We start from the raw sequence: 224746 nt of genomic DNA, 5'->3' as shown, positions 1-224746 counted from the left end.
ATGAACAGCACCACCAGGGCGCCACTGACGGCCAGCGAGGACAACCAGGCGCCGAGTTGCCCCGGCAGTGTCTGCCACAGTCGTTCGACGGGCACACCGCTGTGCCATTGCCAGAGCACCTCCAGCAATCGAGCGCCGATACCGAGCAGGAACAGCGCGGCAACCGCGACATAGGGCTGCCAGAGCGCCGCCGCTTCGGCGTGCTGCTCGGCCCGTGGGGTGTTGAAGGGGCTGTCCTGCACGTAGCGGCATCCTGGGCGATGGGAACGAGGAGACATTATGCCCATCCGCCACGCCGGACGCTCAGCACAGCGCCATCGGCAGACCCGGCGACTTTTCCACAGGCAAAAAAAAGCCGCTGATAGCAGCGGCCTTGAGATAGACGTCGATTCGGAGCAATCACATATCGACGTCGGGAAGCTTGCCGGCGGTGAGGCCGGGAACGGCGCTCCTCGAAAGCAGCGCTGTTGGGTCAAGTATATTGACCGATAAGACAGGAATACAGGCCACTGGCAGCGAAAGACTGTTACCGCATCTGTAACAGTCGCCGGCCGGCCGCAGAAAACTCGGGCAAAAAAACGCCGCATGTCATATGCGGCGCAAGGTGTTGAGAAGCCCGGCTCACGCACCGGGCCTCCCGGGGGAAGTGGCCGATCAGGAATCGGCGCGGCTGTCGGCGGCGGCCTTGGCAGTCTGCTCGGCGGACTGGGCCTGTTGCTGAGCGATGGCCGCCTGGTTGGCCTCGACCATCTTGTTGGTCATCAGGCGCGACTCTTCGGCGAAGCTCAGTTGGGTGAAGGACAGCGTGCAAACGGACAGCAGGGCAGCAACAAAAAGCGAACGGGACATGATGAAGATCCTTTCTGAACACCCGGTTGGTCGGGGATGTGGAAAGGTTACGGCGCAACAGTGGGTAGAAAAATAGCTAGCTAACCAACAAAGCATTGCCTAAAAAGCAACAATCGTCGGTATTCGATCAAGAAGCCTGATATAGAGCGACCGCGGCGTTCTGCCGCAGCCTGGTGGCGGCTCAGGCCCAGTTGACGGGATCGTTGAGCGCTGCTTCGTCTTCTGCGAAGACCCGGGGCAGCTCCGCCTTGAGGAACTCCACCCAGGTGCGGATCTTCGCGTCGAGGAAACGCCGCGACGGGTACAGCGCATAGATCTGCCGCACGTGAAGGCTGTGCCGGGGCAGCACCCGCACCAGCGAACGCTTGCGCAGCGCGGGCGCCGCGACGTAACTGGGCAGCAGGCAGATGCCCATGCCGGCGGCGGCGGCGCCGGTCAGCGCCTCGGCGACATTGACCATGAAGGTGTCGCGCGGGCGGATCACGCTGGCCTCGTTGCCCTCCTCGAACGCCCAGCCCTCGGGGAAGGTCGGGTCCTGCAGGCGCAGGCACTGGTGCTGGTGCAGGTCGGCCACGGTCTGCGGGGTGCCGCGGCGCTTGAGGTACTCGGGGCTGGCGCAGAGCACGCTGTAGATGGTGCCCAGGGTCTGGGCGACGAACTCGGAGTCGGGCAGTTCGCGGTCGCGGGTGATCACCACGTCCTGGCCTTCTTCGAGGATGTCCGGCTGGCGCTGGGCCAGGGTCAGCTCGATGTAGACCTCGGGGAAGGACTCGCAGTAGCGCGAGATCAGCGGGATCAGGTGCTGCTGGCCCAGGCCGGTGAGCGAATGCACGCGCAGGCGGCCACGGGGATTGAGGTGCGCACCGCTGGCTTCGGCTTCCGCCTCGTCGACATCGGCGAGGATTTCCCGGCAGCGCTGCAGGTAGCGCTCGCCGGTTTCGGTCAGCGCCAGGCGACGGGTGGTGCGGTGCAGCAGGCGGGCTTCAAGCTGGGATTCGAGATCGGAGACGACGCGCGAGACCTGGGCGGTGGATAACCCCAGGGCGTTGGCGGCGGCGGTGAAGCTGCCGGCGTCCACCACGCGGACGAAGGCCCGCATCGCGTGAAGTACGTCCATGGAGCCCCCTGCTCAATTCAGCCTGTAGGAAACGACGACCATTGTTGTCTTCGTCGCAAAACTGAATCGCAGTATAGGGTCGTTTTCTGGCGATTGTTACTGCGTATAGTGCCAGCCAAGTCGCTGCAGCAACGTTGGGCATACCAGGCTCATCGTACGGCCGCCGATACACCCATCGACGGCCCTCTCCCCCGCGCATACCTGGCTGCAGCGACTGACTTTTTCTCCTGGGGCGGCCATCTGCGGATGGCCGCCCTTTTTCATTTCTGACCGGAGCACCGGAGTCGAGCCGGAATGTGTAGGAGCGAGCTTGCTCGCGAACCCATTTCACTCCGGAGTCGCCGGGAATCTGTTCGCGAGCAAGCTCGCTCCTACAAAAAGCGAAAGCGATCAGCGCGGCAGCGGGTACAGACGCTCGTCGAACTGGTCCAGGCGCACGAACTCCAGCGGCTGGTCGTTCTCCAGATTCTGCAGGCGGTCCTGGTACTGGCGCAGGAAGTCCACGCGCGCGTCGTTGCTGATGTAGGGCACGTGCCAGGCGACGAAGGGTGGCAGCACGGTCATGCCGGTGTAGGCCAGAGTGCCGCGCAGGATCGGTCGCAGCATGTCTTCCAGCGGGCCGTGGATGGCGCCTTCGCCGAACATGTGGTCGCGCCCGCCGAGGGTCACGGTCACCAGCGCCTTCTTGCCGGCCAGGCCGCCCTGGTCGTAGAAGCGCTTGCCGCCGTAGCAGATGCCCGAGACCAACACGCGGTCGAACCAGCCCTTGAGGATGGCCGGCGCCGAGAACCAGTAGATCGGGAAGTTGAAGATCACCAGGTCCGCCCAGAGCAGCTTGTCCAGCTCGGCCTGGATGTCGGCGGCGATGGTCTTGGCCTTGGCGCCTTCGCGCTGTTCCAGGGCGTAGACCAAGTAATCAGGGTTGGCGCGCGCACCAAAGTCGGCGGCGCTGGCCACCGGGTTCCAGTTCATCGCGTAGAGGTCGGAGACCTGCACCTCATGGCCCTGGCCACGCAGGGTTTCCTCGGCGAGCTGGTACAGCGCGGTGCTGAAGGATTGCGGTTCGTTGTGGGCGTGGACGATCAGTACGTTCATAGGGATTCCTGACAAATCGGTGAGCGGCGCTGCCCTCACCCCAGCCCTCTCCCGGAGGGAGAGGGGGTCTGTTTAAAGCTGGATGGCCTTGAGCTCGACGAATTCGTGCAAGCCCTGCTCGCCCCATTCGCGGCCGTTGCCGGACTGCTTGTAGCCGCCGAACGGCGCACGGTAGTTGAAAGCACCGCCGTTGACGAAGCATTGGCCGGCACGCATCTGCCGGGCGAGTTTCAGGCCCTGCTCGCGGTCGCCCGCCCACACGGCGCTGGACAGGCCGAACGGCGAGTCGTTGGCAATGGCGATGGCTTCGGCCTCGTCGGCATAGGGGATCAGACAGAGCACCGGACCGAAGATTTCCTCGCGGGCGATGCGCATCTGGTTGTTCACGCCGGCGAAGATCGTCGGCTGCACGTAATGGCCGCGCTCCAGGTGAGCGGGACGCTCGGCGCCACCGCAGATCAGTTGGGCGCCCTCTTCCAGGCCGACGCGGATGTAGTCGAGCACGGTGCGGCGCTGGCCGGCCGAGCACATCGGGCCGAGGAAACTGTCGGCGTCCAGCGGGTCGCCCATCTTCAGCGAGAGGGCTTCGGCGCGGGCGATTTCCACGGCTTCGTCGTAGCGGCTGGCGGGCAGCAGCATGCGGGTCAGCGCGGTACAGGTTTGCCCGGAGTTGATCATCACGTCCTGCACGCCATGGCGCACGGCGGCGGCGAGGTCAGCATTGTCGGTGATCAGGAACGGCGATTTGCCGCCCAGCTCCAGGCACACGCGCTTGACCGTCGGCGCCGCGGCTTCGGAGACCTTGACGCCCGCACCGGTGGAGCCGGTGAAGGACACCATGTCCACGTCCGGGTGGCGCGCCAGGGCTTCGCCAACCTTGGAGCCGGGACCGCTGACCAGGTTGAACACGCCGGCCGGCAGGCCGATGGCATGGACCATGTCGGCCAGCAGGAAGGCGTGCAGCGGGGTGTCCTGGCTGGGCTTGACCACCACGGTGCAGCCGGCGGCCAGCGCCGGGGCGAGCTTGCCGATCATCTGGTGCAGCGGGTAGTTCCAGGGGTTGATGAAGGCGCAGACGCCCACCGCCTCCTTCACGATCAGCGAGTTGCCGACCTCGCGCACTTCGTCCATGTGCGCGGCCATCGCGGCGTAGCTTTCCAGGCCCTCGATCGGCCCGTCGACCTGCACCATGCGGCACCACTGCACCGGCATGCCCAGCTCGGCGGTGATCAGCGCGGCCATCTCGTCGGCGCGCTTCTTCAGTTGTTCGGCCAGCGCGCGGATGTAGCCGGCGCGCACGTGAGACGGCGTCTGCGACCAGGCCGGGAAGGCACGGCGCGCGGCGTCCACCGCGCGGTTCACGTCCGCTTCGCCGCCCAGCGGCACGCGACCGACGCATTCCTCGGTGGCCGGGTTCTGCACCTCGGCCAGGCCTTGTCCTTGCGGCGCCACCCAGGCGCCGTCGATGTAGAGCTGCGTGCGGTCATGCATAGCGTTTTTCCTTCAGCAGTTCGGCAGCGCACAGGGCAATGCGGCGGCAGGCTTCGCGCAGCGGTTCGGCACCGAGCACCAGGCCCAGGCGGATGTGCCCGGCGGCGCTGGGGCCGAAGGCTTCGCCGGCCAGTACCGAGACGCCGTGGCGGTCCAGCAGCAGGTTGGAGAAGTCCTGGGCGGAGAGCCCGGTGGCGCGGATGTCCACCATCACGAACATGCCGCCGTCCGGGCGCAGGGCGCGCACGCCGACGCAATCGGCCAGGCAGTCGAGCACCAGGTCGCGGCGCTGGCGGTAGGCCTCGCGCATGGCTTCCAGTTCCGGCAGCTTGGCCTCCAGCGCGGTGCAGGCGGCGTCCTGGATGAAGTCCGGCGAGCCGTAGAGCATGCACAGGGCAAGGTTTTCCAGGTGGACGCAGAGCTCCTGCGGGCCAACCACCCAGCCTACCCGCCAGCCGGTCATGGCGTGGGATTTCGACAGGCTGTTGAGGGTTGCGGTGCGCTCGGCCATGCCCGGCAGGCTGGCGGGGCTGATGTGCTCGCCGTCGAACAGCAGCTCGCTGTAGACCTCGTCGGAAATCATCCACAGGTCATTTTTCACGCACAGCTCGGCCAGCTTTTCCCAGGTGGCGCGCGGCAGGCTGGCGCCGGAGGGGTTGTGCGGGCTGTTGATGGCCAGTGCGCGGGTGCGCGGGGTGATCAGCGCGGCGACGTCCTCGGCCTGCACGCGGAAGCCGTGCTCGGAACGCACCGACACCGGGACGACCTTGGCGCCGCAGGCACCGAACACCGCTTCGTAGGTGACGTACATCGGCTCGGCAACGATGACTTCGTCGCCCGGGTTGAGCACGCACTGCGCCACGGCATACAACGCGCACTGGGCGCCGGCCAGCACGACGACTTCGTCGGCGCTGACGGCCTGGCCGCTGCGCTGGGTGTGGCGGCGGGCGATGGCTTCGCGCAGCGAACGCTTGCCGCGCACGTCGGCGTAATGGGTGTTGCCGGCCAGCAGGCTGTCGATGGCCGACTGCACGATGGGCACCGGGGTATCGAAGTCCGGGTCGCCCACCGACAGCAGGAGGATGTCGTCGCCCTTCTCCATGCGCGCCAGGGCGCGGTAGTGGATGTCCCAGGCGGCGGCGCCGTCGCCGGCGATGCGTTGGGTGAAGTTGGAATAGCGCATGGGATTCTCCTTGGAGCCTGCCCGCACGGGCGGCCGGCTCGAAATGCTCAGTGACCGCGCCGGAGCCTGCACGGCCCCGGCGGGTGCGACGGACCTACTTGACGCAGGCGTGTTTCAGCTCGATCAGGGTCACGCCCGGATGGGCGAAGCCGGCGCGCAGGTCGCGCTCCAGTTCGTCCAGGCTCTGCGGCTCGCGCATCTCGCAGCCGTAGGCGCGGCCGAGCAGGGCGAAGTCCGGGTTGCGCGGCAGGACGCCGATGGGCTCGATGTCCAGGCCGATCATGTCGTCGCGGATCTGACCCAGCGCATCGTTGTTCCACAGCAGCACCACCAGCGGGCTGTCCAGCTCCTCGGTGGCGGTGGCCAGTTCCTGGGCGGTGTAGAGGAAGCCGCCGTCGCCGACCAGCACCAGGCCCGGACGCTCCGGCGCGCCGAACTTGGCGCCGATGCCTGCGGGCACGCCGTAGCCGAGGGTGCCGTAGCCGGTGGGGTGCAGCCAGCCGCGCGGCGCCTTGCTCGGGTACAGGTAGTTGGCGGTGTAGGCCAGCTGGGTCATGTCGCTGGCGATGAAGGCGCTGTCCGGCAGGACCTTGGCGATGCGCTCGAGGATCGACTGGTGGATACGTTGCAGCGGCGCGTGGCCGGCTTCGATCTGCGCGCGCAGTTCGGCGATGCGCGACTGCGCTTTCGCGGCGTCGCGGGTCGCGCTCGGCAGCGCGGCGAGCAGCGCTTCGGCGGTGGCCTTGGAGTCGCCCAGCAGCGCCACGGCGCTCGGGTAGAAGTCGTTGAACTTGCGCGAATCGACGTCGACGCGGATCACCTCGCCGGTCAACGGCAGGCGGTCGCGCCAGTAATCGGTGTCGGCCATTTCGGTGCCGATGGCGAGGACCACGTCGGCCTCGGCGATCATGTCCCAACCGGCCTGGGTGCACAGGGTGGCGCCCGCGGCGAGCGGCGCTTCCGGCGCCAGCAGGCCCTTGCCGGCGACGCTGGTGAACAGCGGCGCGGCCAGGCGTTCGCTCAGCGCGGCCAGGGCATCGGCGGCATGCAGCGCGCCGCCGCCGGCGATGATCATCGGGCGCTGGGCCGCCTTGAGCTTATCCACAGCCTGCTTCAGCGCATCGGCGCTGGGTTGGCCACGGCTGGCGCGACGCACGACTTCGTGGGTCCAGTCGCGGGCGACGGGGTTGGCCAGCACGTCCAGCGGCACGGAGATATGCACCGGGCGCGGACGCTCGCTGTCGAACACGGCGTAGGCGCGGGCGATCAGCTCGGGCAGGTCCTCGGCGCTCAGGGCGACGGCGGAGAACGCGGTGATCGGCGCGGTCATGGCGCGCTGGTCCTGGGTCTCGTGCAGGCAGCCCCAGCCCTTGCCCAGGCTGGCGGTGTGGTTGACGCTGGAGATCACCAGCATCGGGATCGAGTCGGCGTAGGCCTGGCCGATGGCGGTCGCGGCGTTGGTCACCCCCGGCCCGGTGATGATGAAGGCCACGCCGGGCTTGCCGCTGACTCGCGCATAGCCGTCGGCCATGAAGCCGGCGCCCTGCTCGTGGCGCGTCAGCACGTGACGGATGCCGCTGCCGGGCAGGCCACGGTAGAGCTCCAGGGTGTGTACTCCGGGAATGCCGAACACGGTGTCGACGCCGTAGTTGGCCAGCAGGCGGACCAGGGCCTGGCCGCCGGTGAGGTTCTTGTTCTCTTGCATGAGGTTGCTCCCCAAGGCTAATGCGTGGCCTGCAGGAGCGAGTTTGCTCGCTCCTGCAGATATGGCGTCATCATTCGGCGGTACGGATCAGCGCATCCACCGCCACGGCGCCTTCGGCGTCCGCCAGCAGCGGGTTCACATCCAGTTCCAGCAGGTTGTCCACGTGCTCGCAGGCGTAGTCAGCCACCGCGCGGATGGCTTCCACCAGCGCCTCCAGGTTCACCGCCGGGCGACCGCGGAAGCCGGTGAGCAGCGGTGCGCTGCGCAGGCTCAGCAGGGCATCGCGGATCGCCGCGTCGGTGGTCGGCAGCAGCAGGCTGCGGCTGTCCTTGAGCAGCTCGACGAGGATGCCGCCGGCACCCAGCACCAGCGCCAGGCCGAAGCCGTTCTCGCGCTTGATGCCGACGATCAGCTCGGCCAGCGGCGGGTTGGCCATGCTCTCCAGCAACACCTGGTCGAAGGGCACGCCCGGTGCGTGGCGGGCGATGTTCTCGCGCATGTCGAACAGCGCGGCTTCCAGCGCCGCCTCGTTGCGCAGGTTGAGCGCCACGCCGCCGGCTTCGGTCTTGTGCGGCAGCTGCGCGCTGACCACTTTGAGCGCCAGCGGGAAGCCGACGTCGGCGGCCGCTTCGCGGGCTTGCGTCGGGGTGCTCAGTGCAGCGCGCGGCAGCGGCAGGCCGAAGGGTTTCAGCGCCTGTTTGGAATTCCACTCGTCCAGCAGCCGGCCTTCGCCGTCGATGGCCTGCGGGCAGAGCGGCACCAGCGCGGCTTCGCCACGGGCCAGCAGCGCTTCGCGGCGCTGGCGGTAATGGGCGATGCGGCCCCAGGCGGCCAGGCCGTCTTCCACACCCTGCAGCGCGGCGACGCCCCGAGCGTGCAGCAGTTCGCGGGCATGTTCGGGCAGCAGCTCGGGCAGGGCGGAGGCGATGAAGCCGACCTTGCCGTGGCGTTCCAGGGCGGCGCAGTACAGCTCCAGCAGCAGGTCGCACTGCGGGCGCTCGCCGGTTTCCTCGCCGGGGTAGTCCAGCACCAGCAGGGCGGCATCGGCGTCGGTCTGCAGGGCGCTGTCGAGCATGCGCTGCAGGGCCGGGCCGTCGCCCCAGATGGCGGTGGTGAAATCCAGCGGGTTGGCGATGTTGGCGTAGTCCGGCAGTACCTGGGCCAGCTCGGCGCGCTGGACGTCGACCAGCTTGGGCAGGGCCAGGCCGTTGCGCTCGGCGTAGTCGGCGATCAGCCCGGCGTCACCGCCGGAGCAGGCCAGCGCGGCCAGGCTCGGGCCGGCCGGCAGGTTGCCGCAGGCGGCCGCCTTCAAGGTTTCGATGAAGCTTACCGGGCCGCTGACGCGGATCACCCCGAGACGGTCGAACAGCGCGTCGTACAACGCGTCGGAACCGGCCAGGGAACTGGTGTGGCTGAGCGCGAGTTCGGCGCCGATCTCGGAGACGCCGGTCTTCAGGGCGATCACCGGGATGCCTTTCTGCAGCGCCTTGTAGGCGGCGCGGGCGAAGCCGGGGACGTTCTTCAGGCCTTCCAGGTGCAGTCCGATGGCGGTGACGCGCGGCTCGTCGAGCAGCACGTCCATCAGTTCGGCCACGCCCAGCTGGGCCTGGTTGCCCACCGAGGCCATGTAGGCGATCGGCAGCGAGCGGTCGCTCATGGACAGGTTGTAGGCGAAGTTGCCGCTCTGGGTCAGCACCGCCACGCCCTTCTCCACCAGGTGCCCGCCATGGGCCACCGGCCAGAGCGCTGCGCCGTGCAGGTAGTCGAGCAGGCCGTAGCAGTTCGGGCCGAGCAGGGCCATGTCGCCGGCGCTGGCGAGCAGGCGGCGTTGCAGGGCTTCGCCCTCCTCGCCGGTTTCGGCGAAGCCGGAGGCGTAGCAGATGGCACCGCCGGCGCCCCTGGCGGCCAGTTCGACCACGGCCTGTACGGTCAGGTCGCGGTTGGTGGCGATGAACACCGCGTCCGGTCCTTCGGGCAGTTCGGCGATGCTGCGTACGCAGGGCACGCCTTCGAGTTCGTCGTATTGCGGGTTGACCAGCCACATCTGGCCGGCGAAGCCGCCTTCGGCGCAGCGCTTGAGGGCGCGCGCCATGCTGCGGCCGCCGATGAAGGCCAAGTGCCGGGGCGCCAGCAGGCGCTGGAGGTTTTCGCGTTTCATCGCCAGTACCTCAGCGCAGCAGCGGGCGCAGCAGTTCGCGGGAAATGATGTGGCGCTGGATTTCCGAGGTGCCTTCCCAGATGCGCTCGATACGGGCGTTACGCCAGATGCGCTCGACCGGCCCCTCGTCCATCAGGCCCATGCCACCGAAGATCTGCACGGTCTCGTCGGCGACCTTGCCCAGCACTTCGCTGGCGAACAGCTTGGCCATGCCGGCCTCGCCGTCGGTCATGCTGCCGCGGTCCATCTTCCAGGCGGTGTGCAGGGTCATCAGCTCGGCGGCGCGGATCTGCGTGGCCATGTCGGCAAGCTTGAAGGAGATGCCCTGGTAGCTGCCGATGGCCTGGCCGAACTGCTTGCGGTCGGCGGACCATTGCAGCGCCAGGTCCAGCGCGCGCTGGGCCTGGCCGACGCAGTTGGCGGCGACCATCACGCGGCCGGCGGTGAGCCAGGCGTTGGCCACTTCCCAGCCCTTGTCGACTTCGCCCAGCACCTGGGAGGCCGGCACGCGGCAGTCGTCGAAGAAGATTTCGTAGGTGTGGTAGCCCTTGTTGCTCACGCATTTCGGGCCACGGCGCACGGTCATGCCGGCGGTGCCCTTGTCCACCAGGAAGGCGGTCACGGCGTTGCGCTTCTTGCCGTTGCGCTCGAAGGTATCGGTCACCGCGAAGACGATGGCGAAGTCGGCGTGGCCGGCGTGGCTGATGAAGTGCTTGGAGCCGTTGATCACGAAGTCGTCGCCGTCACGCACGGCGCGGGTCTTGATCGAGTTGGCGTCGGAACCGGCGCCCGGCTCGGTGAGGGCGAAGCAGTCGATCTTCTCGCCCTGTACCACCGGCAGCAGGTAGTCCTGGATCTGCTGGCCCTTGCAGGCCATGAGGATCTTCGAGGGACGCGCGACGAACACGTGCAGCGCCCAGGAGACCTTGGACAGCTCGCGCTCGACCAGCGCCTGGGACAGGTAGTCCAGACCACCGCCGCCCACTTCCTCGGGCATGTTGAAGGCATAGAAGCCAGCCGCCAGGGCCTTGCCGCGAATCTGCGCGGCCAGTTCCGGGGACACCGCGTCGGCGCGGTCCACTTCTTCCTCGTACGGCAGCAGCTCTTTCTCGACGAAAGCCTTGACCGCCTCGACGAGCATTTCCTGTTCCTGGGTCAGTTGGAAATCCATCACATCACCTGCAGCCGTTAGCGGCCTTTGAATTGGGGGGAGCGTTTTTCGGCCACGGCGCGCAGCGCCTCGGCGGCATCTTCACTGCGGCCGCAGAGCAGGCCGGCGGCCTGTTCGGCCTCCAGTTGCTGGGCCAGCGTGCGGGCGGCGCCGTCGCGCATCAGGCGCTTGGTCTGGGCGAAGGCGAAGGTCGGGCCGGCGGCCAGGCGCGCGGCGAATTCGCCGACGTGTTCCAGCAGTTGTTCATCGGCGACCACTTCGCTGACCAGGCCGGCGTTCAGGGCGCGCTCGGCGTTCCACAGCTCGTCGAGGAACAGCAGGCGCTTGGCCGCTTCGCTGCCGATCAGGCGCGGCAGGTGCCAGCTGGCGCCGGCGTCCGGGCAGTAGGCCATGCCGGTGTAACCGGCCTTGAAGCGGGCGGAGGCGCCGATGACGCGGAAGTCGCAGCACAGGGTCAGGTCCATCCCGGCGCCGACGGCGGTGCCGTTGACGGCGGCGATGGTCGGCTTGTCGAGGCCGTGCAGGCGGCGCATCAGGGCGTGGGCGGTCTCGGTCCAGCCGTAGGTTTCCAGCTCGCCACGGGCTTCGGCCTCGGCCCATTCGGCGAGGTCGGCGCCGGCGCAGAAGCTGCGGCCCTGGCCGGTGAGCACGATGACGCGCACCGCCGGGTCGGCCTCATGGGCGTCGAGCAGGGCGTGCAGGTTCTTGAGCGTCGGGATGTCCAGCGCGTTGCGCTGCTCGGGACGGTTCAGGGTGATCCAGGCGATGCCGTCCTGGACCCGGCTGAGCGGGGAAAGTTGAGTCATGCGGCCCTCATTCTTGTAGACGATTGTGTTGAGGCGTTGGCGCCAATACTAAACAAGTGTTCAGCAAGGCGGCAATCCACCCGAATGGGTGGCTTGTAACGCCCCTGGCACCGGCGCGAAGGCCGCGCGGTGCGGGGGCCGAGGGGTTTTCCCATGGTGTCCCCCGAGAGCTTGTTACAACTTCGAACAAACGGCCTTGCAGGCCTTCGCGGACGGAGTCCGCTCCTACGTAACCGGCTGGCGTAGGAGCAACTGTCTTGTCCCGGATTAAATCCGTGCCTGTGCTTCCCCCTCACCCCAGCCCTCTCCCGCTTGAGGAGCGGGGCGCGCAGCCAGGGTTAGGGTGGGGGCTTTTGATCTCGTAGGAGCGGACTCTGTCCGCGATGGATTCCCGACGGCTCTGGAGCTGGGCGGGTTCGCGAGCAAGCTCGCTCCTACGAAAAGCAAAAAGCCCCGCGATGCGGGGCTTTTTCGGTGCCACCAGGCTCAGCCGATACTCGGCACCGCCTCGTCGGTCAGTACATGGCCGCGCTTGCGCTTGAGCACGTAGTAGGCCAGGTAGCAGGCCGCCATGAAGCCGAAGCCCCAATACAGCGACGGACGCTGGGTCGGGTCCAGGGCGAGGAATACGAACAGCGAGCAGCAGATCGCGATGCACGCCAGCGGGATCAGCGGGAACAGCGGCGCGGCGTACTTCAGGTCGGCCACGGTACCGCCCTTGGCGATGTGCTCGCGGCGGAAGCGGTACTGGGCGTAGGCGATGACGATCCAGGTGACGGTGCCGGACATCCCGCTCACCGCCATCAGCACCATGAACAGGGTGTCGGCGGCGACGATGCTGGTCAGCAGCGACAGCAGGGCGAAGGCCAGGCTGATCAGCAGCGCGTAGAGCGGCACGCCACGGGCGCTGAGCTGGGACAGCTTGCGCGGCGCCATGCCGGTCTTGGACATGGCCCAGAGGATGCGGGTGGAGGCGTACAGGCCGGAGTTGCCCACGGACAGGATCGCAGTGAGGATCACGAAGTTCATCAGGTCGGCGGCGTAGGGAATGCCGACCATGTCGAACACCTGCACGAACGGGCTTTCCATCAGGCCGGCTTGCTTCCACGGCACGATGCAGGACAGCACGACGATCGCCAGCACATAGAAGATCAGCACGCGGAACACCACGTTGCGCACGGCGCGCGGGATGCTCTTTTCCGGCTGGTCGGTTTCGCCGGCGGCGACGCCCATGATCTCGCAGCCCTGGAAGGCGTAGACCACCGTCATCATCACCGCGAACACGGCGGACAGGCCATTGGGGAACAGTCCATCGCTGACCAGGTTGGACAGGCCCGGCGCGGCGGCGCCGCTGTTCAGCGGGATGGCGCCGAAGATCACCAGCAGGCCAACCACGATGAAGGCCAGGATGGCGGCGACCTTGATGCCCGAGAACCAGTATTCGGCCTCGCCGAAGGCGCGGGTGGCCAGGGCGTTGAGGGAGAACAGCACGACCACGAAGAAGCCCGACCAGATCCAGATCGGCACCTCGGGGAACCAGCGGGTCATCAGCATGCCGGCGGCGGTGAACTCCAGGCCCACGGTGGAGGCCCAGCTCATCCAGTAGACCCAGCCGATCATGAACCCGGTGGCCGGGCCGATGAAGCGCGTGGCGTGGGCCTGGAAGGAGCCGGAGACGGGCATCTGCACCGACAGCTCGCCCAGGCAGACCATCACCAGGTACATCAGCAGGCCGGCAACCAGGTAGGCGAGGATGGCGCCCATGGGGCCGCCGGAGCCGATGGTCACGCCCGAGCCCATGAACAGGCCGGTGCCGATCACGCCGCCCAGGGACAGCATGAAGATGTGGCGGCTCTTCAGCGCGCGGGTGAGTTGGATCTTCTCTTGCGACTCAGACATGGCGCACCTCCACGGAATGGCGGGCGCGGCTGAGCGGAACTCTACGTTGGATCATTATTGTTATCTCCAATCAATCAGAGGCCGTGGCTCGGGCACGGATGCCACCGGATTATTGGAAGGCGATGTAAGACGCCGTTGTTCGGGCGGATCGAAGTTGTAGGAAGTTGTAAGGATTTTGTGCAGGGCGCGCGGGACGGGGGTTTCAGGGTTTGGCTTTTCGTAGGAGCGAGCTTGCTCGCGAACAGGACTAGCCGGCGACAAGGGAGTTGTGCAGGGTTCGCGAGCAAGGGCTAGGCGCCCCCCTCGGTCCTACAGGGTCTGGTGTTCTTCGGTGGTATTGGCGCTGAGCTTTCCCCTCCCCCTAACCCTCTCCCGGAGGGAGAGGGGACTGTTCGGTGCAGGATGAAGGTGTGTCGTCAGCCGGCACAATTGGCCCCCTCTCCCTTCGGAGCGGGGCGCGCAGCCAGGGCTGGGGTGAGGGCAGGCCACCCGCGCAGGAGTTACGCCTGAGTGCCCTTCAACAACTGGAACGCCACCCCCCTCTCCCGCTCCAACCGCTCCGCCCACTCGCCGAGCGATGAACCCGCCAGTGCAGCCTGCTCCAGCTCACCCAGGCCATCCCCCAGCCCACGCAAGCCCATCGACCGGCAGCTCCCCGCCAGTCGATGAGCCAGGCTGGCCACCTCCACGGCGTCCTCCTGGCGCAAGGCTTCCAGCAACAGCGGCCACTGCTCGTCGAGCAGCTTCCACAGGCTGGCGAGCAGCTCGTTCAGCTTGTGCTCGCCCAGCAGCCGACGATGGGTATCGAGCACCTGGCGGTCCAGCGGTCCGTTATCCACAGCCTCCGGCACAGACGCGGACGCCACGCCGGACAGCGCCCGGCGCAGGTCGTCCAGGCGCAGTGGCTTGCCCAGCACGCCCTGCATGCCCGCCTCGAAATAGCGGCGGACCATCCCCGGCTGCACGCTGGCGGTGAAGGCGTGGATCGGCGTATCCCCATTGAGCCCGCCGGGCTGCTTGCGGATCGCCCGGCACAGGTCGAGGCCGGTCATGCCCGGCAGGTGCATGTCCAGCAGAATCAGGTCGAAGGCCCGCTGGGCGGTGAGCGCCAGCGCAGGCCCGGCGTCGTCGGCGAGGTAGACATGATGGCCGTCGCGCTCCAGCAGCCCCTGGGCAACTTCGCGGTTGAGCGCGACGTCTTCCACCAGCAGCACCTCCAGCGCCAGCGCCCGCTCGGCCACCCGCGGCGTACGCGGGAGGTGCCCCGGCGCCAGGGTGATCTCGAACCAGAAGGTGCTGCCCTCGCCCTCCAGGCTTTCCACGCCGATCTCGCCGCCCATGGCTTCCACCAGGCGCTTGCTGATCGCCAGCCCCAGGCCGGTGCCGCCGTAGCGCCGCGCCACCTCGTCGCTGGCCTGGGTGAAGCGCTGGAAGATCTTTTCCTGCTGCTCGGCGGAGATGCCGATGCCGTCGTCGATCACCGCGAAGCGCAGGTGCTGCCCGGCCTCGCCGCTCTCTAGCAGCGTCACCTCCAGCAGCACTTCGCCCTCCTCGGTGAACTTCACCGCGTTGGCCAGCAGGTTGCTCAGCACCTGCCGGAGGAACTGCTCGGCGCCCCGGCAAGCGTCCTGTACCTGCGGATCGACGCGCAGGCGCAAGCCGATGCCGTTGTCGGCGGCGCGCGGCTCCAGCAGGGTCACCACGTCGTCGAGCAGGCGGCGCAGGGAGAAGTCCACCGGCTCCGGCTGGCTGGCGCCGTCTTCCAGCTTGGCGAAATGCAGCACCTCGTTGAGGATCGCCAGCAGCCCCTCGCCGGCCGTGGACAGCGCCTGCAGCCGGCGCCGGTCCTGCTCGCCCAGCGGCGCGGCGCGCAGCAGCTCGGCCATGCCGAGGATGCCGTTGAGCGGCGTGCGGATCTCGTGGCTCATGGTGGCGAGGAAGCGGCTCTTGGCGCGGTTGGCCTCCTCCGCGTCCTCCTTGGCGCGACGCAGGCTGGCGGTGCGCCGTTCGACCCGGCGCTGCAGCTCGTCGCGCTTGCTCTGCAGGGCAGCGCGGTCGGCCTCGCGCCGCCGCAGTTCCGCGCGCAGGGCACGGCGCAGGTCGTCGAGCGCGTCGGCAACGGTGTCGATCTCGTCCTCATGGCGACGCTTGTGCAGCGCCAGCTCGGTCTGCAGGTCGCCACCGGTGAGGCCGCGGACGAAGTCGGCCATGGCCCGCAGGTGGCGGGTGACCAGGCTGTGGAACAGCCAGCTCAGCGCCACCGCCAGGCCGCAGAGGAACACACCCATCCACAGCAGGCTGGTCAGGCCGCCATGCAGCAGGCGCCGGTAGACCGCGCCGAGGTCGATGCTGATTTCCAGTTCGCCCAGTGCGCGGCGCTCGCCGTCCGGCGGCTGGAAGGCCAGGGCGTAGTGCTCGACACGGAACGGGCCGTGCTTCACCTCGGCGTCCTGTTCCAGGTTGAAGTCGGTGCTGCGCAGGCGCACCTGGGCGATGTCGGGGAAGTCCGCCAGGCCGTGCAGCTGCACGTTGAGCTGTTCCTGGTTGAGGTCCCAGAGGCTGCGCTCGAAGCTGGCCAGGTAGCCGACGCGGATCAGCTCCAGGCGCGCATCGATGTCGCGCATCTCGCGGCGGTATTCGAAGTACAGCTGCACGGCGCTGGCCAGCACGGTGAAGCACAGGCTGAACAGCAGCACCCGCAGCAGCAGGCGCCGGGCCAGGCCGCCCGGCAGTTTCATCGCGGCACCCCGTCGCCGGCGAGCATGGCGCGGTAGCCGCGCTCGCTGTCGTCCAGCCAGCGCGCCACGCTGCCGTCGTCCACCCGCTTCTTGAGTACCGCATCGATCTCGTCCATCCGCGCGGCCAGCGGCGAGTGGCGCGACACGGCGATGCGCAGGTAATCCACGGTCAGCGGTCTGGGCAACGCGACGATGTCCTCGCCGCCGGCCAGTTGTTCGACGAACAGGGTGCCGGTGCGTCGCTCGTGGGCGATGAAGTCGATGCGCTGGCGGATCAGCTTGCCGAAGTTCTGGCGGCTGTCGGAGACCCATTCGACGTTGCCGCGCTCGGCGACGAAGCGGTCGAACTCCGGCCCGTAGCTTTCGCCGAACAGCAGCCCGCCCCGGTAGTTGGCGAGGTCGCCGAGCTGGTCGAAACGCACCGGCTTGCGGCGGTTGTAGAAGATCGCCACTTCCTCACGCAGCACCGGTACGCGGGAAAACAGCAGGCCGTCGTCGCGCTGCGGCGTCTGGTAGGCCAGCACCAGATCGACGCGGCCCTCGGCGGCATCCAGCAGGCAGCGCTTCCAGTTGCCCAGCACCACGGTCTGCACCTCGTAACCCAGTTCGCCGAGCACGCTGCGCACGGTCTGCGGCGCCAGGCCGCGCACATCGTGGCCGTCGCTCCAGGAAATGGGCGGGTAGACGGGGTAGTCGCAGTAGCGGATCGGCTGCGCGGCACCGGCAAGACTGCTGAACAGCGCCAGGCACAGCAGGGCCAGCCAGCGCATGGCTCAGGCGTCGACGGGCGTGGCGGTGAACAGGTAGCCGGCGCCGTGGATGGTGATGATCAGCTCGGGCTCGGCCGGGTCGTCGCGCAGCTTGCGGCGCAGGCGGCCGACCAGCACGTCGATGGAGCGGTCGTTGGGCAGCCATTCGCGGTTGCGGATCTGGTCCATCAGCTGGTCGCGGCTCAGGGTGTGGCCGGTGTTGCGCAGGAACACGCAGAGCAACTGGAACTCGCCGTGGGTCAGCGGGGTTTCGCTGCCGTCGCGGTCGATCAGGCGACGGCGGTCCGGGTCGAGCGTCCAGTGGGCGAAGCGCTTGTGGTTCTGCCGCGCCGTCTGGGCGGCCGGGCCCTGGCGGGCGTGGCGCACGCGGCGGATCAGGTTCTTCGCCCGCGACACCAGCTCGCGCGGGTTGAGCGGCTTGATCACGTAGTCGTCGGCGCCGCACTCCAGGCCGACGATGCGGTCGATGTCGTCGTTGCGGCCGGTGATCAGGATGATGCCGACCTCCGAGCGCACGCGCAGTTCGCGGGTCAGGGTCAGGCCGTCCTTGCCGGGCAGGCGGATGTCGAGCATCACCAGGTCGATGGGCTGGTCGCTGCGCTCGGCCTCGGCCAGGCTCGTCTCGGCCTGTTCGGCGGTGCCCGCACAGAGCACGTCGTAGCCTTCCTCGCCGAGGTAGGCCTGGAGGAGCTCGCGAATCACCGGATCGTCGTCGACGATCAGTACACGGGAAGTCATCGCAATACCCTGCTGACGCCACGCTGTTTGCGGGGCAATTCTTGTTATTAGTCTAGAGAGGTCTGTAGGACCGGTCCTGCGGAGGCAGCAGGTTACCGATCGCTGAACAGCTGATCAACAACCCGCCGCCGCACGGCTGAAGCGCTGCCGGCCACCGTATTGCAGGCCATCCACCCAGGCTTCGCAAATCTGTACGCCCTGCTCCGGGGTGAAGGTATTGGGATTCAGACCGGACTCCAGCCACAGCCCGTCGAGCAAGGCGCTGAGGGCGATGGCGGCGAGGTCCGCGTCAAAATCGGACCAGCCCTGCTCCTTCGCCAGCTCATTCAGCGCCTGCGCCAGCAGCGAGCGGTACTCGCCGTAGGAATGGTCGTGCGCCTTGTTGATTTCCTCGGCGGTCTTCACCGCACCCCAGAACGCCAGCCAGGCATCCAGCAGCTGCGGGTCGAGCAGTTCGGCGGAGAACGACGCGCGGAAGAACGCCGACAGCCGGGCGCGGGCATCGGGCGCCGCCTGGGCGATGGCTTCGCGCAGCAGCAGCATCACTCGCCCGGTGACCGTCAGGTAGGCCTCGGCCACCAGTTCGTCCTTGCCCGAATAGTGGTGGTTGATCAGCCCCACCGAGACCCCGGCCTCGGCGCAGATCTTGCGGATCGACGCACCCTGGAAGCCGTGGCGCTTCAGGCAGGCGAGCGTCGCCTCGATCAGCAGCGCCTTGCGCTGTTCGGGCTCCAGTCGGGAAAAGCGGACTTCCTGGTTCATTCCTGTAATTCCGAGTGGGTATGGGGAGAATTTGAACGATTGTTCGACAAGATGCCAGTCCCAGGGTCTGTCGTCGCCTGGGCGCCGTCATTGCAACGGTAACAGAGCCTACCTACCCGTTCGGGGAATGGTCCGCCAACCGGCGGTGGCCGAGAGTGGCCCCATCAGCGAACACAACAACAACAGGTGGACTGACATGCAGAAAACCCTCGCTGCAGTACTCAGCGCGGCCCTGGCGACCTTGCCGGCGCTGGGCCACGGGGAAGACAGCAGTAGCGCCAATACGCTGCGGCTGTACAACTGGGCAGACTACATCGGCGAGCACACCATCGCCGATTTCGAGAAGGCCACCGGGATCAAGGTGGTCTACGACACCTTCGACTCCTACGAGACCGTGCAGGGCAAGCTGCTGCCCGGCCGCTCCGGCTACGACCTGGTGGTGCTCAACGCCGCCCTGGTGCCGCCGCTGCTCAAGGCCGGCGTGTTCCAACCGCTGGACAAGTCCAAGCTGCCGAGCTGGAACAACCTCGATCCGGACGTCCTCAAGCACCTGGACCACTACGATCCGGGCGTGCAGTACTCGGCGCCCTACACCTGGGGCAGCAACGGCATCACCTACAACATCGACAAGATCAAGGAGCGCATGCCCGATGCGCCGATCGGCTCGCTGGCGATGCTGTTCGATCCGAAGATCGTGTCGAAATTCGCCGATTGCGGCGTGACCATCATCGACTCGCCCACCGACGTGATCCCCCTGGCCCTGGCCTACCTAAAGCGCGACCCGAACAGCGCGCTGCCCGAGGACCTGAAGGCCGCCCAGGACCTGCTGCAGTCGATCCGTCCGTACATCCGCAAGTTCGACTCCACCAGCTACCTCAACGGCCTGGCCAACGGCGACCAGTGCATGGCCATGACCTGGTCCGGCGACTACGCCACCGCCCAGGCCCGCGCCGACGAGGCCGGCGCCAAGGTGAAGCTGGGCTATTTCGTGCCGAAGGAAGGCTCGCTGATCTGGTTCGATGACTTCTACATCCCGGCCGACGCGCCGCACGTGGCCAACGCCCACAAGTTCATCGAATACATGCTGCAACCCAAGGTGGCCGCCGACATCAGCGACTTCATCCGCTACGCCTCGAGCAACGCCGCCGCCAAACCCATGCTCACCGCCGAAGTGCGCAACGACCCGGCGATCTACCCCGACGCCGAGACCCGCTCCCGGCTGTTCACCCAGAAAGTGCAGAACCCCAAGGCCACCCGCCTGATCACCCGCACCTGGGCGGCGGTGAAGACCGGAACCTGACGGATCGCGACGAACCCGCCCCGGCCTGAGCGCCGGGGCACGGGGAGAAGGCTCTCCCCCACACGAATAACCGAAAGACGAAAGGTACAGACGATGAACACCCCAACCCCAGCCTTCTTCGCCCAGTTCAACGACGAGCAGCTGGTCGCCGCCGACAAAGCCCACTACGTGCACGGCTACCACGTGTTCGACGATCACCGTGTCAACGGTGCGCTGAACATTGCCGCCGGCGAGGGCGCCTATATCTACGACACCAAGGGCAATCGCTACCTGGATGCTGTGGGCGGCATGTGGTGCACCAACATCGGCCTGGGCCGCGCGGAAATGGCCGACGCCATCGCCGAGCAGGTCCGCCGCCTGGCCTACTCCAACCCGTTCTGCGACATGGCCAACGTCACCGCCATCCAGCTCTGCGAGAAACTCGCGCAACTGGCGCCAGGCGACCTGGACCACGTGTTCCTCACCACCGGCGGCTCCACCGCCGTGGACACCGCCTACCGGCTGATCCAGTACTACCAGAACTGCCGCGGCAAGCATGCCAAGAAGCACATCATCAGCCGGGTCAACGCCTACCACGGCTCGACCTTCCTCACCATGTCGCTGGGCGGCAAGGTCGCCGACCACCCGGCCGAATTCGACTTCCTCAAGGACGTCATCCACCACATTTCCTGCCCCAACCCCTACCGCGCGCCGGAAGGGATGACCGAAAGCGACTTCCTCGAATTCCTGGTGAAGGAATTCGAAGACAAGATCCTCGAGCTGGGCGCCGACCAGGTGGCGGCCTTCTTCGCCGAGCCGATCATGGGCTCGGGCGGCGTGATCATCCCGCCCAAGGGCTATCACAAGCGCATGTGGGAGGTGTGCCAGAAGTACGACGTGCTCTACGTCGCCGACGAGGTGGTGACCTCCTTCGGCCGCCTCGGCGCCTTCTTCGCCTCCGAGGACGTGTTCGGCATGCAGCCGGACATCATCACCACCGCCAAGGGCCTGACCTCCGGTTACCTGCCGCTGGGCGCGTGCATCTTCTCCGACCGCATCTGGAAGGTGATCGCCGAGGCCGACCAGGGCCGATGCTTCGCCCATGGCTTCACCTACAGCGGGCACCCGGTGAGCTGCGTCTCGGCGCTGAAGAACATTGAGATCATCGAGCGCGAAAACCTGCTGGAGCACGTGAAGGATGTCGGCACCTACCTGGAGCAGCGTCTGCAGGAACTGGCCGGGCTGCCGCTGGTGGGCAGCGTGCGCTGCCAGAAGCTGATGGCCTGCGTCGAGTTCGTCGCCGACAAGCGCACCAAGGCGCTGTTCCCCGAGGAGCTGAACATCGGCGAGAAAATCCACCTGCGCGCCCAGGCCCGCGGCCTGCTGGTACGGCCGATCGTGCACCTGAACGTGATGTCGCCGCCGCTGACCATCACCCGCGAGCAGGTCGACGAGATCGTCGACACCCTGCGCGAGTCGATCCTCGAAGCCGCCGAAGACCTCAAGCGCAGCGGTGACTACGCGGGGAACTGATGAGCGATCCGAGGATTTTGCCTACACCCCGGCAGCCCTTTAGACTGCCGAACATGAGCGAATCCCAGGCAATCAGCGAATCGTCCGACGCACCGGCCCTGCATGCCTGGCATGCGGGGCTGGCGCGCGCCATGGCCAGCGTCGGCGACGTCGTCTTCGTCGAGCGCCTGGCCGAGGCGCTGGACTGCCTGGTGCCGGTGGAATCGATGATGCTCGGCCTGGAGCAGCGCGGCCAACCGCCGCAACCGCTGTACCAGCGCGGCATCGCACCGGCGCACCACGAGGCGCTGATCGACCGCTACTACGCCCGCGGCTATCTGCTCGACCCCTTCTGCCTGGCCATGGAAGACGGCCTCACCGAGGGCTTCTACCCGCTGGCCGACATCGCCCCGGACGACTTCTTCGCCAGCGAGTACTACAAGACCTACTACCTGCGCTGCGGCTGCACCGAGGACTGCCACTTCATCGTTGACCTGGGCGAGCAGCGCAAGGTGTCCCTGTGCCTGTACCAGGGCAACAGCGGCGCGCGTTTCAGCGAAACCCAGCTGGACCTGCTGGCCGGCGCGCTGCCGCTGGTGCGCGAGCTGATCCGCCAGTTCGAGCGCAACGGCGGCCTCGACCTATTGCTGGCGGGGCGCGGCGAGGGCAATGCGCAGGCGGCCCAGGCACCGCTGAACCGGCACATCCGCGCGGCCTTCATGAACTTCGGCGCGGACCTTTTGACCGAGCGCGAACGGGAAATCGCCCACCTGCTGCTGCGCGGCCACTCGGTGAAATCCAGCGCGCGGGTGCTCGACATCTCCCCGGAGACGGTGCGCATGCACCGCAAGCACCTCTACACCAAGCTGGAGATCAACTCCCAGGCGGAGCTGTTCTCGCTGTTCATCGACTGGCTCACTGGCGGCGTCAGCGCGGCCTGAAGCCGGCTCCTCGCAGGATGGCGTGGAGCGAAGCGATACCCATCGGACTCATACGCCATCAGCATGGGTATCGCTGCGCTCCACCCATCCTACGGTTCGAACCCGAAGTGATCGGGAACCACGCCCTACACCCGGGTTGGGCGGCGTGGATATCGAGCACACATCGAACTCAGCCGATGCGGCGCCGGCCGAGAAAATCTGCCAACCTATTGCCGTTCCCGCTGTCTGACCCGTGCCCAAACCACCCGGAGAGCTCCCCGATGCGCCGCTGGCTACCCGCCCTGCTACTGGCCGCCACCCTGCCGCTGCATGCCGCTGAAACCAAGCCCACCTACGGCCCGGAACTGGAGCGCTTCCAGTACGCTTTCCCGGTCGGTCACTACAGCTTCGCTTCCCAGGGCCATCACATGCACATGGCCTACATCGATGTGAAGCCCAGGCAGAAAGCCAACGGTCGCACCGTGGTGCTGCTGCACGGCAAGAACTTCTGCGCCGGCACCTGGGAAAGCACCATCGCCGCCCTGAGCGACGCCGGCTACCGGGTCGTGGCGCCGGACCAGATCGGCTTCTGCAAATCCACCAAGCCCGAGCGCTACCAGTACAGCTTCCAGCAGCTGGCGACCAACACCCACGCCCTGCTGGAGCACCTGAAGGTCGGCAAGGTCACCCTGCTCGGCCACTCCACTGGCGGCATGCTCGCCACCCGCTATGCATTGATGTACCCCGAACAGGTGGAGCAGTTGGCGATGGTCAACCCCATCGGCCTGGAAGACTGGAAGGCCCTGGGCGTGCCCTACCGCACCCCGGACCAGTGGTACGAGCGCGAGCTCAAGACCAGCGCCGAGGGCATCCGCCAGTACGAACAGGCGACCTACTACGCCGGCCAGTGGAAGCCCGAGTACGACAAGTGGGTGAACATGCTCGCCGGCCTGTTCAACGGTGCCGGCCACGAGCGCGTGGCGTGGAACTCGGCACTGCTCTACGACATGATCTTCACCCAGCCGGTGGTCTATGAATTCGGCCAGTTGAAGATGCCGACCCTGCTGCTGATCGGCACCAGGGACAATACGGCCATCGGCAAGGACATCGCGCCGGCCGAGCTGAAAGCCAGGCTGGGCAACTACGCCGAGCTGGGCAAGCAAACCGCCAAGGCGATTCCCAACGCCACCCTGGTGGAGTTCGACGACCTCGGCCATGCGCCGCAGATCCAGGACCCGAAGCGGTTCCATGAGGCGCTGCTCAAGGGGTTGGCGGACCTCAAGCACTGAGGCGGGCCCCTTTTCGGCGCCGGGGTGAGGGCCGTTGTAGGAGCGAGCTTGCTCGCGAACCGCCCAGCATCCGAGCCGCCGGCAAATCCGTTCGCGAGCAAGCTCGCTCCTACGAAGAGCAGCCTCGCCGCCCCTGTAGGAGCAACTGTCTTTTGGGCTCCCGCGTTCGCGGGAGTGACGGAAGTTAGATTCGCGCTCCTCAGCGTCATCCTCGCGAACGCGAGGATCCAGAAAACAACGTACAAGCGGACTCCGTCCGCGAATCCCGGCACCGCGGGGCAAACCGCCCAATCCCCACCAACAAAAACGCCGGCTCCCCTCGCGGAGAACCGGCGTCGAGTGCCCCGAGCCCCGTCAGCCCAGGTTCTTGCCCAGCAGCGCGTGGTACAGCTCGCTGTCGCCGAGCACGCCCACTACGCGGTTCTGTTCCTGCAGCACCAGCTTGTGACCGGTCTGGTAGCGGATCTGCAGCGCGTCGCGCATGCGGATGTTGACGTCCACCAGGGTCGGCTCGTGCTTGAGCTTCTCCACCGCGTCGCCCGGCTGCCACTGCTGCAGGTCGATGATGTTGCTGCCCAGGCGCGCGCCCTTGATCTGGTTGGTCTCGGTCAGGCCGAGCCAGCAGTCGCGGCCCTGGTCGAAGCACACTTCGTCGGCCTGGCGGCGGCACTGGTCCAGGCCCCGCATCAGGCTGGAGCCGCACAGCACGTTGAGCGGGTTGGTGTGCGCAACGAAGGTCCGCACGTAGTCGTCCGCCGGGCTGAGCACGATTTCCTCGGGCTTGCCGTGCTGGATGATGCGGCCGTCCTTCATGATCGCGATGCGCGTACCGATCTTCAGCGCCTCGTCCAGGTCGTGGCTGACGAAGACGATGGTCTTGTGCAGCTGGCGTTGCAGCACCAGCAGTTCATCCTGCAGCTGCTGGCGAATCAGCGGGTCCAGTGCGGAGAAGGGTTCGTCCATCAGCAGGATGTCGCCATCCATCGCCAGCGCGCGGGCCAGGCCGACGCGCTGCTGCATGCCGCCGGACAGCGAGTCCGGACGCTTGTCGCGCCATTGCGACAGGCCGACCAGCTCCAGCTTCTCGTCGATCACCTTCTTGCGCTCGTTCGCCGGGCGGCCCTGCATCTCCAGGCCGAAACCGATGTTCTCGGCCACGGTCAGCCAGGGCATCAGGGCGAACTTCTGGAACACCATGGCGATACGCTTGGTGCGCATGGTCTTGAGCGTTGCCGGCGAGCAGTTGGCGATGTCCACCTGCTGACCTTCGTGCTCGATCAGCAGCTTGCCGCGGCTGACCCGGTTGAGGCCGTTGATGCAGCGCAGCAGGCTGGACTTGCCCGAGCCGGAGAGCCCCATCATCACGCAGATTTCGCCGCGGTTGACGTCGAGGTTGGCGTTCTCCACCCCCAGTACCTGGCCGGTGCGCTTGAGGATTTCCTCGCGGCCCATGCCCTGGTCCAGCAGCTTGATGGCTTCCTTGGTGTGGGTGCCGAAAATCACATCCACGTTCTTGAATTGAATCGCCGACATAGTGCTTACCTCCCCCGCAGCGAACGTTGCTTGCACACCCGGTCGAGCAGGATGGCGAGCAGTACGATGGCCAGACCGGCCTCGAAGCCGAGGGAAATATCCGCCGTGTTGAGTGCGTTGACCACCGGCTTGCCGAGGCCATCAGCACCCACCAGCGCGGCGATAACCACCATCGACAGCGACAACATGATGCATTGCGTGATCCCGGCGCCGATGCTCGGCATGGCGTGGGGCAGTTCGATACGGGTCAGCAGCTGCCAGCGCGAGCAACCGAAGGCCTTGCCGGCGTCCATCAGTTCCGCCGGCACGTCCTGGATACCCAGGCAGGTCAGGCGGATGGGCGCGGCGATGGCGAAGATCACCGTGGAGATCAGGCCCGGCACCACACCCAGGCCGAACAGGGTCAGGGTCGGGATCAGGTAGACGAAGGTGGGTACCGTCTGCATCAGGTCCAGCAGCGGCCTGAGCGCGGTGTAGAACCAGGGTTTGTGCGCCGCCAGGATGCCCAGCGGTACACCGACGGCGATACACACGACCGTAGCGAAGATCACCTGCGCCAGGGTCTCCATGGTCTCCTGCCAGTACCCCAGGTTGAGGATCAGCAGCAGGGAGGCCAGGGCGAACGCCGCCAGCCCCCAACTGCGCTGGATGTAGAACACCAGGATGACCATCAGCGCAATCAGGGCCAGCGGGTTGAACCAGAGCAGGCTGTTGGTGACAGCGTGGATCAGGAACTCAAGGGTGTCGGAAATCTTGTCGAAAAAAGCGGCGCCATGCTGGGTAAGCCACTCGACGAAGGCGGCGATGTGTTCACCCAGCGGGAGCTTGTGGTCAGTCAGAAACATAATGCGGGCCCATCAGAAGCTTGAGGAATCGTCCAACGGCAATGACTTCGGCACTTATTTCGCGAATGCCACCTTGGCTGCCGCCAAGGCTGGTTTGCCGTCACGGGTGGTCACGCCGGCGAGCCAGGCGTCGAGCAGTTCCGGATGGTCCTTCAACCAGGCTTTTGCCGCCTCTTCGGGCTTCTTGCCTCCGTTGAGCACGGCGTCCATGAGTTTGTTTTCCATCTCCAGGGTGAAGGTCAGGTTGGTCAGCAGCTTGCCGACGTTGGAACACTCCTGAACGTACCCCTTGCGCACGTTGGTATAGATGGTCGCGCCGCCGTAGTTGGGGCCGAACACGTCATCGCCACCTTCGAGGTACTTCATCTTGAAGCGGGTGTTCATCGGGTGCGGTTCCCAACCCAGGAACACGATCCACTGGTTGCGGCGGTCGGCACGTCCGACCTGCGAGAGCATGCCGGCCTCGCTGGATTCCACCAGCTTGAACTTGCCCAGGTTGAACATGTTCTTGTCGAGCATGCCCTGGACCAGGCGGTTGCCGTCGTTGCCCGGCTCGATCCCGTAGATCTTGTTGTCGAGCTTGTCGGCGAACTTGGCGATGTCGGCGAAGGTCTTCAGGCCGCCGTCATAGGCCGCCTGGGTGACCGCCAGGGTGTACTTGGCGCCTTCGAGGTTGGCCCGCACGGTTTCCACCGAGCCGTTGTCGGCGTAGGGCTTGATGTCGTTGGCCATGCTCGGCATCCAGTTGCCGAGGAACACGTCCATGTCCTTGTTCGCCAGCGACTTGTAGGTCACCGGCACGGAGACCATGGTCACCTTGGTCTTGTAGCCAAGCGATTCGAGCACCTGGCGGGTAGTCGCCGTGGTCACGGTGATGTCGGTCCAGCCGACGTCGGAGAAACGAACCGTGCCGCACGACTCAGGTTCAGCGGCCTGAACCGCCAGCGGCGCGCAAACGGACACAGCCAGCAGCAAAGACTTGCAACCTTTCATGGACGTACTCCTCTGCGGGGTTGGGCGCCGGCGCTACCCGCAGTGGGCGCGGCGGTCTCTTGTTGTAAGAAGGGCCGTGATCTGCGCCCTTTTTCGTCATTTCGTGATCGATCATGGAACAGGAAAAATTCGCCGCATACCGGGTGCGTCGCAACCAGTGCAGGCGAAGTCGCATTCAGCACCAGGCATGTCGCATCCAATTCAAAGGCCCGGTCCAGGCGACCTGCAAGGGTCGCGATCAGTCCTTCGCGAGGGACTTCGAACCCTCCGCCGCACCGCCGGAAGCGCTCGGTGCGACACCCTGCAACCACATGTCCTGCACCTGCGGATTGGCCTTGAGCCAGCTCTTGGCGGCCTGCCGCGGATTGCGTCGCTCGTTGAGCACCGCATCCATCAGCTGGTTCTCCATCGCCAGGTCGAATTTCAGGTTCTTCAGCAGCCGCGCGACATTCGGGCACTCCTGAAGATAGCCTGCCCTGACGTTTGTGAAGACCGTGGCGCCGCCATAATTCGGCCCGAAGTAGGCATCGCCGCCGTCCAGGTACTTCATCTGAAGACGCGTATTCATCGGGTGAGGTTCCCAACCCAGGAACACGATCGGCTGCTTCAGCGCCCCGGCGCGCTTCACGTAGGCCAGCATGTCGGCCTCGCTGGACTCCACCAGCTTGAAGTCGCCCAGGCCAAAGGCCTTTTCGTTGATCATCTTCTTGATCAGCTGGTTGCCGTCGTTGCCCGGCTCGATGCCGTAGATGCGGCCGCCCAGCTGCTCCTTGAACTTCGCGATGTCGGCGAAGCTCTTCAGGCCCGCGTCATAGGCGTACTGCGGCACCGCCAGGGTGTACTTGGCGCCTTCGAGGTTGGCCCGCACGGTTTCCACCGTGCCCTTGTCGGCGAAGGGCTTGATGTCGTTCGCCATGCTCGGCATCCAGTTGCCGAGAAACACGTCGATCTTGCCCTGCGCCATGGCCTTGTAGGTGTCCGGCACGGACATCCGCTCGACCTTGGTGCGGTAGCCCTGGTGAGCGAGCACCAGGCGGGTGACCGCGGTGGTGACGGTGATATCGGTCCAGCCCACGTCGGCGAAACGCACGACGGCACAGGATTCCGGTTCGGCCGAGCGGGCAACGCCCGGCAGTACCACGGATAACGCCAACAGCGACGACACAAGACTCTTCATGAGACCAGCCTCTGACTGCGGGAAAGGGGGCGCGCACGGTCCGATACCGTTCGTCGGGTACGGATCATGGAGCAAGGCGGATTCCCGCGCCTATCGACCAATCGACGTCCGGCCCCTGGATGTCGTGTCCAGACATGACCTCGTCGTCGACGGAACACCAGCGCCGGCGTTACCGCGGCCGCGCCGTGCCGCACGGCGTGCACGGCGCTTTTGGATATGGCCAAGTCGGTGCCGGAAGGGGCCGTGCCGGCGCTTGGGTCGATGATGACGGCGCAACGCGGGCACAGGGACGTGCCCCCGCCCCCACCCTCGCAGGATGCAGCCCGCTCGGAGTTCGGCATGGCAATCAGTGTGTTCGACCTGTTCAAGATCGGTATCGGCCCTTCCAGCTCGCATACCGTAGGCCCCATGCGCGCCGCCGCGCTGTTCGTCGGCACCCTGGGCGAGCGCCGGCTGCTCGAACGCACCCGCCGTGTGGAAGTCCGCCTATACGGCTCGCTGTCGGCCACCGGCGTCGGCCACGGCACCGACCGCGCGACCATCATGGGCCTGATGGGCGAATGGCCCGATCGCATCGACCCGCAGCAGATCGAGCCCCGCATGGCAGCCCTGCGCGAATCCGGCGAACTGCTGCTGGCCGGCAAGCACGCAGTGCCCTTCGACTGGGTGCGCGACATGCGCCTGCTCGACGAGAACCTGCCCTACCACCCCAACGCCATGCGCCTGACCGCGTTCGACGACGGCGGCGAGCTGCACAGCGATACCTATTACTCCATCGGCGGCGGCTTCGTCGTCGACGAAGAGCAGGCCGCCTCCGGCAGCCTCGACACCGACAACACCGTCCTGCCCTACGACTTCTCCAGCGCCGCCGAACTGCTCACCCTGTGCCGCCGCCACAACCTGCGCGTGTCCGAGCTGATGATGGCCAACGAGCGCATGTGGCGCAGCGAAACCGACATCCGCGAAGGCCTCAAGGTCATCTGGCAGGCCATGCGCGACTGCGTGAACAGCGGCCTCAACCAGGAAGGCATCCTCCCCGGTGGCCTCAACGTGCAGCGCCGCGCCGCACGCCTGCACCGCAGCCTGCTGGAAATCGGCAAACCCAACGTCATCGGCTCGACCCTCTCCGCCATGGAATGGGTCAACCTCTTCGCCCTGGCGGTGAACGAGGAAAACGCCGCCGGCGGGCGCATGGTCACCGCGCCCACCAACGGCGCGGCGGGGATCATCCCGGCGGTGCTCCACTACTATATGCGCTTCAATCCCGACGCCAGCGATGACGACGTCACCAACTACTTCCTGGCGGCCGCCGCCGTCGGCATCCTGTGCAAGAAGAACGCCTCCATCTCCGGCGCCGAAGTGGGCTGCCAGGGTGAAGTCGGCTCCGCCTGTGCCATGGCCGCCGCCGGCCTCGCCGAAGTCCTCGGCGCCAGCCCCGAGCAGGTGGAGAACGCCGCCGAGATCGGCCTGGAACACAACCTCGGTCTGACCTGCGACCCGGTCGGCGGCCTGGTCCAGGTGCCCTGCATCGAGCGCAACGCCATTGCGGCGGTGAAAGCCATCAACGCCGCGCAAATGGCCCTGCGCGGTGACGGCCAGCACTTCATCAGCCTCGACCAGGTGATCCGCACCATGCGCGACACCGGTGCCGACATGCACGACAAGTACAAGGAAACCTCCCGCGGCGGCCTGGCCGTCAGCAGCATCGAGTGCTGATCCCAAAATCGACCACCCGGTCGTAAAAACGCCTCATTCTGGCGCAGCGGTACGCTCGTACTGATCTCCCAACGAGCGTTACCGTTTGGCGCAAAGCACCGCCGGCAACGTGACCGGCGAGTGCTACCGAAATCCCCAGGCCCCACCTCATGCGTATTTGCGACCTCCAGCGGGTCGCAATCCGCCCCGTCAAAAACGGCATTTCCATGCCGTTTTCTTTTTTTATTGAACGCTCAATCAATGTAGGCATGGCATTTGCCTTGCTATACGTAGAGGAACAGCCAGGGGACCGCCCACGGCGGATTTCCCGACCAGAAAACAACAAGCATAAGAAACGCCTCCATAGAGGCGACTGTGACTAGCGTGAGGTGATCGAATGAACGCGTTCAACCCCGGAGTTCCCCCGCAAAACCGAGCTCCGCAGTCCATCGGCTTCCTGCTGTTGGACAACTTCACCCTGATCTCCCTGGCCTCGGCGGTGGAACCGCTGCGCATGGCCAACCAGCTATCCGGTCGCGAACTCTACCGCTGGCACACCCTGAGCCTCGACGGCCGCCAGGTCTGGGCCAGCGACGGCCTGCAGATCACCCCCGACGCCTCCTGCGACAGTGCCCCGCAGATGGACACCCTGATCGTGGTCGGCGGCGTCGGTATCCAGCGCAGCGTCACCCGCGAACACGTCACCTTCCTCCAGGCCCAGGCCCGCCACGGCCGCAAGCTGGGCGCCGTGTGCACCGGAAGCTGGGCCCTGGCCCGCGCCGGCCTGCTCGACGGCTACGACTGCTCCGTGCACTGGGAATGCCTGGCCGCCATGCAGGAAGCCTTCCCCCGCGTGGCCATGAGCACCCGCCTGTTCTCCATCGACCGCAACCGCTTCACCTCCTCCGGCGGCACCGCGCCGATGGACATGGTGCTGCACCTGATCGGTCGCGAGCATGGCCGCGAGCTTTCCGCCGCCATCTCCGAGATGTTCATCTACGAACGCATCCGCAACGAACAGGACCACCAGCGCGTGCCGCTCAAGCACATGCTCGGCACCAACCAGCCGAAGCTGCAGGAAATCGTCGCGCTGATGGAAGCCAACCTCGAAGAGCCCATCGACCTCGACGAACTGGCCGTCTACGTCAACGTCTCGCGCCGCCAGCTCGAGCGCCTGTTCCAGAAGTACCTGCACTGCTCGCCGTCGCGCTACTACCTGAAGCTGCGCCTGATCCGTGCGCGCCAGCTGCTCAAGCAGACCTCCATGTCGATCATCGAAGTCGCCTCGGTCTGCGGCTTCGTCTCCACCCCGCACTTCTCCAAGTGCTACCGCGAATACTTCGGCATCCCGCCGCGCGACGAGCGCCAGGGCCAGCCGATCGGGCAGCCGGTCATGGTCATGCCGATCCCGCAGGACCTGGCGCTGATGCCCAACTCCTCGGCCATCTCCGCCCTCAGCCAGGCCCAGGGCGAATCCACCTTCGCCAGCGTACGCGTGCTCTGAGTACCACCGGCTAACGCCTGGGTAACCCCTCACACCGAACAGCTCCCTCTCCCTTCGGGAGAGGGTTGGGGTGAGGGCCGCCCGTATGCAAGACGTCCCCTGTAGGAGCGGGCCATGCCCGCGATCGCGCCCATGGGGCGCTCCTACAGGCCAACTCCGCTGCGCCTATCGCCCCTCCGACTCCATCAACCGCGCCGCATCCACCACCCGCATCCACAGCCGTCCCTGCCAATCCAGCACCGCCACCTCCTGCCCCTGCATCTGCCGGAACTGATGGCGCGGCAACAGCGCATTGTGCTGCTCCGCCTCGCGCAACACCGGCACCACCTCATTGCTCAGCCACTGCCGCAGGCTGCGGTTCTCCGGGTGATAGAAGTGCAGCATCAGCAACGCATACACACCGCTCTCGCTCACCAGCAGCTCATCCTCCTCCGCGCCCGCCAGCCGCTCCCAGCGCGACTGGTCCGGGTCCAGCTTCTGCGCCACGCGCGGGCCCAGGTGGCTGGCCGTGAGCTTGGCCAGATCGCGCAGGACGAACCACGCCTGCTGATCGATCAGCACGCCGCGCAGCCGCCGGCTGTAACGTACGAAGGAATGGGTTGTCAGGCCGTCAGCGGCCGGGGAAGACGTCGAAGTGTTCATGCCGTAGCTCCTTGCTCATGAAAGAAGCCGCCGCCCGAAACATCCGAAAAGGGAGGCGGACCGTGCAAGGGTGGAAAACCGGAGAACTTACGAAAGAAGACCGGCCGGACTGAAGTCCGCCTCACACGGTCCGCCATAGACAGCCAGAGCTAATTCCGTCCAGTTCCGAACGGAATCATCCCTGCTATGGCGTTCGTAAGTTCTAAACAGGTTTCCACACCTGACCACGCCGAAACGTGGTGCCAGGAACGCTACGCAGAGGGCTTGTAAGACCGCAACGCCGGGGCAGTGTAGGGCGTTTCCCGAATCATCCAAGGCAACAAGCCGAGACCGGAAAGGATTTGGCACGCCGGGAGAACCCCGTCTCAGCAGAACACCGAATGCCCTTGTAGGAGCGGGCCATGCCCGCGATCGCGCCCATGGGGCGCTCCTACAGGTCAGCTCCGCGCTTGATCCCGTAGAAGCGGACCTTGTCCGCGAAATCCATCGCGGAAGAATTCTTGGCCAAAGGAGATTGCCGCCGCGTGGCGCCCGCTCCTACAGACCAACACCGCCACCTACAGCGCCAGGCTCAACTGCCACGACACCCCGAACCTGTCGCTCACCCAGCCAAAGCGCCGGCTGAACCCATAGTCCCCCAGCGGCATATACACCCGCCCGCCCTCGGCCAGCACATCGAAGATCCGATCCAGCACATCCTGCGAATCGAACTCCACGAAGATCGAACTGGACGGCGTGAAATCGAAGTCATGCTTCACCGGGCTGTCGGAGCACATGAACGCCTGCCCGCACACCTGAAAGCGCGCCACCTTGATCGTCCCTTCCGGCCCCGGCTCACCGGCGGCGTAACGCTCCACGTGCAGCACGCGAGAGTCGGGGAAGGTGGCGAGATAGAGGTCCAACGCCGACTGCGCGACGCCGCCCTGGAACATGAGGAAGGGGGTGGCTTGGGTCATGACGGCTCTCCTTCAGTTGAAGGGGGCAGTCTAGGTCACCCCGCGATGGGCGCAGAAAGACGTGATAAGCGGGGATGGAAACAGCCAGGAGGAATTCCCGGTAGGCCGTTTGCGAAACGATGCGTTTGCCATCGGTCCACTACTTCAGAGAGTCCTTCATGAGTTGCAGTCTCTCGACAATCCCCTGGCTGGCACCCGGTCCAGCCGCCAGGTCGCATTCATCCCAAGGCACCACCCTGCCGTCCACTTCATCGACCATCATGGGGCGCAGCGGCCTTCCTGAAGCCCTGTCCACAACCTGTACGGCGATCTCATCCGAGACGAAGTGCTGATTGCCCCAGGCAATCAATGCATAAAGCACTACCTGGAGATCCCTCCCTTTTCCGGTCGGGATGTACTCATGTCGGAGCGGTTTGACGCAGTAGGCGCGGCGCTCCAGCAGCCCGGCCTCCACGAGCGCGTTGAGCCTGCGGGTCAGCATGTTGGGAGCGATGTTCAGGCTCCTGGAGAACTCGTCGAACCGGGACACCCCCTGCAGCGCATCGCGCATGATCAGCAGGCTCCACCATTCGCCAACCTGCTCCAGGCTGAGGGCGATCGGGCATAGGGAGTCAGAGAGGGTCTTACGCTGCATAGGCATCGCTCATGGTTGTCCGGAAAAAATCCGCTCCGGATGTGACTTTCATTATGATAGTAACTTCCTTTACCCAGGTATTTAACCGCAAAGGAGCGAAGCCTTCATGAGAAAGCGTGTCGTCGTTACCGGAATGGGGGCGGTTACACCGCTCGGTCGGGGTGTTGAGCTCGTATGGGAGCGGCTGCTGGCGGGTGCCTCGGGTATTCGCGCGCTGCCAGAAGAGCTGATCGGCGACCTGGCCGTGCGCATCGGCGGTCAGGTCCCCGGGCTTGAGGCAGACCCTCTGGGCGGGTTTGACCCTGACAGCGTTCTTTCCCAGAAGGAGCAGCGCAAGGTCGATCGCTTCATCCTGTTCGCCTTGGCCGCGGCAGAAGACGCCCTGACCAAAGCCCGATGGGCACCGACCTCCGCCATCGAGCAGGAGCGTACTGCCACGATCATCGCCTCGGGCATCGGCGGCTTCCCGGCCATTGCGGACGCGGTGCGTACCACGGACAGCAAAGGCCCACGGCGTCTATCGCCCTTCACCATACCGTCCTTCCTCTGCAACCTCGCCGCCGGCCAGGTCTCCATTCGCCACCAGCTGAAAGGTCCCCTCGGGGCGCCGGTCACGGCCTGTGCCGCTGGCGTACAGGCCATTGGCGACGCTGCCCGCATGATCAGGTCCGGCGAAGTGGACGTCGCGCTGTGCGGGGGCGCGGAAGCCGCCATTCACAGAGTCAGCCTCGCGGGTTTTGCCGCCGCGCGAACCTTGGCGAGCGCCTTCAACGACGCCCCTGAAAAAGCCTCTCGCCCCTTCGATAGCGCGCGGGACGGCTTCGTCATGAGCGAGGGCGCGGGCCTTCTGGTGATCGAAGAACTCGAGCACGCCCTGGCACGAGGAGCCACGCCCATTGCAGAACTGATCGGCTATGGAACCAGCGCCGACGCCTACCACATCACCTCCGGGCCGGAAGATGGAGACGGGGCCCAACGGGCCATGCGCCAGGCACTGCAACAAGGAGGCGTCGCACCGGACCAGGTCGGCCACCTGAACGCACATGCCACGTCGACGCCTGTTGGCGACAACGCCGAGCTGGCGGCGATAAAGGCCGTCTTCGGAGAGACGTCGCCCGTCATCAGCGCCACCAAATCCTCCACGGGCCACCTGCTCGGCGCGGCGGGAGGGATCGAGGCCATCTTCACGGTGCTGGCACTGCGGGACCAGGTAGCACCACCGACACTGAACCTGGAGAGTGCCGATCCCTCCTCCGAGGGCTTGAACATCGCCCGCACAAGCACAGCGCTGGCGACCGAATACGCGCTGTCGAATGGGTTTGGTTTCGGCGGTGTAAATGCCAGCGTTCTGTTCAGGAAATGGCAGGGTGAATAACGGGCGTTAGCGGTCAGGTGGACGGTGGGGAGGAGAGTTTCGGCGGCTCGTCCGTGGGCACTTCTCCATCTCCGATCGGGAAATTGATCGGGGCGCTTGGACGGAACATGGAAATCGGCGCACAGGAGCGACCTCCCGTGCGCCCGATCAGGCTCAGGGCCTGGGCACCAGCGCCGGCAGCAGCTGGCGGGAGATCGCCTCGCGCACGGCGGGCAGCAGGGTGGCGTTGCCGACCAGCAGCTCTTCCACCAGGCGGCGCAGCGCCATGGAGCGCTCCGGGGTCAGCGCGCGCACGGCGTATTCGCAGGCTTGCTCCGCGGTCACGTCCGGCGGTACGGCAAAGCCCAGTGCCTGCAGGCGTTCACGGAAATCATCCTGGTCGATCAGGTCGGCGTGCATCATGGCAGTTCTCCTGGAGCGGCTTGGGTTTTCCCCGATTCTGGTAAGCCCGGCGAGGGGCGGCAAGCACCCGGCCGGCGGAATGTCCTCAACGGGCACGCGCAGGTCGCTTTCGGCTAACCGCACCGGCAACCCGACAGGCAGACTCCAATCCATGCACAACCCACATGCCTTGCCGGCCCGGGTTTTGAACACACTGAGAGCCCGTTCCCGGCTCGCTTTGTCCCCTGTCACGCGTCGGGCGTCCCAGGGGATTTTTTTTGCCCGCGCGACGGCCATCCCCGATGGCTAGACGCCCGTGCGGCAGTGCTGCCAGAAGGCTTCGAACCCCGGCGAAAGGAACTTGCAGCGCTGGCGCAGCATATAGAAGCGCCGCCGCAGCGGCGGCAGGCTGCTGCGCAGCTCCACCAGCGCACCCGACGCCAGCTGTTCCTCCACCACCCAGCGCGACAGGCAGCTGATCCCGAGCCCGGCGGCGACGCTGTGCTTGATCGCTTCGGAACTGCCCAGGTCCAGGCTGTCTTCCAGGTAGTGCAGGTGCCCCAGCAGGGCGTGGCTGACCTCCTCGCGCGTGCCCGAGCCCGGCTCGCGCAGCAGCCAGCGGGCGCGGCGCAACGCCTCGCGGGAGACCTGCGTGCGCGACGCCAGCGGATGCCCGGGCGCCGCCACCACGATGAGGCTGTCCTCCAGCCAGGGTTCCACCAAAAGGCCCGGCTCGTGGCAGGGACCTTCGATCAGGCCGATGTCCGCGGAAAACGCCACCACCTCGGCCACCGCCGCGCCGGTATTGCCGATGTGCGCGTTCACCCGGACGCCCGGCTGCACCTGGTCGAACGACGCCAGCAAGCGCGGCAGCACGTAGTTGCCGATGGTGCTGCTGGCGGCCACCGTGAGGCTCGCCTGGGGATTTTCGGACGCGGTGAACTGCTGTTCCAGCTGGGTCATGGCATCCAGCAGGCGTTGTGCCTGGGGCAGGAAGCGGCGGCCGACCTCGCTCAGTTGCAGGCGCTTGCCGACCCGGTCAAATAGCTGTGTGGAGAGTTGCGCTTCCAGCTCGTTGAGGGCCGCGCTGGTGGCCGACTGCGACAGCGAAATGGTTTCCGCCGCCGCCGTGGTGCTGCCGGTGCGGGCCACCGCACAGAAGATCTGGAGCTGGCGAAAGCTGAGGGCCATGGGCTTATCTACCTGTTTTTCAGGTATTTAATACAGGAACTATTCGTTTAACAAATTAAAACCCGGCACTTACCGTGCTCCCGTGACCTCACCTGAGGAGCGAAGGATGCACACCCTCACTGCCGGGATCCGACCACGGAACCGGAACCTGCTGTTCTGCCTGCCCCTGGGCGCCGCCCTTGCCTGCGCGGCGACCCTCCCCGGAATGCTCGCCTGGCCGTCCTGCAACGGCGTCTGCGTTCTGCTCCGACTCGTCCTGGTATGAAGGAGCCAACCGTATGAGCGATTTCCGGCAGCGCGGCGGCTTCGATCGCCGCCAGTTCCTCCAGGCCGCCCTACTCGCGGGCGCCGGCCTGGCCACCCAACCGCTGCAGGCGCTGGCGGCGAACCTCGCCCGGCAGCCCTTCGGCAATGGCGACCGGGAGTTGGTCGCCTATCCGCAGAAGCGCCCGCTGATGCGCATCACCACGCGCCCCCCGCACCTGGAGACGCCGTTCGAGGTGTTCAACGAAAGCCTGCTGACGCCCAACGACGCCTTCTTCGTACGCTACCACCTGGCGAACATCCCCACCCGCATCGACCCGGCCGCCTACCGCCTGCGCGTGCACGGCCAGGTGCGCCAGACGCTGGACCTCGACCTGGCGACGCTGAAGTCGCTGGGCGAGGCCGTGACCGTGGTCGCGATCAACCAGTGCTCCGGCAACAGCCGCGGCTACTTCGAGCCGCGCGTCTTCGGCGCCCAGCTGGGCCACGGCTCGATGGGCAACGCGCGCTGGGTCGGCCTGCCGTTGCGCACGCTGCTGAACCACGCCGGCGTGCTCGATGGCGCCCGCCAGGTCACCTTCCGGGGGCTGGACCAGCCGGTGCTGCCGGCTACCCCGAGCATGACCAAGGCCATCGACATCGAGCACGCGCTGAGCGCCGAGCCGCTGATCGCGTGGAGCATGAACGGCGAGGACCTGCCCCTGCTCAATGGCTATCCGCTGCGCCTGGTGCTGCCGGGTTACTTCGGCACCTACTGGATCAAGCACCTGAGCGAGATCGAGGTCATCGACCATGAGTTCGACGGCTTCTTCATGCAGAAGGCCTACCGGGTCCCCGACAACGACTGCCAGTGCCTGCCGGCCGGCAGCGCACTGACCGAAAGCCGTCCTATCGGCCGCCTGCCGGTGCGTTCGTTCGTGACCAGCCTGCGCGAGGGCCAGACCCTGCACCTCGGGCAGAACCAGGCCCTGCGCGGGATCGCCTTCGACGGCGGCAGCGGCATCCACAGCGTGGAAATCTCCGATGACGGCGGGCGCAGCTGGCTGCCCACGCGACTCGGCGAAAACCTCGGCAACTACTCGTTCCGCGAATGGCGCACCGAGTGGGCGCCGCGCCAGCGCGGGGTCGTTCACCTGCTGGTGCGCGCCCGCAATGCGCGGGGCGACACGCAGCCGGCGCAGCCGACCTGGAACCCCGGCGGCTATGCCCGCCACTCCATCGAATCACTGCCGCTGCACATCATCTAGAACAGGGAACGCCTGCTATGCCTGCAATCAGATTCCTGCTCGCGCTGACCTGCTCCGGCCTGCTGGCGGCAACGGCCGTCGGCGCCGAGCCGGTGAGCATCGAGTTGCCCAGGGAAACCGCGCGTCTCACGCCGTCGGACCTGCCCGGCTACGCCATCGCCAACCAGAAATGCACGATCTGCCATTCGGCGGACTACATCCAGCTGCAGCCGCCCGGCATGAGCGAAAGCCAGTGGCGCGGCGAAGTGGCGAAGATGCAGCACGCCTACGGCGCTCCGGTCGACGACCCGCAGGCCGATGCGATCGCGACCTATCTGGCCGACGCCTATTCCGGCAAGCCCCACGCACAGACCGTCGCCGCGCAGGCGGTGCCGGCCAGCCCGGCGAAACAGGATGCCCGCAGCCTGCTCGACGCCAACGGTTGCCTGGGCTGCCATGCGCTCGACCGCACGGTAGTGGGCCCGGCCTACCAGGCGGTGGCCGGGCGCTACCGGAACGATCCACAGGCGCTAAGGGGCGTGACCGAGCACATTCGCCAGGGCGGGGTCGGGCGCTGGGGGCAGATCCCGATGCCGCCCTTCCCGGCGCTGGACGATGCGCAATTGAAGACGCTAGCCGAGTTCATCCTCGGCCAGCCAGCGCCCTAGCGGAAGAAGCGTCGCAGCGACTGGTAGAGCGCCCGGTACAGGGCTTCCACCTCCTCCACGCCGCGAGCACGCAGGGCGCCGTGCACCAGGCCATGGCCGGGGAAGAACTCGCACTCGACTCCGGCCTCGCGCAAGGCCATGCAGTAGCGCTCACCGTCATCGCGCAGCGGGTCGAACTCGGCGACGGCGACGAACGCCGGCGGCAAGCCACGGAAATCGCCCGAGCGCAGTGGCAACGCCAGCGGATCACGCCAATCGCCGGCATGCGGCAGGTAGGCCGCCAGGCAGGCGTCGAGGTCCGCCCGCGACAACAGCGGCGCATCGGCACAGGACGTCCGCGAGGGTGTCTGGGCATCGCCCAGCGCGGGGTAGATCAGCAGTTGTCCACAGGGTAGCGGCTCGCCTGCCTCACGCAGGGCCAGGCACAGGGCGGCAGCAAGATTTCCGCCGGCGCTGTCGCCCATCACCAGCAGTCGTGACGTATCGACCGGTTCGCCCAAGGTGCCATTGCGCAGGCGCCGCCAGACGGCGAGGCAGTCATCCAGCGCGGCGGGGTACGGATGCTCCGGCGCCAGCCGATAGTCCACCGCCACTACCAGCGCGCCCAACTCGGCAGCCAGCTCGGCGGTGATGAACTCATGGGAGCCCAGGCCACCCAGCATCCAGCCGCCGCCGTGCAGGTAGAGCACGGTGGGCCAGCCGGTATCGGGAGGTAGACCGGCCGGACGGTACAGGCGTACGGCGGGCAGGCGGTCCAGGCACAGCTCGCTGATACGCAGGCCCGGCGGACGCGGCGGGGTGAAGTCGGCCGCCATGCGCTCGTATGCCGCGCGCTGGGCTGTGATGGAAGGGTCCTTCGCGGCATAGGACTGGGTCCTCGCAACGAAGGCTTGCATGGCGTCAGACAGCGGATAGCGCCGCGTCATCGGCGATCAACCCGGCAGGCCGATGGTGCGTCCGACGTAGTCCGGGCGCGGCAATCCGCGGTGTGCCTCGGCCAGCTGCAACACGCGCTCCAGCACCACGCCTTCGAAAGGTGCCGAGCGTGCGCCACCGTCGAGACTCACGTGCAGCAGCATCTGCTCGCTGGCGGCCAGGGCCAGGTCTTCGCCGGCGCGGTGCAGGCTGTGGAAGATGTGCAGGCGCTTGCGGTCGTGGGCGATCAGCTGGGTGCGTACTTCGACCTTCTCGCCTTCCTTCACTTCGTGCAGGTAGTTGAGGTGGACCTCAAGGGTGAACAGCGAGTCGTTCGTCGCGGCGCGGTGCTCGGCGTCGAGGCCCAGGTGGTCCATCAGGGCGTCGGTGGCGTAGCTGAACAGCAGCAGGTAGAAGGCGTCGCGCAGGTGGCCGTTGTAGTCGGTCCACTCGGCGAGGATGGGGGTTTCGTAGGTTTTCAGGGCGTGGGTCATGTTCGCGTCCGAAGAGCCCCTCTCCCCGGCCCTCTCCCTGAAGGGAGAGGGGGTGGTTTGGAGCGAATGATGAGCCGTGAGGTTAGTCGGCGAAGGCGAAGCCGTGCTTGGACTTGGTGTCCTTGATGGCGCCGAGCACCGCCAGCAGGCAGTCGTCGCGGTAGCGTTCCAGCTCGGCGATGCTGCGGCTGCCCTGCTGTTCGGAGGTGCCTTCCACCACGCGGTCGATCAGGGTGTCGGTCAGCTCGGGGGCCGGCAGGTAGGTCCAGGGCAGTTGCAGGGCCGGGCCGAACTGGGCCATGAAGTGGCGCATTCCGGCGTTGCCGCCGGCCAGGGTGTAGGTGAGGAAGGTGCCCATGAAGGACCAGCGCAGGCCGGCGCCGAAACGGATCGCGTCGTCGATCTCGCCGGTGCTGGCGACGCCGTCGTTGACCAGGTGCAGCGCTTCGCGCCAGAGCGCTTCGAGCAGGCGGTCGGCGATGAAGCCGGGCACTTCCTTGCGCACGTGCAGCGGGCGCATGCCGAGGGATTCATAAACCTTGATGGCAGCCTGCACGGCTTCCGGCGCGGTCTTCTCGCCACCCACCACTTCCACCAGCGGCAGCAGATACACCGGGTTGAACGGGTGGCCGACCACGCAGCGCTCGGGGTGGGTGGCGTCGGCGTAGAACTCGCTGGGCAGCAGGCCCGAGGTGCTGGAGCCGATCAGGGCGTTGGGCTTGGCGGCGGCACTGATCTTGGTATGCAGCTCGCACTTGAGGTCGAGGCGTTCGGGGGCGCTTTCCTGGATGAAGTCGGCGTCGCGTACGCATTCCTCGATGGTGGCGACGAAGCGCAGGCGATCCTGCGAGGCGCCGGGGGCCAGGCCGGCCTTTTCCAGCGCCGGCCAGGCATTGGCGACGCGGGCGCGCAGCGCGGCTTCGGCGCCGGGAGCCGGGTCCCAGGCGATGACGTCGAGGCCGTGGGCCAGGGCGCGGGCGACCCAGCCGCTGCCGATGACGCCGCTGCCGAGGGCGGCGAAGGTTTTGATTTGGGTGATGAAGGACATGGAAGGCACTCCAAAGAAGGGCGATGGCAGCTGTAGGAGCGAGCTTGCTCGCGAACGGGGTCTGCACCGGGGGCAGGTTCGCGAGCAAGCTCGCTCCTACGAAGAGCAGTTGGTTAACGGGCCTTGAGGTTCATCTTCTTGCGCCCTTCGGCCGGGGTCAGGGCGCGGCCGCCGAGGCGTTCGATGATCTCGATGGCGCGTTCGACCAGTTGGCCGTTAGTGGCATGCACGCCACGGTCGAGCCAGATGTTGTCTTCCAGGCCGACCCGCACGTTGCCGCCCAGCAGCATGGCCTGGGCGACCATGGGCATCTGCGAGCGGCCGATGCCGAAGCCCGCCCAGGTCAGGCCATCGGGGATGTTGTCGGCCATGGCCTTCATGGTGGTGGTGTCGGCCGGGGCGCCCCACGGGATGCCCAGGCAGATCTGGATCAGCGGGTCCTCCAGCAGGCCTTCCTTGAGCATCTGCTTGGCGAACCAGAGGTGGCCGGTGTCGAAGATTTCCAGCTCGGCCTTCACGCCCAGCTCGGTGATGCGCTTGGCGCCGGCGCGCAGCTGGGCCGGGGTGGAAACGTAGATGAAGTCGCCGTCGCCGAAGTTGAGGGTGCCGCAGTCCAGGGTGCAGATTTCCGGCAGCAACGCCTCGACGTGGGCCAGGCGCTCGATCGGACCGACCAGGTCGGTGCCGGCGCCGAATTCCAGCGGCCGCTCGCCCTTGCCGATCTCAAGATCCCCGCCCATGCCGGCGGTGAGGTTGATGATGACGTCGGTGTCGCTCTCGCGGATGCGCTCCACCACTTCGCGGTACAGGTTCACGTCGCGGCTGGGCTTGCCGGTCTGCGGGTCACGCACGTGGCAGTGGGCGACGGTGGCGCCAGCCTTGGCGGCCTCGATGGCGGCGGCGGCGATTTCCTTCGGGGTGACGGGGATGGCCGGGTGTTTGCCGACGGTGTCGCCGGCGCCGGTCACTGCGCAGGTGACGATGACTTCGTAGTTCACGATAGGGCTCCTTCGTGTGGGCGAGCGGAACCCCTGCGCGGCGGCGCGCAGGGCGTCCTCTGGAGGGGAGTTACTTGAGCGAGGCCTGGACGGCGCCGAGGCCATCCTTGCCGTCGAAGGTGGTCACGCCGTCGAGCCACTTCTGCAGGGGCTCGGGGTGTGCCTTGAGCCAGGCCTTGGCGGCGTCGACCGGCTGGGTGCGGTCGAGGATCGGCTCCATCACCTGGCTGACCTGTTCGCTGGTGAAGCTCAGGTTGTGCAGCAGCTTGGCAACATTGGTGCACTGCTGCTGGTAGCCGCCGGCGGTCATGATGGAGACGGTGGCGGCGCCTTCGTTGGGGCCGAACACGTCGTCGCTGCCGGTGAGGTACTTCATGTCGATCTGCAGGTTCATCGGGTGCGGTTTCCAGCCAAAGAACACCACCCACTGCTTGCGCTTGATGGCGCGCTTGACCGCGGTGAGCATGCCGGCCTCGCTGGACTCGACGATCTGGAAGCCCTTCAGGCCGAACTTGTCGTCGGCGATCATCTTCGCGGTGATGCGGTTGGAACCGCTGCCCGGCTCGATCAGGTAGATCTTGTTGTCGAGCTTGTCCTTGAACTTGGCGATGTCGGCGAAGGTCTTCAGCCCGCCGTCATACACGTAGGTCGGCACGGCGTAGGTGGACTGTGCGTCGCCCAGGGTGGCCGGGGTGATGACGTCGATCTGCTGCTTATCGAGGTAGGGCTTGGCGACCGGTTGCATGGTCGGCTGCCAGTAGCCGAGGAAGACGTCCAGCTGCTTGTCGGCCATGCCGGCAAGAACGATCTGCTGCGAGGCGCTGGTCTGCTTGACCTTGTAGCCCAGGCCGTCGAGCACGGCTTCGGCAATTGCACTGCTGGCCACCACGTCGGTCCAGTTCACCGACCCCATGCGTACGTTCTGGCATTGCGCGGGCTCGGCGGCCCAGGTGGTGTTGGCGGCGACTAACAGCGCGGCGCAGCCGACCGCTTTGATCATTGACTTCATGACATCTCCCACAAGGCCTTTGCGGCGTTGGTTATCGTTGTTGTTTGTCATGCGGTCCCACACGGCGGGACTGGTGTTCACGTTACGCAGCCGAAGACCCCGCGAATCGCACTGGGGCGACCAGCTCTTGCACAGCAGCGACCACCCCGATTGCCAGCGCCGGCGAATTGCACTATGCCAATCGAACGCGCCAATCGAACGCCTCCCGGCTGCCTTGAATCGCACGGTACCCACCATGTCCCAAGACTTCTGGTTCCTGCTGTTGCCCGGTTTTTCCGTGATGGGTTTCGTCTCCGCCGTGGAGCCGCTGCGCGTGGCCAACCGCTTCCGCGGGGAGCTCTACCGCTGGCACCTGATGAGCCTGGATGGCGGGCCGGTGCTGGCCAGCAACGGCATGTCGATGAACGCCGACAGCGGCCTGGAGGCGCTCAAGCGCGGCGACACGCTGCTGGTGGTGGCCGGGTTCGAGCCGCTGCGCGCCTGCACCCCGGCATTGCTGCACTGGCTGAAACGACTCGACCGTGACGGCGTGACCCTGGGCGGCATCGACACCGGCAGCTTCGTGCTGGCCGAGGCCGGATTGCTCTCGCGCCAGCGCTGCACCGTGCACTGGGAGGCGCTGGAGGCCTTCCGGGAGACTTATCCACAGGTGGAGGCGACCCAGGAACTGTTCGAGATCGACGGCCCGCGCATCACTTCCGCCGGCGGCACGGCATCCATCGACCTGATGCTCGACCTGATCGCCCAGGACCACGGCCCGGAGCTGGCGGTGCAGGTCTCCGAGCAGTTCGTGGTCGGCCGCATTCGCACCCGCCAGGACCACCAGCGCCTGCAGGTTGCCAGTCGCTACGGGGTGAGCAACCGCAAGCTGGTGCAGGTGATCGGCGAAATGGAGCGCCACACCGAGCCGCCGCTGTCCACGCTGGAACTGGCCGAGCACATCCGGGTTACCCGGCGCCAGCTGGAGCGGCTGTTCCGCCTGCACCTGCACGACACGCCATCGAATTTCTACCTCGGCCTGCGCCTGGACAAGGCGCGCCAGCTATTGCGCCAGACCGACATGAGCGTGCTGGAGGTCGGCGTGGCCTGCGGCTTCGAGACACCCTCCTACCTGTCGCGCAGCTACCGGGCGAAGTTCGGGGTATGTCCGAGCCAGGACCGGGTGGGGTTGCGCAAGACGACGGCCAAGGCAGTCTCGCCGCCGGCCTGACCTCCCCTGTAGGAGCGAGCTTGCTCGCGAACAGAGTCAACCGGCAACTCGGGAGCTGGGCAGGTTCGCGAGCAAGGACTGGGCGTCCCCCTCGGTCCTACGAAGAGCCATCTCGATTGGCAATATCCGTGGGATCACCGTCATTTACCCCACCAGGGGTCAGGCGGAGTATGGAGATCAGGTTGCCACCCTCACCGCCTCATTCCTCACTGCCTACCGGAGACCACCACCATGAGCGAAGCCCGTCCCCCTCTTCCGCCCTTCACCCGGGAAACCGCCATCCAGAAAGTCCGCCTCGCAGAGGACGCCTGGAACAGCCGTGATCCGCAGCGCGTGTCGCTGGCCTATACCCCGGACAGCCATTGGCGCAACCGCGCGACCTTCATCGAAGGCCGCGAGCAGATCGTCGAGTTCCTAACGGCCAAGTGGGTCCGCGAGCTGGAGTACCGGCTGATCAAGGAACTCTGGGCCTTTACCGACAACCGCATCGCCGTGCGCTTCGCCTACGAGTGGCACGACGACTCGGGCAACTGGTTCCGCTCCTATGGCAACGAGAACTGGGCGTTCGATGAGAACGGCCTGATGTTCGAGCGCCGCGCCAGCATCAATGACCTGCCGATCCGCGAGGACCAGCGCCTGTACCGTTGGCCGCAAGGGCGTCGCCCGGACGATCATCCGTCGCTCAGCGAGCTGGGGCTGTAGCGACGGAAACGACAGGGGCCTCGTAGCGCATCTAACTCTGCGGTCACAACGCGGGAAACTGTTCGCCTGCTCACGAATTTGCGCCAGCATGGCGCAACCCCCGATCGCAGGCGCCGCGCAGATCACCAGCGCTGCACTATCGTTGATCGCAGTTATCTCAAGGAAGGTTCCCAGCATGGCTCTACGCCCGCTCCTGTCATCCCTCGCCATTGCCGTTGGCCTGGCCCTCGGCCATCCCGTCGCCATGGCGGCCGTTACCCCGTCGTCTACCGCGCAGGCTTCCGCCGCCACCGAACTGACGTGGCCCCGCGACTTCGCCCTGGGCGAGCAGCACGTGCAGATCTTCCAGCCGCAGATCGAAGCCTGGGACGGCACCCGCATGAGCGGCCGCGCGGCGATTGCCGTGGGCGCCGCCAACGGCGCGCCGACCTATGGCGTGGCGCTGTTCTCCGCTGCCGCCACCATCGAGAAGGACGCCGGCCTGGTACAGCTCACCGATATCCGTGTCGACAAGGTAGAGGTCCCCACCGAGCCGGACAGTGCCGGCAAGGTGCGCGACGTTCTGATGGCGCATCTGCCCCAGAACGGCCTGACCGTCTCCCTCGACCAACTGCAGTCCAGCTATGCGGTGAACCAGCAACTGGACAAGCTGCGCCACGTCGAGGTGAAGAACGACGCGCCGCAGATCGTCTTCGCCGCCACCCCGACGGTGCTGGTGATGATCGATGGGCAACCGGACTGGCAGTCGCTCCCGGGCAGCGATTTCGAGCGGGTGGTCAACAGCCGTGTGCTGATCCTGCGCGATGCCCAGGGCAACAACTACCTGCACGCGGCGGGCAGCTGGTACACGTCGCAGTCGCTGGACGGCAACTGGCTGGTGCTGAGCCAGCCGCCCCAGGCACTGGTCAACGCCCAGCAGGTCGCGGCCAAGGCCGGCCCGGTGGACGCGCTGCTGCCCAAGGGCGGCAAGCCGCCGGCCAAGGCGCCGGCGGTGCTGGTCGCTACCCAGCCCACCGAACTGATCGTCAGCGACGGCACCGCACAGATGGCGCCGGTGGATGGCGTCGGCCTGCTGACCCTGCAGAACGCCGACCACGCGGTGTTCGTCGATCCCATGCACAACACCTGGTACGTGCTGGTCTCCGGCCGCTGGTTCAGCGGCCCCGGTGAAAAGGGCCCGTGGCAATACGTCGAGGGCAAGGACCTTCCCGCCGATTTTGCCAAGATTTCGCCCAAGGACCCGAAGGCCAACGTGCTGGTCTCGGTACCCGGCACGCCGCAGGCCAAGGAAGCCGCCATCGCTGCGAGCATCCCGCAGACCGCCACCGTCTCGCGCAGCAAGACGACGCTGAAGGTGAACTACGACGGCGCGCCGAACTTCCAGCCGATATCCGGCACCAGCCTGAGCTATGCGGTGAATACCCCGACGCCAGTGATCGAAGTGGCGCCCAACCAGTTCTATGCGGTGAGCAACGGCGTCTGGTTCGTCGCTCCCGCCGCCACCGGTGCCTGGCAGGTGGCGACCGAAGTACCGGCGGCGATCTACGGCATCCCGCCGAGCTCGCCGGTGTACTACGTGACCTACGTGCACATCTACTCGGTCACTCCGCAGACCGTGGTGGTGGGCTACACGCCCGGCTACCTGGGCGTGGTGGTGAACAGCGCCGGCACCGTGGTCTACGGCACCGGCTACACCTACCCGGCGTACGTCAGCAACACCGTGTACTACGGCTACCCACCGACCTACGGCTACGGCGCGGGCTTTGCCCTGGGCACGCTGACCGGGTTCGCCTTCGGGTACGCCGCCGGCGCCTCCTGGGGCGCACCGGAACCCTACTGGGGACCGTACTGGGGCCCCTACCCAGCCGGCGGCTGGAGCTACACCAATATCAACCAGGCGAACTTCTACGGGCGCTGGGGCCAGGGCTCGGTCACCCACGCCTACGGCTACAACGGCTGGACCGGCACCCAATGGCAGGGCAGCTCGGCGGTGGGCTACAACCCGCGCACCGGCACACGCTTCCAGGGGGCCCAGGGCGCGGCCTTCAACCCCTACACCGACCAGGGCGCCGCCGGCCGCCGGAGCGCCTACGCCAATGCCTCCACCGGGATGTCCGGCGCGGGGCGCAGCGGCGTGGCCTATGACGCCGACAGCGGCGACTTCAAGGCTGGCCAGCAGGGCATCCAGCACAACGCCCAGACCGGCCGTACCACCATTGCCCAACGGGGCGTCTCCGGCGACGTGGACGACGGTCGCGGCAGCTACGACCACCAGAACCAGGGCATCAGCTACAACCGCCGCACCGGCAACTCGGTGGCCTGGAACAACGGCGACATCTATGCCGGCCATGACGGCAACGTCTACCAGCACACCCAGGATGGCGGCTGGCAGCAGCACACCAGCAACGGCTGGCAGACCGTGCAGCCGAACCAGGCCAACGTGCGCAGCCAGCTCGACCAGCAATGGCAGTCGCGCCAGCTGGGCCAGCAGCGTTTCGACCAGACCCAGCGCCAGTGGGGCGGTGGCGGCTTCGGCGGCGGACATTTCGGCGGTGGGCGCTTCGGCGGCTTCCGCCGCTGACGCTGTGGACAAGGTTTTCCACACCCTGAACGGCTGTGGAAAACCTGGCGGGCAGGGCTGAGGAACTTATCCACACGCCTTGCCCTGTCCCTCTCCGGCTCGGCAAGATGCCCGCTTCCACCCAACCCGCGGGGTCGCCGTGACCGCTCTGTTCCAGGCTCTCTGGCCGTTGTTCGCGCTGATCGTCGGCGGCTACGTGCTGCGTCGCAAAGGATTTCCCGGCGAGGCGTTCTGGCCCGCCGCCGAGCGCCTCAACTACTTCCTGCTGTTCCCCGCGTTGCTGGCCAGCAGCCTGGCCAATGCGCCGCTGAACGATCCCGGCCTGGCCCGTCAGGCGCTGGCGGTGATCCTCGGCCTGGGCGTTGCCTGGGTCGCCCTGCTGCTCGCCAAGCGCCTGCGTGGCTGGAGCGCGGCGCGATTCGGCGCCATCGCCCAGGGCGTGCTGCGCTTCAATACCTACCTGGGGCTGGCCGCCGTGGGCAGCCTGTACGGCAAGCCGGGGCTGACCCTGGCCGCGCTGATGCTGGCGCTGATGGTGCCGACGGTGAACGTGATGTCGGTGTGGGCGCTGACCGCCGAGCGCGGTATCAGCCTGCGCGGGCTGTTGCTGCCGATCGTGAAGAACCCGCTGATTCTCGCCTGCGTGGTCGGTGCCCTGCTCAATGTGAGCGGCATCGGCCTGCCCGGCGGCAGCGACCGGCTGCTCAACCTGCTGGCGGTGGCCAGCCTGCCGCTGGGCCTGCTGTGCGTGGGGGCGGCGCTGCAGCCGCAGGAGCTGCGCGCGGAAGTTTCGGCGCTGGGTTGGAACTGTGCGATCCGCCTGCTGGCGATGCCGCTGCTGGCCTTCGTCATCGCCCGCCTGCTGGCCCTGCCGGCGCTGGAAAGCGCGCTGCTGGTGCTGTTCTTCGCCCTGCCCACCGCGCCCACGGCCTATGTGCTCACCCGCCAGCTGGGCGGCGAGAGCCATCTGATGGCGGGGATCATCACCCTGCAGACACTGCTGGCCGGCGCCAGCCTGCTGGTGGTAATGGGGGCGATTCAGGCACTGGGCTGAGCTGCACGATGGCGAATGCGTAGGGCGTACAACCGTTCGCGGTTGTACGCCGTTACACCGTGCGCATGCCCGGCTCGCTGGTCAAATCCGGAGCGCTCCGCAGCCAAGTTCCGAGTGGTCTAGGACCAAGGCGAAGCGGCGTATAACGTCGAACGTTATACGCCCTACGTCCGGGCCAAGCCGGAAACTTATCCACATGGCACACCGCTTCCGTAGGAGCGGATCTTATCCGCGATTCGGCCGGCAGGCCGGTGCAAAGCGGAAGATTCGCGGACAAGGTCCGCTCCTACAACGGACGCCGCCGTTCAACCGGCAATCTATCCACAGGGCCTGGCTTCGCTTTGCGAGCAAGGACTGGGCGTCCCCCTCGGTCCTACAAAGAACCGCTCCCGATCAACGGCATCACCCCGCGAAAGCCTGCTGAAAGCTTGACCTCCTAGCATCGCCGCCTCGGCCCTACCGGCCACACAAAAACAACAATCGGTGAATGCCATGTTCCGTTGCCTGTCCTCCCCCGCTCCGTTCGCGCTGCGCCCGTTTATTCACAGCTGCCGCTGATCCCCGCGCCGAATCGGAGTTATCCCCATGCTGACTTTCCTCGCCTTCGCCATGGTGGCGACCTTCATGTTCCTGATCATGACCAAGCGGCTATCGGCGCTGATCGCGCTGATCCTGGTCCCGATCTCCTTCGCCGTGCTCGGCGGTTTTGCCGCAGGACTCGGGCCGATGATGCTGGACGGCATCCGCACCCTGGCGCCGACCGGGGTGATGCTGATGTTCGCCATCCTCTACTTCGCCATCATGATCGACTCGGGCCTGTTCGACCCGGCGGTGCGCAAGATCCTCAAGCTGGTGAAAGGTGACCCGCTGAAGGTCTCGATGGGCACCGCCGCGCTGGCGATGATCGTCTCGCTCGACGGCGACGGCTCGACCACCTACATGATCTGCGTGGCCGCCGTGCTGCCGCTGTACGGCCGGCTGGGCATGAGCCCGCTGCTGATGGCCTGCCTGATCATGCTCTCCAGCGGCGTGCTGAACATGACGCCCTGGGGCGGCCCCACCGCCCGCGCCGCCAGCGCGCTTCACGTGGACCCGGCGGATATCTTCGTACCGATGATCCCGGCCATGCTGGTCGGCATCGCGGCGATCTTCGCCATCGCCTGGATCTACGGCAAACGCGAACGCGCGCGCCTGGGCGAGCTGCACCTGCCGACCGACCACGAAGCGCTGGCCGAGGTCAGCGTATCGCAATACCCCGAGGCACGTCGGCCGACGCTGCTCTGGTTCAACGGCGCGCTCACGGTGACGCTGATGGCGACCCTGATCGCCGGCCTGCTGCCGATGCCGGTTCTCTTCATGATTGCTTTCGGTATCGCGATGATCGTGAACTATCCCTGCATCATCGAGCAGAAGAAGCGTATCGGCGCCCACGCCGAGAACGTCCTGGCGGTGGTTTCGCTGATCTTCGCCGCCGGGGTCTTCACCGGCATCCTGCAGGGCACCGGCATGGTCGAGGCGATGTCCAAGGGCCTGCTGGCGGTGATTCCACCGTCCATGGGGCCGTATCTGGCGACCATCACGGCGCTGGTGAGCATGCCGTTCACCTTCTTCATGTCCAATGACGCTTTCTACTACGGCGTGCTCCCGGTACTCTCGCAGGCCGCCGCGCAGTACGGCATCGCCCCGGTGGAAATGGCCCGTGCCTCCATCGTCGGCCAGCCGGTTCACCTGCTCAGCCCACTGGTACCTTCGACCTACCTGCTGGTGGGCCTGGCCAAGGTGGACTTCGGCGACCACCAGCGCTTCACCCTGAAATGGGCCGTGCTGGTGTGCCTGGCGATCCTTGCCGCCGCATTGCTGCTGGGTCTGTTCCCCCTGTTCAATAAATGAACAGTTCAACCATCGACTTCGAGTAACTGCTAAATGGAATGGCTGACCAGCCCCGAAATCTGGATTGCGTTCTTCACCCTGACTGCCCTGGAGATCGTCCTGGGCATCGACAACATCATCATGATTTCCATCCTGGTCGGCCGCATGCCCAAGCACATGCAGCCGCGCACGCGCTTCTTCGGGCTGGCGCTGGCGATGGTCACGCGCATCCTGCTGCTGTTGTCGATCACCTGGGTGATGCGCCTGACCGCCGACCTGTTCCACGTCTTCGACCAGGGCATTTCCGGGCGTGACCTGATCCTGTTCTTCGGCGGCCTGTTCCTCCTGTGGAAAAGCAGCAGCGAGATCTACCACGGCCTGGAAGGCGAGGACGAATCCGAAGGCGAACCCAAGAGCATGATGGGCGGCTTCGTCGGCACCATCATCCAGATCGCCATCATCGACATCGTGTTCTCGCTGGATTCGGTGATCACCGCCGTGGGCATGGTCTCCAACGTGCCGGTGATGATCGCCGCGATCGTCGTCGCCGTACTGGTGATGATGCTGGCGGCGGGTACCATCAGCGACTTCATCGACAAGCACCCGTCGCTGAAGATGCTGGCGCTGTCGTTCCTCATCGTGGTCGGCACCGTGCTGATCGCCGAGGCCTTCGAGGTCCATGTACCCAAGGGCTACGTCTACTTCGCCATGGCCTTCTCGCTGGCGGTGGAAGCGCTGAACATCCGCATGCGCACCCTGCGCGGGCGCAAGGACGTGGAGCCGGTGAAGCTGCGCAAGGACATTCCTGGCCAGTGATCCCGCCGCGACAACCGGTCGCGACTGGAGGCAATCGGTGCCGGGCTATGCTCCCGGTGCGGCAAGCACGCCGCACCGGGAGAACGAACTCATGGAAGAAGTCATCAACAAGGCATTGCTGGTCGGCGCCGCCCTGAGCGCCCTGGCGGCGCTGCTGCATGTGGCGATCGTCTTCGGCGGCGCCCCCTGGTACCGCTTCTTCGGCGCCGGAGAAAGCATGGCGCGGATGGCGGAAGCCGGCCGTCTTCGACCCACCCTCATCACCCTCGGCATTGCCTCGGTACTTGCGCTGTGGTCTGTCTACGCACTGTCCGGTGCCGGACTCATCGCCCCGCTGCCCCTGCTGCGTAACGGGCTCTGCCTGATCACCGGTATCTACCTGCTGCGTGGCCTGGCTATCCTGCCCCTGCTGACGGTCGCCCGTGCCCACTCCACCCCGTTCCTGATCTGGAGCTCGCTGGTCTGCCTGGGCTTCGGCCTGGTCCACCTGCTTGGCCTGGCACAACGCTGGAACAGTCTGTAGGCCGGTTTATCCACAGCCCGCCTCAACGCGGCACCTTGGGGGCCGGCCAGTTCAGCACGCCCTTGTCATTGAAGCGCACCGTACCGAACAGCCCGCCGGCCAGCTTGCCGTTGATCTCGTAGGGCATGCCCTGGCGCGGCGGCCCGCCGGACAGGCCCCAGGCCTGGCGGAAGGCGGAGAACGCCGAGATGCTGATCGGCACGCTGATCACTTTTTCGCCAAAGCGCGGTATCTGGCCGCTGGCATCGCTCACCCCGCTGGCCAGCGGCTGGCCGTTCACCGCCAGGTCGAGGGCGACGCCGTTGTAGTCGATGGCTTCCTCGTTGGGGTTCTGCACCCGCAGCTTCACCGCGAAGCGCGCCTCCATGCCCTGACCGGTGACCGGCTCCAGCCCGACCAGGTCGACCCGCAGCGGATCGCGCAGGCCGAACAGGCTGCTGCAGGCACCCAATGCCAGCACCACGGCGATCAAGCCGGCACACCGGGCGATCTGTCGAATTCCTCGCATGCACACTCCTTGCTGGTGGTGGGTTCGTCCCCGGCGGATTTTATCCACAGGGCGTGGCGACCAATCTGTTCCAGGTCAGGGCCAAACGCCGTGAAACGTCCGCCGGCTCATGCTCACATCATCCCGCACGATGGCTCCGGATCAGCTTTACTCAAGCACAGGAACCCCAGCGAATCAGGCATTTGGCGAACCCACAGGGAAAAACGCGGGTCTACCAAGACATTGGATGACAACGCCTGAACGCTGCCGTGTCCTTATCGGCCTACCGCGCTATCGGGTTGCGGGCGAGGTCGTCAGGGGCTGTTGAGGTCAGCGGCCCCGAAAAAGCGTGAGGGGGCCCGACATGCTCAAACTGCTCGATCTGCTCTCCGCCGTCGCCCTGTTGGTGTGGGGCACTCATATCGTCCGCACCGGCATCCTCAGGGTCTACGGCACTCATCTGCGCCGCGTGCTGAGCCACAGCGTACAGAAACGGCCGCTGGCCTTCGCCGCCGGCATCGGCGTGACGGCGCTGGTGCAGAGCAGCAACGCCACCGCCTTGCTGGCCACCTCCTTCGTCGCCACCGGCCTGATGGCGCTGGCCCCGGCCCTGGCGATCATGCTTGGCGCCGACGTCGGTACGGCGCTGATGGCGCGGGTGCTGACGCTGGACCTGTCGTGGCTCTCGCCGCTGCTGATCTTCTTCGGGGTGATCCTGTTCCTCAGCCGCAAGCAGACCCGCGCCGGCCAGCTCGGCCGGGTGTTCATCGGCCTGGGACTGATCATCCTGGCGCTGCAGCTGATCGTCGCCGCCGCCGAGCCGATGACCCAGGCCAAGGGCGTGAAGGTGCTGTTCTCCAGCCTGACTGGCGACGTGATGCTCGACGCCCTGACCGGCGCGCTGTTTGCCATGATTTCCTATTCCAGCCTGGCTGCCGTGCTGCTTGCCGCGACCCTCGCCACTTCCAAGGTGATCTCGCTGAAAGTGGCGCTGTGCCTGGTGGTCGGCGCCAACCTCGGCAGCGGCATCCTCGCCCTGATCAGCTCGGCTTCGCAGAATGCCGCCGGCCGCCGCGTGGCCCTGGGCAGCCTGCTGTTCAAGTTCGCCGGCTGCCTGCTGGTGTTGCCGCTGGTGGGCCCGGTGGCGACCTGGATGGACGACTGGCCGTTCCGCACCCAGGAGCTGGTGATCGCCTTCCACGTGCTCTACAACGCCACCCGCTGCCTGGCCTGCCTGCCGCTCACCGAGCAGATGGCCCAGCTGTGCACGCGGCTGATGCCTGACCGGCAGTCCCCCGAAGACACCGTGCGCCCACGCCACCTCGACCCGGCGGCACTGGACACGCCGAGCCTGGCGCTGGTCAACGCGGTGCGCGAGACCCTGCGCATGGGCGACATCGTCGAGCAGATGCTGAACCACCTGATGCAGGTTATTCACAGCGGCGACCCGCTGCTGGCCAAGCAGATCCGCAAGCAGGATGACGACGTCGACGCGCTCTATACCGCGATCAAGCTATACCTCGCGCGCATGCCCCGCGAGGACCTGGGCGAACGCGACAGCCGCCGGTGGGCCGAGATCATCGAGCTGGCGATCAACCTGGAGCAGGCCGGCGACATCATCGAGCACATGCTCGGCGCCGTGCAGGACAAGAAGACCTCGCGCAGCCGCTCGTTCTCCGACAACGGCCTGGAAGAGATCACCGTGCTCCACGGGCAACTGGTCAGCAACCTACGCCTGGCCCTGTCGGTGTTCCTCAACGGCGACCAGGAAGGCGCCCGGCGCCTGCGTCGCGCCAAGCAGCGCTTCCGCCTGCAGGAGCGCCACTATGCCCATGCCCACGTCGACCGCCTGCGCCAGCAGGTGGTGCAGAGCATCGAGACCAGCTCGCTGCACCTGGACCTGATCAGCGACATGAAGCGCCTGAACTCGCTGTTCTGCGCCATTGCCTACGCCGTGCTGGACAACCCGGACGCCAGCCTCGGCGATGTCCACGGTGAAGATGCGGACTTCGTCGAGCATGAAGTCGGGCAGGCGCAGCAATCCCCGACACCTGGCTCGCGCGCGACGGGATGAAGCCGGGCGTCGCAGGAAGCCGCGAACAACGGGTTACCCCCGGCCCGGGGTTAGGGCAGAATCGGGCGCCATGGACGAAAGCTCTCAAACACATCGCACGCCCTCGGTCAGCGCCAGCCTGACCCAGGCCGTGCTGCTGGCCGCGGCCCGCCTGGGCCTCGACCGCGCTGCTCTGCTCACGGCCAGCGGCCTGCAGGAAGCCCAGCTCGGCGATCCCGACGCGCGCATCGACTTCCCTCACCAGGAACGGCTGTGGGACGCGATCCAGGCCCGCCTGCCCAATCCCGAGCCCGGCCTGGCACTGGGCCGCGCGCTGTCGCCGGCTTCCTTCAGCGCCCTGGGTTACCTGCTGCAAAGCAGCACGACGCTGGGCGAGGCCCTGGAGTCGGCCCTGCGCTATCAGCGCCTGGTCGGTGAAGGCGGCCACGTAACGATCGAGGCCCAGCCCGAGGTCATCTGGGTCGCCTATCGCCCGCTCAATCCCGAGCAATCCGCCACCCGCCCGCGCGCCCTGGCCCTGCTCGGCTTCTGGGCGCGCCAGCTGAAGGCCCTGCTGCCCGGCCTGCAGCTGGCCGGCTGCCGCTTCATGCACCGCCAGCCGGAACACGTCGACGACTACGCGGCAGCCTTCGCCTGTCCGCTGCATTTCGAGGTCCAGGACTATGCCCTGGGCCTGCCCAAGGCGATGGTCGGCGTGGCGCTGCCACAGGCCAATGCGCCCTTGCGCGACCTGCTGCGCCAGCACGCCGAAGGGCTGCTGGCGCGTCTGCCCAGCGCCAGCGTCAGCGGCCGGGTGGTGGCGCTGCTGGGCGAACAGCTCACCCGTGGCGAACCAGGCCGCGCGGCCCTGGCCAGCGAACTGGGCCTGAGCGAACGCACCCTGCAGCGGCGCCTGGCGGAGGAAGGTAGCAGTTATCAACAGCTGCTCGCCGACACTCGCCGGCAACTGGCGGAGCGCTACCTCGGCGAAGGCAACCTCCCAGCCACCGATATCGCCGCGCTGCTTGGCTACTCCGAGCCCAGTGTGTTCTTCCGCGCCTTCCGCCACTGGACGGGCCTGACGCCGGGCGAATACCGCCAGCGCCGTCGCCATTCGGGTAGTTGATACCCGACGGTCGCGGCGTCGCGCCAAGGCTGGTTTTTCACAGGCTTGTCTACAGGTTTTCCACAGTCCGGACGAAACGTCCTGGCATCAACCGTTCATCCCGCGGGTATCGAGGAACGCCAGGAACGCCTCCCGGCTGGAGTAACGCGGCTGATAGCCGAACTCCTCCTTGAGCCGCCGGTTGTCCAGCACCGGCCGATAGCGCAGGAAATCCACCTGCTCCGGACCATAGGCCGACAGCCCCAGCGGCTTGAGCAGGCCAAGCCCGGCGCGCAGCAGGGGGGCCGGCCAGGCCTGGTAGGGTTTGCCGAGCAGTTCGGCGATCTCGCGCAGCGACAACGCCCCGTCGCCCGCGAGGTTGTAGATGCCCTCACTGCCCTGCTCCAACCCCTGACGGATGACGTTCACCACGTCCTGGTCCCAGATGAACACGAAGCGGCTGGGATGACCGGCGACCCCCAGGAGCTTGCGCCGGCCGAACAGTTCGATGAGCGGGTTATGCACACGCCGGCCGAGGATGGTGCCCGGCCTCAGGATCAGTTGCTTGAGCTGTGGATAACGTATCCGCATGTCGGCCAGCAACCGCTCGATTTCCTGCTTGTGGCGGACATGCAGGAAGCGTGGATGGCAGCGCAGCGGCTGGCTCTCGTCGATCCATTCGGCGTTGTCGGGGTGATAGCCGTAGGCAGCGCCGGAACTGGTGACGATCAACTGCTGGACGCCGGCCTCGCAGGCGGCTTCGATCAGCGTCCTGGTGCCTCCGACCTCGATGGCATGCAGTTGCGCCTCGGTCATCTCACGCGGGGGGTTGATCACCGCGGCAAGGTGGACGATGGCCTCGGGTCGCCATTTGTCCAGGCAATGCCTCACCTTGGCGGGCACGCTGATGTCCAGTTGCAGCGGTTCGATGTTCGGACGCAGGCCGTTCGAGCTCAGGCAGCGGACATCGGCGGCAATCAGTGTCCAGTCGAGATGCTGCACGGCCAGGTCGCTGAGCAGACTCTGGCCAAGGAAACCGGCCGCACCGGTAATCAGGACACGCATTCAGCCTCCGAATCTCTACATCCGCGGCGACGGCATGATCCGCCATCGTCAGAGGGTAAACCCGCCCGTGCCCCCACAATGACGATAGAAGCCGCAGGCGATGATGCAAGGCGCCAAACCGTAGGGCGGATAACGGGTAGGTTCGCGCCGGTCAATCCGCTATCCTCGTCGCTTTGCGTTCAGGCTCTCCCAGGCTTTCCGCCCATGCGTTGGTTGTTGTTTCCCCTGCTGTCCCTGCTGCTCGCTGGCTGGTCGTACGCCGATCAGCGCCAGACGGTGGAGGCGTATCAGCTGGAAAACGGCATGGGGGTACTGTTCAAGCCCACCCGCGAGAAAGGCCACGTCTCCATTCGTCTGATTGTCGGCGTCGGCTTCAGCGACTTTTCCTGCCACGACCGCCAACTGCCGCACCTGATGGAACACCTGTTCTTCAGCGGCCTGGACGGCGGCGACGAAGCCGACCTGGAAGCCCGCATGCAGGCCCTGGGCGGCCAGTGGAACGCGTACACCAGTGAAGGCGATACCGCCTTCGTCGTCGAGTCGCCGGCCGCCACCCAGCGCCAGGTGCTTGACCTGCTGCTGGAAGCCATCACCCGCACCCACCTGGACGCACCGAAAATCGCCTCGGCCAAGCAGGTGCTGGTACGCGAGGACGGCGGCCACTATTCACACCTGCAGCGCTGGCTCGACCACCAGAACGTCAGCCGCGCCGGCCAGGAACAGCTCGCCGTGGAACTGGGGCTGGCCTGCGCCGAGCGGGCGCCGGTCGGCCACCTGAGCCAGGCCCAGCTGGACCAGCTGCGCAAGGACTGGTACGTGCCGAGCAACATGACGCTGATCATCGTCGGCGACCTCGATCCGCGCCTGCCGGCATACCTGACCCGCACCTATGGCGCCCTGACCGATCACGACACCCCGGAACGCCGCGAGCTGCCAGTGATGAAGCGGCCCGCCGAACGCCAGCGCACCCTGACCACCAGCCTGTTCGGCGAGAGCGCGGTGCTGCACTGGATATTTCCCGAGCCGGGGGAAGCCGATGGCGCGTCCCTGGACCTGCTGCAGGCCTACATGAACGACGTGCTGTACACCGAATTGCGGGTGCGCCGCGAGCTGTCGTACGGCCCGTGGAGCGAGCGCAGTGCATGGGCCAACCAGGGATTCCTCAGCCTCAACGCCGATATCGAGCGTGACGACCAGGACGCCACGCTCAAGGCGTTGCACGAGGTGGTGGACAGGATTCGCCACGACGGCCTGGACCCGGCGCGTTTCAGCCGCATCCAGCGCGTGGCCAGGGCCCAGCTGGCCTGGAGCACGCCGGGCAACTCGACGCTGGCAGACTATTACTGGGGTGCGCTGGCGGACTTCGACGACGGCAAGTTCCCCGACGAGGACAAGCGCCTGGCGAAGGTCAGCCTGCAGCAGGTGAACGAGCTGGCGCAACAGTTGTTCAAGGACGATGGTTACCTGCGCATCGAGAAGCCGCTGCTCGACGACGATGCCGTCTATCCGCTGGCGGCCGTGGCTGCGCTGCTGATCGCCGGGTTGCTGGGCCTGGCGTTGTGGCGCCGGCGAGGCTGAGCCCCGCCGGACCAGAGGCCTTACAGGGCCAGGCGACGAACCACCTGGCAGGCGTCATCCGGATCGAGTTGGGCGCGGAAGCCCAGCTCCCGGGACATGTCGCGCATGTCGCGGTCCATGGACGAGTCGATCGAGTACATCTGGCGGAAGCCGTTGCGCTTGGCGACGTCGATCAGGTGGCGCATCAACGCGACATCCAGCCCCAGTTGCTTCCACTCGTCGGCGATGGTCACCGCGCACTCGCACTGCTGGCCATCCACCGCCGCATAGCGGCTGATGCCAATTTCCCGCAGCTCGCCGTCGACATGGGTCAGCGCGATGAACGCCATGGTGCGCTGGTAATCCACGTCCATCAGGTGATCGAGCAGCTTATCGTCGATCTTCACCTCGCCGTGGAAACGGAACTTGCGGGTCAGGGGCGAGAGGCGTTCGAGGAACAGGCGCTCGCGCTCGCGATCTTCCGCACGCAGCGGGCGGATCAGCACGTGGCTGCCATCGTCGAGGGTTTCTATCCAGTGATCGGCGCCAACAGCCCCGAGGGCTGCGAGCTCGGCTGAGGAGTGGGTGATCATGACGCGGTCTCCGCTGGCGAAGAGGAATTGGGATGACCCTATCCTTCTCCCTCCCTGCCCGGACGAGCCTGACTTGAGTCAAGGCAGTCCGGATCAGCCGTGAGGCAGAACGCCGCACGTTATTCAACGGAAACCTGGCGGAAGAAATACCGGCAGTACTCAATACTGCCGCCAACTTCCTACAGAAGTTTCTGTAGGAAACTTTCATGTATGAAGATGAATTCTAAAGATAATTCCTGAATACGAATCTTAATTTTATATAGGAAAATTCCTTAATTAATCGTTAGTTTTCCCACACAAAAAGGGAGAGCTGCGTATGAAGTGGGGAATGCTGCTTTTCCTGGCGCTGACGGGTTGCAATGGGTGGGTGTCCCCGGAAACCGACCCGAATATCACCGATCATTACTTCAGTGTCTTTTCCGGTCCGCCGCTTTCCGGTGTGCTGGTGGCCTCGGCGGTGCAATGGAACGCCGATTACGCCGTCACCGCCGCCCATACTCCCTTCCTGGCCAATCAGGCACACCGCTGCAGCACGGGCTGCGACCTGCTGTTCATCACTCACAAGGCGGATGGGCGGATTCCCCGCTGGCGCGAGTTCCGTCCCGGTGAAGCGGTCACCGCCCTGGGCAGCAGCAGCCTGTTGATCCCGATGAGCGCCGAGGGTCGGGTCTGGCCGACATCATTCGTCAAACCCGGATCAGGCAGCCGGGAGCGCTATGGCGTCCATGATGCGGCGATCGCCAAGGGCATGTCCGGCGGTCCACTGATTGCCAGGGACGGTAGCGTGCTGGGCATCAATATCGGCTACAGCAAGAACTGGTCAGCGCCAGCGAATCGACCCGAGCAGACGGGGATGACCCGGCTGAGCGTGTTCGTGCCCTACAGCGTGATCCTTCGGGAATGGCGACTGTTCGAGGCGCGGACGGCGAAGAGCGCCGCCCACTCCCTTCAGGCAAAGAACCAGTAGCAGACGCCGATCGAGGCCAGCACGCCGGCGAGGTCTGCCAGCAACGCGCAACCCACCGCATGGCGGGCGCGCTGGATGCCCACCGCGCCGAAGTACACGGCCAGCACGTAGAAGGTGGTCTCGGTGCTGCCTTGCACCGTGGCCGCCACCAGCGCCGGGAAGCTGTCCACACCGTGAGACTGCATGGTCTCCAGCAGCATGGCCCGCGCCGCGCTGCCGGAGAACGGCTTGACCAGCGCGGTGGGCAGCGCGTCGACGAAGCGGGTGTCCCAGCCCAGGCCATCCACGGCCCAGCGGAGGCCATCCAGCGCCATTTCCAGCGCACCGGAGGCACGCAGTACGCCCACAGCACAGAGCATCGCCACCAGGTAGGGCAGCAGGCTTTTGGCGACGTCGAAGCCTTCCTTCGCGCCTTCGACGAAGGTTTCGTACACCGGCACCTTCTTCAGCCAACCGACGAGGAGGAACAGCATGATGATGCCGAACAGCGTCACGTTGCCCAGCAGCGAGGACAATTGCGCCAGCGCGGTGGCGGACAGGCCGGCGAGCAACGCCATGAAGGCGCCCAGCGCCAGCGCGCCGGGGACCAGGTAGGCCAGCACCACAGGGTCCCACAGGCGCAGGCGCTGCATCACCGACACACTCAGCAGGCCCACCAGCGTGGAGGCGCTGGTGGCCAGCAGTATCGGCAGGAACACCAGGGTCGGGTCGGCGGCGCCCTGCTGGGCGCGGTACATGAAGATGCTCACCGGCAGCAGGGTCAGCGATGAGGCATTGAGCACCAGGAAGAGGATCTGCGCGTTGCTCGCGGTGGTGCTGCTGGGGTTGAGCTCCTGCAGCGCCTTCATGGCCTTCAGGCCGATGGGCGTGGCGGCGTTGTCCAGCCCCAGGCCGTTGGCGGCGAAGTTCAGGGTGATCAGGCCGATGGCGGGGTGGCCGGCGGGTACTTCCGGCATCAGGCGGCGGAACAGCGGGCCGAGCAGGACCGCGAGCTTCTCCACCAGACCGGCCTTCTCGGCGATGCGCAGGAAGCCGAGCCAGAGGGTCAGGGTGCCGAACAGCAGCACCATGACGTCCACCGACAGCTTGGCCATGGCGAACAGGCTTTCCACCATGGCGGCGAAGACGGTCGCCTCGCCTCCGAGCAGCCAGCGGGAAAGCGCGGTAACCGCCGCGACGATGAAAAAGCCCAGCCACAGGCCATTGAGCATGGAAAGTCCCCCTTGGAATGGCCCGGATGATAGCGGCACGGGCACACCCGGCGCCAGAAACGACAAGGCCCCGGACAATGCCGGGGCCTTGTGGATAACGCATTGCACGCCCGCTATTCACCGCTGCGGGCTCGCCAACTGCGTAGGAGCGGACTTTGTCCGCGATGGTTTCCGGCGCGAGGCGGGCCTATCGCGGACGGAGTCCGCTCCTACGTAAGTGCTTAATGAGCGACGGAGCCCTGCTTGCCCTCCGAGCTCTCTCCTTCGAGGAACGCCTCGATACGGCCATTGTGCATGGCTTCCCAGTAACGGGCGCCCTTCTGTGCGTCGTACACGCCTTCCCACCTGGAGATCACCAGTACGGCCAGGGCATTGCCGATCACGTTCAGCGCGGTGCGCGCCATGTCCATGATGCGGTCGACGCCGGCGATGAAGGCCAGGCCTTCCAGCGGAATCCCCACGCTGCCCAGGGTCGCCAGCAGCACCACGAAGGAAACGCCCGGCACGCCGGCGATGCCCTTGGAGGTGACCATCAGGGTCAACACCAGCATCAGCTGCTGGCCGATGGACAGGTCGATGCCGTAGAGCTGGGCAATGAAGATCGCCGCGATGCTCTGGTACAGGGTCGAGCCGTCGAGGTTGAAGGAGTAGCCGGTGGGCACCACGAAGCTGCTTACCGCCTTGGGCGCGCCATAGGCTTCCATCTTCTCGATGATGCGCGGCAGCACGGTCTCGGAGCTGGCGGTGGAGTAGGCCAGGATCAGCTCGTCCTTGAAGATCCGCATCAGCTTGATGATGGAGAAGCCGAACAGGCGCGCAGCCAGGCCCAGCACCATGAAGGCGAAGAAGGCGATGGCGAAGTACACCAGCACCACCAGCTTGGCCAGCGGCAGCAGCGAGGCGAATCCGAAGTTGGCGACGGTCACGGCGATCAGCGCGAACACGCCGATGGGGGCGTAGCGCATGATCATGTGGGTGACGCGGAACATGGCCTCGGCCACGCCCTGGAACATCTTCACCAGCGGCTCGCGGGTCGGCGTCGGCAGCGAGGACAGCCCCAGGCCGAACATCACCGAGAAGAAGATGATCGGCAGCATCTCGCCACGGGCCATGGCCGCGAAGATGTTCGACGGGATCAGGTTGAGGAGGGTCTCGACGAACGCATGGTGGTGCTCGACTTCCTTGGCGGTCTGCGCGTACTGGGAGATATCCACAGTGCCCAGGGTGCTCATGTCGATGCCGGCGCCGGGCTGGAAGACGTTCGCCAGCAGCAGGCCGACCACGATGGCGACAGTGGTGATGATTTCGAAGTAGACGATGGTCTTCAGGCCGATCCGACCGAGTTTCTTCGCGTCCCCCATGCCGGCGATGCCGACGATGAGCGAGGAAATCACGATCGGCACCACGATCATCTTGATCAGGCGAATGAAGATGTCGCCGGCTGGCTGGAGGAAATTGCTGATCCACCAGGCCTTGTCCGCGCTGAAGTGATTGAGCGCGGCGCCCAGTGCAATTCCGAGTACCAGGCCGATGAGGATCTGCCAGGCGAGGCTGAGCTTGGCTTTGCCCATAGTTGAGTCACCCTTGATTCTTGTGGAAGTCGGGGTTCCGCTTCGCCACCGGGGTACCGATGGCCAGCGAAAAGGGGGCGCATGATTCCTACACCCTCATCCCTCGTCTAATGCCGGAGCCGCCTACCCCATGCACAATCGGCATAGGAAAAGGCATCTGAAACCTTGGTTCCAGGTCCATCGCCCCTTGATTTATTGCATGAGGCAGGCTCCTCAATGCCTGTCACGCAGCGATCTGCAAAGCCGGCTAGGCTTGTTGCATTCATGCCTTCAATGGCGTGGGTTGAACGAATCAGCCGTCCGGAATCGAGACACCCGGGCTTCCTGTTACCGGATGTACGGTCGCGTCGAAGGACCATTTCGGAGGGCCATGGCCACGGAAGGGGCCACTGACTGCAAGGGGCAGGAACGCCGGCGCTTGTGGATAAGTCGCCGGAGACCGCCCTTCATTATTGAGGTCAGTGCGCCGAGAGGAATCGGCGGGGCATTGTAGATCGATTCCTGACCACTTCGGATTGACCGACATCAGTGAAGTTCGAGCCGGTTCGAAACAGCATGCGGCTACCCTGCCGCCCCTGATCCGCGCCAGCCGAACATGCGAACGACGCGGTGAACCTTCAGAGACAGGACACTCTATGACGCGACTCTCGGTAGTACCCACCCTGCTGTTGGCCGGCACCCTGGCGCTGGCCGGTTGCTCCAGCCAGAAGCCCGATGCCTCGCAGTATTCCGGCTTCCTCGACGACTACTCCCAGCTCAAGCCGGCGACCTCGCCCAGTGGGCAACCGGTGCTGCGCTGGGTGGACCCGAACCTGAAACTGGATAACTACAGCTCGGTGCTGGTGGAGCGGCCGGTGTACTTCCCGCAGCCCAAGCCGACCGAGAACGTCGATCAGACGACCCTGAATGCCATTCCCGACTACCTGAAACAGCAGATCGAGCGGCAGCTGGGCAGCCGCTACCGGGTGGTGCAGCAGGCCGATCGCGACACCCTGGTACTGAAGACCGCTATCACCGGCGTGAACGTATCTACCGAAGGCCTGCATGCCTACGAGGTCATCCCGATCGCCCTGGTGGTCGCAGCTACCAGCACTGCCATCGGCACGCGGGACCAGGAAACCGAGGTCTATGTGGAAATGGAGGCCCTGGACGGCGCCACCAGCAAGCCGGTGGCCAAGGTGGTACGCAAAGGCGCCGGCAAGACGCTGGAGAACAAGAGCACACACCTGACACTCAACGACCTGAAACCGGTGATCGACGGCTGGGCGCGCGACGCCGCCAACTTCAAGCCGTAAGCGGCCCGGCTCTGCGGAACCGAAGTGAGGCGAACCACTGTCTCGTCCTCACGCCGGTTCCGCCGCAGCCTTTTCCCCCTGACCCGGTCCGCCGTTGCGGAGGTACTCCCTGTACCCCTGGGTCGCTCAGGGCCCGAATCACCCCGAACATCCCGGCCCCCTGGTCATGCGCGGGCCGTCGGCCACGCGCGATCAAAACCAGCTCGGATCGCTCTTGAGCTCCTCATCCAGAATGCCTTTCACCGTGTCGTCGGGCTCGCCCAGCCAGCGCAGGCGGGCATGCCGGCTAGGCGCCTGGTCCGGCGGCAGCCCTTCGGGCACCTTCACGTAAAGGGCATAGGCCTTCTGCTTGTCCCAGCTGAACGCGACATAGAGCCGATGCCTGGTGCAGTCGTAGGCTTCGCACAGTTCGCCCACCAGGTACTTGCCACTGGGTTTGTCCACCGAGTGCATCGGCATCGAGGTGCCGCTGAGGCTCGTCACCCAGTCGGGCAACCTGTCTTCATTCTGGACCATGGAGTGCCAGGTCTGCCGGTACTGCTGATCGGATGCCATCAGCTGGTCGACCCGGTACCGGGATATCTTGTCCGGCCCCAGCGCCAGGGCCTGGGTCCCGACACCGGCCAGCAGCAGGAGACCGATCAGCAGGTCGCGGATGACGCCCATGGCCACACACCTCGTCCGCAGTGGAGAAGGGTGTCAGCCCCGCCAGCGTCCGGCGATGAACGACACGATGAACAGCACCAGGAACAGTACGAACAGGATCTTGGCAATGCTGGTCGCGGCGCCTGCAATGCCGCCGAAACCCAGCACGCCGGCGATGATGGCGATGATCAGGAATGTCAGAGCCCAACTGAGCATGGGATTTCTCCTCTTCTCGTGGTCGATTCGGCAGCACTGCCGGAGTAGCCGTCGGGATGACCTTTCTCCCGATGTTCAAGCCACCTGAGGTGTGGACAGTCCACGAATTCAGAACACCCAGCCCCCCTGACGGGCGGTTGCCGCCTGCGGTTCGTGGGACCTCGTGTTCAGGTGCCGGTTGATGTCATCCCTGGCCGGAAGCATCTGTGGATAACTCGGGGTGTCCGAGAGCACGCTGGTTGCGCTGGGGATAAGTACGCGGGGATAACCCAGGGACGGCGACACCGATTGCACCTGGTGGATCAGCAACAGCAACAGGGCGATGGCCAGCAGGACCCGGCTCCAGACATCGACACGCGTTTCATGGCTATTCATCCCGACTCTCCTGGCCGTCGCGAGCATCCTTGCCCATGCAGGCGGCGTGGACCGATTTTCCTTGGGAGTCTGCACGCCACATGCCAGGCTGCTTTTGTATTTTTTATCCTTTAAAAACAATCAGTTGAATAATTCGTGCTGAGGGGTTGCGTCGGCATCCTGCACGATTGCCAGGCTTTCACCGTGCGTTTTGCAACCGCGGAACGGTCGATGCCGTCAGGTGGCCTGGCCGGCCACCTTCAGGGCGCTGGCATCCACTTCATGCACACCACGGGTCTTGCGCGCGGTGTCGATCAACTGCTGGCGCTCGGCATTGCTGGGCACCACGCCGCTGAGGCTGACCACCCCATCGCGGGTCGATACGCCGATGGACAGTCCGCTCAGCGCATGGCGCGCCAGCACGTCGGCCTTGATCTGGCTGGTGATCCAGGCATCGCTGACCGCAGCCTGCGCATCGTTCACGGAATCCTCCAGCTTCTTGGTCGAGGCGCCATCGGGCACCACCTTCAGGCGGTTATCCACAGAGGCGACCCCTTCGGTCTGTGCAGCGAGGTGGGAGGCCTGCTGGCTGGCCTCCTCGCTGGGCACAGTGCCTTCCAGGGTGACCGCACCCGCCTTGCTGGACACCTTGATGTCCAGGCCTTCGGCCGGCTTGTCCAGCAGCAACTTGGCCTTGACCCGGGCGGCCAGCGCCGCGTCGTCCCAGCGCTGCACGGCATCGCTGCGGGGTGCCTCGCCGCTGGCCAGCGCCGGATCGACGGTAATCCGGTTATCCACAGAGGTGATGCCTTCGACACTCAGCGCAACCTGCGCCGCCAGTTCACGCTGTTCTTCACTGGCGACCTTGCCACCCAGCACGGCGCGGCCCTTTTCCACATCCACGCTGAGCTTGAAGGGCTTCAGGTCGCGGTTGAGGTTGATGGCGGTCCAGATCGACCCCTCCTGGCGCGCCTCGGCCAGCTGTTCGGTAAGCGTGGATTCCTCGGCCTGGCCGACCAACGGCGCAGTGGCCAGCAGCAGGCTGCCGAGGGCCAGGACAAGCAGCTTCGGGATGGGCATGGGTTACTCCTTGGCGATTTTCTGTACTGCCTGTAAAGACAGCAAAATGCCCATGGCAGTGCCATTCTGTTGATAAGTCCTTTTATTTCAACGCATTACCTGTCATGTGGATAACTCTGCCGTTGCACCCTGCCCGACGCTCTGGGTAGCGCCTTTGCAACTTGCACGAAAATTCCTGGACTAAGAATTTACCCACGACAAATTATGAGGATCACCTTGAATGGACGCTCCGCCTGAACAACAGGGCCGCATCCTTCTGGTCGATGACGAGCCCGCCATCCTGCGCTCGTTCCGCTATTGCCTGGAAGATGAAGGCTATAGCGTGGCAACCGCCAGCAGCGCTGCCCAGGCCGACACTCTGCTGCAACACCAGGTCTTCGACCTGTGTTTCCTCGATTTGCGCCTGGGCGAGGACAACGGCCTTGATGTGCTCGCGCAGATGCGCGTACAGGCCCCCTGGATGCGCGTGGTCATCATTACCGCCCACTCTGCGGTGGACAGCGCGGTGAACGCCATGCAGGGCGGCGCCGCCGACTACCTGGTGAAGCCCTGCAGCCCCGACCAGCTGCGCCTGGCGGCCGCCAAGCAACTGGAAGTCCACCAGCTCACCGCCCGTATCGAGGCGCTGGAAGGCGAGGTACGCAAGCAGGGCGACCTGTTCGAATCACAGAGCCCGGCCATGGCCGCGGTGCTGGAAACCGCCCGCCAGGTGGCTGCAACCGACGCCAACATCCTCATCCTGGGCGAGTCCGGCTCCGGCAAGGGCGAGCTGGCGCGGGCCATCCATGGCTGGAGCAAACGGGCAAAGAAATCCTTCGTGACCATCAACTGCCCATCGCTGAGCGCCGAGCTGACCGAGAGCGAGCTGTTCGGGCACAGCCGTGGCGCCTTCACCGGCGCCACCGAGAACACGCTCGGGCGCATCAGCCAGGCCGATGGCGGCACCCTGTTCCTCGACGAGATCGGCGATTTCCCCCTGGCCCTGCAGCCAAAACTGCTGCGTTTCATCCAGGACAAGGAATACGAACGAGTGGGCGACCCGGTGACGCGCACCGCCGACGTGCGCATCCTCGCCGCCACCAACCGCGATCTGGCCGGCATGGTCGCCCAGGGCAGTTTCCGTGAGGACCTGCTGTACCGCCTGAACGTCATCGTGCTGAACCTGCCGCCATTGCGCGAGCGCGCCGAAGATATCCTCAGCCTTGCCGAGCGCTTCCTCGCCCGCTTCGTCAAGGATTACGGCCGCCCGGCCCGCGGCTTCACCGACGAGGCCCGTGACCTGCTGCGCCGCTATGGCTGGCCCGGCAATGTTCGCGAGCTGAGAAACGTTATCGAACGTGCGAGCATCATCTGCAATCAGGAAGTGATTGGTATCGAACACCTCGCCCCCGGCGAACATTCGGCCAACGCCGCCCCACGCATCGGCGAAGCACTCAGTCTGGAGGAACTGGAAAAAGCCCATATCGCCGCCGTGATGGCCACCAGCGCAACCCTAGATCAGGCTGCCAAGACCCTGGGCATCGACGCGTCCACGCTGTACCGCAAACGCAAGCAATACAGCCTGTGAAACTGCGCCTGCCGCTGACATTGCGCACCCAGCTCTTCCTGAGCATCTCGGCGCTCATGACGGTGGCCCTGCTGGGGCTGCTGCTGGGGCTGTTCAGCGTGGTGCTCACCGGCCGCGAGCAGGCGGGTCTCATCCAGCGCAACTTCGACACCATCGAAGTCAGCCAGCAGTTGCACCAGGCCCTGGGTGACGAGCTGGTCCAGGTACTCAGCACGGAACCGGACATCCAGCGTCTGGCGGCGGCCCGCCAGTACTTCCGCGACTCGCTGGAGCGTGGCCAGAAGCGCGACTCCAGCGACACCGAACAGCAATTGCTGGAACAGATCGCCAACGCTCACCGGCAGTTCGTCGCAACCACGGAAAACCCGGGGCCCGGCCGTACCGAGCTGCTCGACGACAGCGACCTGAGCCGCAACCTGGACGCGCTCCGGCAACAAATGCTCGCCCTGCACGAGTTCGCCATGCGCAACATCGGCACCCAGGAAAGCGACACCCGCACGCGGACCCTGTTGATCAGCGGGCTCCTCGGAATGGTGGGCCTGGCCATTCTGGTGATCGGCTTCATCACCGCCCACAGCATCGCCCGCCGCTTCGGCGCGCCCATCGAAGCCCTGAGCAGGGCCGCGGACAAGATCGGACGCGGTGATTTCGACCTGACCCTGCCCATTTCCCCGGTGGCCGAGATGACCACCCTGAGCCGCCGATTTGGCCTGATGGCGGAGGCCCTGCGCCTTTACCGGGAAACCAATACCGAGGCCATCGGCTATGGACGCCGGCGCCTGCAGGCGGTGCTCGACAGCATTGACGACGGCCTGGTGATCCTTGATCGCGAGGGCCGCATCGAGCACGCCAATCCGGTCGCCAGCCGCCAGTTATTCTCCAGAAGCGATCCGCATGGCCAGGACCTCGGCGCTCTGCTGGACAACCCGGAGCTGACCCAGGCCACCCAACGGGTCCTGGCGGGTAACCTTCTGGAGGAAACACCCCAGGATCTGGTGGTAGAGGTGAACGGGGAGCAACGGCTACTGACCTGGGGCATGTCGCCGGTCACCCACGACGACGGACGAAACATCGGGGCGGTGATGGTGCTGCGCGATGTCACCGAACAACGCGCCTTCGAACGGGTGCGCAATGACTTCGTGCTGCGCGCCTCCCATGAGCTACGCACGCCGGTGACCGGCATGCACATGGCCTTCGGCCTGTTGTCCGAACGCCTGGCCTTCCCCAAGGGGTCTCGCGAGTACGATCTGATGAGTACGGTCGACGAGGAGATGCGTCGGCTGGTGCTGCTCATCGGCGACCTGCTGAATTTCTCCCGTTACCAGAGCGGCACGCAGAAGCTCGACCTGCAGCCGTGCGACATCGCCGAAATCCTCGGGCAGGCCCGGCAACGCTTCGAAGGGCAGGCGCGCAGCCAACTCATCGAGCTCCAGCTGGAGACCGCCACGGACCTGCCGCCACTGAACCTCGATCGCCTGCAGATCGAGCGGGTCATCGACAACCTGATCAGCAATGCCCTGCGCCACACCCCCGAGGGTGGGGTGATTCGGCTACAGGCGCGTTGTCATGATGAGCGGGTAGCGATCGCCGTGGAGGACAGCGGCGATGGGATTCCCTTCAGCCAGCAGAGCCGCATCTTCGAACCCTTCGTCCAGGTCGGGCGCAAGAAGGGTGGCGCGGGCCTGGGCCTGGCCCTGTGCCGGGAGATCGTCCAGTTGCACGGCGGACGCATCGTGCTGCACTCGCAGCCGGGCAAGGGCTCGCGCTTCTACGTACTGCTGCCGCTTTAGCTGGTCGGTACGGCCAGCAACAGCGCTGCAGTCTCCAGATCCGGCTCGCCGTCGAAACGGTCTGGGCGGAAGCGCATCTGGAAGGCCGCGATCACGTTGCGCGTCTCATCATCGAGCACGCCGTTGAGCGGTACCGCGTAGCCGTGGCGCGCCAATTGCTGCTGGAACCACCCCGGGGCGGGCAACTGGCCATTCAGCTCGCCCAGGCGACGGGCGATCTCACCTGGCTTGGGCCAGGGGATCAGGCCGGCATCGGCGAGCTTCTTCCAGGGAAACAGCGGGCCCGGGTCGACCTTGCGCTGCGGAGCGATGTCGCTGTGCCCGAGGATATGGTCCGGGGTGATGCCCTGACGCTTGCTGATGTCCTTGAGCAGGGCGATCAGCGCATCGATCTGCCCATCCGGATAGGGGTACCAGATCTTGCCGCTGGGAGTTTCACGGTAGCCGGGATTGACCAGCTCGATGCCGATCGAGGTGGAGTTCAGCCAGGTACGGCCCTGCCATTCGCTCTGCCCGGCGTGCCAGGCGCGGCGGTTCTCATCCACCAGCTGGTAGATGGTCGGCGGCTGGTCGCCGATCAAGTAATGGGCGCTGACCTCGCCGCGCGTCAGGACCCGCAGCGAACCCGGCAGGCTCTCCGACGTGTAATGGATGATGATGTACTGGATGCGGCTGTCCTGGTTGCGTGAGACATGCGTGCGATCGATCTGCAGCCCCTGCTCGGCGCAGCCGGCGAGCAGCAAGGCGGACAAGGCGAGACAGAGGGCACGAAGGGTCATGGACTCACTCACGCTGCAATGTGCAGGACGCTGCGCAGATTCTGCAGGAGCATGTTCACGCTGAGCATGATCAGCAGCATGCCGGCCAGTCGCTCCACTGCGGTCAGCCCGCGCGGACCGAGGAAGCGCTGGAGGAACGAGGCCTGCAACAGGATCACGGCCGTCGCCGCCCAGGCCAGGATCACCGCCAGATACAACTCCCACAAGGGACCAGTGTAGGTGGTGCGCAGGGTGATCAGCATGGCCAGCGCCGAGGGGCCCGCCACGGCCGGGGTGGCCAGGGGCACCAGCAGCGGCTCGCTGTCGGGCATGTCGCCGAGCACGCCCTGCGGGGTCGGGAAGATCAGGCGCATGGCGACCACGAAGAGAATGATGCCGCCGGCGATCCCGGTAGCTTCCTTGGTCAGCCCGAGGCCGGTGAGGATGTGCTCGCCCAGCGTGAGGAAGATCAGCAGCAGACCGAGGGCGAGCAACAGTTCACGCAGGGCGACCTTGAGCCGGCGTTCGGCCGGGACGGATTTCAGGGCGGCGAGGAACACCGCGATGTTGCCGAACGGGTCGGTGATCAGGAAGATCAGGACGGCGACGCCGAGCATGATCGGGAAACTCCGGCAGGAAAGACGCCCCGGCCCGAGCGGCGGCGCGGTTCGGGAATCGTCTGTGGATAACGAGATAGCGTAGTCCCGCCTGTGAATAAAAACTTACCCACAGGCGGATTTGCGAAGCGTCAGGACTTCTTGATCTTTTCCGGACGCTTCCAGCCTTCGATCACGCGCTGCTTGGCGCGACCCACCGCCAGGGTGCCGGCCGGAACCTCTGCGGTCACGGTGGAACCTGCGCCAGTCGTGGCGCCGGCGCCGATATCCACAGGCGCCACCAGGGAGTTGTTGGAGCCGATGAAGACGTCCTCGCCAATGGTGGTGCGCCACTTGTTGGCGCCATCGTAGTTGCAGGTGATGGTGCCGGCACCGATGTTGGTGCGCGCACCGACTTCGGTGTCGCCCAGGTAGGTGAGGTGACCGACCTTCACGCCGTCCTGCAGGTGGGCGTTCTTCAGCTCGACGAAGTTACCCACATGCACCTTGCGCTCCAGCACGCTGCCCGGACGCAGGCGGGCGAACGGGCCGACATCGCTGTCCGGACCGACATGGGCGCCTTCCAGGTGCGAGTTGGCCTTGATGATGGCGCCGCGGCGCAGGGTGCTGTCCTTGATATAGCAGTTCGGGCCGATCTGTACGTTGTCCTCGATTTCCACCTGGCCTTCGAGAATCACGTTGATGTCGATCTGCACGTCGCGGCCGACACTGACCTCACCACGCACATCGAAGCGCGCCGGATCGATCAGGGTCACGCCCTGGGCCATCAGGCGACGCGCCACACGCTGCTGGAAGAAGCGCTCCAGCTCGGAAAGTTGCAGGCGATCGTTGGCGCCCTGGACTTCCATGGCCGCCTGCGGCTGCGCGGTGGCGACGCGCAGGCCATCGGAGACCGCCATGGCGATCACGTCGGTGAGGTAGTACTCGCCCTGGGCGTTGGCATTGGACAGGCGCGACAGCCAGCCAGCCAGGCGCTCGCGCGGCACGGCGAGGATGCCGGTGTTGCCTTCGCGGATGGCGCGCTGCTCGGGGGACGCGTCCTTCTGCTCGACGATGGCCTGTACCTCGCCAGCGGCGTCACGAATGATGCGGCCGTAGCCGGTTGGATCGTCCAGTTCGACGGTCAGCAGCGCCAGCTGTTCAACACTGGCCTGGGCCATCAGACGCTCCAGGGTCGGCTGCTCGATCAGCGGCACGTCGCCGTAGAGGATCAACACCTTGTCCGCACTCAGGAAGGGGGCAGCCTGGGCTACGGCATGGCCGGTGCCGAGCTGCTGCTCCTGGATCACGAAATTCAGGTCGTCCGCCTGCAGTCGTTCCCGTACCAGCTCCGCACCGTGCCCGATCACCACATGGATACGGGAAGGGCTGAGCGTGCGCGCGGTATCGATCACATGGGCGAGCATCGGCTTGCCAGCGACCGGGTGAAGGACTTTCGGCAGGGCCGAACGCATACGCGTGCCCTGGCCAGCGGCGAGAATGACGATTTCGAGGGACATGAATGACAGACCGTCCTGGTGAGCGGGGAGAACCCCGGGTGTAGAAAAAGAAAAAGGGTAGCCAAGGCTACCCTTTTCCCATTTGTCGCTAAAGCCCGAGGGCTTCGCGCCGGCTTAGCCGCCGAACTTCTTGCGAACCTGCTGGACCGTGCGCAGTTGCGCTGCGGCTTCGGCCAGGCGGGCTGCGGCGGAGCTGTAGTCAAACTCGGCACCTTTGGAGTGCAGAGCCTTCTCAGCTTCCTTCAGTGCGGTCTGGGCAGCCGCTTCGTCGAGGTCGCCTGCGCGAATCACGGTGTCGGCGAGAACCTTGACCATGTTCGGCTGCACTTCGAGGAAGCCGCCGGAGATGTAGTACACCTCCTGCTCGCCACCCTGCTTCACCAGGCGGATCGGACCCGGCTTGAGCTCGGTGATCAGCGGCGCGTGGCCCGGAGCGATACCCAGATCACCCAGGGCGCCGTGCGCGACGACCAGCTCGACCAGACCGGAGAAGATCTCCGCTTCGGCGCTGACGATGTCGCAGTGGACTGTAATAGCCATACCCTTGCCTCACGTAAGCGCCCGTTGCCGGGCGCACGGATTACAGCTTCTTCGCTTTCTCGATGGCTTCTTCGATGCCGCCGACCATGTAGAACGCCTGCTCGGGCAGGTGATCGTAGTCGCCGTTGAGGATGCCTTTGAAGCCAGCGATGGTGTCCTTCAGGGAGACGTATTTGCCCGGCGAGCCGGTGAATACTTCAGCCACGAAGAACGGCTGGGACAGGAAGCGCTGGATCTTACGAGCACGGGCCACCAGCAGCTTGTCGGCTTCGGACAGTTCGTCCATGCCGAGGATCGCGATGATGTCCTTCAGCTCCTTGTAGCGCTGCAGAACGTACTGCACGCCACGAGCGGTGTCGTAGTGATCCTGGCCGATGACCAGCGGGTCCAGCTGACGGGAAGTCGAGTCCAGCGGATCGACAGCCGGGTAGATACCCAGCGAGGCGATGTCACGGGACAGTACGACGGTGGCGTCCAGGTGGGCGAAGGTGGTCGCCGGGCTCGGGTCGGTCAGGTCGTCCGCGGGAACGTAGACGGCCTGGATCGAGGTGATCGAGCCTTTCTTGGTGGAGGTGATGCGCTCTTGCAGAACGCCCATCTCTTCGGCCAGGGTCGGCTGGTAACCTACTGCGGAAGGCATACGGCCCAGCAGTGCGGATACTTCGGTACCGGCGAGGGTGTAACGGTAGATGTTGTCGATGAACAGCAGTACGTCACGGCCTTCGTCACGGAACTTCTCGGCCATGGTCAGGCCGGTCAGTGCAACGCGCAGACGGTTACCCGGCGGCTCGTTCATCTGGCCGTAAACCAGGGCTACCTTGTCCAGTACGCCGGAATCCTTCATCTCGTGGTAGAAGTCGTTACCCTCACGAGTACGCTCACCCACACCCGCGAACACAGAGTAACCGCTGTGCTCCATGGCGATGTTACGGATCAGTTCCATCATGTTTACGGTCTTGCCTACACCGGCACCACCGAACAGACCGACTTTACCGCCCTTGGCGAACGGGCAGACCAGGTCGATAACCTTGATGCCGGTTTCGAGCAGGTCGTTGCCGCCAGCCTGGTCAGCGTAGGACGGAGCGTCGCGGTGAATACCCCAGCGCTCTTCTTCGCCGATGGGACCGGCTTCGTCGATCGGGTTGCCCAGCACGTCCATGATACGGCCCAGGGTCTTGGTACCGACCGGGACGGAGATGGCTGCGCCGGTGCTTTCCACGTTCAGGCCACGCTTGAGGCCTTCGGTGGAACCCATTGCAATGGAACGAACCACGCCGTCGCCCAGCTGCTGCTGAACTTCCAGGGTGGTTTCGACGCCCTGAACTTTCAGGGCCTCGTAGATGCTCGGCACGGCATCGCGCGGGAATTCCACGTCGATCACGGCGCCGATGATTTGAACGATACGTCCGCTACTCATGTCTGGTTCCTCTGAATTTTGAACCTGTTCTTACACCGCGGCAGCGCCGCCGACGATTTCCGAGATTTCCTGGGTGATCGCCGCCTGACGTGCCTTGTTGTAGATCAGTTGCAGACCACTGATCAGATCACCGGCGTTGTCGGTAGCGTTCTTCATTGCAATCATCCGGGCCGCCTGCTCACAGGCGTTGTTCTCAACCACGGCCTGATACACCTGGGATTCCACGTAGCGCACCAGCAGGCCGTCGAGGAGGGCCTTGGCGTCGGGTTCGTAGAGGTAGTCCCAGTGGTGCTTCAGCTCGGCATTGTCCTCGGCCACCAGCGGAATCAGCTGTTCCACGGTCGGCTTCTGGGTCATGGTGTTGACGAACTTGTTGGAAACCACGTACAGGCGATCGATACGACCTTCCAGGTAGGCATCCAGCATGACCTTGACGCTGCCGATCAGATCGTTGATCGACGGCTCTTCGCCCAGGTGGCTGATAGCTGCAACCACGTTGCCGCCATAGCTCTTGAAGAAGGATGCACCCTTGGAGCCGATCACGCAGAGATCGATCTCCGCGCCACGATCGCGCTGCCCGCCCATGTCCTTGACGAGAGCCTTGAACAGGTTGATGTTCAGGCCACCAGCCAGGCCACGGTCGGAGCTCACCACGATGTAGCCGACGCGTTTTACTTCACGCTCGACCATGAACGGGTGACGGTATTCCGGGTTGGCGTTGGCCAGATGGCCGATCACCTGGCGAATGCGCTCCGCGTAGGGACGGCCGGCCGCCATGCGCATTTGTGCCTTGCGCATCTTGCTCACCGCCACCTTTTCCATGGCATTGGTGATTTTTTGCGTGCTTTTGATGCTCGCAATCTTGCTGCGAATCTCTTTTGCGCCTGCCATTTCACACCTATCGGTTTAGCAGGCGGGGGCCGCTAGCGACCCCCGCTGCGGCTTACCAGGTTTGGGTGGCCTTGAACTTCTCGATGCCGGCCTTGATGCCTGCGTCGATTTCGTCGTTGAAGTCACCCTTCTCGTTGATCTTCGCCAGCAGAGCGGCGTTCTCACGTTGGAAGTAGGCGATCAGCGCTTGTTCGAAGGCGCCCACCTTGGCGATCTCGACGTCCTGCAGGAAGCCACGCTCGGCGGCATACAGGGACAGCGACATCTCAGCGATGGACATCGGCGCGTATTGCTTCTGCTTCATCAGCTCGGTAACGCGCTGACCATGTTCCAGCTGCTTGCGGGTCGCGTCGTCCAGGTCCGAGGCGAACTGGGCGAAGGCCGCCAGTTCACGGTACTGGGCCAGCGCGGTACGGATGCCGCCGGACAGCTTCTTGATGATCTTGGTCTGGGCCGCGCCACCTACACGGGATACCGAGATACCGGCGTTGACGGCCGGACGGATACCCGAGTTGAACATGGCCGATTCCAGGAAGATCTGACCGTCGGTGATGGAGATCACGTTGGTCGGAACGAACGCGGAAACGTCGCCAGCCTGGGTTTCGATGATCGGCAGGGCGGTCAGGGAACCGGTCTTGCCTTTCACTTCGCCGTTGGTGAACTTCTCTACGTACTCTTCGGAAACGCGGGAAGCGCGCTCCAGCAGACGGCTGTGGAGATAGAACACGTCGCCCGGGTAAGCTTCACGGCCCGGCGGACGGCGCAGCAGCAGGGAGATCTGGCGGTAGGCTACGGCCTGCTTGGACAGGTCGTCGTACACGATCAGGGCGTCTTCACCGCGGTCGCGGAAGTATTCGCCCATGGTGCAGCCGGAGTACGGAGCCAGGTACTGCAGAGCAGCGGATTCGGAAGCGCTGGCAACGACCACGATGGTGTTGGCCAGGGCGCCGTTCTCTTCCAGCTTGCGCACGACGTTGGCGATGGTCGATTGCTTCTGACCGATGGCAACGTAGACGCAGCGGATGCCGCTGTTCTTCTGGTTGATGATGGCGTCGATGGCCAGAGCGGTTTTACCGATCTGACGGTCACCGATGATCAGCTCGCGCTGGCCACGGCCTACCGGGATCATGGCGTCGACCGACTTGTAACCGGTCTGAACCGGCTGGTCTACCGACTTACGCCAGATCACGCCCGGTGCCACTTTCTCGACAGCGTCGGTCAGCTTGGCTTCGATCGGGCCTTTGCCATCGATCGGGTTACCCAGGGCGTCGACGACGCGACCCAGCAGTTCCGGACCAACCGGTACTTCCAGGATGCGGCCGGTGCACTTGGCGTTCATGCCTTCTTTGAGGTCCTGGTATTCACCCAGTACCACAGCACCGACGGAGTCTTGCTCCAGGTTCAGCGCCATACCGTAGACGCCGCCCGGGAATTCGATCATTTCGCCGTACATGACGTCGGCCAGACCGAAGATGCGCACGATGCCGTCGGAGACGCTGACGATGGTGCCTTCGTTACGCGCTTGCGAAGCGACATCGAGTTTCTCGATGCGCCCCTTGATGATTTCACTAATTTCGGAAGGATTGAGTTGCTGCATGCCGCTGCCCCTTCAAACTCAAGATTTCAACGCTTCGGCCAGTTTCGCGATTTTGCCGCGCACCGAGCCATCGATTACCAAGTCACCGGCGCGGATCACCACGCCGCCGATCAGGCTCGCGTCTTCCGACGCATGAAGTCGCACTTCGCGACTGAGCCGGGCGCTGAGAGCCTTGGCGAGTTTGTCCTGCTGTTCCTGGTCCAGGGCGAAGGCACTGGTGACCTCGACCTCGACCAGCTTTTCCTGCTCGGCCTTGAGTTGCTCGAACATCACGAAGATGGTCGGCAGCAGGTCGAGCCGCTTGTTTTCAGCCACAGTCCGGACGAAGTTCTGGGCCGGAGCATTGAGCTTGTCGCCACACACGTCGATCAGCGCGTCAGCTTTCGCTGCCGCGGTCAGCTGGGGCTCCTTGAGCAGCTGGCGCACGGTGTCGTCCTGCGACACTGCAGCCAGCACACCCAGAGCAGCGGACCAATCGGCCAGTTGCTGATGAGCCTGGGCGTACTCGAAAGCCGCCTTCGCGTATGGACGAGCCAATGTGGTCAGTTCTGCCATATCGCCCTCTGCTTAGATCTCGGCGGCCAGTTGATCAACCAGCTGCTTTTGCGCGTTGGCATCGATCGAAGCACCCAGGATCTTCTCGGCGCCGGAGACAGCCAGGGCACCCACTTGGGCACGCAGGGCGTCTTTGACGCTGTTCAGTTCCTGTTCGATCTGGGCCTTGGCCTGGGCGATCATGCGATCACCTTCGGCACGGGCCTGATCACGGGCTTCGTCAACGATCTGGTTAGCGCTCTTCTTCGCCTGCTCGATGATTTCGGCTGCCTGAGCCTTGGCTTCGCGCAGTTGCTGACCCGCTTTCTCGTGGGCCAGTTCCAGGTCACGAGCCGCGCGGTTGGCAGCGTCCAGGCCGTCGGCGATCTTCTTCTGACGCTCGTGCAGAGCCGCGATGACCGGCGGCCACACGAACTTCATGCAGAAGAGGACGAAGATGGCGAACGCGATGGCCTGGCCGATCAGAGTTGCATTAATGTTCACGCCAATACCTCGCTCGTTCGTTGTTCAGTCACAGATTTCCGCTGTTCGGAAATTAGTGGGCAACCTGAGCAATGAACGGGTTAGCGAAGGTGAAGAACAGAGCGATACCAACACCGATCATGGTCACGGCGTCGAGCAGACCGGCGACGATGAACATTTTCACCTGCAGCATCGGGACCATTTCCGGCTGGCGAGCAGCGCCTTCCAGGAACTTGCCGCCCAGCAGGCCGAAGCCGATGGCGGTACCCAGAGCGCCCAGACCGATCAGCAGAGCAACGGCGATAGCAGTGAGTCCAACTACAGTTTCCATTTTTCCTCCCGACTTTTTTGTCGTGTTGGTTAAAGGTGAAGCAAGTTAAGGTGGTGAAGCTCTTCTTTCACCCCTTCCCGCGAGGGAAGGGGCGTACAGAATCTTTGGATCAGTGGCTGTCTTCGTGGGCCATCGACAGGTAGACGATGGTCAGCATCATGAAGATGAAGGCCTGCAGGGTGATGATCAGGATGTGGAACACCGCCCACGCCCAGTTCAGCACGACGCCCATGCCGCCCAGCCAGAGGATGCCGGAACCGAACATCACGGCGATCAGGATGAAGATCAGCTCCCCGGCGTACATGTTGCCGAACAGACGCAGTGCCAGGGATACCGGCTTGGCGATCAGGGTCACGAACTCCAGCAGGAAGTTCACGGGGATCAGGATGATCTGAACCGCCATGTTGCTGCTGTGGAACGGGTGCAGGGTCAGTTCGCCGAGGAAGCCGCCGATGCCCTTGACCTTGATGCTGTAGAAGATGATCAGCGCGAAGACCGCGATCGACATGCCGAAGGTGGCGTTCGGATCGGTGGTGGCCACGGCGCGGAAGAACAGGTGCTCGTTACCGGTGGCCGCCTGAGCCGCCAGCGGCAGGAAGTCCACGGGCACCAGGTCGATCAGGTTCATCAGGAAGATCCAGACGAACACGGTCAGCGCCAGCGGTGCGATGAGCGGGTTACGGCCGTGGAAGGTGTCCTTCACGCTGCCGTCGACGAACTCCACGAGAACTTCGACGAAGTTCTGCAGGCCGCCAGGTTGACCGCTGGTGGCCTTCTTGGCTGCCATGCGGAAGATAAGGATGAACACCAGGCCGAGGAATACGGACCAGCCCAGGGTATCAACGTGGAATGCCCAGAAGCCCATTTCCTTGGCTTGTTCGGCGGTGTGGGCGAACCCCCAGGAACCATCCGGCAGACGACCCAGGGTCAGGTTCTGCAAGTGGTGCTGGATGTAACCCGAAGCGCTTTCTGCTGCCATGTTTGCCTCAATCGCTCTAAGGTCTTGTAAATGTGTTTCGCATCAGCAGGGGTGCAAACCAGCTGACTACCAGAGTCAGCAGGTAGATGCCGAACAGCGCCAGGGGCGCCAGCGGCTTCACACCTGCGAACGTCAGTGCGAAGAGCACTGCCGTCAAAATCAGTTTTCCCGCCTCACCGGCATAAAAGGACCGGACTATCAGCTGGGCTGAACGGGCGCCGCTGTAGCGGAACGCCTTGCGAGCAAAGTACAGATTCGGCAACCACGCAATCAGGCCACCCAGCAGGCCGGAATAGCCTGCGACCGATCCCTGGGCAAACCACAGGGCCGCTGCACCGATAAGCAGCACCACCAGTTGGACGAGCAACAGGCTGAAAGCCGGTTGGCGATGGAAGGGCAGGCGATTGGGCTTGCGGGGTTCCATCTGTCTCACAGTCCTCTGGCGTCGGCTTCGCAAATCAACAACTTGGCATAGTTTGTGCCGACAAAATTGCGCGCAGAGTATAGGGGGCGCCGCATACCCGTTCAACCGTCGGGTAGTGATTTCCGACGCCCCCTACATGCTACGTTCGTATCAGCGTATGTGGGCGAGAACGCCCTGGAGTTCGTCGAGGGAGTTGTAGCGGATCACCAGCTGTCCCTTGCCTTTCTGGCCATGGCGAATCTGCACCGGAGCCCCCAGGCGCTCAGCCAGGCGCTGTTCCAGCCGACTGATGTCCGGATCGCTCTTGACCGGTTTGACAGGTTCGCTGGGGGCATTGAGCCACTGCCGCACCAGTGCTTCGGTCTGACGCACCGTGAGCCCGCGTGCGACAACATGTCGCGCACCTTCCACCTGCCGATTTTCCGGCAAACCGAGCAGTGCACGGGCATGGCCCATTTCCAGGTCGCCGTGGGACAGCAGGGTCTTGATCTCGTCCGGCAGGGCGATCAGGCGCAGCAGGTTGGCCACGGTCACGCGGGATTTGCCCACGGCGTCGGCGACCTGTTGCTGGGTCAGCTGGAATTCCTGCTGCAGGCGTTGCAGCGCGGCGGCTTCCTCAATGGGATTGAGGTCCTCGCGCTGGATGTTCTCGATCAGCGCCATGGCAATGGCAGCTTCGTCCGGCACTTCGCGAACCATGGCCGGGATCTTGTCCAGGCCGGCCTGCTGGCTGGCGCGCCAGCGGCGCTCGCCGGCGATGATCTCGTAGCGGCCCTTGTCGATCGGGCGCACCACGATCGGCTGCATCACGCCCTGGGCCTTGATCGACTGGGCGAGCTCTTCCAGGGCCTGCGGGTCCATGTCGCGGCGGGGCTGGTACTTGCCGCGCTGGATCAGGTCCAGCGGCAGGTGTTGCAGCTCCTTGCTGTCCACCTGAACGGCTTCTTCCTGCAGCGTAGCGGCGCTGGAGCCACTGAGCAGGGCGTCCAGCCCGCGTCCGAGACCTCGTTTCTTGGCGGCCATGCGGGTTCCTTAATCGTTTAGGCGGTGGCGGTGCTGCGAGCGGAACGCTGGCGGCGCACCAGCTCGCCGGCCAACGCCAGGTAGGCGAGGGCACCGCGGGATTGCTTGTCGTAGACCAGCGCCGGCATGCCGAAGCTGGGTGCTTCGGCCAGTCGCACGTTGCGCGGGATCACGGTGGTGTAGAGCTTGTCGCCGAAGTGTTCCTGCAGTTGCGCGCTGACGTCGTTGGTCAGGCTGATGCGCGGGTCGTACATGGTACGCAGCAGGCCTTCGATCTTCAGCGCCGGGTTCAGCCGCTCGGCGATGCGCTGGATGCTGTTCATCAGGTCGGTCAGGCCTTCCAGTGCGTAGTACTCGCACTGCATCGGGATGATCACGCCGTCCGAAGCGGACAGGGCGTTGACCGTCAGCATCGACAGCGACGGCGGGCAGTCGATGAGGATGAAGTCGTAGTTCTCGCGGATCGGCGCCAGCGCATGGCGCAGGCGGTGCTCTTTCATGTCCATCTCCAGCAGCACCACTTCCGCCGCGGTGAGATCGCGGTTGGCGGGCAGCAGCTGGTAGCCGCCGTGCTCGGAGAACTGCATGGCCTGGGCCAGATCGCATTCACCGGTGAGCACGTCGTAGATGGAATGGTCCAGGGACAACTTATCCACACCGCTGCCGGTGGTGGCGTTGCCCTGTGGATCGAGGTCGATCATCAGCACGCGACGCTTGGTGGCAACCAGCGAAGCGGCGAGGTTGATGCAGGTCGTGGTCTTGCCGACGCCGCCTTTCTGGTTGGCGATCGCGAATACCTTAGCCATGGTTTCCCCCACTCCCCGTCATGCAGTGCGGCGCAGTATCAGCAGATGGCGCTGGCCTTGGCAACCCGGCACCGCCAGAGCGTGTTCGGCTTCGACCCGGAAATCCTCCGGGAGTGCCGCGAGCTCTTCGCTGGGGTGTACGCCTTTCATGGCCAGCCAATTGGTGCGGCCGTCGCCGAGGTGGCGCGTCCAGTTCGTGAAGTCTTCGAGACTGCTGAAAGCCCGGGAGACGATGCCGTTGAACGGCTGTTCGGGCTGGAAGGCTTCGACCCGGCTGTGGATAACCTGCAGGTTATCGAGCTTGAGCTCCAGCTTCACCTGGGTGAGGAAGCGGGTCTTCTTGCCGTTGCTGTCCAGCAGGGTCAGGGACTTGCCGGGGAACAGGATGGCCAGCGGAATGCCGGGCATGCCGCCGCCACTACCGACGTCCAGCCAGCGCTCGCCGCCGGCGGCTTCGAACTGGGCGACGATGCTGAGGCTGTCGAGCAGATGGCGCGAGACCATTTCATCCACATCGCGCACGGCGGTGAGGTTGTAGGCCTTGTTCCACTTGGCCAGGAGGGCCAGGTAATCCAGCAGTCGCTGCTGAGTGGCGGCGTCGATCTCCAGGCCGAGCGCCTGGATGCCACGCGCGAGTTCGTCGGCGTGGCGGGCAGTGACCAGGGACATCAGGCGCTCTGCTCCAGCTGACGGCCGGAGGAGCGCTTCTTCAGATGGATCAGCAGCAGGGAGATCGCCGCGGGGGTCACACCCGGAATGCGGCCGGCCTGACCGAGGGTTTCCGGTCGGGCGTTGCCCAGCTTGAGCTGGATCTCCTTGGAGAGACCGGAAATGGTCTGGTAATCGATATCCACAGGCAGCTGGGTGTCTTCACTGGCGCGCAGGCGAGCGATCTCTTCCTGCTGGCGGTCGATGTAGCCAGCGTACTTGGTTCGAATTTCCACCTGTTCAGCGACCTGCGGATCTTCCGCGCCGGCGCCGGTCACTTCGGCCAGGCTGACATAGTCGATTTCCGGACGGGCCAGCAGGTTCAGCAGGTTGTATTCGTGAGCCAGCGGAGTGCCGAAGCGCTCGGCGATGGCATCGCCCTGCGGCGTGTTCGGGCGAACCCAGGTGCTCTTCAGGCGCTGTTCTTCCTTCTCGATGCCTTCGCGCTTGGCTTCGAAGACCGCCCAGCGCTCGTCGTCGATCAGGCCCAGTTCGCGCCCCTTCTCGGTCAGGCGCAGGTCGGCGTTGTCTTCGCGCAGGATCAGCCGGTATTCGGCGCGCGAAGTGAACATGCGGTACGGCTCCTGGGTGCCGAGGGTGATCAGGTCGTCGACCAGCACGCCGATATAGGCCTCGTCACGACGCGGGCACCAGCTGTCGCGGTCTTGCGAACGCAGTGCGGCGTTGGTGCCGGCGAGCAGGCCCTGGGCGCCGGCTTCTTCGTAGCCGGTGGTGCCGTTGATCTGGCCGGCGAAGAACAGACCGCCGATGACCTTGGTCTCCAGGCTGTACTTCAGGTCGCGCGGATCGAAGTAGTCGTACTCGATGGCGTAGCCCGGACGCACGATGTGTGCGTTTTCCATGCCACGGATCGAGCGGACGATATCCAGCTGCACATCGAAGGGCAGCGAGGTGGAGATGCCGTTCGGGTACAGCTCATGGGTGGTCAGGCCTTCGGGTTCGAGGAAGACCTGATGGCTGTCCTTGTCGGCGAAGCGATGGATCTTGTCTTCGATCGACGGGCAGTAGCGCGGGCCGACACCTTCGATCACGCCGGAGTACATGGGCGAACGATCGAGGTTGGAGGCGATGATCTCGTGGGTCCGCGAGTTGGTGTGGGTGATCCAGCAGCTGACCTGGCGCGGATGCATTTCCTTGGAGCCGAGGAAGGACATCACCGGGATCGGCGTATCGCCGGGCTGCTCGGTCATTACGCTGAAGTCGACGCTGCGGCCGTCGATACGCGGAGGGGTACCGGTCTTCAGTCGGCCGACACGCAGCGGCAGTTCGCGCAGGCGCTTGGCCAGGGCGATGGATGGCGGATCACCGGCGCGGCCACCGGAGTAGTTCTCCAGACCGATGTGGATAAGTCCACCGAGGAAGGTTCCGGCGGTGAGGACGACGTTATCTGCATGGAATTTCAGACCCATCTGAGTCACCACGCCGCGCACCTGGTCCTGTTCGACGATCAGGTCGTCGCAGGACTGCTGGAATATCCACAGGTTGGGTTGGTTTTCCAGGATCTCGCGTACCGCCGCCTTGTAGAGGATGCGGTCAGCTTGCGCGCGAGTTGCACGCACTGCCGGGCCTTTGCGGCTGTTCAGAACGCGGAACTGGATGCCGCCTTTATCGGTGGCCAGTGCCATGGCGCCGCCCAGCGCATCGATTTCCTTCACCAGATGGCTTTTGCCGATCCCACCGATAGCGGGGTTGCAGCTCATCTGGCCAAGGGTTTCCACATTGTGGGTGAGCAGCAGCGTCTTCACGCCTATGCGTGCAGCCGCGAGCGCGGCCTCAGTGCCGGCATGGCCGCCGCCGATCACGATCACGTCAAAACGGGAAGGGAAATCCACCACGCACCTCGTGCCTGTTGATCAAGGAGAAATAAGAGAGCCGGACAGTATAGGGGCTTAGGGCTCTCGATTGAAGGTACCTGAACAAAAAATAGCCAATCGGTGCTGTGAGCTTCTATAGAAAATAAAAGAGAGGGAATTTTTTAAATCTTTTTAGAGCTTGTGTTTATGTATGGTGAAGCCGTTTTCTGTGGATAACCGTCTGTAGCCCATGTTTCATCGATGCTTGAAGGGATAACAACCCTGTGTCGATGCTGTCAGGTGACGGGGGATGTCCGGTTTTCAGCCTGTGGATTAAGGATGATGTTATCAACAGGCGGATTTATCCACGGCTTGCGACAGGTGTTGTCAACCTAGCTGTACGCGAGTTTTCCACAGGTTTCACGGAGGCCTGTGAAGTTCTGCTTTTTCGTCCTGAAAGCTAGATATGACGCGGGTTATGCCGCTAAGGACGCTGTGGATAGATATTTCGCGGAGATAGTTGCAGGCAGAGGGAGGCGCGGCGACGGAATGGCTCCGTCACCGGCGAGGAAGGTGGGTGTTGTGGATTACTTGCCGATGCAGAAGCTGGAGAAGATGCGCCCCAGCAGATCATCCGGCGTGAAGGCGCCAGTGATTTCGCCCAGGGCTTGCTGGGCCTGACGCAGGTCCTCGGCCAGCAGTTCGCCGGCGCCGCTCAGGGTGAGCTGGGCGCGGCCGTGCTCGAGGCTGTCGCCGGCCTGCCGCAGGGCTTCCAGATGGCGCCTGCGGGCGCTGAAGCTGCTTTCCGCTGTCTGTTCGAAGCCCATGCAGGCCTTGAGATGTTCACGCAGAAGGTCCAGGCCATTGCCGGAGCGGGCGGACAGGGTGATGGTGACGTGGCCGTCCGCGCTTTCTTCGAGGCCGATGACCTCTGTGGATAAATCCGCCTTGTTGCGAATCAGCGTGACGTGGGTCGGATCGGGCCGGCTGTCGAGGAATTCCGGCCACAGGGCGAAGGGATCGCTGGCCTCCGGTGCGGTGGAGTCGACCACCAGGAGTACGCGATCGGCTTCATTGATGGCTTTCAGGGCGCGTTCAACGCCGATCTTTTCCACGTGGTCGTCGGTACTGCGCAGGCCGGCAGTGTCGATGATGTGCAGCGGCATGCCGTCGATGTGGATATGTTCGCGCAGCACATCGCGGGTCGTACCGGCGATATCGGTGACGATGGCGGCTTCACGGCCTGCCAGGGCGTTCAGCAGGCTCGATTTGCCGGCGTTGGGCCGGCCGGCGATCACCACGGTCATGCCGTCGCGCAGCAGAGCGCCCTGGCCCGCCTCGCGCAGCACCGCGGCCAGTTCGTCGCGTACAGCATCCAGTTGCGAGAGGACGTGGCCATCCGCGAGGAAGTCGATTTCTTCTTCGGGGAAGTCGATGGCGACCTCGACGTACATACGCAGCTGGATCAGCTGGTCGGTGAGATGGTGCACGCGGCGCGAGAATTCGCCTTGCAGTGAACGCACGGCATTGCGCGCGGCCTGGGCCGAGCTGGCCTCGATGAGGTCGGCAATGGCCTCGGCCTGGGCCAGGTCGAGCTTGTCGTTGAGGAAGGCGCGCTCGCTGAACTCGCCAGGGCGTGCCTGGCGTGCACCCAGTTCCAGGCAGCGCTGCAGGAGCATGTCCATCACCACGGGACCGCCGTGCCCCTGCAGTTCCAGCACATCTTCGCCCGTGAAGGAGTTGGGACCGGGGAAATACAGCAGCAGGCCCTCGTCGATCACGTCGCCGTCGTCGGCGTGGAACGGCCCGTAATGGGCGTAACGCGGCTGTGGCTCCCGACCGCTGAGGGTGATGGCCATGGCGCGGGCGCGTGGCCCGGAGACGCGGACGATGCCGACCCCGCCACGACCCTGGGCGGTGGCGACGGCGGCGATGGTTTCACGGGCTGCATTCATGTCGGCGGTCTCGCGGTGTTCTCGGGAGGGCAGAATTATCCACATAGCAAAACGCCCCACGAGGGGGCGTTTTGGCTATCGGCGGGAGGGGCGATCAGGCAGAGGCCTTCTTCGCCGAACCCTCGATCTGACGGGTAATGTACCACTGCTGTGCGATGGACAGGCAGTTGTTCACAACCCAGTACAGCACCAGGCCGGCCGGGAACCACAGGAAGAAGAAGGTGAAGATGATCGGCATCAGCTTCATCACCTTGGCCTGCATGGGGTCCGGCGGCGTCGGGTTGAGCATCTGCTGAACCAGCATGGTGGCGCCCATGATGATCGGCAGGATGAAGAACGGATCCTTCACCGACAGGTCGACGATCCAGCCCAGCCAGGGGGCCTGGCGCATCTCGACGCTTTCCAGCAGTACCCAGTAAAGGGACAGGAAGACCGGCATCTGCACCAGGATCGGCAGGCAGCCGCCCAGCGGATTGATCTTCTCCTTCTTGTACAGCTCCATCATCGCCTGGGACATCTTCTGGCGATCGTCGCCATGCTGCTCCTTCAGAGCCTGCATCTTCGGCGATACGGCGCGCATGCGGGCCATGGAGCGGTAGCTGGCGGCGGACAGCGGGAAGAAGGCCATCTTGATGACGATGGTCAGCAGGATGATCGACCAGCCCCAGTTACCCACCAGGTTGTGGATATGTTGCAGCAGCCAGAAGATCGGCTGGGCGATGAACCACAGCGGGCCGTAGTCGACGGTCAGCTCCAGACCCTTGGACAGCTCGCCCAGGTAGGTCTGCAGCTTCGGACCGGCATACAGGGTCATGCTGGTTTCGCCCTTGGCACCCGGCGCAACGGTGATGTTCGGACCGGTGAAGCCGACGATGTAGTTGCCCTGGGCGTCCTTGCGGGTCATCACGTTGTGGGTGTCGCCCTTGGCGGGTACCCAGGCGGTGACGAAGTAGTGTTGCAGCCAGGCTACCCAGCCGCCCTGTACGGATTCCTTGAACTGCTCCTTGTCCATGTCCTTCATGGACACTTTCACGTAGGGCTTTTCAGGGGTCCAGACCGCGGCGCCGAGGTAGGTCGACACGCCAGTGGCGGTAGTGGAGGACGGATCGACGCTGGCGTCACGCTTGAGCTGGGCGAACAGCGAAGCGCTCCAGGGTTTGCCGCTCTGGTTGTCGATCAGGTAGCTCACACCGACCTGATAGGCATTGGGGTTGATGCACTCGAGCTTCTTCTGCGCTTTTTCCTTGTCGCTGCAGTCGCCTTTCAGGCCGCGATGGAAGGTGAAGCGCTTGATGTAGCTGACGCCATCCTGTGCATAAGTCAGGTCGACGACCATCTGGTCCTGGCCGTCAGCCAGTTCGTAGACGGTTTTGGCCGATGCATAGAGCGGGCGACCGCTGGCAGCAGCATCCGGACCATTGGCGCCGGTCAGGCCGCTTTGGGCAAGGTAGGTGCGCTGGTTGTCACGCTCGAACAGCGGGAACGGTACATCCGGACGATCCTGGCGCAGCGGGTACTGGGTCAGGCCCAGTTTCACCACGTCGCCACCGCGCGGGTCGATGGACAGGTCCAGTACGTCGGTCTTCACGCGGATCAGCTGGTCGCTGACGGCTACCGGCTTCTGCTCGGTGGGCAGGCCCGCCTGGGCATTCTGGGCGGTCGGTACGTCGGCATTGCTGGCCGCGCCGCCGGCAGGCACGGAGGTATCCGGCAGGCCTTCGTTCTGGTTGAAGGTCGCGGTCTGCGCTGGCAGTTCAGGCTGGCCGTAGTCCTTGTTCCACTGGAGGACCAGCGCATAGGACACGATTGCCAGGGCGACGAATAGGATTGAACGTTTGATGTCCATGATTACTCGGCCGTCGAGGAAGGGGCGGTCTTGGATGGGGCTGGCGGTACCGGATCATAGCCACCGGGGTGCCAGGGGTGGCAGTGGCCGAGGCGACGAGCGGCCAGCCAGCCACCACGCAGGAAGCCATGGATTTCGATGGCTTCCTGCGCGTAGCAGGAACAGCTGGGATAGAAACGACAGTGCCTGCCCATCATGGGACTGATGGCGTAGCGGTAAAACTGGATCAGTAGAAGCGCCAGTCTACGCATGGGAACTGTCGGCCACTCCCGGAGATTCTGTCGTAGGTTCCGGGCTGGGCCGATTGCGCAACAGGCGCTTCCAGAGTTTGCCGAACTGCTGGTGCAGTTCTTCATTCTCCAGATCGCCGAGGCCCTTGCGCGCGATGACCACGATATCCAGGCCGGCCAGTTTTTGCTGGTTGTGGCGGAAGGATTCGCGGAGAAGGCGTTTGAGGCGGTTACGCTCGACGGCGAGCTTGACGTTCTTCTTGCCGATCACCAGGCCGAGGCGGGGGTGATCGAGACCGTTTTCGCGCGCCAGCAGCAGGATGTGCTTGCCGGGAACCTTGGAGGTGGGGGAGTCGAAGACTGCTGTGAAATGCCGGGCTGTCAGTAGACGCTTATCCCGGTCGAAGCCTTGACTCACCACCTGTGTCGGACAAATCAGACGGTCAGACGCTTACGGCCCTTGGCGCGACGACGCGACAGAACCTGACGACCGTTCTTGGTGGCCATGCGAGCGCGGAAACCGTGGACGCGAGCGCGCTTGAGGGTGCTGGGTTGGAAAGTACGTTTCATGATTCGGTACCTGGGTTGACGACTTGAGGTCGCAGTGACCCCGTTTAAAGAGACCGGCGATTCTAGAGAAATCGCGCGGTCAGGTCAATTTCCAACCAGCACCGGATACAAATTGAATTAAGAAGAGGCGAAATTCTTTTTTGAAAGATTGAAGCGGTGATTATGACTGTTGGAGGCCTTGCCTGTGCATAAGTCATTGCAGGCCTTTGCTAGTCGAGCTTCCGGTCAATGAAAACCCTGTCCGGAACGGGTGGGCGGCTTGTGTTTCGACGGTTGGAAAGCTGGGGACAGAACCTTGGTTTTTCCACAGCCGTTTTTTCCACAGCCTGATCACCAGGCTCATCCCCTGCCTCATCCAGCTGTTATCCACAAGGCTCACGGCCCGCTTACCCGACAATCGGCGTATTCATTAACATCTTGATTTTACTTGCGTCCGCCCTCGTTTCTCATGTGGATAAGTTCTCCCGGCACGGCTACAATATCGACCTATTTTCGCTTTGCGCCTTCTTTGGGGGATATCCGTGTCCGTGGAACTTTGGCAGCAGTGCGTGGAGCTTCTGCGCGATGAGCTGCCGTCCCAGCAATTCAACACCTGGATCCGACCTCTACAGGTCGAGTCCGAGGGTGAGGAGCTGCGCGTTTACGCACCCAACCGCTTCGTGCTCGATTGGGTCAACGAGAAGTACATGGGGCGCATGCTCGAGCTGCTCAGTGAGCGTGGCAACGGCCAGATCCCGGCCTTGTCACTGCTGATCGGCAGCCGTCGCAGTCGTACGCCGCGTGCGGCGTTGGTTCCGCAGCCCCATGTCAGCGTGCCGTCGGCGCCCCCTCCCATTGCCGCCGTGGCACCGGCTCCGATTGCTCCCGTGGCCGTTGCACCGGCGATCCCGGAGCCGCAACCGACGCCGGCTCAGCCGGTTGCCCAGCCGCTGCCTGACCTCGATGAGTCCAGTCCGGGTATCGATCCGCTGGCCGCGGCAATGCCCGCGACTGTGCGTACCGAACGCAACGTGCAGGTGGAAGGCGCGCTCAAGCACACCAGCTATCTCAACCGCACCTTTACCTTCGAGAACTTCGTCGAAGGCAAGTCCAACCAGCTGGCCCGCGCGGCGGCCTGGCAGGTGGCGGACAACCTCAAGCACGGCTACAACCCGCTCTTCCTTTATGGTGGCGTCGGCCTGGGCAAGACCCACCTGATGCACGCTGTGGGTAACCATCTGCTGAAGAAGAATCCCAATGCCAAGGTCGTGTACCTGCATTCGGAGCGTTTCGTCGCGGACATGGTGAAGGCGCTGCAGCTGAACGCCATCAACGAATTCAAGCGCTTCTACCGTTCGGTGGACGCGTTGCTGATCGACGACATCCAGTTCTTCGCCCGCAAGGAGCGTTCCCAGGAAGAGTTCTTCCACACCTTCAACGCCCTTCTTGAAGGCGGCCAGCAGGTCATCCTGACCAGCGACCGCTATCCGAAGGAAATCGAAGGCCTGGAAGAACGCCTGAAGTCGCGCTTCGGCTGGGGCCTGACGGTGGCCGTGGAGCCGCCGGAACTGGAAACCCGCGTGGCGATCCTGATGAAGAAGGCCGAGCAGGCCAAGGTCGAGCTGCCGCATGATGCGGCGTTCTTCATCGCGCAACGCATCCGCTCCAACGTGCGCGAGCTGGAAGGTGCGCTCAAGCGCGTGATCGCCCACTCCCACTTCATGGGCCGCCCGATCACCATCGAGCTGATCCGCGAGTCGCTGAAGGACCTGCTGGCCCTGCAGGACAAGCTGGTCAGCATCGACAACATCCAGCGCACCGTCGCCGAGTACTACAAGATCAAGATCGCCGACCTGCTGTCCAAGCGCCGTTCGCGCTCGGTGGCACGTCCGCGTCAGGTTGCCATGGCACTCTCGAAGGAACTGACCAACCACAGTCTGCCGGAAATCGGCGTGGCCTTCGGTGGTCGGGACCACACGACTGTGTTGCACGCCTGCCGCAAGATTGCTCAACTCAAGGAATCCGACGCGGATATCCGCGAGGACTACAAGAACCTGCTGCGTACTCTGACCACCTGACGCAGCCTCACGAGGCAAGGGACTAGACCATGCATTTCACTATTCAACGCGAAGCTCTGTTGAAACCCCTGCAACTGGTCGCTGGCGTTGTCGAGCGCCGCCAGACGCTGCCGGTTCTTTCCAACGTCCTGCTGGTTGTCGAAGGTCAGCAGCTGTCGCTGACCGGTACCGACCTTGAAGTCGAACTGGTTGGCCGCGTGACCCTGGAAGATGCCGCCGAACCGGGCGAAATCACCGTACCGGCGCGCAAGCTGATGGACATCTGCAAGAGCCTGCCCAGCGACGCCGTGATCGACATCCGCGTCGACGAGCAGAAACTCCTGGTGAAGGCCGGCCGCAGCCGCTTCACCCTCTCCACCCTGCCGGCCAACGACTTCCCCACCGTGGAAGAAGGTCCGGGTTCGCTGACCTTCAGCCTGGTGCAGAGCAAGCTGCGTCGTCTGATCGACCGCACCAGCTTCGCCATGGCGCAGCAGGACGTGCGTTATTACCTCAACGGCATGCTGCTCGAAGTGGGCGGCGGCACCCTGCGCGCCGTCGCGACCGACGGTCACCGCCTGGCCATGTGCTCGCTGAGCAACGGTGTGCCGGAAGCTCAGGATCGCCACCAGGTGATCGTGCCGCGCAAGGGCATCCTCGAACTGGCTCGCCTGCTCACCGAGCAGGACGGCGAAGTGTCCATCGTCCTCGGCCAGCACCACATTCGTGCGACCACCGGCGAGTTCACCTTCACCTCCAAGCTGGTCGACGGCAAGTTCCCGGATTACGAGCGCGTGCTGCCCAAGGGCGGCGACAAGCTGGTACTCGGTGATCGCCAGGTGCTGCGTGAGGCCTTCAGCCGTACCGCGATCCTCTCCAACGAGAAGTACCGCGGCATTCGTCTGCAGCTTTCCAACGGCCTTCTGAAAATCCAAGCGAACAACCCGGAGCAGGAAGAGGCGGAAGAAGAAGTGCAGGTCGACTACAACGGCGGCAACCTGGAGATCGGCTTCAACGTCAGCTATCTGCTGGACGTCCTGGGTGTAATGGGTACCGAGCAGGTGCGCATGATCCTCTCCGACTCCAACAGCAGTGCGCTGGTGCAGGAAGCGGACAACGACGACTCCGCCTATGTCGTCATGCCGATGCGCCTCTGACGCGTATCGATGTCCCTGACCCGCCTTTCGGTCACCGCGGTGCGCAACTTGCACCCGGTGACCTTCTCCCCCTCCTCCCGCATCAACATCCTCTACGGCGAAAACGGCAGCGGCAAAACTAGCGTGCTGGAAGCCATTCACCTGCTCGGTCTCGCCCGCTCCTTCCGCAGCCTTCGCCTGCAACCCGTTATCCAGTATGACGAACCCGCTTGTACCGTTTTCGGGCAGGTTCGCCTGGGCAACGGCTTCGACAGCAGCCTGGGTGTTTCGCGGGATCGTCAGGGCGAGTTCCAGATTCGTATAGACGGACAGAATGCGCGCAGTGCTGCGCAGCTGGCTGAAACGCTGCCGCTGCAGTTGATCAACCCGGACAGCTTCCGCCTGCTGGAAGGTTCGCCCAAGGTTCGTCGGCAGTTCCTCGACTGGGGAGTGTTCCACGTGGAACAACGCTTCATGGTCGCCTGGCAAAGACTGCAGAAGGCCTTGCGGCAGCGGAACTCGTGGCTTCGACATGGTAAACTGGACGATGCTTCGCAGGCTGCCTGGGACCGCGAATTATGCTCGGCGAGCGACGAAATCGATGGGTACCGACGGTCCTATATCCAGGCTCTCAAGCCCCAGTTCGAGCGCACTCTTGCCGAGCTTATCCAGCTCGATGACCTGACGCTCAGCTATTACCGGGGATGGGACAAGGAGCGTGACCTGAGTGAAGTACTGTCTTCCAGTCTGCTGCGTGATCAGCAGATGGGGCATACCCAGGCAGGACCGCAACGGGCGGATTTGAGAATTCGCCTGGGGGGGCACAATGCCGCGGAGATTCTTTCCCGTGGCCAACAGAAACTGGTGGTCTGCGCATTGCGGATCGCCCAGGGGCATCTCATCAATCAGGCCAAGCGCGGTCAGTGCGTGTACCTGGTGGATGACCTCCCCTCCGAATTGGATGAGAAGCATCGGTTGTCTTTGTGCCGGCTTCTCGAAGATCTGGGTTGCCAGGTATTCATCACCTGCGTCGATCCGCACTTATTGAAAGACGGCTGGCGAACGGAAACGCCGGTGTCGATGTTCCACGTGGAACATGGGCGCGTCTCTCAGGACACTACCATCGGGAGTGAAGAATGAGCGAGAACACCTACGACTCTTCCAGTATCAAGGTACTGAAGGGGCTGGACGCCGTACGCAAGCGTCCGGGCATGTACATCGGTGATACCGACGACGGTACTGGCCTGCACCACATGGTATTCGAGGTGGTGGACAACTCGATCGACGAAGCGCTGGCCGGCTACTGCAGCGAGATCAGCATCACCATTCACACCGATGAATCCATTACCGTCCGCGACAACGGTCGCGGCATTCCGGTGGATATCCACAAGGAAGAAGGGGTCTCCGCAGCCGAGGTCATCATGACCGTGCTGCACGCCGGCGGTAAGTTCGACGACAACAGCTACAAGGTCTCCGGTGGCCTGCACGGCGTGGGTGTGTCGGTAGTGAACGCCCTCTCCCACGAGCTGCGCCTGACCATTCGCCGTGAAGGCAAGGTCTGGGAGCAGATCTACCACCACGGCGTTCCGCAGTTCCCGCTGCGCCCGGTCGGAGATACCGAAGGTTCGGGTACCGAGGTGCACTTCAAGCCCTCCCCTGAGACCTTCCACAACATCCACTTCAGCTGGGACATCCTGGCCAAGCGGATCCGCGAGCTGTCCTTCCTGAACTCCGGCGTCGGCATCGTCCTGCGTGACGAGCGTGCCGGCAAGGAAGAACTGTTCAAATACGAGGGTGGCCTGCGTGCCTTCGTCGAGTACCTGAACACCAACAAGACAGCGGTGAACCAGGTCTTCCACTTCAACTGCCAGCGTGAAGAAGACGGCGTCGGCGTTGAAGTTGCCCTGCAGTGGAACGACAGCTTCAACGAGAACATCCTCTGCTTCACCAACAACATTCCCCAGCGTGACGGAGGTACCCACCTGGCGGGCTTCCGCTCTGCCCTCACCCGTCACCTGAACAACTACATCGAGCAGGAAGGCCTGGCGAAGAAGTTCAAGATCGCCACCACCGGCGACGACGCCCGTGAAGGTCTGACCGCGATCATTTCGGTGAAGGTACCGGATCCGAAGTTCAGTTCGCAGACCAAGGACAAGCTGGTTTCCTCGGAGGTGAAGACCGCCGTGGAACAGGAAATGGGCAAGTACTTCGCCGACTTCCTGCTGGAGAACCCGAACGAAGCCAAGGCCGTGGTCGGCAAGATGATCGATGCCGCCCGTGCCCGCGAGGCCGCGCGCAAGGCCCGTGAGATGACCCGCCGCAAGGGCGCGCTCGACATCGCCGGCCTGCCGGGCAAGCTCGCCGACTGCCAGGAGAAGGACCCCGCCCTCTCCGAACTGTACATCGTGGAAGGTGACTCCGCGGGCGGTTCTGCCAAGCAGGGCCGTAACCGCAAGACCCAGGCGATCCTGCCGCTCAAGGGCAAGATCCTCAACGTCGAGAAGGCTCGCTTCGACAAGATGCTGTCCTCCCAGGAGGTCGGCACCCTGATCACCGCGCTGGGCTGCGGTATCGGTCGCGAGGAGTACAACATCGACAAGCTGCGTTACCACAACATCATCATCATGACCGATGCTGACGTCGACGGTTCGCACATCCGTACCCTGCTGCTGACCTTCTTCTTCCGTCAGTTGCCCGAGCTGGTCGAGCGCGGCTACATCTACATCGCCCAGCCGCCGCTGTACAAGGTGAAGAAAGGCAAGCAGGAGCAGTACATCAAGGACGACGTGGCCATGGAGGAATACATGACCCAGTCGGCCCTCGAGGAAGCCAGCGTGCACGTCAACGAAAGCGCCCCGGGCCTGTCCGGCGAAGCGCTGGAGAAGCTGGTCAACGAGTACCGCGGCGTGATGCGTACTCTCGCCCGCCTGTCCCGTCTGTACCCGCAGGACCTGACCGAGCACTTCGTCTATCTGCCGCGCATCGAGGTGGAGAAGCTGGGCGACCAGGCCGCCATGCAAAGCTGGCTGGAGCAGTACCAGGCCCGTCTGAAGTCCGCCGAGAAGTCCGGCCTGGTCTACAAGGTCAGCCTGCGCGAAGACCGCGAGCGTCACCTGTGGCTGCCGGAAGTCGAGATGGTCGCCCACGGCCTGTCGAGCTACGTCACCTTCAACCGCGACTTCTTCGCCAGCAACGATTACCGCGCGGTAACCGAGCTGGGCGCCAAGCTGAACAGCCTGATGGAAGAAGGCGCCTACGTTCAGAAGGGCGAGCGCAAGAAGACCGTGGCGAGCTTCAAGGAAGCCCTGGACTGGCTGATGGCCGAAGGCACCAAGCGCCACAGCATCCAGCGATACAAAGGTCTGGGCGAGATGAACCCGGAGCAGCTGTGGGAAACCACCATGGACCCGAACGTGCGTCGCATGCTGAAGGTGACCATCGAGGACGCCATCGCTGCCGACCAGCTGTTCAACACCCTGATGGGCGATGCCGTGGAGCCGCGCCGCGACTTCATCGAAAGCAACGCCCTGGCGGTGTCCAACCTGGACGTCTGATCCGCAGGCAAAAAGAAAGGGCCCTTCGGGGCCCTTTTCTTTTGTCCGGCTGAAAGCTTCAGGAGGCTTCGGCAACCGCCTGAGGGGCGGCCTCGGGCGGCAGCTCACCCATGTCACGCAGGGTCTGCACGACCCAGTTCTCGGCGCGCTGGTTGAGCTCGGTGATGGCGCGTGCGCCCTCCCCCTCGGCATACATCGCCGGGCCGATCACGACCTGAATGGTGCCGGGGTATTTCGCCCAGCCGTTCTTCGGCCAGCAGTGCCCGGCGTTGTGCGCGATCGGCAACACCGGCAGGTTGGCGTTGACCGCCAGGGCCGCGCCACCGCGGGAGAACTTGCCGATCTGGCCGGTGGGCACGCGGGTGCCTTCCGGGAAGATCAGCACCCAGGCGCCCTGCTTCAGGCGTTCGTCGCCCTGCTTGGCCATCTGCTTGAGGGCCACCTTGGGTTGGTCGCGGTTGATGGCGATAGGCTTGAGCAGCGCCATGGCCCAGCCAAAGAAGGGCACGAACAGCAGCTCGCGCTTGAGCACCTGGCTGAGCGGCTCGAAGTAGCCGGTGAGGAAGAAGGTTTCCCAGGTGCTCTGGTGCTTGGCCAGGATCACGCAGGGCTGTTCGGGGATGTTCTCCACGCCCTTGAGCTCATAACGCACGCCGACCATCCAGGTGGCCAGCCAGACGGCGAACTTGCACCAGGCCTGGGCGATGAAGCGATAGCGCGCGCGGAACGGCAGGAAGGGCGCGATGAGCAGGCTGAGGGTGCCCCAGACGAAGGCGCTGAAGGACAGCAGCAGGTAGAAGAGAACGGTTCTGATGGCCTGCACTGTGATGAATCCTCAGGAAAGTAGATGGGCAGCAACGGCTGCCAGATCGTCGAATACCAGGGTGCCCTCGGGCAAGGCTTTGCCCAGGGTGCGTTCGCCCTTGCCGGTCTTTACCAACACGGGCTGACAATCGACGGCCAGCGCGGCGTCCAGGTCACCCCGGCTGTCTCCCACGAACCAGATGCCGTGGAGCTCGACGCCGTAGTGGCGGGCGATCTGCTGCAGCATACCGGGTTTCGGCTTGCGGCAGTCGCAGCCGTCGTCGGGGCCGTGCGGACAGTAGACGATCACCCCGAGTTCACCGCCCTGCTCCGCCACCAGCTCGCGCAGGCGCTGGTGCATGCTTTCCAGCGTCGCCAGGTCATAGTAGCCGCGGGCGATGCCCGACTGGTTGGTGGCCACCGCGACGGTCCAGCCAGCCTTGCTCAGTTGGGCGATGGCGGCGATGGCGCTGGGGATCGGAATCCACTCGTCGAGGGACTTGATGTAGTCGTCGGAGTCCTGGTTGATGACACCGTCGCGGTCGAGGATCAGTAGCTTCATGCTTCGATAAGTCACGGGCTTCGATAAGTCGGAAATGAAAAAGCCGGGAGTCCGTTACGGCGAACCGTTGCGAACTCCCGGCTTTCAGGCGGGCATCAGCCCAGCAGCGAGATGTCGGCGACGCCGAGGAACAGCCCGCGCAGCTTGGCCAGCAACGCGTAGCGGTTGGCCTTCACGGCGTTATCGTCCGCGTTGACCAGCACTTCCTCGAAGAAGGCATCGACCGGCGCGTGCAGGGCCGCCAGACGGGCCAGGGCTGCGCGATAGTCGCGAGCCGCGGCCAACGGAGCCACTTCGCCTTCGGCAGCCGCCACGGCGCTGCCAAGGGCCTTCTCGGCGGTCTCGGCGAACAGGCCGGCATTGACGGCGGCAGGTACCTCGCCTTCGGCCTTGGCCAGGATGTTCGACACACGCTTGTTGGCGGCGGCCAGAGCCTCGGCTTCCGCCAACTGACGGAAGGCCTGCACGGCCTGCACGCGCTGGTCGAAGTCCAGCGGCGCGGTAGGCTTCAGGGCACGCACGGCCTGGTACACGGCCACGTCCACGCCTTCGTCCTCGTAACGGGCACGCAGACGGTCGAAGACGAAGTCCTGCACCTGCTCGGACAGACCGGCAGCCTTCACCTTGTCGCCGTACTGGGCCACGGCCACGCCGATGGCGTCGGCCAGGTCCAGGTCCAGCTGCTTCTCGATGAGGATGCGCAGCACGCCCAGGGCGGCGCGACGCAGGGCGTAGGGGTCCTTGCTGCCGGTGGGCAGCATGCCGATACCGAAGATGCCGACCAGGGTGTCGAGCTTGTCGGCCACGGCCACGGCGGCACCGGTCAGGGTGGTCGGCAGCTCGGCGCCAGCACCGCGCGGCATGTACTGCTCGTTCAGCGCCAGGGCAACGTCCTTCGCCTCGCCACCGGCGGTGGCGTAGTAGTAACCGGCGATGCCCTGCATCTCCGGGAACTCGCCGACCATCTCGGTGGCCAGGTCGCACTTGGAGAGGATGCCGGCGCGGGCCGCGTTGGTCGCGTCACCGCCAATGCGCTCGGCGATGTAGGCGGCCAGCTTGGAAACGCGCTCGGCCTTCTCGTACACGGTGCCCAGCTGGGCCTGGAACACCACGTTCTTCAGGCGGGCGTTGAAGGCTTCCAGCGGCTGCTTCTGGTCCTGCTTGAAGAAGAACTCGGCGTCGGTCAGGCGCGGACGCACGACCTTCTCGTTGCCGGAGATGATGTGCTCCGGTGCCTTGCTCTCGACGTTGGCCACGGTGATGAAGCGCGGCAGCAGCTTGCCGTTGGCGTCCAGCAGGCAGAAGTACTTCTGGTTGTCCTGCATGGTGGTGATCAGGGCTTCCTGCGGCACGGCGAGGAAGCGCTCCTCAAAGGAGCACACCAGCGGTACCGGCCACTCGACCAGCGCGGTCACTTCGTCCAGCAGGTCGGCCGGCACTACGGCGGTGCCCTTCTGCTCGGCGGCCAGCTCCGCGACGCGTTTGGAAATGATCTCGCGGCGCTCGGCGAAGTCGGCCAGCACGTGGGCGCTGCGCAGGTCTTCCAGGTAGTTGGCCGGGCTGGAGATGCGCACGTTGTCCGGATTGTGGAAACGGTGGCCACGGGATTCGCGGCCGGCCTTTTTGGTCAGGATCTCGCAGTCGACGACGTCATCGCCGAACAGCATCACCAGCCACTGGGTCGGACGCACGAATTCTTCGCGGCGGGCGGCCCAGCGCATGCGCTTGGGAATCGGCAGCTCGTTCAGCGAGGTTTCGACGATGCCCGGCAGCAGGTCCACGGCCGGCTGGCCGGCGATGCTCTGGCTGAACTTCAGCTTCGGTCCGCTCTTGTCGATCTGTTCCAGGTCCACGCCGCACTTCTTGGCGAAGCCGAGGGCGGCCTGGGTCGGGTTGCCGCTGGCGTCGAAGGCTGCCTGCAGTGGCGGGCCGTCGAGGTTCACGGTGCGGTCGGGCTGCTGCACGGCGAGCTGGTCGATCTGCACGGCCAGGCGGCGCGGCGCGGCATAGCAGCGCGCGGCGGCGTAGGTCAGGCCGGCGGCCTTGAGGCCCTTCTCGATGCCGGCCAGGAAGGCTTCACCGAGGCTTTTCAGGGCCTTGGGTGGCAGCTCTTCGGTGCCCAGTTCGACGAGGAAATCCTTCGCGCTCATTATTCGGCCTCCTTCAGCTTGGCCAGTACTTCGTCACGCAGCTCGGGGGTGGCCATCGGGAAGCCGAGGCGGGCGCGGGCCTGCAGGTAGCTCTGCGCCACGTTACGGGCCAGGGTGCGCACACGCAGGATGTAGCGCTGACGCTCGGTCACCGAGATGGCACGGCGGGCGTCCAGCAGGTTGAAGGTGTGCGAGGCCTTGAGGACCATCTCGTAGGTCGGCAGCGGCAGCTGCAGCTCGATCAGGCGGTTGGCTTCGCTTTCGTAGAAGTCGAACAGTTCGAACAGCTTCTCGACGTTGGCGTGCTCGAAGTTGTAGGTCGATTGCTCCACTTCGTTCTGGTGGAACACGTCGCCGTAGGTGACCTTGCCGAACGGGCCGTCGGCCCACACCAGGTCGTACACCGAATCGACACCCTGGATGTACATGGCCAGGCGTTCCAGGCCGTAGGTGATCTCACCGGTGACCGGGTAGCACTCGATGCCGCCGACCTGCTGGAAGTAGGTGAACTGGGTGACTTCCATGCCGTTCAGCCAGATTTCCCAGCCCAGGCCCCAGGCGCCGAGGGTCGGCGATTCCCAGTTGTCCTCGACGAAGCGGATGTCGTGGACCAGCGGGTCGATGCCGATGGCCTTCAGCGAGCCCAGGTACAGCTCCTGGAAGTTTTCCGGGTTGGGCTTGAGGACCACCTGGAACTGGTAGTAGTGCTGCAGGCGGTTGGGGTTCTCGCCGTAGCGGCCGTCGGTGGGACGGCGGCTGGGCTGCACGTACGCCGCGTTCCAGGTTTCCGGGCCCACGGCGCGGAGGAAGGTGGCGGTGTGGAAGGTGCCGGCGCCTACTTCCATGTCGTAGGGCTGCAGCACCACACAGCCCTGATCGGCCCAGTATTTTTGCAGGGCGAGGATCAGGTCCTGGAAGGTGGGCACGGCGGGCGTAGTCTGGCTCACGAATTTCACCTGTGCTGGATATGCGACTAAAACCCGGCAGTATACCCCAAGACGCTTGCGGCTTGGGCCTCACAGCGATTTCCAGGCGCCCGGCGGAAGTTCGCGAATCCACAGGAAAATCCGCCGGATGACTGTGTTTTCATACAGTGGATTGGCTATAGTCGGACTTTTCCTGTCAGGACGACCGCCATGCCCCGCTGCTTCTGGTGTAACGACGACCCGCTGTACATCGCCTACCACGATGCCGAGTGGGGTGTGCCCCAGCGTGATGCACGGGCGCTGTTCGAGATGCTGATCCTCGAAGGCGCCCAGGCCGGTCTGTCCTGGATCACCGTGCTGAAGAAGCGCGAACGCTACCGCGAGGTGCTGTTCGGCTTCGACCCCGAGCGCCTGGCGCGGATGAGCGACGAGGAAATCGAACAACGCATGCAGGACCCGGGCATCATCCGCAACCTTGCCAAGCTCAAGGCGGCACGGCAGAACGCCCGGGCCTGGCTGGAGCTGGAGGACCCGGTGGGCTTCCTCTGGTCCTTCGTCGGCGGCCGGCCCAAGGTCAATCACTTCAGCGAACGCGGCCAGGTCCCGGCGGTGACGCCCGAGGCCGAAGCCATGAGCAAGGCCCTGCGCAAGGCCGGCTTTACCTTCGTCGGCCCAACTATCTGCTACGCCTTCATGCAGGCCACCGGCATGGTGATGGACCACACCACCGACTGCGATCGTTATGCCGAACTCTCCTGATCACGGACGGGGAAGTAACTTGTAGGAGCGAGCTTGCTCGCGAACAGCCCAACGCCGATGCCGCCGGAAAACTCTGTTCGCGAGCAAGCTCGCTCCTACAGGGGATCAGCAGGGTGCGCTGATTCAGGCGATTGAGATGCGTCTTTCGCCTTCACTCTGCGCCACTGGTTAGAATGTGCGCCTCTGAATGAAGGAGTTTCCCGTGGAGAAATTCAAGGGCGCACTGGTGGTGGGCTTCCTGCGGTTGTTCGCCATGCTGCCGTGGCGCGCGGTGGGGGCCTTGGGCGCGGGTATCGGCTGGCTGATGTGGAAGATTCCGAACCGCTCCCGCGAGGTGGCGCGGACCAACCTGGCGCACTGCTTCCCCGAGCTTTCGCAGGCGGAGCTGGAGAAGCTGCTCGGCCAGAGCCTGATGGACATCGGCCGCACGCTCACCGAAAGCGCCTGCGCCTGGATGTGGTCGCCGCAGAAGTCGCTGCAGTACATCCGCGAAGTGGAAGGCATGGACGTGCTGGAAGAGGCCCTGGCCTCCGGCGACGGCCTGGTCGGCATCACCAGTCACCTGGGCAACTGGGAAGTGCTCAACCACTTCTACTGCTCCTACGCCAAGCCGATCATTTTCTACCGGCCGCCCAAGCTCAAGGCGGTGGACGAGCTGCTGAAGAAGCAGCGCGTGCAACTGGGCAACCGCGTCGCGCCGTCGACGCCCGAAGGCATCAAGAGCGTGATCAAGGAAGTGAAGAACGGCGGCTGCGTCGGCATTCCCTGCGACCCGGAGCCGGACCTGGGCTCGGGCCTGTTCGTGCCGTACCTGGGCACCACCGCGCTGACCAGCAAGTTCGTGCCTTCCCTGCTCGCGCGCGGCAAGGCTCGCGGCGTGTTCTTCCACGCGGTGCGCCTGCCCGATGGCAGCGGCTACAAGGTCATTCTCGAAGCGGCGCCGGCGGATATGTACGACAAGGACATGGAGGTCTCGGTCGCCGCCCTCAGCCGCGAGCTGGCCAAGTACGTACGCGCCTACCCGAGCCAGTACATGTGGACCATGAAGCGCTTCAAGAAGCGCCCGGAAGGCGAGGCCCGGTGGTACTGAGCCACGCGCAGCGACAATTGCCACGCCCCTGGCACCCCTTGAGCCGGGGGCTTCCGGCTCCGGCTCTCTAGCCCACGCACCACACGCCCTGCTCCCTGCATTTATCGGCTTGACCTGACCCCCTGGTTTCAGGCCCATTAGTGCGCTGACATTCAGGACGGATGCCACCCATGGCCAACCAACGGCAACACCCACGCACCCCGATGAAGTGCCGGATCAAGATCAGCCATCCCAGCTTCGGCGAGGTGTTCGGCCATACCCGTGATCTGTCCGACGGCGGCGTCTACGTGCGTCACGAGGCGCTGGCCGGGTTGCCGGAGGGCACCCAGGTCAGCGGCCAGGTGCAGGATCTGCCGATGGAAGCGCCGGTCCTGCTGATGGAGGTGATACGCACCGACGCCGAAGGCGCCGGCCTGCGTTTCGTCGAAGAGGACTAGCTCGCCTCGTTCACCGCACTGAGGAACGCCCGCGTCCGCTCATGCTGCGGATGACCAAACAGTTGCTGCGGGCTGCCCTGCTCCAGGATGTTGCCCTGGTGGAAGAAGCACACCCGGTCGGCGAACTCCCGGGCGAAGCCCATCTGGTGAGTGACCATCAGCATGGTCAGGTTGTGCTCGGTGCCCAGCCGGCGCACCACGTTGAGCACCTCGCCGCACAGCTCCGGGTCCAGCGCCGAGGTCACCTCGTCGAACAGCATCACCTTCGGCCGCATCGCCAGTGCGCGGGCGATGGCCACCCGTTGCTGCTGGCCGCCGGAGAGCTGCGAGGGATAGTGGTCGAGCTTTTCGCCCAGGCCGACCATTTCCAGCAACTCCACCGCACGCTCGCGGGCTTCGTCGCGGCGCATGCCCAGCACTTGCACCGGCGCCTCCATCACATTGCGCAGCGCAGTCATGTGCGGGAACAGGTTGAAGCACTGGAAGACCATGCCGATCTTGCTGCGCACCCGGCGCACATGGCTTTCCGGCGCGCGCACCAGGCTGTCGTTGCGCATCAGGTGGGTCAGCGGTTCGCCGTCCACCGAGATCACGCCGCTGTCGATGGTCTCCAGGGTCATCAGCGCGCGCAGCAGGGTCGACTTGCCGGAGCCGCTGGGGCCGATGATGGCGACCTTTTCGTTGGCGCCGACTTCCAGGTTGAGGTCCTTGAGCACGCTGAAGCTGCCATAGCTCTTGCACACGTTGCGGAAGCTCACCATCGGCTGGGCCGTCTCGGCGCGCGCGGTCGGCGCCTCCTGGCCGGTCTTGCGGGGCGACATGGCCCCGGCAGCTTGCAGGGAGTGAACGGACATCGGAGTACCTCCAGAGGATTCAGTCATGGCAGCGCCGTGCGTTTTTCCACCTGGCGGACCACACCGGCCAGGCTGATGCTGATGAGCAGGAAGAACACCCCGACCAGGGTGATCGGCTCCAGGTAGCGGAAGCTGTCGGAGCCGATGTTCTTGGCCTGCTGCATGATTTCCACCACGGTGATCGCGGAGAGCACCGGGGTGTCCTTGAACATGGCGATCAGGTAGTTGCCCAGCGCCGGCAGCACCGGGCGGATGGCCTGGGGCAGGATCACCTCGCGGTAGGCCTTGAACGGCGAGAAGTTCAGCGCCGTCACCGCCTCCCACTGCCCGCGCGGCACCGCCTCAAGGCCCGCGCGGTACACCTCGGCGGTGTAGCAGGCATAGTGCAGGGCGATGCCCAGCGTGCCGGCCACCAGCGCCGTCATATTCAGCCCGTAGGTCGGCAGCACGTAGAACAGGAAGTACACCTGGATCAGCAGCGGCGTGCTGCGGATGAACTCGATCAGCCAGGCCGCCGGCCACGACAGCCAGAAGTGCCGGCTGCGCCGGGCGATGGCGAACAGCAGGCCGAACACCACCGCCAGGGCGAAGCCCACCAGGGTGATGGCGATGGTGCGCAGCGAGGCGTGCAGCAGTTGCGGCAGGATCTGCCAGGCGAAGTGCCAGTCGAAGAGTTTCATCACAGGCCTCCGCGGATTCGGCCATGCCCCAGCCAGCGCTCCAGGCGCCGCATGAGGAAGACGATGATCTGGGCCATGACGAAATACAGCACCAGGGTGAGGACGAAGATCTTCAGCGTCTCGAAGGTCGCCTGGTCCAGCTGGCGGGCGCGGAAGGTCAGGTCGGAGAGGGTGATCAGCGACACCAGCGAGGTGTTCTTCAGCAGCTCGATCAGCAGGTTGGTGCCCGGCGGGATCGCGCAGAGCAACGCCTGCGGCAGGATGATCCGGCGAAAGCGCGTGAAGGGCGTCATGTTCAGCGCCAGCGCCGCCTCGTACTGCCCCTTGGGCACCGAGCCGATGGCGCCGCGCATCACCTCGGCCCCATAGGCGCCGATGTGCAGGCCCAGGCCGATGATCGCCACGCTGTAGGCGCTCATCTCCAGGTTGAAGGGTGGCAGCGGCAGCACGAAGTACAGCCAGAACAGCTGCACCAGCAGCGAGGTGCCGCGGAACAGCTCGATGTAGCTGATCGCCAGCCAGCGTACCGCCGGCCACGGCGAGAGCCGGCCGAGCGCGGCGATGACGGCGGCGACGACCGCCAGCAGGGAGCCGAAGACGGTCACCTGGATAGTGACCCAGGCGCCCTCCAGCAGCAGAGGAAGCAACTCACCCATGATACGCATCCCGTAACGACAGGTTCGACGGAACGGCCAGGCGGGCGCGCTCTAAGGCAGAGCCGCGCCCTGCCCGGTCACTGTTTGCAGAGCTCGGCGGCGGTCTTGTCGGTGACGTTGGACTTGTCGAAGCCGAACGGCTTGACCGTCGCCAGGTGCTCGGCGCTGTCCAGCCACTGCTTGAGCTGTGCGTTCACCGCGTCGCGCAGGTCCTTGTCGTCCGGGCGGAAGGCCAGGGCGCCGTAACCGATGTGCGACGGGTCATCCTTGAAGTCGGCGATGGCTTCCACCGAATCGCCGCCTTTCGCCGCGAGGCCCTTCATGGTCAGTGCGGTGCCGACGCTGGCATCGGCGCGGCCGGCGCGCACGGCTTGCAGCTGCGCGGTGGTGTCGGGCACCTGGACGATCTGCTCTTCCGCCACGCCCTCGGCGCGGGCGTAGCCCAGTTCAGCGGTGCCGGACATGATCGCCAGCTTCACGTCCGGGTTGTTCTTCACGTCGGCGTAGCTGTGCAGGTTCTTCGGGTTGCCCTTCTTCACCAGCAGCGAATCGGGGATCTGGTAGTGCGGGTCGGTGAAGATCACCTGCTGGCAACGCGGCGGGGTGATGTACATGCCGGCGGCGATCACGTCGAAGCGGCCGGCGCGCAGGCCGGGGATCAGCGCGCCCCATTCGGTGAGCACCGGCTCGATCTTCTTCACGCCCATCTTGGTGAAAATCTGCTTGGCGATTTCCGGGGATTCACCGGTGACCTTGCCGGAGGTCTCGGTGTAGGCGAAGGGCGCTTCGTTGGCGTAGCCGATGCGCACGGTGCCGGTGCTCTGGATGCGTTCGAGGGTGGTCTCGGCGTAGCTGCCGGCGCTGACCAGCGCGCAGGCGACGAGGGTACAGGCGAGGCTCAGGCGGTGCAGCAAAACAGGGGCGGTACTCATCTTCGGATCTCCTGATCGTCTTGCCGGCGCGTTCGGCGCGCGGCGCTGGATGGCAGGTAGCAATGTCGTACGACTATTGTTCTTGTTGGCAGGGCCCCTGCGGGGCCTTCCGAAGTTCACTCGCCAGGCGAGGTGATGGGGCAACGACGCCAGACTAAGCCCGGCTGCCTTGCGGCTCTTACCGATCGACAACCCCGCGGCGGGAAAAAGCCACCGTTGCGACGAACGCATCCGCGGGTTTTTTCTGCGCGGGCCTGACAATGCGGCCCGGTGTCCTGTACCCGAGCATACAAAGCGGGGGTGTGCGCCAACATTGCACTAGGACAATTGCTGCCGGCGTGCTGGTCGGTCACTCTGAGCCCCTGACCAGACGGAGCGCTGAAGATGGAAGCCTGGCGTCGCGCCCTGGCCGACCTGCGGGTCGGCGAATCCAAGTACAAGACCCTGGTGCAGGCCATTGCCGGCGACATCGAGCAGGGCCTGCTCAGCGACGGCCAGCGCCTGCCGCCGCAGCGCCACGTGGCCGATGGCCTGGGCATCAGCGTGCAGACCGTGACCAACGCCTACAAGGAACTGGAGCGCCAGGGCCTGGTGCGCTGCGAGGTGGGCCGCGGCAGCTTCGTCTCGCGGCGCATGACCGAAGGCATGGCGCACTACATGGTCGACCACCCCGAACGTGCCCTGGTGGATTTCTCCATCGCCAGCATCGTCCACACCCGCGAGCACGACCGCCTCTGGCAGGACACCTGCCGCGCGCTGGCACAGGAAAGCGACCAGCCCTGGATGCGCGCCTGCCGCCCGGTGGCCGGCTTCGACGCGCACCGCGACGCCGGTGTGCAATGGCTGGCGCAGCAAGGCCTGCAGCGCGAGCGAGACGACGTGCTGATCACCAACGGCGCCGCCCACGGCATCTTCCTCGCGCTGGCCTCCCTCGCCGGGCCGGACGACGTGGTGCTCTGCGAGCAGCTCACCGACCACGGGGTGATCGGCAACTCCCAGGTGCTCGGCTTCACCCTGAAGGGCGTGGAGATCGACCGCGAAGGCATCGACCCGGAACACTTCGAGGACCTCTGCGCCAACGAACGCATTACCGCGCTGGTGTGCACGCCGAACCTGAACAACCCCACGTCGAGCCTGATGCCCGACTCGCGCCGCCGGGCGATCGCCGCCATCGCCCAGCGCTACGGCGTGCACGTGATCGAGGACGACGTCTATGGCCCGCTGCTCGGCGAACAGCGCCCTCCGCCGATCAGCCACTACCTGCCGGACCTGTCGTTCTACTGCACCAGCTTCACCAAGAGCGTGCTCACCGGCCTGCGCATCGGCTACCTGGCCATGCCTCGCCGGCTGGCGTTGCGCACCGAAAGCATCCTGCGGGTGAACAGCTGGATGGCCACGCCGCTGCTGGCCGAGGTGGCCTCGCGGTGGATTCACAACGGAAACGCCCAGGCGCTGATCGGCTTGCAACGGCGGGTACTGGAGAAGCGCCAGGAACTGGTGAAGGACTGGCTCGGCGATCATCTGCTGGGCTGCGACCCGCATTCCCTCAGCACCTGGATCGGCATTCCCGAACACTGGGAGCTGGACAGCCTGGTGCGCGAGCTGCGCCACCGGCATATCGCCGTCACCCCGCCCGATCCCTTCATGGTTCGTGGCACGTCCAGGCCGCGCGCGGTGCGCCTGTGCATGGGCGCCGAATGCAGCGACGAGCGCATGGCCAGCGCCCTGGAAGACATGCGCGAACTGTTCGGGCAGTACCCGAAGATTCACGACTTCTGACGCCGAAATCTCCCTGTAGGAGCGAGGGGGACGCCATCGTTATTGCTCGCGAATGGATTTCCCGGCGACGTCGGGGTTGGGCGGGTTCGCGAGCAGGCTCGCTCCTACACCTATCCGAGTCGTAGGGCGCATAACGCGCCAGCGTTATCCGCCGCATGGTGAACGGCGGATAACCTGTTCCAGGTTATCCGCCCTACGGCCTGTACTCAGCTTCATCGTAGGAGCGGACTCCGTCCGCGATAGGTCCGCATCGCGCCGGATGCCATCGCGGACGGAGTCCGCTCCTACGAAAGACCCTCCACGAACGACATCGTCCTAGTACATTCATCGTGACAATTTCCCGCCCCTACACTCGGCCCCAACTGCAACCCGGAGGCCGAGATGGACCCGATTCCCCTCGTCGAACTGTACCGCGCACGCCAGCGCATCCAGGGCCTGGTGCGGGAGACGCCGCTGGCGCATTCGCCCAGCCTGTCCAACCTGCTCGGCGCACCGGTGTACCTCAAGCTCGAATCCCAGCAGATCACCGGCAGCTTCAAGCTGCGCGGCGCGAGCAACGCCATTGCGCAGCTCAGCGACGAGCAGAAGGCCAGGGGTGTGGTCGCCGCCTCCACCGGCAACCATGGCCGGGCGCTGGCCCACGCCGCGCGTGTGCTCGGCGTTCCGGCGACCATCTGCCTGTCGCAGTTGGTGCCGGCGAACAAGGTCCAGGGGATCCGTGAACTCGGCGCTGAAGTGCGCATCGTCGGCAACAGCCAGGACGATGCCCAGGCAGAGGCCGAACGTATCGCCCGCGATCATGGTGCGGCGCTGCTGCCGCCCTTCGACCACCCGCAGATCATCGCCGGCCAGGGCACTCTCGGCCTGGAAATCCTCGAACAGCTGCCGGACGTGCGCCAGGTACTCATACCGCTGTCCGGCGGCGGTCTGTTCGGCGGTGTGGCCCTGGCGCTCAAGCACGCCGATCCGACTATCCGCGTGCATGGCATCAGCATGCGCCGGGGCGCCGCCATGGCCGCCAGCCTCGCCGCCGGCCACCCGGTGGAAGTGAAAGAGCTGCCGACCCTGGCCGACTCCCTCGGCGGCGGCATCGGCCTTGGCAACCGCTACACCTTCGCCCTGGCCCGCGACTACTGCGACCAGTTGCACCTGCTCGACGAAGACTCCATCGCCGCCGGCATCCGCCACGCCTACCGCGAGGAGCGGCAGGTGGTGGAAGGCGCCGCCGCCGTGGGTATCGCCGCGCTGCTGGACGGCCTGATCGCCCCGGTCGGCCCGGTGGTGGTGATCGTCAGCGGCCGCAACATCGCCATCGAACAACACCAACGCGTTATCGAGGAATCCACCCATGGCTGATGTCACCCTGCTCAGCGAAGCCGACCTGCGCGCCTGCGTGGCGATTGACCAGGAAAGTCTCGACGCCGTCGAGCACGCCTTCCGCCTGCTCGCCACCGCGCCCGTGGCGATGCCGCCGATCCTTCGCCTGGACGTGCCCGAGCACAACGGCGAAGTGGACGTGAAGACCGCCTACCTGCCCGGCCTGCCGCGCTTCGCCATCAAGGTCAGCCCCGGCTTCTTCGACAACCCCAAGCTCGGCCTGCCCAGCCTCAACGGCATGATGATGCTGCTCTCCTCGCGCACCGGCCTGCTCGACGCGCTGCTGCTGGACAACGGCTACCTCACCGCCGTGCGCACCGCCTGTGCCGGCGCGGTGGCGGCCAAGTGGCTGGCCCGTGAGGACTCCCGCCAGGTCGCGCTGATCGGCGCCGGTGAGCAGGCGCGGCTGCAGCTCAAGGCACTGTGCCTGGTGCGCCCCATCGAGGCCGCCAGCGTCTGGGCGCGGGACATCGCCAAGGCACGCGAGTGCGCCAGCGATTTGTCCACCCGCCTGGGCATCCCGGTGACCGCCTGCGCCAGCATCGACGAAGCGCTGGAAGGCGCCGACATCGCCATCACCACCACGCCTAGCCGCGAGCCACTGATCCAGAAACATCACCTGCGCCCCGGCCTGCACATCACCGCCATGGGCTCCGATGCCGAGCACAAGAACGAGATCGCCGCCGACGCCCTGGCGGCGGTGGACAGCTACGTCGCCGACCGTCTCAGCCAGACCCTGGTGTTGGGCGAACTGCACCACGCGATGGAGGCCGGAAACGTCAGCCTGGACGCCGACTTCGCCGAGCTCGGGCAGGTCATCGCCGGGCAGCGCGAAGGCCGTCGCCGCGCCGAAGAAATCACCCTCTGCGACCTCACCGGCACCGGCGCCCAGGACACCGCCATCGCCGGCCTGGCCTTCCAGCGGGCGCAGAGGATGGGCAAGGGCTTCCGCTTCAGCAGCTGAAAAAATTTCGTCCCGCTTCGCGGGAAGAGCGCCCTCACCCTAACCCTCTCCCGCACGCGGGAGAGGGAACTGATCGGAGCAGGAAGACGCTGCGGCGTCAGCCGGCTCGGACTGCCCCCTCTCCCTCTGGGAGAGGGCTGGGGTGAGGGGATTGCACAGGCACGGGTTGTCCGGAAGAGGCCCGCAACAGGTTCCCCCAAGAGGATTTCCGCATGTCCGAAATCGTCGTCAACCTCCCCTTCAGCCGGGAGGAATATGCCCAGCGGATCGCCAAGGTCCGCGCCAGCATGCAGGAGCGTGGCATCGAGCTGCTGCTGGTCACCGACCCGTCGAACATGGCCTGGCTCACCGGCTACGACGGCTGGTCCTTCTACGTGCACCAGTGCGTGCTGCTGGCGCTGGAGGGCGAGCCGGTCTGGTTCGGCCGCGGCCAGGATGCCAACGGCGCGCGGCGCACGGTGTTCATGCAGGCGGACAACATCGTCGGCTACCCCGACCACTACGTGCAGTCCACCGAGCGCCACCCGATGGACTACCTGTCCCGCGAGGTGATCGCGGCGCGCGGCTGGGCGAGCAAGACCCTCGGCGTGGAAATGGACAACTACTACTTCAGCGCCGCCGCCTTCCGCTCGCTGCAGGCCAACCTGCCGACCGCGAGGTTCGTCGACGCCACCGCCCTGGTGAACTGGCAGCGCGCGGTGAAATCCCCGCGCGAGATCGAGTACATGCGCGTCGCCGCGCGCATCGTCGAGAAGATGCACGCGCACATCGTCGAACGCATCGAGCCGGGCATGCGCAAGAACGAGCTGGTCGCCGAGATCTACAGCACTGGCATCCTCGGCGTGGACGGCCACGGCGGCGACTACCCGGCCATCGTCCCGCTGCTGCCCACCGGCGCCGACGCCAGCGCGCCGCACCTGACCTGGGACGACACGCCCTTCGAGCGCGGCGCCGGCACCTTCTTCGAGATCGCCGGCTGCTACAAGCGCTACCACTGTCCGCTGTCGCGCACCGTGTTCCTCGGCACGCCGCCGCAGCATTTCCTCGATGCGGAAAAAGCCGTGGTCGAAGGCATCGCCGCCGGCCTGGACGCCGCCAAACCCGGCAACACCACCGGCGACATCGCCCGCGCCTTCTTCCGCGTGCTGGAGAAATTCGGCATCCACAAGGACAGCCGCTGCGGCTACCCCATCGGCATCAGCTACCCGCCGGACTGGGGCGAACGCACCATGAGCCTGCGCCCGAGCGACAACAGCGTGCTCGAACCGGGCATGACCTTCCACTTCATGCCCGGCCTGTGGATGGACGACTGGGGCCTGGAGATCACTGAAAGCATCCTCATCACCGAGCGCGGTGTGGAGACCTTCTGCGACTACCCGCGCCAGCTGTTCGTGAAGGAGTGAAGCGATGACCCCTGCACTCGACAAGCCGCTTCGTGAGAACCCCATCGCCGCCAGCGTCGATTTCCAGCGCGACGGCGTGCAGCACGGCCACCTCAAGCTGCCCTACTCGCGGGACGATTCGGCCTGGGGCGCGGTGATGATCCCGATCTGCGTGGTGAAGAACGGCAACGGCCCCACCGCGCTGCTCACCGGCGGCAACCATGGCGACGAGTACGAAGGCCCGGTGGCGCTCAGCCGCCTGGCCCAGGAACTGCGCGCCGAGGACGTGCGCGGCCGGGTGATCATCGTGCCGTTCATGAACACCCCGGCGTTCCTCGCCGGCAAGCGCACCTCGCCGATTGATGCCGGCAACCTCAATCGCAGCTTCCCCGGCCGCCCGGACGGCACGGTGACGCAGAAGATCGCCGACTACTTCCAGCGCACCTTGCTGCCCCTGGCGGACGTGGTGCTGGATATCCACTCCGGTGGCCGCACCCTCGACTTCCTGCCCTTCGCCGCCTGCCACGTGCTGCCGGACAAGGTCCAGCAGGAGGCCAGCGAGGCGCTGATGCGCGCCTTCGCCGCGCCCTATTCCATGCGCATGCTGGAGCTGGACGCGGTGGGCATGTACGACACGGCGGCCGAGGAGCAGGGCAAGCTGTTCGTCACCACCGAACTGGGCGGCGGCGGCAGCAGCAGCGCGCGCAGCGTGGCCATCGCCCGACGCGGCGTGCGCAACGTGCTGGTGCAGGCCGGCATCCTGCATGGCGAAGTCGAGCCGGCGAAGTCGGTGATGCTCGACATGCCCGACGGCGACTGTTTCGTCGCCAGCCAGCACGGTGGCCTGCTGGAGATGTGCCGCGATCTGGGCGACCGGGTCGAGCGCGGCGAGGTGCTGGCGCAGGTCCACGACGTGCTGCGCACCGGCACCGCGCCGGTGGAGTACCGCGCCAAGCGCAGCGGCGTCCTCGCCGCGCGGCACTTCCCCGGCCTGGTGCAGAGCGGCGACACCCTCGCCGTGGTTGCCGAGGTGCTGGACTGAACGGGAGCCCGTCATGATCAAGCTCGACCGCTATGACCTGAAGATCCTGCGCATCCTCGCCGGCGACGGGCGCATCACCAAGTCGAGCCTGGCCGAGGCGATCAACCTCTCGGTCAGCCCGGCCTGGGAGCGAGTGCGCAAGCTGGAGGAGGCCGGGCTGATCAAGGGCTACCGCGCGCAGATCGACTGGCCGGCGCTGTTCAGGCAGCAGCAGGTGCTGGTGGAAATCACCCTCGCGCGCCACACCGCGCAGGACATGAAGCGCTTCGAGCAGCGCCTGCAGCAGGCGCCGGAGGTGGGCTTCTGCTACGCCACCGGCGGCGGGGTGGACTACATCGCGATGATCCAGGCGCGCGACATCGACCACTACCAGCGCTTCATCGACCAGTTGCTGCTGGAGGACGTGGGCATCGAGCGCTACTTCACCTACATCGTCACCAAGGTGATCAAGACGCTGGATGCGGCGATTCCCGCCGAGGCGCTGGAGCCGAGCTCTGCGTAGGGCGAATAACCTGGAACAGGTTATCCGCCGTTGCCCTTGCGGCGGATAACGCTGGCGCGTTATGCGCCCTACGACGTAAGGGGGCAAATCCCGCCGAGGCGCTGGGGCAAGCTCTGCGTAGGAGCGGACTCCGTCCGCGATGGTGTCCGGCGCGATGCGGGGCCGATCGCGGACGGAGTCCGCTCCTACGAATATGCAAACGTCGGCGCTGAACAAAAATCGCTCAACAAATCCTGACTTCCCGGTCCGGATCGTATACACTGCGCGCCGCTCGGCATGGTGCCGGGCATGGGTTCCCTCACCCCATCGACGAAAAAGGCCCTGAGCATGTCGGCATCCCTTCCGGCGGCACGGCGCGGCGCACTCGCCGGCCTGGTCGCGTTCCACATCCTGATCATCATCGCCAGCAACTACCTGGTGCAGCTGCCCATGACCCTGTTCGGCTGGCACACCACCTGGGGCGCGTTCAGCTTCCCGTTCATATTCCTGGCCACCGACCTCACCGTCCGCCTGCTCGGCAAGCGCCCGGCGCGGCTGGTCATCGCGCGGGTGATGATCCCGGCGCTGCTGGCTTCCTACGTGATCTCGGTGATCTTCCAGGAAGGCGCCTTCCGGGGCGTCTCCGCCCTGGGCGACTTCAACACCTTCGTCGCGCGGATTTCCCTGGCCAGCTTCCTGGCCTACGTGTTCGGCCAGATCCTCGACATCCAGGTCTTCGACCGCCTGCGCCGCATGCGCCAGTGGTGGATCGCCCCAGTGGTCTCGACCCTGTTCGGCAACCTGCTGGACACCTTCACCTTCTTCTCCATCGCCTTCTGGGGTAGCGACAACGCCTTCATGGCCGAGCACTGGGTGGAGATCGCCTGGGTCGACTACGGCGTGAAGCTGGCGGTCATGCTGATGCTCTTCGTGCCGCTCTACGGCATGCTGCTGAGCGCCATCACGCGTAATCTGCGCCGCCAGCCCGCCGTCATCTGACGCCACCCGAAAAAGCCCAACAGCGGCGGCAGAACTGCGAAAAGATTTGCCGCCGCCATCCCCCGCTTAGGAAAAAACCGCGCGCCTCCGGCCCCTAGCATGGTCTCCATGCCAACCGTCCGGGAGCCGCCGCCATGTCCTTTGCCCATCCCCTGCTGTTCAAGTCGCTCTGCTATGTGAACGGCCACTGGCTGCATAGCGCGAGCGGCACCAGCATCGCCGTCGACAACCCTGCCACCCGCGAACCCATCGGCCACGTGCCGTTGCTCGATCGCGAGCAGATCGTGAGTGCCATCGACGCCGCAGCAGCCGCCTTCCCCGCCTGGCGTGCACGCAGCCTGGATGACCGTGGCGCACTGCTGCGCCGCTGGGCCGAGCTGATCCGCCAGCACCGCGAAGACCTCGCGCAGATCCTCAGTCTGGAGCAGGGCAAGCCGCTGGCCGAATCCCTCGGCGAGATCGACTATGCCGCGAGCTTCATCCCCTGGTTCGCCGAGGAGGCGCGGCGGCTGAACGGCCGCAACATCCCCAGCCACATCCCCAACGCGCACCTGGGCACGGTGGTCGAGCCGGTCGGGGTCGCCGCCCTGCTCACGCCGTGGAATTTCCCCAGTGCGATGATCACCCGCAAGGCCGCCGCCGCCCTGGCCGCCGGCTGCAGCGTGGTGGTCAAACCGGCCCACGAAACGCCCTACTCCGCCTTCGCCCTCGCCCAACTGGCGGAAGAAGCCGGCTTCCCCGCCGGCGTATTCAACGTGGTGTTGGGCGAGCCGCAGATGGCCATGGAAACCCTGGTGGGCGACAGCCGCGTACGCGCCGTGAGCTTCACCGGCTCGACCCGCGTGGGCAAGCTGGTACTGCAGGCCGCCGCCCGGGACGTGAAGAAAGTCGCCCTGGAGCTGGGCGGCAACGCGCCTTTCATCGTGCTGCCGGATGCCGATCTGGAGCAGGCGGTGCGGTTCGCCATCGACGCCAAGTTCCAGACCTCCGGGCAGGACTGCTGTGCGGCCAACCGCATCCTGGTCGCCCGCGAACTCTACGACCCCTTCCTGCAGCGCTTCGCCCGCGCCGTGCGTGAACTGCGCGTCGGCCCGGCCAGCGACTTGCGCAGCCAGATCGGCCCGCTGATGCACCAGGGCGCCTTCGACGTCACCTGCGAGCGCGTCCAGGACGCCATCGCCCAGGGCGCGCGCCTGCTCGCCGGCGGTGAACCCCATGCGCTGGGCGGCTGGTTCCACCAGCCCACCGTGCTGGCCGACGTCACGCCGCAGATGCGCATCTGGCGCGAGGAAAACTTCGCCCCCATCGCCGGCGTGAGCGCCTATGACGACCTGGACGAAGCCGTCCGGCTGGCCAACGACACCGAGTACGGCCTGGCCGCCTACCTGTGTGGGCAACGCCTGGATCACATCTGGCCGCTGATGCGGCGCCTGGAGTTCGCCATGGTGGCGGTCAACGGCGCCAAGTTCACCGGCCACCCCATTCCCTTCGGCGGCATGAAGGCTTCGGGCCTGGGCCGCGAGGGCGGCAGCGAGGGCTTCGAGCCCTTCGTCGAAACCAAGTACTTCGCCTTGCACCACGGCGCCATCTGACCGGGAGACCATCGCCATGACCGACTATGCCAAGCTGTTCGAGGAAGACCGCGCACACTTCATGCACCCCTCGACCCACGCCCACGACCACGCCAGTGGCGCGCTGCCGGGGCGGATCATCACCGGCGCCTCCGGCGTGCGCATCCGCGACCACCAGGGCCGCGAGCTGCTCGACGCCTTCGCCGGCCTCTACTGCGTGAACATCGGCTACGGCCGCACCGAAGTGGCCGACGCGATCCATGCCCAGGCCACGCAGCTGGCCTACTACCACACCTACGTGGGCCACTCCTCCGAGGCGATCATCGAGTTGTCCGCGCGGATCATCCGCGACTGGGCGCCGGCGGGCATGAAGAAGGTCTACTACGGCCTCTCCGGCTCCGACGCCAACGAGACCCAGGTCAAGCTGGTGCGCTACTACAACAACGTGCTGGGCCGGCCGCAGAAGAAAAAGATCATCTCCCGCCAGCGCGGCTACCACGGCTCGGGCATCGTCACCGGCAGCCTCACGGGGCTTGCGAGCTTCCACCAGCACTTCGACCTGCCGGTGGAAGGCGTCAAGCACACCCTCTGCCCGCACTTCTACAAGGCCCCGGCCGGCATGGACGAAGCCAGCTTCGTGCGCCACTGCGCCCAGGAGCTGGAGAACCTGATCCTCGCCGAAGGGCCGGACAGCGTGGCGGCCTTCATCGGCGAGCCGGTGATGGGCACCGGCGGCATCATCGTCCCGCCCAAGGGCTACTGGGAGGCGATCCAGGCGGTGCTGGCGAAATACGACGTGCTGCTGATCGCCGACGAAGTGGTCTGCGCCTTCGGCCGCCTCGGCGACAAGATGGGCAGCCAGCGCTACGGCATGCGCCCGGACCTGATCACCACCGCCAAGGGCCTGACCAGCGCCTACGCGCCGCTGTCGGCGGTGATAGTCGGCGAGAAGGTGTGGGATGTGATCGACACCGCCTCCAGCCGCGAAGGCGCCATGGGCCACGGCTGGACCTACTCCGGCCACCCGATCTGCGCGGCGGCGGCGCTGGCCAACCTGAACATCCTCGAACGGGAAAACATCACCGCCAACGCGGCGGAGGTCGGCGGCTACCTCAACCAGCAGCTGCGCCAGACCTTCGAGGGCCATCCGCTGGTGGGCGAGGTGCGCGGCGACGGCATGCTGGCGGCGCTGGAGTTCATGGCCGACCGCGAGGCGCGCACGCCGTTCGATCCGGCGCTGAAGGTCGGCCCGAAGGTCTCGGCGGCGTGCCTGGAACGCGGCATGATCGCTCGTGCCATGCCCCACGGCGACATCCTCGGCTTCGCCCCGCCGCTGGTGCTGACCCGCGCCGAGGCGGACGAAATCGTCGGCATCGCCAAGGCGGCAGTGGATGCGGTGGCGGCGGAGGTGCTGTAAAGGCTCTTCGTAGGAGCGGATTCATCCGCGATGTGCCACCGGCCAGCTCGGAGCGGCCGGCAATCGATCGCGGACGGAGTCCGCTCCTACGAGATCAAGAGCCCCTCACCCTAACCCTCTCCCGCGAGCGGGAGAGGGGACCGTTCGGAGCAGGGAGCAATCAAAGCGTCAGCCGGTACGGACGGCTCCCTCTCCCTGAGGGAGAGGGCTGGGGTGAGGGGGAATCGCAGGCACGGACTTATCCGGTAGAAGACAGTTGCTCCTACGTAACCTTCAAGGTCGGTGAGTGGCGATAAAAAGGGCGCTTACGCGCCCTTTGCCTTGTCCAGCTTGCGCAGGAACACCGTCATTTCCTTCTCCGCCTGCTTGTCGCCGTGCGCCTGCGCGGCGGCCAGGCCATCGCTCCAGGCGGCGTGGGCGCCGTCGAGGTCACCCTGGGTCTGTAGCGCCTTGCCCAGCAGCTTCCAGGCGGCGGAGTACTTCGGGTCCTGCTCCACGCAGCGGCGCAGGTGTTCGGCGGCTTTTGCGGCATCGCCGGCATCCAGGTAGCCCTTGCCCAGGCCGAAGCGCAGCAATGGGTTGTCCACGCCCTTGGCGAGCATCTTTTCCAGCGAGTCGATCATGGCGGGCCTCCGGTTGCGTCACCCGTCATTGTGCCTCAACTGCGCCAGAACGCGGGCGTCAGCAGGATCAGCAGGGAGAATACCTCCAGCCGCCCCAGCACCATCGCCAGGCTCAACACCAGCTTGGCGCTGGCCGGCAGGTTGCCGTAGTGCACCGCTGCCTCGCCCAGCGCCGGGCCCAGGTTGTTCAGGCAGGAGGCGAGCGTGGAGAACGCCGTGAGCTGGTCCACGCCCAGCGCCAGCAGTACCAGCATCAGGCTGACGAAGGTCACCAGGTAGATCGAGAAGAACGCCCACACCGATTCCACTACGCGGTCCGGCACCGTGCGCCGGCCCAGCTTCACCAGGAATACCCCGTTGGGGTGCAGCAGGCGCAGGAACTCGCGCATGCCCTGGCGGTACACCAGCAGCATGCGCATCACCTTCATGCCGCCGCCGGTGGAGCCGGCGCAGGCGCCGATGAAGGTGCTGTAGAGCAGCAGGTAGGGCAGCAGCGTTGGCCAGGTACTGAAATCCGCCAGGCCAAACCCGGTGGTGGTGGCTACCGAGATCACCATGAAGGCTGCGTAGCGGATCGATTGCAGCGGCGACTCGTAGTGATGGTGGAGGATCAGCGTCGCCGAGGTGATCAGGAACAGCGCCAGCAGGATACCCAGGTAAGCCCGGCACTCCGGGTCCTTCAGGTAATGGCTGACCCGGCGCTGGCGCCAGGCGAGGAAGTGCAGGCTGAAATTGATTCCGGAGATCACCAGGAAGGCCATGCAGATCAGCTCGATCAGCGGGCTGTCGAAGTAGCCGATGCTGGCGTCGTGGGTGGAGAAGCCGCCGATGGCGATGGTCGAGAAGCTGTGGCCGATGGCGTCGAACAGGCTCATGCCGGCCGCCCAGTAGGCCAGCGCGCAGGCGGCGGTCAGGCCGCAGTAGAGGAACCAGAGGGTCTTGGCCGTATCGGCGATGCGCGGCGAGAGCTTGTGCTCCTTCAATGGGCCGGGCATTTCCGCGCGATACAGCTGCATGCCGCCGATGCCGAGCATCGGCATCACCGCCACCGCCAGCACCACGATGCCCATGCCGCCCAGCCATTGCAGCTGCTGGCGGTAGTAGAGGATCGCGTGGGGCAGTTTATCCAGGCCGGTGAGGACGGTGGCGCCGGTCGTGCTCAAGCCGGAGAAGGCTTCGAACAGCGCGTCGGCCACGCCCATGTGCGGTGCGTCCGACAGCGCGAAGGGCAAGGCACCGAAGGAGCCCAGGACGATCCAGAACAGCGCGGTCACCAGGTAGCCATCGCGGATGCGCAGGTCCTGCTTGTGCTGGCGGCACGGCCACCAGATGGCGAAGCCGGTCAGCAGGGTGACCAGGAACGACAGCGCGAAGGGCTGCCAGGCGTGCTCGGCGTAATGAAGGTCCACGAGCAGCGGTGGCAGGTGCGTGGCGCTGAACAGCATCAGCAGCACGCCGAGGATTCGACCGATGGAGGAGTAGCGCATGACCGTAGGCAGACAAGCTGGAACAGGCCACGCAGGGTGACAAGGGAGGGGCGGCGGCGCTGTAGGAGCTGTCTGAAAGCGCTGCGGACTTGGCTGGCAAGGCCGCCCGAGGGCGGCCCGGAGGGCTTAGAAGAAGGTCAGCCCCGCCTGGAACAGCCGCTCCACGTCGCGGATGCGCTTCTTGTCGACCACGAAGAGGATCACGTGGTCGCCGGTTTCGATCACCGTCTCGCCGTGGGCGATCAGCACGTCGTCGTCGCGGATCACCGCACCGATGGTGGTGCCCGGCGGCAGGTGCACGTCGCTGATCCTGCGGCCGATCACCTTGCTCGACTTGGCATCGCCGTGGGCGACCACCTCGATGGCCTCGGCGGCGCCGCGGCGCAGCGAGTGCACGCTCTCGATGTCGCCGCGGCGCACGTGGGTCAGCAGGGTGCCGATGGTGGCCAGCTGCGGGCTGATGGCGATGTCGATGTCGCCGCTCTGCACCAGGTCCACGTAGGCGGGGTTGTTGATCAGCGTCATCACCTTGCGCGCGCCGAGCCGCTTGGCCAGCAGCGACGACATGATGTTCGCCTCGTCGTCGTTGGTCAGGGCGAGGAACAGGTCGGTGTCGCCGATGTTCTCTTCCATCAGCAGGTCGCGGTCGGAAGCGCTGCCCTGCAGCACGATGGTGCTGTCCAGGTGGTCGGAGAGGTGCCGGCAACGCGCCGGGTTCATCTCGATGATCTTCACCTGGTAGCGGCTCTCGATGGCCTCGGCCAGGCGTTCGCCGATGTTGCCGCCACCGGCGATGATGATCCGCTTGTAGCTGTCCTCCAGCCGGCGCATCTCGCCCATCACCGCGCGGATGTGGGCCTTGGCGGCGATGAAGAACACCTCGTCGTCGGCCTCGATCACCGTGTCGCCCTGGGGAATGATCGGCCGGTTGCGCCGGTAGATCGCCGCCACGCGGGTATCGGCGTTGGGCATGTGTTCGCGCAGCTGGCGCAGCTCCTGGCCCACCAGCGGGCCGCCGTAGTAGGCGCGGATGCCCACCAGCTGCGCCTTGCCCTCGGCGAAGTCGATCACCTGCAGGGCGCCGGGGTATTCCACCAGGCGCTTGATGTAGTTGGTCACCACCTGCTCGGGGCTGATCAGCACGTCGACCGGGATCGCCTCGTTGTCGAACAGCCCGGCGCGGGTCAGGTACGCCGCCTCGCGCACGCGGGCAATGCGGGTGGGGGTGTTGAACAGGGTGTAGGCGACCTGGCAGGCCACCATGTTCACCTCGTCGCTGTTGGTCACCGCCACCAGCATGTCGGCGTCGTCGGCGCCGGCCTGGCGCAGCACGGTGGGGAACGAGGCCTTGCCGTGGACGGTGCGGATGTCCAGGCGGTCGTTGAGGTCGCGCAGGCGTTCGCCGTCGGTGTCGACGACCGTGATGTCATTGGCTTCGCTGGCGAGGTGCTCGGCCAGAGTGCCGCCGACCTGGCCGGCACCGAGGATGATGATCTTCATGGAGCGGGGTGCTTTCCGTTTCGATCCGTTGGGAGTCGGCGCCTGTTACTTGGCCGAAATCTTGATCAGCTTGGCATAGTAGAAGCCGTCATGCCCGGCCTGCTGCGGCAGCAACTGGCGACCGTGGGGCTGCTTGATGCCCCAGGGACCCGGCAGGTCCAGCTCGCGGGCGCCGGGGGTGCGACCGAGGAACGCAGCGATCTGTTCGCTGTTCTCCTGCGGCATCACCGAGCAAGTCGCGTAGACCATCACGCCGCCCACTTCGAGGGTCGCCCACAGCGCGTCGAGCAGTTCGCCCTGCAGCTGCGCCAGCGCCTCGATGTCCTCGGCGGTGCGGGTCAGCTTGATGTCCGGGTGACGGCGGATCACTCCGGTGGCGGAGCACGGCGCGTCCAGCAGGATGCGCTGGAAGGGCTTGCCGTCCCACCATTTGGCGGTGTCGCGGGCGTCGGCGGCGAACAGCTCGGCCGTCAGTTGCAGGCGGGCGAGGTTCTCGCGTACGCGCACCAGGCGGCTTTCTTCCAGATCCACGGCGACCACGCCGGCCAGTGCGGGCTCGGCCTCCATCAGGTGGCAGGTCTTGCCGCCGGGGGCGCAGCAGGCGTCCAGCACGCGCTGGTTCGGCGCCAGCTCCAGCAGGTCTGCCGCCAGTTGCGCGGCCTCGTCCTGCACGCTGACGCGCCCTTCGGCGAAGCCCGGCAGCTCGCGCACGTCGCACGCCTGCACGAGGTTGATGCCATCGCGGCTGAACACGCAGGCCGTGGCTTCGAAGCCGACGCGGTTGAGCTCGTCCAGGTAGGCATCGCGGCTGCCGTGGCGACGGTTCACCCGCAGGGTCATCGGCGGGTGGGCGTTGTTGGCGGCGCAGATCGCTTCGAACTGCTCCGGCCAGGATTTCTTCAGTGCCTTCTGCAGCCAGCGCGGGTGCGCCAGACGCGCGGCCGGGTCCTTGTCGACCTCGGCCAGCAGGGTTTCGCTCTCGCGCTGGGCGCGGCGCAGCACGGCGTTGAGCAGGCCCTTGGCCCAGGGCTTCTTCAGCTTGTCCGCGCAGCCGACGGTCTCGCCGATGGCCGCGTGCGGCGGAATGCGGGTATAGAGCAGCTGGTACAGGCCGACCAGCAGCAGGGCCTCGACGTCACGGTCGCCGGCCTTGAACGGCTTCTGCAGCAGGCGCGCGGCGAGGGTGGACAGGCGCGGCTGCCAGCGGGCGGCGCCGAAGGCCAGCTCCTGCACCAGGCCACGGTCACGCGGCTCGACGTTCTCCAGCTGGGTCGGCAGCGAGCTGCCCAGCGAGGCGCGCCCGGCGAGCACGGCGGCCAGCGCACGGGCCGCCGCCAGACGGGGATTGGTACTCATGCGCCCAGCACCTGGCCTGGTGCGAACTGCTCGCGGCGGCTGTTGAACAGGTCGGCGAAGGCCAGCGGCTTGCCGCCGGGCAGCTGCAGGCGGGTCAGCAGCAGCGCGCCTTCACCGCAGGCGACCAGCAGGCCGTCACGGCTGGCGTCGAGGATCCTGCCGGGCTCGCCCTTGCCCTGCGCCGGCCTGGCGCCGAGCACCTTCAGTGCGGCCTCGCCGAGGCTGGTGTGGCACACCGGCCAAGGGGTGAAGGCGCGGATGCGGCGCTCCAGCTCATCGGCCGGGCGCGACCAGTCGATGCGCGCCTCTTCCTTGTTCAGCTTGTGCGCGTAGGTGGCCAGGGCATCGTCCTGCACCTCGCCCTTGAGCGTGCCGGCGGCGAGGCCAGCGATGGCCTCGACCACGGCTTTGGGGCCCAACTCGGCCAGGCGGTCGTGCAGGCTGCCGCCGGTGTCTTCAGCAGAAATCGGCGTGCTGACCTTGAGCAGCATCGGCCCGGTGTCCAGGCCCGCTTCCATCTGCATCACGGTCACGCCGCTCTGCGCATCGCCCGCCTCCACCGCGCGCTGGATCGGCGCGGCGCCGCGCCAGCGCGGCAGCAGGGAGGCATGGCTGTTGATGCAGCCCAGGCGCGGGATATCCAGCACCACCTGCGGCAGGATCAGCCCGTAGGCCACCACCACCATCAGGTCCGGCTTGAGCGCGGCCAGCTCCGCCTGGGCGGCGGGGTCGCGCAGGGTCGGCGGCTGCAGCACTGGCAGGCCGTTCTCCACGGCGAGCTGCTTGACCGGGCTGGGCATCAGCTTCTGGCCACGGCCGGCCGGACGGTCCGGCTGGGTGTAGACGGCGACGATCTCGTGGGGAGTATCGAGCAGGGCCTTGAGGTGTTCGGCGGCGAATTCCGGGGTGCCGGCGAAGACGATGCGCAGTGCTTGGCTCATATCGGGCTCACAAAAAAACAAAAGGCTTGCCGGGGCAAGCCTTTGGGGATGGGGTTACGCCTGTTGCCGGTGCTGTTTTTCCAGCTTCTTGCGGATGCGGTCGCGCTTGAGGTTGGACAGGTAGTCGACGAACAGCTTGCCGTTCAGGTGATCGCACTCGTGCTGGATGCACACCGCGAGCAGGTCCTCGGCGATTTCCTCGAAGGGCTTGCCGTCACGATCCAGCGCCTTGATGCGGACGCGCAGAGGACGGTCTACATTTTCGTAGAAGCCAGGCACCGACAGGCAGCCTTCCTGGTACGGACCCTTCTCTTCGGTCAGCTCTTCCAGCTCGGGATTGATGAACACGCGCGGCTCGGATTTGTCCTCGGAGAGGTCCATCACGATGATCTGCTTGTGCACGTTCACCTGGGTGGCGGCCAGGCCGATGCCAGGTGCCTCGTACATGGTCTCGAACATGTCGTCGATCAGCTGGCGAACGCTGTCATCGACCTCGGTGACCGGCTTGGCGATCGTGCGCAGGCGCGGATCGGGGAATTCGAGAATGTTCAGAATGGCCATATACGTTTGTGATGCACTTGTGGAATAAAGTCAAAATCGACTGCTAATATGCTGAGCAGCATCGAAAAACGGCTGGAAAGCGCGGTAGGGGCGGCTTCCAGGCGTTTCATGTGTACACATAATAAAGGGATTCACCGCATGAGGAAAACACTACTCGCCCTGCTGCTGCTGGCCGCAGGCGGGATGGCTCAGGCTGCCGTGCAGCTCAAGGAAGGCCACCCGGACCGCTATACCGTAGTGAAAGGCGACACCCTCTGGGACATCTCCGGCAAGTTCCTCAGCAAGCCATGGAAGTGGCCGGAAATCTGGCACGTGAATCCGCAGATCCAGAACCCGCACCTGATCTACCCGGGTGACGTGCTGAGTCTGGTGTACATCGATGGCCAGCCGCGCCTGATGCTCAACCGCGGCGAGTCGCGCGGGACCATCAAGCTGTCGCCGCGGGTGCGCAGCACCCCGATCGCCGAAGCGATCCCGACCATTCCGCTGGACAAGATCAACGCCTTCCTGCTCTCCAACCGCATCGTCGATGACGAGGCCGCGTTCACCGATGCGCCCTACGTGGTCGCCGGCGACCAGGAGAGCGTGATCAGCGGCGCCGGCGACCGCGCCTATGCCCGCGGCATGTCGCTGACCGAGCAGAACAGCTACGGCATCTTCCGCCAGGCCAAGGTCTACTCCGACCCGCAGACCGGCGAAGTGCTCGGCATCGACGCCATGGACATCGGCGGCGCCAACGTCACCGCCAAGGAAGAGGACGTCGCCACCCTCCAGCTGACCCGCACCACCCAGGAGGTTCGCCCGGGCGACCGTCTGTTCCCCACCGAGGAACGCGCGATCACCTCGACCTTCATGCCCAGCGAGCCGTCCGCCCAGATTCACGGCACAATCATCGACGTGCCGCGCGGCGTGACCCAGATCGGCAAGTACGACGTGGTCACCCTCGACAAGGGTTCACGCGACGGTCTGGCCGAGGGCAACGTGCTGGCGATCTACAAGCTGGGCGAAACCGTGCGTGACCGGGTGACCGGCGACATGGTGAAGATCCCCGACGAGCGCTCCGGCCTGCTGATGATCTTCCGCACCTACAACCGCCTGAGCTATGCGCTGGTGCTGACCGCCAGCCGTTCGCTGGAAGTGAACGACAAGGTGCAGAACCCCTGAGTTCGCCCCTGGCTCGAAGAAAACCCCGCCTCGGCGGGGTTTTTTATTGGGTGCGTTTCGGAACCGTCCGACAGCGGCGGCGCGCTTCTGACGGCACAGTCGGGCGAACCCTCCCTGTTCGCCGCAAAGGACTGCCGCCATGGCCATCGAAGTGTCTCCCGCCGAAATCGAGGCGCGCCTGCGCCTGCACGCCCTGCCCGAGCTCGGCCCTCGGCGCTTCCGGCGCCTGATCTCGGCGTTTGGCTCGGCCTCCGCTGCCCTGAGCGCGCCGGCCGCCGCCTGGCGCTCGCTGGGGTTGCCGCAGGCGTCCGCCGACCAGCGCCGGGATGCCGGCATTCGCGAGCAGGCCGCCGCTGCGCTGCGTTGGCTGGAGGAGCCCATGCACCATCTGCTGGCCTGGGACGACCCCGCCTACCCTGCCCTGCTGGCCGAGCTGAGCGATGCGCCGCCGCTGCTGTTCGTGGCGGGCGATGTGGCATTGCTGGAGCGCCCGCAGCTGGCCATGGTGGGCAGCCGCCGGGCCAGCAAGCCGGGGCTCGACACGGCGCGGGCCTTTGCCCGCAGCCTGGCCGGTGGCGGTTTCGTGATTACCAGCGGCCTGGCGCTGGGTATCGACGGCGCGGCCCATGACGGCGCGCTGGAGGCGGGCGGCGGCACCGTGGCCGTGCTCGGCACCGGCCTGGAGCATCTGTATCCGCGTCGGCACCTCGGGCTGGCGCGGCGCATCGTCGAGCAGGGCGGTGCCCTCGTATCGGAGCTCCCCCTGCGCTGCCCGCCCCAGGCGGCGAACTTTCCCCGGCGCAACCGGATCATCAGCGGCCTGTCGCTGGGCGTACTGGTGGTGGAGGCCAGTCCTTCCAGCGGCTCGCTGATCACCGCCCGCCTCGCCGCGGAGCAGGGTCGCGAGGTCTACGCGATTCCCGGCTCGATCCACCATCCCGGCGCGCGCGGCTGCCACGAACTGATCCGCCAGGGCGCCACGCTGGTGGAAAGCATCGAGCATATCCTCGACGGCCTGCGCGGCTGGACCGCCCAGGCCGTGCCGGCGACGCCGGCGCAGCCGGCACCCGCGCACGCCCTGCTCGATCTCCTGCGCGCCGCGCCCCAGAGCAGCGAGCAGCTGGCGTTGAGCAGCGGCAGCGAGCTGCCCGAAGTCCTGGCGGCGCTGACCGAACTGGAGCTGGATGGATGGGTGGCCTGCGAGGCCGGCGTCTGGGTGCATCGCGCCCCCTGAGCACGTAAACTGCCGCGCATCGCAGATCCGAGGATTTTTTCGATGTACAGCAACTGGCGTACCCAGCGCATGGCCCAGGTCGTGCGCGATGGCGGCGTGATCGCCTACCCGACCGAAGCCGTCTGGGGCCTGGGCTGCGACCCCTGGAGCGCCGATGCGGTGTACCGCCTGCTGGCGATCAAGGCGCGACCGGTGGAGAAGGGCCTGATCGTGGTGGCTGGCGATATCAGCCAGTTCGACTTCCTGCTGGAGGACCTGCCGGACGCCTGGCGGGAGACGCTCGCCGCCAGCTGGCCCGGCCCGAACACCTGGCTGGTGCCGCACCAGGACCGCCTGCCGGAGTGGGTGACCGGCCAGCACGACACCGTCGCCCTGCGCGTCACCGACCACCCGCTGGTGCGCGAGCTGTGCCGCTACACCGGCCCGCTGATCTCCACCTCCGCCAACCCCGCCGGCCGTCCGGCCGCGCGCACGCGTTTGCGCATCGAGCAGTACTTCCACAGTGAGCTGGATGGTGTGCTCGGCGGCTCCCTGGGCGGGCGTCGTAATCCGAGCCTGATCCGCGATTTGCGTACCGGCGAGACTGTCAGACCCTCCTGATCCGTCCCCACAAAAGCAAATCCGGCTTCTGTAGGGCGTATAACGCTCCGCGTTATACGCCACCTGGCCTTGGCTACCATGCGCTGCGAATTCGAACCGGACGCCTGAACGCTAGCCGGATCAGCCACGGCGCCGCGGATTAGGACGGTTTAACGGCGTATAACCGCGAACGGTTATACGCCCTACGTGGATCAAGGCAGCAGGATGGTGGAGCCGGTGGTGCGTCGCGCCGCGAGCTCGGTCTGTGCCTTGGCGGCGTCGGCCAGGGCGAAGCGCTGGTTGATCTCCACCTTCACCTTGCCGCTGGTGATCATGCCGAACAGGTCGTCGGCCATGGCCTGCAGGCGTTCCGGCGTATTGGCATAGCCGAACAGCGTCGGCCGGGTCACGTAGAGCGAACCCTTCTGCGAGAGAATGCCCAGGTTCACCCCGTCCACCGGACCGGAGGCATTGCCGAAGCTCACCACCAGCCCGCGCTGGGCGGTGCAGTCCAGCGAGGTCAGCCAGGTGTCCTTGCCCACCGAGTCGTAGACCACCGGGCACTTGCGGCCCTCGGTCAGCGCCAGCACGCGCTCCACCACGTTCTCATGGCTGTAGTCGATGGTCGCCCAGGCGCCGTGGGACTTGGCCAGCTCGGCCTTGGCGGCGGAACTGACGGTGCCGATCAGGTGCGCGCCGATGGCTTTCGCCCACTGGCAGGCAATCAGCCCGACCCCGCCGGCGGCGGCGTGCCAGAGGATGGTCTGGCCGGGCTGCACGTTGTAGGTCTGGCGCAGCAGGTACTGCACGGTGAGGCCCTTGAGCATCACCGCGGCGGCCTGCTCGAAGGTGATGGCGTCCGGCAGCTTCACCACATTCGCCGCCGGCAGCACGTGCAACTCGCTGTAGGCACCCAGCGGGCCGGTGGCATAGCCGACGCGGTCGCCGACCTTCACGTTGGTCACCGCGCTGCCCACCGCTTCCACTTCGCCGGCGCCCTCGGTGCCGACGCCCGACGGCAGCGACGGTGCGGGATACAGGCCGCTGCGGTAGTAGGTGTCGATGAAGTTCAGGCCGATGGCGCGGTTGCGCACACGCACCTCGTTGGGGCCGGGTTCGGCGGGGCTGTAGTCGACGAGCTCGAGGACTTCCGGGCCGCCGGTCTTGGCGAATTGAACACGCTTGGCCATGTCGATCTCCTGAATGACGGGGCGCCGACAGGGCCGACACCGCTCTGGGAAAAGACTTTCATCCAAGCCGGACGCTTGACGGCCGTCAAGGCCAGCTTTCCCAGCGGGGGTGGTATGCTTGCCCGCACATTCCGCTCCGGCCCGCGCCACGCGTGGCTTTCCCGCTCCAAGGTGATTCTCGTGACCGATCGCATCGAGGCCGTGAAGGCCTACCTGCTCGACCTGCAAGACCGCATCTGCGCCGCACTCGAAGCCGAGGACGGCAGCGCCCGTTTCATCGAGGATGCCTGGGTGCGTCCGGCGGGCGGCGGGGGGCGTACCCGGGTGATCGGCGACGGCGCGCTGATCGAGAAGGGCGGCGTGAACTTCTCCCACGTCTTCGGCAGCGGCCTGCCGCCGAGCGCCAGCGCGCATCGTCCCGAGCTGGCCGGGCGTGGCTTCCAGGCCCTGGGCGTGTCGCTGGTGATCCACCCGACCAACCCCCACGTGCCCACCTCCCATGCCAACGTGCGCTTCTTCATCGCCGAGAAGGAAGGCGAGGAAGCGGTCTGGTGGTTCGGCGGCGGCTTCGACCTGACCCCCTACTACGCCCATGAGGAAGACTGCGTGCTCTGGCACCAGGTTGCCCGCGACGCCTGCGCGCCCTTTGGCGAGGACGTCTACCCGCGCTACAAGGCATGGTGCGACCGCTACTTCCACATCAAGCACCGCAACGAACCGCGCGGTATCGGCGGCCTGTTCTTCGACGACCTGAACGAGTGGGACTTCGACACCAGCTTCGCCTTCCTGCGCGCCATCGGCGATGCCTACATCGATGCCTACCTGCCCATCGTGCGCAAGCGCAAACACACCCCGTACACCGAGCAGCAGCGCGAGTTCCAGGCGTTCCGCCGGGGGCGCTATGTCGAGTTCAACCTGGTCTACGACCGTGGCACCCTGTTCGGCCTGCAGTCGGGCGGGCGCACCGAGTCGATCCTCATGTCGCTGCCGCCGCAGGTACGCTGGGGCTACGACTGGAAGCCGGAGCCGGGCAGCGAGGAAGCGCGCCTGACCGAGTACTTCCTCACCGACCGGGACTGGCTGGCGCAGGCCTGACCATCGTCCGTCTGTAGGAGCGGATTTTATCCGCGATCCGGCCGCCAGGCCGGTGGTGCAGGATTGCACCGCTGTCGCGGTGATCGCGGAGAAGCTCCGCTCCTACGAGAGCCTATCCCCGCACATCTTTAGGAGTGGGCCATGCCCGCGATCGCGCCCATGGGGCGCTCCTACAGGCTTGGCACCGAGGGGGGAAAACGGCAATCTCTGCGCCTTCCCGTTTTTCACGTCCCAGGATTCCCCATGGACCGCTACTGCGTCTTCGGCAACCCCATCGGCCACAGCAAGTCGCCGCAGATCCACCGCCTGTTCGCCGAGCAGACCGGCCAGGCGCTGAGCTATGACGCGCGGCTGGCGCCGCTGGACGACTTCGCCGGGAATGCCCGCGAGTTCTTCGAGCAGGGGTTGGGCGGCAACGTCACCGTGCCGTTCAAGGAAGACGCCTACCGCCTGGCCACCGAGCTGACCGAGCGTGCGCGCCGCGCCGGCGCGGTGAACACTCTGAAGAAGCTTGAAGGCGGCGGCCTGCTGGGCGACAACACCGACGGCGCCGGGCTGACCCGCGACCTGACGGTGAACCACGGCGTCGTCCTGCGCGGTGCGCGCATCCTGGTGCTGGGCGCCGGCGGCGCGGTGCGCGGCATCCTCGAACCCTTCCTCGGGCAGCAGCCGAACTGCATCGTCATCGCCAACCGCACGGCGTCCAAGGCCGAGCAGCTGGCGGAAGAATTCAAGGACCTGGGCCCGGTAAGCGGTGGCGGCTTCGACCTGCATGCGGAGCCTTTCGACCTGATCGTCAACGGCACCTCGGCCTCCCTGGCCGGCGAGCTGCCGCCCATCGACCCGGCACTGATCAAGCCGGGGCATACCACCTGCTACGACATGATGTACGGCAAGGACGAGACCGCCTTCAACCGCTGGGCCGCCGAGCACGGCGCGGCGCGCTGCATCGACGGGCTGGGCATGCTGGTGGAGCAGGCGGCGGAGGCCTTCCTGCTGTGGCGCGGCGTGCGGCCGGATTCGGCGCCGGTGCTGGAAGAACTGCGCCGTCAGCTCAAGGGCTGATCGGCGGCGTACACCTGTAGGAGCGGGCCATGCCCGCGATCGCGCGCATGGCGCGCTCCTACGAAGGCATTCACCTGCGCCTTTGGAGCGAGGCGGGTGATCAATCCTCCACCTGCAATACCCCACCCTTCCCCATCTGCTTCTCCAGCTCCGCGCGCACCCGCGGCCGGGCATTGCGCAGCACCAGGCTGCGGCCTTCGCTGGCGAGGCGGCGGGCCTCCTGCTGGAGCATCTGCGCGCCGGCGAAGTCGATGAAATTCACATGGTGGGCATCCAGCACCAGCCGTTCGCCCCGGCTGCGTTGCATCAGCTTCTGCAGGTAGTCGCAGGCGCCAAAGAAGATCGAGCCCTCGATGCGCAGCACTTCCTCGTCCTCCTTCTCCCACTGCTGCACGCGCGGCTGCGAGGTGCGCTTGAGGTAGAAGAACAGCGAGGCCAGCACGCCCGCGTAGATGGCGTTCTGCAGCGGCAGCAGCAAGGTGGCCGCAAGGGTCAGCAGCATCACCAGCGATTCCGCGCGGCTGCCTTTCCACAGTGCGCGCAGGGCCGGGCGGTCGATCAGGTTCCAGCAGATCAGCAGGATCCCAGCGGCCATGGCCGGCAGCGGGATGTGGGTGATCAGCCCGGCGCCGGCCACCGCCAGCAACGCCACCCACAGCGCCGAAAAGACCCCGGCCAGCGGCGTGCGGGCACCCGCATCCTGGTTCAGCCCGGAGCGGGTGAAGGAGCCGGCGGACAGCGTGCCGGACAGCCACGGCCCGATCAGGTTGGACAGCCCCTGGGCGCGCACCTCTTGGTTGGCGTCCAGCGGCTGGTGCGTGCGAGTGGCCAGTGCGCGGGCAATCGACAGGCTGGTAACCAGCCCGAGCATGCCGCAGGCCACGGCGGCGGGGAGCAACTGGGCGATGGCGGACAGATCGAACGACAGCGGGCTGAGCGGCGGCAAAGCGCTGCGGAAGGCCGCCACCTTGGCGACACCGGCAAAGGTCGCCGGCATCGTCCAGACCAGCGTGCTGGCGCCGATCAGGCCGACCAGCAGCGCCGGCCCGCGCCGCCAAAGGCGCTTCACGATCAGGCTCAGCGCGAGACTGAACAGCCCGACTAGCAGCGATGGCCCATGGAACTGCGCCAGTTTCCCCCACAACGCGATAGCGCTGGTCAGCGCCGTGCCCTGCCCGCCCGCCGGGATGCCGAGCAGGTAGGGCAACTGGCCGATCACGATGACCAATGCGGCGCCGCAGGTGAAGCCGAGCAGCACCGAGTGCGAGACGAAGTTCACCAGCACGCCGAAGCGCAGCATCCCCAGCAGCCATTGGAACAGCCCGGCGAGGAAAGTCAGCAGCAGCGCGTATTGGATGAACTGAGCGCTGCCCGGCGATGCCAGCGGCGCGATGGCGGTGAACAGCACCACCGAGATCGCCGCCGTCGGCCCGCCGACCATGTGCCTGGACGAGCCCCACAGGCAGGCGATCAGCACCGGCAGCATCGCCGCATACAGGCCGTATTCCGCCGGTAGCCCGGCGATCAGCGCGTAGGCCATGGACTGCGGCAGCGCGAGCACCGCGCCGGAAAGGCCGACGCCCAGGTCGCGGCGCAGGTCGCGTCCCGTGACCTGCGGCAGCCAGACGAGAAAGGGCAGCAGGCGGATCAGGCGCTCCATCGAAGGACTACAGCTTCGCCTTCACGGCAGCCAACGCGTCGCCGCCGTCGCGGGTTTTCACCCCGGCCAGCCACTGGTCGAGGCGCTGCGGGTTGGCCTTGATCCAGGCCTTCACCGCGTCGGAGTTCTTCACGTTCTTCTCCAGCACCTCGGCCATGATGGCGTTCTCCATCGGCAGGTCGAAGGACAGGTTGGCCAGCAGCTTGCCGCTGTTCGGGCACTGCTCGGCGTAGCCGTTGCGGGTCAGGGTGAACACGCTGCCGGTGCTGCCGAAGTACTTCTCGCCGCCGGTGAGGTACTTCATGTCGTACTTCACGTTCATCGGGTGCGGCGTCCAGCCGAGGAACACCACCCAGCGCTCGCGCTTCACCGCGCGGCCGACCTCGGCGAGCATCGCCTGCTCGCTGGACTCCACCAGCTTCCAGTCGCCGAGGCCGAACTCGTCGCCGCCGATCATCTTCTGAATCGACTGGTTGGCCGGCGCGCCGGAGCCGATGCCGTAGACCTTCCGGTTGAACTGCTCGGCGTGCTTGTCGAGGTCGGCGAAGGTCTTCACCCCGGCGTTCCACACGTAGGCCGGCACGGCCAGGGTGAACTCGGTGCCCTGGAGGTTCTTCGCCAGCTGGGTGACCTGCTTGCTGGCGATGAACTGGTCGTAAAAGCCCTGCTGCGCCGGCATCCAGTTGCCGAGGAAGGCGTCCACCTGGCCATCGCGCAGGCCGCCGTAGGTGATGGGCACCGAGAGGGTGTCGATCTTCACGGAGTAGCCCAGGCCCTCGAGCAGGAAGGCGGCCACGCCATTGGTCACGGCGATGTCGGTCCAGCCCGGATCGGCCAGCTTCACCGTACCGCAGGCTTCGTTTTCGGCGTGGGCCAGCGGCCCGCCCAGCGCCAGTGCGCCGGCCAGCAACAGCGTTGATGCGGTTCGTACGGTGTTCTTCATGCTCCCATCCCCTTCGGCGTGTTGTGGTTGTCGTTACGGTTGCGGATAGCGGGCGCGGCGCTCCAGATCGTCGAGGTCGATGTGGTTGCGCATGTACTGCTGGCTGGCGTCGACCAGGGGCTGGTGGTCCCAGCTTTTCAGGTGGCCGCGGGTCAGCGCGTCGGCCACCAGGCGACGGCGGCGCTGGCTGGCCAGCACCCGCTCGGTGATGGCGGGCACGTCCCAGCGCGCACGGGCTTCGTCCAGCAGGTCGCGGACCAGCTCGGCGTGGGCCGGCGAGTCCATGAGGTTTTCCAGCTCGCGCGGGTCGTGGGTGACGTCGAACAGCAGGCACGGGTCCTGCTCGGAGTAGATGAACTTGAAGTCGCCGCGGCGGATCATCATCAGCGGGCTGACGGTGCCTTCGGCGGTGTATTCGCCGATCACCTCGTCATGGCCGCCGTGGCCTTGCAGGTGCGGCAGCAGCGAGCGGCCATCCAGGTGCAGGCCCGGCTCGACGGCGCCGCCGGCCAGCTCCACCAGGGTCGGCAGCAGGTCCACGGTGGACACCGACTGGCTGACCCGGTGCGCGGCAAAGCGCTTGGGCGCGTGCACCAGCAGCGGCACGCGGGCGGCCATCTCGAACCAGTGCATCTTGTACCAGAGGCCACGCTCGCCCAGCATGTCGCCGTGGTCGCCGGAGAACAGGATCAGGGTGTCTTCAGAGAGGCCGCAATCCTCCAGGGTGCGCAGCAGCGCGCCGATCTGCGCGTCGACATAGCTGCAGGCGCCGAAGTAGGCGCGGCGGGCGGCGCGGACCTTCTCCTCGGGCATCTCCTGGCCCCACAGGTCGATCACCTTGAGCAGGCGCTGGGAGTGCGGGTCCTGTTCGTTCTGGGCGATCCGCACCGAGGGCAGCGGGATGTCCTCGTCGCGGTACAGGTCCCAGTACTCGCGCGGGATGGTGTAGGGGTCGTGTGGGTGGGTCATGGACACGGTGAGGCAGAACGGCTGCCCGGCGTGTTCGCGCACGTGGTCGTAGAGATACTGGCGCGCCTTGAATACCACCTCCTCGTCGAAATCGAGCTGGTTGGTGCGCACGCAGGGGCCGGCCTGCAGCACCGAAGACATGTTGTGATACCAGCTCGGGCGCACGTCCGGCTCGTCCCAATTTACCGCCCAGCCGTAGTCGGCGGGGTAGATATCGCTGGTCAGGCGTTCCTCGTAGCCGTGCAACTGGTCCGGGCCGCAGAAGTGCATCTTGCCCGACAGCGCCGTGCGGTAGCCCAGGCGGCGCAGGTAGTGCGCGTAGGTGGGGATGTCGGCGGCAAAATCCGCGGCGTTGTCCCAGGCGCCGATCCTGGTCGGCAACTGGCCGCTGACCAGGGTGAAGCGCGACGGTGCGCAGAGCGGGCTGTTGCAGTAGGCCGAATCGAACACCACGCCTTCGCCGGCGAGGCGCGACAGGTTGGGCAGCTTGATCGGTGACGTGGCGTCGTAGAACGGCAGGAGCGGCGCGGCCATCTGGTCGGCCATGATGAAGAGGATGTTCGGGCGCTTCATGGCGTGGGCTTATCCTGTTGGCGCTGTTATGGAATAGTGTTGCGACGAGTCTCTTCCTCGCTGGAAATGGGGTAAAGCGCATGCCGGAACATGCTTCGGATAACACAGGCTTATGTGAGCGCAGGGCATGAGCGTGCCGCTGGAACTGCTGCGCGTGTTCGAATCGGCCGCGCGCCTGCTCAGCTTCACTGCCGCCGCGGGCGAGCTGGGCACCACCCAGCCGGCGGTCAGCCAGCAGATCAAGCGCCTGGAGAAGCTGCTGGCGGTGCGCCTGTTCGACCGCATCCACCGGGGCATCGTCCTTACCGAAAGTGGACAGGTCCTGCAGCAGCACGTTCAGGCGGGATTGGAGAGCATCGACGCGGGCATCGCTGCCGTCACCGCGAAGAACCCCCATGAGGTGCTGCAGGTCGCCACCGACTTCGCCTTCGCCGCCTACTGGCTGATGCCGCGCCTGCCGCGCTTCCGCCAGGCACACCCGGAACTGGATGTCGGCCTGATCAGCAGTGATCGCAGCCCCATCGCCCTGCGCAGCGACATCGACGTCGCCATCGCCTTCGGCGATGGGCGCTTCAAGCACGGCGAGGCGCTGCGCCTGTTCAGCGAGGAAGTCTTCCCGGTGTGCAGCCCGCGGCTGGTCGAGGGGCGCGAGCTGCCGTTGTCGCCTGAAGCGCTGACCGGCTTGCCGCTGCTGCACCTCAAGCCCGAGGCGCACAGCCGCTGGTTCGACTGGGCCGGCGTCTACCGCGCGCTGGGCGTCGACGGGGCGCCCGCGCCCGCCGGACTACGCTTCGACAACTACACCCTGCTGGTGCAGGCGGCCATCGCCGGCCAGGGCGTGGCCATCGGCTGGCGGCATCTGGTCGACGAACTGCTGGAGCAGGGGTTACTGTGCCGGCCCATCGCCGGATCGCTGGAGTCGCGCTTCGGCTATTACGCCGTGCTGCCCGAGCGCAAACGGCGCATGCGCCTGGTGCAGCGCTTCGTGGACTGGCTGCAGGCGGAACTGGAGCAGGATCGATGAACGAAACCACCATCCGGGGCTACCACGCCCACGTTTATTTCGACGCCGACAGCCTCGCGCGCGCCCGCGCCCTGTGCGAGGAGGCAGTGCGCCGCTTCGGCGTGCAGATGGGGCGTGTGCATGAGCGCCCGGTCGGCCCGCATCCGGACTGGAGCTGCCAGCTGGCGTTCGATAGCGAGACCTTTGCCAAGGTGGTGCCCTGGCTGGCGCTGAACCGCGATGGCCTGGTGGTGTTCATCCACCCGGACACCGGCGATGACCTGCGCGACCACCGTGACCACGCCATCTGGATGGGCGCGGTGCGGCCGCTGGACCTGTCGCAGTTCACGAGCTGACACTTTTTTGCATTCGATAATAATTCTCGATTCGGTGTATTCTGCCGACCCTTCTTATCGGCCTGACAGACGTTGGCCGGTTTTCCAGGGTATTTCGGCCACCATGCGGCGCTTCGCTTCCTCCTCCCTGCTGCAGAGCTTCCAGGCGCATTACGCGGACCTGATGCGCTTTCTCGCCCGCAGGCTGGGCGACCAACAGCGCGCCGCCGACGTGGCCCAGGACACCTGGCTGCGCCTGGCCGACCACCCCGCCGAAGCCGAGGTGCAGGACCCGCGTGCCTACCTGTTCCGCGTGGCCGGCAACATCGCTATCGACAACCTGCGCCGCGAGGGCCGGCTTGCGGAGCTGCACGTCGACGAAACCGCCGCCAACGACCTGAGCGACCCAGGGTCCGGACTGGAGCACCGCCTGCTCGCCCATGAGGCGCTGGAGCATCTGGACGCGGCCCTCGACCAGTTGCCGGCGAACGCCCGCGAGGCGCTGCTGATGAACCGCCTCGACGGCCTCACCCACGCGCAGATCGCCCGGCGCCTGGGGGTGTCCGAGAGCATGGTGGGCAAGTACATCGTCCAGGCCATGCGCCATTGCCGCGACTGGGCGCAGCGCCAGGAGGGCACGCCATGAATCGCGTGGACCTTTCGGATGAGGCCATCGAGCGCCTGGTACAGCTGCATTCGGGGAGTGCCGACGCCGCCGAGCGCATGGACTTCCTGCGCTGGCGCGGGCAGAGCCCGGAGCACGAGCGCGCTGCCTGCGAGGCCGAGGCGCTCTGGGGCGCCCTGCCGGAAACCCACAGTGCCCAACGTTATCGCCAGCGTGCACGGCGGCCCCGTCGCCTGATGGCGCAGGCGGCCGCTGCGTGTGTCGCCGCTATCGCGGTGACCCTCGCCCTGCCCGAACCGCTGGCCGGGCTGTATGCCGATTACGCCACCCGCACCGGCGAGCGGCGGATGCTGGAGTTGGTCGACGGCAGCCGCGTGTGGCTCAACAGCGACAGCGCGCTGTCCGTGGACTTTGGCCCGCAGCAACGGCGCTTGCGCCTGCACAGTGGCGAGGCCTTGTTCGAAGTGGCCAAGGACCCGGCGCGGCCCTTCATCGTCGAAGCCCGCGGCGTCGAAGTGCGTGCCGTGGGCACGCGCTTCGACGTGGACAGCCGTGGGCCGCAGGTGCGTGTGGACGTGACCGAAGGCGTGGTCCAGGTGAACAGCGCCGGCGGTGCGCCGGTGCGGCTGTCTGCCGGCGAGCGCTTGAGCTACCGCGACAGCAGCGCGCCCGAGCCGGTGCAGCCGCTGGACCTGTCCAGCGCCAGCGCCTGGCAGCGTGGCAAGCTGATCTTCAACCAGCGCCCGTTGGGCGAAGTGCTCGATGAACTGGAGCGCTACGTGCCCGGCCGCATCGTGCTGACCGACAGCGCGATGCGCCAGCACAAGGTCAGCGGCGTGTTCGACCTGCGGGACCCGGACGCGCTGCTCAAGACCCTGGAGCGGTTGCAGCCGGTGACGGTCACGCATCTGCCCTGGCTGGTGCTGATTCACCCCGCGCCCAAAGCCTGACCCATTTCTTTTTGTAGGATGGCGTGGAGCGAAGCGATACCCATCAATGCCGTGCACGGTCAGCATGGGTATCGCTTCGCTCCACCCATCCTACGGTCCTGATCCGTCCCGCGCCGATGCCGGATAGCTCTTCGTAGGACCGAGGGGGACGCCTAGTTCTTGCTCGCGAACAGATTTCCCGGCGGCTCCACGGTTGGGCGGTTCGCGAGCAAGCTCGCTCCTACAGGTACGGGGGACCTCGGAGCAGGCCGTCTTGCAAGAAAATGAAAATTTTTTGCATTGGCACTGCAAGGTTCGGATGGCCGTTTCGTCGTAGGCATGAACGCGAAAAATTCTCAATACGCGACCCTGCCCAGACAAGAACGGATTTCACCGCATGCATTACCGTCCTTCCCCGCTGCACCGCGCGATCCTGCTCGCTTCCCTGCTCGGCGCCGCCGTGCCCGTCGTCCACGCCGCCGGCTCCGCCGCCGTCGAACTGCACATCGCTCCGCGCAGCCTGGACAGCGCGCTGACCCAGTTTGCCGATCAGGCCGGGCTGCACCTGCTGTTCAACTCCGAGGACATCCAGGGCCTGCAGAGTGATGGGCTGGACGGCACCTACAGCACCGAGGAGGCGCTCAACCAACTGCTCTCCGGCAGCGGCGTGAGCTGGCGCTTCACCGACGAGCGCACCGTGCTGCTCAAGCGCGAGAAGGACGACTCCGCTGCCCTGAGCCTGGCGCCGATGGAGATCAGCGTGGCGGCGCGTACGCCCACCGAGATCAGCTCGATCCCCGGCACCGTCTGGGTCGTCGACCAAGCCCAGCTGCGCGAACAACTGGATACCGGCGTGAGCCTGAAGGAAGCCGTGGGCAAGCTGGTACCCGGCCTCGACCTGGCGCCCGAGGGCCGCACCAACTACGGCCAGAACATGCGCGGACGCAACGTGCTGGTGATGATCGACGGCGTCAGCCAGAACAGCTCGCGCGGCCTGTCGCGGCAGTTCGACAGCATCTCGCCGTTCAACGTCGAGCGTGTCGAAGTACTCTCCGGCGCCAGCGCCATCTACGGCGGCGGCGCCACCGGCGGCATCATCAACATCATCACCAAGAAGGGCGCGGCCGGCGATGCGCGCTTCGAGACGCAGCTGGGCGCCACCAGCGGTTTCAACAACAGCGACGACCTCACCACCCGCGCCGCCCAGTCCATCAGCGGCGGCACCGACCGTGTGGTCGGTCGACTGGGCGTCTCGGCGGAGAAGAACGAAGCCTTCTATGACGGCGCCGGCAACCAGATCTTCATCGACAACACCCAGACCGACCTGCAGTACAACCGCACCGTCGACGTGATGGGCAACCTCACCGCGCAATTCACCGACGAGCAGAGCCTCGACCTGCTGGCGCAGTACTACGACTCGGGCAACGACGGCAGTACCGGCATCTACTTTCCCAACCTGAAGTACCAGGGCCCGTCGAACCTGGAGGATGCGCAGATCCGCAGCGGCCTGGATACCGATCTGGAGCCGCGCACCCGCCGCGTCCTGCTCAACGCCAACTATCACCACAGCAACCTGCTGGAGCAGGACTTCTACCTGCAGGCCTACTACCGCAAGGAAGACGACAACTTCTATCCCTTCCCCTACTACAACGCCGGCAAGCCCACCGGCTCCAAGGGCGTGTACTTCGCCGCCTCGCAGCAGAACTTCGAGGTCAGCGGCCTGAAGGGCCTGTTCAGCAAGCAGTGGGATTCGCTCAAGTTCACCTACGGCCTGGACTTCGACCACGAGCGCTTCAACGCCGAGCAGAAGGTCTTCGACCAGCGACTGTCCTCCGAGAGCGGCGGCCTGGACCTGGAAACCGCCAGCAGCGCGCCGCGCTACCCCAGCTACATCGTCGACGGCCTGTCGGTGTACGGCCAGCTGGACTGGAAGGCCACCGACAACCTGACCATTTCCGGCGGCGCGCGCCACCAGAAGATGGACGTCGAGGTGGACGACTTCAAAGGCGTGCCCGGCGGCAGCAACGACTACCAGGTCAACCTGTTCAACCTCGGCGCGATCTATGACTTCAAGAACGGCCACCAGGTCTGGACCAACTACAGCGAAGGCTTCGACCTGCCCGACCCGGCCAAGTACTACGGCAAGGCCGGCCTGTCGGTGGACGACAACCCGCTGGCCGGCATCAAGAGCCGCCAGGTCGAGACCGGCTGGCGCTACAGCGACCTGCAGTGGCAGGCGCAGGCGGCGGTCTACTACATCTGGTCGGACAAGATCATCACCACCGACCAGGCGACCCTGACCATCGACGTACAGGACCAGAAGAGCCGCGACTTCGGCTTCGAGGGCGCGCTCACCCGCTACTTCGAGAGCGGCTGGCAGGGCGGCACCACGCTGCACCTGGTGCGTTCGGAAGAGGAAGATGCCGACGGCGACTGGATCAAGCGCGATGCGCGCTATGCGTCGCTGTCCAAGTCCACCGCCTTCGTCGGCTGGGGCGATGGCGAGCGCAGCGCCCGGCTGCAGGCCCAGCATGCGTTCAACCTGAAGGACGACGCGGACCACGAGATCGACGGCTACACCACCTTCGACCTGATGGGCGAGCAGAAGACCGGCTTCGGCACCTTCAGCGCCGGTATCCAGAACCTGCTGGACAAGCAGTACAGCACCGTCTGGGGCCAGCGTGCCGCGCTGTTCTATTCGCCGACCTACGGGCCGGCCTACCTGTACGACTACCAGGGCCGCGGACGGACCTTCACCCTGGGCTGGAGCCTGGAATACTGAGGGCCTGAAAACCCTCTACCTGAAAACTCTCTACCCAAAAAGATTCAGGCCACCTTTCCGGTGGCTTGATCGAGGGTTTCCACCATGCCGCCGCCAAGGCTTCGGCAGTGGGTGAAGAGTGCTTCGCTGAGCAGTTGCCGCGAGGGTGAAGCGAAGTAGGTCAGCAGTGCTTCTTCGTCACGCCAGCGGCCTTGCAGAAGCCAGGGCCGGTTCGCCCCCTGGATGACCAGCCGGCATTCCAGGCAGCCCGGCGCGCGGCGGGCGCCATCCACCAGGCTGTCGATCAGGGCGCCGAGCTGCGCTTCGTGCCCGCTGCGGGGATGAATCTGCAATTCATGTTCGATGGTTGTATGCCAGGGCATGTCCTGTCCTCCGCGTTACTTCGAAGAAGTCCGAAGGTGGCTCCTCGGACGACTGACAGGAAGATTACGGGCCGGGAAGCGCCTGGCGTTATCCGGATGCTGCCGGCTTCTTGCCTGATCCTGCGCAGCCCTCGGACGAACGCCGGAAGCCGCGTATTTGCGCCCTGCACCGTCACGGTGCGCGTACCGATGCCGATACGGCTTGTCCATTTCTGCCGATTGCTTGCCTGATCCTCCAGCGGCTGCCTTACTGTCACACTCGCGCGCGCACCGCGGGCGTAAGCTGCGTGCGCCGCCACTGGAGGTCCCGCATGTCCCAGTCCTACGATCCCATTGCCGCCGGCCGCCAGGAGCTGGCCGACATCATCCAGCGCCATTGCCAGGGTGAAGGCGTCTTCGAAACCGCCATCGATTCGCTGCTGGTCGCGCGCAGCGACTGCCCCAGCGAGGGGCGCATGCCGACCCTCTACCGCCCTGCCCTGTGCGTGATCGCCCAGGGCAGCAAGGATATTCGCCTGGGCAGCGAGGTGTACCGCTACGACGAACTCAACCTGCTGGTGGTGTCGGTGACCCTGCCGGTTTCCGGACAGGTGATCGAGGCGTCGGAAGAGAAACCCTACCTGTCGATCCGCCTGGACATCGATCCGGGCGAGCTCACCCGGCTGATCGCCGAGGCCGGCCTTGCCGGCAGCACGCCGCGTCCGGCGGGACGGGGCATCTACCTGCAGCGGGTGGATTGCACCGTGCTCGATGCCCTGCTGCGCCTGATGCGCCTGCTCGATACGCCGCGCGATATCCCGATGCTGGCGCCGCTGTTCGTCCGCGAGATTCTCTACCGGCTGCTGCGCGGCCCGCAGGGACACCTGCTGCACGACCTGGCGATGACCGACAGCCAGACCCACCGCGTCACCCGCGCCATCGAGTGGCTCAACCGCAACTACGACAAGTCCCTGCGCATCGAGGAGCTGGCGCGCGAGGTGAACCTCAGCGTGTCCACCCTGCACCACCGCTTCAAGGAAGTGACCGCGCTGAGCCCGCTGCAGTACCAGAAGCAGCTGCGCCTGCAGGAGGCGCGGCGGCTGATGCTGTCGGAGGGGCTGGAGGTGGCGGTGGCCGGGCATCGCGTCGGTTACGAGAGCCCGTCGCAGTTCAGTCGCGAATACAGCCGGCTGTTCGGCGCGCCGCCGCTGCGGGATCTGGCGAGTCTGCGCGGGGCGCTGGGCAGCGAGGCCGTGCCGGCGTAATCCGCTGTTCCGATTTCGCGTAGGAGCGGACTTCGTCCGCGATCGATTTCCGGCCGCTCCGAGCTGGCCGGCTGGACATCGCGGACAGAGTCCGCTCCTACGGGGGCTTCAACCGGTGCGGGATTTTTCCCTCGCCCCGGGAACGTAAAAGGCGTTAGTCGGCCTCAGCGCTCGTAAAGCTCCAGCGGCAACCCATCCGGATCGGCGAAGAAGGTGAAGCGCTTGCCGGTCAGCTCATCCTCGCGGATCGGCTCGCAGGCCACGCCATGGCCCTCCAGATGCGCCACGGCAGCCTCCAGGTCATCCACCGCAAACGCCAGGTGACGCAGCCCCTGCGCCTCGGGATAGGACGGCCGGGGCGGTGCGCCGGGGAAGGAGAACAGCTCCAGCTGCGTCTCACCCAGCGCCAGGTCGAGCTTCCAGGAGTCGCGCGCCTCGCGGTAGGTCTCGGCGATCACCCGCAGACCCAGTACCTGGGTGTAGAAGTGCCGGGAACGCGGGTAATCCGAGCAGATCAGGGCGATGTGGTGGACGCTGTGCAGCAGGGGCATGACGGCTGGCTTCCGCGAGTGGTCGGTCGATCCATCCTGCCAGTCATACCCCAAGGGTCAATGCTGGCGGTATGAATCTGCCGGCTGGAGTGTAGGCATCGTGCCTGCTAGCATCGCGCCGCCAACCCAAACGGTCGACAGGATGTCCCCCGTACGGCCGCACCTGAAAGGAAGCAGCATGAAGAAAACCGCCCTGGCCATCGCCATTCCCCTGGCTGTCGTCGGCATTGCCGTCGCTGGCGCCTGGTACACCGGCTCGCGCGTCGAGCAGGAAATCACCCGCGGCATCGAACAGGCCAACACCCTCCTCAAGACCGACGCCCCCGACCTGGGCATGAGTGTCTCCCTGCTCGGCGTGGAGCGCGGGCTGCTCTCCAGCAGCGCACGCTACCAGGTGACCATCGCCGGCGACGACGGCGAAGCGCCCACCACCCTGGTGTTCACCGATCGCCTCGAACACGGCCCCTTCCCGGCGTCGCGCCTGGCGGCCGGCAAGCTGGCGCCGGTCATGGCGCAGAGTCATTTCGCCCTGGAGCAGAGCGAATTCACCGCGCCGCTGTTCGCTGCCGCCGCCGGCAAGGCGCCGATCAGCGGTGAGCTGGCGATTCATTACGATCAGCGCCAGGAAGGCGTCTTCGAAAGCGCCGCCCTGCAGTTCGCCCAGGACGGCGAGAGCCTGCGCCTGTCGCCGGCCACGGTGAACTTCAGCGTCTCCGGCGACCGCAAGGACGTGCGCGCCGACGGCCAGCTGGCCGAGGCCGACCTGGTGTTCCTCGACGCGCAAAGCGGCCAGCCAGTGCACGTCGAGCTGCGCGGCGTGGGCATCGCGGGCGACAAGAAGGAAAACACCAACGGCTTCGCCCTCGGCCCCAGCTCGGTCAGCCTGACGAGCCTGCGCGTGAAGGCGCCGGGCAGCCCGGAGGTGGAGCTGCGCCAGACGGTCGGCGAGGAAGTGCTCAAGCAGGGCGAGAAGGGGCTGGACCAGACCCTGTCCTACCGCGTCGGCCAGGTGGTGGTTCAAGGCCAGGAGATCGGCGGCCTGAAGCTCGACACCAGCCTGCGCAACCTCGACGAAGGCACCCTCAAGTCCATCAAGGACACCTACAACCAGTACGGCATGAGCAGCGTCGGCGACACCGGCGAGCTTACCCCGGAGCAGGAAGAGGCGCTCAAGGGCCAGTTCCTGCAACTGCTCAACAGCTCGCCGAAGCTGGCGCTGGATGAGCTTTCGCTGCAGACCGCCCATGGCGTGGCGAAGGTCTCCCTGGCCGTGGACCTGCGCAAGCCCGACCAGGCCGCGCAGAGTCCGGATGAGATGGCTCGCAGCGTGCTGGAGTCGCTCAAGGCCAACCTGAAGGTGGACAAGGCGGTGATCGGCGACGTCGTCGCGTTGCAAGCCTCGCTGGGCGGCGCGCCGGCCGGCAGCGTCGATCCGGTGGCACTCAAGCAGCAGACCGACGCCATGACCGACCTGTTCAGCGGCATGGCCCTGCAATCGGAGTGGGCCGTGCTGGACGGCAACAGCCTGAGCAGCTCGCTGGCCTATGCCGACGACAAGGTGAAGTTCAACGGCAAGGACATGACCACCGACGAGTTCGTCGCCTTCGCGATGGGCTCCGTGCAGGGGCTGGGCCTGGGTGGCGATGCCGCTGGCGCGGAAGAAGAGCTGCAGGAAGAAAGCGTGGAATAAGCCTCGCCTTAAACGAAAAAAGCCCGGCATTCGCCGGGCTTTTTTCTAGGTGCGGACCTTGTAGGAGCGAGGGGGACGCTCAGTTCTTGCTCGCGAACAGATCTTGGCGGCAGCTCCGCTACTGGGCAGGTTCGCGAGCAAGCTCGCTCCTACAGAAAAGCAGTCCTCAGCATGATCGTAGGATGGGTGGAGCGGAGCGATACCCATGCTGTCGGTGTACGGACTCGATGGGTATCGCTTCGCTCCACGCCATCCTACGTAGAGCCGAATAGCAATCCTCAGCGAGCGTTACGCACGCCTTCGGCCAGCTCGCGGCACAGGCCGAGCACGCTCTGCACCGCGTCGGCGGAGCTGGTGGCCTCGGCGATCTTGTCGATCAGCGCCGAACCCACCACCACGCCATCGGCCAGGCGGGCGATGCTCGCCGCGTGTTCCGGGGTGCGGATGCCGAAGCCGATGGACACCGGCAGGTCGGTGTGGCGGCGCAGGCGCGCCACGGCTTCCTCGACGTGGTCCAGGGTTGCCGCGCCGGCACCGGTCACGCCGGCCACCGAGACGTAGTAGACGAAGCCCGAGCTGCCATTCAGTACGGTCGGCAGGCGCTGGTCGTCGGTGGTCGGGGTGGTCAGGCGGATGAAGTCCAGGCCGGCGGCCTGGGCCGGGTGGCAGAGGTCTTCGTTGTGCTCCGGCGGCAGGTCCACCACGATCAGGCCGTCGACGCCGGCCTCTTTCGCGTCGGCGATGAACTTGTCCACGCCGTAGTAGTGGATCGGGTTGAAGTAGCCCATCAGCACCAGCGGCGTGGTGCTGTCATCCTGGCGGAATTCGCGGACCATCTTCAGGGTCTTGGCCAGGTTCTGGCCGTTGCCCAGGGCGCGGATGTTGGCCAGCTGGATCGCCGGGCCGTCGGCCATCGGGTCGGTGAAGGGCATGCCCAGCTCGATCACGTCGGCGCCGGCGGCCGGCAGGCCCTTGAGGATGTCCAGCGAGGTGGAGTAGCCCGGGTCGCCGGCGGTGATGAAGGTCACCAGGGCGGCGCGGTTCTGCTGTTTGAGTTCGGCGAAGCGGGTCTGCAGGCGGCTCATGCTTTCTGCTCCTGTTGCATGTGGTGCATGACGGTCTGCATGTCCTTGTCGCCACGACCGGACAGGTTCACCACCATGATGTGGTCCTTGGGCAGGTTCGGCGCGCGCTTGAAGACTTCGGCCAGCGCGTGGGAGGACTCCAGCGCGGGGATGATGCCTTCCAGGCGGCAGCACTGGTGGAAGGCTTCCAGCGCCTCGTGGTCGGTGATCGAGGTGTACTCGACGCGACCGATGTCATGCAGCCATGCGTGTTCCGGGCCGATGCCGGGGTAGTCCAGGCCGGCGGAGATGGAATGCGCGTCGATGATCTGGCCGTCCTCGTCCTGCAGCAGGAAGGTGCGGTTGCCGTGCAGCACGCCCGGCACGCCGCCGTTCAGGCTGGCCGCGTGCTTGCCGGTCTCGATGCCGTGGCCGGCGGCTTCGACGCCGACGATCGCAACGCTCTTGTCATCCAGGAACGGGTGGAACAGGCCCATGGCGTTGGAACCGCCGCCGATGCAGGCGACCAGGGAATCGGGCAGGCGCCCTTCCTTCTCGGCCAGCTGCTCGCGGGTTTCTTTGCCGATGACCGCCTGGAAGTCGCGGACCATCGCCGGGTACGGGTGCGGTCCGGCCACGGTGCCGATCAGGTAGAAGGTGCTGTCGACGTTGGTCACCCAGTCGCGCAGGGCTTCGTTCATCGCGTCCTTCAGGGTGCCGGTACCGGCGGTGACCGGGATCACCTCGGCGCCGAGGAGCTTCATGCGGAACACGTTGGCCTGCTGGCGATCGATGTCGGTGGTGCCCATGTAGATCACGCATTGCAGGCCGAAGCGCGCGGCCACGGTGGCGGTGGCCACGCCGTGCATGCCGGCGCCGGTCTCTGCGATGATGCGTTTCTTGCCCATGCGCCGGGCCAGCAGGATCTGGCCGATGCAGTTGTTGATCTTGTGTGCGCCGGTGTGGTTCAGCTCTTCGCGCTTGAGATAGATCTTCGCGCCGCCGCAGTGCTCGGTCAGGCGCTCGGCGAAGTACAGCGGGCTCGGGCGGCCGACGTAGTCGCGCTGGAAGTAGGCCAGTTCCTTCTGGAACTCCGGATCGTCCTTGGCCTTCTCGTATTCGCGGGCCAGGTCGTGGATCAGCGGCATCAGGGTCTCGGCGACGTACTGGCCGCCGAAGCTGCCGAACAGGCCCTTGGCGTCGGGACCGTTGCGCAGTGTGGACATGGGAAGGCTCCTTTGTTGTAAGGGTAGGTGCCGGCTGGGGGCAATCGCGGACGGAGTCCGCTCCTACGAATGGTGCTCAGGATACGGCTGTGTGATGACGGGGAAAAGCGATAAGATCGCCTCAACCTGTCAGGAAAACTCACAGATAAACCGCCATGAGCCGAGACCTTCCCCCGCTCAATGCCCTGCGTGCCTTCGAGGCTGCCGCCCGCCTGCGCGGCGTGAGCCCGGCGGCGGATGAGCTGAACGTCACCCATGGCGCGGTAAGTCGGCAGATCCGCCAGTTGGAGGAGGAACTGGGCGTCACCCTGTTCGTCAAGGAAGGGCGCGGCGTAAAACTCACCGATGCCGGCCAGCGCCTGAGCGAAGTCGCCAGCGACGCCTTCGAGCGCCTGCGCAACGTCAGCGCCGAGCTGCGCCGCCAGGCCGACGGCAATGCGCCCTTCGTGCTCGGTTGTCCGGGCAGCCTGCTCGCCCGCTGGTTCATCCCGCGGCTGGACCGGCTGAACCGCGACCTGCCCGGCCTGCGCCTGCAATTGTCGGCCAGCGAAGGCGAGATCGACCCGCGCCGCGCCGGCCTCGATGCCACCCTGCACTTCGCCGAGCCGCCGTGGCCGGCGGACATGCAGGTGCACGAACTGGCGGTGGAGCGCGTCGGCCCGGTGCTCAGCCCCCGCTATTCGCGTTTCGCCGAACTCTGCGCGGCGCCTGCCACTGCGCTGCTGGGCGAGTCGCTGCTGTACACCAGCTCGCGCCCGCAGGCATGGCCTGCATGGGCAACCAATACCGGCCTGGACGCTGGCGCCCTGCGGCTCGGACAGGGTTTCGAGCACCTCTACTACCTGCTGGAGGCGGCGGTGGCCGGCCTGGGCGTGGCCATCGCGCCGCAGCAGGTGGTGGCCGATGACCTCGCCGCCGGCCGCCTGGCCGCGCCCTGGGGCTTCGTCGAAACCCGTGCGCGGCTGGCGCTGTGGGTGCCCGCGCGTCTGCCGGACCGGCGCGCCGCGCTGCTGGCGGAGTGGCTGCGCGGTGAGCTGAACGTCTGAGCCTGCGGTTTGCCCTGAGTCCACCCCTCTACTAGTGTCCTAGGAAGGCGCTGGCGCACTGCCTGTGCGGCGCGACGAACACAGGAGAATGGGCATGTCGAATCATCACACCTACAAGAAGATCGAGCTGGTCGGCTCCTCGCGCACCAGCATCGAGGACGCCATCAACAATGCCCTGGCCGAGGCGGCCAAGAGCATCGACTTCCTGGAGTGGTTCGAGGTGGTGGACACCCGTGGACACATTGAGAACGGCGCGGTCGGTCACTACCAGGTGACCATCAAGGTCGGATTCCGGATTGCCAACAGCTAAGGCTGCCCGGAACACCACGAGCGACCCTCGGACATTTGTCATGCGTGCCTGCGATGCTTGCGGCGCGCCTTGAGCGGTGCACCGGGCTTGCCCGGTTTTCGGCCCGGCTGGGCCTTTTCATGTGAATGGCGAGGGAGCGTTAACGATGAAGAAGTTTCTGTTGGCCGTGGGGGTCTTCGCACTGGCGGGCAATGTCCTGGCCGCTGGCAAACCGTGCGAGGAGCTGAAAGCGGAGATCGACGCGAAGCTCAAAGCCAAGGGCGTCACCTCCTACACGCTGGAGATCGTCGACAAGGGCAGCGCCACCGACAAGAAGGTGGTGGGCACCTGCGACGGCGGCACGAAGGAAATCGTCTACTCGAAGTAAGGCTTTCGCAGTGGATGAGCGGCCGGGCGCCCGCAAGGGCCCCGGCCTTTTTTCATGCTGGCGCCGGGCACTCTGTCGCCGGGCGGCGGTCCACCGTTAGGATAACGACGCCCCGCGTTGGGGTATGACGAGGGAATGCGATGACGATGAAGTGGGCCGTGGCGACAAGCGTGGCGCTGCTGCTGGCGACGCCGGCGAGCTGGGCGGCAACCAAGCCGTGCGAGGAACTCAAGGCGGAGATCGAGACCAAGATCCAGGCCGCCGGGGTGACGTCCTACACCCTGGAGATCGTGGACAAGTCCGAGGTGAAGGACCCGAACATGGTGGTCGGTACCTGCGACGGCGGGAAGCGGCGGATCATCTACCAGAAGAACGACAGCTGAGTTTCCCCTCGTGCCGGACTTCGCGGTCGCGTAGGAGCGGACTCTGTCCGCGATCGTTTCATCGCAGCACCGGACGAACAGGTCGCAGGGCCAGACTATCGCGGACAGAGTCCGCTCCTACGCAACGATCAGCCATGCAGCGCGCCTTTCCGTCAGAACAACCCGCAATTCACCGGCCCCTGGAAATCCGTCTTCGCCACCAGCTTCCCGCTGGCGTCGGTCAGCAGCGCCAGGGCGCTGCGCAGTTGCGGGCGCAGTTCCAGGCGGTAGCGCTGGCCGGCGGCGAAGTCGTCGTAGCTCACCTTGACCCGGCAGGTCAGTTCCGCGGGCTCGTTGTTCATGCCCATGCCGCCGCCGGAGGGGATTTCGTACTGGAAGCGCACCACCAGGTCATGGTGCCCGGGCGTCACCTGGTAATAACGCCCGTCGTTGACCGACTTGCCGTCCAGCCGCTCGGCCATCAGCGTCTTGCCGGCCGTGGTGTAGAGGTCGATCCAGGCCATCTGCGGGTCGTGGGCGGGCAGCGGGCCGGCGCAGCCGCCCAGCAGGGCGAGCGCGAAGAGCAGACACAGGCGCATGACGGTTCACCGTGGCGAAGGACTTGTCGCCACAGCATAACCTGCAAGCCTGCGCAGCGACGTCAGGCGCTGTCGCAGCCGCGTTCGCGGCCCCGGGCGATCTCGTTGGATTGCCCGTCATACAGCTTGGCCCAGGGGCGGAAGCCGATGCTGCCGGTCTCCAGGCGATAACGCTGGCCGGCGGCGAAATCCTTGTACTTCACCGTCATCTCGCAATTGCGCCACAGGCTCTGGTCCACCGGACCGATGTCCACCGGCTCGACCTGGAACTGGAAGCGCACGCGCAGCTCGTGCTGGCCCGGATCGACCTCGAAGTAGCGCGAGCTGGGCCATTCCTTGTCGTCGACCTGGGTGGCCGCAAGGTCGCTCTGGCTGTTGGTGTCCAGGTCGATCCATGCGCGGTTGGGGTCCGGTTGTGGCATCAGCATGGCGCAGCCGCTCAGGGTGAGCAGGCTGATGGCAGTGAGAAGGGCGCGCATCGGGGGACTCCTGGGTAGGTTGCGTCGTGCCAGCGGGCGGACCAGGCGCTGTGCTATGTTCCGCGCATGCCCTTCCGCCTTCTTATCCCGACACTCGACCGCCGCCTGTGCCGCTGGGTTCCCTGCCTGGCGATCTGGGCGCTGAGCGGTTGTTCCACGGTGGGTTATTACGGGCAGCTGGCCGACGGCCAGCTGCGCCTGCTGGCCGCCCGCGAACCGGTGTCCGAGGTGGTCGCCGACCCCGCCCGCGACCCGGTGCTGCGCCGGCGCCTGGAGCAGTCCCAGGAGGCGCGCGCCTTCGCCAGCGCCGCGCTGGGCCTGCCGGACAACGGCAGCTACCGCCTCTATGCGGATATCCACAGGCCCAACGTGGTGTGGAACGTCTTCGCCACCCCGGAGCTGTCATTGCGGCCGGTCACCCATTGCTTCCCCATCGCCGGCTGCGTGGCCTACCGCGGCTACTACGGCGAGGCGGGCGCCCAGGGCGAGGCGAAGCGGCTGAAGGATGAGGGGATGGACGTCTACGTCGGCGGTGTGGAGGCCTACTCGACCCTCGGCTGGTTCGACGACCCGATCCTCAGCAGCATGTTGCGCTGGGGCGACCAGCGCCTGGCCGAGACCATCTTCCACGAGCTGGCGCACCAGAAGTTCTACCTGCCGGGCGACACCGCCTTCAACGAATCCTTCGCCTCCTTCGTCGAGGCCGAGGGCGGCCGCCGCTGGCGCGCCGCACGCGGCCTGGCAGAGGAATCGCCGCAGCTCGCCGGGCAGCGCAAGCGCTTCACCCAACTGGTGCTCGATACCCGAAAGCGCCTGCACAAGCTCTACGCCAGCCCGCTCAGCGACGCCGAGAAGCGCGCCGGCAAGGCGGCGGAATTCGAGCGGCTGCGCCGTGAGTACCGCGAGCTGTGCGAGCACGAATGGGGCGGCAAGGCGCCGTTCGACAACTGGGTCAATGGCCCGCTGAACAACGCCAAGCTGCTGCCCTTCGGGCTCTACGACCAGTGGGTGCCCGCCTTCGCCGCGCTGTTCGCCCAGGTGGGCGGCAACTGGCCGGCCTTCTATGCGCGGGTGGAGAAGCTCGGGGCGATGCCGCCGGCACAGCGCACGGCGGCGCTGGAGAAGCTGATGGCGGGCGGGTTCGTCAGCTTCCGGTGAGTCCTTTGCCGGAGTTGGTTCGCGAGCAAGCTCGCTCCTACAGGCCAGTGCGGGGCAGCTTTTCGTAGGAGCGAGCTTGCTCGCGAACCGCCCAGCGCCGGTCTCCCCTTTAGGAGCGGGCGCGTTTCTACAGGCCCTAGCGTGTCACTCCGCCCGGTCGGGACTATGCAGCGGCAAATCCAGCTGCACCCGCCGCCGCAACCACGGGCTCGGCCGGTAGCGCGCCTCGCCGTAGCAGGCCTGCAGGCCCTGGAGAATGGTGAGGATGCGCGCCGCGCCGTAGTGCTCGCCGAAACCCAGCGGGCCGAAGGGATAGCCCAGCGCCAGTTGTACCGCGCGGTCCAGCGTCACCGGACTGGCGATACCGCGCTGGGCGATCTCGCAGCCCAGGTTGACGATCCCGGCGACCACTCGCTGGCTGATGAAGCCCGGCGAATCGTTGATCACCTCCACCGGCACGCCGTCGCTGCCCAGCGCCTGGCGGGCCTGGATTTCCAGTTTCGGGTCGAGGGCGGGCTGGCGCATCAGCACGCGGCGGCGGTCCAGGTCGGTGAAGGTCTCCAGCGCGAGGCTGCGCTCGGGCGGCAGGCCCAGGGCGTCGATGCGGGTACTGGCGTCGGTCCCCAGCGGGGTGACCAGGCAGATGGCGCGGGACGACGGCGCTTCACTGGTTTCCAGTACCACGCCGCCCTGGGTCAGGATCGCGGCGATGCGGTGGCGCAACTCCGGGTCCTGGCTGTCGAGCCAGTACGGGCGGTTCAGCAACACTGGCTCCGGTGGCACCTCCACTTCGTGCAGCGGCTGGCCATCGCGGTAGCGGTAGAAGCCCTCGCCGCTCTTGCGCCCGAGCAGGCCGCCGGCGACGCGCTGGGCGGCCAGGGTCGACGGCGTGTAGCGCGGGTCCTGGTAGAACTGCTGGTAGAGCGACTCCATCACCGCGTGGGAAATGTCCAGGCCGGTCAGATCGAGCAGCTCGAACGGCCCCATGCGAAAGCCGACGCCGTCGCGCAGGATGCGGTCGACCTGCGCCGGGGTGGCGATGCCTTCGCCGAGGATGCGCAGCGCCTCGGTGCTGAAGGCGCGGCCGGCGTGATTGACGATGAAGCCGGGGCTGTCCGGCGACACCGCCGGGAAGTGCCCGGCCTGCTCCGCCAGGCGGCTCAGGCGGCGCACCACCGATTCGCTGGTGCGCTGGCCGCGCACCACTTCGACGATGCGCATCAGTGTCACCGGGTTGAAGAAGTGGAAACCGGCAACCCGCTCCGGGTGCTGGCAGCGCGCGGCGATGCGGGTGACCGACAGCGACGAGGTGTTGCTCGCCAGCACGGCATCCGGCGCCACCCGCTTTTCCAGCTCGGCGAGCAGCGCCTGCTTGGCGCCGAGGTCCTCGATGATGGCTTCGATCAGCAGGTCGCAGTCGGCCAGTTCGTCCAGGCTGTGGGTCGGCAACAGGCGCTGCATCGTTCCACTCAACGCGTCGGGGCTGAGCTTGCCCTTGGCCACCGAGCGCTCCAGCAACTCGCGGTTGAAGGCCAGCGCCTGCTCCACGGTCTGCGGGTTGCTGTCGTACAGGCGCACCGGCAGGCCGGCGGTGGCGAACAGCTGGGCGATGCCTCGGCCCATGGCGCCGGCACCGATCACGCCGATGCGGTTGAAGGACTCGGTCATGCTGCGGGTCTCATCGTGCGTACCTGCTTCAACCATAGACGCTGCGCTCATGCCGTGGTTCTCCGGGCCAGTTCCAGGTCGCGCAACTGGCGGCGCAGCAACTTGCCGACGGCGGTCTTGGGCAATTCCTCAAGCACCTCGACGAAGCTCGGCACCTTGTAGCCGGTGAGGTGCTCGCGGCAATGGGCAATGATCGCCGCCGCATCGAGCGCGGGGTCGCGCAGGCTGACGAACAGCTTCACCGCTTCGCCCTTGCGGGCGTCCGGCACACCGATGGCCACGCATTCGCGCACGCCGGGATGGCGCATCACCGCGTCTTCCACTTCGTTGGGGAACACGTTGAAGCCCGAGACCAGAATCATGTCCTTCTTGCGGTCGACGATCTTCAGCATGCCGTCGGCATCCAGCTCGGCGATGTCGCCGGTCTTCAGCCAGCCATCGGCGGTCAGCACCTGGGCGCTCTCCTCCGGGCGCTGCCAATAGCCCTGCATGACCTGCGGGCCGCGCAGCCACAGCTCGCCGGGCTGGTCGGGGCCGGTGTCGTTGCCCTCCTCGTCCACGGTGCGCAGCTCGGTGTCCACCAGCGCCTGCCCGACGTAGCCCTCGCGGTACGGGCTCAGCAGCGTGCCGGTGGAAACCACGGGCGACGCCTCGGTCAAGCCGAAGCCTTCGCGCACCGGGGCGCCGGTCAGTTCTTCCCAGCGCCGGCCAACTTCGCGGTTCAGCGGCGCGCCGCCGGAGGTCACCCATTTCAGGTGGCTGAAGTCGATGGCGGCGAAATCCGGGTGGTTCATCAGGCCGACGAACAGGGTGTTGATCCCGCTCATCAGGGTGAAGGGGTAACAGCGCATGGCGCCGATGATCTCGTCGAGGTTGCGGCCGTCGCGGATGAACACCGTGTGCAGGCCCATGCCCACCGAGGACAGCAGGTTCGTGGCGAACGCCATGATGTGATAGAGCGGCAGCGGCGCGATGCGCACGTCGGTGGCCGGCTCCAGCAGGCCGGGACGCAGGAACAGTTCGAGGGTCTGCACGACGTTGGCGAGCAGGCTGCGGTGGCTGAGCATGGCGCCCTTGGAGACGCCCGTGGTGCCGCCGGTGTACTGCAGCAGCGCGAGGCGGTCCAGGCCGGGCTCGGCATCCAGCGGCGGTGCGTCGGCGCCCAGGCGCAGGGCCTGCTGGAAGCGCGTGCAATCGGCTTCGTCGCTGTCGAACTGTGGGTGCTCGATATCGTCGATGGAAGTCAGCAGTACCTGCCGTACCGCGCTGTGTGTCTGCACGCCGCGCAGCAGCGGCAGCAGGCGGTCGAGCAGCAGGACGGCGCTGGCGCCGGAGTCGGCCAGCTGGTGGCGCAGCTCGCCGGCGGTGTACTGCGGGTTGGTGTTCACCAGCACCACCCCGGCCTTCAGCGCACCGAAGGTGGCGATGGGGTACTGCAGGGAGTTGGGCAGCATCAGCGCCAGGCGCTCGCCGGGTTGCAGGCCGGCGTGGTGGCGCAGGTAGCGGGCGAAGGCGTCGGCCTGGCGCTCCAGCTCGGCGAAGCTCAGGTGGCTGTCGCCACAGGAGAACGCGAGGCGCTCGGGAAACTCGCGACAGGCGTCGCGCAGCAGGTCGTGGAGGTTCCCGTAGCCGTGTCGGGCGATCTCACGGGCTACGTATCCGGTCGGTTGAGCGGGCATCGACTTCTCCGTACTTTTTCTCTGAGCCTTGAATTATTGTTCTGCACAGCGAAACAGTGTGTCGAAATCGATGGTATGCGATAGGCTGACATGACGCAACGAGCAGGTTCGGGACCGCTGCGGGAAATGCAGCCGATCTGCTATCGTTCGCCCGCGCCGCCAGCGGCGCCCGTCAACAGGATTTCCCCGCCGAGGCCCCATGAGCGACGACGTCGAAGACAGCAGCAACCCCAAGGACCGCAAGTTCGTCGAGGCCCTCGCCCGCGGGCTGGACGTGCTGCGCGCCTTCACCCACGGCTCGGTGGTGCTCGGCAACCAGGAAATCTCGCGGATCACCGGGCTGCCCAAGCCCACCGTGTCGCGCATGACCTACACCCTGACCAAGCTCGGCTACCTCTGCTACTCGCAGCAGCACGAGAAGTACCAGCTGGATTCCGGCGTGCTGGCGCTGGGGTATGCCTACGTGTCCAACCTGCGGGTGCGCCAGCTGGCCAAGCCGTACATGGACGCCTTCGCCCGTCGCACCAACACCACGGTTGGCCTGACCTGCCGCGACTGGCTGTCGATGATCTACGTGGAGAACTGCCGCCCGCCGGAAGCCACCTCGCTGCGCATGGACGCCGGTGTGCGCCTGCCGTTGGCGACTACCGCCGCTGGCCGCGCCTACCTCGCCGCGACGCCGGAGCAGGAGCGCGAGCATCTGTTGTCGGCGCTGGAAGCGCGCCATGAAGGCGACTGGAGCGTGATGCGCGAGTCGCTGGAGGCTTCGTTCGAGGAATACCGCCAGCATGGATTCTGCCTGTCGCTGGGCGACTGGGACCGCAATGTGCGCGCGGCCGGCGTGCCGTTGCGCCTGGCTGACGGCGGGCTGATGGCCTTGACCTGTGGGGCGCCGTCGTTCCAGCTCAGCGAGGAGACCCTGCGCGGCTCGCTGGCCCATGAGCTGGAGATGCTGGCGCGGGATATCGAGAGTCTTGGGGCCTGATATTCCCTGACCGGGAGAACCGCTTTAGTAGGAGCGGAGCTTCTCCGCGAAATCCATCGCGGCTGACTCGGTGCTCTATGTGAACACTGGCGTCATGCGCTCACGTAGGAGCGGACTTCGTCCGCGATGTGTCTGCCTCACGCCATGTTTCCCGCGTCGCTTCGGCGTGTGCGTGGGCTTCTTGTTTCGCCCCCTCGGGCGAGTCACTTCTTCCAAACGCCGAAGAAGTAACCAAGAAGGCTTGCCCCTGCATCCGGGTCCCGCTTCGCGGGACTCCCCTCGCTCCATCGAAGTTTCAGGGGCCCGCCGCGAAGGGCCATCCCTGGCCCATCGCGGCTCTCGCGGCATCCATGCCGCTCAACCCCTGAAACTCCGATTCCACTCGGCCTCCTGAAGGGGCGCTCCGGTGTGTGCGGAAGTTTCTCTGGAAGTCGATTTTTGTAGGAGCGAGCTTGCTCGCGAACGGATTCACCGGCGACTACGGCGCTGGGCAGTTCGCGAGCAAGCTCGCTCCTACAAAGAGGCGGCAGCTCGCCTCACGCCACCTCCATGAGGCTCGCATACACCTTCAGATGATGATCGTCGTCCCCCAGCTGATGGCTGAGCATCACCAGCCGCTTGGCGTGATGCGCCAATACGTATTCCCAGGTCATGCCGATGCCGCCGTGCAGCTGGATCGCCTGTTCGGCCACGTAGCGTGCCGCGCGGGTGACGATGAACTTGGCGGCGGCCAGGGTGCGGCTGCGCTCGGTGCTGTCGGGCTGGTCGGCGACGCAGGCGGCGAGGATCGCCATGCTGGTGGCCTGCTCCAGCTCGCTGCGCATGTCCACCATGCGGTGCTGCAGCACCTGGAACTTGCCGATGGGGATGCCGAACTGCTTGCGCGTCTTCAGGTAGTCCAGGGTCAACGCGCAGGCTTCCTGCAGGCTGCCCAGGGCTTCGGCGCACTGTGCGGCAATCGCCCTGCCCTGTTGATAACGCAGCGCCGGCGGCGCCTCACCGGGCGTGCCGATGGCTTCGCCGACAGCGCCATCAAGGAACAGCTCGCAGGCGCGCTGGCCGTCCACCGTCGGGTACTCGCGGCGGCCCACGACGGGCTGCTGCGGATCGACGAGGAACAGGCCGATGCCCGCCTCGTCCCGTGCATTGCCATTGATGCGCGCCGAGACCAGGATCGCCGTGGCGCTCTGCCCGCCGATCACCACCGCCTTGCGTCCGCTCAGCTTCCAGCCGTTGCCGGCTTGCTCGGCACGGGTCTGCACATCGTGCAATTGGTAATGGCTCTGCGGCTCTTCCAGCGCGACCGCCAGTTGTGCTTCGCCGCTGGCGATGCGCGGCAGCCAGTGGTCCTTCTGCGCGTCGCTGCCCAGCTGGGCGATCAGCCCGCCGCCGTGCACCACCGATTGCAGGTAGGGCTCCAGGCACAGGCCGCGGCCCAGTTCGGTGAGCACCAGCATGCTTTCCACGCCGCCACCGAAGCCGCCGTAGGCCTCCGGCAGCGACACCGAGGTCAGCCCCAGCTCGCCGAGCTGGCGCCAGAACTCGGCGCTGTGGCCCAGCTCGGAACGGCTGAATCCCTCGCGTTTGTCGAACGGATATGCGTCGCGGACCAGGCGGGCCGCGGTGTCCTGCAGCATCTGCTGCTCTTCGCTCAGTTTGAAGTCCATGGTCCTGGCCTCACAGCTCGAGAATCATCTTGGAGACGATGTTCTTCTGGATTTCGTTGGAGCCGCCGAAGATCGACAGCTTGCGCAGGTTGAAGTACTGGCTGGCCGGTGCAGCCGAATAGTCGGCGTGCAGCGGCTCGGCGCCCAGCTCGAACTCGTCCTCGATGAAGGGCAGCGCATAGGGGCCGAGCACCTTGCGCAGCAGGTGGCTGATCGCCTGGCGGATCTCCGTGCCCTTCACTTTCAGGATCGAGCTTTCCGCCCCCGGCACACCGCCTTCGCGGGCGGCGGCGAGGATGCGCAGGGTACTCATCTCGATGGCCATCAGCTGCATCTCCACCTCCGCCACCTGGGCGCGGAACAGCGGGTCTTCGAGCATCGGCCTGCCGTCGCACAGCTCGCGGCTGGCAACCTGTTTCAGGTGCGCGAGCACCGCCTTGGATGCGCCGATGCCGGCCAGCCCGGTGCGCTCGTAGGTCAGCAGGTACTTGGCGCAGGTCCAGCCTTCGTTCTCGCGGCCCACCAGGTTTTCCACCGGTACGCGCACGTTGTCGAAGAACACCTCGTTGACCTCATGCTCGCCGTCCAGGGTGATGATCGGGCGCACGGTGATGCCGGGTGTCTGCATGTCGATCAGCAGGAAGCTGATGCCGCGCTGCTGCTGCGCCTCGGGGTCGGTGCGCACCAGGCAGAAGATCCAGTCGGCGTGCTGACCGAGGGTGGTCCAGGTCTTCTGGCCGTTCACCACGTAGTGATCGCCGTCGCGCACGGCGCGGGTCTTCAGCGAAGCGAGGTCGGAGCCGGCGCCCGGCTCGGAGTAGCCCTGGCACCACCAGTCGGTGCCGTCGAGGATGCGCGGCAGGTAATGCGCCTGCTGCTCGGGCGTGCCGAATTTGATGATCACCGGCGCGACCATGTTGACGCCGAAGGGGATGGTGCGCGGCGCGCCGAAGGCGGCGCACTCCTCTTCGAAAATGTGTTTCTGCACGGCGTTCCAGCCGGTGCCGCCGAACTCCTCCGGCCAGTGCGTGGCGTACCAGCCCTGCCCGGCGAGCACGCGCTGCCAGCGCTGGTGGTCGGCCTTGGTCAGGTGTTTGCCCAGGCGCACCTTGGTGGCGATGTCCTGGGGCAGTTGGGTTTGCAGAAACTGGCGGACTTCATCGCGGAACGCCAGTTCGTCGGGGGTGAAATGGATGTCCATGGTGGGTCCTCAGAGATCAGCGAAGCGGCGGCCTTCGGCCACCAGACGTTCGAGCAGTGGTGCGGGCTGCCACCAGGCGCCGAGGCGCTGGTGGAACTCGCGGATTCGTTCGAGTACGTGCGCAAGGCCGACGCTGTCGGCATGGAACAGCGGGCCGCCGCGCCAGGCGGGGAAGCCGTAGCCGTTGAGGAAGATCACGTCGATGTCGCTGGCGCGCTGGGCGATGCCCTCGTCGAGAATCTGGGCGGCCTCGTTGACCAATGCATAGATGCAGCGCTCGACGATCTCTTCATCGCTGATCGGCGCACGGGTGATGCCGCGTTCGGCGGCGGCCTGCTCCAGCATGGCCGGCAGCGCCGGGTTGTCCTGCGCGGCGCGGCCGCCTTCGCCGTAGTGATAGAAGCCGGTGCCGGTCTTTTGCCCGAGCATGCCGGCGGCGATCAGGTGGTCGAGCACCCGGGGCAGGACCTGGCCCGGCTTGAGGTTCGGCCGCTGGCGCGAGCGGATCGCGTGGCTGATGTCCAGGCCGGACAGGTCGCGTACCGCCAGCGGCCCCATGGCCATGCCGAAGGTGCGCAGCGCGCGGTCCACCTGCGCGGGCGTGGCGCCCTCCTCCAGCAGGAATTCGGCCTGGCGGCCGTACGGGAAGATCATGCGGTTGCCGACGAAGCCGTCGCACACGCCGACCACCACCGAGACCTTCTTCAGGCGCTTGCCCAGCTGCATGGCGCTGGCCAGCACGGCATCCGAGGTGGCTTTGCCGCGCACCACTTCCAGCAGGCGCATGACGTTGGCCGGGCTGAAGAAGTGCAGGCCGACCACGTCCTGCGGCCGCTTGGTGAAGGCGGCGATTGCGTCGAGGTCCAGCGAGGAGGTGTTGCTGGCGAGGATCGCGCCGGACTTGCAGACCGCATCCAGTTTTTCGAAGACCTGGCGCTTCACCTCCAGGCTCTCGAACACGGCTTCGACCACCACGTCGGCGTCGCCCAACGCGGCGTAGTCGAGCACGCCGCTGATCAGGCCCATGCGCCGCTCCATCTCCTCGGCCCCCAGGCTGCCGCGCGCCACGCTGGCGGCGTACAGGCTGCGGGCGCGGTCGAGACCGCGCTGCAGAGCTTCTTCATTCACTTCCAGCAGTTGCACGGGGATGCCGGCGTTGGCGAAGCACAGCAGGATGCCGACGCCCATGGTGCCGCCACCGATGACGGCGGCGCGGCGGATTTCCCGTGGCTGCACCTCGGCGGCCAGCCCGTCGACCCGTGTTGCTTCGCGCTCGGCGAAGAAGGCGTGGATCAGCGCGGCGCGTTGCGGGGATTCCATGCATTGCAGGAACAACTCGCGCTCGCGCGCCAGGCCTTCGCGCAATGGCAGCTGGGTCGCGGCTTCCACCGCGTCGACGCAGCGCAGCGGGGAGAACTGACCGGGCAGGCGCTTCTGCACGTCGCCGCGCTTGTGGGCAATCAGCTCGGCGAGGCCGCTTGCCTGCACGCGTTCGTTGCGTTCGCCGGTGCGTCGCGGGCCCTTGCCGTCCGCCAGCAGCCGCTGGGCGAAGGCGAGGCCGGCTTCGATGAGATCACCGTCGAACAGTTCATCGACGATGGCGCTGTCCAAGGCCTCGGTCGCTCGGATCGGCGTGCCGGAGACGATCATGTCCAGAGCTTTTTCCACGCCCGCCAGGCGCGGCAGACGCTGGGTGCCGCCGGCGCCGGGCAGCAGGCCGAGCTTCACTTCCGGCAGGCCGACCTGGGCGTCGCGGCGGGCGATGCGGTAATGGCAGGCCAGAGCGACTTCCAGGCCGCCGCCCAGGGCGGTGCCGTAAATCACGGCGACGCTGGGCTTGCTGGAGGCTTCGATGGCTTCGATCACCTCCGGTAGCAAGGGCGCCTGCGGCGGCTTGCCGAACTCACGGATATCCGCACCGGCCATGAAGGTGCGCCCGGCACACACCAGCACCACCGCGCGTACCTGCGGATCGGCCTCGGCCTGCTGGAAGGCTTTGAGCAGCCCGGCCCGGACGGACTGTCCGAGGGCGTTCACCGGTGGGCTGTCGACCGTGACCAGAGCGATCTCGCCCCGGCGTTCGTGTTGTACCGCCTCTGACATGCTGAGCTCCGCTATTGATTTGTTTTTAACGGAATAGTGTTTCGCTGTGCAGAATACGATGGTCGTTTTTCCTTGTCGAGTAGGTTGCTCCGTGCTTTTTGTAGGACCGAAGGAGATGCCCGGAGGCAGACCTTTCGCGAGCAAGCTCGCTCCTGCAGGCGATGCATCGGCGTGGGATGCTGGTGAGAGCGCTACATTCGCCCGATGAATACGATTCGGGCTGCGAGCCAGGCACGGCATAGTTGAATCTGGCTCTCACGGAAGGTCGCGTCATGCACGAGTTCGAACATCAACTGCTGGCGGTCAACGGCATCCAGCTCAGCCTCTACAGCTGCGGCCCGGCGAACGGCAGGCCGGTGTGGCTGCTGCATGGCTTTCCCGAGTGCTGGCATTCCTGGCAGCACCAGATGCGTGCGCTCTCCTCCGCCGGCTACCGCGTGTTCGCCCCGGAGATGCGCGGCTTCGGCCAGAGCAGTGCGCCGCAGGCGGTAGACGCCTATGACGTGCTGACGCTCTGCGCGGATATCCAGGGCGCCATGGACGCGCTCGGCCACGAGCGCGTGGCGATGATCGGGCACGATTGGGGCGCACCGGTGGCCTGGCACCTGGCGCTGCTGGAGCCGCAACGCGTGGAGGTGTTGGTGACCCTGTCGGTGCCCTTCGCCGGTCGCGCCAAGCGTCCTGCGGTGGAGATCATGCGCGAGGTGTTCGCCGGCAAGTTCTTCTACATCCTCTACTTCCAGCAGCCCGGCCGTGCCGAGGCCGAACTGGATGCGGATATCGCATTAACCCTGCGCCATTTCCTCGGCGACAACGTGAGCTTGGCGCCGGAGCAGTCACCCGAAGGCCGGTTGTTCGACGGCCTGCCCTCGCCGCCTGCGCACCCGGCCTGGTGCAGCGCCGAGGACTTCCAGTGGTATGTGCGCACCTTCGAGGGCCGTGGCTTCCATGGCGCGCTGAACTGGTACCGCAATTTCGAGCGGACCTGGCAACGCACCGAACCGCTGGCCGGGCGCAAGATCGAACAGCCGACGCTGTTCCTGATCGGCGACCGCGACCCGGTCGGGCGCTTCGAGGCTTACACGCTGCAGCGCATGCCTGCGCATGTGCCGAAGCTGGAACAGCATGTGCTGGAGAAATGCGGCCACTGGATCCAGAACCAACAGCCAGAGCGGGTCAATGCGTTACTGGGCGACTTCCTCGCCCGGCACTACCCGGCGTGAGGTTCAGGCCTGGCGGCGCATGCCGATGTGCGGGATGTCGTCCTCCAGGTAAACCTCGGTAACCGGGGCGAAGCCATAGCGGCCGTAGTAACCCTGCAGGTGCGCCTGGGCCGAAAGGTAGATCGGCAGCCCCGGCCAGCGCTGGGCAATGGCTTGCAACGCCTGCTCCATCAACTGGTGCCCGAGGCCGGTGCCGCGCCCTGCCGGGGCGATCACCACGCGGCCGATGACCACGTCGCCGTCGTGGCGCTCGGGGTCCAGCAGGCGCAGGTAGCCGATCAGCTGGCCACCCTCTTCCACCATCAGGTGGCAGGTGTCGCCGACGAGGTCGAGGCCATCGACTTCCTGGTAGGGGCATTTCTGCTCGACCACGAAGACTTCGGTTCGCAGGCTGAGGATGGCGTACAGCTCTTCCTTGCTCAGGTCGCTGTGGTGCTTGCAGGTCCAGTTCCGGGCCATTGGGGGTACTCCTTCCGATAAGCTGCTCATCTTAACGCGCCGCTCAGACCGGCGCCTGGAAGCGCAGGCGCGACGAGCCGCCGAGGTGGCGACGCAGCGCCTCGATGGCGACCTTGACCTTGGCCGGCTGGGCATCGCGGCGCGGGGTCACGGCGTAGATGCCGAACGGCGGCAGCGTCCAGTCCGGCAACAGCCGCTGCAAGCGGCCCTCCTCCAGTGCCTCGCGGACTTCCGGCTCGGGCTGCGCGGACACACCCAGCCCGTCGAGGGTGAACTGGCGCAGGGCGATCATGCTGTTGGCGGCAACGCGGGGCTCCAGGCGCAGCTTGCAGCCCCCCCCGTCCGGCCCGCTGAAGTTCAGGTAACCCTGGTGCGCCACCGTGTTCAGCGCCAGCCAGTCGACGCCCTGCAGCTGCTGCGGGTGGTCGACAGGCCCGATGCGCCGCAGGTAGGACGGCGCGGCGCAGATGACGTTGTTCCACTCGGCCAGGTGACGCGCCACCAGGCTCGAATCCGAGAGGCTGCCGACGCGGATGGCGAGGTCGATGCGCTGTTCGATCATGTCGATCTGCTCGTCGTGGAAGAACAGCTGCAGGCGCAGTTGGCGATGGTTTTCCAGCAACGGACGCAGGGCTTCGGTGATCAGCTTGCCGGAGAAGCCCACCGGGGCGGCCAGGCGCAACTCGCCCACCGGTGCCTCGCGCCATTCGCCCAGGCGCTGCTCCGCCTCTTCTGCGATCGCCAGCATCTGCGCGCAACTGCGGTAGAAGGCTTCGCCCGCCTCGGTCAGCGTCAGCTTGCGGGTGGTGCGGTGCAGTAGCGTCACCTGGGCGTGGGCTTCGAGCTTGCGGATCTGCTGGCTGACTGCCGAGGGTGTCATGCCCAGGCTTTCGGCGGCGGCGGCCATGGAACCGCGAGCCACCACGGTGGCGAAGACCGCCATGCCCTTGAGGTTGTCCATTGTGAAGCTCCGCTTAAGAGTGAAAGGCAAAATAGCGGGTTTTTCCCTGGATTTCCCCCGCCTAGCATGGCAACTCCCGAAAAGGAGAAGAGAACGATGCCGCTGAGCCGTGCCACTGTCGCCACCCCTGACGCCTCGCGCTACCTCAAGCGCCTGTGCAACCACTTCGCCCACAAGCTCCCGGTCGAGCTGACCGAGAATCGCGGCGTGCTGCGTTTCGATTTCGGCACCTGCCGCCTGCACGCCACGCCCGAGGCGCTGCTGATGGACGCCGAGGCCGCCGATAGCGAGGCGCTGGAGCGCCTGCAGAACGTGGTGGTCAGCCACCTCGACCGTTTCGCCTGGAAAGAAGGGCAATTGCCGGTCGATTGGCAGGCTGCCTGATCCGCTTTCGAAAATAAGCTCGGAAAAACGAAAAACCCGGCCAAGGCCGGGTTTTTTGTTGCCTGGAAAAAGCCGGTCGTCGCTCAGAAATAATGACTATTTCTGAAATAGAAGTTTCTAATCAGACCAAATTAAACAAGTAAGAACCAAAAGTGACCAGAATCGCTTTCTGTATATATTTGTATGCTTTTTAACCAAATTAAAAAGTCAATACTTTGAAATATTTTGTAACCGTGTGGCCACTTTTACCCAGAGTTATCCACACGGTCGATGCGCAAAATCTGTACAGAACGGCCCTTTACCCGGTAGGCGGCGTGATAAGGCCAGCGCTCGACCGGCAATTCCCTGACGCCGGGCACTTCACTGGGCACGCCGCTGCTGCTCAGGTCGAGGTTCGCCAGCGGGCGTACCTGCTCGACGATGTCCTGGATGGCGCGTAGCGCCTTCTCCGGGCCGATCAGCACGACGTAGTGGTCGTAGATGGCGTCCAGGTCGGCCGCGGCCTTGTGCGTCCACTGCAAGCTCATGCCAGCCCCCACTTGGCTTCGATGGCGGCGTGCTCCAGCAGGTGGCCGGCATCGGCGTCTGCCACCCCTTCATCGATGGCCGCCACGTGCCAGCTCTGGCGTTCCAGGTACTGCGCCAGGGCCTGGCGCAGGTGGTAGGGCCTGTCCCGGTGGGTGGCGCGGGCCAGCTGGTCCAGAGCCGCGACGAGGGCGTCATCGGCGCGGAAAGAGACAACGGTGGTCAATTTTTGAACAGCTCCGTTTACGCTGTATACAGTGTTTACAACGATAACATGCGTATACGAATCAAGCACTTGGCGAGGGCAAAGTTTTTTGCGAAGGAAGCGGGAGGAGGGTGCGCGGCGCCGTCTGGCGCGGCCTGAAACGTCACTTTCGCGGCTGCGAAAGTTGGCTTCCGGCATCGGGGATTTGTTCGAAGGGCGGGGCGGATCAGGCTTGTCCGGCGACGGCCTGCATCCCACACAACAACAACAGGAGCCTCCCGCGATGCTGCTCGATTACCTGATCATGCTGGTCTACGCCCTGGGCATGCTTGCCCTGGGCTGGTACGGAATGCGCAAGGCGCGCAACCAGAACGACTTCCTGGTGGCAGGGCGCCGGCTCGGCCCCGGCCTCTACCTGGGCACCATGGCTGCCGTGGTCCTGGGCGGCGCGTCCACCATCGGCACGGTGAAGCTCGGCTATCTCTACGGTTTGTCAGGCCTGTGGCTGGTATTCATGCTGGGGCTGGGGATCATCGTCCTCAGCCTGGTGTTTTCGCGGCAGATCGCGAAGCTGAAGGTCTACACCGTCACGCAGATTCTGGAGCAGCGCTACCAGGCGTCCTCGCGGCTGATCGGGGGAATCGTGATGGTCGCCTATGACCTGATGGTGGCGGTCACCGCGACCATCGCCATCGGTTCGGTGACCGAGGTGGTCTTCGATGTCCCGCGCATCCCGGCGATCCTCTGCGGTGGCGGTATCGTCATCGTCTACTCGGTGATCGGCGGCATGTGGTCGCTGACCCTGACCGACATCATCCAGTTCGTGATCAAGACCCTCGGCATCTTTGCCGTACTGCTGCCGCTGTCGATCCACGAGGCGGGCGGCCTGTCGCGCATGCAGGCAGTGCTGCCGGCGGGTTTCTTCGATCTCGGCCACATCGGCCTGGACACCATCCTCACCTATTTCCTGCTGTACTTCTTCGGTGCGCTGATCGGCCAGGACATCTGGCAACGGGTGTTCACCGCGCGCAGCGAGAAGGTGGTGCGCTACGCCGGCCTCGGTGCCGGGGTCTATTGCATGCTCTACGGCCTGGCCTGCGCGCTGATCGGCGCCGCCGCGCACGTGTTGATCCCGAACCTGGCGGTCCCGGAGAACGCCTACGCCGAGATCACCCGCCAGGTGCTCGCTCCGGGCCTGCGCGGGCTGGTGGTGGCAGCGGCGCTGTCGGCCATCATGTCCACGGCCTCCGGTTGCCTGCTGGCCGCCGCCACTGTGCTGCAGGAGGACGTCTACGCGCGCTTCCTGCGTCCCGGCGCGCCCAATGGCCTGCGCGAGAGCCGCCTGTTCACGCTGCTGATGGGCGTGGTGATGCTGGTTCTGGCGTGCCTGGTGAACGACGTTATCGGCGCCCTGAGCATTGCCTACAACCTGCTGGTCGGCGGCTTGCTGGTGCCCATCCTCGGCGCATTGCTGTGGCGCCGCGCCTCGGCGCGCGGGGCGATTGCCAGCATCGTGGCCGGCAGCCTGGTGGTGGTCCTGTTCATGGCCATCGACGGCATCCTCGCCAACACCCCCATCGCCTACGGCCTGCTCGCCAGCCTGGTCACCTTCGTGGTGGTCAGCCTGGCCGGCGCGCCCGCTGCCAGCCTTCAGGCGCAGGCCGACTGAAACCCTTTCCCATCAGGAGACGCCCCATGAACCATGACTTTCCCCAGCCCATGGACGCCGCCGAGATTCCCCGCTTCGCCGGCATCCCCAGCTTCATGCGCCTGCCGATCTTCGAGGACCCGGCGCAGGTGGACATCGCGCTGCTCGGCGTGCCCTGGGACGGCGGCACCACCAACCGCGCCGGCGCCCGCCACGGCCCGCGCGAGGTACGCAACCAGTCGAGTCTGATGCGCAAGGTGCACCACGTCAGCCGCATTGCGCCCTACGACCTGGTGCGTGTCGGCGACATCGGCGATGCGCCGGTGAACCCCATCGACCTGCTCGATTCGCTCAAGCGCATCGAAGGCTTCTACCGACGCATTCATGCGGCGGGCGCTGTGCCGCTGTCGGTGGGCGGCGACCACCTGGTGACCCTGCCGATCTTCCGTGCGCTGGCCGCCGAGCGGCCGATCGGCATGGTGCATTTCGACGCCCATTCCGACACCAACGACCGCTACTTCGGCGACAACCCTTACACCCATGGCACGCCGTTCCGCCGTGCCATCGAGGAAGGGCTGCTGGACCCTAAGCGGACGGTGCAGGTCGGCATCCGTGGTTCGATCTACGACGCGGACGACGAAGCCTTTGCCCATGAGCAAGGCATCCGCGTGATCCACATGGAAGAGTTCGCCGACCTGGGTGTAGAGGCGACGCTCGCCGAAGTTCGTCGCGTGGTAGGGCAGGAGCCGACCTACGTGACCTTCGACGTCGATGTGCTCGACCCGGCCTTCGCCCCCGGCACCGGCACGCCGGAGATCGGCGGCATGACCACGCTGCAGGCGCAGCACATGATCCGTGGCCTGCAGGGGCTGAACCTGATTGGCGCCGACGTGGTGGAAGTCTCGCCGCCCTTCGACCAGGGCGGGGCGACCGCGCTGGTGGGCGCCACCATGATGTTCGAGCTGCTCTGCGTGCTGGCCGACTCGCTGGCAGCGCGCCGCTGACCGCCGTGGGGGTTCACGGGGCGGCGTCCTCGGCGCTATAACCAAAAGCCTGCGTCGCCGCCGCGAGAACTCCCATGCTGGGCAATCTTTCCGATATCGACCTGCGCCTGCTGCGCACCTTCTGCACCATCGTCGAGGCCGGCGGCTTCACGGCCGCCCAGGTGCGCCTGAACACCAGCCTGTCGCGCCTGAGCGTACTGGTGCGCGATCTGGAACTGCGCCTGGGCTATTCGCTGTGCCGACGTGGCAGCAGTGGCTTCCAGCTCACCGAGGAAGGCCAGGAGTTGTACGAGGCGGCGCTGGTGCTGTTCACCGATATCGAGCGCTTCCGTGAGCAGGTCACCGGCCTTGGCGGGCGCGACCGTGAAACCTTGCACCTGGGTTGCGTCGACGGGGTGCTTGGCCAGCACTGCTGGCCGCTGCCACTGGCCATCCGGCTGTTCCGCCAGGGCAACCCCCGCGTGCGCCTGAACCTGCATACCCAACGACCGGACGAGCTGGAAAACGCCGTGCTGGAAGAGCGCCTGCAACTGGCCATCGGCGCCTTCCACCACCGGCTGTCCGGGCTGCGCTACCAGTCGCTGTTCCGCGAGGAGCAGAACCTCTACTGCGCCCGCGAACACCCATTCTACGGACGACAGGACGACGAGCCTTCGCTGGAAGCCATCTGCGCCGCCGACTACGTCGGACGAGGCTACATGGCCGAGAGCCAGCGGCCCCACGGGCTGGTGTTCAGGCGCACGACCAATGCCTACAGCATGGAGGCCATCGCCAACCTGGTATTCAGCGGCACCTTCATCGGCTACCTGCCGAGTCACTACGCCGCCGAGTGGGTGGCCGAGGGCCGCTTGCGGGCGATCCGGCCGGCGCAGCTGGCGTACGTGTCCGAGTTCCACTGCGTGACCCGCCAGGGCGCCGAGCCGGGGGAAGCGGTCGCGGCCTTCCTCGATGCCCTGCTACAGGCCCAGGCGCAGCTGGGCAATGGAGGGCTGTCAGCATGAACGCATTACAGGCTCTGCACGAGGACGGTTTCGTTCTGCTGCGCGGCCTGCTGGATGCCCGCCAGGTGGAGGAGGTGCGGTCGCTGATCGATGGTCTGCGGCCGATCCACTGGGACTACGAAGGGTTGGTGGATCACTACAAGTGCGTGTTCAACCGTTCGCCACGCTGGCTGCCGTACCTCGACCCGCCGGGCCTCATCGAACTGGCCGAGGCGGCATTGGGCGAGGACTGCCATGTGATCGGCCAGACGGCCTGGCGCTGCCATCCCGGCTTCATCGGCGCAGAGATGCATCAGGACTACCTGCCCGTCGCGCTGCCGGCGGAGCTGCTGGAGTCGGGCTTCGAGCTGCCGATGTCGATCTGCACTGCGCAGATCTATCTCGACGACATCGACGAAACGCTGTGTCCGACCTGGATCATCCCCGGCAGCCATCGCGCCGGCCGGGCACCTCACCCGGACGAGCGCGAATGGCGGGGCAGGGTGGCCGAGCCGGTGTTGTGCCGCGCCGGCGATTGCCTGCTGTTCCGTAGTGACCTCTGGCACGCCGGTAGCCGCAACCTGAGCCAGCGCACGCGCTACCTGCTGCAGGTGCATTACGGGCGGCGCATGGTCGCGCAGAAGTTTTCACCCTACCTGGACTGGGTCTTCAACCCCGAGGTGCTGGCCGCCTGCACGCCGCGTCAACGGCGGCTGCTGGGCGATCACGAAGCCGCCGAATACGACTGAAACGGAGGATTACCCATGGGCGCAATACACCAGGGCGGCTGCCACTGCGGACAGCTGCGCTACGCGTGCAACGCCGAGCTTGCGGACGTTGCGCATTGCCACTGCTCGATCTGCCGGCGCACCACCGGCGGCATCGTCACCACCTGGGTCACGGTGCCGCTGGAGCGCTTTCGCTGGACCGCCGGCGAGCCTGCCGAGTACCGGTCCTCGACGTCCTGTGTGCGTTACTTCTGCGCCAACTGTGGGGCGCAGCTGGCGTTGTTCACCGACCTCGCGCCGGACTCCCTGGACATCACCACCGCGACACTGGATGAGGTCGCCGATGTGGTCCCGGACCGGCACATCTGGGTGAAGAGCCGGCTGCCATGGATTCACCTGGACGAGCAGTTGCCGGAGGAGTGGGAGGAGAAACTTTAGTTCTGCCGGAGGCTCTGTTCGCGAGCAAGCTCGCTCCTACAGGTAGCACGTTGCGTCGCTCTTCGTAGGAGCGAGCTTGCTCGCGAACCGCCTAGGCGTGCGCCTGCGGATCGCGGACGGAGTCCGCTCCTAAGAAGCCGTCAGGGCAGCTCGAACCCACCCGCTGCCTTGTGCAGTGCGCGCAGGTGCGCGCCGATCTGCTTGGTGTTGGCCTCCAGCGCGGCCAGCTCCTCGCGTCGCTCCGGCGTGAGCAGGGCGCGCACCTCGCGGTCGAGGTTGTCGCTGAGCTGGCGCAGGCGCTTCTGCCGTTGCTGGGTCTGCTGTTCGAGGGTGGTGGTTTCCTTCGCTTGGGGCAGCCCGTAGCCACCGTCGAGCAGCTCCGCCGGGCGACTGAGGAAGCCGCTGTCGTCGAGGATCTGCTGCAACGTCTTGCCGGCGGTGGCCAGGCGTGTGTCGGCGCTCAGGTCGTCACGGTTGCTCAGGTAGAGCTGCTTGAGCTCGTCCTGGGCCAGCAGCAGCTGGCGGCGCAGCGAGGCCTGTTCGAGCAGGAGCAGGGCGGCACTGGCGCGCAGGTCGGCCTTGTCGAACCAGGGGCGGCGTTCGGTGGCGGGCAGAGCGAGCCAGTCCTCGACCTTGTCCTGGGGGACGTCCAGGCGTTTTTTCAGCACGTCGAACATCGCCTGATAACGGTCGCGGAAGGAGTCGAAGCGATAGCCCAGGCGCAGGGCTTCCTTGGGGTTGTCCAGCACGCTCGGGTCGGCGATTCCCTGGTTCTCCAGCAGGCCGAGCACGCCGTAGGGGGTAATGCTGTCCATGCTCTGCAGGCTTTGCCGCTGGATGCCGCTGCGCAGGAGCTTGAGCGTCTCCACGGCGCAGTTGTTGGACAGGAAGTAGTAATTGCCGTCGTAGCTCCAGTGACTCTGCGCGGAGCGTTCTACCAGGCCATTGATCTCGTCGCGGCTCAGGCGCAGCGGGATCGAGGCCAGGCTGCGCAGCTCGACCTTGGTGTATTCCTCGATCACCTGCGACAGCGGCAGCACGAACAGCCGCGACGGGTAGGCGCCGGTCAGGCCGTCCCAGCTGGAGAGCTGCAGGTCGCCGACGAAGGCGCGGAAGGACAGCACCAGGTGCTGGTCGAGGTCCAGGCGGCAGTCCGGCCCGCGCGGGCGGCCCGGTGCGCAGACCACCAGGCGCAGCATGGTGTGGCCCCAGCGGCTGGCGATGTCGGCGTTGGCCTCGGCGATGAAGTAGTCCACCTCGTAGACCCGCTCGGGGTCGAGGTAGCCCAGCGGCTGCTGACCGAAGTCGCGGCCGGCATTGAGGTAGGCGTAGCTGCTGGCGCATGCGTCGTGCGGGCGCTCGCCGAAGCGCGAGGCATAGTAGCGGTACAGCGCGGGCCGGCGGCAGGCGTAGCTCGGGTCGAGGAGGAAGTACTCCATGTTGACCGCGACGTACTCGCGCGGGTTGCTCAGCTCGTAGCGGTCCGGGCTGCGCAGCACGAAGCGATTGTGCTGCTCGCGTTCGCCATGTTTGCCGGCGTACTGCGGCCAGCCGGCCAGGTCGAGCAGGCGTGGATCGTCGCTTAGGGTGAAGCGGCGACCGGTCTGGGTGCGGCACTCGCCCGGCGCGCCGACGCGGCCGAGGCTCTTGTCGCGCATCGTGCAGCGGCGGATGACGCGGGCTTCGTCGGCATCCCAGAGGCGGGCGCGGTCGTAGAGGTGGGTGAGCTCGTGGAGCAGGGCAGCCAGCAGTTCGCGGCGCAGGGTGCCGTGGGTACGACCGGTCTGTTGGGTGGCCGCGCTGCCGTCGGTGAGCGCCGCGAGGTAGCGGTTGCTCAGGGCGATGGCATCTGGACGCAGGGCGCGGCCCATGCCGTTGCTGGGCAGGTCATCGCGCCACTGCACCTCGACGGTGCGGTCGAGGCGTTCGACGAAAGTGGCCGGCAGCGTTTGCAGGGCCTCGTCCAGCAGTTGCTGGCTGGCCTGGCGCTGGGGGTCGGTCAATCCGTCGGTGTCGAGCTCCAGGCGGAGCGAGGCTTGGCTGCTGGCGGCGACGATCAGTGCAAGGGCCGCCAGCCAGCGGCCAACCCGGCGTTTCACAGAGCGAGAATGGCTTCGGCCAGGGCCTGGTCGGAGGCCTCACGCGCCTGCGGCACGTCTGCGCGCAGTGCCTTGAACGCGGCTTCCAGTTGGGCGCCGCGGATGGCGCCATCGCTGCCGACGAAGCTGGCGGCGTCGTCACGGGCTTCCTGGACGATCTTCATGTCGCGCACGGAGGTGGTGGTGTCCGAGGTGAAGTCGATGCTGCGGGCGAAGGCGTTGGTGGTGATGTTGAACACGCGAATCACCGACTGCGCCTGTGCGCCGGAAGCGCAGGCGGCGAGCAGCAGACCGAGGATCAGGGGGCTCTTGGAAATCGAGCTGAGGCGCATGGATGTCTCCGAAAGGGCAGCAGGAGCTGCTCACGACTTATTGGGCAAGAATCGCTTCGGCCAGTTCCCGATCATTCGCCGCAAGCGCCGGGTGGCGTTCGCGCAGCCAGTGCAGCGCCGCTTCGAGACGCGCACCACGCAGCTCGCCAGCGGTGGCGATGAAGCCTGCCGCGTCGTCACGGGCGCTGCGCAGCAGCTTGTTCTCGAACGGCGCGCTGGTCAGTTTGCTGGTGATATAGCTGGTCCGTACCGGGAACTGGGTCGTCTGGTCGAATGCCAGGGCAGGCAGGGCGAGGAACGACAGCGGTAGCAGGATCAGCAGAGGGCGCATGGGCGGAAATGATCGGAAAAGCACGACCGCCAAGGCTAACGGAATGCGTGGCCGAGGGCCAGCGCGGCGCGCCGGGCGGAGTGCCCGGCGCGGCGGGGCATCAGATGGTCAGGATGGCCTGTGCCAGCTGTTGGTCGTTGGCGGCCAGGGCCGGCATCTTGGTGCGGATGTGGCGCAGGGCGGCTTCCAGGTGGGCGCCGCGGATGTCGCCCTGGCTGGCCACGAAGGTGGCAGCATCGTCCTTGGCTTCGAGAACGATCTTGTCGTCCTTGAAGGAGTTGCTGATGTTGGAGGTGGCGTCGGAGGTGGCGCCGGTGGCACGCACCGTCATGTCGGTGGTGTAGACGAAACTGGTGGCAAAGGCGCCGGTAGCGCAGCCGAGCAGGGTGGCTGCAGCAATCAATTGCAGGCTTTTCTTCATGAAGTGGCTCCGGATTAAGCACAAAAAGGTGGCCGGGGGGCCACTCTACTGGAGCACAGACTAACCAAGACTGATGCGAGTCACCAGAGCTCAGCGCCAGAAGGGCTTCGAGATCTCACCCACGCGCTCGCTGTGACTGACGCCGATATCGGCCAGTTGCCGGCTGTCCAACTCGGCCAGCTGGCGGCGGGTGCGGGTGTTCTGCTGCCACTGGCGCAGCAATTTCCAGAGGGTGCGTTGCATCCCGGTGCGCGGGTTGGTTGCCGGTCGGGCGAGGGCGTGTTCCATGGCGGTGTCCTCCGGCTCCTTTGGGGAGCGAGTGGTATGGGAGGACATGATTGGGTGGAGGTGGGGTGACTCGCCAGTCACAGCGGAGAGTGATTGTTCTGGGTCAGTTCCAGGAAGTTCGCAACTGTATTGCCTGGTTATCGCCCCATCTGTACTCACAGCGGAAAGGCTCTTGCCAGCGCGGCGAAGAACTGGTGCTATGCACCCCTTACTCCAGAAATTCGCAGTGGCGGCACCGGCTGCATCGATAATAAGAACCGCGCAGGAGCGGGGCCTGCGGTTGCATCATGATGGATACGCTCATTCTCATTGGCTCGAAAATCAGCCAGGACACCATCCACAGCTCGCTGGGCAAGCCGGAGTACAGTTACTACTTTCTGCTCAAGGAGTTTCTGCCGGCGCTGCGTCAGATCGGGACTGTCGTCGAGGTCCGCAGCCTGGATGAAGTCGAAAGCCTCTATGAGCGGCATCGCGCCACTCGCCCGGTGGTGTTCATCAGCGTCAGTCCCCCGCAACAGACCCCGCTGGGGTTGAAGTGCCCGACTGTCCCGTTGTTCGCCTGGGAGTTCGACAGCCTTCCCGATGTGGCCTGGGAGGGAGACCCGCGCAACGACTGGGCCTATGTGTTCGAGCGGGTCCAGGGCGCCATCGCCACCAGTCGCGAGGCGGCTGCGCTGGTGACCTCTGCCCACCGGAACCTGCCGGTCCTGGCGGTACCCGCACCGATCTGGGAGCGTTTCGGCGCGCCAGCAGCCTGTCGGCCGGGCCAGGGTGAGCGACGCATTCCTTTCAATGGCGTGGTGATCGATAGTCCGCTGCTGGGTCTGAGTGCCGACGGCCTGGTGCGTCGCCCCGATGTCGCCGCGCCGACGCCAGAGCCTGAACCCGAGCCGGCAAAGCCCTCGCGCTTGCAACAACGAGTACAGGTGACGCGCGCGCTCTTCGAGGGCTGGAAGCGCGAGGTGTTTGGCGTCGAGCCGGCGCTAGCCCCTGCTCCCGTGGCGGCTATTCCAGAAGCTCGGGAAGTCAGTCTGTGCGGCGTGGTGTACACCACCGTGCTCAATCCCGCCGACGGCCGCAAGAACTGGATCGATCTGATCACCGCCTTTTGCTGGGCATTCCGCGATACGCCCGACGCTGTGCTGCTGGTGAAGATGACCCACCATGACCTGGAGCATTACCGGGTCGTGCTGATGACCCTGCTTTCCCGCCTGGCGCCTTTCGCCTGCCGCGTGGTGGTGCTGCATGGCTTCCTCGAGGACGAGCAGTACCAGGCCATGGTCGCGGCGACCGATTACTACGTGAACGCGTCTTCCTGCGAAGGGCTGTGCCTGCCGTTGATGGAGTTCCTGTGTGCCGGCAAGCCGGCGCTGGCCCCGGACCATACGGCGATGGCCGATTACCTGGACGGACGCATGGGCTTCATCCTGAAGGGCGCACTGGAACCCACCTGCTGGCCCCATGACCCTACCGGTATGCTGGTGACGCACCGGCACCGGCTCAATTGGGAGTCGCTGATGCTGGCGTTCCGAGACAGCTACAGGTTGGCCAACGATGACCCGCAGGGATACGAACGCATGTCCCAGGCGGCGCGCCTGCGGATGCAGCATTTCTGCTCGATGGAAACGGTAGCCGACAGCTTGCGGACCTTCCTCGCGCAGGTGCAGGGACGCTCCCGCTGCTCCTCGGAGCCCGCTCGTTTGGCGGGAGGGTTGGCCGAATGAAGTTCCTCGCCTATTCCGAGCTCAATGCCAGTCGCATCGAATCCAGCCTGGGGCTGCCGGATTACAGTTACTACTTCGTGCTCAAGGAGTTCCTGCCGCTGCTTCGCGAGTTGGGCGAGGTGGAGGTCGTGGAGCGGTTGGAGCAGGTCGATCCGCTTTTCCACGAGGCGCGGGCACGAGGCGAAGCCTGCGTGTTCCTCAGCTTCATGCCACCGCACAAGACGCCGCTCGGGCTGGAGTGTCCGGTCATTCCGGTGTTCGCCTGGGAGTTCGACTCCATCCCCAATCAGCATTGGCTGGAGGACGAGCGACAGAATTGGGCCGAGGTGCTACGCCGCTGCGGCCGTGCCATCACCCATTCGGGGTTGACCGTGGAGGCTGCACGCCAGGCCATTGGTGCCGACTTCCCCGTGGTGTCGATTCCGGCCCCTGTGTGGGACAGGTTCAATGCCTTGCGTGTCCCCGCCGATGTCTCTGCGACACTGCGCGTCCGTGCCGGTGTGGTGATGGACAGCCACGACCTGGCCCTCGCACCCTATATTCCGGATGGCGATGCCGTGGCGCGGGCGGTGACCAGCGCCCGTGCCCGCGAGCTGCCGCAGGCCACCTCCAGCACGCCGGGCGAAGTGCCGCCGACTGTTCGCCAATCCCTCCTGCGCACGACCATGCGCTATCTGGTGGAATGGTACCGTCTGGCCTGGCGCGCACCGCGGCCGGCTCCTTTCGTGGCGCCCGCCGAGGCTATGGAGCCGCTCAATCCCGTGGAGCCGGGCCGTCTGCCCGAGGTCGCGGGCGACGATGCGGATATGCCGCCGCTGCCGTTTGGCGAACACTGCCTGACCCTCTCGGGGGTGGTGTTCACCGCCGTCTTCAATCCTTACGACGGCCGCAAGAACTGGGTGGACATGCTCACCGCGTTCTGTACGGCCTTCCGCGACACGTCCGAGGCGACCCTGCTGTTCAAGCTGGGGCACCACGAATACGAGTCGGCGATGAACGACATGCTGATGTGCATGGCGCGCATGCCGGCCTTCAAGTGCCGCGTCGTACTGATGCATGGCTATCTCGATCGCGCCGAGTATGACGCGCTGATTCGTCATACCGCGTTCATCGTCAACGCTTCCCACGGCGAAGGTCAGTGCCTGCCGCTGATGGAATACCTCAGTTGCGGCAAGCCGGCGGTCGCCCCGTGCCACTCGGCGATGGCCGACTATATCGACGAGCAGGTCGCCTTCGTGGTGGATACCTGGTTGGATGCCACCGCCTGGCCGCATGATCCGCGGCTGGCGTATCGGACCTTGCGTCACCAGATCGACTGGGCGTCGCTGGTGGAGGCGTATCGCCAGGCGTTCGATTGCTTCACGCGGCAACCGGAACGCTACCGCCTCATGTCGAGTGCGGCGGTGGAGCGGATGCGGGGGCATTGCTCGCTGGAGGCTGGCCGCGGCCGTCTCGAGGCGTTTCTGGCCGCAGACGTCGCCTGAATGATGCTGCGGTACACACCAAGTCATAGCTGGAGCTGACATGCTGGAGTTCATCAAGAGCCTGGGCCGCAAGCCGGCCTCCGCCGCGGAGCCCGAACGCACGACCGAAGCGGTGGCTGCACCGGCCGAGGATCTGTCGACGCTGACCGATACCTACCTGAGTGGCTGGTTCCAGCAGGAAACCGATGAGTTGTTCGAGGGTTTCCCGATCAGCGCGCAAGACGCGGTGCTCGACATTGGCTGTGGTGACGGTCCCTTTGTGCAGTTCTGCGCCCAGCGCGGTGCGGAGGTCATTTTCGCCGACATCGACGCCGACAAGGTCGCCGGCGTCGAGCGTGCGCTGCAGGGCTCCAATGCCCGCGCCATGCTGCCGCTGGTGACCGATGCCAACCCTATCCCGCTCCCCGATGCGCGCGTCGACAAGGTTGTGGCGATGGAAGTGCTGGAGCATGTGGAGGATCCTGCGCAGTTCATGCGCGAACTGGTCCGGGTGGGCAAGCCCGGCGCGCTGTATTTGATCACTGTCCCTGACCCTCTGGGCGAAAGCGTGCAGAAGGAGCTGGCACCTCCGGCATATTTCGAACACCCGAACCATATCCGCGTGTTCGAGCGTGAGGCGTTCGAGCAACTGATCCGTGACGCTGGTCTGGTCATCGAGCGCCAGGCGCACTATGGCTTCTACTGGTCCGTGTGGTGGTTCTTCTTCTGGGCCTGCAAGCAGGATCTCTCGCCGCCATGGCACCCGTTGCTCGATAGCTGGACACGCACCTGGAACATGCTGCTGGCGACCGAAGATGGTCCGCGCATCAAGAAGGCACTGGACCGGGCGATGCCCAAGAGCCAGGCGATCATCGCCCGCAAGCCTCTTTGACAAGGAAGTATCAATGATGGGATTCATGCGTATCGGCGCCTTGCTGAGCCTGCTGGGTGGGCGGCGCGGACAGTGGGCGGCCGCCCTGGCGGTTCTGGCGGCGGCCCTGGTGGTTCGTGTGGGGATGGGGTTCGAATTCCCCATTCCCTGGAACGACGAGACGGCCTTTACCTCCCAGGCATTCGAATTCAGTCGGACCGGCAGCTTCTACGTGTACGGACTGAATGCCGATCGCATCGTCATGTGGATGCCGCCCGGCTACATGCTGCTGCTGGCCGGAGTTTTCAAAGTCTTCGGGTACAGCTTCGATCTGGCACGCTGGGTGTCGACCCTGCTGTACCTGGGCTGTTTCGGTGTCTCGCTGGGCATCTTGCGCAGTCTTCGCCTGGAGGGCTGGAAGGCGGGCGTGGCGGTGCTCCTGACCCTCATCGCATTTCTCTCGCCCTACACCCTGGCCATCTCCAACGTTGCGCGGATGGAGGCCTTCTATGCATTGGTTTTCCTCGCCTCGCTATGGGCATTGCTGAAGGATCGCCCCGCGCTGGGAATGGCACTGGTGCTGCTGGGGGCGATCGTGCATTTCAACGCGGTCTATATGCTGCCGCCCTATGCGTTGCTGGTCGCCTGGAAGATCCTGCGGCGGGAGGACCTGCTGATTCGCCCTGCAGAATTGCTGATGCTGGTGGTTGCAGCCGTTTCCTTGCTGGCCTACGGGCTTTTCGCGGTGAAGCACATTGGTGCCTTCGCCGATGACATGCGCTTCCAGTTCGCCTACAAGATGGGCTCTCCAGTCATGGATGGTCCCAGTGGGTGGATGAAGGTCGGTGCGCTGTTCCTGCTGGCGCTGGCGCAGCTGATCCTGCGCCGTGACCTGGGCAAGGATGTGATGCTGACCCTCTATGGCGCGGGCTTCCTCGCGTTGTCCCTGAACGGCCACAACATGTGGTACAGCTTCGCGCTGGTCTTTGCCATCTGGCTCGTGCTGCTGGGCCTGCTGTACAGCATCCAGAGCCTGAACGGCCATGCCTGGGCGCGCATGGCGGCGGCGGTGCTGGCTGTGGCGCTGCTGTATCCGCTGGGACAATACTCCTGGGCTCGCAACCCTTCGTTCGAGCCGATGTGGCCGCGTGTGGGGCTTCTGCGCAAGTCGTTCCTGGCACCGGATGAAGTGCAGAAGGTTCGCGCCTGGGCTGCAGCCCTGCCGTCGGGCACGACGGTTTCGTTCGGCTATTCGGGCGTCGAGCCCTTCTTTTACAACGAGTTCGCCCAGTCCGGGGCGCGCTGGAGCATTTCCGGCCAGAGCATGATTCAGGTATTCCCGGCGCGAGTGAACGATTACAGGGTGTTCTGCGACAGCTCTCTGTTCCCGCCCTATCTGGCGGCTTATGACTGGGATGGTTACCCGCGCAAGAGCCAGGACACCGGTTGCGTCATCATTGGTAAAGGCAAGTGAACGTAATGCCTGAGAAGGGGCCGAACGATGCCCGGAGGTTGTTCGCTGGCTGGGAAAACGGCATCGTCTGGTTGCTGATTCTGCTGTTCACCTGGGTCACCTTGCGTTTCGCGCTGAAGAACAGTGACTTCATCGGGGACGATTACGACCACTTCCAGTTGGTCGGGTCGATGCCGCTGCTGCAGTATCTCTTCACGCCTATCGACGTCCACTTCGTGCCGTTGCACAGGCTGTTCAGCTGGTTGCTGCTCGAAATCGCGCCGCTCGACTTCTCCCTGGCGGTGGCGGTGCTGACGGTATTCCAGCTCGCCTCCACGGTGATGCTCGCGCTGCTGCTGCAGCGCTTGCGTCCGGGGCCCTGGAATCGGGCGCTGATCGTGCTGTTCGCCTGCAACGGTGTGCTGCTGCCGCTGCTGGCCTGGTGGAGCGCGGGTATTCACCGTCTGCCCTATATCTTCCTGAGCATCAGTTGCCTGTACTTCTACCTGGGCTATCGGCAGCAGCGGCGCTGGTCCGACCTGCTGGGCTGCTGGGGGTGCGCCATTCTGGCCTTTGGTTTCTACGGCAAGGCGGTGCTTATACCGGTCTATGTGCTGGCGTTGGAGTTCTGCCTGAGCTGGCGCCTGGGCTTCGCGGCGCTGCGACGTTATGCGTTGGGTATGGCGATGCTGTTGGCGGTCGGTGTCTATGTCGGCTGGTACCTGCTCTATGCACCGGTACTTCGTCTGGATGGACCTTCGTCGATCAGTACCGCCATCCAGATTGCCCTGGCGTTCATGCGCATACTCGGAGGTCTGCTGGTTCTGCAGCAGCCCGGTGCGTGGAGCCTCGGCACGGCTCTGATCGTTGCGGGCTGGGGCGTGGCGATCCTGGGTACGTGCCTGTGGCGGCGGGAGAACCTGGTCTACTGGCTGGCGTTGCTGGGCCTGGTGGGCCTGAACTTCCTGATGATCAGTGGTTCCTCCCGGGGGCAGCTGTTCGGCGACCTGCTGGCGCTGTCGCCTCGCTACTACTTCGAGGTGATCTTCCTGGTTGTGATCTTCCTCTGCCTGATTCTGAATCCGACGGATGCTTCGCAGCGTTGCGCTGAAGGGCGAGGTACCCGAGGCCTGGGCGTGCTGACGGTCTGCCTGCCCGTGCTCTATGCACCGTTGGCCTACCAGGCCGAGAAGGTGCAGTTCTCCGACTACGGGCGGCCGCACAAGCAGACTCACCGGTACATGCAGCATGTGTGGGACGACCTGGATGACCTGCCGAGCGGACAGCCATTGCGGGTCGCCGAGGGCAACCTCCCGCTGTATGTCTATGGCGAATGGCTGCACATCTTCAAACCCTTCGCCGCGGTACTGCCGCTCCGCCATCCGAACCTGGAGTTCGTCCGCCGAGACCTCGCCCAGTACGAAATTGGCGACGACGGTCGGGTTCGGCCCTTGCCGACCCCCTGATCGCGTGCCGAGTCAGGCGCCGGGCTCTTCCCCGGCGCCTTTGGCATAGCGGATGCCACGGGTTGCACTGCCCAGACCCAGCAGCCATTTCCTTCCCGGCACTTCGATCCAGCGGTAGGTCGCCATCGAGTACAGCAGCAAACCGCCCAGGTAAATCGGGGTGAGTGCCGCATGGCTCATGCCCAACCCCTTCAGTCCTGTATCTACCAGCATCAGTACGACCAGATGATTCAGGTAGATGGAGTAGGAAATTGTCCCCAGCCATTGGCATCGTGTACTCAGGCGTGCCAGTAACCCCTGCTCCAGTGCGAAGATCGTCACCAGCGGGGCGAAGACCAGTGGGGCGAAAATCTGCATGGGTTTCATGCTCTCGCCTCGCCCGAAGAAAAGGGCCAGTACGCAGAGGACGGCGATGCACTCGCCCAGTGTGATCGCCCAGGACTGCCAGTCCTGTTCGCGTGCCCAGAGCCAGCCGCGGTAGGCCAGCACGCCGAGGACGAAGGAGGACCAGCCCCGCAACAGGCCGGAATTGATGACCTGGAAATAGTTCTGGTAGGTCGTGTCGATACTGCCGGTCAGGCCATGGATGATCGCCAGTCCGGCGATGCTCATCATCAGCAGGCCCAGGCTGCTGGTGGAGCGGCGTATCCAGCAGAAGAACGCCAGGTTCAGCCAGAACTCCACGGAGATCGACCAGCTTTGCACGTTCCACGTCTGACCGTGGGGGTTCAGGCCGATGTTGTGGGTCATGGTCAGTTGCTGGACGAAGGTGAACAGCGTTCCGTCAGGGTAACGGGGGATGCTGCCGGCCAGCAGGGTGTAGACGATGGCGTAGCTGAGCAGGCCGAACAGGTGCATCGGATAGAGCCGGGCGATCCGGCTGAGGACGAAGCGGCCGGTGCCTGTCGGTTGATCCGAGTACAGATACCGGTGCGCCAGGATGAACCCGCTGAGCACAAGGAAGAAATCCACGGCGAGAAAACCCGCAAAGCTCAACAGCCAGTGGAAGAGGGCGACCGCGATCGCCGCCAGGCCGCGCAATCCGTCGAGTGCCTGGAAATAGGGACGTGCATTGTTGTCATGGGGCATCGTCATCGAGTCTCTTCGCCGCGATTCATGGGGGCTGCTGCCCGTATGCGAACGTGGTGCATTGTGGTGACTTCCTGTGCTGAACAGAACGTGTCCTGTGCAGCGTGCAGCGGATTCCGACTGTCCGACCCATCAGGCCAGGAAAGGCTGTTCCTGAACTGCCGGGCTGCACTGCGACTGCCTGCTCCGGTGCCTGTTGATTCTATTCGGCGCAAGGCCATCAGGACTCTGCCGCCGTGCCGGTGCCGGACGGCACTTCCGGGATGCGCGAGAGACTGGCAAAGCCACGGCGGCCGAGCCGGTAGGCATCGACCAGCGCCTGGAACTGCATCAGCAGACCCGACAGCGCCAGGCATACCGCAATGGCCACGGGGATCTGCAGGCCGGCCTGACCGCTGAACCCGAGCAGTTTTTCGCACAGATAGAACGCCAGGAAATGGCTGATAAAAATGGGGTAGGCCAGACGTCCCGCCAGATTATCGAGTGCCTTGAGCCATGGCTCCCTGGGGATCGCTGCCAGCGAAGCGGAAACCAGCGGCCAGGCCAGTACGGCGCCGAGGAGCACTTCCAGAGCGAATCGATGGGCGAATAACGTGAAGGCGGGAGCGATGACCAGCAGCATCATGGCGTAGACCGCCCAGATCGATCGTGCAATCCGACGGTAGAACGCCTCATGGGCCTGCGCGAATGCGTAGCCGAACAGGAAGAAGGTCAGCACGCCGAAAATGTAGCGATAGCCGAAGTTGTCGCTGTTGAAGTCCCCGCTGCCAAAGAACAGCGAGCCGAGCTGGATCAGCATGGACAGGCACAGAACGGCGAGAAACGCCTTGCGCCGCAGAAGGAAGATCGCCGGCAGCAGCAGGTAGAAATGGAACTCGCTGGCCAGTGACCACGCCGGGGGGATGATGGGGTGCGGCAGCATGCCGTCGACCATCAGCGGCGGGAACACATAGTTGGCCGGTAGCAGGGCCAGGTTGAGCACGATCTTCTGCAGGCTGGGTTCCTGGTTCAGGAACAGCACGTGCACGGCGGGGCCCAGCCAGCCAATGAACGCAAAGCTGGCGAGCACCACCACGGCATATTGGGGGAAGAGCTTCAGGACCCGATCCAGGTAGAAGGTGCGGATCGGTCTGGCCGAGTGCTGGAGGAATCGCTGATAACTGCGGCGCATGAGGTAGCCGCTGGTGAAGTAGAACACGATGACCGCGACCACGCCCGGATTGAAGGGAAAGCTCGCTCCAGTGGTATGCGAGAGCAGTACCAGTATGGCCAGGATGAACCGCGTAATGCCCAGCATGAGTTTTTCCGTTATCTCGTTATGGTGGGGCGGTGGTTTGCCGGGGCCGACCGCATTCTTAGCTCAGCGATTTTCAAGATCCGGGGCTGGCAATTCAGTCCGGCTGTTTCGACCTCATTCCGATAGCCCGCCAGAGTGCCGTGCTGAAGCGCTCCTTTCACTCCAGACTCAGCGTCCGGAATGCCATGGCGAGGATCCTCGGGTCGGCAGAGGGCGGGCGATGGGCGTCGGGAAGTTCGAACGTCAGCGTGTTGAGCCCGGCAGTCAGTTGCTCCGGCGCTACCTTGAGTGCGATGACCTGATCGGGCCCGTTCCATTTCCCCTGGCCAAGCACTGCGCCGTTCAGGCTGATCGTCAGCCGCTGTTCCCCCAGGAAGTCGGCCTTCAGGCGCAGTTGGGCGGGAAGGGCGTTTGGCCCGGCATATTGAAAGAGGATTTCGGCCCGTGGTCCGTCGGTCCAGCGGAATGCCGGTTCTGCCGTCGAGAAGCCTACGAAGCCGACCTTGTCTGACTGGAAATCCAGGTCGAAGGTGTTGGGCAAGGGCTCGATCGTACGCATCTGGAATTCGACGAGGCGCGCCTTGTGCCGCGACGGCGAATTCAGGAACTGTGGGTACTCCCAGTTGAAGAGGTACTCAGGGTGCTCGTCGATGTTCGGCTCCACGTTCCAACGAGCCGTATAAGGGTTGTACAAGCCTTGCCAGGTATTCACGAAGATGGCGAAGACACCCAGCACGAGCAGTGGCACATACAGCCAGCGGCGCCACTCCCGGGCCAGTGCAAGGCTGGCGAACATGCCCGCGAAGAGACCTGGCAGCACATCGACCATGAGACGCGGGCCGTAGGACCAGCCAGCCCACCAATGGGGGAACCTCGAGATGACGATCCAGTGCGTGATGGGCCACGCCAGGGCGACCAGCAGTAGCAGGCGATACCGTCGGGCGCGGATTGCCAGTGCCGGCAAGAGCAGGAGGGGCAGCAGCAGGAAGGGCGAATAAACCAGGAGGCCCCGAGCCGGGCTCAGCAGGTTGCCGTACAGCGCAGTGCCTGGGCTGTCATTCTTCAACCGTGAAGGCAGATAGTAATCGGGAAGCCACTGGGAGAACTCATGGAGACTCCAGGCGCAGAAGAGCAGCAAAGACAGCGCAAGGGCGACCCCCGCCTTCAGTGCCGCGCGTGGTTGCCGGTGCAGCAGATACAGCAGCAGGAACGGGGCGAGCAGGGCGAGGGTCGGGCGGCAGAAGTAGGCGAGGAACAGGCTGATGCCAATGGCGATGCTGACCAGGGTGTCGTTCGCCGGCATTTTCCTGAGCGCCAGGTAGATGGCGAGGCTTGCGAAGAGCACGGCGAAATCATGTGACCAGAGTGCGGTGGCCAGCATGCTGGCGTAGGAGCTTCCGAGCCAGCACAGGAGTGCAAGCAGATAGCTGCTGCGCCGGTCGAGGAACAGGCGTGCAGTTCGGTACAACAGCATGAGGATGCCTGCGGCACACAGGCCTGCCAGAGCTATCTGCATCGCTCCCTCGTGGTTGACCATGTCCACGCCTGCCGCGTTGGCCAGGCCCACGGCGGGTGCGCTGAGCACAGCGCTGCCCAAGGGAAAGAAGTAGTAGAAGTGATCGTTCTTCTGCTGGATTACATAGCCGTAGCGCTGCAGCACCGAGCTGCCATAGCTGTCGAGACGCATCTCGCCATGCTGGGCCAGGGCCTGGCTCAACAACAAGGTGCCGCGTGGGTCGCTGGTGGTGTTGCGATTCTGTGCGGTCAGTACGATGAACAGGACCAGCGCGCCAGCCAGCATCCAGAGCGCATGGCGATAAAGGTTGAGAGACGTGCTGTTGTTCATACCGAAGGAAATCCCCTGGAGCGATCGAGGTTCAGTCCGGGCATTCCCGCGTCATCCGGAGCACGGGCCCACAGCGTCTTCGATGTCACATGTTCGCGCATGAGGTAGTCGTTATTTTCGTTGGAATCATGGCGCCGCCGATCATTTTTATAATGGCTGAACGTTGGTTATCTGGTTGCGATCATCGGCAAAATCTGGTGGATTGTTGATTATGTCGTCAGCTGTATCCAGGGGTTTTCTTTTGCCGGAAAGTCGGCATGCTACAGCAGCGCTTTCTCGTCGAACACCAAGAAGGCGCTGTTGATACATCGAGAACTGCCTTTGCTGCGTCCCCCCATGCTTCATACGGATCGAGTGACCGGCCGGTCAGCTGAAATCGGTTACTTTCCTTCAGAACAATCAGAGAGACTGCCCCTTGGAAAAGCGACTACTCGTGACAGGGCTTTCCGGTTTCGTCGGCGCGCATCTGCGTGCATTTCTGCCCGCCGGCTGGCGGTTGCTTGAGTTGCCGCGGGTGGATCTTCGCGATCCCGCGGGCTTCGATGAATACCTGATGGCAGGTCCGCCCGATGCGGTGATCCATCTGGCCGGCCAGACCTTCGTGCCGCAGGCGTTCAAGGACCCGGCGGGAACGCTGCAAGTGAACGTACTGGGGACCCTGAATCTGCTGGAGTCGCTCAAGCGTTGCGGTTTTTCCGGGGCTTTTCTCTATGTCAGTTCCGGAGACGTTTATGGACAGGTGGGTGAGGCGCAATTGCCCATCACCGAGGAACAGATGCCTCGCCCGCGCAATCCCTATGGTGTGAGCAAGGTCTCGGCGGAGCTGTTGTGCCAGCAGTGGAGCTTCACCGAGTCGTGGCGCATGATGGTGGCACGCCCGTTCAACCATGTGGGGACGGGTCAGAAAGCGGATTTCGTCCTGCCTGCGGTGGCAAGGCAAGTGGCGCGTATCCGGCGTGGCTTGCAGGCTCCCCGCATCGAGGTGGGTGACATTGATGTCTCCCGTGATTTTCTCGATGTGCGGGACGTGCTGGCGGCCTATTTCGCGCTGCTGGAGCATGGTCGCAGCGGGGAGGTGTACAACGTGTGCTCGGGACAGGAATACCGGGTGCGAGACCTGATCGAGCAGATGGTCCGGCTGGCCGAGGTCGAACTGGAGATCTGCCAGGACCCGCAGCGTCTGCGGCGCGCGGAGCAGCGCAGGGTCTGCGGCAGCCATGCCAAGTTGCGACAGGAGACGGGCTGGGCGCCAGAGATCAGTATGGAGCGGACGCTCCGGGATATTCTGGCGGACTGGGATGTCAGGGTGTTGCAGGAGTAGATCCTTCGCTATTGGGGGAATGGTCGGGAACCCCGACCCGGCGACGAGCAATCGCCAGTGAAGTCGGTGCGGCAACGCCACAAGCATGCAATGCCCGACTGCAGTAACGCTTCACGCGGAGACCATGGAGGGCATGCCCCGCCAGCCAGGGAGTCCGGAATAACTAAAATCAACTCGCAGGCCATGATTCTGCGAGACATCACGGATGCCAGAAGAATGACAAAAAGTGCTCTGATTACCGGCCTGACCGGCCAGGATGGCGCGTACCTTGCGAAGCTGCTGCTGGAGAAGGGCTACAAGGTCCACGGACTGGTCGCCCGCCGCAGTAGCGATACGCGCTGGCGCTTGCGCGAGCTGGGTATCGAGTCCGAACTGGTCTACCTCGACGGCGATCTGGCGGATGCCTCTTCCGTCCAGCGTGCCGTCATCAAGGCCAAGCCGGACGAGCTCTATAACCTGGGTGCGCAGAGCTTCGTCGGCAGCTCCTGGGACCAGCCCGTCACCACCGGGATCGTCGATGGCCTGGGGGTCACTCATCTTCTGGAAGCCATCCGCCAATTCAGCCCGGAAACGCGCTTCTACCAGGCCTCCACCAGCGAAATGTTCGGCCTGATCCAGGCCGAGCGGCAGGACGAAAACACGCCGTTCTACCCGCGCAGCCCCTATGGGGTGGCTAAGCTCTATGGTCACTGGATCACGGTGAACTACCGCGAGAGCTTCAAGCTGCACGCTTCCAGCGGCATCCTCTTCAACCATGAATCCCCGCTGCGTGGCATCGAGTTCGTGACGCGCAAGGTCACCGATGCGGTGGCGCGCATCAAGCTCGGCAAGCAGAACGAACTGCGCCTGGGCAACATCGATGCCAAGCGCGACTGGGGCTTTGCCGGTGATTACGTGGAAGCCATGTGGCGGATGCTGCAGCAGGACCAGGCGGATGACTACGTGGTGGCCACTGGCGTGACCACCACCGTGCGCGAGATGTGCCGAATTGCATTCGAGTACGTCGACCTGAAGTACCAGGACCATGTGGTGATCGATCCCGCCTTCTTCCGCCCGGCGGAAGTGGATGTACTGCTGGGTAACCCGGGCAAGGCCGAACGCGTTCTGGGTTGGAGTCCGAAGACCAGCCTGGAGTCGCTGATTCACATGATGGTTGACGCCGACCTGCGTCGAGTCGGCAAGGAGTAAGCCATGCTCATTCCTGTGATCCTTTCCGGCGGTGCCGGTACACGGCTATGGCCGGTATCGCGCGAAGGTCAGCCAAAGCCATTCATGGCGATGCCCGATGGGCAGTCCCTGCTGAACAAGACCTATCGGCGCGCGGCCGGGTTGCTTGGGGGCGACGGGAGCATCGTCACGGTGACCAACCGTGACTATTACTTCCAGAGCAAGGACCATTTCCAGGCTGCCAAGCTGCGCCAGCGCGGTCACTTCATCCTTGAGCCCATCGGACGCAATACGGCGCCGGCCATCGCGGTCGCGGCCCTGGCGCTGCGCGCACTGTACGGCGACGACGTGACCATGGTGGTGATGCCGGCCGACCATCTGATCCGCGATGTCGAGGCGTTCGCCAACGCCGTGGAGCACGCGGTGGAGCTGGCCGCGCAGGGGCGACTGGTGACCTTCGGTGTGGTGCCCACCACGCCGGAGACCGGCTTCGGCTACATCGAGACCGGTGACGCGCTGGACGCCAGGGGCGGCAGCACGGTCAGGCGCTTCGTCGAAAAGCCCGATCTGGATACCGCCAGGCAGTTCCTCCAGGCTGGCACCTTCCTCTGGAACTCGGGGATGTTCTGCTTCACCGTCGGTACCTTCATCAGCGAGCTGGAAAAGCACGCGCCGCAGATGCTGGCGCAAGCCATCGACTGCCAGATGGCGAGCCAGCCGGAAGAAATGGGCAATGTGGTCCAGCAGGAGCTGCCCCACGAGCACTTCAGCACCCTGGAAGACATCTCCATCGACTATGCGCTGATGGAGCGTTCCGATCGCGTCGCTGTCGTTCCGGCGATTTTCGACTGGAGCGATATCGGTTCCTGGACCGCCATGAGCGATCTGGTGGACGCGGATGCCGACAATAATCGCGCGGCCGGCAACGCGATCTTCGTCGACAGCCGGGACAACTACGTGCAGAGCGAGGGGCGCCTGATTGCCACCGTGGGTGTCGAGGGACTGATCGTGGTCGAGACCGCCGACGCCATCCTGGTGGCGCGCGCGGACCGGGCGCAGGATGTTCGCAAGGTCGTCAAGCAGCTCAAGGACAGCGAGAACGAGGCGTATCGCTTGCACCGCACGGTCAGCCGTCCCTGGGGCACCTACACCGTTCTCGAGGAAGGCCCGCGCTTCAAGATCAAGCGCATCGTGGTCAAGTCCGGCGCGGCGCTCTCCCTGCAGATGCACCATCACCGCAGTGAGCACTGGGTGGTGGTACAGGGTATGGCCAAGGTCACCAACGGCGAATCCGTACGCCTGGTGAACAGCAACGAATCGACCTACATCCCCGCGGGGCACCGTCATCGCCTGGAGAACCCGGGCGTGATCGATCTGGTGATGATCGAGGTGCAAAGCGGTGAGTACCTGGGCGAGGACGATATCGTCCGCTTCGAGGATATCTACGGCAGGATCGTCTGATGTCGCTGAGTAGTCTGAAAGGCACCTGGCAGTACCGTGGGTTCATTGCGGGCAGTGTGCGTCGGGAGTTCGAGTCTCGTTATCGCGGTTCACTGCTGGGGGCGGCCTGGACCATCCTCAATCCGCTGGCGATGATTCTGGTGTACACGGTGATCTTCTCCGAAGTGATGCGTGCGCGCCTGCCGGGCGTGGACGACAAGATGGCCTACAGCGTGTTCCTGTGCGCGGGCCTGCTCACTTGGGGCCTGTTCGCCGAAGTGGTCAGCCGTTGCCTGAACATGTTCCTGGAAAATGCCAACCTGCTGAAGAAGCTGAGTTTCCCGCGCCTCTGCCTGCCGGTGGTGAGCGTGTGCAATGCGTTGCTCAATTTCGCCATTATCTTCGCCCTGTTCATTGGCTTCCTGCTCATTACCGGCCGCCTGCCCGGCGTGGCGCTGCTGGCGTTCCCGCTGCTGCTGGCGCTGCAGCTGCTATTCGCTGTCGGCCTGGGCATGCTGGTCGGCGTGCTGAACGTGTTCTTCCGTGATGTCGGGCAATTATTCGGCATACTCCTGCAGTTCTGGTTCTGGCTCACCCCTATCGTCTATCCGCTGAGCATCCTGCCGGAGTCCATCGGTCGGCTGGTGCAGCTCAACCCGCTGACTGGCCTGATGCAGGCCTACCAGAACCTGTTTCTCCATGGCCAGTGGCCGCAGCTGTCGCAACTGCTGCCGGTCACGCTGTGCGGCTTGCTGCTGTGCGTCCTTGCATTGGCGCTGTACCGCGCACGCGCGGGTGAGATGGTGGACGAACTCTGATGGGCCATATCCGCATTCACCAACTGGGCAAGGCCTATCGCCAGTACCCCAAACGCTGGTCGCGCCTGCTTGAATGGATCACTCCCGGCAGCGAGCCCCGCCATCACAAGCACTGGGTACTGCAGAATATTTCCCTGGATATCGCGCCGGGTGAAGCGGTGGGCATCGTCGGCTCCAATGGCGCTGGCAAGAGCACTCTGCTGAAGATCATCACCGGCACCACCCAGCCCACCAGTGGTTCCTGCGAGGTAGGCGGTACGGTGTCCGCCCTGCTCGAACTGGGAATGGGCTTTCATCCGGAGTTCACTGGCCGCCAGAACGTCTACATGGCCGCGCAACTCCTCGGTCTGCAGCGCGACGAGATTGATGCGCTGCTGCCGGACATCGAAGCTTTCGCCGAGATTGGTGATGCCATCGACCAGCCGGTGCGCACCTATTCGAGCGGCATGCAGATGCGCCTGGCGTTCAGCGTGGCCACCGCGCGCCGTCCGGATGTGTTGATCATCGACGAGGCGCTCTCGGTGGGTGACTCGTATTTCCAGCACAAGAGTTTCGAACGCATCCGCAGCTTCCGCCGTGCCGGCACCACGCTGCTGATCGTCTCCCACGACCGCTTCTCCATCCAGTCCATCTGCGATCGCGCGGTGCTGCTGGAGTTCGGTCAGGTGGCGATGCAGGGCGACCCGGAAATGGTCATGGACTACTACCACGCACGGATGGGCGAGGGGCTCAATCACCTCGTACGCCAGGAGATGCTGGCCAACGGCAAGGCCCGGACCATTTCCGGCACTGGCGAGGCTGAGATCGAATCGGTACGGCTGCTGGACGTCAGCGGCAAGGACATCGATCTGGTCGAAGTCGGCCACGATGTCGTTCTGGAGGTCGGTGTGCGGGTCTGCCAGGACGTCGACCGGCTGGTGCTTGGTTTCATGCTCAAGGACCGTCTCGGGCAGGCGATGTATGGCATCAACTCGCACCGCCTCAAGCAGGTACAGAAAGGGCTGAAGACGGGAGACCGGCTGGTCTACCGCTATGCCTTCCCCATGCGCCTGGGAGCCGGTAACTACTCGGTGTCGCTGAGCCTTTCACGACTCGACTCGCACCTGGATGGCAATTACGAGTGGCGCGACTGCGCAATGATCTTCCACGTGGTCAACAGCACGCGCGAGAACTTCATCGGCTATTCCTGGCTGGATGCTCGCGCCAGCATCGAGCACTTCCCCAGTGATTCCCTGGTTCAACGCAGTGGAGAGCACTCCTGATGCGCCTGCTCGTCGAATGCACCTACGTCTTCGAACACCCCCATGTGAACTCCGGCATTCAGCGCGTGGTGCGCAACGTCATCAGCCATCTGGAAAACGTGCACAGCGATGTGGAGTGCATCCCCGTGATGTTCTTCCGTGGCCGCATGCACCGGGTGCTGCAGTTGGCGCCGCTGTCGACCGAGAACATGCCCTGGCACAGCGGGATGAAAATCGCCCTGGAGCAGCTGCGTAACAAGTACTGGATGTGGCACGCACGGTTGGAGCGACGCTGGCCGATGAGCCGCTGGCATAACGCCCGACGAGCTTTGTACGTGCTGGCCAAGCTGGCGAGCCTGTCGATCACTGTGCCGCTGCGCTTCGCCATATTCGCCTCGCGTAATCACGTGGTACCCGAGCGCATGGCGCCGCTGGAGGTGTTGCCGGGCGACCAGTTGTTGCTGCTCGACTCCTCCTGGCATGCCGACTTCTTCCCGGTTGCAGAAAGCCTGAAGGCGCAGGGTGTGGGGTTGGTGTCGGTCATCTACGACCTGATCCCCTGCACTCACCCGCAGTTCTGCGATGCGGGCCTGGTGAAGGTGTTCGACCGCTGGTTCGACTGGATCGCTGAAATGGCCGATGGCTTCATCTGCATCTCCACCACCATTCGCGACCAGGTGCGCGCCGAGATCGTTCGCCGGCGCGGCGAGGATGTGGCCCGGCAGTTGTGGTTCGAACACTTCTACCTGGGCTCCGAGCTGGACCTGGTGCACGACCGATCCGAGCTGGACGCTGAGCTGACCCGGATGTTCGACGAGGGGGACCCGGTCTACCTGATGGTCAGCACCATCGAGCCGCGGAAGAACCACGCCTACCTGCTGGATGCCTTCGAGCGCCTCTGGGCCGAAGGCTCGCGAGCAAGACTGTGCATCATCGGTCGCATTGGCTGGAAATGCGATGCGCTGATCGAGCGAATCCAGAGCCATCCGCAGCTCAATCAGCGCTTGTTCATGTTCAACAAGCTCAATGACCGTGGCCTGGAGCACGCCTATGCGCACGCCCGCGCGTTGGTCTTCCCCTCGTTCGTCGAAGGCTTCGGTCTGCCGCTGGTCGAGGCGATGCAGCGCCAGTTGCCGGTCATGGCCAGCGACATCCCGGTGTTCCGGGAGGTTGGCGGCGATTTCGTCGCCTACTTCGAGCTGGAACGACCCGAGTCCCTGGCGTCGCTGGTGCAGGAATTCGAAGCCAGCGACCGCTTCCCGGCGGCCCGCAGTGTGCGCGACTGGCGTTGGCTCGGCTGGCGCGATGCCAGTCAGCAACTCGTGGATCGCGTACTGCACGCCCTGAGGCTGCGGCGCGAACCACGGCGCGAAGCAGAAGTGGTCTGACGTGCGCGTCGCCCTCAATGCACGCATTCTGCAGGCACCAAGGACCGGAATAGGCCAGTACGTGGCGGCCCTGAGCGAAGCGCTGCAGGAACAGGCCGGAGTGGACCTGGACCTGTTCCTGGGTCGGTCCTGGGGAGCCGACCTGCCGTCGGCACCCATGCCCGGCTATGCGCGCAAGGCTTCGTTGGCCAAGCGGGTGCCGGGTGCCTATCGAATCCGGCGCTGGCTGGAACAGCGCTCCTTTGATCGAGGACTGAAGCGCCGCCAGGTGGATCTGTACCACGAGCCGACCTTGTGGCCGCTGGAGTTCGACGGCCCCATGGTCATGACGCTGCACGACCTGACCCATGTGCATTACCCGCAGACCCAGCCGGCCGATCGCCTGTTGGAAATCGAGCGGCACGTTGGGCGGGCTGTCGAGCGTGCGCAGGCGGTGCTCACCGATTCCGAACATGTTGCCGGCGAGGTTCGCCGACACTTCGGCTTGCCCGAAGAGCGAGTGACCGTCGCTCCCCTGGGCTGCGCCGCGCGCTTTTATCCGCGCGCGTATCAGGCGCTGGAGCGAACCCTGGGCGAGTTAGGGCTGGTCGCGGGTCGGTACCTGATCTGTGTCGGCACGCTGGAGCCCAGAAAGAATCTCGAACTGGCGCTGCGTGCCCATGCCCTGTTGCCGGCGAGCCTGCGCAAGGGGCTTCCGTTGGTGATAGTCGGAATGCCGGGATGGCGCGCCGAGCAGTTGGATGACACGCTGAAGGCCTCACTGGCAGAGGGAGATGTGAAGGTGCTGGGCTACCAGAGCGATGCCGTGTTGGCGGAGTTGCTCGCCGGTGCCCGGGCGCTGCTGTTCCCCTCGCTTTACGAAGGCTTTGGCCTGCCGGTGCTGGAATCCATGGCCAGTGGCGTTCCGGTGGTGCTGACAGGGACTTCCTCGCTACCGGAAGTTGCCGGCGAGGCGGGGGTATATGTAGAAGCGCACGATCCGCAGGCGATGACTATTGCCATACTGCGGCTGATGGAAGACGAATCTTATTGGCAGCGCTGCCGTACCCTTGGCCTTGAGCAGGCAAAGGCGTTCAGTTGGCAGCGGTGTGCCCGGATTACCAGCGATGTCTACCGAAAGGTACTGGGGGGCTGAATGCGCGTATTGCACTTCTTCAAGACCTATCTGCCCGACTCCGTGGGCGGCATCGAGCAGGTGATCAATCAGCTCTGCCGCACGGGGCACAGTCATGGCATCGAGAACCAGGTACTGACCCTGAGCGCCAATCCCGAGCCGGCTGAGGTGATGGTCGACGACCACCGAGTGTTCCGCGCGCGCCTCGATCTACAGCTGGCCTCCACTGGCTTTTCCTACAGCGTGGTGCCGCAGTTCCGCAGGCTCGCCGCCGAAGCGGACATCATCAACTTCCACTTCCCCTGGCCCTTCATGGACCTGGTGCACCTGCTGTCGGGCGTGCGCAAGCCGACGGTGGTGACCTACCACTCCGATATCGTTCGCCAGAAGCACCTGTTGAAACTGTATCAGCCGCTCATGCACCGCTTCCTGAACAGTGCCGACCGCATCGTCGCGGCGTCGCCCAACTACCTGGGTTCGAGCGATGTGCTGCGCCGCTACCAGCACAAGGCGCAGGTCATCCCCTACGGCCTGGACAAGCAGGCCTATCCCAAGCCGGCCGAGGCGTGCGTCGAGCGCTGGCGGCGGGCGGTGGGGGAACGGTTCTTCCTGTTCGTCGGCGTGATGCGTTACTACAAGGGACTGCACATCCTCCTGGAGGCGGTGAAGGGCACCGGCTACCCCGTGGTGATCGTCGGGGCCGGCCCGCTGGAACAGCAGCTCAAGGCGCAGGCGGCGGCGCTGGGCGTCGAATCGCACGTCCGCTTCGTCGGCCGCGTCAGCGAGGAAGACAAGGTTGCCCTGCTGGAACTGTCGCGCGCGATCGTATTCCCCTCGCACCTGCGCTCGGAGGCGTTCGGTATCTCCCTGCTCGAGGGGGCGATGTATGGCAAGCCGATGATTTCCAGCGAGATTGGCACCGGGACGAGCTTCATCAATGCCAATGGATTGACCGGGCTGGTGGTGCCGCCGAGCGACCCGCAGGCGTTTCGACAGGCAATGCGCTGGTGCTGGGAGAATCCGGAAGCGGCAGCCGAGATGGGGCGGCAGGCGGAAGCTCGCTATCGCGAACTGTTCACGGCGGATGCGATGGGGCGCGTCTGGGCAGATCTGTATCTCAATCTGCTGGACGAAAAAGCGGAGAGGGAGATTCTGCTGCCCGAAGGCCGTTCTGGCTGAACGGCCGGGGCAACATACTTACCAGTACAGTTACGGCGAGCCTGGAGAGAGTGGCTCAGTTGTACTGTTGAATCAGCGCCAGAACGGCTTGTTCAGTTCGGCGTAACGCTGGGATTCGCTGATGCCGGCGTCGGCCAGCAGGCGGGAATCCAGGCGGGCCAGCTGACGGCGGCTTTCCATGCGGCGCTGCCACAGGCGAACGGTGCCGACGAGGCCACGGTGGGCGCTGGAGGTGCTACGGGTAGTGCTCAGAGCTGCGGAACCGAGGGTACGTTCCATGGTGGTCATCCTTCTCGCTTGTGACGAGAGTCAGTTGCTGAATTGATTGAGCATATGATCTGACTTTTTAGTCAGGGATGACAGGTACAGTTGCACTGTATTGTAGCTGGTCAGGCGATTGTTATTTTGAACTGTAATGGTCTTTTTCGGGGCGAACTGTACCGCTGCGCTCCATTCTGGTGCGCAATTAGCGGGCGTCTGGGGTGTTTCGAGGGGGCCGAAGGGCTCGGCAGAGGGAAAAACTGAACAGTTGGTGCGGGATAAAAATCTGTTCGGGAGTGTTTTTACGTGGTTTTTTTCCGGCTGTAAACCCTTGCGGGCCATTCATTGCTGAATGGCCCGCAAAAGGCTCCGGTCAGCTCGCCGCCAACATGTGGCCGCGTTCTTCCAGATTGATATGCCACTCCAGGGCCTCGCGCAGGATGTGCGGGGTATGGCCGCCGCGCTCGCAGGCGGCTTCGAAGTAACTGTTCAGGGCGTCGCGGTAGGACGGGTGCACACAGTTGTCGATGATCACCCGGGCGCGCTCGCGCGGCGCCAGGCCACGCAGGTCGGCCAGGCCGACTTCGGTGACGAGGATGTCCACGTCGTGCTCGGTGTGGTCGACGTGGCTGACCATTGGCACCACGCTGGAGATGTTGCCGCCCTTGGCGATGGACTTGGTGACGAAGATCGCCAGGTGCGCATTGCGGGCGAAGTCGCCCGAACCGCCGATGCCGTTCATCATCCTGGTGCCGCCCACGTGGGTGGAGTTCACGTTGCCGTAGATGTCGAACTCCAGCGCGGTGTTGATGCCGATGATGCCGAGGCGACGGACCACTTCGGGGTGGTTGGAGATCTCCTGCGGGCGCAGCACCAGCTTGTCCTTGTAGCGCTCCAGGTTGCCGAACACGTCGGCATTGCGGCGGGTCGACAGGGTGATGGAGCTGCCCGAGGCGAAGCGCAGCTTGCCGGCGTCGATCAGGTCGAAGGTCGAGTCCTGCAGCACTTCGGAGTACATGGTCAGGTTCTCGAAGGGCGACTCGATCAGGCCGCACATCACCGCGTTGGCGATGCTGCCGATGCCGGCCTGCAGCGGGCCGAGGCTGTTGCTCATGCGGCCGGCGTCCACTTCGCGCTTGAAGAAGTCGATCAGGTGGTTGGCGATGCCCTGGGTCTCGTCGTCCGGCGGCAGCACGGTGGACGGGGAGTCCGCCTGGTCGTTCACAACGATGGCGACGATCTTCTCCGCCGGGATCGGGATGGCGGTGCTGCCGATGCGGTCGTCCACGCGAGTGAGCGGGATCGGCGTGCGAGTCGGGCGGTAGGTCGGGATGTAGATGTCGTGCAGGCCTTCCAGGTTGGGGTTGTGCGCGACGTTGATCTCGACGATCACCTGCTTGGCGAAGATCGCGAAGCTGGCCGAGTTGCCCACCGAGGTGGTCGGCACGATGTGGCCTTCCTCGGTGATGGCGACGGCTTCGATCACGGCGATGTCCGGCAGCTTGAGCTGGTGGTTGCGCAGCTGCTCGACGGTCTCGGAGAGGTGCTGGTCGATGAACATCACGTCGCCGGCGTTGATCGCCTTGCGCAGGGTGCTGTCGACCTGGAAGGGCATGCGGCGGGCCAGCACGCCGGCTTCGGTGAGCTGCTTGTCGAGGTCGTTGCCCAGGCTCGCGCCGGTCATCAGGCTGATGCGCAGCGGCTCCTGCTTGGCGCGTTCGGCGAGGGCTTTGGGCACGGCCTTGGCTTCGCCGGCGCGGGTGAAGCCGCTCATGCCGACGGTCATGCCGTCCTGAATCAGGGCCGCGGCCTGGTCGGCAGTCATCACCTTGTCCAGCAGGGAGGACATACGCACGCGATCACGGAACATGGGGAAAACCTCGGGCAGTAGGAAGTGCGAGGCCGCCAGTCTAGGGACTCGGCGATTTTTGGCTCTTATACCAAGGTCGAAAAATCGCCCGGCCGGTTGCCTTCTTACTACCAAAGTCCAGCGCTTTTCCCGTTGTTTGAAAGCAAGACACCGGCGCGAGGCCGGTGTCTGGTGGATCGACGGTCGTCTTAGAACCTATTCAAAATCTGCTGCGCGTCGGCATAACTGCGTTAAAAACAGGCTCGGAAGCCGCTTGCGGCTAACGCACTTCAGTGCGGCCCCGAAGGGGCGAGCGGAGCGAGTCATGCTCATTTACAGCCCGTAAACTCCGCTTCCTCGCCTGTTTGATTCGCTGGCGCTCACCCTTCGGGCCAGCCTTCGGCTGTTACTCCCGTTGGTCGTTGCGCCTTGTTCTGCTCTAGCTCGCGAGATTCTGAACAGGCTCTTAGTCGACGGCCTTGACCATGTCTTCGATGACCTTCTTGGCGTCGCCGAAGACCATCATGGTCTTGTCCAGGTAGAACAGTTCGTTGTCCAGGCCGGCGTAGCCGCTGGCCATCGAGCGCTTGTTGACGATCACGGTCTTGGCCTTGTAGGCCTCGAGGATCGGCATGCCGGCGATCGGCGACTTCGGATCGTTCTTCGCGGCCGGGTTCACCACGTCGTTGGCGCCCAGTACCAGCACCACGTCGGTCTGGCCGAACTCGGAGTTGATGTCCTCCATCTCGAACACCTGCTCGTACGGCACTTCGGCCTCGGCCAGCAGGACGTTCATGTGGCCCGGCATACGGCCGGCAACCGGGTGGATGGCGAACTTCACGGTGACGCCGCGATGGGTCAGCTTCTCCGCCAGTTCCATCAGCGCGTGCTGGGCACGGGCCACCGCCAGGCCGTAGCCGGGGACGATGATCACGCTGTCGGCGTTGGTCAGCAGGAAGGAGGCGTCGTCGGACGAGCCGGACTTCACCGGGCGGGCTTCCTTGGCACCGGCCGGACCGCCAGCGTCCGCTTCGGCGCCGAAGCCACCGAGGATGACGTTGAAGAACGAGCGGTTCATCGCCTTGCACATGATGTACGAGAGGATCGCACCCGAGGAGCCCACCAGGGAGCCGGCGATGATCAGCATCGAGTTGTTCAGCGAGAAGCCGATACCTGCCGCGGCCCAGCCGGAGTAGGAGTTCAGCATCGAGACAACCACCGGCATGTCCGCACCGCCGATCGGGATGATGATCAGCACGCCGAGCACGAAGGCCAGGGCCAGCATCACCACGAAGGCAGTCAGGTTGCCGGTGAACATGAACAGCAGGCCCAGGCCCAGGGTGGTCAGGCCCAGCACCAGGTTCAGCATGTGCTGGCCGGAGAACTGTACCGGAGCACCCTGGAACAGGCGGAACTTGTACTTGCCCGACAGCTTGCCGAAGGCGATCACCGAACCGGAGAAGGTGATGGCACCGATGGCTGCGCCGAGGAACAGCTCCAGGCGGTTACCGGCCGGGATGGTGTCGCCGAGGTTCTGCACGATGCCCAGGGACTGCGGCTCGACCACGGCGGCGATGGCGATGAACACGGCGGCCAGGCCGATCATGCTGTGCATGAAGGCGACCAGTTCCGGCATCTTGGTCATCTCGACGCGCTTGGCCATGATCGAACCGGCGGTGCCGCCGATCAGCAGGCCGACGACCACGTAGACGATGCCGGTGGTGGCGATCTCGGTGCTGATCTTGAACACCAGGGCCACGGTGGTGACCACCGCGATGGCCATGCCGATCATGCCGAACAGGTTGCCGCGGCGCGAGGTGGTCGGGTGCGACAGGCCTTTCAGGGCCTGGATGAAGCAGACCGAGGCGATGAGGTAGAGGAGGGTGACGAGGTTCATGCTCATGTCAGTGCTTCTCCGCCTTCGGCGCTTTCTTCTTGAACATTTCCAGCATGCGGCGGGTGACCAGGAAGCCACCGAACACATTCACTGCAGCCAGGGCCACGGCCAGGGTGCCCATGGCCTTGCCCAGCGGGGTGACGGTCAGGGCGGCAGCCAGCATGGCGCCGACGATCACGATTGCGGAAATGGCGTTGGTCACTGCCATCAGCGGGGTGTGCAGGGCAGGGGTTACGTTCCAGACCACGTGGTAGCCGACATAGATGGCCAGCACGAAGATGATCAGGTTGTAGATGCCGTGGGAGATCAGCATGTCTTCCATAGTTCTCACCGTCTTGAGGCCGGGCCCGGAGCCCGGCGCGTTCTTATATAAGAAGGGCGATCGCTCGTTAGCCGTTCTTGCGCACGATCTGGCCGTCGCGGCACATCAGGCACGCGGCGACGATGTCGTCTTCCAGGTTCACCGTGAAGCCTTCGGCGGTCAGGGTGAGCTTGAGGAAGTCGAGCAGGTTGCGTGCATAGAGTGCGGAGGCGTCCGCCGGTACCAGCGCGGCCAGGTTGCTCAGGCCGACGATGGTCACGCCGTGCTTGATCACCACCTTGTCGGCTTCGGTCAGCGGGCAGTTGCCACCCTGGGATGCGGCGAGGTCGATGACCACCGAGCCGGGCTTCATTTCCGCGACGGTCGCTTCGTGCAGCAGGGTCGGTGCCTTGCGGCCCGGGATCAGCGCGGTGGTGATGACGATGTCCGACTGCTTGGCGCGCTCGTGCACGGCCTTGGCCTGGCGCTCCATCCACGAGGCCGGCATCGGACGGGCGTAACCGCCAACGCCTTCGGCGCACTCGCGCTCTTCATCGGTCTCGTAGGGCACGTCGACGAACTTGGCACCCAGGGACTCGATCTGCTCCTTCACCGCCGGGCGTACGTCCGACGCCTCGATCACCGCACCCAGGCGCTTGGCCGTGGCGATGGCCTGCAGCCCGGCAACGCCGGCGCCGAGGATCAGCACGCGGGCGGCCTTCACGGTGCCGGCGGCGGTCATCAGCATGGGCATGAAGCGCGGGTAGTGGTTGGCAGCGAGCATCACGGCCTTGTAGCCGGCGATGTTGGCCTGGGAGGAGAGCACGTCCAGGCTCTGCGCGCGGGAAGTACGCGGCGCGGCCTCGAGGGCGAAGGCGGTGACGCCGCGTTCGGCCATGCGAGCGATGTTCTCGTTGTTGAACGGGTTGAGCATGCCGATCAGCACGGTACCCGGCTTCATCTGCGCCAGCTCGCTTTCGCTGGGCGCGACGACCTTCAGGACCAGTTCCGCGCCGAAGGCATCGGCGGCAGAGCCGATCTTCGCGCCAACGGCCTCAAAGGCGGCATCCGGCTGGCTGGCGTTGACGCCCGCACCGCTCTGAATGACGACCTGATGGCCCTGCCCGATCAGTTTCTTGACCGTCTCCGGCGTTGCTGCGACCCGCGTCTCACCGGCTTGGGTCTCGAGGGGTACACCGATCTGCACTTGCAAATCTCCTGCGTGATCCTGGGATTGTCCGGGCTACTACATTGGCGACCCGGGTTATCGAACTGGCAACGGTCTTCTTGTTATCGAGTGGCCGGGCTTTGTGACCCGGTGGCCGCGGCATTCTGCAATCTAACCTGGAAGGCTTCAAGGAGTTCTGGAGTGGTACGAAGCGATAACTACAAGTCACGTTTCGACCTGTAGTTTTCCGGTCTTCACCGAAGCCGCGCGGGCCTTGGTGCCTAGCCTAATTGCCTATTGTGACCGGACGGAAATGTCATCCTCGCCGTGAATGACCACCCATCAGAGGCTCCCCTACCCGCCGAAAGGCCCATTAATCCTGCAACAGGCTCAGGCATAGGTGTTAATTAATGTTTCTAATATGGAGTATGAGTCATTACTGATATCTGACTTCCTGTAGCAGATTTTTTACATTGACTACGGGGTCAGAAAATCGCTCTGAAGGCTTCAATTCCGCGCATCGCGCCGGATCAGAGCCTGAGGGAGAGGTTTAGCAGAAAGTTCGCGGTTGTCTTGCCGGGGCGGGAGTGACACGAAAAAAACAACGGCCACCGTGATCGGGTGGCCGCCGGGGGTGAGACATGGTGTCGCGGGGGATCAGTTGTTCGCGCTGATCACGCTGGGCAACTGGGCCGCCAGCTTGTCGTTGTGCAGCGGAGCGCGGATGAAGCCGTGCTGGGTGTTGTCCGGGCCGATGATGACCAGGTTGCCGCTGTGGTCGACGGTGTAGTTGGGCTTGCTGGTGTCCGCCGGGATGTAGGGGATGCTCATGGCGTTGGCCAGTTTCTGCACGTTTTCTTCCGAGCCGGTGATGCCCTTGAAGCCGGCGTTGAAGAAGCCGAGGTATTCCTTGATGCGCGGCGCGGTATCGCGGTGCGGGTCGACGCTGACGAACACCACCTGCAGGTTCTTTTGCGCCTCCGGTGGCAGCTTGGTCTGCAGTTCGCGCAGTTGCGCCAGGGTGGTGGGGCAGACGTCGGGGCAGAAGGTGTAGCCGAAGAACAGCAGGGACCACTTGTCCTTCAGGCTGGCGGTCTGGAACGGCTGGCCGTCCTGGTCGGTGAAGGTGAGATCGGGGACGCTGCGAGTCTGCGGCAGGATCACGATGCCGGCATCGAGCAGCACGGTCGGGTCGAGCTGGTGACGCTGGGTGAGCACCTTGTGGATGGTGAGGCCGAGGATCAGGGCGACGATGGCGACGAGGATGAAGACGGTCTTGTTGACTCGGGACATGGGGTTCTCGTGGGTCTGAAGAACGGTCGGAAGCGCGTGTATCGGCGTACAACCGTTCGCGGTTGTACGCCGATACACCAAGCCTTCTCTCCAGCTCCGGGGGCAAGCCCGGAACGTGATGAAACCAAGGCTAAACGGCGTATAACGCGGAGCGTTATACGCCCTACGGCGGCGGTTACAGCGTCACGTGCAGCGGCAGGTAATGGTCCACCAGCAGCGCGATGAACAGCAGGAACAGGTAGGCGATAGAGTACTTGAAGGTCTTGATCGCCGCATGGGGCCGGCTGCCGCAGTAGAGCGCCCAGGCCCAGTCGAGGAAGCGCGCGCCCAGGGCCAGCGCGGCGAGCAGGTAGACCAGCCCGGCCATGTGGATGGCGAAGGGCATCAGGGTCACAGCGAACAGCACCAGGGTGTAGAGCAGGATGTGCAGCTTGGTGTAGTGCTCGCCGTGGGTCACCGGCAGCATCGGGATGTCGGCCTTGGCGTACTCGTCCTTGCGGTGCAGGCACAGCGCCCAGAAGTGCGGCGGCGTCCAGGCGAAGATGATCAGAACCAGCAGCAGCGGTTCGGCCGAGACCTGTCCGGTTACCGCGACCCAGCCCAGCAGCGGCGGGGCGGCGCCGGCGAGGCCGCCGATGACGATGTTCTGCGGCGTGGCGCGCTTGAGAAAGCCCGTGTAGAGCGCCGCGTAGCCCAGCAGCGACGCCAGGGTCAGCCAGGCGGTGAGGGCGTTGGTGAACACCAGCAGCACCGCCATCCCGGCCACCGACAGCAGCATGGCGAAGCCCAGCGCGATGGGCGGCGAGACGCGCCCTTCGGCCAGCGGCCGCTTGTGGGTGCGCGCCATGATCGAGTCGATGCGCCGGTCCACCACGTGGTTCACCGCCGCCGCGCCGCCGGCGCACAGGCCGATGCCGAGGTTGCCGAATACCAGCACCTGCCAGGACACGCCGGCCTTGGTGGCGAGCAGCATGCCGATCAGCGAGGTGATCAGCATGAGCAGCACCACCTTGGGCTTGGTCAGTTCGAGCAGGTCGCGCCAGCTGGCGTGGCTGGAAGTGCTGATAACGCTGGCCATGGTCGTTTCTCCGTCTGGTGGATCGGGACCGGCACACCGTGGCGCCGGCCTTCCATCGTGCTCAACCGTGCAATGTCATCCCTGCGAGGGATAAGCCACTGGGCGCTCCAGGGCGTCCAGGGTGATCGGGCTGCTGGCGGGCAGCTCGACGCGTTTCGTCGCCGGTGCGCGCACCCGGTAGTTCACCAGCACCAGCATCAGCAGCAGGAAGGCGCCGCCGCCGTTGTGGGTCACCGCCACCGGCAGCGGCAGGTGCAGCAGCACGTTGCTGATGCCCAGGCCGATCTGGATCGACAGACCCAGCAGCATCAGCGCGGTGATGCCGATCAGGCCGTGGCGCTGGAGGTTCCAGGCCAGCAGCAGGATCACCGCCGTGACGCACAGCGCGCCCATGCGGTGGGTCATGTGGATCGCCGTGCGGGCGTCGCTGTCGAGCTGGCCGCCCAGGTAATTCGGGCCGATGTGCTGGGTGAGGTGGAAGCCATTGGCGAAGTCCATGTCCGGCCACCATTGGCCGTGGCACATCGGCAGGTCGACGCAGGCCACTGCCGCGTAGTTGCTGCTGACCCAGCCGCCGAGGGCGATCTGCCCGATCACCAGCAGCAGGGCGAAGGCGGCCAGCGCACGCAGACGCGAGGGCAGTTGCAGCGGGGCGAAGGCGCCGGACAGGCGCAGGCTGAGCAGGAACAGCAGCGACAGGGTGGTGAAGCCGCCCAGCAGGTGCGCGGTGACTACCTGCGGCCAGAGCTTGAGGGTGACCGTCCACATGCCGAACGCGGCCTGGGCGATCACCACGCCGAGCAGCAGCAGCGGCAGGCGCAGCGGCTGGCCGTCACGGCCGCGACGGACCAGCGCATGAATCGCCAGGCCGAGGATCAGCAGGCCGAGGCTGCCGGCGAAATAGCGGTGGATCATCTCGTTCCAGCCCTTCTGCGCCTCCACCGGGGCATCGGGGAAGCGCATCTCGGCATGGGCCAGTTGCGCTTCGCTGGTCGGCACGTGGACGAAGCCGTAGCAGCCGGGCCAGTCCGGGCAGCCGAGGCCCGCGTGGGTCAGGCGGGTGTAAGCGCCCAGCAGGATGACCACGAAGGCCAGCGCCGTCGCCAGGACGGCGACGTAGAAGGCGGGTTTGCGTGTTGCCTGGATCATGCGTCGCTCCCGATCTTGTTGTTGTCGTGGGGCTGGCGATGTCTTAACCGATGTTGGAAAGCTTCAGCAGCAATTGCAGATCCTTGAGGATCGACTTGCCGTCGACGCCGGCGTCGTAGCGCAGCACCAGGTTGCCGTGGGGGTCGACGATCCACAGCTGCGGCTTGGCGCCGGTGTGCTCGGTCGGCGTCAGGCCCAGGCGCTGCAGGCGCGGATAGTCCTTGTCGAGCAGGCCGGTGAAGTCGGCCGGCAGCGGCCTGGCGAAGGCGAGCACATGCTCGGCGCGGCTGGCCTCGCGGCCCAGGCCGATGTTGATCTGCCGGGCGAGGTAGACCAGCTGCTGGCAATCGCTGGCGCAGGCCTCCGGCGCGGTGACCAGCAGTTGCCAGCGCTCGCTTGCCTTGTCGGCCTGTACGCCGAGGTCGGCGGGGGTCTGCCCGGTGGCGATCAGGTCGCCGTGGTAGCTGCGGCCTTCCGGCACCCAGAACTGCAGCTTGTACATGGCAGTGGCGAGGATCATCGGGCCGAGGGTCACGCAGAGGATCAGGATCAGCTGCAGACGGCCACGGCGGCGGGCGGGTTGCTCATTCAGGGTCATGCTGGCGGTCATTTTCGAGAATCTCCCGTGCGCGACGGATGCCGAGGTAGAGGTAGAGGCCGGTCAGTGCGAACGCCAGGGCGAACCACTGCACGGCGTAGCCGACGTGGCGCTCCGGGGGCATGGCGACGATCGGCCAGTCGGTGTCGAGGGCGGCGTCGCCCGGCTCCAGGCGGATTTCCTGCGGCAGCCCCTGGCGGCCGAGCTGGTCCCACAGGAACGGGGCGTCCACCTGGGTGACCAGGCGCGGCCAGCCGGCCACCGGAGCGGATGGCGAGGCGGGCGGCGGTAGGTAGGTCCAGGCGTCCAGCAGCAGGTCACGGCTGGGCGTTTCGATCGGTGGCGGAACGCGGCGGTCGGGCCAGGCGACCCAGCCGCGGTTGACCAGCAGCCACTGCCGGCCGGCGCGGTCATGGAAGGGTTGCAGCACCTCGACGCCGGCGCGGCCGTCGCGGGTGCGGTTGTCCAGCAGGACGGTATGTTCGGCGTCGAACTGGCCCTGCAGGCGCACCCGCACATAGCTGCGCGGTGGTTGGCGTTCGAGTTCGGCGACGGAGATCGGGTCCTGCTGGCGCTGGGTTTCGGCGGCGGCGAGCAGGGTGCGTTTTTCGGCGGCGCGGGAGAGTTGCCAGCAGCCCAGGCCGATCAGCACCGGCAGCAGCGCGAGCACTACCAGCGTCGGCGCAAGGCCGGGCCGGAAGGCGCGGGCCTGATGGCTCGCGCGGTGCTGGGTAACGTGCTGGCTATACTGCAAGACATCCCCCTCAACCCCAGTCCCCTGCGGACAGGAGGCCGGTAGTGCTCAAAGCTGCGATCGTTCTGTTGTTGCTGGCGACCGTCGTCAGTCTGTTCAGTGGCCTGTTCTTTCTGGTCAAGGACGAGGGGCACGGTTCGCGCGTGGTCAATGCCCTGACCGTTCGCGTCATCCTCGCCGCCCTGACCATCGCCCTCATCGCCTGGGGCTTCTTCAGCGGTCAACTGAGCAGCCCCGCTCCCTGGCATTTCTGATTCAGGCTTTTGCTTCAACAAGAAGGCGGCGCGGGTGGTGGCCCGCGCCGCCTCGTTTCACAGCACGTAAACGAAGGTGAACAGCCCGACCCACACCACGTCGACGAAGTGCCAGTACCAGCTCGCCGCCTCGAAGCCGAAGTGGTGATCGGCATCGAAGTGCCCGCGGATGATGCGGATCAGCATGATGCTCAGCATGATCGCGCCGATGGTCACGTGGGCGCCGTGGAAGCCGGTGAGCATGAAGAAGGTCGCGCCGTAGATGCCCGAGCCCAGAGTCAGGCCCAGTTCGGTATAGGCCTCGTGGTACTCGTAGGCCTGCAGCACCAGGAAGCAGGCCCCCAGCGCCACGGTCAGCGCCAACCACAGCTTCAGCGGACCGCGATGGTTCTTCTTCAGCGCGTGGTGGGCGAAGGTCACGGTGAAGCTGGAGCTGACCAGCAGCAGGGTGTTGATCAGCGGCAGCTTCCACGGATCGATCACTTCCTTGGGCGGCGGGAACAGCTTGTTGTCCGGGTTGCTCAGCTGCGGCCAGCCGGTCTCGAACTGCGGCCAGAGCATGTGCGAAATGCCGTGGTGACCCTCGCCACCCAGCCATGGGTTGACGAAGTGGCGCACGTAGAACAGCGCACCGAAGAAGGCGGCGAAGAACATCACCTCCGAGAAGATGAACCAGCTCATGCCCCAGCGGAACGAGCGGTCCATCTGCGGGCTGTACAGGCCGCCGCGGCTTTCGCGGATGACGTTGCCGAACCAGCCGAACAGCATGTACGCCAGGATCAACCCGCCGGCGAAGAAGATCCATGGGCCGTGGGACTGCGCCTTGCCGGCGCTCATGTCGTTCATCCAGGTGCCGACGCCAAACATCGTCACCAGCATGCCGATGGTGGCGATGATCGGCCACTTGCTCTGCGCGGGGACGTAATAGGGATCGTGGGTTGTCATTGTTGTTGTTCTCCTTTTCCGTTCAGCGCGTGTTACTGGCCACGGGCGGCTTGCGGGAAGTGATGTCGAACAGCGTGTAAGCAAGGGTCAGGTGACGCACATCCTTGGGCAGGTCGCGGTCGACGATGAAGCGCACCGGCATCTCGATGCGCTCACCCGGCTGCAGCACCTGCTGGGTAAAGCAGAAGCATTCGGTCTTGTGGAAATAGGTGGCCGCCACCGAGGGCGCGATGCTCGGGATCGCCTGGGCGGTCATCGGCTTGTCGGTGGGGTTGCGGGCGACGAACAGCATCTGGTTCACCGCGCCCGGATGCACCACCAATTGGTCCGACTCGGGACGGAATTCCCAGACCATGTCGATGTTGTTGTTGGCGACGAACTGGATCTTCACCTCGCGCGACTGATCGACCACCTGGCCGTCGCCCTGGTAGGCGCTGCCGGAGGTCTTGCCGTTGATCCCCAGTGCCTTGCACATCACGTCGTACAGCGGCACTAGGGCGAAGCCGAAGGCGAACATGGCGACCACGGCAATGACCAGCCGGGTCACCAGCTTGCGCGTTTCGATGTTGCCGTCGCTCATCTCGTCGTTCTCCTTTCGCAGGGGCGGGCTCCGTGCGTGCCGGGAGCCGATCGCGGACGGAGTCCGCTCCTACGCAAGACCCGTCACTTCACCTCGGGCGGGGTGCTGAAGGTGTGGTACGGCGCCGGCGAGGGAATGGTCCACTCCAGGCCTTCGGCGCCATCCCACGGCTTGGCCGGGGCCGGCTTGCCGCCCTTGATGCACTTGATGACGATGAACAGGAACAGCAACTGTGTGGTGCCGAACATGAAGGCGCCGATGGACGAGACCATGTTGAAGTCGGCGAACTGCAGGTTGTAGTCCGGAATCCGCCGCGGCATCCCCGCCAGACCCACGAAGTGCATCGGGAAGAACGCCATGTTCATGCCGATGAAGCTCATCCAGAAGTGCAGCTTGGCGAGGCTCTCGTCGTACATGTGCCCGGTCCACTTGGGAATCCAGTAGTACACCGAGGCGAAGATGCCGAAGATCGCGCCGGGCACCAGCACGTAGTGGAAGTGCGCCACCACGAAGTAGGTGTCCTGGTACTGGAAGTCCGCCGGGGCGATGGCCAGCATCAGGCCGGAGAAGCCGCCGATGGTGAATAGGATGACGAAGGCCACGGCGAACAGCATCGGCGCCTCGAAGGTCAGCGAGCCCTGCCACATGGTCGACGCCCAGTTGAACACCTTCACCCCGGTGGGCACGGCGATCAGCATGGTCGCGTACATGAAGAACAGCTCGCCCACCAGCGGGATGCCGACCACGAACATGTGGTGTGCCCAGACGATGAAGGAGAGGAAGGCGATCGACGCGGTGGCGTAGACCATCGAGGTGTAGCCGAACAGCGGCTTGCGGCTGAAGGCGGGGATGATCGAGCTGACGGCGCCGAACGCCGGCAGGATCATGATGTACACCTCGGGGTGGCCGAAGAACCAGAACACGTGCTGGAACAGCACCGGGTCGCCGCCGCCGGCCGCGCTGAAGAAGCTGGTGCCGAAGTGGATGTCCATCAGCATCATGGTCACGCAACCGGCCAGCACCGGCATCACCGCGATCAGCAGGAACGCGGTGATCAGCCAGGTCCAGACGAACAGCGGCATCTTCATCAGGGTCATGCCCGGTGCGCGCAGGTTGAGGATGGTGGCGATCACGTTGATCGCGCCCATGATCGAACTCATGCCCATCAGGTGGATGGCGAAGATGAAGAAGGTCACGCTGTGCGGGGCGAAGGTCGTCGACAACGGCGCATAGAAGGTCCAGCCGAAGTTCGGGCCGCCGCCCGGCATGAACAGGGTGCTGACCAGCAGGCCGAAGGCCGCCGGCAGCAGCCAGAAGCTGAAGTTGTTCATGCGTGGCAGGGCCATGTCCGGTGCGCCGATCATCAGCGGCACCATCCAGTTGGCCAGGCCGACGAAGGCCGGCATCACCGCACCGAAGACCATCACCAGGCCGTGCATGGTGGTCATCTGGTTGAAGAACGCCGGCTCGACGATCTGCAGGCCCGGCTGGAACAGTTCGGCGCGGATCACCATGGCGAACGAGCCGCCGAGCAGGAAGGCGCAGAAGGCGAACCACAGGTACAGGGTCCCGATGTCCTTGTGGTTGGTGGTCAGGACCCAGCGCATCAGGCCCTTGGCGGGGCCGTGGTGGTGGTCGCCGGCGTGAGAATGGTCGGGGTGATCGATCACAGCACTCATCGCGGCCTCCTTATTTTTGCTTCTGCTTGTAGGCGACCACGTCTTGCGGGGTCACCATGTCGCCGTCGTTGTTGCCCCAGCTGTTGCGCTCGTAGGTGATCACCGCGGCGATGTCCACTTCCGAGAGCTGCTTGCCGAAGGCCGCCATGGCCGTGCCCTGGACGCCATTGAACACGGTTTCCAGGTGGTGCTCCTTGGGGCCGGTGACGATCTTCGAACCCTTGAGCGCCGGGAACATCGGCGGCATGCCCTGGCCCTCAGGCTGGTGACAGGCGGCGCAGATGGTGTGATAGACCTTGTCGCCACGGGCGATCAGCTCGTCCTTCGTCCACTCCTTGCTGGTCAGCTCCTTGAGCTTGGCGGCTTCTTCCTTGCGCTCGGCCAGCCACTTGTCGAAGTCCGGCTTGGATTTCACGTCCACCACGATAGGCATGAAGCCGTGGTCCTTGCCGCACAGCTCGGCGCACTGGCCGCGGTAGATACCGGGCTGGTCGATCTTGGTCCAGGCCTCGTTGACGAAGCCGGGGATGGCGTCGCGCTTCACCGCGAAGGCCGGCACCCACCAGGAGTGGATCACGTCGCTGGAGGTGACCAGGAAGCGCACCTTGACCCCGGCCGGCAGCACCAGCGGGTTGTCCACCTCCAGGAGGTAGTGCTCGTCCTTGTCGGCCTTGTTGTGAATCTGATCCTGGGACGTGGCGAGGTTGGAGAAGAACTCCACGTCCTGGCCCAGGTACTTGTACTGCCACTTCCACTGGTAACCGGTCACCTGCACGTCCAGCTCGGGTTCCGAGGTGTCGTACATATGGATCAGGGTCTTGGTGGCCGGGACGGCCATCACCACCAGGATCAGGAAGGGAATGACGGTCCAGAGGATTTCCACCGTGGTGCTTTCGTGGAAATGCGCGGGCTGCTGCCCGGTGGACCGACGGTGGACGATCATCGACCAGAACATCGCACCGAAGACGATGATGCCGATGACCACGCAGATCCAGAAGATGGTCATGTGCAAGTCGAAGACGTTACGGCTGACTTCCGTCGCTCCGGGGGCCATGTTGACCGTCCAGGCGGCGTTTGCCTGACTGAAAGCCAAGAGCAAAAGGAAGCCCATCCAGACTCGTGGATGTCGCAGCATTCGGGTTCCCCTTATCGTTGTTTTTATCCCGCCGGCATTGCGCTCTTACGGCAAACCCCCATTCCAGAGGGATTACGCGCCTGAACTCGCCAACGGCCAAGGGAGGGACCGCCAAGACAACTTACTTTGACCGTCTTACCTCGGCAGCACGCAGGGCAGGCCGGGTCCATCAGGTTTTTTCGTGTGTCGAGTCGGAGTATAGACAGGGGCCGCGACATAACAACGCAGAGTAAAAAACCTTTTCTAAAGACCGAAGAGTGATCTCAAAGCCACGGCCGGCGCGGCTTTGGAGTACCATGATGGCGGGGTGATATACCAGGACGGCATAAACACTTCCCGATTATGACAATCGCGTCTTAGCTGCAGCCGGACGCCGGCTAAGGTCTTTCTTCATTTTCCAAACCCCGCTGTCTTGGAGTTGTCATGAATACCGCTGCACTGCGTGACCTGATCCAGAACGCCCATCTTCTCGAGTCCCGCCATGGCCACCTGGCCCGCCTGATCCAGTCCCAGCTCGAAGGGCTGCATCCGAGCATCGTCCTGGCCGGAGAAGACCCCAGCGGCACCCTTACCCGCTTCGCCCATGCCTATATCGAACAGGTGCCGGACTTCCTCGATGCCGCCGCCAGCGTGGCGCGCGAGGCCGGGATAGAAGAGCGCATCAAGCCGGTACTGAAGCTGGCCGAGCAGTTCTTCCTCACCCCGCCAGCGCTGCTCGACGGCCACGATGGCCTCGACGCCCTGCTGGACGAGGCCTACCTCGCCCATCGTCTGGTGGAAGAGGTGAACGACCGCTACATCGCCCACTTCAACCAGGCGCTGATCCCGCTGGACACCACGGTGGCCAACCTGGTGGCGCACCAGTTGATCGGCGAGCCCTTCGCCAACCAGTTGGATGAGGCGGTGCACCACGCGGTGGACGGCATGCTCGATGAAGCCACCTTCGCCTCGGATGCGGCACAGGGCTACCGTGCGCGCCTGAACGACCCGCAGGTGGTGACGGCGTGGCAACAGTGGCCGTGCCTGTCCCGCCAGTTCGGTGTGGAACTGCGCCTGCGCTAGAGCGGCGACGGCGGGAACAGGGAAAGGAACCCCGAGTTGGCCGGGGTTGGAGCGGGGGAGCGGTGCGCCTCTTGTGGCGCACGCCCCCGAAGTGCCTGAGCCGGAGCGGCTGCGCAGCCAGCCGCTCCGCAGGCGCCGTCAGCGCGGCAGGTAGCGCGCGCGCGGCGTGGCCATGGGGATCGGGCCTTCGCCATCGATCGGGCGGAAGCGACCTTCCTCGGCGTCGTAGCCTTTGATCTCGCTGGTCTCGATGTCGTACACCCAGCCATGGATGAACAGCTGGCCGCTGGCCAGGCGCGCGGCCACGGATGGATGGGTCTTCAGGTGGTCGAGCTGGGCCACCACGTTCTCTTCGGTGACGATGCCCAGGTGTTCCTCGGTCGCGCAGCCGCAGGTTTGCGCCACCACGGTGCGGGCGACTTCGGCGTGGCGCAGCCAGGCCTTCACCGTCGGCATGCTTTCCAGGGTCTGCGGGGCCAGTACCGCCTTCATCGCGCCGCAATCGGAGTGGCCGCAGACGATGATGTGCTGCACGCCCAGCGCCATGACCGCGAACTCGATGGCGGTCGACACGCCGCCGTTCATCTGGCCATAGGGCGGCACCACGTTGCCGACGTTGCGGGTGACGAACAGGTCGCCCGGCGAACTCTGGGTGATCAGCTCCGGGACGATGCGCGAATCGGCGCAGGTAATGAACATCGCGCGCGGATTCTGCGCATGGGCCAGCCTCTTGAAGAGCTCTTCCTGCTGCGGGAACACTTCCTGGCGGAAGTGTTGGAAGCCATCGACGATTCGCCGCAGCGCCTCGTCCGCGCTTTCGTGGGCCTGCCCTTCACCGTGCGTTTTATCGTTCATGTATGAGCCTCGAAGAATGACGACGAATTTTTCCCATGCTTGCCGACGACCTGCCGTAGGCGAAAAGACACAACCTGACGGAAAAATCCTCTGAGATAGTTGCCTGAAGTCTGTCGGATTCCCGGGGAGCAAAGCGTAAAGCAAAACCCTGCCAGCACTTCGTGACGGATTTTTGCACGATGCTACATCCAGGCTCATGCAACGGGGAGTCAGAACAGGCTCATCTGGCTGTGGGGGGGCGCGAAGGCCGTGCAATCCAGGCTGTCGCTGCCGCGACGTTCCAGTCCCAGGCGGCGCAGGGCGACGTCGAAGCGCTGGGCCAGCAGTTGGGCGAACGGCCCCTCGCCACGGAAGCGATGGCCGAAGCGACTGTCGTAGATGTCCCCGCCGCGCACCTGGCGGATCAGGCTCATCACATGGTTGGCGCGCTGCGGGTAGTGCGCCGCCAGCCATTCCTCGAACAGCGGCCCGACCTCGCGCGGCAGGCGCAGCAGAATGTAGTTGGCACTCTGCGCGCCGGCATCATGGGCCGCTTCCAGCAGGGCTTCCAGCTCGTGGTCGTTGATCATCGGGATCATCGGCGCGCACAGCACGCCCACCGGAATGCCCTGTCCGCGCAGCACGCGTATCGCCCGCAGGCGCGCGGACGGCGCGGCGGCGCGGGGTTCGAGGATGCGTTTGAGCTCATCGTCCAGGGTGGTCAGGCTGATCAACACCCGGACCAGGTTCCGTTCCGCCAACTCGCTGAGCAGATCGAGGTCGCGCAGGATCAGCGAGCCCTTGGTGACGATGGTCAGCGGATGGCGGAAGCGCAGCAGCACCTCGAGGATCTGCCGGGTCAACCGCTGCTGGCGCTCGATGGGCTGGTAGGGGTCGGTATTGGCGCCCAGGTTGATCGGCGCGCAGACGTAGCCCGGCTTGCTCAGCTCCTGCTCCAGCACGGCGGCGGCGTTGGTCTTGGCGATCAGCTTCGTTTCGAAGTCCAGCCCCGGCGAGAGGTCCCAGTAGGCGTGGCTGGGACGGGCATAGCAGTAGATGCAGCCGTGTTCGCAGCCCCGGTAGGGGTTGATCGAGCGGTCGAAGGGCAGGTCCGGCGACTGGTTGCGGGAGATCACCGTTTTCGCCAGCTCGTTGCGGATTTCGGTCACCTGGGGCTTGGGGACCTCATCGAACCAATCGTTATCCACAGGCACCGAGGTGGTCGGGGCGAAGCGGTTGTGCGGATTGCTGGCAGTGCCACGGCCGCGGGGTGGGAGCGTGGTGGTCATGTGGGAAAGCTCTGAATGAATGCTGTATATAAATACAGTAATCCACGAAGTTTTCCACAGCCAGCACGAACTGCCGGATGGTCGCATTGGCACCCGTAGGGCGTATAACGCTCCGCGTTATACGCCGATTGATCCTGGTTCCAGTGCACTCCGAGGTGGATCACGAAGCAAGCGATGGGGCCAGTGAAACGGCGTACAACCGCGAACGGTTGTACGCCCTACAGGGAACGGATTACAGCACCTGCGCGAACACCCAGTACAACCCTGCCGCCAGCCCGATGGCCGCCGGTAGGGTGAGCACCCAGGCCAGCAGCATGTTGCGGATGGTCGGCCACTGCAGGCCGCTGCCGTTGGCGGACATGGTGCCCGCCACGCCGGAGGACAGCACGTGGGTGGTCGACACCGGCAGGCCGAAGCCGTCGGCGGCGCCGATGGTGAGCATCGCCACCAGCTGCGCGGCAGCGCCCTGGGCATAGGTCAGCGGGGTCTTGCCGATGCCTTCGCCCACGGTGGTGACGATGCGCCGCCAACCCACCAGGGTGCCCAGGCCCAGCGCCAGGGCGACCGCCACCTTCACCCATACGGGGATGAAGCGGATGGTCTTCTCGCCCTCGGTGCGCAGCGCCTGCAGGGTGCTCCAGGTTTCCAGATCGATGTTCTGTTCGCCCTGGTCGAGTAGGCGGATGGTTTCCAGGCTCAGGTACAGGTCGTTGCGCAGGGCCTGCACCTCGTCGCCGGGAACCTTGGCCATCTCACCGTGCCGCTCCAGGCGCGTGGCGACATCGCCGATGACGACGCCCAGGGACGGCAGCAGGTCCGGCCCGACGCGCGGGGCCTGCTGATAGGCCAGCAGCACCTGGCGCGGGTCGCCGCTGACCGCGCCGCCGCCGGCATGTTGCAGCTGCGCCTGGCTGGCCTGGGCCAGGCCCAGCAGCTGGCGGGTCTGCTCGGGGCTGTGGGCGCGATCCACCGCGAACGCCAGCGGAACGGTGGCGATCAGGATCAGCATGATCAGCCCGATGCCCTTCTGCCCGTCGTTCGAGCCGTGGGCGAAGGAGACCCCGGTGCAGGTGACGATCAGCAGCCCGCGAATCCATCCGGGCGGCGGTGTACGCCCTTCGGGCGAGTGGAACAGCGCCCGATTGCGGATGCTCGCACTCATCGCCCGCAGCAGCACGAAGGCGCTGACGAAGCCGACCAGCGGCGACAACAGCAGCGCGTAACCCACCGTCAGCAGCTGCGACCAGGCGCTGCCGGACAGCCCCAGGTGCCCGGACATCGCGCCGTGGGCCAGGCCGATGCCGACGATGGAGCCGATCAGCGTGTGCGACGAGGACACCGGCAGCCCCAGCCACCAGGTGCCGAGGTTCCACAGGATGGAGGCGATCAGCAGGGCGAAGATCATCGCAAGGCCTGCGTTGCTTTCCACCTTCAACAGCAGGTCCAGCGGCAGCAGCGAGACGATGGCGAACGCCACCGCGCCGCTGGAGAACAGCACGCCGAGGAAATTCCATAGCCCCGACCAGGCCACCGCGAAGCGCGGCGGCAGGGCGTTGGTGTAGATCACCGTGGCCACGGCGTTGGCGGTGTCGTGGAAGCCGTTGATGAATTCGAAGCCCAGCGCCACCAGCAGGGCGACGACCAGGATCAGCATCGGCCAGCCCGGTTGCAGCGACGTGCCGCTGGCGCGGATGTCCTGTTCGAGGCTGACGAAGGTGAACAGCAGGGCACCGGCCAGCAACAGGAAGAAGCTCAGGCGTCCCTTGAAGCCATGGGTTTCGCGAAGTACGGGGCTGATCGGGAACTGGGTCAGGCGCGAGGCGCGCATCACTTCCAGCAGGCCAAAACGGTCAAGCACGGCAGTGGCGCTCCCTCCGGGAGGTGAATGGGATGTGGGTCACGGCGGACTCCTTGTGACGATGCGCTACAGACTAGCCGCCTTGTGGAGGGCTGGCCTCAACGCAGGTCAATCGGCACTTCCTTTGCCAGGAGCCGGCGACCCCGCTGGCGTTCGCCGGCAACCGCCGGACGGCCATCTGGCGCCAATGTCCGGCCTTATACTGAAATCTGGATGACCGGACGCCCCTGTGTGCCCGGCCGAGGTCAGGAGCGGGCGGCAGGTCCTTCGGACGCCGTCGAGCCGGCGAGCGGCCATGAACAGTCTGTGTTTTTCCAGCGCCATCCGGACGCCCTGGCGGCGCTGGGGTGTCGTTGCGTTATTCCTGCTGGCGCTGGGCGGTTGCTCCCATCGTCCCCCCGAACCCGTCGGCCCGGTCAGCGAGGCCACTTGGCGGCAGGTGGACGCGGACATCGGCGCCGCTTCGCTCAACGCCACGTCCCAGGCCCGCGCCTACGCCGAAGGCGCCATGGAGCACTGGATGGACCTGGTCTACGCGCGCACCGACAGCAAGTTCATCCCCTGGTTTTCCAGCTACTGGACGCAGCAATGGCTGAGCATGAAGGTCGCCTGGTACAAGATGGGTTCCAATGGTGACCTCGACCCCACGGTGGACCGCCTGGCCGCCTACCTGCAGGACGAATATCACCAGCAGGTGCTGGTGCCGGTGGCGAGGGAGCTCGATCCCGACTCCATCATGGAAACGGCCGCCAAGCGTTATGTCGGCGCGCTGGTGGAGGCCCTCAAGGCCATTCCCCAGCGCCGCGGGCTGCCGCAGCAGGCCTTCGACGAGCACCTGAAGGGCATTCCGGCGATTTCCCTCGGCCCACCCTCGAGCCGCGATGCTTCGCTGTATGACGTAGTGCGCGTCCAGGACGTCGGCGAGCTTCCAGCCTTCGCCGCGTTGATGCAGGAGATCCGCAAGGCGTCGGGCAAGGCCGGCGCCGGCACCAAGGTCAGCGGGGTGTCCCCGGTGGCCCAGCGTACCAGCGCCAAGCTGGTCAACGATCTGCGCAACCGCAGCATCGCCGGGGTGGTCGCCAGCGCCGCCGGCAAGGTCGCCGGTTCGATCATCTCGGTGGCCTTCACCCTCTTCAGCCTGAGCAGCAACGACCACGACCGGCCCGAGGTGGAAACCCAGCTGCGCAAGGAGATCAACGCGGCCTTCGACGAACAGTGGCTGGCGCTGATGCACGACCGGGAGGGCGGGGTGATGGCCGGTGTGGACTACCTCGGCGGACGGGTCCAGCAGAGCCTGACCGGCCAGCTGGCACAACCGGTGGAGGAAGAAGAGGACACCCAGGAGGTGCAGTCCTTCGGCGCCGCGCCGCCTCCGCCCATCGATGCCAATGGCGGATTCCGCGTGCTGCGCCAGGGCCAGGGGGTCGCGCCCTGAGCATGACGTTCGGCGCCTGAGGCTTCGCGCAGGTGGCCATGCACAGTATCCTTGCCGCCCGACTTTCGCGGCCGGACGCTGATCCCATGCATTACCAGAACATCCTCTTCGACCTCGACGGCACCCTCACCGACCCGCGCGAGGGCATCACCCGCTCGATCCAGTACGCCCTTGCCCAGCTCGGCATCGACGAACCCGACCTGCGCCAGCTCGAACACTTCATCGGCCCGCCGCTGCTGCAGTGCTTCATGAGCACCTACGACTTCGACGAGGCGCGCGCCTGGGAGGCGGTGAACCACTACCGCGTGCGCTTCAAGGACACCGGGCTGTACGAGAACAAGGTGTTCGAGGGCGTTGGCGAGCTGCTCGAACTGCTCGGCAGCCAGGGCCGCACGCTGTACATCTGCACCAGCAAGCCGACGGTGTTCGCCGCCGAGATCGCCCGGCACTTCGGCTTCGCCCGGCACTTCAAGGTGATCTACGGCAGCGAGCTGGATGGCACCCGCACCAACAAGGTCGAGCTGATCGAGCACCTGCTGGACATCGAGAAGCTGGACCTTGCGCAGACGCTGATGATCGGCGACCGCAAGCACGACCTGATTGGCGCGCATCGCAACGGCCTGTCTGCCGCAGGCGTCGGCTACGGCTTCGGCAGCCGCGAAGAGCTGCTGGCGGAAAGCCCGGCGCACTATTTCGCGAGCATGGACGAGCTGCGCGCGGCGTTTGCCTGACACTCCCCGGCCGGGATTTGTTCGCGAGCAAGCTCGCTCCTACGAAGAGCCGGGGCTCAGGCGTAGGGCGTATAACCGTTCGCGGTTATACGCCGATTCACCCTGATTGCCGGTTGGCATGTAGGTCACGCTCGAAGCGTACTTCGGCAGACACCCAGGTTGGAGTTGGCGCGGTTGGGGGCCAAGGTCAAACGGCGTACAACGTCGAACGTTATACGCCGTACGTTCTGGCCAGGGCTCAGCCGCGCAGCCATTCCGCCAGCCGCACCATCATCGCGTCGCACCTGGCCAACTGCTCCAGGCTGACGAATTCGTCGGGCTTGTGCCCCTGGTCCATGCTGCCGGGGCCGCAGACCACGGTGGGGATGCCGACCTGGTCGAACAGCCCGCCCTCGGTGCCGTAGGCCACGGTGGAGAACTCGCGGGAGCCGCTGAGCAGGGCGATCAGGTCGGCCGCCTCGGTCTGCGGGTCGGTGGCCAGCGCCGGGTAAGCGGACAGCGGGGTGAAACGGATGTCCGCCTCGGCCTTCACCGCCCGCATCTTCGGCAGCAGCTCGGCTTCGGCATACTCGCGCAGGTCATCGGCGACCTGTTGCGGGTCGTCGCTGGGCAGCGCGCGCACTTCGAAATCGAACTGGCACTCGGCTGGCACGATGTTCAAGGCGCGACCGCCGCTGATCACGCCGGTCTGCACGGTGGAGTAGGGCGGATCGAAGCGCGGGTCGTGGCGCGCAGGTTCCGCCAGGCGGGTGCCGATCTCGCCGAGGCGGCCGATCAGCTTCGCCGCATACTCAATGGCGTTCACGCCCTGCGGCGCGTAGGCCGAGTGGCAGGCCGCGCCGTGCACGTTGCAGCGCATCGCCAGCTTGCCCTTGTGCCCGAGCACCGGCTTGAGTTCGGTGGGTTCGCCGATGATGCAGACCATCGGCTTGTGCTCGCGCTGCTCCAGCGCGGCGATCAGCGAGCGCACGCCCAGGCAGCCGACTTCCTCGTCGTAGGAGAAGGCCAGGTGCACCGGCAGGCGCAGCGGCTGGGCGAGGAAGGCCGGCACCGCCGCCAGCACGCAGGCGATGTAGCCCTTCATGTCCGCCGTGCCGCGACCGTAGAGGCGGCCGTCGCGCTCGGTCAGCTCGAACGGCGGGACCGTCCAGGCCTGGCCGTCCACCGGCACCACGTCGGTATGCCCGGACAGGCACACGCCGCCGCGATCCTTGGGACCGAGGGTGGCGTAGAGGTTGGCCTTGCCGCCTTCGGCGTCGAAGAACAGCTCGCTCTCGACGCCCAGACCGGCGAGGTAGTCGCGGATGTATTCGATCAGCGCCAGGTTGGGGTTGCGGCTGACGGTGTCGAAGGCGATCAGCTTGGCGAGGATTTCACGGCTGGAAGACATGGTCGGCTCCTGCTTTTGATCTTCGTAGGAGCGAGCTTGCTCGCGAACAAACCCCGCTGCGAGGCCGGGTTCGCGAGCAAGCTCGCTCCTACATTTCTAGGTCTTACTCGTCACCCGGCACGCCGTAGCTCGGCGCCTTGGTCGGGTCGAGGGCGCGGGTGAGGTAGTCCTGCAGCTGCGGCTTGTAGGCGACCCAGAGCTTCTCCAGCTCATCGATCGGCGCCTCGTCAGCCCAGTCTACGCGCAGGTCGACGATTGGCCAGACCAGATCGCCCACCACCTTCATGGCCGCCGAATGCACCGGGCCGGCTTCGCCGCCCGCGGCCATCGCCGCCTGCATGGCCGCCAGCAGACGCTCGGCGAGGCAACCGCCGGTCTGCTCGAAGGTGCGGGTCATGGCTTCCATCACCGCCGTGGAGGACAGCAGGTTGCCCGCCGCCACGCAGTTCTCGCCGGCCACCGCGTGGTTCACGCCCAGCGCTTCGCTGCCGGTGAACAGCGCGACCTTGCCGTGCTGGTCGATCACGGTCACCTGGCGGTACTGGCTGTAGCCGTTGCTCGACAGCGCCTTGTCCAGCGCCGCGCCCGGCTCCAGGCCGGTTTCCAGCAGGTCGAGGATCTGCGGGCCGAGGGCCGGCAGGGTGACGTTCTGTGTGGCCACCGCGCCAACCCCGGCGCGTACCCAGGGGCAACGGGCGCCCACGGCAATGCTCGAGGAGCTGATGGCGATACCCAGCTGGCCGGTCTCGGCGCAGCGTCCAACGATGGAAAAGGTCATGGGAGCTCCTTAATCAATCCTGTGTCGTAAACGACAAAACGGCGAGGCGGGGAAATCCCCGCGTCGCCGCTTCATCGCGGTGCTGCGAAAGTGTTACGAGCGACGGCCAGGCAAGGCGGGGATGGACGGGAAAAGCGGAGTTTGCTGTAGCAAATGAGCATTTTTCCGTCCGTCCCCAACGCCGTCTGGCCTAGCGCAGTAGCTTTCAGTCCGGAATCACCGCGATGACGTCGATTTCCATCAGCCACTGCGGCTGGCCGAGGGCCGAGACCACCAGGCCGGTGGAGATCGGGAACACGCCCTTCAGCCACTTGCCGACTTCCTGGTACACCGGCTCGCGGTAACGCGGGTCGATGATGTAGGTGGTGGTCTTGACGATGTGCGACAGGTCGCTGCCGGCTTCTTCGAGCAGCTGCTTGACGTTTTTCATCGCCTGCTCGGCCTGGGCGCGCGGGTCGCCCAGCCCTACCAGGTTGCCCTCGAAGTCAGTACCGACCTGGCCGCGCACGTACACGGTGTTGCCGGCGCGCACGGCCTGGCAGAGGTCGTTGTCCAGGGTCTGGTTCGGGTAGGTGTCCTTGGTGTTGAACATGCGGATGCGAGTGTGGGTAGGCATCTCTTACTCCCAGGAAGCGGCTTTTTGAACGGAGGCTTCGCGCTGCGAAGCGTCCTGGTATTCGACATATTTACGCTGGGTGGCGATGTGGCCGGCCACGTGCTTGGCGTCGTGCCAGACACCCCAGATGAAGGAGGAGCCCCGGCGCGACAGCCACGGCAGGCCGACGAAGTACACGCCCGGCTCGCGGGATACACCGCGCTGGTGCTTGGGCTTGCCCTTCTCGTCGAAGGCATCGACCTGCAGCCAGTTGAAGTCCACGGCGTAACCGGTGGCCCAGATGATCGAGGTGATGCCGGCCTCGGCGAGGTCCAGTTCCAGGATCGGGTTGCGTACGCATTCGGCGTCCGGGTAGACCTTGCGGGCCTCCGGCTCTTCCGGCAGGTCAAGGCCGTTGCGCTCGATGTAGGCATCGGCGGCGTCCAGCAGGCCCAGGTAGTTATCGTCGCCCGCCTTGAGGTTCTTCAGCAGGTCGTCCTGGAAGGTCACCTTGCTGCCTTCGAAGGCCTTGGTCAGGCCGACCAGGGTGATGCCCTCGTTGGCCAGGCGGCGGAAGTCGATGGTCTCGCCGCCACGGGCACCGCTCACGGCGATGGTCACGTGCTCGCGGCCCGGCTGCACTTCCTCGGCGTCCCACAGGCCGAGCACGCCCAGCCACCAGACGAAGTCACGGTTGCGGTAGGAGCGCGGCGGACGGTCATGGGCGCCCACGGAGAGGTAGGTCTTCTTGCCGGCGCGGTTCAGCTCGTCGGCGATCTGCACGCCGGAGGAGCCGGCACCGACCACCAGCACGGCGCCTTCGGGCAACTGCTGGGGGTTGTAATACTGGGCCGAGTGGATCTGCTGCAGGCTCTCGGTCTTCGGCGCGATGGCAGGGATCACCGGGCGCTGGAACGGGCCGGTGGCGGACACGATGCGCAGGGCCTGGAGGGTGCCTTCGGAGGTTTCCACGGTGAAGCCGGGACGGCCGTTGTTGCGGGTCACCTTCTTCACTTCCACGCCGGTGTGGATCGGTGCGTTGAACTGCTTGGCGTAGGCGACGAAGTAGTCGGCTACCTGTTCCTTGGCCGGAAACTCATCCGGGCCGACCGAGAATTCCATGCCCGGGAAGCGGTCGTGCCAGGCCGGGCCGTTGGCGACCAGGGAATCCCAGCGGCCGGTGCGCCAGGCCTCGGCGATGCGGCTCTTCTCCAGCACGATGTGCGGTACGCCCAGGCTGGTCAGGTGCTCGCTCATGGCCACGCCGGCCTGACCGGCGCCAACGACCAGCGTATCGATTTCCAGGTTGTCGAGCGACTTCTTGGCGAAGGCGTTCGGATTCAGCTCGGTCATGGCTTGCTTCCTCTGACTCTGATCTCGTTGTTCTGCTTGTTGCGCTAGTAGCGAGGTGCTTGGGCGCATTCTGTTCAGAGACTGGCAATAGCGAAATTATGTTTTTTGTAGTCGCAGGCTAGGGAAAAGCTGTCGGGCCTCAAGCCACGGGGCATGCCGGCCGAAAGGGCAGGGGTATAGGATTTTTGGTGGCTGGGGTGACAAATTGGATAGGCAGAAATTACGGGTGATTGTCCGTCACCAGTATTCGGGCTTGCAGGCAGGGCGTTTGCGAGTCGGAACCCGGGGCGGAAACTGATGCTTGCGCAGTTCTTCTTCGGTAATTGAGCGGCGTGTCCAATGCGCACATTCCAGCAAGGAACCAGGTGGTTCGCGCTTGATGCCCTCACGGTGAGGCAGAATCACTCCGATCCGTAGCGTCGGATAGTCTTCGCGCAACGCTCGCAGGGCTGGTGCCATGTCTGTATCGGCCGAGACAAGCACGATCTGCTCGATGCGTTGCTCTGGCATGGTGCTGGACTGTCTTGTCGCCAGTCGATACATGCTGATGGCCAGATGGACGTCGGTTTCCTTCTCTTCCAACTGCCAGATATCGACCTGGTCTGCCCTTGATGCAGGAGTGTGCTTGTCGATGAATCTGGGGGCGCGTCCTGGCTCCAGGCGATGCCGGCCGAAGTAAACCTCTACACCGCGCGCCTTGAGTGCTCGTATGTAGGTGTCCTGAGCCTGCTTGGAGAGAATGCCGCGTGATGCGAGATCGGGTTTCACCCCGGCAGTGAAGTAACTGATCGAGGCAACTTCGGAGTGCGGCGTCTGCACGCGCAAGACGTGCTGAAGTAGGGCTGGCAGGTCCAGCCATTTGAACTCGGTGCCGGCCAGTAGGTCGTAGAAGAGGTTGTAGCCGTCGACGAAAAAAGCAGTACGCACGAGTTTCCAATCCCTAGAAACGAAAAAACCGGCCTATTGGCCGGTTTCTTCACCCCAACGGCCAGCGAACTGAATCGCTGCGTACGGGGTTGAGTCGTAAAGAAGATGCTAGGGAACCTTGGATATGGCTGTCAATCGGACGCGGTCGACAGAATGACGAGTGGATTTCGTCCTTACCGACTCTCCGCCACCGCCTCCAGGAACCGCTCCAGCACCAGGTTCGGCCGGCGGCCCTTGCGGGTCACCACGGTCAGCGGGATGTCGTAATGGAAGCGCTCCGGCCGCAGGGCGCGCATGCGGCCCTGGGCCACCCAGTCGGCGGCGTAGTGGTCGGGCAGGTAGCCGATATAGCTGCCGGTGAGGATCAGGAAGGCCATGCCCTCGCGGTCCGAGGCACTGGCGCCGCCGCGCAGCTCCTGGTGTCGCTCCTGTGCCTCGGCGGGGATGCGGTAGCTGGGCGCCACGGCGTCGCAGGCGTGCACCTCCTCCACCGTGATGCTCGCGTCGTCGCGCTCGAACAGCGGATGCTCGCGGCTGCAGTACAGCAGCGAGCGCTCTTCATAAAGAGAGGAATACTCCAGCCCCGACAGCGGACTGATCAGCGGCACCACGCCCACGTGCAGGCGCCCGTCGAGCACGCCCAGCTCGATCTCGTTGGGCGTGGTCATGCCGATATTGATCCGCACCCCCGGCCCGCTGGCCTTCAGCGCGCGCAGGGCGTGGGTGATGCGCATCTGCGGGAGGGTCACCAGGTTGTTGATGATGCCGATGTTCAGCGCGCCGCGCAGGTGCTGGTGCAGCTCGTTGACCTCCGCGCGGAAGCCCTCCAGCGCCGCCAGCAGCGACTGAGTGGCGCGGTATACCTCGCGGCCCTCGTCGGTCATGGCAAAGCCGGCGCGGCCGCGCTGGCACAGGCGCATGCCCAGGCGCTTCTCCAGGTCGCCCATGTGCAGGCTGATGGCCGAGCGGCTGATGCCCAGCGTGCTTTCCGCGGCCGAGAAGCTGCCGCACTCGACTATGGTTTTGAAGATGCGCAGCAGGCGGATCTCGAAGTCGCTGACCTGACCCAGGGAAGGGGCGCGGGGTTTTGCCATTTTAGTTTTACCAATTCGAAACTGAGCGTGAGAAGAATAGGCTTTAACTCACGTTTAGTCAGGCTCAATCTTGCTTCATCGCAGCAGGCCCGACGCGGCCTGCGCGCCCAACAAGACTGTCGTCGAGGACAAGCTCCATGAACCAGCACGTGAACGTCACCCCGTCGGTGACCAGCGACCTGAACCTGAAGGCCCACTGGATGCCCTTCAGCGCCAACCGTAACTTCCACAAGGACCCGCGCATCATCGTCGGTGCCGAAGGCAGCTACCTGGTCGACGACAAGGGCCGCAAGATCTACGACAGCCTCTCCGGCCTGTGGACCTGCGGTGCCGGCCACTCGCGCAAGGAAATCGCCGACGCGGTCGCCAAGCAGCTGACCACCCTCGACTACTCCCCGGCCTTCCAGTACGGCCACCGACTGTCCTTCCAGCTGGCCGAGAAGATCACACAGCTGACCCCGGCCGGCCTGGACCACGTGTTCTTCACCGGCTCGGGTTCCGAGTGCGCCGACACCTCGATCAAGATGGCCCGTGCCTACTGGCGCATCAAAGGCCAGGCGCAGAAGACCAAGCTGATCGGCCGCGCCCGTGGCTACCACGGCGTGAACGTCGCCGGCACCTCCCTGGGCGGCATCGGCGGCAACCGCAAGATGTTCGGCCAGCTGATGGACGTCGACCACCTGCCGCACACCCTGCAGCCGGGCCTGGCCTTCACCAAGGGCATGGCCGAAACCGGCGGCGTCGAGCTGGCCAACGAGCTGCTCAAGCTGATCGAACTGCATGACGCCTCCAACATCGCCGCCGTCATCGTCGAGCCGATGTCCGGTTCCGCCGGCGTCCTGGTTCCGCCGAAGGGCTACCTGCAGCGCCTGCGCGAAATCTGCGACCAGCACAACATCCTGCTGATCTTCGACGAAGTGATCACCGCCTTCGGCCGCATGGGCAAGGCCACCGGCGCCGAGTTCTTCGGCGTGAAGCCGGACATCATGAACGTCGCCAAGCAGGTCACCAACGGCGCCATCCCCATGGGCGCGGTGATCGCCAGCAGCGAAATCTACGACACCTTCATGGGCCAGAACCTGCCGGAATACGCCGTCGAGTTCGGCCATGGCTACACCTACTCCGCGCACCCGGTCGCCTGCGCCGCCGGTATCGCCGCGCTGGACCTGCTGGCCAAGGAAAACCTGATCCAGCAGTCCCTGGAGCTGGCGCCTTACTTCGAGAAGGCCATCCACGGCCTGAAGGGCGCGAAGAACGTCGTCGACATCCGCAACTGCGGCCTGGCTGGCGCGATCCAGATCGCCGGCCGTGACGGCGACGCCATCGTGCGTCCGTTCGAAGCCAGCATGAAGCTGTGGAAAGAAGGCTTCTACGTGCGCTTCGGCGGCGACACCCTGCAGTTCGGCCCGACCTTCAACGCCAAGCCCGAAGACCTGGACCGCCTGTTCAGCGCCGTTGGCGACGCCCTCAACGGGGTAGCGTAAGTGAGCGAGCGTCCGAAGGCCGTCCCGACGGTACAGATCGACAACGACAAGGTCCTGGTCACCGAGTGGCGCTTCGCCCCCGGTGCCGAGACCGGCTGGCACCGCCACGGCATGGAATACGTCGTGGTCCCGGTGACCCACGGCGAGCTGCTGCTGGAAACCCCCGAGGGCGAGCGGCGCGCGCCGCTGGTCCTGGGCCAGAGCTACACCCGTCAGATCGGTACCGAACACAACGTGATCAACCCCTGCGATCACGAAGTGGCCTTCATCGAGATCGAGCTCAAGCAAGGCGACCACCCGCACGAGCATTGAGCACGCGGGCACGCAAGCAGGCAGCGCCGGACGAGTCGCCTTAGAGTGGCCGTCCTGGCGGGCCCGCTGCCCGGCACCGACTAAATCCCCGCTCCCCCGGGAGAGGGCTAGGGTGAGGGGCTCTTGAAAGAGTCCCGCCCCACACTTTCAGCGAGAAGAGACAACCCATGACCATCGTCAAGCACCTGATCGGCGGCGAGATGATCGCCGACACCGGCCGCACCGCCGACGTCTTCAACCCGTCCACCGGCGAAGCCGTGCGCAAGGTCCCGCTGGCCAGCCGCGAAACCGTCCAGCAGGCCATCGACGCCGCCAAGGCCGCCTTCCCGGCCTGGCGCAACACCCCGCCGGCCAAGCGTGCCCAGGTCCTGTTCCGCTTCAAGCAACTGCTCGAAGCCAACGAGCAGCGCATCGTCCAGCTGATCAGCGAAGAACACGGCAAGACCATCGAAGACGCCGCCGGTGAACTCAAGCGCGGTATCGAGAACGTCGAATACGCCTGCGCCGCCCCGGAAATCCTCAAGGGCGAGTACAGCCGCAACGTCGGTCCGAACATCGACGCCTGGAGCGACTTCCAGCCGATCGGCGTGGTCGCCGGCATCACCCCGTTCAACTTCCCGGCCATGGTGCCCCTGTGGATGTACCCGCTGGCCATCGCCTGCGGCAACACCTTCATCCTCAAGCCGTCCGAGCGTGACCCGAGCTCCACCCTGCTGATCGCCGAACTCTTCGAAGAAGCCGGCCTGCCCAAGGGCGTGCTGAACGTGGTGCACGGCGACAAGACCGCCGTGGACGCGCTGATCGAGGCCCCGGAAGTCAAGGCCCTGAGCTTCGTCGGCTCGACCCCGATCGCCGAGTACATCTATTCCGAAGGCACCAAGCGCGGCAAGCGCGTACAGGCCCTGGGCGGCGCCAAGAACCACGCCGTGCTGATGCCCGACTGCGACCTGGACAACGCCGTCAGCGCCCTGATGGGGGCGGCCTACGGCTCCTGCGGCGAGCGCTGCATGGCCATCTCCGTGGCCGTTTGCGTGGGCGACCAGATCGGCGACGCGCTGGTCGAGAAGATCGTTCCGCAGATCAAAGGCCTGAAGATCGGCGCCGGCACCTCCTGCGGCCTCGACATGGGCCCGCTGGTCACTGGCGCTGCCCAGGCCAAGGTCACCGGCTACATCGACAGCGGCGTCGCACAAGGCGCCCAGCTGCTGGTCGACGGCCGCAACTACAAGGTTGCCGGTCACGAGAATGGCTTCTTCGTCGGTGGCACCCTGTTCGACAAGGTCACCCCGGACATGACCATCTACCAGGAAGAAATCTTCGGCCCGGTGCTCTGCATCGTGCGCGTGAACAGCCTGGAAGAAGCCATGCAGCTGATCAACGACCACGAATACGGCAACGGCACCTGCATCTTCACCCGCGACGGTGAAGCGGCCCGCCTGTTCTGCGACGAGATCGAAGTCGGCATGGTCGGCGTCAACGTACCGCTGCCGGTACCGGTGGCCTACCACAGCTTCGGCGGCTGGAAGCGTTCGCTGTTCGGCGACCTCCACGCCTACGGCCCGGACGGCGTGCGCTTCTACACCAAGCGCAAGGCCATCACCCAGCGCTGGCCGCAGCGTAAGAGCCACGAAGCGGCGCAGTTTGCCTTCCCCAGCAATGGTTGATGGTGAATAGGTAACAGAGAAGGCCGGTCTAGTGACCGGCCTTTTTTATTTGTGGATCAGTGGTTCTAAAGGAAGGTACGTAGTTCGGTACAATGTCTGTTCAAACGCCACTGTTCGCCATCGGCGGCAAGGACGACCTTTCATGCAAGTACTCACCTTCACCCAGGCCCGCGCCGGCCTGAAGCAGACCATGGACGATGTGTGCCGGGATCACGAACCGGCGGTTATCACCCGTCAACGTGGTGAACCGGTGGTGATGATTTCGCTGGAGGATTACAACGGCATGCAGGAAACCCTCTACCTGCTGAGTTCCACCGCCAATGCCCAGCGGTTGCGCGAGTCCCTGGACGAGGTGCGCGCCGGCAAGGTTCAGGTCAAGGAGCTGACCGTTGAACGCGAAATCGAAAAGCCGTAACAAGTCCTCGGCCCGCGGTTCAGTCACTGTTGCGTTCACCAGCCATGGCTGGGAGGACTATCAGTACTGGGAGCAGGGAGATACCGAGACTTTCCGCGCGCTCAATGCCCTGATCGAGGAGTGCCGGCGTACACCCCACAAGGGCACCGGCAAGCCGGAGCCGCTCAAGGGCGATCTTTCCGGGTTCTGGTCTCGCCGCATTACCCGTGAGCATCGGTTGGTCTATCTGTACGAGGCCGAGGTGCTGACCATTCTCCAGTGCCGTTACCACTACGATAAATAGGGCCGCCGAAGCGGCCCTTTTCATTTGGGCTAGTCGGACCAGGCGAGTTTTGGCACGTCTTCCCAGCGCATCCATATCCCGCCCTGCCAGTTCAGCAGCAGCCAGCGCTTTGCATCCCAAGCCAGCATCACCCGTCTTGGTGCATCGGTATCCGCTGCGTGTTCGTCGCGCAGGGTGGGGATGACGTCCTGGGTGAGCCAGCGGTCGAGGGCTTCGAGTTCGGGGTGGCCGAAGCGGAGCAGGGCCTTGTAGACGGCGGCTTCGCTGAGCATCACGGTGGGTTCTTCTGCGCCGGAGCTGTTGGCGAGGCGGACGGTCTGGACTTCGTGGGGGTAGAAGCGGTGGTGGATGCTGTGGGGGAAGCGGTAGGCGAGCAGGCGGGCGATGTCCGAGGCGACGAACCAGGCCTGGTTGTCGATCATGACGCCGCGCAGGAAGCGTTTGTGGCGGGTGAAGAAGGTTGGGGTGTAGGTGTCGCGCATTGATGAATGCTCCACTAGAAATTAAGAGCTGCCATCTACGTCGCCAAACGAAGGGAGGCAGACCGCGCGGGGTTGGCGAACCGGTTAGTGGTACCCGGCAGACCCTGAGGTCTCCCCGCGCGATCCGCCATTGAGCGTTGCAGAAATTTCTGCACGTGCGGGGACCTGCAAGAACATTCGCTGTTCTCGCAAGCGCCATCAAGCGCTTTCGCGCCACTAGTTCCAGGTCGCCAAACCCGGGTCACGGAATGTGACTGCGGGAGGATAGAAATGGAGCGGATTTCCCAACAAGCCAGCCGATTCCGGGAGGCTTGTAGGAGCGGACTTTGTCCGCGATGCTCTTGTAGGGCGAATAACGCTCCAAGCGTTATCCGCCGTCTTGTTCGGTGTTTCCGCGCCGCTTCGGCGTGTTCGGGGAGATTTTGTTTCGCCCCCTCGGGCGAGTCCCTTTTGTCAAACGACATGTACGGACCGGGTACATAGCTGACAGGTGTGCGGGGACATGGTTGACACTTTCCGGCGAGCAGCCTTGTCGGGAATCCACACCATGCCCTGGAACACGAGAGATGCCATGAGCCTGAAAGAGGAAT

Annotated in this window: 211 protein-coding genes (1 of these 211 cut by a window edge); 86 read left to right on the top strand and 125 right to left on the bottom strand. The window is 65.4% G+C overall.

The annotated features are described in order from the left end of the window. From J5M67_RS08975 to J5M67_RS08905, 15 genes are all read right to left on the bottom strand, one after another. On the bottom strand, positions 1-242 hold the 5' portion of the coding sequence (locus J5M67_RS08975) for a hypothetical protein (RefSeq protein ID WP_207884948.1). Its footprint begins 739 nt before the window's first position; 242 of the gene's 981 nt are visible here — the first part of the coding sequence; it begins with the start codon at positions 240-242; its stop codon lies beyond the left edge, outside the window. A gap of 412 nt (positions 243-654) precedes the next feature. Further along, the gene (locus J5M67_RS08970) at positions 655-849 is read right to left on the bottom strand and encodes a hypothetical protein (protein WP_207884947.1); all 195 of its coding nucleotides are present in this window, start codon (positions 847-849) and stop codon (positions 655-657) included. Positions 850-1030: 181 nt separating this feature from the next. Further along, positions 1031-1966 (bottom strand): LysR family transcriptional regulator, encoded by a 936-nt coding sequence (locus J5M67_RS08965; RefSeq protein WP_207884946.1) that lies wholly within the window; start codon positions 1964-1966, stop codon positions 1031-1033. 390 nt (positions 1967-2356) lie between these two features. Then, on the bottom strand, positions 2357-3061 hold the full coding sequence (locus tag J5M67_RS08960; protein ID WP_207884945.1) for an NAD(P)H-dependent oxidoreductase: 705 nt from the start codon (positions 3059-3061) through the stop codon (positions 2357-2359). A 72-nt stretch (positions 3062-3133) separates the two neighbouring features. Next, positions 3134-4552 carry an aldehyde dehydrogenase family protein gene (locus J5M67_RS08955; RefSeq protein ID WP_207884944.1) on the bottom strand — a complete coding sequence of 473 codons (1419 nt, stop codon included), beginning with the start codon at positions 4550-4552 and terminating at the stop codon, positions 3134-3136. Further along, on the bottom strand, positions 4545-5735 hold the full coding sequence (locus tag J5M67_RS08950; protein WP_207884943.1) for a pyridoxal phosphate-dependent aminotransferase: 1191 nt from the start codon (positions 5733-5735) through the stop codon (positions 4545-4547). The genes J5M67_RS08955 and J5M67_RS08950 overlap by 8 nt, the downstream gene beginning before the upstream one ends. 94 nt (positions 5736-5829) lie before the next feature. After that, positions 5830-7440, bottom strand: a complete 1611-nt coding sequence (locus J5M67_RS08945; protein ID WP_207884942.1) for a 5-guanidino-2-oxopentanoate decarboxylase — start codon at positions 7438-7440, stop codon at positions 5830-5832. A gap of 70 nt (positions 7441-7510) precedes the next feature. After that, positions 7511-9598, bottom strand: coding sequence for an acetate--CoA ligase family protein (locus J5M67_RS08940; RefSeq protein WP_207884941.1), 2088 nt, complete (start codon positions 9596-9598; stop codon positions 7511-7513). Between the two features lie 10 nt (positions 9599-9608). After that, complete coding sequence (locus J5M67_RS08935; RefSeq protein WP_207884940.1) at positions 9609-10769, bottom strand: acyl-CoA dehydrogenase family protein; 1161 nt, start codon at positions 10767-10769, stop codon at positions 9609-9611. A gap of 17 nt (positions 10770-10786) precedes the next feature. Continuing rightward, positions 10787-11575, bottom strand: coding sequence for an enoyl-CoA hydratase/isomerase family protein (locus J5M67_RS08930; RefSeq protein WP_207884939.1), 789 nt, complete (start codon positions 11573-11575; stop codon positions 10787-10789). A 486-nt stretch (positions 11576-12061) separates the two neighbouring features. Continuing rightward, a complete protein-coding gene (locus J5M67_RS08925) occupies positions 12062-13474 on the bottom strand; it encodes an amino acid permease (protein ID WP_207884938.1) in 1413 nt (470 codons plus the stop codon). 500 nt (positions 13475-13974) lie between these two features. Continuing rightward, positions 13975-16212, bottom strand: coding sequence for an ATP-binding protein (locus tag J5M67_RS08920; RefSeq protein ID WP_207884937.1), 2238 nt, complete (start codon positions 16210-16212; stop codon positions 13975-13977). Next, complete coding sequence (locus tag J5M67_RS08915; RefSeq protein WP_207884936.1) at positions 16209-16982, bottom strand: ABC transporter substrate-binding protein; 774 nt, start codon at positions 16980-16982, stop codon at positions 16209-16211. Before J5M67_RS08915 ends, J5M67_RS08920 begins: the two co-directional genes overlap by 4 nt. A 3-nt stretch (positions 16983-16985) precedes the next feature. Next, positions 16986-17726, bottom strand: coding sequence for a response regulator (locus J5M67_RS08910; protein WP_207885001.1), 741 nt, complete (start codon positions 17724-17726; stop codon positions 16986-16988). Between the two features lie 108 nt (positions 17727-17834). Then, a complete protein-coding gene (locus J5M67_RS08905; protein WP_207884935.1) occupies positions 17835-18482 on the bottom strand; it encodes a TetR family transcriptional regulator C-terminal domain-containing protein in 648 nt (215 codons plus the stop codon). 196 nt (positions 18483-18678) lie between these two features. On the opposite strand from J5M67_RS08905, the gene J5M67_RS08900 reads away from it, so the two are divergent. The 4 genes from J5M67_RS08900 to J5M67_RS08885 all read left to right on the top strand — a co-directional run bounded on the left by J5M67_RS08900 (position 18679) and on the right by J5M67_RS08885 (position 23482). After that, positions 18679-19782, top strand: a complete 1104-nt coding sequence (locus tag J5M67_RS08900; RefSeq protein ID WP_207884934.1) for a polyamine ABC transporter substrate-binding protein — start codon at positions 18679-18681, stop codon at positions 19780-19782. A gap of 93 nt (positions 19783-19875) precedes the next feature. Next, positions 19876-21294, top strand: coding sequence for an aminotransferase (locus J5M67_RS08895; RefSeq protein ID WP_207884933.1), 1419 nt, complete (start codon positions 19876-19878; stop codon positions 21292-21294). Positions 21295-21347: 53 nt separating this feature from the next. Then, positions 21348-22214, top strand: coding sequence for a response regulator transcription factor (locus J5M67_RS08890; RefSeq protein WP_207884932.1), 867 nt, complete (start codon positions 21348-21350; stop codon positions 22212-22214). Between the two features lie 260 nt (positions 22215-22474). Next, on the top strand, positions 22475-23482 hold the full coding sequence (locus J5M67_RS08885; protein WP_207884931.1) for an alpha/beta fold hydrolase: 1008 nt from the start codon (positions 22475-22477) through the stop codon (positions 23480-23482). A 354-nt stretch (positions 23483-23836) separates the two neighbouring features. Here the strand turns inward: J5M67_RS08885 and choV are convergent, their stop codons facing one another. From choV to J5M67_RS08865, 4 genes are all read right to left on the bottom strand, one after another. Beyond that, positions 23837-25015, bottom strand: a complete 1179-nt coding sequence (gene choV, locus J5M67_RS08880; protein WP_207884930.1) for a choline ABC transporter ATP-binding protein — start codon at positions 25013-25015, stop codon at positions 23837-23839. 5 nt (positions 25016-25020) lie between these two features. After that, entirely contained in the window at positions 25021-25860 is an 840-nt protein-coding gene (gene choW, locus J5M67_RS08875) for a choline ABC transporter permease subunit (protein WP_207884929.1), read from the bottom strand. Positions 25861-25914: 54 nt separating this feature from the next. Next, positions 25915-26853, bottom strand: coding sequence for a choline ABC transporter substrate-binding protein (locus J5M67_RS08870; RefSeq protein ID WP_207884928.1), 939 nt, complete (start codon positions 26851-26853; stop codon positions 25915-25917). Between the two features lie 238 nt (positions 26854-27091). Beyond that, a complete protein-coding gene (locus tag J5M67_RS08865) occupies positions 27092-28030 on the bottom strand; it encodes a choline ABC transporter substrate-binding protein (RefSeq protein WP_207884927.1) in 939 nt (312 codons plus the stop codon). Between the two features lie 339 nt (positions 28031-28369). Here J5M67_RS08865 and J5M67_RS08860 point away from each other — a divergent pair, with 339 nt between their 5' ends. Next, complete coding sequence (locus tag J5M67_RS08860) at positions 28370-29746, top strand: L-serine ammonia-lyase (protein ID WP_207884926.1); 1377 nt, start codon at positions 28370-28372, stop codon at positions 29744-29746. A 376-nt stretch (positions 29747-30122) separates the two neighbouring features. Next, a complete protein-coding gene (locus J5M67_RS08855; protein WP_152227726.1) occupies positions 30123-31229 on the top strand; it encodes a GlxA family transcriptional regulator in 1107 nt (368 codons plus the stop codon). 165 nt (positions 31230-31394) lie between these two features. On the opposite strand, the gene J5M67_RS08850 is transcribed toward J5M67_RS08855, so the two are convergent. The 3 genes from J5M67_RS08850 to J5M67_RS08840 all read right to left on the bottom strand — a co-directional run bounded on the left by J5M67_RS08850 (position 31395) and on the right by J5M67_RS08840 (position 33461). Next, positions 31395-31871: a Bro-N domain-containing protein gene (locus tag J5M67_RS08850; protein WP_207884925.1), complete on the bottom strand. Its 477-nt coding sequence runs from the start codon at positions 31869-31871 to the stop codon at positions 31395-31397. 557 nt (positions 31872-32428) lie between these two features. Beyond that, on the bottom strand, positions 32429-32827 hold the full coding sequence (locus tag J5M67_RS08845; RefSeq protein WP_207884924.1) for a VOC family protein: 399 nt from the start codon (positions 32825-32827) through the stop codon (positions 32429-32431). Between the two features lie 139 nt (positions 32828-32966). Further along, positions 32967-33461, bottom strand: a complete 495-nt coding sequence (locus tag J5M67_RS08840) for a helix-turn-helix domain-containing protein (protein ID WP_207884923.1) — start codon at positions 33459-33461, stop codon at positions 32967-32969. A gap of 106 nt (positions 33462-33567) precedes the next feature. Between J5M67_RS08840 and fabF the strand changes: the two genes are divergently transcribed. Beyond that, complete coding sequence (gene fabF / locus J5M67_RS08835) at positions 33568-34836, top strand: beta-ketoacyl-ACP synthase II (protein ID WP_207884922.1); 1269 nt, start codon at positions 33568-33570, stop codon at positions 34834-34836. A gap of 153 nt (positions 34837-34989) precedes the next feature. Here fabF and J5M67_RS08830 read toward each other — a convergent pair whose 3' ends face one another. Beyond that, complete coding sequence (locus tag J5M67_RS08830) at positions 34990-35238, bottom strand: hypothetical protein (RefSeq protein ID WP_207884921.1); 249 nt, start codon at positions 35236-35238, stop codon at positions 34990-34992. Positions 35239-35523: 285 nt separating this feature from the next. Further along, positions 35524-36408 (bottom strand): LysR family transcriptional regulator, encoded by an 885-nt coding sequence (locus J5M67_RS08825; protein ID WP_207884920.1) that lies wholly within the window; start codon positions 36406-36408, stop codon positions 35524-35526. Between the two features lie 278 nt (positions 36409-36686). Here J5M67_RS08825 and J5M67_RS08820 point away from each other — a divergent pair, with 278 nt between their 5' ends. Next, the gene (locus tag J5M67_RS08820; protein ID WP_207884919.1) at positions 36687-37919 is read left to right on the top strand and encodes a molybdopterin-dependent oxidoreductase; all 1233 of its coding nucleotides are present in this window, start codon (positions 36687-36689) and stop codon (positions 37917-37919) included. Positions 37920-37936: 17 nt separating this feature from the next. After that, positions 37937-38566 (top strand): c-type cytochrome, encoded by a 630-nt coding sequence (locus tag J5M67_RS08815; protein WP_207884918.1) that lies wholly within the window; start codon positions 37937-37939, stop codon positions 38564-38566. Here the strand turns inward: J5M67_RS08815 and J5M67_RS08810 are convergent. From J5M67_RS08810 to J5M67_RS08790, 5 genes are all read right to left on the bottom strand, one after another. Next, positions 38563-39492 carry an alpha/beta hydrolase gene (locus tag J5M67_RS08810; protein ID WP_207884917.1) on the bottom strand — a complete coding sequence of 310 codons (930 nt, stop codon included), beginning with the start codon at positions 39490-39492 and terminating at the stop codon, positions 38563-38565. The genes J5M67_RS08815 and J5M67_RS08810 overlap by 4 nt on opposite strands. A gap of 6 nt (positions 39493-39498) precedes the next feature. After that, on the bottom strand, positions 39499-39975 hold the full coding sequence (locus J5M67_RS08805; RefSeq protein WP_207884916.1) for a thioesterase family protein: 477 nt from the start codon (positions 39973-39975) through the stop codon (positions 39499-39501). Positions 39976-40057: 82 nt separating this feature from the next. Further along, positions 40058-41023 (bottom strand): L-carnitine dehydrogenase, encoded by a 966-nt coding sequence (locus J5M67_RS08800; protein ID WP_207884915.1) that lies wholly within the window; start codon positions 41021-41023, stop codon positions 40058-40060. Between the two features lie 113 nt (positions 41024-41136). Next, positions 41137-42021 carry a 3-keto-5-aminohexanoate cleavage protein gene (locus J5M67_RS08795; RefSeq protein WP_207884914.1) on the bottom strand — a complete coding sequence of 295 codons (885 nt, stop codon included), beginning with the start codon at positions 42019-42021 and terminating at the stop codon, positions 41137-41139. Positions 42022-42091: 70 nt separating this feature from the next. Continuing rightward, positions 42092-43030: a choline ABC transporter substrate-binding protein gene (locus tag J5M67_RS08790; RefSeq protein WP_207884913.1), complete on the bottom strand. Its 939-nt coding sequence runs from the start codon at positions 43028-43030 to the stop codon at positions 42092-42094. A 235-nt stretch (positions 43031-43265) separates the two neighbouring features. On the opposite strand from J5M67_RS08790, the gene J5M67_RS08785 reads away from it, so the two are divergent. From J5M67_RS08785 to J5M67_RS08755, 7 genes are all read left to right on the top strand, one after another. Further along, a complete protein-coding gene (locus tag J5M67_RS08785; protein ID WP_207884912.1) occupies positions 43266-44240 on the top strand; it encodes a GlxA family transcriptional regulator in 975 nt (324 codons plus the stop codon). A 231-nt stretch (positions 44241-44471) separates the two neighbouring features. After that, positions 44472-44942 carry a nuclear transport factor 2 family protein gene (locus J5M67_RS08780; protein WP_207884911.1) on the top strand — a complete coding sequence of 157 codons (471 nt, stop codon included), beginning with the start codon at positions 44472-44474 and terminating at the stop codon, positions 44940-44942. Between the two features lie 175 nt (positions 44943-45117). Continuing rightward, complete coding sequence (locus J5M67_RS08775) at positions 45118-47523, top strand: carbohydrate-binding family V/XII (RefSeq protein WP_207884910.1); 2406 nt, start codon at positions 45118-45120, stop codon at positions 47521-47523. Positions 47524-47602: 79 nt separating this feature from the next. Then, positions 47603-48577 (top strand): AEC family transporter, encoded by a 975-nt coding sequence (locus J5M67_RS08770; RefSeq protein ID WP_207884909.1) that lies wholly within the window; start codon positions 47603-47605, stop codon positions 48575-48577. 585 nt (positions 48578-49162) lie between these two features. Next, complete coding sequence (locus tag J5M67_RS08765) at positions 49163-50467, top strand: CitMHS family transporter (protein ID WP_207884908.1); 1305 nt, start codon at positions 49163-49165, stop codon at positions 50465-50467. A 33-nt stretch (positions 50468-50500) separates the two neighbouring features. Beyond that, positions 50501-51262 (top strand): TerC family protein, encoded by a 762-nt coding sequence (locus J5M67_RS08760; RefSeq protein WP_207884907.1) that lies wholly within the window; start codon positions 50501-50503, stop codon positions 51260-51262. Positions 51263-51353: 91 nt separating this feature from the next. Further along, complete coding sequence (locus J5M67_RS08755) at positions 51354-51785, top strand: hypothetical protein (protein ID WP_207885000.1); 432 nt, start codon at positions 51354-51356, stop codon at positions 51783-51785. 22 nt (positions 51786-51807) lie between these two features. On the opposite strand, the gene J5M67_RS08750 is transcribed toward J5M67_RS08755, so the two are convergent. Beyond that, positions 51808-52293: an LEA type 2 family protein gene (locus tag J5M67_RS08750; RefSeq protein WP_207884906.1), complete on the bottom strand. Its 486-nt coding sequence runs from the start codon at positions 52291-52293 to the stop codon at positions 51808-51810. Between the two features lie 343 nt (positions 52294-52636). Between J5M67_RS08750 and J5M67_RS08745 the strand changes: the two genes are divergently transcribed. Together J5M67_RS08745 and J5M67_RS08740 are read left to right on the top strand one after the other, a co-directional pair. Then, on the top strand, positions 52637-54346 hold the full coding sequence (locus J5M67_RS08745; RefSeq protein WP_207884905.1) for a Na/Pi cotransporter family protein: 1710 nt from the start codon (positions 52637-52639) through the stop codon (positions 54344-54346). A gap of 70 nt (positions 54347-54416) precedes the next feature. Beyond that, a complete protein-coding gene (locus J5M67_RS08740) occupies positions 54417-55451 on the top strand; it encodes an AraC family transcriptional regulator (RefSeq protein ID WP_207884904.1) in 1035 nt (344 codons plus the stop codon). Between the two features lie 87 nt (positions 55452-55538). Here J5M67_RS08740 and J5M67_RS08735 read toward each other — a convergent pair whose 3' ends face one another. Beyond that, positions 55539-56495, bottom strand: coding sequence for an NAD-dependent epimerase/dehydratase family protein (locus tag J5M67_RS08735; protein WP_207884903.1), 957 nt, complete (start codon positions 56493-56495; stop codon positions 55539-55541). A 204-nt stretch (positions 56496-56699) separates the two neighbouring features. Here J5M67_RS08735 and J5M67_RS08730 point away from each other — a divergent pair, with 204 nt between their 5' ends. Further along, positions 56700-58073 (top strand): pitrilysin family protein, encoded by a 1374-nt coding sequence (locus J5M67_RS08730; protein WP_207884902.1) that lies wholly within the window; start codon positions 56700-56702, stop codon positions 58071-58073. Between the two features lie 20 nt (positions 58074-58093). Here the strand turns inward: J5M67_RS08730 and J5M67_RS08725 are convergent, their stop codons facing one another. Then, entirely contained in the window at positions 58094-58645 is a 552-nt protein-coding gene (locus J5M67_RS08725) for a GNAT family N-acetyltransferase (RefSeq protein ID WP_207884901.1), read from the bottom strand. 316 nt (positions 58646-58961) lie between these two features. Between J5M67_RS08725 and J5M67_RS08720 the strand changes: the two genes are divergently transcribed. Then, positions 58962-59612: a serine protease gene (locus tag J5M67_RS08720; protein WP_243434577.1), complete on the top strand. Its 651-nt coding sequence runs from the start codon at positions 58962-58964 to the stop codon at positions 59610-59612. On the opposite strand, the gene J5M67_RS08715 is transcribed toward J5M67_RS08720, so the two are convergent. Together J5M67_RS08715 and gltP are read right to left on the bottom strand one after the other, a co-directional pair. Next, positions 59594-60823: a nucleoside recognition domain-containing protein gene (locus tag J5M67_RS08715; RefSeq protein ID WP_207884900.1), complete on the bottom strand. Its 1230-nt coding sequence runs from the start codon at positions 60821-60823 to the stop codon at positions 59594-59596. The two genes, J5M67_RS08720 and J5M67_RS08715, sit on opposite strands and share 19 nt — an antisense overlap. A 221-nt stretch (positions 60824-61044) precedes the next feature. After that, a complete protein-coding gene (gene gltP / locus J5M67_RS08710) occupies positions 61045-62394 on the bottom strand; it encodes a glutamate/aspartate:proton symporter GltP (RefSeq protein WP_207884899.1) in 1350 nt (449 codons plus the stop codon). 635 nt (positions 62395-63029) lie between these two features. Here gltP and J5M67_RS08705 point away from each other — a divergent pair. Next, positions 63030-63689: a DUF3313 domain-containing protein gene (locus J5M67_RS08705; protein WP_207884898.1), complete on the top strand. Its 660-nt coding sequence runs from the start codon at positions 63030-63032 to the stop codon at positions 63687-63689. A gap of 192 nt (positions 63690-63881) precedes the next feature. Here the strand turns inward: J5M67_RS08705 and J5M67_RS08700 are convergent, their stop codons facing one another. From J5M67_RS08700 to J5M67_RS08685, 4 genes are all read right to left on the bottom strand, one after another. Further along, positions 63882-64355 (bottom strand): inhibitor of vertebrate lysozyme family protein, encoded by a 474-nt coding sequence (locus tag J5M67_RS08700; RefSeq protein WP_207884897.1) that lies wholly within the window; start codon positions 64353-64355, stop codon positions 63882-63884. A gap of 33 nt (positions 64356-64388) precedes the next feature. Further along, complete coding sequence (locus J5M67_RS08695) at positions 64389-64550, bottom strand: DUF1328 domain-containing protein (RefSeq protein ID WP_207884896.1); 162 nt, start codon at positions 64548-64550, stop codon at positions 64389-64391. 108 nt (positions 64551-64658) lie between these two features. After that, a complete protein-coding gene (locus tag J5M67_RS08690; protein ID WP_207884895.1) occupies positions 64659-64925 on the bottom strand; it encodes a hypothetical protein in 267 nt (88 codons plus the stop codon). Positions 64926-65141: 216 nt separating this feature from the next. Next, positions 65142-65984: a BON domain-containing protein gene (locus J5M67_RS08685; protein WP_207884894.1), complete on the bottom strand. Its 843-nt coding sequence runs from the start codon at positions 65982-65984 to the stop codon at positions 65142-65144. Positions 65985-66204: 220 nt separating this feature from the next. Here J5M67_RS08685 and algB point away from each other — a divergent pair, with 220 nt between their 5' ends. Then, the gene (gene algB / locus J5M67_RS08680; RefSeq protein ID WP_207884893.1) at positions 66205-67551 is read left to right on the top strand and encodes a sigma-54-dependent response regulator transcription factor AlgB; all 1347 of its coding nucleotides are present in this window, start codon (positions 66205-66207) and stop codon (positions 67549-67551) included. Then, positions 67548-69341 carry an ATP-binding protein gene (locus tag J5M67_RS08675; RefSeq protein ID WP_207884892.1) on the top strand — a complete coding sequence of 598 codons (1794 nt, stop codon included), beginning with the start codon at positions 67548-67550 and terminating at the stop codon, positions 69339-69341. Before algB ends, J5M67_RS08675 begins: the two co-directional genes overlap by 4 nt. On the opposite strand, the gene J5M67_RS08670 is transcribed toward J5M67_RS08675, so the two are convergent. From J5M67_RS08670 to J5M67_RS08565, 22 genes are all read right to left on the bottom strand, one after another. After that, the gene (locus J5M67_RS08670; protein ID WP_207884891.1) at positions 69338-70120 is read right to left on the bottom strand and encodes an N-acetylmuramoyl-L-alanine amidase; all 783 of its coding nucleotides are present in this window, start codon (positions 70118-70120) and stop codon (positions 69338-69340) included. The two genes, J5M67_RS08675 and J5M67_RS08670, sit on opposite strands and share 4 nt — an antisense overlap. Positions 70121-70128: 8 nt before the next feature. Next, on the bottom strand, positions 70129-70716 hold the full coding sequence (locus J5M67_RS08665; RefSeq protein ID WP_207884890.1) for a MarC family protein: 588 nt from the start codon (positions 70714-70716) through the stop codon (positions 70129-70131). A 131-nt stretch (positions 70717-70847) separates the two neighbouring features. Continuing rightward, entirely contained in the window at positions 70848-72215 is a 1368-nt protein-coding gene (gene glmU, locus J5M67_RS08660; protein WP_207884889.1) for a bifunctional UDP-N-acetylglucosamine diphosphorylase/glucosamine-1-phosphate N-acetyltransferase GlmU, read from the bottom strand. A gap of 114 nt (positions 72216-72329) precedes the next feature. Then, positions 72330-72755 (bottom strand): F0F1 ATP synthase subunit epsilon, encoded by a 426-nt coding sequence (locus tag J5M67_RS08655; RefSeq protein WP_207884888.1) that lies wholly within the window; start codon positions 72753-72755, stop codon positions 72330-72332. A 40-nt stretch (positions 72756-72795) separates the two neighbouring features. After that, positions 72796-74172 carry a F0F1 ATP synthase subunit beta gene (gene atpD / locus J5M67_RS08650; RefSeq protein ID WP_017518838.1) on the bottom strand — a complete coding sequence of 459 codons (1377 nt, stop codon included), beginning with the start codon at positions 74170-74172 and terminating at the stop codon, positions 72796-72798. A gap of 30 nt (positions 74173-74202) precedes the next feature. Next, complete coding sequence (atpG, locus tag J5M67_RS08645) at positions 74203-75063, bottom strand: F0F1 ATP synthase subunit gamma (RefSeq protein WP_152227811.1); 861 nt, start codon at positions 75061-75063, stop codon at positions 74203-74205. Positions 75064-75115: 52 nt separating this feature from the next. Then, positions 75116-76660, bottom strand: coding sequence for a F0F1 ATP synthase subunit alpha (atpA, locus tag J5M67_RS08640; RefSeq protein ID WP_207884887.1), 1545 nt, complete (start codon positions 76658-76660; stop codon positions 75116-75118). Positions 76661-76678: 18 nt separating this feature from the next. Continuing rightward, entirely contained in the window at positions 76679-77215 is a 537-nt protein-coding gene (locus J5M67_RS08635; RefSeq protein ID WP_152227812.1) for a F0F1 ATP synthase subunit delta, read from the bottom strand. 12 nt (positions 77216-77227) lie between these two features. Beyond that, positions 77228-77698: a F0F1 ATP synthase subunit B gene (locus J5M67_RS08630; protein WP_017518842.1), complete on the bottom strand. Its 471-nt coding sequence runs from the start codon at positions 77696-77698 to the stop codon at positions 77228-77230. 52 nt (positions 77699-77750) lie between these two features. Continuing rightward, entirely contained in the window at positions 77751-78008 is a 258-nt protein-coding gene (gene atpE, locus J5M67_RS08625; RefSeq protein WP_043256731.1) for a F0F1 ATP synthase subunit C, read from the bottom strand. A gap of 109 nt (positions 78009-78117) precedes the next feature. Beyond that, the gene (gene atpB / locus J5M67_RS08620) at positions 78118-78987 is read right to left on the bottom strand and encodes a F0F1 ATP synthase subunit A (RefSeq protein WP_207884886.1); all 870 of its coding nucleotides are present in this window, start codon (positions 78985-78987) and stop codon (positions 78118-78120) included. A 16-nt stretch (positions 78988-79003) separates the two neighbouring features. Further along, positions 79004-79411, bottom strand: coding sequence for a F0F1 ATP synthase subunit I (locus tag J5M67_RS08615; RefSeq protein WP_207884885.1), 408 nt, complete (start codon positions 79409-79411; stop codon positions 79004-79006). A 150-nt stretch (positions 79412-79561) separates the two neighbouring features. Next, positions 79562-80434 (bottom strand): ParB/RepB/Spo0J family partition protein, encoded by an 873-nt coding sequence (locus tag J5M67_RS08610; RefSeq protein ID WP_207884884.1) that lies wholly within the window; start codon positions 80432-80434, stop codon positions 79562-79564. A 17-nt stretch (positions 80435-80451) separates the two neighbouring features. Then, the gene (locus J5M67_RS08605) at positions 80452-81240 is read right to left on the bottom strand and encodes a ParA family protein (RefSeq protein ID WP_207884883.1); all 789 of its coding nucleotides are present in this window, start codon (positions 81238-81240) and stop codon (positions 80452-80454) included. 18 nt (positions 81241-81258) lie between these two features. Then, positions 81259-81909 (bottom strand): 16S rRNA (guanine(527)-N(7))-methyltransferase RsmG, encoded by a 651-nt coding sequence (gene rsmG, locus J5M67_RS08600; protein ID WP_207884882.1) that lies wholly within the window; start codon positions 81907-81909, stop codon positions 81259-81261. Next, a complete protein-coding gene (mnmG, locus tag J5M67_RS08595) occupies positions 81909-83801 on the bottom strand; it encodes a tRNA uridine-5-carboxymethylaminomethyl(34) synthesis enzyme MnmG (RefSeq protein ID WP_207884881.1) in 1893 nt (630 codons plus the stop codon). Before mnmG ends, rsmG begins: the two co-directional genes overlap by 1 nt. 548 nt (positions 83802-84349) lie before the next feature. Continuing rightward, positions 84350-85717 (bottom strand): tRNA uridine-5-carboxymethylaminomethyl(34) synthesis GTPase MnmE, encoded by a 1368-nt coding sequence (mnmE, locus tag J5M67_RS08590; RefSeq protein WP_207884880.1) that lies wholly within the window; start codon positions 85715-85717, stop codon positions 84350-84352. A 94-nt stretch (positions 85718-85811) separates the two neighbouring features. Then, on the bottom strand, positions 85812-87563 hold the full coding sequence (gene yidC / locus J5M67_RS08585; protein ID WP_207884879.1) for a membrane protein insertase YidC: 1752 nt from the start codon (positions 87561-87563) through the stop codon (positions 85812-85814). Positions 87564-87565: 2 nt separating this feature from the next. Further along, entirely contained in the window at positions 87566-87814 is a 249-nt protein-coding gene (gene yidD, locus J5M67_RS08580; protein ID WP_207884878.1) for a membrane protein insertion efficiency factor YidD, read from the bottom strand. Continuing rightward, positions 87807-88214, bottom strand: a complete 408-nt coding sequence (rnpA, locus tag J5M67_RS08575; protein WP_207884877.1) for a ribonuclease P protein component — start codon at positions 88212-88214, stop codon at positions 87807-87809. Before rnpA ends, yidD begins: the two co-directional genes overlap by 8 nt. A gap of 14 nt (positions 88215-88228) precedes the next feature. Beyond that, positions 88229-88363, bottom strand: a complete 135-nt coding sequence (rpmH, locus tag J5M67_RS08570; protein ID WP_003100258.1) for a 50S ribosomal protein L34 — start codon at positions 88361-88363, stop codon at positions 88229-88231. A 193-nt stretch (positions 88364-88556) separates the two neighbouring features. Further along, entirely contained in the window at positions 88557-88706 is a 150-nt protein-coding gene (locus tag J5M67_RS08565) for a hypothetical protein (RefSeq protein WP_207884876.1), read from the bottom strand. 178 nt (positions 88707-88884) lie between these two features. Between J5M67_RS08565 and dnaA the strand changes: the two genes are divergently transcribed. Genes dnaA through gyrB form a run of 4 tightly spaced genes read left to right on the top strand, consistent with a single transcriptional unit; the run spans position 88885 to position 95089 of the window. After that, positions 88885-90420, top strand: a complete 1536-nt coding sequence (dnaA, locus tag J5M67_RS08560) for a chromosomal replication initiator protein DnaA (RefSeq protein WP_207884875.1) — start codon at positions 88885-88887, stop codon at positions 90418-90420. Positions 90421-90449: 29 nt separating this feature from the next. After that, complete coding sequence (dnaN, locus tag J5M67_RS08555) at positions 90450-91556, top strand: DNA polymerase III subunit beta (protein WP_207884874.1); 1107 nt, start codon at positions 90450-90452, stop codon at positions 91554-91556. Positions 91557-91565: 9 nt separating this feature from the next. Further along, positions 91566-92675: a DNA replication/repair protein RecF gene (gene recF / locus J5M67_RS08550; protein WP_207884873.1), complete on the top strand. Its 1110-nt coding sequence runs from the start codon at positions 91566-91568 to the stop codon at positions 92673-92675. After that, positions 92672-95089 carry a DNA topoisomerase (ATP-hydrolyzing) subunit B gene (gyrB, locus tag J5M67_RS08545; protein ID WP_207884872.1) on the top strand — a complete coding sequence of 806 codons (2418 nt, stop codon included), beginning with the start codon at positions 92672-92674 and terminating at the stop codon, positions 95087-95089. The genes recF and gyrB overlap by 4 nt, the downstream gene beginning before the upstream one ends. A gap of 58 nt (positions 95090-95147) precedes the next feature. On the opposite strand, the gene J5M67_RS08540 is transcribed toward gyrB, so the two are convergent. The 4 genes from J5M67_RS08540 to glyQ all read right to left on the bottom strand — a co-directional run bounded on the left by J5M67_RS08540 (position 95148) and on the right by glyQ (position 99552). Next, positions 95148-95918, bottom strand: a complete 771-nt coding sequence (locus tag J5M67_RS08540) for a lysophospholipid acyltransferase family protein (protein WP_207884998.1) — start codon at positions 95916-95918, stop codon at positions 95148-95150. Positions 95919-95924: 6 nt separating this feature from the next. Further along, entirely contained in the window at positions 95925-96455 is a 531-nt protein-coding gene (gene gmhB / locus J5M67_RS08535; RefSeq protein ID WP_207884871.1) for a D-glycero-beta-D-manno-heptose 1,7-bisphosphate 7-phosphatase, read from the bottom strand. Positions 96456-96550: 95 nt separating this feature from the next. Further along, positions 96551-98605: a glycine--tRNA ligase subunit beta gene (gene glyS, locus J5M67_RS08530; protein ID WP_207884870.1), complete on the bottom strand. Its 2055-nt coding sequence runs from the start codon at positions 98603-98605 to the stop codon at positions 96551-96553. Further along, positions 98605-99552, bottom strand: coding sequence for a glycine--tRNA ligase subunit alpha (glyQ, locus tag J5M67_RS08525; protein WP_207884869.1), 948 nt, complete (start codon positions 99550-99552; stop codon positions 98605-98607). The genes glyS and glyQ overlap by 1 nt, the downstream gene beginning before the upstream one ends. Before the next feature lie 189 nt (positions 99553-99741). Between glyQ and J5M67_RS08520 the strand changes: the two genes are divergently transcribed. The 3 genes from J5M67_RS08520 (at position 99742) to J5M67_RS08510 (ending at position 101817) form a co-directional block, all read left to right on the top strand. Then, entirely contained in the window at positions 99742-100290 is a 549-nt protein-coding gene (locus J5M67_RS08520) for a DNA-3-methyladenine glycosylase I (RefSeq protein ID WP_207884868.1), read from the top strand. A 202-nt stretch (positions 100291-100492) separates the two neighbouring features. Further along, entirely contained in the window at positions 100493-101380 is an 888-nt protein-coding gene (locus tag J5M67_RS08515) for a lysophospholipid acyltransferase (RefSeq protein ID WP_207884867.1), read from the top strand. 170 nt (positions 101381-101550) lie between these two features. After that, entirely contained in the window at positions 101551-101817 is a 267-nt protein-coding gene (locus J5M67_RS08510; RefSeq protein ID WP_207884866.1) for a PilZ domain-containing protein, read from the top strand. Here J5M67_RS08510 and ehuA read toward each other — a convergent pair. The 4 genes from ehuA to ehuB all read right to left on the bottom strand — a co-directional run bounded on the left by ehuA (position 101814) and on the right by ehuB (position 104939). Next, positions 101814-102638 (bottom strand): ectoine/hydroxyectoine ABC transporter ATP-binding protein EhuA, encoded by an 825-nt coding sequence (ehuA, locus tag J5M67_RS08505; RefSeq protein WP_279381558.1) that lies wholly within the window; start codon positions 102636-102638, stop codon positions 101814-101816. The two genes, J5M67_RS08510 and ehuA, sit on opposite strands and share 4 nt — an antisense overlap. Before the next feature lie 56 nt (positions 102639-102694). Then, positions 102695-103351, bottom strand: a complete 657-nt coding sequence (gene ehuD / locus J5M67_RS08500; RefSeq protein ID WP_207884865.1) for an ectoine/hydroxyectoine ABC transporter permease subunit EhuD — start codon at positions 103349-103351, stop codon at positions 102695-102697. Beyond that, positions 103351-104007, bottom strand: a complete 657-nt coding sequence (ehuC, locus tag J5M67_RS08495) for an ectoine/hydroxyectoine ABC transporter permease subunit EhuC (protein ID WP_207884864.1) — start codon at positions 104005-104007, stop codon at positions 103351-103353. The genes ehuD and ehuC overlap by 1 nt, the downstream gene beginning before the upstream one ends. Positions 104008-104084: 77 nt before the next feature. Beyond that, positions 104085-104939, bottom strand: a complete 855-nt coding sequence (gene ehuB / locus J5M67_RS08490; RefSeq protein ID WP_207884863.1) for an ectoine/hydroxyectoine ABC transporter substrate-binding protein EhuB — start codon at positions 104937-104939, stop codon at positions 104085-104087. A gap of 384 nt (positions 104940-105323) precedes the next feature. Here ehuB and J5M67_RS08485 point away from each other — a divergent pair, with 384 nt between their 5' ends. The 9 genes from J5M67_RS08485 (at position 105324) to J5M67_RS08445 (ending at position 115951) form a co-directional block, all read left to right on the top strand. Beyond that, a complete protein-coding gene (locus tag J5M67_RS08485) occupies positions 105324-106718 on the top strand; it encodes a PLP-dependent aminotransferase family protein (protein WP_207884862.1) in 1395 nt (464 codons plus the stop codon). A gap of 381 nt (positions 106719-107099) precedes the next feature. Beyond that, positions 107100-108074, top strand: coding sequence for a hydroxyectoine utilization dehydratase EutB (gene eutB / locus J5M67_RS08480; protein ID WP_207884861.1), 975 nt, complete (start codon positions 107100-107102; stop codon positions 108072-108074). After that, complete coding sequence (locus J5M67_RS08475; protein WP_207884860.1) at positions 108067-109059, top strand: cyclodeaminase; 993 nt, start codon at positions 108067-108069, stop codon at positions 109057-109059. Before eutB ends, J5M67_RS08475 begins: the two co-directional genes overlap by 8 nt. A 212-nt stretch (positions 109060-109271) precedes the next feature. After that, positions 109272-110462 carry an ectoine hydrolase DoeA gene (gene doeA / locus J5M67_RS08470; protein WP_207884859.1) on the top strand — a complete coding sequence of 397 codons (1191 nt, stop codon included), beginning with the start codon at positions 109272-109274 and terminating at the stop codon, positions 110460-110462. 4 nt (positions 110463-110466) lie between these two features. Then, on the top strand, positions 110467-111483 hold the full coding sequence (gene doeB / locus J5M67_RS08465; RefSeq protein ID WP_207884858.1) for a N(2)-acetyl-L-2,4-diaminobutanoate deacetylase DoeB: 1017 nt from the start codon (positions 110467-110469) through the stop codon (positions 111481-111483). A 13-nt stretch (positions 111484-111496) separates the two neighbouring features. Further along, positions 111497-111985, top strand: coding sequence for an Lrp/AsnC family transcriptional regulator (locus J5M67_RS08460; protein ID WP_207884857.1), 489 nt, complete (start codon positions 111497-111499; stop codon positions 111983-111985). Positions 111986-112312: 327 nt separating this feature from the next. After that, positions 112313-112963, top strand: a complete 651-nt coding sequence (locus J5M67_RS08455; protein ID WP_207884856.1) for a 7-cyano-7-deazaguanine/7-aminomethyl-7-deazaguanine transporter — start codon at positions 112313-112315, stop codon at positions 112961-112963. 134 nt (positions 112964-113097) lie between these two features. After that, entirely contained in the window at positions 113098-114555 is a 1458-nt protein-coding gene (locus J5M67_RS08450) for an NAD-dependent succinate-semialdehyde dehydrogenase (protein WP_207884855.1), read from the top strand. A gap of 16 nt (positions 114556-114571) precedes the next feature. Further along, positions 114572-115951: an aspartate aminotransferase family protein gene (locus tag J5M67_RS08445; protein WP_207884854.1), complete on the top strand. Its 1380-nt coding sequence runs from the start codon at positions 114572-114574 to the stop codon at positions 115949-115951. Positions 115952-116256: 305 nt separating this feature from the next. On the opposite strand, the gene J5M67_RS08440 is transcribed toward J5M67_RS08445, so the two are convergent. From J5M67_RS08440 to def, 6 genes are all read right to left on the bottom strand, one after another. After that, positions 116257-116574: a tetratricopeptide repeat protein gene (locus J5M67_RS08440; RefSeq protein WP_207884853.1), complete on the bottom strand. Its 318-nt coding sequence runs from the start codon at positions 116572-116574 to the stop codon at positions 116257-116259. A 35-nt stretch (positions 116575-116609) separates the two neighbouring features. Further along, the gene (locus tag J5M67_RS08435) at positions 116610-118061 is read right to left on the bottom strand and encodes a TrkH family potassium uptake protein (protein WP_207884852.1); all 1452 of its coding nucleotides are present in this window, start codon (positions 118059-118061) and stop codon (positions 116610-116612) included. Between the two features lie 126 nt (positions 118062-118187). Further along, positions 118188-119561 (bottom strand): Trk system potassium transporter TrkA, encoded by a 1374-nt coding sequence (gene trkA, locus J5M67_RS08430; RefSeq protein WP_207884851.1) that lies wholly within the window; start codon positions 119559-119561, stop codon positions 118188-118190. A 45-nt stretch (positions 119562-119606) separates the two neighbouring features. Beyond that, entirely contained in the window at positions 119607-120917 is a 1311-nt protein-coding gene (gene rsmB, locus J5M67_RS08425) for a 16S rRNA (cytosine(967)-C(5))-methyltransferase RsmB (RefSeq protein WP_207884850.1), read from the bottom strand. Then, positions 120914-121858 (bottom strand): methionyl-tRNA formyltransferase, encoded by a 945-nt coding sequence (gene fmt / locus J5M67_RS08420; protein WP_207884849.1) that lies wholly within the window; start codon positions 121856-121858, stop codon positions 120914-120916. The genes rsmB and fmt overlap by 4 nt, the downstream gene beginning before the upstream one ends. 54 nt (positions 121859-121912) lie before the next feature. Then, complete coding sequence (gene def / locus J5M67_RS08415) at positions 121913-122419, bottom strand: peptide deformylase (RefSeq protein WP_207884848.1); 507 nt, start codon at positions 122417-122419, stop codon at positions 121913-121915. 138 nt (positions 122420-122557) lie between these two features. On the opposite strand from def, the gene J5M67_RS08410 reads away from it, so the two are divergent. The 3 genes from J5M67_RS08410 (at position 122558) to J5M67_RS08400 (ending at position 125417) form a co-directional block, all read left to right on the top strand. Further along, positions 122558-123583, top strand: coding sequence for a LysM peptidoglycan-binding domain-containing protein (locus tag J5M67_RS08410; protein ID WP_207884847.1), 1026 nt, complete (start codon positions 122558-122560; stop codon positions 123581-123583). Between the two features lie 139 nt (positions 123584-123722). Continuing rightward, the gene (gene dprA, locus J5M67_RS08405; RefSeq protein WP_207884846.1) at positions 123723-124817 is read left to right on the top strand and encodes a DNA-processing protein DprA; all 1095 of its coding nucleotides are present in this window, start codon (positions 123723-123725) and stop codon (positions 124815-124817) included. 42 nt (positions 124818-124859) lie between these two features. After that, the gene (locus tag J5M67_RS08400; RefSeq protein WP_207884845.1) at positions 124860-125417 is read left to right on the top strand and encodes an L-threonylcarbamoyladenylate synthase; all 558 of its coding nucleotides are present in this window, start codon (positions 124860-124862) and stop codon (positions 125415-125417) included. A gap of 191 nt (positions 125418-125608) precedes the next feature. Here J5M67_RS08400 and J5M67_RS08395 read toward each other — a convergent pair whose 3' ends face one another. Further along, complete coding sequence (locus J5M67_RS08395) at positions 125609-126586, bottom strand: NADPH:quinone reductase (protein WP_207884844.1); 978 nt, start codon at positions 126584-126586, stop codon at positions 125609-125611. Between the two features lie 180 nt (positions 126587-126766). Here J5M67_RS08395 and hemF point away from each other — a divergent pair, with 180 nt between their 5' ends. Together hemF and aroE are read left to right on the top strand one after the other, a co-directional pair. Continuing rightward, on the top strand, positions 126767-127681 hold the full coding sequence (gene hemF / locus J5M67_RS08390; RefSeq protein ID WP_207884843.1) for an oxygen-dependent coproporphyrinogen oxidase: 915 nt from the start codon (positions 126767-126769) through the stop codon (positions 127679-127681). A gap of 243 nt (positions 127682-127924) precedes the next feature. Next, entirely contained in the window at positions 127925-128746 is an 822-nt protein-coding gene (gene aroE / locus J5M67_RS08385) for a shikimate dehydrogenase (RefSeq protein ID WP_207884842.1), read from the top strand. A 100-nt stretch (positions 128747-128846) separates the two neighbouring features. Here aroE and J5M67_RS08380 read toward each other — a convergent pair whose 3' ends face one another. The 3 genes from J5M67_RS08380 to betC are packed head-to-tail and all read right to left on the bottom strand — an operon-like array spanning position 128847 to position 132891. Further along, positions 128847-130406, bottom strand: a complete 1560-nt coding sequence (locus J5M67_RS08380; RefSeq protein ID WP_207884841.1) for a SulP family inorganic anion transporter — start codon at positions 130404-130406, stop codon at positions 128847-128849. A 7-nt stretch (positions 130407-130413) separates the two neighbouring features. Next, positions 130414-131349, bottom strand: a complete 936-nt coding sequence (gene choX, locus J5M67_RS08375; RefSeq protein ID WP_207884840.1) for a choline ABC transporter substrate-binding protein — start codon at positions 131347-131349, stop codon at positions 130414-130416. 33 nt (positions 131350-131382) lie between these two features. After that, the gene (betC, locus tag J5M67_RS08370) at positions 131383-132891 is read right to left on the bottom strand and encodes a choline-sulfatase (RefSeq protein ID WP_207884839.1); all 1509 of its coding nucleotides are present in this window, start codon (positions 132889-132891) and stop codon (positions 131383-131385) included. Positions 132892-133018: 127 nt separating this feature from the next. Between betC and J5M67_RS08365 the strand changes: the two genes are divergently transcribed. The 5 genes from J5M67_RS08365 (at position 133019) to J5M67_RS08345 (ending at position 138565) form a co-directional block, all read left to right on the top strand. Continuing rightward, the gene (locus J5M67_RS08365) at positions 133019-133915 is read left to right on the top strand and encodes a LysR family transcriptional regulator (RefSeq protein WP_207884838.1); all 897 of its coding nucleotides are present in this window, start codon (positions 133019-133021) and stop codon (positions 133913-133915) included. Continuing rightward, positions 133912-134250, top strand: coding sequence for a DOPA 4,5-dioxygenase family protein (locus J5M67_RS08360; RefSeq protein ID WP_207884837.1), 339 nt, complete (start codon positions 133912-133914; stop codon positions 134248-134250). Before J5M67_RS08365 ends, J5M67_RS08360 begins: the two co-directional genes overlap by 4 nt. A 103-nt stretch (positions 134251-134353) precedes the next feature. Beyond that, positions 134354-134875: a sigma-70 family RNA polymerase sigma factor gene (locus J5M67_RS08355; protein WP_207884836.1), complete on the top strand. Its 522-nt coding sequence runs from the start codon at positions 134354-134356 to the stop codon at positions 134873-134875. Continuing rightward, positions 134872-135804 (top strand): FecR family protein, encoded by a 933-nt coding sequence (locus tag J5M67_RS08350; RefSeq protein WP_207884835.1) that lies wholly within the window; start codon positions 134872-134874, stop codon positions 135802-135804. Before J5M67_RS08355 ends, J5M67_RS08350 begins: the two co-directional genes overlap by 4 nt. 376 nt (positions 135805-136180) lie before the next feature. Further along, positions 136181-138565, top strand: coding sequence for a TonB-dependent receptor (locus J5M67_RS08345; RefSeq protein WP_207884834.1), 2385 nt, complete (start codon positions 136181-136183; stop codon positions 138563-138565). Between the two features lie 44 nt (positions 138566-138609). Here the strand turns inward: J5M67_RS08345 and J5M67_RS08340 are convergent, their stop codons facing one another. After that, on the bottom strand, positions 138610-138927 hold the full coding sequence (locus J5M67_RS08340) for a putative quinol monooxygenase (RefSeq protein WP_207884833.1): 318 nt from the start codon (positions 138925-138927) through the stop codon (positions 138610-138612). A gap of 311 nt (positions 138928-139238) precedes the next feature. Here J5M67_RS08340 and J5M67_RS08335 point away from each other — a divergent pair, with 311 nt between their 5' ends. Further along, entirely contained in the window at positions 139239-140171 is a 933-nt protein-coding gene (locus J5M67_RS08335) for an AraC family transcriptional regulator (protein ID WP_207884832.1), read from the top strand. Between the two features lie 164 nt (positions 140172-140335). Here the strand turns inward: J5M67_RS08335 and J5M67_RS08330 are convergent, their stop codons facing one another. Then, positions 140336-140722: a VOC family protein gene (locus J5M67_RS08330; RefSeq protein ID WP_243434573.1), complete on the bottom strand. Its 387-nt coding sequence runs from the start codon at positions 140720-140722 to the stop codon at positions 140336-140338. A 178-nt stretch (positions 140723-140900) separates the two neighbouring features. Between J5M67_RS08330 and J5M67_RS08325 the strand changes: the two genes are divergently transcribed. Next, positions 140901-142412 (top strand): YdgA family protein, encoded by a 1512-nt coding sequence (locus J5M67_RS08325; protein ID WP_207884831.1) that lies wholly within the window; start codon positions 140901-140903, stop codon positions 142410-142412. Positions 142413-142690: 278 nt separating this feature from the next. Here the strand turns inward: J5M67_RS08325 and trpA are convergent, their stop codons facing one another. Beyond that, entirely contained in the window at positions 142691-143497 is an 807-nt protein-coding gene (gene trpA / locus J5M67_RS08320; RefSeq protein WP_207884830.1) for a tryptophan synthase subunit alpha, read from the bottom strand. After that, entirely contained in the window at positions 143494-144702 is a 1209-nt protein-coding gene (trpB, locus tag J5M67_RS08315) for a tryptophan synthase subunit beta (RefSeq protein WP_207884829.1), read from the bottom strand. Before trpB ends, trpA begins: the two co-directional genes overlap by 4 nt. A 155-nt stretch (positions 144703-144857) precedes the next feature. Here trpB and J5M67_RS08310 point away from each other — a divergent pair, with 155 nt between their 5' ends. The 4 genes from J5M67_RS08310 to J5M67_RS08295 all read left to right on the top strand — a co-directional run bounded on the left by J5M67_RS08310 (position 144858) and on the right by J5M67_RS08295 (position 146808). After that, positions 144858-145748, top strand: coding sequence for a LysR family transcriptional regulator (locus tag J5M67_RS08310; protein ID WP_207884828.1), 891 nt, complete (start codon positions 144858-144860; stop codon positions 145746-145748). Between the two features lie 94 nt (positions 145749-145842). After that, a complete protein-coding gene (locus tag J5M67_RS08305; protein ID WP_017518905.1) occupies positions 145843-146058 on the top strand; it encodes a dodecin in 216 nt (71 codons plus the stop codon). Between the two features lie 145 nt (positions 146059-146203). After that, entirely contained in the window at positions 146204-146425 is a 222-nt protein-coding gene (locus tag J5M67_RS08300; RefSeq protein ID WP_207884827.1) for a DUF1161 domain-containing protein, read from the top strand. A 140-nt stretch (positions 146426-146565) separates the two neighbouring features. Beyond that, positions 146566-146808, top strand: coding sequence for a DUF1161 domain-containing protein (locus J5M67_RS08295; protein WP_207884826.1), 243 nt, complete (start codon positions 146566-146568; stop codon positions 146806-146808). A gap of 152 nt (positions 146809-146960) precedes the next feature. Here J5M67_RS08295 and J5M67_RS08290 read toward each other — a convergent pair whose 3' ends face one another. After that, the gene (locus J5M67_RS08290; protein ID WP_207884825.1) at positions 146961-147386 is read right to left on the bottom strand and encodes a hypothetical protein; all 426 of its coding nucleotides are present in this window, start codon (positions 147384-147386) and stop codon (positions 146961-146963) included. A 62-nt stretch (positions 147387-147448) separates the two neighbouring features. Then, positions 147449-147865: a hypothetical protein gene (locus J5M67_RS08285; protein ID WP_207884824.1), complete on the bottom strand. Its 417-nt coding sequence runs from the start codon at positions 147863-147865 to the stop codon at positions 147449-147451. Between the two features lie 66 nt (positions 147866-147931). Here J5M67_RS08285 and J5M67_RS08280 point away from each other — a divergent pair, with 66 nt between their 5' ends. Further along, positions 147932-149023 (top strand): aminopeptidase, encoded by a 1092-nt coding sequence (locus J5M67_RS08280; RefSeq protein WP_207884823.1) that lies wholly within the window; start codon positions 147932-147934, stop codon positions 149021-149023. Positions 149024-149167: 144 nt separating this feature from the next. Here J5M67_RS08280 and J5M67_RS08275 read toward each other — a convergent pair whose 3' ends face one another. Then, positions 149168-150691 (bottom strand): 3-hydroxyacyl-CoA dehydrogenase, encoded by a 1524-nt coding sequence (locus J5M67_RS08275; RefSeq protein ID WP_207884822.1) that lies wholly within the window; start codon positions 150689-150691, stop codon positions 149168-149170. 47 nt (positions 150692-150738) lie between these two features. Then, a complete protein-coding gene (locus J5M67_RS08270; protein WP_207884821.1) occupies positions 150739-152370 on the bottom strand; it encodes a long-chain fatty acid--CoA ligase in 1632 nt (543 codons plus the stop codon). A gap of 199 nt (positions 152371-152569) precedes the next feature. Here J5M67_RS08270 and J5M67_RS08265 point away from each other — a divergent pair, with 199 nt between their 5' ends. Beyond that, the gene (locus J5M67_RS08265; protein WP_207884820.1) at positions 152570-153355 is read left to right on the top strand and encodes an IclR family transcriptional regulator; all 786 of its coding nucleotides are present in this window, start codon (positions 152570-152572) and stop codon (positions 153353-153355) included. A gap of 536 nt (positions 153356-153891) precedes the next feature. Here the strand turns inward: J5M67_RS08265 and J5M67_RS08260 are convergent. The 3 genes from J5M67_RS08260 to J5M67_RS08250 are packed head-to-tail and all read right to left on the bottom strand — an operon-like array spanning position 153892 to position 158326. Further along, positions 153892-155022, bottom strand: a complete 1131-nt coding sequence (locus J5M67_RS08260; RefSeq protein WP_207884819.1) for an acyl-CoA dehydrogenase family protein — start codon at positions 155020-155022, stop codon at positions 153892-153894. A gap of 10 nt (positions 155023-155032) precedes the next feature. Next, entirely contained in the window at positions 155033-156223 is a 1191-nt protein-coding gene (locus J5M67_RS08255; protein ID WP_207884818.1) for an acyl-CoA dehydrogenase family protein, read from the bottom strand. A gap of 9 nt (positions 156224-156232) precedes the next feature. Beyond that, complete coding sequence (locus J5M67_RS08250) at positions 156233-158326, bottom strand: 3-hydroxyacyl-CoA dehydrogenase NAD-binding domain-containing protein (protein ID WP_207884817.1); 2094 nt, start codon at positions 158324-158326, stop codon at positions 156233-156235. Positions 158327-158598: 272 nt separating this feature from the next. On the opposite strand from J5M67_RS08250, the gene J5M67_RS08245 reads away from it, so the two are divergent. Further along, positions 158599-159549 carry an alpha/beta fold hydrolase gene (locus J5M67_RS08245; RefSeq protein WP_207884816.1) on the top strand — a complete coding sequence of 317 codons (951 nt, stop codon included), beginning with the start codon at positions 158599-158601 and terminating at the stop codon, positions 159547-159549. Between the two features lie 3 nt (positions 159550-159552). Here the strand turns inward: J5M67_RS08245 and J5M67_RS08240 are convergent, their stop codons facing one another. Continuing rightward, positions 159553-160008 (bottom strand): GNAT family N-acetyltransferase, encoded by a 456-nt coding sequence (locus J5M67_RS08240; protein WP_207884815.1) that lies wholly within the window; start codon positions 160006-160008, stop codon positions 159553-159555. 43 nt (positions 160009-160051) lie between these two features. Then, entirely contained in the window at positions 160052-160969 is a 918-nt protein-coding gene (locus J5M67_RS08235) for a LysR family transcriptional regulator (protein WP_207884814.1), read from the bottom strand. A 96-nt stretch (positions 160970-161065) separates the two neighbouring features. On the opposite strand from J5M67_RS08235, the gene J5M67_RS08230 reads away from it, so the two are divergent. Beyond that, a complete protein-coding gene (locus J5M67_RS08230) occupies positions 161066-161353 on the top strand; it encodes a DUF2218 domain-containing protein (RefSeq protein WP_207884813.1) in 288 nt (95 codons plus the stop codon). Positions 161354-161598: 245 nt separating this feature from the next. On the opposite strand, the gene J5M67_RS08225 is transcribed toward J5M67_RS08230, so the two are convergent. Continuing rightward, a complete protein-coding gene (locus tag J5M67_RS08225; protein ID WP_207884812.1) occupies positions 161599-161880 on the bottom strand; it encodes a type II toxin-antitoxin system RelE/ParE family toxin in 282 nt (93 codons plus the stop codon). Continuing rightward, positions 161877-162104 (bottom strand): CopG family ribbon-helix-helix protein, encoded by a 228-nt coding sequence (locus tag J5M67_RS08220; RefSeq protein ID WP_045213580.1) that lies wholly within the window; start codon positions 162102-162104, stop codon positions 161877-161879. The genes J5M67_RS08225 and J5M67_RS08220 overlap by 4 nt, the downstream gene beginning before the upstream one ends. Positions 162105-162366: 262 nt before the next feature. Here J5M67_RS08220 and J5M67_RS08215 point away from each other — a divergent pair, with 262 nt between their 5' ends. The 5 genes from J5M67_RS08215 to J5M67_RS08195 all read left to right on the top strand — a co-directional run bounded on the left by J5M67_RS08215 (position 162367) and on the right by J5M67_RS08195 (position 166881). After that, positions 162367-163752, top strand: coding sequence for a sodium:solute symporter (locus tag J5M67_RS08215; protein WP_207884811.1), 1386 nt, complete (start codon positions 162367-162369; stop codon positions 163750-163752). A gap of 26 nt (positions 163753-163778) precedes the next feature. Further along, the gene (speB, locus tag J5M67_RS08210) at positions 163779-164735 is read left to right on the top strand and encodes an agmatinase (RefSeq protein ID WP_207884810.1); all 957 of its coding nucleotides are present in this window, start codon (positions 163779-163781) and stop codon (positions 164733-164735) included. Between the two features lie 74 nt (positions 164736-164809). Further along, positions 164810-165736, top strand: a complete 927-nt coding sequence (locus J5M67_RS08205; protein ID WP_207884809.1) for a LysR family transcriptional regulator — start codon at positions 164810-164812, stop codon at positions 165734-165736. Then, on the top strand, positions 165733-166464 hold the full coding sequence (locus J5M67_RS08200; RefSeq protein ID WP_207884808.1) for a phytanoyl-CoA dioxygenase family protein: 732 nt from the start codon (positions 165733-165735) through the stop codon (positions 166462-166464). The genes J5M67_RS08205 and J5M67_RS08200 overlap by 4 nt, the downstream gene beginning before the upstream one ends. Positions 166465-166479: 15 nt before the next feature. Beyond that, the gene (locus J5M67_RS08195) at positions 166480-166881 is read left to right on the top strand and encodes a GFA family protein (protein ID WP_207884807.1); all 402 of its coding nucleotides are present in this window, start codon (positions 166480-166482) and stop codon (positions 166879-166881) included. Positions 166882-167021: 140 nt separating this feature from the next. Here the strand turns inward: J5M67_RS08195 and J5M67_RS08190 are convergent, their stop codons facing one another. The 5 genes from J5M67_RS08190 to J5M67_RS08170 all read right to left on the bottom strand — a co-directional run bounded on the left by J5M67_RS08190 (position 167022) and on the right by J5M67_RS08170 (position 170352). Beyond that, positions 167022-168980 carry a DUF4105 domain-containing protein gene (locus tag J5M67_RS08190; protein WP_207884806.1) on the bottom strand — a complete coding sequence of 653 codons (1959 nt, stop codon included), beginning with the start codon at positions 168978-168980 and terminating at the stop codon, positions 167022-167024. Further along, positions 168977-169312: a DUF2388 domain-containing protein gene (locus tag J5M67_RS08185; RefSeq protein WP_207884805.1), complete on the bottom strand. Its 336-nt coding sequence runs from the start codon at positions 169310-169312 to the stop codon at positions 168977-168979. Before J5M67_RS08185 ends, J5M67_RS08190 begins: the two co-directional genes overlap by 4 nt. Before the next feature lie 37 nt (positions 169313-169349). Continuing rightward, positions 169350-169643, bottom strand: coding sequence for a DUF2388 domain-containing protein (locus tag J5M67_RS08180; protein ID WP_207884804.1), 294 nt, complete (start codon positions 169641-169643; stop codon positions 169350-169352). A 100-nt stretch (positions 169644-169743) separates the two neighbouring features. Then, the gene (locus J5M67_RS08175; RefSeq protein WP_207884803.1) at positions 169744-170064 is read right to left on the bottom strand and encodes a DUF2388 domain-containing protein; all 321 of its coding nucleotides are present in this window, start codon (positions 170062-170064) and stop codon (positions 169744-169746) included. A 90-nt stretch (positions 170065-170154) separates the two neighbouring features. Further along, positions 170155-170352 (bottom strand): DUF1127 domain-containing protein, encoded by a 198-nt coding sequence (locus J5M67_RS08170; RefSeq protein WP_207884802.1) that lies wholly within the window; start codon positions 170350-170352, stop codon positions 170155-170157. Between the two features lie 290 nt (positions 170353-170642). Here J5M67_RS08170 and J5M67_RS08165 point away from each other — a divergent pair, with 290 nt between their 5' ends. The 5 genes from J5M67_RS08165 to J5M67_RS08145 are packed head-to-tail and all read left to right on the top strand — an operon-like array spanning position 170643 to position 177329. After that, entirely contained in the window at positions 170643-172076 is a 1434-nt protein-coding gene (locus J5M67_RS08165; protein WP_243434572.1) for a glycosyltransferase, read from the top strand. After that, positions 172073-173560, top strand: coding sequence for a glycosyltransferase (locus J5M67_RS08160; protein WP_207884800.1), 1488 nt, complete (start codon positions 172073-172075; stop codon positions 173558-173560). The genes J5M67_RS08165 and J5M67_RS08160 overlap by 4 nt, the downstream gene beginning before the upstream one ends. A gap of 40 nt (positions 173561-173600) precedes the next feature. Then, entirely contained in the window at positions 173601-174431 is an 831-nt protein-coding gene (locus J5M67_RS08155) for a bifunctional 2-polyprenyl-6-hydroxyphenol methylase/3-demethylubiquinol 3-O-methyltransferase UbiG (protein ID WP_207884799.1), read from the top strand. A gap of 25 nt (positions 174432-174456) precedes the next feature. Continuing rightward, positions 174457-175884 (top strand): glycosyltransferase family 39 protein, encoded by a 1428-nt coding sequence (locus J5M67_RS08150; protein WP_207884798.1) that lies wholly within the window; start codon positions 174457-174459, stop codon positions 175882-175884. 5 nt (positions 175885-175889) lie between these two features. Further along, positions 175890-177329: a hypothetical protein gene (locus J5M67_RS08145; protein WP_207884797.1), complete on the top strand. Its 1440-nt coding sequence runs from the start codon at positions 175890-175892 to the stop codon at positions 177327-177329. A gap of 12 nt (positions 177330-177341) precedes the next feature. On the opposite strand, the gene J5M67_RS08140 is transcribed toward J5M67_RS08145, so the two are convergent. From J5M67_RS08140 to J5M67_RS08130, 3 genes are all read right to left on the bottom strand, one after another. Further along, positions 177342-178424 (bottom strand): acyltransferase, encoded by a 1083-nt coding sequence (locus J5M67_RS08140; RefSeq protein ID WP_207884796.1) that lies wholly within the window; start codon positions 178422-178424, stop codon positions 177342-177344. Between the two features lie 214 nt (positions 178425-178638). Further along, positions 178639-179715 carry an acyltransferase gene (locus tag J5M67_RS08135; RefSeq protein ID WP_207884795.1) on the bottom strand — a complete coding sequence of 359 codons (1077 nt, stop codon included), beginning with the start codon at positions 179713-179715 and terminating at the stop codon, positions 178639-178641. Between the two features lie 157 nt (positions 179716-179872). Then, positions 179873-181561, bottom strand: coding sequence for a glycosyltransferase family 39 protein (locus J5M67_RS08130; RefSeq protein ID WP_207884794.1), 1689 nt, complete (start codon positions 181559-181561; stop codon positions 179873-179875). Positions 181562-181976: 415 nt separating this feature from the next. On the opposite strand from J5M67_RS08130, the gene J5M67_RS08125 reads away from it, so the two are divergent. The 8 genes from J5M67_RS08125 to J5M67_RS08090 all read left to right on the top strand — a co-directional run bounded on the left by J5M67_RS08125 (position 181977) and on the right by J5M67_RS08090 (position 191229). Beyond that, entirely contained in the window at positions 181977-182882 is a 906-nt protein-coding gene (locus J5M67_RS08125) for a GDP-mannose 4,6-dehydratase (RefSeq protein ID WP_207884793.1), read from the top strand. Positions 182883-183098: 216 nt separating this feature from the next. After that, positions 183099-184070: a GDP-mannose 4,6-dehydratase gene (locus J5M67_RS08120; RefSeq protein ID WP_207884792.1), complete on the top strand. Its 972-nt coding sequence runs from the start codon at positions 183099-183101 to the stop codon at positions 184068-184070. A 3-nt stretch (positions 184071-184073) separates the two neighbouring features. Continuing rightward, complete coding sequence (locus tag J5M67_RS08115; RefSeq protein ID WP_207884791.1) at positions 184074-185510, top strand: mannose-1-phosphate guanylyltransferase/mannose-6-phosphate isomerase; 1437 nt, start codon at positions 184074-184076, stop codon at positions 185508-185510. Next, entirely contained in the window at positions 185510-186307 is a 798-nt protein-coding gene (locus J5M67_RS08110; RefSeq protein ID WP_207884790.1) for an ABC transporter permease, read from the top strand. The genes J5M67_RS08115 and J5M67_RS08110 overlap by 1 nt, the downstream gene beginning before the upstream one ends. After that, positions 186307-187569, top strand: coding sequence for an ABC transporter ATP-binding protein (locus tag J5M67_RS08105; protein WP_207884789.1), 1263 nt, complete (start codon positions 186307-186309; stop codon positions 187567-187569). Before J5M67_RS08110 ends, J5M67_RS08105 begins: the two co-directional genes overlap by 1 nt. Beyond that, on the top strand, positions 187566-188936 hold the full coding sequence (locus tag J5M67_RS08100; RefSeq protein WP_207884995.1) for a glycosyltransferase family 1 protein: 1371 nt from the start codon (positions 187566-187568) through the stop codon (positions 188934-188936). Before J5M67_RS08105 ends, J5M67_RS08100 begins: the two co-directional genes overlap by 4 nt. 1 nt (position 188937) lies before the next feature. Then, the gene (locus J5M67_RS08095; RefSeq protein ID WP_207884788.1) at positions 188938-190071 is read left to right on the top strand and encodes a glycosyltransferase family 1 protein; all 1134 of its coding nucleotides are present in this window, start codon (positions 188938-188940) and stop codon (positions 190069-190071) included. Beyond that, the gene (locus J5M67_RS08090) at positions 190072-191229 is read left to right on the top strand and encodes a glycosyltransferase family 4 protein (protein WP_207884787.1); all 1158 of its coding nucleotides are present in this window, start codon (positions 190072-190074) and stop codon (positions 191227-191229) included. 72 nt (positions 191230-191301) lie between these two features. Here J5M67_RS08090 and J5M67_RS08085 read toward each other — a convergent pair whose 3' ends face one another. The 10 genes from J5M67_RS08085 to J5M67_RS08040 form a co-directional block, all read right to left on the bottom strand. Continuing rightward, complete coding sequence (locus tag J5M67_RS08085) at positions 191302-191508, bottom strand: DUF1127 domain-containing protein (protein ID WP_207884786.1); 207 nt, start codon at positions 191506-191508, stop codon at positions 191302-191304. Between the two features lie 355 nt (positions 191509-191863). Beyond that, on the bottom strand, positions 191864-193360 hold the full coding sequence (locus J5M67_RS08080) for an acetyl-CoA hydrolase/transferase family protein (RefSeq protein WP_207884785.1): 1497 nt from the start codon (positions 193358-193360) through the stop codon (positions 191864-191866). Positions 193361-193805: 445 nt separating this feature from the next. Next, positions 193806-195242, bottom strand: coding sequence for an NAD(P)(+) transhydrogenase (Re/Si-specific) subunit beta (locus J5M67_RS08075; RefSeq protein ID WP_207884784.1), 1437 nt, complete (start codon positions 195240-195242; stop codon positions 193806-193808). A 1-nt stretch (position 195243) separates the two neighbouring features. Further along, positions 195244-195558: an NAD(P) transhydrogenase subunit alpha gene (locus tag J5M67_RS08070; protein ID WP_015474896.1), complete on the bottom strand. Its 315-nt coding sequence runs from the start codon at positions 195556-195558 to the stop codon at positions 195244-195246. Positions 195559-195625: 67 nt separating this feature from the next. After that, positions 195626-196744 (bottom strand): Re/Si-specific NAD(P)(+) transhydrogenase subunit alpha, encoded by a 1119-nt coding sequence (locus J5M67_RS08065; RefSeq protein ID WP_207884783.1) that lies wholly within the window; start codon positions 196742-196744, stop codon positions 195626-195628. 618 nt (positions 196745-197362) lie between these two features. After that, positions 197363-197998, bottom strand: coding sequence for an SCO family protein (locus J5M67_RS08060; protein ID WP_207884782.1), 636 nt, complete (start codon positions 197996-197998; stop codon positions 197363-197365). 175 nt (positions 197999-198173) lie between these two features. Beyond that, positions 198174-199076: a heme o synthase gene (cyoE, locus tag J5M67_RS08055; RefSeq protein ID WP_207884781.1), complete on the bottom strand. Its 903-nt coding sequence runs from the start codon at positions 199074-199076 to the stop codon at positions 198174-198176. A gap of 75 nt (positions 199077-199151) precedes the next feature. Then, positions 199152-200225, bottom strand: a complete 1074-nt coding sequence (locus tag J5M67_RS08050) for a heme A synthase (RefSeq protein ID WP_207884780.1) — start codon at positions 200223-200225, stop codon at positions 199152-199154. Between the two features lie 43 nt (positions 200226-200268). Further along, complete coding sequence (locus J5M67_RS08045; protein ID WP_207884779.1) at positions 200269-200835, bottom strand: hypothetical protein; 567 nt, start codon at positions 200833-200835, stop codon at positions 200269-200271. Then, positions 200810-201577 (bottom strand): SURF1 family protein, encoded by a 768-nt coding sequence (locus tag J5M67_RS08040; protein WP_207884778.1) that lies wholly within the window; start codon positions 201575-201577, stop codon positions 200810-200812. The genes J5M67_RS08045 and J5M67_RS08040 overlap by 26 nt, the downstream gene beginning before the upstream one ends. Before the next feature lie 44 nt (positions 201578-201621). On the opposite strand from J5M67_RS08040, the gene J5M67_RS08035 reads away from it, so the two are divergent. Then, on the top strand, positions 201622-201831 hold the full coding sequence (locus J5M67_RS08035) for a twin transmembrane helix small protein (protein ID WP_207884777.1): 210 nt from the start codon (positions 201622-201624) through the stop codon (positions 201829-201831). Between the two features lie 57 nt (positions 201832-201888). Here J5M67_RS08035 and J5M67_RS08030 read toward each other — a convergent pair whose 3' ends face one another. The 4 genes from J5M67_RS08030 to coxB all read right to left on the bottom strand — a co-directional run bounded on the left by J5M67_RS08030 (position 201889) and on the right by coxB (position 206170). Then, positions 201889-202776 carry a cytochrome c oxidase subunit 3 gene (locus J5M67_RS08030; RefSeq protein ID WP_207884776.1) on the bottom strand — a complete coding sequence of 296 codons (888 nt, stop codon included), beginning with the start codon at positions 202774-202776 and terminating at the stop codon, positions 201889-201891. Positions 202777-202798: 22 nt separating this feature from the next. After that, entirely contained in the window at positions 202799-203356 is a 558-nt protein-coding gene (locus J5M67_RS08025; RefSeq protein WP_207884775.1) for a cytochrome c oxidase assembly protein, read from the bottom strand. 83 nt (positions 203357-203439) lie between these two features. Then, positions 203440-205035: a cytochrome c oxidase subunit I gene (gene ctaD, locus J5M67_RS08020; RefSeq protein ID WP_207884774.1), complete on the bottom strand. Its 1596-nt coding sequence runs from the start codon at positions 205033-205035 to the stop codon at positions 203440-203442. Positions 205036-205045: 10 nt separating this feature from the next. Continuing rightward, the gene (coxB, locus tag J5M67_RS08015) at positions 205046-206170 is read right to left on the bottom strand and encodes a cytochrome c oxidase subunit II (protein WP_207884773.1); all 1125 of its coding nucleotides are present in this window, start codon (positions 206168-206170) and stop codon (positions 205046-205048) included. Positions 206171-206593: 423 nt separating this feature from the next. Between coxB and J5M67_RS08010 the strand changes: the two genes are divergently transcribed. Then, a complete protein-coding gene (locus J5M67_RS08010) occupies positions 206594-207232 on the top strand; it encodes a hypothetical protein (RefSeq protein ID WP_207884772.1) in 639 nt (212 codons plus the stop codon). A 138-nt stretch (positions 207233-207370) separates the two neighbouring features. On the opposite strand, the gene J5M67_RS08005 is transcribed toward J5M67_RS08010, so the two are convergent. The 3 genes from J5M67_RS08005 to J5M67_RS07995 form a co-directional block, all read right to left on the bottom strand. Then, positions 207371-208087: a carbonic anhydrase gene (locus J5M67_RS08005; protein ID WP_207884771.1), complete on the bottom strand. Its 717-nt coding sequence runs from the start codon at positions 208085-208087 to the stop codon at positions 207371-207373. Between the two features lie 209 nt (positions 208088-208296). Next, positions 208297-209355 (bottom strand): PA0069 family radical SAM protein, encoded by a 1059-nt coding sequence (locus J5M67_RS08000; protein ID WP_207884770.1) that lies wholly within the window; start codon positions 209353-209355, stop codon positions 208297-208299. 232 nt (positions 209356-209587) lie between these two features. Beyond that, a complete protein-coding gene (locus tag J5M67_RS07995; protein WP_207884769.1) occupies positions 209588-211213 on the bottom strand; it encodes an inorganic phosphate transporter in 1626 nt (541 codons plus the stop codon). A gap of 295 nt (positions 211214-211508) precedes the next feature. On the opposite strand from J5M67_RS07995, the gene J5M67_RS07990 reads away from it, so the two are divergent. Continuing rightward, the gene (locus J5M67_RS07990; protein ID WP_207884768.1) at positions 211509-212648 is read left to right on the top strand and encodes a hypothetical protein; all 1140 of its coding nucleotides are present in this window, start codon (positions 211509-211511) and stop codon (positions 212646-212648) included. An 86-nt stretch (positions 212649-212734) separates the two neighbouring features. Next, positions 212735-213379: an HAD family hydrolase gene (locus J5M67_RS07985; protein WP_207884767.1), complete on the top strand. Its 645-nt coding sequence runs from the start codon at positions 212735-212737 to the stop codon at positions 213377-213379. Between the two features lie 238 nt (positions 213380-213617). On the opposite strand, the gene argE is transcribed toward J5M67_RS07985, so the two are convergent. The 6 genes from argE to J5M67_RS07955 all read right to left on the bottom strand — a co-directional run bounded on the left by argE (position 213618) and on the right by J5M67_RS07955 (position 219516). Further along, complete coding sequence (gene argE, locus J5M67_RS07980) at positions 213618-214769, bottom strand: acetylornithine deacetylase (RefSeq protein ID WP_207884766.1); 1152 nt, start codon at positions 214767-214769, stop codon at positions 213618-213620. A 103-nt stretch (positions 214770-214872) separates the two neighbouring features. After that, positions 214873-215547, bottom strand: a complete 675-nt coding sequence (locus J5M67_RS07975; protein WP_207884765.1) for a DUF1028 domain-containing protein — start codon at positions 215545-215547, stop codon at positions 214873-214875. A 205-nt stretch (positions 215548-215752) separates the two neighbouring features. Next, positions 215753-216163 carry a RidA family protein gene (locus J5M67_RS07970; RefSeq protein ID WP_207884764.1) on the bottom strand — a complete coding sequence of 137 codons (411 nt, stop codon included), beginning with the start codon at positions 216161-216163 and terminating at the stop codon, positions 215753-215755. Positions 216164-216166: 3 nt separating this feature from the next. Next, on the bottom strand, positions 216167-217495 hold the full coding sequence (locus J5M67_RS07965) for an NAD(P)/FAD-dependent oxidoreductase (protein WP_207884763.1): 1329 nt from the start codon (positions 217493-217495) through the stop codon (positions 216167-216169). Positions 217496-217732: 237 nt separating this feature from the next. Further along, positions 217733-218422: an NYN domain-containing protein gene (locus tag J5M67_RS07960; RefSeq protein ID WP_207884762.1), complete on the bottom strand. Its 690-nt coding sequence runs from the start codon at positions 218420-218422 to the stop codon at positions 217733-217735. A 173-nt stretch (positions 218423-218595) separates the two neighbouring features. Continuing rightward, the gene (locus J5M67_RS07955) at positions 218596-219516 is read right to left on the bottom strand and encodes a LysR family transcriptional regulator (RefSeq protein ID WP_207884761.1); all 921 of its coding nucleotides are present in this window, start codon (positions 219514-219516) and stop codon (positions 218596-218598) included. 137 nt (positions 219517-219653) lie between these two features. Here J5M67_RS07955 and J5M67_RS07950 point away from each other — a divergent pair, with 137 nt between their 5' ends. The 5 genes from J5M67_RS07950 to J5M67_RS07930 all read left to right on the top strand — a co-directional run bounded on the left by J5M67_RS07950 (position 219654) and on the right by J5M67_RS07930 (position 223674). Then, positions 219654-221000: an aspartate aminotransferase family protein gene (locus J5M67_RS07950; protein ID WP_207884760.1), complete on the top strand. Its 1347-nt coding sequence runs from the start codon at positions 219654-219656 to the stop codon at positions 220998-221000. Continuing rightward, positions 221001-221312 carry a cupin domain-containing protein gene (locus J5M67_RS07945; RefSeq protein WP_207884759.1) on the top strand — a complete coding sequence of 104 codons (312 nt, stop codon included), beginning with the start codon at positions 221001-221003 and terminating at the stop codon, positions 221310-221312. It begins immediately after the preceding gene. 167 nt (positions 221313-221479) lie between these two features. Continuing rightward, positions 221480-222976: a CoA-acylating methylmalonate-semialdehyde dehydrogenase gene (locus J5M67_RS07940; protein ID WP_207884758.1), complete on the top strand. Its 1497-nt coding sequence runs from the start codon at positions 221480-221482 to the stop codon at positions 222974-222976. Positions 222977-223118: 142 nt separating this feature from the next. Next, the gene (locus J5M67_RS07935; protein WP_207884757.1) at positions 223119-223391 is read left to right on the top strand and encodes a type II toxin-antitoxin system Phd/YefM family antitoxin; all 273 of its coding nucleotides are present in this window, start codon (positions 223119-223121) and stop codon (positions 223389-223391) included. Next, entirely contained in the window at positions 223366-223674 is a 309-nt protein-coding gene (locus J5M67_RS07930) for a Txe/YoeB family addiction module toxin (RefSeq protein WP_207884756.1), read from the top strand. The genes J5M67_RS07935 and J5M67_RS07930 overlap by 26 nt, the downstream gene beginning before the upstream one ends. Positions 223675-223703: 29 nt before the next feature. Here J5M67_RS07930 and J5M67_RS07925 read toward each other — a convergent pair whose 3' ends face one another. Next, the gene (locus tag J5M67_RS07925; RefSeq protein WP_207884755.1) at positions 223704-224156 is read right to left on the bottom strand and encodes a BRO family protein; all 453 of its coding nucleotides are present in this window, start codon (positions 224154-224156) and stop codon (positions 223704-223706) included. Between the last annotated feature and the right edge of the window lie 590 nt (positions 224157-224746).

It is taken from the genome of Pseudomonas sp. 30_B (assembly GCF_017491605.1).
Taxonomy (GTDB): Bacteria; Pseudomonadota; Gammaproteobacteria; order Pseudomonadales; family Pseudomonadaceae; genus Pseudomonas.
This window is presented reverse-complemented; position numbering and strand designations above follow the sequence as displayed.

Bases quoted from the DNA above. Each gene is read 5' to 3' on its own strand.
- J5M67_RS08855 (WP_152227726.1), top strand. From the start codon at position 30,123: ATGAACGCGTTCAACCCCGGAGTTCCCCCGCAAAACCGAGCTCCGCAG.
- J5M67_RS08090 (WP_207884787.1), top strand. From the start codon at position 190,072: ATGCGCGTATTGCACTTCTTCAAGACCTATCTGCCCGACTCCGTGGGC.
- J5M67_RS08245 (WP_207884816.1), top strand. From the start codon at position 158,599: ATGCACGAGTTCGAACATCAACTGCTGGCGGTCAACGGCATCCAGCTC.
- mnmE (WP_207884880.1), bottom strand. From the start codon at position 85,717: ATGAATGCAGCCCGTGAAACCATCGCCGCCGTCGCCACCGCCCAGGGT.
- J5M67_RS08460 (WP_207884857.1), top strand. From the start codon at position 111,497: ATGATCAAGCTCGACCGCTATGACCTGAAGATCCTGCGCATCCTCGCC.
- J5M67_RS08565 (WP_207884876.1), bottom strand. From the start codon at position 88,706: ATGAGCCTGGTGATCAGGCTGTGGAAAAAACGGCTGTGGAAAAACCAA.
- rsmB (WP_207884850.1), bottom strand. From the start codon at position 120,917: ATGAGTACCAATCCCCGTCTGGCGGCGGCCCGTGCGCTGGCCGCCGTG.
- J5M67_RS08765 (WP_207884908.1), top strand. From the start codon at position 49,163: ATGCTGACTTTCCTCGCCTTCGCCATGGTGGCGACCTTCATGTTCCTG.
- J5M67_RS08275 (WP_207884822.1), bottom strand. From the start codon at position 150,691: ATGACCGAGTCCTTCAACCGCATCGGCGTGATCGGTGCCGGCGCCATG.
- J5M67_RS08725 (WP_207884901.1), bottom strand. From the start codon at position 58,645: ATGATCACCCACTCCTCAGCCGAGCTCGCAGCCCTCGGGGCTGTTGGC.
- J5M67_RS08815 (WP_207884918.1), top strand. From the start codon at position 37,937: ATGCCTGCAATCAGATTCCTGCTCGCGCTGACCTGCTCCGGCCTGCTG.
- J5M67_RS08895 (WP_207884933.1), top strand. From the start codon at position 19,876: ATGAACACCCCAACCCCAGCCTTCTTCGCCCAGTTCAACGACGAGCAG.
- J5M67_RS08780 (WP_207884911.1), top strand. From the start codon at position 44,472: ATGAGCGAAGCCCGTCCCCCTCTTCCGCCCTTCACCCGGGAAACCGCC.
- J5M67_RS08025 (WP_207884775.1), bottom strand. From the start codon at position 203,356: ATGAGCGACGGCAACATCGAAACGCGCAAGCTGGTGACCCGGCTGGTC.
- doeA (WP_207884859.1), top strand. From the start codon at position 109,272: ATGTCCGAAATCGTCGTCAACCTCCCCTTCAGCCGGGAGGAATATGCC.
- J5M67_RS08200 (WP_207884808.1), top strand. From the start codon at position 165,733: ATGAACGCATTACAGGCTCTGCACGAGGACGGTTTCGTTCTGCTGCGC.
- J5M67_RS08455 (WP_207884856.1), top strand. From the start codon at position 112,313: ATGTCGGCATCCCTTCCGGCGGCACGGCGCGGCGCACTCGCCGGCCTG.
- J5M67_RS08000 (WP_207884770.1), bottom strand. From the start codon at position 209,355: ATGACCACCACGCTCCCACCCCGCGGCCGTGGCACTGCCAGCAATCCG.
- J5M67_RS08310 (WP_207884828.1), top strand. From the start codon at position 144,858: ATGAGCCGAGACCTTCCCCCGCTCAATGCCCTGCGTGCCTTCGAGGCT.
- J5M67_RS08360 (WP_207884837.1), top strand. From the start codon at position 133,912: ATGAACGAAACCACCATCCGGGGCTACCACGCCCACGTTTATTTCGAC.
- J5M67_RS08865 (WP_207884927.1), bottom strand. From the start codon at position 28,030: ATGAAGAGTCTTGTGTCGTCGCTGTTGGCGTTATCCGTGGTACTGCCG.
- J5M67_RS08235 (WP_207884814.1), bottom strand. From the start codon at position 160,969: ATGGACAACCTCAAGGGCATGGCGGTCTTCGCCACCGTGGTGGCTCGC.
- J5M67_RS08695 (WP_207884896.1), bottom strand. From the start codon at position 64,550: ATGCTCAGTTGGGCTCTGACATTCCTGATCATCGCCATCATCGCCGGC.
- J5M67_RS08915 (WP_207884936.1), bottom strand. From the start codon at position 16,982: ATGCGCTGGCTGGCCCTGCTGTGCCTGGCGCTGTTCAGCAGTCTTGCC.
- J5M67_RS08185 (WP_207884805.1), bottom strand. From the start codon at position 169,312: ATGCGCCTCAGCTCGATTTCCAAGAGCCCCCTGATCCTCGGTCTGCTG.
- atpG (WP_152227811.1), bottom strand. From the start codon at position 75,063: ATGGCAGGCGCAAAAGAGATTCGCAGCAAGATTGCGAGCATCAAAAGC.
- atpB (WP_207884886.1), bottom strand. From the start codon at position 78,987: ATGGCAGCAGAAAGCGCTTCGGGTTACATCCAGCACCACTTGCAGAAC.
- J5M67_RS08260 (WP_207884819.1), bottom strand. From the start codon at position 155,022: ATGGACTTCAAACTGAGCGAAGAGCAGCAGATGCTGCAGGACACCGCG.
- J5M67_RS08115 (WP_207884791.1), top strand. From the start codon at position 184,074: ATGCTCATTCCTGTGATCCTTTCCGGCGGTGCCGGTACACGGCTATGG.
- J5M67_RS08700 (WP_207884897.1), bottom strand. From the start codon at position 64,355: ATGGGCGTCATCCGCGACCTGCTGATCGGTCTCCTGCTGCTGGCCGGT.
- J5M67_RS08960 (WP_207884945.1), bottom strand. From the start codon at position 3,061: ATGAACGTACTGATCGTCCACGCCCACAACGAACCGCAATCCTTCAGC.
- J5M67_RS08075 (WP_207884784.1), bottom strand. From the start codon at position 195,242: ATGAGCATGAACCTCGTCACCCTCCTCTACCTCATCGCCTCGGTCTGC.
- J5M67_RS08440 (WP_207884853.1), bottom strand. From the start codon at position 116,574: ATGATCGACTCGCTGGAAAAGATGCTCGCCAAGGGCGTGGACAACCCA.
- J5M67_RS07975 (WP_207884765.1), bottom strand. From the start codon at position 215,547: ATGACCTTTTCCATCGTTGGACGCTGCGCCGAGACCGGCCAGCTGGGT.
- J5M67_RS08885 (WP_207884931.1), top strand. From the start codon at position 22,475: ATGCGCCGCTGGCTACCCGCCCTGCTACTGGCCGCCACCCTGCCGCTG.
- J5M67_RS08005 (WP_207884771.1), bottom strand. From the start codon at position 208,087: ATGAACGATAAAACGCACGGTGAAGGGCAGGCCCACGAAAGCGCGGAC.
- ehuC (WP_207884864.1), bottom strand. From the start codon at position 104,007: ATGGGTGAGTTGCTTCCTCTGCTGCTGGAGGGCGCCTGGGTCACTATC.
- recF (WP_207884873.1), top strand. From the start codon at position 91,566: ATGTCCCTGACCCGCCTTTCGGTCACCGCGGTGCGCAACTTGCACCCG.
- speB (WP_207884810.1), top strand. From the start codon at position 163,779: ATGAACCATGACTTTCCCCAGCCCATGGACGCCGCCGAGATTCCCCGC.
- J5M67_RS08300 (WP_207884827.1), top strand. From the start codon at position 146,204: ATGAAGAAGTTTCTGTTGGCCGTGGGGGTCTTCGCACTGGCGGGCAAT.
- argE (WP_207884766.1), bottom strand. From the start codon at position 214,769: ATGTCTTCCAGCCGTGAAATCCTCGCCAAGCTGATCGCCTTCGACACC.
- J5M67_RS08745 (WP_207884905.1), top strand. From the start codon at position 52,637: ATGCTCAAACTGCTCGATCTGCTCTCCGCCGTCGCCCTGTTGGTGTGG.
- J5M67_RS08810 (WP_207884917.1), bottom strand. From the start codon at position 39,492: ATGACGCGGCGCTATCCGCTGTCTGACGCCATGCAAGCCTTCGTTGCG.
- J5M67_RS08030 (WP_207884776.1), bottom strand. From the start codon at position 202,776: ATGACAACCCACGATCCCTATTACGTCCCCGCGCAGAGCAAGTGGCCG.
- rpmH (WP_003100258.1), bottom strand. From the start codon at position 88,363: ATGAAACGTACTTTCCAACCCAGCACCCTCAAGCGCGCTCGCGTCCAC.
- J5M67_RS08105 (WP_207884789.1), top strand. From the start codon at position 186,307: ATGGGCCATATCCGCATTCACCAACTGGGCAAGGCCTATCGCCAGTAC.
- atpE (WP_043256731.1), bottom strand. From the start codon at position 78,008: ATGGAAACTGTAGTTGGACTCACTGCTATCGCCGTTGCTCTGCTGATC.
- doeB (WP_207884858.1), top strand. From the start codon at position 110,467: ATGACCCCTGCACTCGACAAGCCGCTTCGTGAGAACCCCATCGCCGCC.
- J5M67_RS08450 (WP_207884855.1), top strand. From the start codon at position 113,098: ATGTCCTTTGCCCATCCCCTGCTGTTCAAGTCGCTCTGCTATGTGAAC.
- J5M67_RS08755 (WP_207885000.1), top strand. From the start codon at position 51,354: ATGGAAGAAGTCATCAACAAGGCATTGCTGGTCGGCGCCGCCCTGAGC.
- J5M67_RS08805 (WP_207884916.1), bottom strand. From the start codon at position 39,975: ATGACCCACGCCCTGAAAACCTACGAAACCCCCATCCTCGCCGAGTGG.
- J5M67_RS08215 (WP_207884811.1), top strand. From the start codon at position 162,367: ATGCTGCTCGATTACCTGATCATGCTGGTCTACGCCCTGGGCATGCTT.
- trkA (WP_207884851.1), bottom strand. From the start codon at position 119,561: ATGAAGATCATCATCCTCGGTGCCGGCCAGGTCGGCGGCACTCTGGCC.
- J5M67_RS08140 (WP_207884796.1), bottom strand. From the start codon at position 178,424: ATGACGATGCCCCATGACAACAATGCACGTCCCTATTTCCAGGCACTC.
- J5M67_RS08690 (WP_207884895.1), bottom strand. From the start codon at position 64,925: ATGAATAGCCATGAAACGCGTGTCGATGTCTGGAGCCGGGTCCTGCTG.
- J5M67_RS08950 (WP_207884943.1), bottom strand. From the start codon at position 5,735: ATGCGCTATTCCAACTTCACCCAACGCATCGCCGGCGACGGCGCCGCC.
- J5M67_RS08520 (WP_207884868.1), top strand. From the start codon at position 99,742: ATGCCCCGCTGCTTCTGGTGTAACGACGACCCGCTGTACATCGCCTAC.
- J5M67_RS08820 (WP_207884919.1), top strand. From the start codon at position 36,687: ATGAGCGATTTCCGGCAGCGCGGCGGCTTCGATCGCCGCCAGTTCCTC.
- J5M67_RS08205 (WP_207884809.1), top strand. From the start codon at position 164,810: ATGCTGGGCAATCTTTCCGATATCGACCTGCGCCTGCTGCGCACCTTC.
- J5M67_RS08150 (WP_207884798.1), top strand. From the start codon at position 174,457: ATGCGTATCGGCGCCTTGCTGAGCCTGCTGGGTGGGCGGCGCGGACAG.
- J5M67_RS08325 (WP_207884831.1), top strand. From the start codon at position 140,901: ATGAAGAAAACCGCCCTGGCCATCGCCATTCCCCTGGCTGTCGTCGGC.
- J5M67_RS07985 (WP_207884767.1), top strand. From the start codon at position 212,735: ATGCATTACCAGAACATCCTCTTCGACCTCGACGGCACCCTCACCGAC.
- eutB (WP_207884861.1), top strand. From the start codon at position 107,100: ATGGACCCGATTCCCCTCGTCGAACTGTACCGCGCACGCCAGCGCATC.
- J5M67_RS08380 (WP_207884841.1), bottom strand. From the start codon at position 130,406: ATGGAGCGCCTGATCCGCCTGCTGCCCTTTCTCGTCTGGCTGCCGCAG.
- J5M67_RS08330 (WP_243434573.1), bottom strand. From the start codon at position 140,722: ATGCCCCTGCTGCACAGCGTCCACCACATCGCCCTGATCTGCTCGGAT.
- J5M67_RS08925 (WP_207884938.1), bottom strand. From the start codon at position 13,474: ATGTCTGAGTCGCAAGAGAAGATCCAACTCACCCGCGCGCTGAAGAGC.
- J5M67_RS08160 (WP_207884800.1), top strand. From the start codon at position 172,073: ATGAAGTTCCTCGCCTATTCCGAGCTCAATGCCAGTCGCATCGAATCC.
- J5M67_RS08965 (WP_207884946.1), bottom strand. From the start codon at position 1,966: ATGGACGTACTTCACGCGATGCGGGCCTTCGTCCGCGTGGTGGACGCC.
- gmhB (WP_207884871.1), bottom strand. From the start codon at position 96,455: ATGAAGCTACTGATCCTCGACCGCGACGGTGTCATCAACCAGGACTCC.
- J5M67_RS08870 (WP_207884928.1), bottom strand. From the start codon at position 26,853: ATGAAAGGTTGCAAGTCTTTGCTGCTGGCTGTGTCCGTTTGCGCGCCG.
- J5M67_RS08955 (WP_207884944.1), bottom strand. From the start codon at position 4,552: ATGCATGACCGCACGCAGCTCTACATCGACGGCGCCTGGGTGGCGCCG.
- J5M67_RS08685 (WP_207884894.1), bottom strand. From the start codon at position 65,984: ATGCCCATCCCGAAGCTGCTTGTCCTGGCCCTCGGCAGCCTGCTGCTG.
- J5M67_RS07990 (WP_207884768.1), top strand. From the start codon at position 211,509: ATGAACAGTCTGTGTTTTTCCAGCGCCATCCGGACGCCCTGGCGGCGC.
- J5M67_RS07925 (WP_207884755.1), bottom strand. From the start codon at position 224,156: ATGCGCGACACCTACACCCCAACCTTCTTCACCCGCCACAAACGCTTC.
- J5M67_RS08410 (WP_207884847.1), top strand. From the start codon at position 122,558: ATGAGGAAAACACTACTCGCCCTGCTGCTGCTGGCCGCAGGCGGGATG.
- J5M67_RS08250 (WP_207884817.1), bottom strand. From the start codon at position 158,326: ATGTCAGAGGCGGTACAACACGAACGCCGGGGCGAGATCGCTCTGGTC.
- J5M67_RS08850 (WP_207884925.1), bottom strand. From the start codon at position 31,871: ATGAACACTTCGACGTCTTCCCCGGCCGCTGACGGCCTGACAACCCAT.
- ehuB (WP_207884863.1), bottom strand. From the start codon at position 104,939: ATGAGTACCGCCCCTGTTTTGCTGCACCGCCTGAGCCTCGCCTGTACC.
- J5M67_RS08165 (WP_243434572.1), top strand. From the start codon at position 170,643: ATGGATACGCTCATTCTCATTGGCTCGAAAATCAGCCAGGACACCATC.
- J5M67_RS08175 (WP_207884803.1), bottom strand. From the start codon at position 170,064: ATGAAGAAAAGCCTGCAATTGATTGCTGCAGCCACCCTGCTCGGCTGC.
- J5M67_RS08340 (WP_207884833.1), bottom strand. From the start codon at position 138,927: ATGCCCTGGCATACAACCATCGAACATGAATTGCAGATTCATCCCCGC.
- J5M67_RS08445 (WP_207884854.1), top strand. From the start codon at position 114,572: ATGACCGACTATGCCAAGCTGTTCGAGGAAGACCGCGCACACTTCATG.
- J5M67_RS08790 (WP_207884913.1), bottom strand. From the start codon at position 43,030: ATGAAGTCAATGATCAAAGCGGTCGGCTGCGCCGCGCTGTTAGTCGCC.
- J5M67_RS07935 (WP_207884757.1), top strand. From the start codon at position 223,119: ATGCAAGTACTCACCTTCACCCAGGCCCGCGCCGGCCTGAAGCAGACC.
- J5M67_RS08615 (WP_207884885.1), bottom strand. From the start codon at position 79,411: ATGGAACCCCGCAAGCCCAATCGCCTGCCCTTCCATCGCCAACCGGCT.
- J5M67_RS07970 (WP_207884764.1), bottom strand. From the start codon at position 216,163: ATGCCTACCCACACTCGCATCCGCATGTTCAACACCAAGGACACCTAC.
- J5M67_RS08400 (WP_207884845.1), top strand. From the start codon at position 124,860: ATGTACAGCAACTGGCGTACCCAGCGCATGGCCCAGGTCGTGCGCGAT.
- gyrB (WP_207884872.1), top strand. From the start codon at position 92,672: ATGAGCGAGAACACCTACGACTCTTCCAGTATCAAGGTACTGAAGGGG.
- J5M67_RS08195 (WP_207884807.1), top strand. From the start codon at position 166,480: ATGGGCGCAATACACCAGGGCGGCTGCCACTGCGGACAGCTGCGCTAC.
- yidD (WP_207884878.1), bottom strand. From the start codon at position 87,814: ATGCGTAGACTGGCGCTTCTACTGATCCAGTTTTACCGCTACGCCATC.
- betC (WP_207884839.1), bottom strand. From the start codon at position 132,891: ATGAAGCGCCCGAACATCCTCTTCATCATGGCCGACCAGATGGCCGCG.
- coxB (WP_207884773.1), bottom strand. From the start codon at position 206,170: ATGCTGCGACATCCACGAGTCTGGATGGGCTTCCTTTTGCTCTTGGCT.
- J5M67_RS08905 (WP_207884935.1), bottom strand. From the start codon at position 18,482: ATGAACCAGGAAGTCCGCTTTTCCCGACTGGAGCCCGAACAGCGCAAG.
- J5M67_RS07950 (WP_207884760.1), top strand. From the start codon at position 219,654: ATGAACCAGCACGTGAACGTCACCCCGTCGGTGACCAGCGACCTGAAC.
- ctaD (WP_207884774.1), bottom strand. From the start codon at position 205,035: ATGAGTGCTGTGATCGATCACCCCGACCATTCTCACGCCGGCGACCAC.
- J5M67_RS08945 (WP_207884942.1), bottom strand. From the start codon at position 7,440: ATGCAAGAGAACAAGAACCTCACCGGCGGCCAGGCCCTGGTCCGCCTG.
- def (WP_207884848.1), bottom strand. From the start codon at position 122,419: ATGGCCATTCTGAACATTCTCGAATTCCCCGATCCGCGCCTGCGCACG.
- J5M67_RS08285 (WP_207884824.1), bottom strand. From the start codon at position 147,865: ATGCGCGCCCTTCTCACTGCCATCAGCCTGCTCACCCTGAGCGGCTGC.
- J5M67_RS08050 (WP_207884780.1), bottom strand. From the start codon at position 200,225: ATGATCCAGGCAACACGCAAACCCGCCTTCTACGTCGCCGTCCTGGCG.
- cyoE (WP_207884781.1), bottom strand. From the start codon at position 199,076: ATGGCCAGCGTTATCAGCACTTCCAGCCACGCCAGCTGGCGCGACCTG.
- ehuD (WP_207884865.1), bottom strand. From the start codon at position 103,351: ATGAAACTCTTCGACTGGCACTTCGCCTGGCAGATCCTGCCGCAACTG.
- J5M67_RS08350 (WP_207884835.1), top strand. From the start codon at position 134,872: ATGAATCGCGTGGACCTTTCGGATGAGGCCATCGAGCGCCTGGTACAG.
- J5M67_RS08085 (WP_207884786.1), bottom strand. From the start codon at position 191,508: ATGGAACGTACCCTCGGTTCCGCAGCTCTGAGCACTACCCGTAGCACC.
- J5M67_RS07940 (WP_207884758.1), top strand. From the start codon at position 221,480: ATGACCATCGTCAAGCACCTGATCGGCGGCGAGATGATCGCCGACACC.
- algB (WP_207884893.1), top strand. From the start codon at position 66,205: ATGGACGCTCCGCCTGAACAACAGGGCCGCATCCTTCTGGTCGATGAC.
- J5M67_RS08135 (WP_207884795.1), bottom strand. From the start codon at position 179,715: ATGCTGGGCATTACGCGGTTCATCCTGGCCATACTGGTACTGCTCTCG.
- J5M67_RS07965 (WP_207884763.1), bottom strand. From the start codon at position 217,495: ATGACCGAGCTGAATCCGAACGCCTTCGCCAAGAAGTCGCTCGACAAC.
- J5M67_RS08060 (WP_207884782.1), bottom strand. From the start codon at position 197,998: ATGTCCCGAGTCAACAAGACCGTCTTCATCCTCGTCGCCATCGTCGCC.
- J5M67_RS08605 (WP_207884883.1), bottom strand. From the start codon at position 81,240: ATGGCTAAGGTATTCGCGATCGCCAACCAGAAAGGCGGCGTCGGCAAG.
- choW (WP_207884929.1), bottom strand. From the start codon at position 25,860: ATGTTTCTGACTGACCACAAGCTCCCGCTGGGTGAACACATCGCCGCC.
- J5M67_RS08395 (WP_207884844.1), bottom strand. From the start codon at position 126,586: ATGGCCAAGCGTGTTCAATTCGCCAAGACCGGCGGCCCGGAAGTCCTC.
- glmU (WP_207884889.1), bottom strand. From the start codon at position 72,215: ATGTCCCTCGAAATCGTCATTCTCGCCGCTGGCCAGGGCACGCGTATG.
- J5M67_RS08335 (WP_207884832.1), top strand. From the start codon at position 139,239: ATGTCCCAGTCCTACGATCCCATTGCCGCCGGCCGCCAGGAGCTGGCC.
- J5M67_RS08720 (WP_243434577.1), top strand. From the start codon at position 58,962: ATGAAGTGGGGAATGCTGCTTTTCCTGGCGCTGACGGGTTGCAATGGG.
- J5M67_RS08670 (WP_207884891.1), bottom strand. From the start codon at position 70,120: ATGACCCTTCGTGCCCTCTGTCTCGCCTTGTCCGCCTTGCTGCTCGCC.
- J5M67_RS08475 (WP_207884860.1), top strand. From the start codon at position 108,067: ATGGCTGATGTCACCCTGCTCAGCGAAGCCGACCTGCGCGCCTGCGTG.
- atpD (WP_017518838.1), bottom strand. From the start codon at position 74,172: ATGAGTAGCGGACGTATCGTTCAAATCATCGGCGCCGTGATCGACGTG.
- aroE (WP_207884842.1), top strand. From the start codon at position 127,925: ATGGACCGCTACTGCGTCTTCGGCAACCCCATCGGCCACAGCAAGTCG.
- J5M67_RS08265 (WP_207884820.1), top strand. From the start codon at position 152,570: ATGAGCGACGACGTCGAAGACAGCAGCAACCCCAAGGACCGCAAGTTC.
- yidC (WP_207884879.1), bottom strand. From the start codon at position 87,563: ATGGACATCAAACGTTCAATCCTATTCGTCGCCCTGGCAATCGTGTCC.
- J5M67_RS08270 (WP_207884821.1), bottom strand. From the start codon at position 152,370: ATGCCCGCTCAACCGACCGGATACGTAGCCCGTGAGATCGCCCGACAC.
- J5M67_RS08635 (WP_152227812.1), bottom strand. From the start codon at position 77,215: ATGGCAGAACTGACCACATTGGCTCGTCCATACGCGAAGGCGGCTTTC.
- J5M67_RS08705 (WP_207884898.1), top strand. From the start codon at position 63,030: ATGACGCGACTCTCGGTAGTACCCACCCTGCTGTTGGCCGGCACCCTG.
- J5M67_RS08355 (WP_207884836.1), top strand. From the start codon at position 134,354: ATGCGGCGCTTCGCTTCCTCCTCCCTGCTGCAGAGCTTCCAGGCGCAT.
- gltP (WP_207884899.1), bottom strand. From the start codon at position 62,394: ATGGGCAAAGCCAAGCTCAGCCTCGCCTGGCAGATCCTCATCGGCCTG.
- J5M67_RS08930 (WP_207884939.1), bottom strand. From the start codon at position 11,575: ATGACTCAACTTTCCCCGCTCAGCCGGGTCCAGGACGGCATCGCCTGG.
- trpB (WP_207884829.1), bottom strand. From the start codon at position 144,702: ATGTCCACACTGCGCAACGGTCCCGACGCCAAGGGCCTGTTCGGCAGC.
- J5M67_RS08435 (WP_207884852.1), bottom strand. From the start codon at position 118,061: ATGCGCTACTCCTCCATCGGTCGAATCCTCGGCGTGCTGCTGATGCTG.
- J5M67_RS08785 (WP_207884912.1), top strand. From the start codon at position 43,266: ATGTCCCAAGACTTCTGGTTCCTGCTGTTGCCCGGTTTTTCCGTGATG.
- J5M67_RS08280 (WP_207884823.1), top strand. From the start codon at position 147,932: ATGCCCTTCCGCCTTCTTATCCCGACACTCGACCGCCGCCTGTGCCGC.
- choV (WP_207884930.1), bottom strand. From the start codon at position 25,015: ATGTCGGCGATTCAATTCAAGAACGTGGATGTGATTTTCGGCACCCAC.
- trpA (WP_207884830.1), bottom strand. From the start codon at position 143,497: ATGAGCCGCCTGCAGACCCGCTTCGCCGAACTCAAACAGCAGAACCGC.
- J5M67_RS08800 (WP_207884915.1), bottom strand. From the start codon at position 41,023: ATGTCCTTCATCACCCAAATCAAAACCTTCGCCGCCCTCGGCAGCGGC.
- J5M67_RS08345 (WP_207884834.1), top strand. From the start codon at position 136,181: ATGCATTACCGTCCTTCCCCGCTGCACCGCGCGATCCTGCTCGCTTCC.
- J5M67_RS08145 (WP_207884797.1), top strand. From the start codon at position 175,890: ATGCCTGAGAAGGGGCCGAACGATGCCCGGAGGTTGTTCGCTGGCTGG.
- ehuA (WP_279381558.1), bottom strand. From the start codon at position 102,638: ATGTCGCCCCGCAAGACCGGCCAGGAGGCGCCGACCGCGCGCGCCGAG.
- choX (WP_207884840.1), bottom strand. From the start codon at position 131,349: ATGAAGAACACCGTACGAACCGCATCAACGCTGTTGCTGGCCGGCGCA.
- J5M67_RS08225 (WP_207884812.1), bottom strand. From the start codon at position 161,880: ATGAGCTTGCAGTGGACGCACAAGGCCGCGGCCGACCTGGACGCCATC.
- J5M67_RS08740 (WP_207884904.1), top strand. From the start codon at position 54,417: ATGGACGAAAGCTCTCAAACACATCGCACGCCCTCGGTCAGCGCCAGC.
- J5M67_RS08610 (WP_207884884.1), bottom strand. From the start codon at position 80,434: ATGGCCGCCAAGAAACGAGGTCTCGGACGCGGGCTGGACGCCCTGCTC.
- J5M67_RS08010 (WP_207884772.1), top strand. From the start codon at position 206,594: ATGAATACCGCTGCACTGCGTGACCTGATCCAGAACGCCCATCTTCTC.
- J5M67_RS08255 (WP_207884818.1), bottom strand. From the start codon at position 156,223: ATGGACATCCATTTCACCCCCGACGAACTGGCGTTCCGCGATGAAGTC.
- J5M67_RS08130 (WP_207884794.1), bottom strand. From the start codon at position 181,561: ATGAACAACAGCACGTCTCTCAACCTTTATCGCCATGCGCTCTGGATG.
- J5M67_RS08935 (WP_207884940.1), bottom strand. From the start codon at position 10,769: ATGGATTTCCAACTGACCCAGGAACAGGAAATGCTCGTCGAGGCGGTC.
- J5M67_RS08045 (WP_207884779.1), bottom strand. From the start codon at position 200,835: ATGACCGCCAGCATGACCCTGAATGAGCAACCCGCCCGCCGCCGTGGC.
- J5M67_RS08230 (WP_207884813.1), top strand. From the start codon at position 161,066: ATGCCGCTGAGCCGTGCCACTGTCGCCACCCCTGACGCCTCGCGCTAC.
- J5M67_RS08845 (WP_207884924.1), bottom strand. From the start codon at position 32,827: ATGACCCAAGCCACCCCCTTCCTCATGTTCCAGGGCGGCGTCGCGCAG.
- J5M67_RS08830 (WP_207884921.1), bottom strand. From the start codon at position 35,238: ATGATGCACGCCGACCTGATCGACCAGGATGATTTCCGTGAACGCCTG.
- J5M67_RS08155 (WP_207884799.1), top strand. From the start codon at position 173,601: ATGCTGGAGTTCATCAAGAGCCTGGGCCGCAAGCCGGCCTCCGCCGCG.
- J5M67_RS08730 (WP_207884902.1), top strand. From the start codon at position 56,700: ATGCGTTGGTTGTTGTTTCCCCTGCTGTCCCTGCTGCTCGCTGGCTGG.
- J5M67_RS08840 (WP_207884923.1), bottom strand. From the start codon at position 33,461: ATGCAGCGTAAGACCCTCTCTGACTCCCTATGCCCGATCGCCCTCAGC.
- J5M67_RS08750 (WP_207884906.1), bottom strand. From the start codon at position 52,293: ATGCGAGGAATTCGACAGATCGCCCGGTGTGCCGGCTTGATCGCCGTG.
- J5M67_RS08900 (WP_207884934.1), top strand. From the start codon at position 18,679: ATGCAGAAAACCCTCGCTGCAGTACTCAGCGCGGCCCTGGCGACCTTG.
- J5M67_RS08825 (WP_207884920.1), bottom strand. From the start codon at position 36,408: ATGGCCCTCAGCTTTCGCCAGCTCCAGATCTTCTGTGCGGTGGCCCGC.
- J5M67_RS08970 (WP_207884947.1), bottom strand. From the start codon at position 849: ATGTCCCGTTCGCTTTTTGTTGCTGCCCTGCTGTCCGTTTGCACGCTG.
- J5M67_RS08365 (WP_207884838.1), top strand. From the start codon at position 133,019: ATGAGCGTGCCGCTGGAACTGCTGCGCGTGTTCGAATCGGCCGCGCGC.
- J5M67_RS08890 (WP_207884932.1), top strand. From the start codon at position 21,348: ATGAGCGAATCCCAGGCAATCAGCGAATCGTCCGACGCACCGGCCCTG.
- J5M67_RS08305 (WP_017518905.1), top strand. From the start codon at position 145,843: ATGTCGAATCATCACACCTACAAGAAGATCGAGCTGGTCGGCTCCTCG.
- J5M67_RS08715 (WP_207884900.1), bottom strand. From the start codon at position 60,823: ATGCTCAATGGCCTGTGGCTGGGCTTTTTCATCGTCGCGGCGGTTACC.
- J5M67_RS08070 (WP_015474896.1), bottom strand. From the start codon at position 195,558: ATGGAAGACATGCTGATCTCCCACGGCATCTACAACCTGATCATCTTC.
- J5M67_RS08940 (WP_207884941.1), bottom strand. From the start codon at position 9,598: ATGAAACGCGAAAACCTCCAGCGCCTGCTGGCGCCCCGGCACTTGGCC.
- J5M67_RS07955 (WP_207884761.1), bottom strand. From the start codon at position 219,516: ATGGCAAAACCCCGCGCCCCTTCCCTGGGTCAGGTCAGCGACTTCGAG.
- J5M67_RS08655 (WP_207884888.1), bottom strand. From the start codon at position 72,755: ATGGCTATTACAGTCCACTGCGACATCGTCAGCGCCGAAGCGGAGATC.
- J5M67_RS08510 (WP_207884866.1), top strand. From the start codon at position 101,551: ATGGCCAACCAACGGCAACACCCACGCACCCCGATGAAGTGCCGGATC.
- J5M67_RS08760 (WP_207884907.1), top strand. From the start codon at position 50,501: ATGGAATGGCTGACCAGCCCCGAAATCTGGATTGCGTTCTTCACCCTG.
- J5M67_RS08775 (WP_207884910.1), top strand. From the start codon at position 45,118: ATGGCTCTACGCCCGCTCCTGTCATCCCTCGCCATTGCCGTTGGCCTG.
- J5M67_RS08110 (WP_207884790.1), top strand. From the start codon at position 185,510: ATGTCGCTGAGTAGTCTGAAAGGCACCTGGCAGTACCGTGGGTTCATT.
- fmt (WP_207884849.1), bottom strand. From the start codon at position 121,858: ATGAGCCAAGCACTGCGCATCGTCTTCGCCGGCACCCCGGAATTCGCC.
- J5M67_RS08735 (WP_207884903.1), bottom strand. From the start codon at position 56,495: ATGCGTGTCCTGATTACCGGTGCGGCCGGTTTCCTTGGCCAGAGTCTG.
- dprA (WP_207884846.1), top strand. From the start codon at position 123,723: ATGGCCATCGAAGTGTCTCCCGCCGAAATCGAGGCGCGCCTGCGCCTG.
- J5M67_RS08295 (WP_207884826.1), top strand. From the start codon at position 146,566: ATGACGATGAAGTGGGCCGTGGCGACAAGCGTGGCGCTGCTGCTGGCG.
- J5M67_RS08860 (WP_207884926.1), top strand. From the start codon at position 28,370: ATGGCAATCAGTGTGTTCGACCTGTTCAAGATCGGTATCGGCCCTTCC.
- J5M67_RS08665 (WP_207884890.1), bottom strand. From the start codon at position 70,716: ATGCTCGGCGTCGCCGTCCTGATCTTCCTGATCACCGACCCGTTCGGC.
- J5M67_RS08170 (WP_207884802.1), bottom strand. From the start codon at position 170,352: ATGGAACACGCCCTCGCCCGACCGGCAACCAACCCGCGCACCGGGATG.
- atpA (WP_207884887.1), bottom strand. From the start codon at position 76,660: ATGCAGCAACTCAATCCTTCCGAAATTAGTGAAATCATCAAGGGGCGC.
- J5M67_RS08180 (WP_207884804.1), bottom strand. From the start codon at position 169,643: ATGCGCCCTCTGCTGATCCTGCTACCGCTGTCGTTCCTCGCCCTGCCT.
- J5M67_RS08240 (WP_207884815.1), bottom strand. From the start codon at position 160,008: ATGGCCCGGAACTGGACCTGCAAGCACCACAGCGACCTGAGCAAGGAA.
- rsmG (WP_207884882.1), bottom strand. From the start codon at position 81,909: ATGTCCCTGGTCACTGCCCGCCACGCCGACGAACTCGCGCGTGGCATC.
- J5M67_RS08120 (WP_207884792.1), top strand. From the start codon at position 183,099: ATGACAAAAAGTGCTCTGATTACCGGCCTGACCGGCCAGGATGGCGCG.
- J5M67_RS08920 (WP_207884937.1), bottom strand. From the start codon at position 16,212: ATGAAACTGCCGGGCGGCCTGGCCCGGCGCCTGCTGCTGCGGGTGCTG.
- J5M67_RS08485 (WP_207884862.1), top strand. From the start codon at position 105,324: ATGGAAGCCTGGCGTCGCGCCCTGGCCGACCTGCGGGTCGGCGAATCC.
- fabF (WP_207884922.1), top strand. From the start codon at position 33,568: ATGAGAAAGCGTGTCGTCGTTACCGGAATGGGGGCGGTTACACCGCTC.
- J5M67_RS08290 (WP_207884825.1), bottom strand. From the start codon at position 147,386: ATGCGCCTGTGTCTGCTCTTCGCGCTCGCCCTGCTGGGCGGCTGCGCC.
- J5M67_RS08080 (WP_207884785.1), bottom strand. From the start codon at position 193,360: ATGTTCCGTGATCGCGTGCGTATGTCCTCCCTGCTGGACAAGGTGATG.
- glyS (WP_207884870.1), bottom strand. From the start codon at position 98,605: ATGAGCGCGAAGGATTTCCTCGTCGAACTGGGCACCGAAGAGCTGCCA.
- dnaN (WP_207884874.1), top strand. From the start codon at position 90,450: ATGCATTTCACTATTCAACGCGAAGCTCTGTTGAAACCCCTGCAACTG.